The sequence below is a fragment of the Flavobacterium branchiarum genome (genome assembly GCF_030409845.1).
GTDB lineage: Bacteria > Bacteroidota > Bacteroidia > Flavobacteriales > Flavobacteriaceae > Flavobacterium > Flavobacterium branchiarum.
Window position 1 is genome coordinate 2,362,421 of the sequence record NZ_JAUFQQ010000003.1, and the last position, 208,352, is coordinate 2,570,772.

The following is a 208,352-nucleotide window of genomic DNA, read 5'->3' on the forward strand; positions in this document are numbered from 1 at the left end:
TCTGAAATTTTTTTGAAGTATGGTTTTTGAGCTGTTTGTGATTCTACATAATCGCTTATCAACTGATTATCGCTTAAATTATCTGGGAAGATTCTTTTTAAGGAGATAAAACCGATATTTAAAAAATTATAACCTATAAGCTTAACTTCATTAAATTCCTGAGCCGAATAATCACCCATATAATACACTGCACTATATGTTTTATCTAAATTATCTTTAATCCTGAATTTTACCTGATATTGTTTCCAATTTGTTCCTTTTGAGTCTAAAATATACCCTATATAATCGTTATTTTTTTTAACAACTCCAATAGTGTATGCACCAGAAACCCATATTCCTTCAAAACTTGGCTGTGGAACTTTAGCTAAATAATTCTTTAATTCATCTTCTTTTATTTCTACTTTTTCCCAATTTGGCTTGGCTACTGAATTGGTTTTGAAATCAGGTTTCTTGATATTTTCCTGATTTATGGATAGAGATAAGTGACTGGGTCTAAAAAAAAGCAACCAATCAAAAAGTACTTCCCGACATTCGCTTAAGTCTTTTATATCTTTTACTTTTTTAATGAAAAAATCGCTGTGGTTTTTATATTCAACCGCACCTTTTTTATCTATAACATACTGGAAACCGGCATCATTTTCTTCAAATGTTTTCTTTAGCCAGTAAAAGTTATCTTCACAAGAACATTTTTGAGCATAGGAGTTATACGAAACAATAATCAAAACAAACAAAAGTACTTTTCTAAAATTCATAATTTTCTTGATTAAATATTATCTTTTAGCCCTGATAATAGCGATATCCTTTTCCTGACTTTCTTTAAGTCAGGAAAAGATAAAGCGTATAGCAGGTCCCGATAACTATCGGGAAGCTCCTAATAAAAATGCTATAACTCGATTGAATCTCCTATTTCAAGAAGCATTAAATCTTTTCCTTTATCGAAGAACTTACGAATTGCTTCGTCATGATTGATTTTAATATATCCGAATGTATCAAAATGATAACCTAGAATTTTATCACACTCGATAAAATCTGAAGCTATAATTGCATCTTCAACATCCATTGTAAAGTTATCTCCTATTGGCAAAATAGCTAAATCTAGCTTAGTTCGCATTGGAATTAACTTCATATCCATTGTAAGTGCAGTATCACCTGCTATGTAAATGTTTTTATGCTCGCCTTCGATTACAAATCCTCCTGGGTTTCCTCCGTTACTACCATCTGGAAATGAACTTGAGTGTATTGCATTTACATATTTTACTTTTCCGAAATCAAATTTCCAGTTTCCACCGTGATTCATTGGGTGTGCGTTTAACTCTCTTTTTGCATAATAATCAGCAATTTCAGCGTTAGAAACGATTACCGCTCCTGTACGCTTAGCTATAGCCTCGACATCTAGAATATGATCGCCGTGCGCATGCGTTAGTAAAATATAATCGGCTTTTAATGTAGTAATGTCGATATGTGATGCCAATGGATTTGCCGAAATAAAAGGGTCCACCAATATGTGCTTTCCTCCAACTTCAATTCCTAGTGACGCATGTCCGTAAAATGTAATTTTCATATTGATAGTAATTTTAGTTTAACATTTTATCTACCTCCCATGAAGAGGTTAACGAAAATGTCTGAGATTAATGAAATCATACACAAAGACAATAATACTGATAGTAAAAATGTACTTAGTGCCACTCTTTTTAATTCTGGATCTAATAGCTTAGGCTCTTTGTTATTAGAAACAACAATTAAATGCTTTGTTAAAGGTATATATGCTAATAAAAACAAGTATTGATCAAAATGATAATCGCTTAAAATAGCAAATACCACTACCGATACCATTGCTCCAATAATTAAGAAATAATGGTATTTTTTAGCAGACTGACCTCCCATTTTTACCACAAGTGTATTCTTACCTGATTTTTTATCTGAAGCTTCGTCACGCATATTGTTTAGATTCAAAACCCCTACACTCAATAGTCCTATTGCGATTGCTGGCAGAATCAAAAGAGGATCTACTTCTTTTGAATATAAAAAGTTTACTCCTAACGTACTTACTAATCCAAAGAATACAAATACAAATAGATCTCCAAATCCTTTATAGCCATAAGCAGAATTCCCTACTGTATAACGAATTGCAGAAACAATTGCTGCAATTCCTAACAATAAGAAAAAGATTGAATACACAAAATTTGTTTCGCCAAAAGCAAAATAAATCAATGTTATTGCTGACAATAAAGTTAATATCGAAGTGATTACAATAGCCTTTTTCATGGTTTGTGGCGTTATTACACCACTTTGTATGGCGCGTTTAGGCCCTACTCTGTCTTCATTATCGGTTCCTTTTACTCCATCTCCGTAATCATTGGCAAAATTGGATAAAACCTGTAATCCTAGCGTTGTTAATAGCGCAAAACCAAAGATTTTCCAATTAAAAACTTCTGTAGGCGTATAAACGTTTTCTGTGGGATTTGCCAAAGCATACATACTACCGACAATAATCCCTGAGACTGATAAAGGTAATGTTCTTAATCTAGCGGCTTCAATCCAATGTTTCATTCTGTTTTTTATTTTTAAATTATTATAAAAAGTTTTCAGTCTCAGTATTACAGTTCATAAACTGAGACTGTGAACTGAGACTGCAAACTAATTACGGTAACCATTTGTTATCGCCAAAATTAGGCTTTCTTTTTTCTAGAAAAGCATTTCTACCTTCTTTTGCTTCTTCGGTCATGTAAGCTAAGCGAGTTGCTTCTCCTGCAAAAACTTGTTGTCCAACCATACCGTCATCTGTAAGATTCATAGCGAATTTTAGCATTTTAATTGATGTTGGAGATTTTTGCAATATTTCTTGTGCCCATTCATAAGCAGTATCTTCAAGTTCGTCATGAGGAATTACTGCATTTACCATTCCCATATCCATTGCTTCTTGAGCAGAGTAATTGCGTCCTAAGAAGAAAATTTCACGTGCTTTTTTCTGTCCAACCATTTTAGCTAAATAAGCAGATCCATATCCTCCGTCAAAACTAGTAACATCGGCATCTGTTTGCTTAAAAATAGCATGTTCTTTACTTGCTAATGTCATATCGCAGACAACATGTAAACTATGTCCTCCACCAACAGCCCATCCTGGTACTACTGCAATAACCACTTTTGGCATAAAACGAATTAAACGTTGTACCTCAAGAATATTTAAACGGTGTTGCCCATCTTCACCTACATATCCTTGATGTCCTCTTGCATTTTGATCTCCTCCACTACAAAAAGAATAGACTCCGTCTTTAGTCGAAGGTCCTTCGGCAGACAATAAAACAACACCTATCGAAGTATCTTCTTGTGCGTCGTAGAATGCTTGGTATAATTCTGATGTTGTTTTTGGGCGAAATGCGTTGCGTACATTAGGTCTATTAAAAGCTATTCTTGCAACTCCATTACATTTCTTATAGGTTATATCTTCAAATTCTCTGACAGTAATCCAATCCATTAGATGCTATTTTTAATTAATTATAGTGTAAAAATAAATCATTTTTTACACTTTAGACTATACATTTTTAATGAAGTCATTTCTAAAACAATTTTACTCAAATGTTAAAACTTGTTTTTAAAACAAAAAACACTATTATTTCATAGTGCGTATTGTTTTTATTTTTATCTTTACAATCTATTAATCAATGTGATACAATGTTTTTAGTACACATTAAGGATTGATTTTCTTTCACTGATTTATTAACCTAAAAAATGATTTTTTGAGAAAATTTAAAAAATTTGTCGCTCATTTTTCTATGGTTTTAAATTTAAAAACTTTAGACAATGAGCAAATAAGAATTGCATTTGTCGAAATTGCAAAAAAGAGATAGTAACACCTACGGTTAACAAGAAAGATTTATTAAACTACTCTAAAAATGAGTGTACATTATAGTTTAATTATCTTTTAAGATATTAAAAACAAACCAAAGGTTCTGCCGTGAAATTAATTTTAGCATATACGTATTTGTTATCCTTATTTCCAGACAAACCCATCTGAAAAAGTAATGATCACACGCAAGAAGAGTTAGTACAGTATTTATATTGTGTGATTCTATTCACTTTTCGCGATGACAGTAGATTTATTTTTATTTTTGTTTTTTTTAATTACAATTTTTTTGAAACTAGAATAAAAAGAGAAAGGCTAATCGTAATGATTAGCCTTTCTTGTTGTATTATTCTTTAACTAAGTAGATTCCGTCTTCTTTAATCTCGATTAGTTTTTCTCTATAAAGTGCACCAATAGCTTTTTTGAATGTTTTCTTACTCATTTTAAGCACTGTTTTAATGTCTTCTGGATGCGAATTATCTGTAAGTCTTAAAAAACCACGACTTGCTCTTAATTCATCCAAAATCTTATCAGCATTTGGCTCGATACTTTCGTATCCTTGTACTTGCAATGAAACGTCTATTTTATTGTCTGGACGTATGTTTTTAATATAACCACGCATACGATCTCCTGTACGAATAGAATCATCATAAACTTCATCTTTATACAACAATCCTTTATGTTTTTCATTGATGATGACGTTGATTCCTATTTCGGTGATATGCGAAACAATTAAATCTACCTCTTCTCCTTTTTCAACCGTTAGGTTATCATTGTTTAAAAATTGGTTTGTTTTACTAGAAGCTACCAAACGATTGGTTTTTTCATCCATGTATAAATACACCAAATAACGCTTTCCTTTTTCCATAGGGCGCGCTTGTTCTTTATAAGGAACAAGTATATCTTTTTCCATTCCCCAGTCCATAAAAGCTCCTACTTGATTGATGTAGTTTACGCGCAAAAGAGCAAACTCATTCAATAAAATATAAGGCTCTAACGTTGTAGCAACCGGACGTTCTTCATGGTCTAAATAAACAAAAACAATAAGCTCCTCGCCTATTTCAAATTCATTTGGAACATATTTGTTTGGTAATAGTATGTCGTGTATTCCTTCAGGATCTTTTTCTGGGTTACCCAAAAACAATCCAACTTTGGTATCACGTAATATAGTTAGTGTATTGTATTTTCCTATTTCAATCATCTTCTTTAAAGTTCTGTATTGCTATCTAAGCAAGTTTCTAAGTTGCAAAGGTACGAAGTTTGAATCTACCATCGAAAAGTATTTATTAAGGATTATTTATGTTAAGTTTTCTAATTACTTTCTTTTTTATTCAATTTGAAAAAGTAGTAACAAACACCAAACAAATGAGACCACAATCTTTTATCTATCTCTTTCCTTTTCAATTCTTTTTCTCCTTTATAAAATCCTAAAATAAATAAATAAATAAATAATTTGGAAGAAGGCATTTTTATTAATGACACAAAAAATATTCAATAGATCATACTAGCTTGGCGATCTGACCAATCTTATTCGGGAAGATTTTATTGTTTTCTATAAAAAAAGCGCCTAAAAGGCGCTTTTACTATTTTTATGATGAATACTATTTGTAAACACTTTCTTTTTTAAAGTGTAGCGTTAACAAATAATAAACAACTACTCTGTATTTATTCTTGTTTGATCGTCCATATTTATCTAATACTGCTTCAATTCCAGCATCTAAAGCTGGAGTATCAGGCAAGCCTAATTTCTTAATCAAAAAATTATTCTTTACTGTATCTAATTCCGATTTTTGCGTTCCTGCAACCGTAGCTGCGTCTGCATTGTATATTGACGGTCCACAACCAATAGTCACTTTTGTTAATAAATCCATATCTGGAATTACACCACATTTGTCTTTTAAATCAGCAGCATACTTTACAATTAATTCGTCTCTTGCACTCATAAATAAAAATTTAATAGTTGATTAATAATTGGTTTACACTCTCAAATTTAAGCTTTTATTCTATATGTCAAGTTTTATTTCAGACAAATAAATCTATATTAGTTCTTTAAAAAACTGAAGCAATATTTTATCATTTTCAATTGTTGGTGTGAAAATTTCTAAAATTGCTGGCGATCCCTCTGTATTGTACAATGATTCTAATCCTAATTGTAAAGAGCTTTCATCATCTGCCTTTATATAATTCATTTTGAACATTCCTGCCATATGTTCGGCTGTTAAATGATGCGATGTTTCAAAGAAAGTATTAAATACTGGCTGTTCCTGATGCCCTGGCAAAATACGGAAGATTCCTCCTCCTCCATTATTTACAATTATAATTTTAAAGTCATTCGGAATATAACTATTCCATAAAGCATTGCTATCATACAAGAAACTAATATCGCCTGTAATAAAAACTGCAGGCTTAGAATTCCCCACTGCCGCTCCAATTGCTGTCGATGTACTTCCATCGATACCACTCGTGCCTCGATTACAAAAAACTTCTATCGATGAATCTATATCTATTAATTGAGCATAACGAATAGCTGAGCTATTACTTATTTGCAACTGAAAGTTTTTTGGCAATGATTCGATTACTTTTTCGAATACTTTAAAGTCTGAAAATGGAATCTTAGCTAAATATTCTTGTGCTTTTCCTTTTCTTAAATTAATTGTGTTTTCAATTTTCGAAAAATAATCACTTTCAATAGATTTTGTTTGAGGCAGAAAAGCTTCAAAGAAATTGTTTGGTTTTGTTTTTATATGATTTGGCGAAGCTCCAAATGTATCATACGCTCTTAGCATATCTATATGCCAATGTTGTTTTGGTTTGTACTTTCGTAAAAATGCCTTGATACGTTTTGAAACAATCATTCCGCCAAAGGTGATTAGAATTTCTGGCTGAAAATCATCAAAATCAGTTGGCGTAAATGGTGTAATTAAGGTATCGATTCTGTTTACAAAATTAGGGTGATGTAAATTAGATGTCGTTTCGGTTAAAACAACTACTGATTCCTCATTTGCTAATCTTTCAATTATTTCATGATTAATCGTATTGGGCTCGTTTACTCCCACAAGTACCATTTTACGAGTCGATTTGTTCCAATCGGCAACCATGCTAGCTAAATCTGAGATTGTTTCTGGCTGGTTTTCTTTTACGTAAGTATTTATTATTGGACTTACGGCAAGTTCTGAAACTGTTTCATACAAAGGCTCTTCAAATGGAGCATTAATGTGTACTGGCCCTTTTTGCGCTCTTGCTGTGTCTATTGCTTCATTTATTTTCTTATCATTCTCTAGCGAAACATCTTCGTGTAAATTAGCATTATACAAAGAATGATTGCTATATACATTTTCCTGACGAATGGTTTGTCCATCACCTATATCTATTTTACTTTGTGGACGATCGGCTGAGATTACAATTAGTGGAATCTGACTATAAAATGCCTCTGCAAAAGCAGGATAATAATTTAGTAATGCTGAGCCCGAAGTACAAACTAAAGCTGTTGGTTGCTTGGTTTGCTGTGCTATTCCTAATGCAAAAAATGCAGCACATCTTTCGTCTGCAATACTGTAACATTGAAATGCTGGGTTACTAACAAATCCTATGGTTAAAGGGGCATTTCGTGATCCCGGAGATATTATGATATTGGTAATTCCTTTTTCTAAACAAATTTGAATGATACTCTGTGCAAGTGGTATTTTGGGGTAAATCATTTTTTCGAAATTATGAAATACAAAGTTAATGAGTTCAAATATGATTTAGGGTATAAATAACGATATATTACCATTTAATTATAGAAAAAGGAAATATATTTGTAAAAATTATCTTTAATAAAAACTGAAGGATTATGCGTTTTATTTACCTCTCACTACTTATTCTTTTTATACATACGGGAAATGCTCAAAATCAATTTGTTCATGACAACATTAGCTATAAAGATGCTTTAATAAAGGCTAAACAAGAAAACAAGCCTATTTTTGTTATGCTTTTTGCTACTTGGTGTCCTCATTGTAATGTAATGAAGAATAGTACTTTTCAAGATACTTCAGTAATGACCTTTTTAGAGAGTAATTATATTTGTGTTTGGAAAGACATCGATAAACCCGACGGACTTGCCCTAAAAACTAAGTTTGATACTAAATCTCTACCTAGTTTTTTAATTCTAGATGCAAATGAAACGGTTTTATATAATTTAAAGGGGGAAATCAAACCTGCTGAATTTTTATACGAAATTAAAAATGCTTTAGACCCTAAAATGCAATTGCCTTATCTGGAGAAGCAGTTCTTAGCTGACCCAAGTAATGCTAATAAATGTTTGGCATACTTAAATGCATTGAGAAAAGGTCGCGAAAGAGTTGATTTATCCAAAGCGACTCATACTTACCTTTCTACGCAATCAGACGCTCAATTACTTACTGAAATGAACTGGCGTATTATCGCTAATGGTGTAACTGATATCAAATCACGTGAATTTCAATATGTATTACAACATCTAAAAGAATTTGGAAAGGTTGCTTCTCCTGATCGTGTAGAGAAAAAGATAATTAATATCGTAACCGAGTTACTTCGTCCTTATACGGAGAGCCTAGATACAATTAACTACTATAAACAAAGAGAAGTTGCTAAAACAATTCGTCTTCAAAAAACAGACTCTCTTATTTTTTCTTATGATTTAACAATTGCTGAAAGAAGTACCAATTGGAAATATTATAATAAAACAGCTTTAGAAGGGACTCAAAAATATGTTTGGAACACTCCAACTATCTTGAAAGAAATTGGACAAGTATATCTAAAAAACATTACTGATGTTGAAAGTCTTAAAAAATCAATTGAATGGGTAAAACATTCTTTAGATTTAAATGATGCTTACGACGGTAATTTATTATTAGCACGACTTTATATCAAAATAAAAGATAAAAAATCGGCTTTGGTATATGCTAAAAAAGCAAAAGCTATTTGTAAAGAAATGGACTGGGATTCAAAAGACGCCGATGCTTTACTAGCTGAATTAAAATAAAACTGCAATTAACTAAAACATAATTATGTCTGTTACAATTCGACCTGCCACTTCTCAAGATTTAAATACGATTCTTGATATTGTTAACTATTCCATACTACATACCACTGCTAATTATAGTTATGAAACCCAAACAATTGAGGTGCAACAAAAATGGTTTGAAGATAAAAACACAAAAAACTTACCTGTTATTGTAGCTGAGTTTGATGGTGAAGTTATTGGTTTTGGTAGTTATGGTCCATTTAGAGAAAAAATCGGATATCAATATACAATTGAGCATTCTGTTTATGTGACTGAGAATATTATTGGTAAAGGTGTTGGTTCTAAATTATTGACTGAATTAATTCGTTTAGCCAAAGAACAAGGCTATCATGTTATGATTGGAGCAATAGATGCCGATAATGCTGGTAGCATTGTTTTTCATGAGAAATTTGGCTTTGTAGCGACTGGTACTATCCGTGAAGTTGGCTATAAATTTGATCATTGGCTTGATTTGGTTTTCATGCAATTGATACTTAAATAGGAACATCAAGTAAAAAACATTGATCTATAAAAAAAGCGATTTCCAATATTTTGAAAATCGCTCTTGATTTTAATCTTTGTTTAATCAATTAGCTCTTAATCCAATTGATAACTTCAGGATCTGTTGGTAAAGTTCTAGGTTTAATAACTTTTACCAATTCTCCATTTTCATTAATTAAATATTTTTGAAAGTTCCATTCTACCTCTGAGTCTTGCAACCCGTTCTTAGATTTTTGAGTCAAAAACTGATACACTTCACTCATATCATCTCCTTTTACAGAGATTTTATCCATCATAGGAAAAGTTACACCATAATTTTGCTGGCAAAAAGCACCAATTTCTTCATTTGTACCGGGTTCTTGTGATGCAAAGTTATTTGCTGGAAACCCAACAATTACAAAACCTTTATCTTTATATTCTTTATAAATAGCTTCTAAATCTTTGTACTGCGGTGTTAGTCCGCATTTTGAAGCTGTATTTACAATCATTATTTTTTTTCCTTTTAAAGAAGCAAAATCAAATGGATTACCTGATAGATCTTCTACTTTAAACTGATAAATGGTTTGTTTTTCCATAACATTTTCGCTCTTGTTATTTTTATTTTTCTTTGTTTGCGCTTGATTCTGACAGCTGAATAAAATCATAGCGCCACAGAATAAAAACATTATTTTTTTCATAATTATTTTTTTATAAAATTAATCAAATTTGATTTACCTGATTTCGTTATTCACTTTATTTTATGATTGAACAATTGTTAATTAATAAAGGAAGCCTAACGCTTCTAGACATTAGGCTTCCTCAACAAACAAATTAAATTATCATCATTAAATTCCCTTTTAAAAAATAAAATTTCAGTTACAGTGTTTTTTCTTAAATGTATAAATTAGGATACAGGTTTCCAAATTCGTTCCATCATCTTTTTCCTTTAGAAACAGGTAAATATTATCCCCCATATTTATCTTTGTTATTCTAAAATTTCATTAGAATGGAAACCTTTCCCCTAATTCAAATCAATTATTCAAGTCCAAATTATCCCCCATTCAGACCCTCATAATTTACACATACGGAATTACTTCGTGTATGGTTTTTAAAAATCATAAAATAGTGATGAGGTCCCAAATACATAACGCTACTTTTCGCATAAAAATTAAGACGAACATTTTCCCCCATGTCTATCTTAACTTTTCTAAAATCACATTAGAATAGAAACCTTTTCCTTATTTAATCAATTACTCAAGTCTAAATTTTCCTCTATTCAAACTATCATAATTTACATATACGAGATTAATTTATGTTTGGTTTTAAAAAAACTAAAAAAGTTAATATTTTATTTATTATTCAATTATAAAAACATTATTACTATAAATAAATTACAATTTCTTTAAATTTTTAAATTATATTTATACCAACTTTAGTAAAATTCCTAATTTTAAAATCAAAATATAAAAGTTTTTTACCCTAAATCTACATAATATGAGTCAAGACGAGTTGTTGGTATTAATTTATAAAAAAGATGAAAAAGCTTTTACCTATCTATATGATATGTATTCTAAAAGTTTATTTGCAGTTATAAATGTTCTTATAAAAAACAGAGAAGAAGCCGAAGATGTACTTCAAGAAGTATTTGTGAAAATCTGGAAAAACATCGATACTTACCACGAAAGCAAAGGTCGATTTTATACCTGGATCCTTAATATTGCTCGAAATTCGTCTATTGACAAACTTCGCTCAAAAAATTTTAATAATAGTCAAAAAAACCTTTCATCAGATAATTTCGTACATCTATTAGACGACAGTAATAAGCTAGTCAACAAAATCGATACTATTGGAATTCATGAGTTTGTAAAAAAACTGAAACCAAAATGTATTGCGATAATCGATTTATTATTCTTTAAAGGATATACCCAACAAGAAGCTTCGGAAGAGTTGGCGATACCTTTGGGAACTATAAAAACGCAAAACAGAAACTGTATTAATGACTTACGAATTTATTTAAAACTATAATGGAAACAAAAGAATATATTGAATCTGGTATTTTAGAGCTTTATGTTTATGGATTACTTAGCGAATCTGAAAGTATAGAAGTAGCCACAATGGCGAAGAAACATCACGAAATTAATGATGAAATTATAGCTATCGAAAAAGCTATAGTAGCACTTTCGTCTAGTTTTTCTCCTTTTCATTCGGTAGCTAATTTTGAGAAAATAAAAGCCAAACTAGAACTTAAACACAGCAAAGTTATCGATATGAAACCAGCAACTAGTTGGTCTCAATATATGGGCTGGGCTGCAGCTGTACTCTTCTTATTAGGTTTTGCTTATCAATATGTGCAACTTACTCAAACTAAACAAGCAATAGCGATTGTAGGTAGCGAAAAAGACAAATTAAAAAATGATTATGCATTACTAGATCAAGAAAATAAAGTTACTGAACAAAACTTAGCTATAGTAAGAGATATTAAAAACACAGGAGTAACTCTTGGCGGACAAGCTATTGCACCACAATCATTTGCTAAAGCCTATTGGAATAAAAATACTAAAGTAACTTATATCGATGCAGCAGGTCTACCAAAACCTCCAAAAGGGAAAGTATATCAGGTATGGGCGCTTAAACTGAGTCCTGTACTTACTCCAACAAGCATTGGTTTATTAAGTGATTTCGATTCTAATAGCCAGAAATTATTTAAAGTTGAAGATACTGGATATGCTGAGGCTTTTGGTATCACTCTTGAACCTGAAGGCGGAAGTCCAAGTCCTACAATGGATCAGCTATATACTTTAGGAAAGGTTTAAAAAACAACATCTTATAAAATTTAAAACGCATATTAATTAATTTTGATATGCGTTTTTTTATTATTTTTAAAAACTAAACTAACCAACACCAATTTAATTTATGAATGGTACTTTTATCTTAAGAGTTGCAGTGGCTATTATTTTACTTACCCACAGTGTTTTTGGAATATTTGATAATGGAATTAATGATTTTGGAAATCTATATTTAAATCAAATAGGCTTTGCTCCTTTTGGTGTATTCCTTGCTTGGTCAATAAAGCTCTCACATATTGTCGCTGCCATTCTTTTACTTATTAATAAATACATCAACTTCGCTGCAATTGTAACTATTTTAATATTTTTCATGGGAATTATTTTAGTTCATTTTAAAGAAGGCTGGTTTGTAGTTGGAGGTGGTCGAAACGGAATGGAATATAACTTTTTACTGATTTGTGTTTTATTAGCAATAATGTTTCTAAGTAATAAAGGTTCTGAGGCTCTGAGCGACAAAGGTTCAAAGGTTGCTTAGTTTGTGCAAAAAATAGTTTTATTTATAAGCGAATTAAAGCCTAATATTTTCCTTTGATTCTTATAGAACAACTTACTTTTAAGAGTCTTTAATCTCAAAACAGCCACAAACTTGTCTCTCTTACAAAGGAAATAGCACGACAGTGACTCACGCAGATTTAGCTTTTTTTTTAAGGAATTGTTATAAATATAAAGGTTCAACTTCTGGTTAAACCTTTATGTTTATCTCGAATGGATATTTTAATCTAGATCCATAAATCCAAATTCTTCTTCCATTTTTATAAAATCTTCTTTGGTTTGTGTAGAAACAAACAAAGGATAATCCTCAAATAAATTTCCACTATCATCTACAAAGTACCAAATGAGTTTTCTGTCATTTTCATAAATAATCCAATTATTATGATCTACAACTTTTTGCCAATTATCTGTCATTAATTGTTCTATAAATTCTGGTAACTCCTCATCATCTAAATCATAGATTGCTCCAGAAAATTGATATCCTCCTTCTGCACATTGTCCATATAGCATCATTTCTAGAAAATCAGAAAGTAATATTTCTTCTGAATTCCAAATTGCATTATCTATATTTTGGGCTTGGTAAACTAATGAATCGTCACTTTCCGTATTAACTCCCCAATAACAAACGGTCTGATTTTCTTCTAAAAAAACTAATTTACCATCTTCATAAAACAGATTTTCAGGTTTAATAAATCTGTGAAATGATGTCATAAAAATATCCAATTTTCCAATCGTTATATAAAACTCTTTTAGTGTTGCTGGTATTCCTTGTCCTAATTTAGTTTCGACTTCCTTAATTGAAGTAACATCATATCCATCAGCATTGGTCAATGAACGACCTAATAGTTTTTCAGCAATTTTTTTTATCATACTCTTCTAATTAATCATACTTATTCTATTTTAAGCATGTTCACAAAAATACTTAATTCTTATTTTATTCCCACATTTAAATCAACCATATACTCTTTTCATAGAGTAATCTAACTCTTATCATTCATCTAAAAAAAATACATAAAACTAAACACTAATTATTTACACAAATATTAGTTAAATTTATTTATTTTAAAAATTCATATCGTAATATTGCAATATAAATATATAAACTCATGGGAGCTACTAAAACTGATTTCTTTACCGATAAACAAAACGAACTTGCTATTCTCACAAAAGCGTTGGGACATCCTGCAAGGATAGCGATTATTGAATACTTAATTAAGGTAAATGCTTGTATTTGCGGTGATATTGTAAACGAATTACCTCTTTCGCAACCTACCGTTTCACAGCATCTTAAAGAGCTAAAAAATGCAGGTCTGATAAAAGGAAGTGTCGAAGGAAATGCTATTTGTTATTGTATTGATGAAACTGGATTCGAAAAAATAAAGGCTTTTTTTCAAGAAGTCGCTACCCATTTAGAGAAAAGAAATAATGAATGTTGTTACTAATTAAAAAACACAAAATATGAAACTTTCAGAAATTAAAAACATATTAAAAACCGTTGAAGCTATAAACTTTCAACTACCTGATGGAACATATGTTCCTGAATATTTCCACGTAACTGAAGTTGGTTTAATCACCAAAAACTTTATAGATTGTGGAGGAACTGTTCGCAAAGAAACAGTTGTAAATTTTCAACTTTGGGATGCAAATGATTATGACCATCGATTAAAACCACAAAAACTAGTTCATATCATAGAACTTTCTGAGAAAGTATTGTTTCCTATAACAAACGAGATTGAAGATTATGAAATTGAAGTAGAATATCAAGACATAACTATTGGCAAATACGATTTAGATTTCAACGGTAAAGATTTTGTCTTACTCAATAAACAAACTGCTTGCCTTGCAATGGATAAATGCGGTATTCCATCAGAGAAGCAAAAAGTAGCTCTTGCAGATATCTCTGCTAAACCAAACTCTTGTACTCCTGGAGGTGGTTGTTGTTAATATTTTTTGAAGGTTCTGAGGTGCTAAGTTGCTAAGGTTCTAAGCTATGTAGATTCAAAGGCTCAAAGGTACAAAGGTTTTATACATTGCGTAAAGTGCAAACTGAGACTGTTTTTATTTTCGTTTCAAGTTTCAAGTTCTACGCTGAGACTGAAAACGGAAATTGTTTTATATTTCAAGTACTGTAGACTGTAAACTGCGACTGCGACTGTCCTTCGACTCCGCTCAGGATGACACTGTAAACTGAGAACTGAATACTGAATACTGAGACTGCCCTTCGACTCCGCTCAGGATGACAACTGTTAACTGAGAAAAACATTAAATAAAAAAAGGTTCAACCGTAAAGTTGAACCTTTTTTATGTGAATTAATAATCTCTTATTTTTTATAATACTTTCGGTATTTTGGGTAAGACAAAGCTCCTATTAAGGTTATTGCACCTAAAGAATACCAAATCCAATCTAATGAATGTGCTTCACCACTTGCGTAAGAGTGTAATCCTACTAAGTGAAAGTTTACTCCATAATAAGTAAATAAGATTGAAATAAATGCAAACATACTCATTAGGTTAAAAAACCATTTTCCTCTTAAGGCAGGTACAAAACGAGCGTGAATTACAAATGCATAAACCATAATACTGATTAATGCCCAAGTTTCTTTTGGATCCCATCCCCAGTAACGTCCCCAACTTTCGTTGGCCCATTGACCTCCAAGGAAGTTTCCAATACTAAGCATAATCAAACCAATAGTCAATGCCATCTCGTTGATGTATGTAATTTCTTGAATGTTTAAATCCATCTTGGCTTTGTTGTTCTTATTGGTAAAGAAAATCAATAACAACGATACAAAACCTAATATCATTCCTAATGCAAATGGTCCGTAACTAGCAACAATTACTGCTACGTGTATCATTAACCAGTATGAATTAAGAACAGGCTGTAAATTAGCTATTTCTGGATCAATCCAGTTCATATAAGCTGCCATTAAAATCATTGCTGTTACGAATGCAGATGACGCAACGGTTAATTTTGATTTTCTATCAAAAGCCAAACCAAAGAACATTGTTGCCCAAGCCACATATACTATAGATTCATATGCATTACTCCATGGTGCATGTCCTGCAATATACCAACGTGCTATTAATCCTAATGTGTGTAAACCAAATAACACTCCAATTATAACGTGAAATACATTTATCGTGATACGTAATGCTTTTTTCTCAAAGAATATATTTACAATAGTAAATACAAACATTAAAATTGAAGCCGTCATATACCAATACAGAAGCTTCTTAAATACATCGTATTTATTATACAATATCTCCGAAGTAATTTTCTCCTCGCTTGGGCGAACTTTACTTCCAAATTTCTTTTGGAATCCGTTGATGCTTTCTAGTAATTCATCGGCTTGTTTGAAATCTTTTGTAATCGAAGCATTATTTAAAGATGCAAAATACATAGGTAAAATTTGCTTCACATAAGTTTCGTCCATTCCTTTTAAACCAGCATTACTAATCTCTAAGTATGAAATCCATTTGTTGTTTGGATCATTTGGTATTGGAAAAATCTTTAATATACTTCCGCTTAAAGCCGATTCCATTAAATTTACCTTTTTATCCGTTTCGATAAAATCTTTCTCAAACTGATTTGGGTTCGCGGCTTTATAAGCTGCATCTAAATACGGAGATAATTTGTAGTTTCCTTTCTCATCAAAGAATTTAACAAATGGAGCCAATTTTGCATCCTTATCAATTCCAATAATTTTACGAATACTATCATTTCCTGATTTAATATATATAATCGGAATTTCTATCCAAACCTGAGCGTATTGCGTCATTGACAAAAATACCTGATCAGAATTCATTCCATTATACGTATCATCATGACTTACTTTTCTCAATAATTCTGATGAGAAAGTATTAATAGGCTTCATTCTTCCACCTGCATCCTGAATAATCAAACGACCAAATTTGGCTGCATGTTCTTTTGGTGCTTTGTAGATATTTATTAATGAATCAAGTTGTTTTTGACTTGGAGGTCTCGTAACGTGGTTAGCATGATTCTTTGGATCTTTAGTCTTTGTTTCATGCTCGTGATTATGGTCTTTTGCATGGTCATGATTAGGATCAGTACTATGCGCTGCATGATCATGGTCATGATCGTGATCGTGGTCATGTTGCTCTTGTGCAAATCCATTAAAACTCAACATTAAAACTAAAATAGTAATAAGTTTTGCTTTCTTATTTTTCACTACTTCTAACTTGCGCTTTAAGTCTGCAAAACGAGAATGTTTAGTAAACATAATTGCCATTAGTCCAAAATACAATAAATAGTAACCAAAATAAGTTAAAGATGTTCCCCAGTAATCATGATTTACTGATAAAACTGTTCCTTTTTCATCTGGGTCAAACGAAGATTGAAAAAATCTGTATCCTCTATAGTCTAATACATTATTCATATAGATTCTAGCATCAAATGTTTTTGTTGAATCTATAACCGTTACTTTACTTTCGTAAGAAGAATAACTTTTTTCTGTTCCAGGATATTTTTCAGCAATAAAATCATTTAATTTAATTTTAAAAGGCAAGATATAAGCTTTACTTCCGTAGAAGAAAGTATAATCGATGTTTCCAACTTTAACAGTTTTAAAATCTCCAATTCTACCTTTAGATCCTAATAAAGTTACTTCTTTTTCTTGTCCTTCGGCTTTTAATACTACAGTCAAAGCATCTTCATGTGTTTTGGCCTTGTAATCATTATTTGATTCGTAAGCAATAACTCCTTTTACAGCAGGATCTGGAAATACAATACGTATATCTCCGATGCTATATAAAGAACGCATCATTAAAGGCTGTACATTATCTTTGGTAACTTTTCCTTTGAATTTATCGGCCATACGCATAAAATCTCCTTCAAAAGGGGTCTGAATCGTATAGGTCTCACCTGTTGTATTGATATTGATTGCTCCTTCGGTAGGTTTATTCAATGCAAATAATACATTGTGAATATTTTGTACCTCGCCATCTTTAAGAAAATGTTCTTCACGTCCACCTTCACCAGCTTCTACCAATTTTAAATATAAAATTCCGTTAGCGTCTGGCTTAACAACTTCTTTGGCTCCCATAATAAAGTCTTTGTATTCAACTTCAAATGGAGTTTCATTGAATTTACCTGAGATACTAAAATCGTTATTAGTTACTGGAGATAATAATAAGTTTTTCTCAAATACACGACGTTTCATTTCGCCTTTATATTCCCCATCTGCAAAAACAGTAAGGAAAACTTTATCTGAATATACTTGATTTTCGGTAGCTCCTTCTCTAATTGGCATCATTCCTTCATAACTGATATAACGAGTTATGAAAGCGCCTAAAAGAATAAAGATGAAAGCTAAGTGCAATAATAAAGTTGCCCATTTTTCTTTTTTATGCAATTGGTATCTTTTAATATTTCCGAAGAAATTAATCAAAAAGAAGACCATTATGACCTCAAACCACCATGCATTGTATATAAAAATTCTAGCTGTGTCGGTATTATACTTACTTTCTATAAAGGTCCCGACCCCCATTGCAATTGCAAATACTATAAAAAGGACAGCCATTAATCGTGTAGAAAACAAAAAGGAGAATATTTTTTTATCCATTACTAAGGAATTACATTTTATAAAGTGGCACAAAAGTACTTAAAATGTTGACTCAAATATTTGTGATTTTGTTAATTAAATCCAAAATAAAACACTTTAACGACTCCGTAAGTAGTTTTTTACTTATTAAACACATTTTACAAATGAACTTAACTAGTAACGGGAGTCCTTTAAAAAAAAATGCTAATTTTGCAATATGATTAAAATATCACTTATTGGGTCAGGAAATGTATCTCAACATTTAATAAATGCTTTCGCAAAAAACAGTGCGATTGAACTTATTGAAGTGTATTCTAGAACTAAAAAAGAAATATCTCCTCTACTCGATTCTAATAAAATTGTAACTGATTTTACTCAGTTAAAAGACGCCGATTTGTATATTATTGCCGTTTCGGATGATGCAATTTACAAGGTTTCCGAGCAATTGCCTTTCAATAACAAACTAGTTGTTCACACTTCTGGAACTGCTTCTTTAGAGTCAATTAATACCAAAAACAGAAGCGGTGTTTTTTATCCATTACAAACATTTACAAAGAATAAAGAAGTCGATTTTAAGACTATTCCCCTTTGTTTAGAGGCTGAAAATAATGCTGACTATTTAGTCCTTGAAACGGTTGCCAAAAGCATTTCGGATGCCGTTTACGCTATCAGTTCTGAACAGCGCAAAGCATTACATGTTGCTGCTGTTTTTGTGAATAATTTTACCAATCATTTGTACCAAATCGGACAGGAAATTTGCGAAGAACATCAGGTTTCATTCGATATCCTAAAACCTTTAATAGCAGAAACTGCCAATAAAACCAATACGCTTTCTCCAATTGACGCTCAAACTGGCCCTGCTAAACGAAATGACATCACAACAATCAAATCACATTTGAGTTATTTATCAGATGAAAATCAAAAAAACATATACACATTACTAACAAAATCTATACAAAATAATGGCAAAAAGTTATAAAGAAATAATGAACGACATCACTACTTTTATTTTTGATGTTGACGGTGTACTTACAGATAGTTCTGTTTTTGTAACTAATGAAGGAGATATTCTTCGTACTATGAATATTCGTGATGGTTATGCAATGAAAGCAGCTGTTGAAAGTGGGTATAACGTATGTATTATTTCTGGCGGAAGCAATGAAGGTGTTCGTATTAGATTACGTAACTTAGGAATTACTGACATTCATTTAGGAACTCCTGATAAAGTAAAAACTTTTAAAGAATATACTGAACTACATGACATTAACCCTGAGCAAATACTCTACATGGGTGATGATATTCCTGATTACCATGTAATGAAATTAGTAGGTTTACCAACTTGTCCACAAGATGCAAGTCCAGAAATTAAAACAATTTCTCGCTATATATCGCATGTAAAAGGAGGAAAAGGCGCCGCACGTGATGTAATAGAACAAGTTATGAAAGTACAAGGAAAGTGGATGGAGCATTTTAGCGGGAAACACGATTAGGGTTTAGTATTCAGTCTCAGTTTACAGTGCTCAGTCTCGGTTTGCAGTGCTCAGTCTCGGTTTGCAGTCTCAGTTTGCAGTGTCATCCTGAGCGAAGTCGAAGGGCAGTCTCAGTTTGCAGTCACAGTGCACAGTCTCAGTCTCGGTTTACAGTGTCATCCTCAGCGGACTCGAAGGGCAGTCGCAGTTTGCAGTCACAGTCTCGGTTTACAGTGTCATCCTGAGCGGAGTCGAAGGGCAGTCTCAGTTTGCAGTTTGCAGTCACAGTCTCGGTTTACAGTGTCATCCTCAGCGGACTCGAAAGGCAGTCACAGTTTTTAATCTCAGTACCTTTGTAACTCTGATCCTTTGAACCTTTGAACCTTTGAACCTTTGAACCTTTGTAACTCTGAACCTTTGCAACTCTAAACCTTTGCATCTCTAAACCTTTGCATCTCTTAAAATAAAACCTCAGTCTCTTTTAATAAAAAAATGAAATACCTCAAACTCATTCGCTACGAGAACCTACTGTTACTTGCTTTTATGCAAATCCTTTTTCGTTACGGTTTCTTAAAGCTACAAAACATTCCTTTAGCACTTGCCCATTGGCAATATGGTTTACTCGTTTTAAGTACAGTTTTAATTGCTGCTGCTGGATATGTAATTAATTCAATTTTTGACCAAGAAACAGACTTAATCAACAAACCTAATGAGGTTGTAGTAGGTAAAAGTATTTCCGAAAATGCAGCATACAACCTATACGTAGCTCTTAATATCACTGGTGTAGCTATTGGCTTTTATTTATCAAATGTTATTATGAGACCAGGCTTTGCAACTATTTTTATTCTAGTAGCAGCCTGTCTTTATTTTTATGCTACAACTCTAAAACAAATTATGATTTTAGGCAACATCATTGTTGCTTTATTATTATCTTTTAGCATTATAATAATTGGGGTATTCGACATCTTCCCTGCCACTGATGCAGAGAATAGAACACAAATGGCGAGTATGTTCTCAATACTAATCGATTATGCTGTTTTTGCCTTTATCATTAATTTTATTCGAGAGATTATAAGGGATATTGAAGATGTAAATGGCGATTACAACCAAGGAATAAATACATTACCTATTGCAATCGGTACTAATCGAACTGCAAAAGTAGTTTTTGCACTTTCAATTATTCCAATAGTATTTTTATTAATTTATATCAATAACTATTTTGTAGCTTTCAATCTTTACTTTGCTACAATATATACGTTTGTATTTGTACTCGCACCACTTATTTACTTTACTGCTAAAATAGTAACCGCTAAAACAAAAAAAGAGTTTCACCATTTGAGCTCAATTTTAAAATGGATTCTATTCTTCGGGATTCTATCAATTTTAATAATCAATCTTAATATTAAATACAATGCTTAAGCAAAAATTAGAAAAATATACTTTAATACTGGCTTCTGGTTCTCCGAGACGTCAGCAGTTTTTTAAAGACTTAGATTTAGATTTTGAAATCCGATTAAAAGATGTCGAAGAAATATATCCTCCTGAATTAAAAGGAAAGGAAATTACTGATTATTTAGCAGTGCTAAAAGCTGATGCCTTTGATGGAGATTTGAAAACAAACGAAATTCTGATTACAAGCGATACGATTGTTTGGCATAATGACAAAGCTTTGGGTAAACCAAAAGATGAGGAAGACGCTTTTAGAATATTAAAATCGTTATCAGATACAACGCATGAGGTAATTACTTCTGTATGTTTTAAAACTAACGCGAAATCGGTTATTATAAATGATACTACAAAAGTTACCTTTACTGCATTGAGCGATGAAGCCATTTTATATTACCTCAAAAATTACAAACCATACGATAAAGCGGGTGCATACGGAATTCAGGAATGGATTGGTTTTATTGCAGTTGCAAAAATTGAAGGGTCTTATACCAATGTTATGGGCTTACCTACACATAAAGTTTACGAATATTTAAGTACTTTAGATTAAAATTTTAAAACAAATATGATGACTTTTTTCACTGATTATGCCAAAGAAATATTTGCAACAGGAATTCTTATCGCTACAACGATTTCAATTAGAGTCATTGTTACTCAAATAGTTAAAAAATATGCCCAAAAAGAGCATTTTCAAGAACATCGAACCATTTTAATAATCAAGTATATTCATTTGCTCACCAATATCTTATTCATAATAGGATTGTTTATTGTTTGGGGGGTAAAAACGGATGATATTTTCCTAACTGTATCTTCTATCGCGACCGTTATTGGAGTAGCGATGTTTGCACAATGGTCTATTTTGAGTAATATTACATCTGGAGTTATTTTGTTTTTCTCCTTTCCATTTAAAATTGGAGATTCCATAAAAATTCATGACAAAGATTTCCCAATCGAGGCTGAAATTGAAGATATAAACGCTTTCCACGTAAGCTTAAAAACGAAAGAAGGTGAAAAAATAATATACCCTAATAATCTGCTTCTGCAAAAAGGAATCTCAATTATACCAGCTAATTTTGAAGACAAAGAGTTTTTTGACTAAACTCTTTTATGGGAATTTTATAAGCTATTTTTAAAAATGTAGAACGTAAAAAAGGGAATAAAACATAACATTTGTTTAACTTGATTTTTATTAGTCGTAATAAAAGCTTTTTAATCTCAATAAATTAGTTATGGAATCAATTAAACTACCTTTTTACGTAAAACTAACCTGTGTTTTAATAAGTCTAATTTGTATTGGCTTTATATTCTTTATCGGTAAAGATATTATAACGACCATATTACTAGCCTTTTTATTTTCGGTCCTACTATTACCATTATTTACGTTATTGCACACAAAATTACGATTCCCACATTTTCTAGCCTCTATAGTTACAGTTCTTATTTTTGTATTAATTATAATCGGAATACTTACTTTTATATCTTTTCAAATTAGTGATATTGCCAATGATTATTCTATAATAAAGAAAAATTCAATTACTGTTTTAAATAATTTTCAAGACTTTATTAAGGCCAACTTTAATATTAGTGCTGGGGAACAAAAAAAATACGTTGAAAATGTTACTTCTGATTCTGTGAAAAATGGTGGAGAAAAAATAACTTCTGCATTGGGCTCTCTTTCAGATGTTCTTTTAGATTGTACTATAATACCTATTTTCATTTTCCTGTTTTTGTTATATAAGAAGCATTTCATTCTGTTTCTTGCAAAAGTATTCAAGAAAGAGCATCATAATAAATTAAAGGAAATTCTAACTCAAATAAAAGGATCTATAAATAATTACATTGTTGGCCTTATTATAGAAATGCTTGTCGTTACTATATTAACCAGTTTAGGTCTTTACATTATTGGCGTAAAATATTTTATTTTATTAGGGCTTATCACTGGTATATTAAATATGATTCCTTACATAGGAATTTTCATTGCGGGTGTGTTAACTGTTTTGGCATCATTAACTGGAACTCCCGAAATATCAATTATTTTAGGAATTCTTATAGTTAATGTAATTGTTCAGCTTATCGATAACAATATTCTCGTACCTTTAATCATAAACACCAAGGTCGAAATTAATGCGCTCTTCTCAATAGTTGGCATTATTATAGGTGGCGGAGTTGCAGGCATATCAGGAATGTTTTTAGCAATTCCGTTAATGGCAATTCTTAAGATAATTTTTGACAGAATTGATTATCTTGAGCCTTGGGGGTATTTAATAGGGAATGATTTGCCGAAAAAATTTAACTGGAAAATTAAAAAAACAAAATTAAAAGAATAGAATACCGTTATATGTTTTATCTAAAAATGAATTTATAAATATTATACCTTGATAATAAAACTATTTCAATATAAAATATTTCTGTTACTTATCATGGTATGCTTTTGCTATACTAGTTCATTCTCGCAGGTAAAACAAACTAAAAAAGATAGTACAGAAATGTATTCCAAAATTAAATCATATTCTAAAAAACATAAATTCACCAATTTCTTTCATCGCTTTGTATTTAAATCTACCCGCCCAAGAAAAAAAGATGAGCAAATTAAAATAGTAGATACGACAAATTACGATGGAAAAATTATACGCAAAATTAATATTATAGTACTAGATCCTTTTGGCTACTCCGAAAGTGATTCCACTATTACACCAAGAAATTGGGGAGAAAGAACAGGAAACAAGCTTCATCTGAAAACAAAAAATTTCGCAATCCGTAATTTATTATTATTCAAAAAAAATTCCCAATATGATGCCTACAAAATACAAGAATCTGAGCGTATAATTCGATCTCAAAGATATGTAAATACAGTTAGCATTAAAGGACAACTAACAAGTGTAGCATCTGACTCAGTAGATGTGACTATTCGTGTCCTAGACTCTTGGAGCTCTATACCTAAATTTTCTATTTCAAGTAGCCAGTTTGGTATAGGACTAAAAGACAAAAACTTTTTTGGAACAGGTCAACAATTAGAATATAAGTTTATTAACCGAATTAGTGATGGAAAAAATGCCAATAATTTCGCATATACAGTTCCGAATATTAAAAACACCTTTATTAATGCAACTGCAAAGTACAATATTGACTTAGACAACAATTATAATAAAAGCATTGCTTTTGAGCGTCCCTTCTACTCTCCTTTAACTAAATGGGCAGGAGGTGTTTATTTTGGTCAACAATTTAGAAAAGATAGCTTACAAGGTCCTGATTTAAAATATGAATTTCAGAATTTCAAATTCAATTCACAGGATATATGGTTAGCAAAAGCATTTCCTATTTTTAAGGAAAAAGAAAGAAAAACCAATTTGATCCTATCCGGTCGAATGCTAAACATAAACTATATTGAAACCCCTACTCTTGAATACGATCCTGTTAACTTTTTTTCGGATGAAAAGTTGTTACTTACAGGAATCGGAATTAATACTCGAGAATTTGTTAAGGACAATTATATATTTAGAAATGGAGCTACTGAAGATGTGGCTACTGGTAGAATCTTTGGAATAACAGCCGGCTACCAATACAAAAACACATTCTGGCGCCCCTATATAGGAGCACAAGCCTCTATTGGAAACTACCATAAATGGGGATATCTAAGTGCCAACTTTGAATATGGGACTTTCTTTCATCAATCTAAAACATACCAAAGTGCATTTGTATTTGAAGCCAATTATTTTACGAATCTTGTAAAAATAGGAAACTGGAAATTAAGACAGTTTATAAAACCCGCACTTATCATAGGAGCTAATAGAGAAAACTCTATTGGAGATCAACTCGATATAAATGGTGATAACGGTCTACAGGGTTTCAGAAGTCCAATATATGGTACTAGTAAGGCGGTATTATCATTGCAAACACAAACCTATGCTCCGCATGCATTATGGGGATTTCGTGTAAATCCATTTTTTAATTATACCGCTGCCGTATTAGGAGGGGATGGTAATGCAATGATGAGAAACAAAGTTTTTTCTAAAGTTACATTAGGGCTTTTAATCAGTAATGACTATTTAGTTTTTAGTTCATTTCAGCTTTCTATCTCTTATTATCCATCTATTCCTTTTGAAGGAGATCGTGTTTTCAAATCAAATACATTTGAAACTACTGATTTTGGATTACAAACTTTCGAATTAGCAAAACCAAGACTAGTTGATTATTAATAAAAACTTTGGATATCCATATATTCCTTGTTTTTATTTACAAAAAATTCGCGCAACATAATCGGTTACGTATCAATACACTTACCACAATAATCTTTACTCACATTCTTTTTTTAACATCCTGTTTTTTTTTTGTGGCACAACTTTTGGATTTCACAAATCAAATGTTGAGATAGTCAATCATTTCAACAATAGAATAAGAATCCCAAAAACCCCAGAAAAAATGAAAACACTAAAAATTATTACTTTCGGAATATTTCTTTTTATTTCAAGTACCATGCATTCACAAGTTTCAATAAACGTTAATATTGGCTCACCACCACAATGGGGACCTGTAGGATATACTGAAATGGAATATTACTACTTACCAGATATTGAAGCTTATTATGATGTTCGTGCCACACAATTTATTTATTTTGGTGGAGGAAAATGGATTAGATCTAGCCGTTTGCCTAGACAATATAGAAACTATGATTTGTATGGAGGATACAAAGTAGTTTTAAATGATTATCACGGTAGAACTCCATATGCTCATTTTGACAGACACAGAGTTAAATATCACAAAGGATATCATGGTAAACCTCAAAGAACATATGGCTATTACAAAAATGACCGTCATGATCATTACAAAAAAGATCGCCATGACCGTTATGATCGCCACGACAAGCATGATAAGCATGATAGACGTGACCGCGATGATGACCATGATAGAGGACATAGAAGACATTAAACAACAATTTATAATTTAGAGAGAGAGTGCCTTTAATTAGGCTCTCTCTTTTTTTTATTTTATTTTTAACATCTTTACAACTCATTAACAACTACTTTTTTCTATTATTACTATTTTTGAAAATAATCCTTAAGTTAAATAATTCTCAGATGCACAAACTTCGTTTAAAAATTATTCTATTATTTATTATTAGCTTTCAAGCTAGTTTTGCACAAAAGCCACAAAAACCTAATTCGGTTGAGATTTACAATCAAATAAAGAAAGTAAATTTCTTAGGCTCGGTACTTTACTTAGCAGCACATCCTGATGATGAAAACACCAGACTAATTTCTTATTTATCTAATGAAGTAAATGCTAGAACAGGATATTTATCTTTAACTCGAGGAGATGGTGGACAAAATTTAATTGGTCCAAAATTAAGAGAATTATTAGGCGTAATTAGAACCCAAGAACTTATTGAAGCTAGAAAGATTGATGGTGGTGAACAGTTTTTTTCGCGTGCCAATGATTTTGGTTACTCCAAAACCCCTGATGAAACATTAACAATTTGGGATAAAGAAAAAGTGATGGCAGATATAATATGGAACATTCGCAAATTTCAGCCCGATGTAATCATCAATCGCTTTGATCATCGCACACCTGGTACGACTCACGGACATCATACAGCATCGGCTATGCTGAGTGTTGAAAGCTTTAATTTAAGCAATAATCCTGCTATTTATCCAGAACAATTAAAATATGTAACCACTTGGCAACCAAAACGTCAATTTTTTAATACATCATGGTGGTTTTACGGTAGTCAAGAAAAATTTGTTGCTGCTAATAAATCCAAATTTACAACATTAGAAACTGGCGTTTATTATGCTGGATTAGGTAAATCTAATCAAGAAATTGCTGCCTTAAGTCGCAGTCGTCATCAATCACAAGGATTTGGAAGTACAGGAAGTCGTGGTCAGGATACTGAATATTTAGAACTTATTAATGGTGATGCTCCAAAAGATGCAACTTCACTTTTTGATGGAATTGATACTACTTGGAATCGTATTAAAGGTGGAAAATCTATTGGAGAATTAATCGATACAATTATAGCAAATTATAATTTTAATAATCCATCAGCAAGTATACCTAATTTAGTAAAAGCCTATAGTATGATTCAATCCTTAGACGAGAATCATTGGAAAGCGATAAAATCTGAAGAAATTAAAAAAATTATAGCCGCTAGTTCTGGTTTATATTTAGAAGCCGTTGCACAACAACAAGAAACTATTCAAGGGGGTGTACTAAACCTAAAACTAGAAGCTATAAATCGTAGTGCTGTTCCTATGCAATTAGTAAATGTAACAACTTTACCAGATCAACAAAATACTCCTAAAAATATCGATTTAATCAATAATAAAGATCAAAAAATTGATTTAAAAATACAATTACCAAGCACAATACCCTTTACTCAACCGTATTGGTTGGCTGAAAAAGCAACTACTGGAATGTACACGGTTTCTAATCAAGAAAACATTGGAATTCCTGATATTATTCGTGATGTAAAAGTTGTGTTTAACATTAGAGTAAACAATGTTGATATTCCGTTTGAACGTACTGTCGTTTATAAATATAATGACGTTGTAAAAGGAGAAATGTATGATTTCTTGGATATTGTTCCTGAAGTCACTACTACAATCCTTGAAAAAGTATTATTATTTAAAGACACTCAAACCAAAACTGTTGCTGTTAAGATTAAAGCAGGAAAAGATGCTACAAATGGTAATCTACAATTAGAATTACCAAAAAGCTGGATGATAACTCCAAAACAAATTCCTTTTAGCCTAGCAAAGAAAGGAATGGAACAAACCGTTTATTTTGAAGTAACGCCTCCTGTAAATCCTGAAAATGCTACACTGAAAAGTGTTGCAATCATGAACAATAAACGCTATGATAAAGATCAAACAATTATTGATTATCCCCATATTGCTAAACAGCAAGTTTTATCTACATCTGAAGCCAAAGCAATACGATTAGACTTAAAAACAACTGGTGATTCAATAGCATATATCATGGGAGCTGGTGACGAAGTACCAAATAGTCTAGTACAAATGGGCTATAAAGTTACTATCTTAAAACCTGAAGAGATTACTCCTACGCGTCTTGACGATTTTAATGTCGTGATTACAGGAGTTCGCGCCTACAATACTATTCAGGCACTTGCCAATAAACAAGATGTTCTTTTTGATTTTGTTAAAAACGGAAAAACAATGATTGTACAATACAATACAGCGGGCGAAGTTGTAACAGATAGTATTGCGCCATATCCTTTAAAAATTTCTGCAGATAGAGTAACTGAAGAAGATGCTCAAGTTACCTTTCTTGCGCCAAATCATCCCGTTTTGAGCACACCAAATAAAATTACTTCTAAAGACTTTGAAGGCTGGAAACAAGAGCAAGGATTGTATTACCCTAATGAATATGATAAAGCCTTTACTCCTATCCTTTCTTCACATGACAAGGGAGAATCTGCTAAAAAGGGTGCTTTATTAGTCGCTCCATACGGAAAAGGATATTACATTTACACCGGTTTAAGCTTTTTTAGAGAATTACCTGAAGGTGTTCCTGGAGCTTATCGATTGTTCTCAAATATAATCTCATTGAAACAACCTGTACAAATCCCAAATAAAGAAATTAAGAATTAAAGCTTTTTAATATGGCAGCGAAAAAAATAAAAACATGGAAAAAAAGCTACACCTACGTGCTTGTAGCCAATGCCATTTATATTCTAGTTTTTTACTTAATAATGCAATTATACTCATAACATATGCAACTATTTGATTGGGTTATACTCATCGTCACACTTTTATTTATTGTTGGTTACGGCTCATGGAAAACCAAAGGCAGTAAGAATGTCGAAGAATTTATTTTAGGAAATAACGAAACTCCTTGGTACACTGTTGGGCTATCGGTAATGGCCACACAAGCAAGTGCTATTACATTTTTATCAACTCCAGGTCAAGCCTATCACGACGGAATGGGGTTTGTGCAGTTCTATTTTGGATTGCCAATTGCCATGATCGTTATTTGCGTTACCTTCATACCATTATATCATAAATTCAAAGTATTTACTGCTTATGAATTTCTAGAAAAACGATTCGATTTAAAAACACGTTCATTAGCTGCGATTCTATTCTTGGTTCAAAGAGGTTTAGGAACAGGATTAACCATTTATGCCCCTGCAATTATACTTTCGGCACTACTAGGATGGAACCTGACTGTAATGAATGTAATGATCGGTTTACTGGTAATTATTTATACATTCTCTGGTGGTACAAAAGCGGTGAATGTCACGCAAAAACAACAAATGTTTGTCATCATGTCGGGAATGTTTATTACCTTTTTCTTGATACTACATTACTTACCAAATGATATGACTTTTACAAATGCGATGCATATAGCGGGAGCAAATGATAAAATGAATATTGTAGACTTTTCATTTAATCCTGAAGAAAAATACACTTTTTGGAGCGGAATAACTGGTGGATTCTTTCTTGCCCTTGCTTATTTTGGAACTGACCAATCACAAGTAGGTCGCTATTTATCTGGTAGATCGGTTAAGGAAAGCCAAATGGGATTAATCATGAACGGACTTTTAAAAGTTCCGATGCAATTTTTCATTCTACTTACAGGAATAATGGTTTTTGTTTTTTTTCAGTTTAACCCAGTTCCTTTAAACTTTAATCCGAACAATAAAGCTATAATTGAAAAATCGGCATATAAAGACGAATACAAATCTTTAGAAAAAAAGCTAAACGTGCTATCCGAAGACAAAAAAGTAATCAACTTATTATATATCGATCAATTAAATCAAGATTATGATAATCCGATTCTACGAAAAGAATTAGTAACATTATCAAATAAAGAAAGAGAGTTACGCGAGAAAGCCAAAGAAATAATCATGAAAGCCGATAGTAATAGTGAAACAAATGATAAGGATTATGTATTCTTTCATTTTATTCTAAATTATTTACCCAAGGGCTTAATAGGTTTGTTATTGGCTGTAATCCTTTCGGCCGCAATGTCATCTACTGCTTCGGGACTTAATGCATTGGCATCAACAACTGCCATTGATATTTATAAACGTAATCTTAAAAGTCAAAAATCAGACAAACACTATCTCTATGCAACTAAATTTTTTACTTTATTCTGGGGAATAATAGCGATTCTTTTTGCTTGTATAGGAACCTTATTCGAAAACCTCATACAACTTGTAAACATTATTGGATCAATATTTTACGGTACTGTTTTAGGAATATTTTTGGTTGGTTTTTACATCAGACGCGTACAATCAAAAGCGGTGTTCTATAGCGCTCTTATTAGCCAAATTACCATTTTTATAATTTTTTATTATGCTATTTGGATTTATCCAAGTGGCCAAGAGAAACTAGGTTATTTATGGCTTAACTTTATCGGTGCCATGCTAACCATTTTCTTATCCATGCTTATGCAATTTACTATCTTTAGAAAACAAAAAGCAATAGTATTAGATTAACACTAAAAAAAAACGCTGTAAAACATATGCTTTACAGCGTTTTTTTATTCTAATCATTTAAATTAAACATACAAAAGAGGCTAAATAATCTTTTCAATAAATGATTAATCTATCTAGTATATTAAGTTTCTCTATTAGTTCTGATAGCCATTAGAATCTTCTTTAATAAAAGCTGGAAACGGCTCTTAATCTTAAAATAAACGACATAGCAAGAATACATTTATCTTATGCTTAAACCACTTTTTCATGATCGCTAGCTAAACAGTTAAAATAAACGTAAACCTATTTTATACTCTAAATAAGGCATAAAAAAATCCCATTTTGAAATAGTATCAAAATGGGATTTTTTAGTAAATAGAATAATTAATTATTTACTCCATTCAGAAATACTGTCTTTATTCATTTTTACGTAATCCTGATTTTTAGCAGCTTCAGAAGCAGCAAGTGAAATTTTAGCAGTTTCGATAGCTCCTTTCTTGTCTCCTTGTTTAGCTTGGATTAATGATTTAAGTCTGTAGAAGTAGAACGGTTTGTTTTCGCTTAACTCAATAGCTTTGTCAACATATTCTCTTGCTTTAGCGATATCTCCACCTTTTGTTTGGAAAGTGTATTGTGCAGCAGCAAAATAATCATTTGATGATGGTCCTGCTAATACTTTTTTGATACTTTCTGAAGCAATTTGATCTGTAGGAACATCAAATTTTACTGATACAGAAGAGTTTTCCCAAGCAATATCAAGAGTTCCAGAATTGAAATCTAAATTATTAATTCCAATTGTGAAAGTTTGAACTGCTTTATTTAAAGCTTCTTCTTTTACAGTAGTTTTTAAAGCTACATCAGCATCGTTCCAATTTTCTGGCAATCCCCAGTTGTCTGTTTTTGAATAGAAAATAACATCCCAGCTTTCAATTCTTGGAATAGTAAAGATTGCATATTTTCCTTTTTTCAATGTTTTTCCATCAATTACAACATCATCGCTAAATGATATTATTGAATTTTCGTTTGCACCCGTTCTCCATAATTTACCAAACGGAACCAAGTTTCCAAATACAGCTCTACCTCTAGCGCCTGGTCTTGAGTAAGTAACTTCTACATCTGTTAAACCAACAATCTGGTTTACAACTGCTTTAGGACTCGATTGAGGAGTTTTTATTTGTGCTTCTGCAACAAATGGAGCAATAACAATTGCTAAGGCAATAAGTACTTTTTTCATTATTTATAGTTTTTTTTGTTTTCCCAAAATTACGAATTCGATCTGTTCAAAATGTTAATAATTACCTAATAGAAGACTTAATCTTCACTATTTTATCAAAGTTCAATTCATTAAAATGATTAATAACAATGTCGGCATCTGATAAGTCCTGCATTTTAGAATGTTCGCTATTGTAACCCACGCAAAATATTCCCGCAGCTTTTGCGGCTTTTACGCCATTGGTACTATCTTCAATGATAATACAATTTTCTTTTGGCGCTTTAGATAATGATGCTGCATGAAGAAATATAGCTGGATTTGGCTTTGATTGAGGAAAGTCCTCTCCACTTACGATATCTGTAAAATACTGATGTAAATTAAAACGTGTAAAAACACGCTCTATAGTTACTTTTGAAGCCGACGAAGCTAAAATTAATTGCATACCATTAGCATACAAATCTTTAATTAAATCCTCAACACCATCTAATAAGAACAAATCTTCTTTGGTATCAAAAGCATCATTAAAAATAGTTCTTTTTCTCTGAATCAAATCTTCTACGTCTTGCTCTATCGTTGGAAAAATATTCTTTAACGTTTGAAAAGTATTTCGTGTCGAAAACCCTGTAAACGAAGTATAAATTTCATCGGACACCTCAATATTTAATTCTGAAAATTGTTTATGGTAAGCATAAGAATGAACGGGTTCTGTATCTACAATTACACCGTCCATATCAAAAATTACTGTTTTAATCATTTTTTTATTTTTAAGACTTTAAGCATCTAAGATTATTCTATTTGTAAACTGCGACTGTTTTATTTTGTTTCAAGTTTAATGTTTCAAGTTCTACATTGCGACTTTAAACTGTGACTGTTTTTTTGTTTCAAGTTTAATATTTCAAGTTCCATACTGAGACTGTAAACTGTGACGGTTTTTTGTTTCAAGTTTCAAGTTCTGGACTGAGACTGTCCTTCGGCTCCGCTCAGGATGACACCGAAAACTGTGACTGTAAACCGCGACTATTTTTTGTTTCAGGTTCTACACTGCGACTGCCCTTCGGCTCCGCTCAGGATGACACTGCAAACTGCGACTGAAAACTGAAAAACTACTTCTTAAGCAAATATCTAATAACGGTTTCGGCAGTATATAAACCAAATAATCCAGGCATATAGCTATTGGTACCGTAAAACGATTTTTTAAAATTAGATCCATCTGTCATTTTTAAACTTGATTCATCTTGAATTTCTGAAGAAAAAACTACTTTTAATTTATCAATTTTAACCTCTTTTAATCTTTTTCGAATTGTTTTAGCAAAATAACAATTTACAGTATTAGAAATATCGGTAACTTTTACTTTCGAAGCTTCCATTTTTCCACCTGCTCCCATGCTACTAATTATTTTTACATGCTTGCGTTTAGCGGCAATAATCAAATTTAATTTTGGAGTAACGCTATCAATACAATCCAAAACATAATCAAATTCTTCGGTAACAATTTCGAAAGCGCGCTCTGGCGAAAGAAACTCCTGAACTCTGATTAATTTTAATTCTGGATTAATATCCATTAAACGATCTCCTACGACAGTAACTTTAGGTTGCCCTACAGTTGAGTGTAAAGCTGGTAATTGTCTGTTTATATTGGTAATATCTACTACATCTCCATCTACAATAGTCATTGTCCCTACTCCAGCTCTGGCTAAAAACTCTGCAGCAAACGATCCCACTCCGCCTAATCCAACAACAAGAACGTGTGAATTTTTAAGATTATCTAATCCTTCTTTTTTAAATAATAATTCGGCTCTTTCAGTCCACTCTGCCATATATTTTGTTTTTATTTGTTCTTTTATTTATTAAATACAATTTTAAAATTACTCCAGATTAACTCTTGTAATTCATCGATTGTTATGTTTTTATATTTTGCAGCTAAAGCATATACTGTTTCTATCGTTTCTTCAATAGTATCCGTTTCTAGAAAAAATCGATTGTTAGGTATACTTTTAAAGACCACTTCTAAATTTGGATTCTTGACTAAATATTTTCCAAAAGAAATATAAAATCCATTATCCAAAAGTTGCTTGGCCACTTGCTCATTTTTAGAAAAACCATGAATAACCATGGGAACAGTAATGTTTAGTTTTTTCTTTAAAGCAATTACTTCTTGAAAAGCCGCTACGCAATGAATCACGACCGGCTTTTGATGCTTTTCAGCTAACAATAATTGTCTTTCAAAAACTGCTACTTGCAATTCAAACGAAACCTCAGTTCGTTTATCCAAACCACATTCGCCAATAGCCAAACAATTTTCAGTTGCTAGTTTTTGATCAATAACTTCCAAATCAGCTTCAATACGCTCCTCAACTATATACCATGGATGAATTCCGATGGAGTAAAAAGCAATACTCTCATCAAAATTATTTGGGTATTGATTAACCAAATCCAGAATATCGGGATGATTTGCAGCTTGGTGTGTATGGAAATTAAAAAATTTCATTAGTCATGAAACTTTTTAACACCAGCCTCAACAGCAACATTCAAGTCATTTTCCAAAGGTACAATTGGACAAGAATATTTATGATTATAAGCACAATATGGATTATAGGCCTGATTAAAATCGATGGTTATAGTCTTTCCTTTTGGTGTTTTTAAATCAATATATCTTCCACCTATATATGTCTCTTTACCAGAAGTTAAATCTGAAAAAGGAAGAAATAAATGGTCTTTGTATTCGGCCTTCTTAGTAAGATCGATGTTTCTGTAAACATTCAATTGCGAATCAACCCCATCAATCGTAAAATAGACAGTACCATATTTTATATACATTGGTTTTCTATCCGTAGACGTTTTCATCTCAAAAGCTTTTTCTTTTTTAGCTTTCACAAATTTTGCTACAACCGAGTATTTTTCGTTTATCGGATAAAAATCTAATGTCTTGAATGTTTTTAAATCTTCGGCTAATAGCGGACTCGTTTTTGCATCTGCATATTCGCCATTAATTGTCTTTTGAAAATTTTCGGCATCAGTATTATTTAATTTCTCTTGGGCAAACCCAGAATTTAATGCTAAAAGTGCTAAAAACAGAATTAGGTTTTTCATCTTATAAATTTTAGCAAAAATAGTTTAAAAGTAACAAAGCAACAAAGAGTGTAAGTTACAAAGTTTTATAACTTTGCATATATAACCCATTTATAATGTTTATAACTGCCTTTCAACGATACATAAATAATTTTAGAGGATTTTCTAGAGAAATTTGGATACTTACACTTGTAACTTTTATTAATCGTGCCGGAACAATGGTTCTTCCTTTTTTATCCAAATATTTAAAAGAAGATCTTCAGTTTACGTACAACCAAGTGGGATGGATTATGGTTTCTTTCGGATTAGGCTCTATGTTAGGTTCTTGGCTTGGTGGTAAACTATCTGACAAAATAGGCTTTTACAGAATAATGGTTTTTAGCCTTTTTACCAGTGGAGTTTCCTTATTCTTTCTACAATATTTAACCTCTTTCTGGCCACTATGCTTTGGTATTTTTGCTATCATGACAATAGCCGATATGTTTCGTCCTGCAATGTATGTTTCGCTTGGCGCTTATGCAAAACCCGAAAACAGAACTCGTGCCTTAACATTGGTACGACTTGCTGTAAATCTTGGTTTTGCTGCAGGTCCTGCATTAGGAGGTTTGATTATTATGGGAATTGGATACCAAGGACTATTTTGGGTTGATGGAACTTCATGTATTGTTTCCATAACAATCTTTGCTTTATTAGTAAAAGAAAAGAAAAAACCAATTCATGATAGCAGCCACGATAGTATAAGCGAACCTAAGTCCGTATTTAAAGACAAAATATTCTGGATTTTCTTATTTATGAGCTTTGCTACTGCCATGATTTTCTTTCAATTATTTACTACTTTACCATTATATCACAATGAGCAATTTGGGTTGACGGAATTTCAAACTGGACTATTAATGACTCTAAATGGTCTTTTAATATTTTCATTAGAAATGCCTATTGTAAGTTATTTGGAGCGTAAGGCGGTTCAAAAAATAAAAATAATTCTTTATGGCTCTTTATTAATGGCTTCAAGTTTCTTTTTATTGCTAATTAATTTTTGGGCTGGAATACTTGTATTTGCAATGATTATAATCTCTATTGGAGAAATATTAGCTTTTCCTTTCTCTAATGCATTTGCATTAAGCAGAGCACCTCGTGGCCAAGAAGGAAGATACATGGCACTATACACAATGAGCTTTAGTTTGGCGCACATTGTTAGCTCTAAAGTAGGTTTTGAATTCATTACTCAATTTGGATATCAAACCAATTGGTTTATTATGGGATGCATAGGGTTAACCGCAACCATATGTTGTTTTTGGGTTCGCAATGAATTACAAAAAGAAAACAGCATTTTATAAGATCCTAAAAATCGCTTCTCAAAACAAAATAACTATCTGTAAAACAATATTTTAAAACTGAAATACGTTTCTAATAAGACTTCTTTATTTTATTATCAACTAAAAAAATAGTTTAATAACTGCTTTTTTAGTTGCGTAACTATAAAAATAGTTGTACGTTTGATTTAAAATTAGAAAACATGCAAAAGTTAACCAATAAAGAAGAAGAGATAATGCACATTTTATGGAAGCTAAACAAAGCTTTTGTAAAAGAAATCCAAGCTGAGATTACGGAGGATCAGCCGCATTACAATACACTTTCGACCATTGTGCGAAACTTGGAAGAAAAAGGTTTTGTGGCACATACTCCTTTTGGAAATACCCATCAATATTACCCAGTTGTAACTTTAAAGGATTACAGCAAGCGTTTCATGAATACAGCAATTGATAACTACTTCAATAGTTCATACAAAAATATGGTCTCCTTTTTTGCTAAAGAAGAAAAAATATCTGCCGATGAATTACGTGAAATACTGGATATGATCGAAAACAAAAAATAATAAATTATGGAGGCAATTTTCATCTATATTTTTAAAACTAGCGGATTAATCACTTTGTTTTATTTAGCATACTACTTTTTATTACGAAAAGAAACTTTTTTTAATGGCAACAGATGGTTTTTATTATCGGGATTAATCACTTCGATAATATTGCCTCTTGTAATTTATACCAAAACTGTTTGGGTTGCTCCTGCTTCTGTTTCAAATAATGTTAATTATCAAACTTATACGCCTCAAATAAATACAGATGTTGCTTTTAACATTGATTGGAATCTTACTTTAATTGCAATTTATTGCATCGGGTTCTTAATTCTATTAATAAAATTTGCAGTCGATTTCTATAGCTTAAATTCAGTCATTAAAGGCAAAAAAACACATCAACAGGCTGATTTTAAATTCATAGACACAAAAGAAAGCATTGCTCCTTTCTCCTACTTTGATTACATCGTATACAACTCATCACTTTATACACCTTTAGAACTAGAAAGCATTATTGAACATGAAAAAGTACATAGTGAGCAAAATCATACTTTAGACGTTTTAATAGCAAGGGGCTTTTGCATACTATTTTGGTTCAATCCAATTGTTTGGTTTTATAAGAAAGCCATCATGCAAAATCTAGAATTCATCGCTGATGCTGAAGCTTCTCAAAAAATATCAGATAAAAAAGCTTATCAATACACGCTTTTAAAAATAACAACGCATGAAAACTGTGTTGCAATCACCAATCATTTTTATCAATCATTAATCAAAAAACGAATCGTCATGTTAAACAAAAATCAATCAAAAAAGAGAAATTCATGGAAGTTTTACCTAGTAATTCCAGCATTAGTAGCTTTTGTACTTTTATTTCAAATAGAAGTAATTGCTAAAGAAAAAGAAGCTACTAAACCAGAATCTGTTAAAGAAGTTCCTCAAGGAGTTGCCAAAGAAAAAATTGCATCAATGGATGTATATAAAATCAAGAAAAACACAACCGATAAGGAGTTAAAAGCGATGGCTGAAACTATGAAACAAAAACACAATATAGATGCTGTTTTTTCGGACGTAAGCCGTAACGCTCAAGATCAACTAACAGCTATTAGAGTAGCATTAAAAAAAGGTTCCGAATTAGAGAAAACATTTCTTATCAATCAAACTAATGCTATTAAAAACTGTGGAATCATTGTTGTGACTTATGATGATAATACTAAAAAAGTTCTTTTTACTACAGATGACAATATTGATAAAGCGAAACTATCTGATGATTTAAAAAATGAATCATTTACTGTAAACACAAAAACTAATTCTAAAAAGAATAAAAACTTTACTACTACAAATAGTAATACTAATGAAACTGTAAGCATCAACATTCAATCTAATGATGACAAAGATAATGCAGTTACTAGTAATACAATTACAGAGTCAAAGACTGAGACTAAATCAGGAACTACAATTAAAATAACAAACACTAATACAGGTACCAGTTTCAAAACAACTTCTTTTAAAGAGGGATCTTCAAAAAAATTAGATCAATTAATCGTAGTAAATGGTGTAATACAATCTGAAAAAGTAACTTCAGAAGAACTCAATGCACTTGATATTAAATCGATGAACGTATACAAAGGTGCTCAGGCAATAGCCAAATACGGGAGTCAAGGTCAAAATGGTGTAATTGAAATTGAAACAAGAAAATAATAATTTCAATTACCAATAAAACATAAATCATGCAAAAGTTAACCAATAAAGAAGAAGAGATAATGCACATTTTATGGAAGCTAAATAAAGCTTTTGTAAAAGAAATCCAAGCCGAGATTAAGGAGGATCAACCGCATTATAACACGCTCTCGACCATTGTGAGAAACTTGGAAGAAAAAGGTTTTGTAACACATACTCCTTTTGGAAATACCCATCAATATTACCCAGTTGTAACTTTAAAGGATTACAGCAAGCGTTTTATGAATACAGCAATTGATAATTACTTCAATAGTTCATACAAAAATATGGTCTCCTTTTTTGCTAAAGAAGAAAAAATATCTGCCGATGAACTACGCGAAATTCTGGATATGATCGAAAATAAAAAACAATAAACCATGGAGGCAATTTTTATCTATATTTTTAAAACTAGCGGATTAATCACTTTGTTTTATGTGGCATATTATTTTTTACTAAGAAAAGAAACATTCTTTACTAGTAATAGATGGTTTTTATTATCGGGACTAATTACTTCGATCGTATTACCTTTTGTAGTCTATACCAAGATAATTTGGATTGCCTCTACAACACCAACTAATTTTACAACACCAATAAATGTAATTCAAACAATTCCGGTAGCGCAAAATTGGATTGATACACATTTAAATTTGTGTTTAGTTATAGTATACGTTTCAATCATCACTTTGCTATTAATAAAATTCGCTTTCGATTTTTATAGTTTAAAAAAGGTAATTCAAGGTCAAAACATTCAAAATCAATCTGATTTTAAGTTTGTCGATGTTTCAGAAAACATTGCTCCATTTTCATTCTTTAATTACATCGTGTACAACTCATCACTGTACAATTCTACTGAACTGGAAAACATTCTTGAACATGAAAAAATTCACAGCGAACAAAATCACACCACAGATGTGTTGATTGCAAGGATATTCTGCATTGTATTTTGGTTTAACCCAATTGTTTGGTTATACAAAAAAGCTATACTACAAAATCTGGAATTTATCGCCGATGCCGAAGCCTTAAAAAAAATAGCTGATAAAAAGGCTTATCAATACACACTTTTAAAAATAACAACACATGAAAATTGTGTTGCAATCACCAATCATTTTTATCAATCATTAATCAAAAAACGAATCGTCATGTTAAACAAAAATCAATCAAAAAAGAAAAATTACTGGAAGTACGCTTTTATTCTTCCACTATTAGGAATATTTATGTTCCTATTCCAAATTAAAGTTGTCGCGCAAGAAAAAGAACCAACAGAAGATGCTATTGCAAATCTAAACACAGACCCTGAAAATGTATATGTTTACAAAGTTAAAAAAAGCACAACCAACAAAGAATTAGATGAAATTGCGAAAAAACTTAAAGAGCAACATGATGTAATAATTGCATTTTCTAAAGTACAAAGAAATTCTAACCAGGAGTTAACTGGAATTAAAGTTGACATAAAAAAGAAAAATGGAAAGTCACAAATAATGCAAATTAATGGTAATGAAGTAATAAAACCTTTTGGTGTTGTTGTAACAAAAAACAATGATGGTACCGAAACTGTAAATTTGCATACTGGTGAAAAAAACTATCAACCAGTTGCCATGGGTGGAAATCAAAAGGGAAACAAAAATTATGATACGGATGATAATTACCTAGTACCTCCTACACCTCCAACTCCTCCTAATGCTCCAGATTTCCCTAGTGGACCAATGCCAGTTGCTAATGTTGACGTATCAAAAATGCCAAAACCACCAGTACATCCATTTGATATAAATGATACAAAAGCGATGAAAAAGTTCAACAAACAAATGGAAGAATTCAACAAAAAGATGGAAGATTTTCAACCAGATATGTCTGGTTATGAAAAAGAAGTCGAAGCAGTAATGGCTAAACGTGAAGCTATTTTCGAAAAAGAAATGGCCAAATACGACATTGCTATGAAAGAATTTGATTTAGAAATGAAGGATTTTGATCGAGAAATGAAAAAATTCAATGTCGACATGGAGAAATTCAACAAGGAAATGCAACAACATGACAAAGAAATGAAACAACTTGATAAAGAAATGCAAAACTTTAATAAATCAAAATAATTAATTTTCGTTTGTAACAAAATTTAACATCGCATTACATGAAAGAAACATTTTTAGTTCCATTACTTTTATTGATTTTTCATTTTTGTTTTGGTCAACAAACTAAAGTTAAAGAAAAAGAAATTAATCAAAAAATCGATAACTATATAAAAGAGGTAATCTAAGTAAATTAAATCCCTAGAGTTACATTAGCCGTTATTAAAAATGTTAAAGTTATTTATGAGAAGTATTATGATGAAATTTCTATTGATGATGCCATAAAAGTTTTTGAATTAAACACTAAAGAATATCCAAAATCAGGAAACGCTTTTGATAGTTTAGCAGATGCTTATTTTAACAATAAGCAATTTGAAATAGCAAAGCAACATTACAAAAAATCTTTAGCTCATTCTCCCGAAAATACTAATGCAAAAGAAAGACTAAAAGAAATAGATAAATTACTGCTTAAATAACATTTAACAGCATACTTTAAAACCCAACAAAAAGACTTTGTAACCATACAAAGTCTTTTTTTATATCTTTGAAAAAAAATCCTACTGACATGTATAAAATCCTAGCACAGATAAATAAACTTATTCTACCCAGTTTTACCAAACGAGGACTTGATATAACAAAAGCGAAGAAATGGCAAATGGCAATTATCGGTTACCGTTATTTTATTACAACTCGCGCGTTGGGATAACATATGCTATCTATAAAGCACAAAAAAGTCCTGTACAACATACAGGACTTTTTTTGATTATTGGAGCAATCGGGTCTAAATATTAACTTTTTGGCAATAACACTGTATTAATTACGTGAATTACACCATTAGATTGATTTACATCTGCTATAGTAACTTTTGCTTTGTTTCCACTTTCGTCACTTATATATAAATCTTTTCCTTTCATCCAAGCTGTTAGAGTTCCACCACTTACTGTTTTAAGAGAAGCTTTACCTCCACCCATTTTTATAGCTTTTGCGATATCAGATGCGTTCATTTTACCAGCTACAACATGGTAAGTTAAAATGGTTTGCAATTTTTTAATATTTTCTGGTTTCAACAATGTTTCAACTGTACCTTTTGGCAATTTATTAAATGCCTCATTTGTTGGAGCAAAAACAGTAAACGGTCCTTTACCTTCTAAAGTTTCCACTAAGCCTGCCGCTTTTACCGCTGCTACCAATGTAGTATGGTCTTTTGAGTTGACTGCATTTTCAATAATGTTTTTGTTAGGATACATTGCTGCCCCACCAACCATAACTGATTTTTGAGCGAAAGAAGTTGCTCCAAATACTAATGCAAAAATTGCTGCTGTTAAAATGTTTTTAGTTTTCATGATTACGTTTTTAAAATTGTTATAATTTAATTTATAAGTTTTATAATGTCATTTACGCTATTACTTTCTATTTGGTTTTTAACATTCGAAAATAAATGAAATAAAAAAACAAAAAACTTTATAACCCCCTAATAAACAAAGAATAAACATCTATTTAATTTTTTACAATTTCCTTAATTATCTGAAATAAAAAGATTATTATGACTATAAACCTTCATTAAGAAAATAGAATTCATTAGTTTTTTCCTTTTAACTAAAAAACAAAACCCAACTAATTTTAAAAAACTAATTGGGTTTAATCATTTGATAGCAAAAAAAAAAACCGAGTCATTTCTGACTCGGTTTCTTATTATTATTAAAGAAGAATTATTTTACTTCTTCGAATTCAACGTCTTCAACATTGTCTCCTTGAGGCTCTCCACCTTGTGGTTGAGCTGCTTGTTGACCTTGTTCTCCTTGAGCATACATAGCTTCTGTAGCTGTTTTCCAAGCTGCATTAATGTTGTCAAGAGCAGTTTGAATAGCTGGAATGTCTTGAGATTGGTGAGCCATTCTCAATTCAGTTAAAGCGTACTCAATAGCAACTTTATGATCGTCAGCTAATTTGCTTCCTAACTCTTTTAATTGAGTTTCAGTTTGGAAAATCATGCTGTCAGCTTCGTTTAATTTCTCAGCTCTTTCTTTTGCAATTTTATCAGCATCAGCATTAGCTTCTGCATCTTTTTTCATTTTTTCGATTTCTTCAGCTGTTAATCCAGAAGAAGCTTCGATACGGATATCGTGAGATTTTCCTGTTCCTTTATCAGTTGCAGAAACTTTGATGATACCATTTGCATCAATATCAAAAGTAACCTCGATTTGAGGAACTCCTCTTGGTGCTGGTGGAATACCATCTAAATGGAAACGACCGATAGTTTTGTTATCAGCAGCCATAGCTCTTTCACCTTGCAATACGTGAATTTCAACAGATGGTTGAGAATCAGCAGCAGTTGAGAAAACTTGTGATTTTTTAGTTGGAATTGTTGTATTAGCTTCAATTAATTTAGTTAATACACCACCCATAGTTTCGATACCTAAAGATAAAGGTGTAACGTCAAGTAACAATACATCTTTTACATCTCCAGATAATACACCACCTTGGATAGCTGCTCCAATTGCAACAACCTCATCAGGGTTAACTCCTTTAGATGCTTTTTTACCGAAGAATTTTTCAACTTCTTCAGCAATTCTTGGCATACGAGTTGAACCTCCAACAAGAATAACTTCGTCAATATCAGATGTAGTTAAACCAGCATCTTTTAATGCTTTAGCAACAGGCTCCATAGAACGTTTTACTAAAGAATCAGTTAATTTCTCGAATTGAGCTCTAGACAATTTTTTCACTAAGTGTTTTGGTCCAGAAGCCGTAGCTGTAACGTATGGCAAGTTGATTTCAGTTTCTGAAGCAGAAGATAATTCAATCTTAGCTTTCTCAGCAGCTTCTTTCAAACGTTGTAATGACATTGGGTCAAGACGTAAGTCGATACCTTCTTCAGCTTTGAATTCGTCTGCTAACCAGTCAATAATTTCGTGGTCAAAGTCATCTCCACCTAAGTGAGTATCTCCGTTTGTAGATAATACTTCGAAAACTCCATCTCCTAATTCAAGAACAGAAATATCAAATGTACCTCCACCTAAATCGTAAACAGCAATTTTTTGATCAGTTCCTTTTTTGTCTAATCCGTAAGCAAGTGCAGCAGCAGTTGGCTCATTGATTATACGCATAACTTTAAGACCTGCAATTTCTCCAGCTTCTTTCGTAGCTTGACGTTGTGCATCATTAAAGTAAGCAGGAACAGTAATAACTGCTTCAGTTACTGTTTGACCTAAATAGTCTTCAGCAGTTTTTTTCATTTTTTGAAGAGTCATTGCTGACAATTCTTGAGCAGTATATAAACGACCGTCAATATCCACACGTGGAGTATTGTTGTCCCCTTTTACTACTTTGTATGATACTCTTTTTGCTTCATTTGTAGTTTCAGCAAAAGTGTGTCCCATAAAACGTTTAATAGAAGCAATCGTTTTTGTAGGATTCGTTACTGCTTGTCTTTTTGCAGGATCTCCCACTTTAATTTCTCCACCTTCAACAAAAGCGATGATAGATGGTGTAGTTCTTTTTCCTTCTGCATTAGGAATAACAACTGCTTCGTTACCTTCCATTACAGAAACACAAGAGTTCGTAGTCCCTAAATCAATTCCGATTATTTTACCCATTTTTATATATATTTAATTTTGATGTATACTTATTTTAACAACTCATGGTGCATAAGTCAATCTTTGTGCCAATATAAAAAACCCAAGGAAATTGTCAGTTTTCAGTATTGATACGCCCTAAACAATATGACATTATGACATTTTCACACCCTGACAACTACGTCACCGCAACGTTTATTATGTCATTATTTATGCCTAACGCCCCATATTTGCAATGCTTTTCCTTAGCTAACAAACCAAAAAAGCAAACCATTGTTTATCAGACTACAACTCTATTGCTTCTTTTTTATATACCTACAACTTGATTTATCATAAAAGACTAAAGTTAAGCTTTTTAAACAAGTCTCTATACTCTAAAACGTTATTTTAAAAACAATTAACATCTATACTCCATAAAACACACAATAATCTAAGAGCAAAAAACATTCAATAAATCAAAAGTCCTTTTAACTATTTTGGAAAAAAATATTAATATATTAGCATTTAACTAGGTTAGTCTTAATAAAAACGTATCACCTTGAATACAGGTTAAGGGAATCTAGTTCTATTAAATGCAGTAGATTTTAAAAGACGTAAAATGAGTTTAGAACAAAAGAAGAACTATTTTGAAGAGTTGTACAAAAACATTGAAAAATATGGATTCCATACAACATATATAATGGAAGAAATTGGACTCACTCCTTTTGGATACTCAACAGGAATTTATGAGAACTTTAAAATTCCTGAATTATTTATTTCTGGATTACCATATAACCTAACTGGAGAACTAATACAAAATTATGTTGAAAAATATAAATTTGGTACGATATCAATCAATGAAAGAATTGAAGATTTGACTAATCGATTTCTAGTATACTTTATAAAAGTTGAAAACAAGGTACTTTCAGAACATACTTTAAGTACAATAAAATATTATGACAATGATGAGTATGAATATTTACAATTAATATTTCCTGACTTAAACGGAAACTTCCCAAATGAACCTAATTATAATTACGACCAAAAAGTTTTCGGAGACTTACTATAAAAAAACTATACATAGCGAGCTATAAACTTAAAATTATTAACCTTTTTTATCCCATTTTCGTTTAATCAAAATACTCGGTTTAAAAATTATTCAACCTGTCCTAACTCCAGAATGTTATCAGTAAAACAAACTTTATGAAAAAAACACTTATAATTACAATATTACTATTGTCATTTATCAATTTAAATGCTCAAACTTCAAAAGAAGAACAGATTATAACAGCAATAAAATTAGAAACTGATAAAATAATATTGAACGACAAACTAGCCTATAATTATAGTAGAAATAATAATGATTTTATAATTTCTGATTTGGATGGAAAAGAATTAATCAAAGGAAGCATTACATCACTGGGAGATGGAAATTTTTCAAGTATTTTAACTTTTGTAACTATTGGAAAAGAATTCTCTAACGCAAAAATTATTGGTCGACAAGAAATAATCTTTGCTCTTTGTAATAATAATGTTATAACAAAGAATTTTAAAATTGATAAAAAGAAACTACGTTTGTTTTTTGAAAAATATAATGAGTTAAAATAAGGTTCCACTACTAACAATCGTTAGTGTCTATTGCGAAATTTAATTGAATTCCATTTTCTTATCACGTTTACATTTAGCCTAAGTTTTACATTTGACTTATTTCAAATCGTTTTATAGTCAAATAGTATTCAATCAAAAAACATTGAGTTTCAAAACTCCCAAACCTCTTTCAAGTAGCCATGACATTTAATCTAAACAGATACAAACTGTCAGATTAAACAAGGAACTAGGACTTTTACAAAACAAAGAAATGAACACAACAGCTGAAAAATATATCGCAGGACTAAAGAATGCATATTTTAAAAACAATGCAAAAGAAATTTGGGAACATTTTGAAAAAATTAAACATGGTGCAAGTAAGGAAGATGTTGAAAAACTGAAACAAGTATTTCCTGATATTCCTGATGCATTGATTGTGCTACTTGAATATGTTGATGGGACCTATTGGAGGAAATACGCTGGAGAAGAAATTAATTTTTATTTTCTTGGTTCAGATGTTGAAGAATATCCCTATTATCTATTATCATCAAAAGAAATTGTAGAAAATAAAAATTTCGTTATCGAATACTACTTGGATTCTATTGACAGAAAATATGATGACGTAAATATTGATGAAAAAATTACAAGTAAATCCAACGAATTGAAATGGCTTCATTTTTCTGACTGCACAAATAATGGTGGAACATCACAACTATTTATAGATTTCAGTCCTTCCGAAAAAGGAAAAAAAGGGCAAGTGGTCAGATTCTTGCACGACCCAGACGAATTTTCTGTAATTGCAGACAACTTTGAAGAATACTTGAAAAAACTAATGGATAATGGATTTAATTTCATCAATGAAGATTTATTAGATTAAAAAAGGATTTTGCATAAGAGAAATTAAACTATAAAATTCAGCATTAGTAATTCAATTAATTTAAGATAAAGAGTTTAAATTTGCAATCAACTACCTTAGCAAGAAAATAATAAATGGTAAAACTTAACTATAAAAATTATCAAATCGAAGTCATTAATGACAGTACTTACACGATAAATTCGGTTGATAATACAAACGTTTATGATACTGTTTTCTTTCAAGGAAAAAAAGGCAAGGCTGAGTTTTCTCCGACCAGTAAATGTGGCATTATTATTAAGAAGTCAGATACAAAAATAGCAAGCGTTATAATTTGCGAAAGTGGTGGCGCAACAGCAATAACTGAGAAATCTTTTATAATCGAAGATGATAAAATCTGGATTTGTGTTTGTAATAAAGTATATTGTCTCGAGATACCTAGTCTAGAATTAATATGGCGCAAAGAAATAGATTTCATAACCAATTTTACAATACATAAAGTCCAAGATGATTTTATTATTCATGGAGAACTCGAAATTAAGAGAATAACCAAAAATGGAGAAGCAATATGGAGTTTTGGAGGTAGAGATATTTGGGTAAACCTAGAAGGTAAACCAGAATTTAATATCGAGAATGATCAAATTCATTTGTTTGACTTTGAATCTAATGAATATATTTTAGATTTTAACGGACAAACTATCTTAGACAACCCAAAACCAAGCTCTGAGAAAAAATGGTGGGATATCCTTAAAATAGCCCAAGAAATAAAGAAAAAATAAAGCATATACAATAGTTTATTTCACAAACAACAGTGATAAGTCCAATGAAAAATACTGCCTATCTATTACTATTATCATTACTCTTTATTTCTTGCAATCAGACTGCGAAACAAAAAGTAACTGATCACTCAGAAAAGAATATTGATTCTGTTGAAATAGAAAGAAACAAAACAGATTCTATAGAAAAACACCAGACTTTTAACGACTCAATCGATAGTCTGGATCAAGATTTAAAAGCATTTGTACCAAAAGGTTATAGCGTAATAAGTATCGAATCAGGTGATCTTAATCTTGATGAATACACAGATGCTATTTTAGTTTTACGAAAAACCAGTGAAGAATCAACATCTAACTATGCCAAAAACAAACCTGACAAAAGACCTATGCTCATTTTAATAGGGCAAAAAGACGGTACTTACACATTGGCCTATGAAAATAACAATGCTGTGTATTGTATTGATTGTGGTGGGCTTTTTGGAGATCCATTTACAGGTATAACAATAAAAGATGGATACTTCTCTATAGAACATGGTATTTCTGGAGGACATCACTGGGAAAATGTTACAACTTTTAAATACAATAAATCCAAAAAGAACTGGTTTCTTTACAAAGACAACTACATAAATTATATGTTTAATAGTGATACCAGTGATAATGCCGAGGCTCTTGTCGTTGACTATGAAAAACTAAAAACGGTAAAAGACTTTGGAGAAATTTCTTTCGAAAAATTCAACATCTACAATGATAAGGGATATTAATAATATCAAAAAAATCAATTAATTTGCATCTAATCTAAATCTATTGCGTTCAATTAATTATTACCCCATGAAACTCCCCCTACTCTTATTACTAAGTTCAATACTATTAATTTCCTGCTCTGATAAACCTAAAAAACAAGTAGAAGAAAAAGAAACTATAATATCCGATAGCAATACGAATACAAGTAATAGTAATGTCAATATTAGTAATAACAATAAAACGGCTGTTTTTAAATGGGATACTGAATTATGCTCTAACACGGGCGAATACGACCCTCAGAAATATACTGAAGAAGAACTTAAAAACACATGTAACTTATGGGGTATGCGTTCAAGCGCCTATTTAAGCACAAATACTACACCAACTTCTGAAATAGATGCCGCTAAATTAACTCGTGAATTAACTGCGGAATACAATGAAAGAAAAGCTTTTTACAACAATAAAATTATTTCTAGTCCTTACTGGGAAAAAGTAAGAAAAGACAAAATACACGAATTAGAAGACACGTATGAACTAAAAAAAATAGCTCTCGAATCTTATTCTAATCCTTCCGTTTTACTAAACAACCGATTCTCTAAAAATTGTGCTGAATATGCAAAAGCATTAATTTCGAATGACACGATCTTACTATTAAAAACCTGGAATAATTTGGCCGAAAAGCAAAAGAAAAATAATGGTAGCCCAGAAAAATTCATGGAACGTCATTTAGAAAAATACAATTCTAAGAACAGAATACAAAATGCTAGACAAGAGATAATGACATATGGCTGGTGGAATTGTGCCAATGCAGAAGTTTACAGAGTAGATGATGATGGTACAATGGAAAAAGAGTTCAATAAATTATTCACAAACGTAACCTTTGAGTGTGACGAACCATAAATAACTATCTTAATTCATCCTATATAATTCAGAAATAGCATCTGTATTTATGTGATTTTTTTGAATTTTTATAGCTTTGCGCTTATTTTTCTGCCACAGATTAAAAGGATTAGAATGATTTTATTACGTAGTTTTCAGTCGCAGTCCTCAGCCTCAGTTTAAAATTAAGCCTTGCGAACCTTGCAAAACCTTTGCGTACATGCAGTCATTTTTCCCACTTAAAATTAAACCTTGCGAACCTTGCGAAACCTTTGCGTACATGCAGTCATTTTTCCCACTTAAAATTAAACCTTGCGAACCTTGCGAACCTTGCGAAACCTTTGCGTACATTGCGGTCATTTCTACCTCTTAAAATTAAACCTTGCGAACCTTGCGAAAACCTTTGCGTACATTGCGGTCATTTCTGCCACAGATTTAAAGGATTAAAAGATTTTATTACGCAGTTCTCAATATCAGTTTCAGTTTAAAATTAAGCCTTGCGAACCTTGCGAAACCTTTGCGTACATTGCGGTCATTTCTACCTCTTAAAATTAAACCTTGCGAACCTTGCGAAAACCTTTGCGTACATTGCGGTCATTTCTGCCACAGATTTAAAGGATTAAAAGATTTTATTACGCAGTTCTCAATATCAGTTTCAGTTTAAAATTAAGCCTTGCGAACCTTGCGAAACCTTTGCTTACATTGCGGTCATTTCTACCTCTTAAAATTAAACCTTGCGAACCTTGCGAAATCTTTGCGGACTTTGCGGTCATTTTTACCACTTAAAATTAAACCTTGCGAACCTTGCGAAAACCTTTGCGTACATTGCGGTCATTTCTGCCACAGATTTAAAGGATTAAAAGATTTTATTACGCAGTTCTCAATATCAGTTTCAGTTTAAAATTAAGCCTTGCGAACCTTGCGAAAACTTTTGCGTACATTGCGGTCATTTCTACCTCTTAAAATTAAACCTAGCGGACCTTGCGAAAATCTTTGCATACATTGCGGTCATTTCTACCTCTTAAAATTAAACCTTGCGAACCTTGCAAAACCTTTGCGTACATGCAGTCATTTTTCCCACTTAAAATTAAACCTTGCGAACCTTGCGAAAATCTTTGCGTACATTGCGGTCATTTTTCCCACTTAAAATTAAGCCTTGCGAAACCTTTGCGTACATTGCGGTCATTTCTACCTCTTAAAATTAAACCTTGCGAACCTTGCGAAAACCTTTGCGTACATTGCGGTCATTTCTGCCACAGATTTAAAGGATTAAAAGATTTTATTACGCAGTTCTCAATATCAATTTCAGTTTAAAATTAAGCCTTGCGAACCTTGCGAAAATCTTTGCGGACTTTGCGGTCATTTTTCCACTTAAAATTAAACCTAGCGGACCTTGCGAAACCTTTGCGTACATTACGGTCATTTTTCCCACTTAAAATTAAATCTAGCGAACCTTGCGAAAATCTTAATCAGACCTTTACCCAAATTACAAGAATTCAAACCTTTTAAAACCTAATTCTACTAAAAAACAATACAACAAAATCCATTTTCATTAACTATACTTTAGCTATCACAATAATAACATTTCATTTTTTATTCGTATTTTCGAATCACAAAAAAATTGATGTGTATTAAAATAATCAACTGATTATCAACAACACATCTAAAAACAAATATAAAATTAGAATTAAAATGGTTTCATTTAGTAAAGAATTATCTTTCCGTTGGTCAGATCTAGACCCAAATTTTCACTTACGCCATAGTGCCTATTATGATTTTGGTGCACAACATCGTATCGAAATTCTAGAGCAACTAGGCTTAACGTTAAGAGTAATGCAACAACAAAGCTTTGGTCCTGTTCTTTTTAGAGAAGAATGTGTTTTTAGAAAAGAAATAAAACTTTCAGATAAAATATTTATTAATACCAAAACTTCAAAAATGAAAGCCGATGGATCACGTTGGTCAATCATACATGAATTCACCAATGAAGAAGGTAAACTTTGTGCAACTATTACTGTTGAAGGGGCTTGGATGGATACAAAACTAAGAAAATTAGCTTCTCCTACTCCTGCAATTGCAATAGAGGCTTTGAGTATCTTTCCAAAGAGTGATGATTTTGAGGGATTATAAATCTCAATAAAAAACACCTCATCAATACGCATAGGTAGCTCCATATTTTGTGTGGGCTTATTATAAAATAGAAAACAATTAAAAAACATAATTATGAAAAAAGTAATCGTAGTTCTAATAACAATTGTATCATTAATATCATGTAATAACCAAAAAACACAAAATATGGATTCTAAAAACACCGAATTAGTAAAACAGTATTTTACACATTTCAATAATCATGATTGGAAAAAAATGGCAGAGATGTATATCCCAACAGCCGAATTTAAAGATCCTTCTTTAGGAAATGGAATCGTAAAGCAAACTCGTGCCGAAATAGAAAAAAAATACAGTGAGTTAAATCACATCTTCCCTGATTTAACCGATAAAGTAATTCAAATATACCCATCTGGAGAAAAACATGTAATTGTAGAGTTTGTTTCTAGCGGAACAGCTGAAGACGGCTCAACTTTCGAATTACCAATTTGTACAATTTTCACTATCGAAAACGGATTGATAACAAAAGATTTTACATACTATGACAATTTCGAAGAACAAGAATAACAAAACTAATTTACCAGAATGTAATAATCAGTTTTGTTTCCATTAAAAAACAGAAACAAAAATTTCAATGATAGATTTCATAAAAGACTTCAGACTACTTGTTGCCATTGTAATAATACTAATCATTACAATTGTGATAAGTACTATTGTCGACAAGCTTTTTATGCGCTTTATTCACCGTCGCTTAGGAATCAATGATTTTGACAGCACAGGATATAAATTTCTGAAACATTTGGTCATTACCCTAATTTATATTCTTGGGATTGCCTTTGCTTTAATTCAAATTCCAGAATTTAAAGTTATCGGACATTCATTACTTGCCGGTGCAGGAGTAATTTCGGTCATTGCAGGACTTGCTTCACAACAAGCGCTGAGCAATATAATGAGTGGGATATTTCTAGTCGTTTTTAAACCATTCAGAATAAATGATAAAATCACCATTAATAATTTTAGTGGTGTAGTCGAAGATATTAATTTAAGGCAAGTTGTTTTAAAAGACATGGAGAATAACCGTATTATTATTCCAAATTCAGTTATAAGCAATCAAATTATTCTAAACACAAACATGAATGATTCCAAATGCTGTAAAATAATTGAAATTGGTATTGGTTATAATTCAGATATCGATAAAGCATTAGAAATAATGAAAGAAGAAGTTGCTAAGCATCCGTTATTTATTGATACACGAACAGCTACAAACAAAAAGAATAATACTCCACTTGTTATAGCAAGAGTTGTAGCCTTAAAAGATTCAAGTGTAAACTTAAAAGTTTGGGCTTGGGCCAAAGATGCAACCGATGGATTTGTTTTATATTGTGATTTATTACACAGCATCAAAAATAGATTTGATGCTGAAAAAATAGAAATTCCTTTTCCACAACAAGTCATTACAATAAAGAAATAAGATTAAAAATTACTGAAACTTCAGTCCAAAATTTACCCTATCAAAAGTAGTGCTACAAGAAACAGCAAACCTTGCGATAGTATAGGAGCCAAAAATACCCTCAACTCCGTGTCCCGAATAAAATCCTCCTAGAGAGAAATTGTTTAACTGATATTTTAATGCAATATCATTAACCCTGCTACTCAATTGTCCAAAAACAATTATTCTAGGTAAAACTTCATAGCTAGCAAATAATTTCGGAGCTAATTTATTATAATAATCAAAACTTTCATCTGTATGGTAAGCATCTGCAACAGAATGCAAATTTTGCAAACTTCCTCCAATAAAATTATTTTCACTTAGGTGCCAAGAAGCGCTTAATCCAGTATACGTCCCATAATAACCATTTTGTGATTCTACATAACCAACAGAAATGGTTGCTCTGAAATTTTCACAAATTTTACCAATATAGCCAATATATGTTCGGTCAATTTCTGATTTATTAACTCCAGCTCCAAGAATAATATCATCAGCGGCTATTTTAAAAGCATACTGAAAATAAGCGGAATATTGATTCTCATTTCCAGCAACAACACTCCTGCCCTTATCGAGATCAATATTTGGAGAGATTAAAGTAGAGTTTATAACTGCGAAATCAAATGAATTAGCTTCTTGAGCAAATGTAGAGACGGTAAACAAGAGTAATAGTAATGTGTTTTTCATAATACTGATTTTGGCTTACAACATTCTATAGTAAATTTAAGTACATTTTTCTTATTAATAAAAACAATTCCTTCCAAATAACTCATTATCAGTTAAACTACACTGTTTTTATAGTTTCACTCTCCTAGAAAGAATCCTAAGCCATTTTTGTTAATTCCATTTTTTGCATTCATAAAAAGAAAATATACAGGCATAAATCGTATTTTTGAAACAATAAATATTTTTAACCCTAGCACAAATCAATATGTTTACAATAGAGCAAATTAAAGAAGCACACTCAAAAGTAAAAACCGGAGCCGATTTTCCAAATTACATTCAAGATTTAATCATTCTAGGTGTAAAAGGATATGACACCAATGTAAAAGATGGTACAGTAGAATATTATGGTGTTAACAATTTTAGAGTTGCTACAACTGATAAATACGATGAAATTAAAGTAGCTTCAACTGTTAATAAAGAACTTTTCTTAGAGTACCTTTTGCAACATCAAGATGGACAAACCGATTATATGACATTTTGCAACCAAGCTGGACAATGCGGCATAGCCAAATGGAGAGTCGATATTGTTGAAATGACTTGTACATACTATGACAAATCTGGAAATGAAATCGTAATCGAAAAGATTTCAGATCAATAAAACTTTCTCAACTAAACACTTGTTGCGTTAACTGTTATTATCATATTCCCTCTAAGAAAAATCATTAAGTTCAACAACTACTATTTTGATAACAGAGGGAAATTTAATTTTTACTTCATCTATAAATACAATGGCAAATCGATTATCACCAATCATAAATCCAGATGAATTAATAGCACTACAAAGATCAGAAATAGTAATTATTGATGCTAGAGCAGGAATTAATGCCAAAGAAAATTACACTGCATCACATTTACAAGGGGCACATTATGTTGATTTAAATCTTGATTTAGCAACTATCCCTTCAGATTCAGCCAATGGAGGAAGACATCCTTTGCCTTCATTAAAAAAATTTTCAGAAGTGCTATCAAAACTTGGAATAATACCAACTAGCCATGTGGTTATTTATGATGATAAAAATGGTTCAAATGCTGCGGCCCGTTTCTGGTGGATGTTAAGAGCGATGGGCCATGAAAAAGTACAAGTTCTCAATGGTGGACTACAAACAGCTATAAAAGCAGGTTTCCCAACAAAATCAGGAATTGAGGTTCTAGTAACAGCAGAATCATATCCAATCGCAAATTGGCAATTACATCAAGCAACTATTTCTGAAATTGACAAAGCAATCAACAATCAAAATACAATAATTATCGATGTGAGAGATAAAGATCGCTTTGATGGCTTAACAGAACCAATCGATTTAATTGCAGGACACATTCCGGGAGCTACAAATATCCCTTTTACGAACAATTTAAATGAAGATGGAACCTATTTATCTCCAGAAGTTTTAAAAGCGAAATACCAAGCTATAATTAGCAACACAAAACCTGAAAATGTAATTGTGCATTGCGGTTCAGGCGTAACAGCTTGTCATACTTTATTAGCTATGGATTATGCAGGATTACCAATTCCGAAACTCTATGTTGGTTCTTGGAGCGAATGGTCGAGAAATAACCGAGAAATGATTACAGCCGAAACAAAATAGATTTCTTAAATTGCACAAATGAATACGATACAACATTGGGACATACTTTTATCCAATACCGTTAATAAAAAAGCTTTTATTGATACCGTACTTGACGGAAATGCAACAGGAGAATTAGCTACTTTTAATTCCTTAAATGGGATTCTATTTTCGGATATTGCCATAGACAAATTCATTGAAAAAGAATACCAATATGATGTAATAGAAGCCACAACAACTTCAGAACGAAAACTAAGAACCTTCTCTTCGGGCGAAAGAAAAAAAGAGTTTTTGAATTATTGTGTAAATCAAAACCCTGATTATATTATTTTCGATAATCCGCTGGATCATTTGGATCATGCCTCTCGTATTACATTGGCAAATTCGCTGGAACAATTAGCTAAATCAGTTCGAATCATACAATTGGTAAATAGAGCTTCCGATTTATTTCCTTTCATTCATAACAAAGCACAAATTACAGACAACACATTTGTTTTAAACGAAATAAAACAAACCCAAACAAATACGAATTCAATAAAAGTTACTATTCCCAAACCATCTGAGCCAACAGATTACAATGAAGAAGTATTAATTCATATGAATGAAGTTTCGGTAAGTTATGACGAAAGAAAAATCGTTGATGCAATAACGTGGACAATCAAGAAAAATGAATTTTGGCAACTTATGGGGCCAAATGGCTCCGGAAAAAGTACAATTCTGTCATTAATCTCAGGAGATAATCCGAAAGGATACGGACAAGATTTGTATCTCTTCGGAAAGAAAAAAGGAAGCGGTGAAAGTATTTGGGATATCAAAAAGAGAATCGGATATTTTTCGACTTCAATGACCGATTTATTTCAGAAAAAACACAGTTTGGAACATATGATTCTCTCCGGTTTTTTTGATTCTATAGGCTTATATACTGAACCAACTTCATTGCAAAAACAAATTGTATCACAATGGTTAGAGGTAATTAAAATGAGCCATTTAAAGAATAAAACATTTACACAACTCTCTATCGGTCAACAAAGAGTTGCATTAATAGTTAGAGCTGTTTTAAAACATCCTCCTTTGGTTATTTTAGATGAACCCGTAGAAGGTCTTGATGATGAAAATGTCGCCTTGGTTATAGAACTAGTTAATCTTTTGGTTAAAGAAACTAATATGTCCATTTTATATGTTTCTCATCGCATTGAATCAGGCCTTACTCCTACTTCTATAATTGAACTAATTCCGTCACAAACAGGATCAGTCGGAAAAATCATAAGTTAGAAATCATAATTACAAGCAAACGTTCGTTAAATAAGAATCCATTAGGTGCAATTACTTCGACAATTCGCTTCCCTTGGGTAGTAAAAATTGCATTTAACACATAGAGACATAGTTCCGATTGCTATCGGAATAGAATTCATAATCAAAAGGCGATTTAAGAAAAAGAGCTTTTTTTTACATAGCTTATGCGGTTTATCTTAAGTGAAACGTCTTTTTTAGGCTTTGTAAACTATGTCTCTATCTGTTAAAAAAATCACACACAACGGATTAAGAATAATACATGCCTCAACAGAAAACAAATCACAGATGAAATTCAAATACACCCTATTACTACTATTACCATTATTAATAAGCTCTTGTGCTACCACGATTTCAACACCAAAAAAAGAATATCAATTAGCCAAACACAAACTCAAATCGCATTGGAAACCAGATTCAGAAAAATGGTTGATGCAAAATGACACATTAATTGGCAATGGAGGCCCTATGATTTGGGCTACAATAGTATCTAAAAAACAGCTTCCTAAAAATTATGAAATAACTTTTAAAGCAAATATGACAAAAGAGTCCCTGTTTGAAATAATGCTAAATTTAGATCATGAAAAATACATCCGAACCTATCTGTATCAAATAAATCAGAATATAATTATTGGCAGAGGTAAATACGTCGAAAACAGCAACAAATACGGTGACCGAGGTGGGCCAACTTTATTTTCTAAGCCAATGAAACTAGAAAACAACCATTGGTATTCGATAAAAATTAGAGTATTAAACAATCAATTGTCCTTTTCTGTAGATGATGATACGACATTAGAATGTTCAATCGAAAAAAGTAACTTAAGCCAACACGGTAAACTAGGATTTATAACCAATGGAGAAGTAAAAATAACAGACTTAATTATAAAAAGTATTTAAACCAAAATAGGAAATCTCGAAACAATGAGATTCCTATTTTTATTTTTTAAGTACTGCAAAAAAATCATTTCTAATCTTTAATCAGTAGCAATTTTATAAGTAGGATCATCAACGATGTCAACAATAATAGCAGCGTTTTTAAGCAGTAACCTGCAGTCTTCGCTTAAATGATACAAACGAACCTTTTTATTTACTTTAGCATAGCGCTCAGTAATTTTATTTACTGCATCAATAGCGCTCATATCAACGATTTTACTTTCTTTAAAATCTATAATTACTTCATTAGGATCTTCGTTAACATCAAATTTCTCCATAAAAGCCATTGTAGATCCAAAAAAGAGAGGGCCGAATATCTCATAATGTTTTACTCCATTATCATCAATATATTTACGAGCACGAATACGTTTGGCACTTTCCCAAGCAAAAACTAAAGCCGAAATAATAACTCCTATTAAAACTGCCAAAGCCAAATTATGTAAAAAAATAGTAATTACAGCAACCACAATTCCAACAAAAATATCATGCTTAGGCATTTTATTAATGATTCGGAAACTCGCCCATTCAAATGTGCCAATTGCAACCATAAACATAACTCCTACCAAGGCTGCCATAGGTAATTTCTCAATTACAGGAGCACCAAATAAGATAATAGCAAGTATCGTTAGCGAAGCAATAATTCCAGACAAACGCGCTCTAGAACCAGCCGAAATATTAACCAATGTTTGTGCAATCATAGGACAACCACCCATCCCAGAGAAAAAACCATTTACAATATTAGCACTTCCTTGAGCAATGCACTCCCGATTTCCATTTCCTTTAGTTCCAGTCAATTCATCAACTAGATTTAACGTTAGCAAACCTTCGGTCAAACCAACCGATGCCATGATTAAAGAGTAGGGAAAAATCAATTGTAATGTTTCAAGATTAAAATTAATATTAGGCAGATGAAAAGAAGGAAAACCACCGCTTATAGAAGCAATATCAGCCACTGTTTTCGTTTCAATTCCAAAACCAAGAACCAATCCAAAAACAACAATAATTGCTACTAACGAAGCAGGAACAGCCTTAGTGATTCTAGGAAACAAGATTACAATTGCAATAGTCAAAGCAACTAATCCCAACATAATAAACATTGGACTTCCCGATAGCCAAACAGACTCCCCATTAACCTCTGTTTTAAATTGTTTCAATTGCGACATAAAAATCACAACAGCCAAACCATTTACAAAACCATACATTACAGGCTGCGGAACCAACCGAATAAATTTTCCCCACTTAAATAATCCTACCAAAATTTGTAAAACACCGGCCAAAGCCACAGCAGCAAAAACATATTCCAAGCCGTGCGATTTCATCAAAGCAATTAATACAATTACTGTTGCTCCTGCTCCACCCGAAACCATTCCGGGACGACCACCAAAAACAGCCGTAATCAATCCCATGATAAATGCAGCATACAAACCAACCAATGGAGGAAAACCAGCTAAAATAGCAAACGATAGCGATTCGGGAATCATAGTCATAGCCACAGTCAAACCAGCTAAGATTTCTGTTTTATAATCTACTTTTTGTCTAAAGTCAAATAAGTTAAAATACTGCTTCATTATTTAAATGTAAGTGGGTGAAATTAAAAACTAATAAAAAGTCATTTCCTCATCTGTAATAAATGTTCACCCATAATTATTAGTGCTACAAAAGTAACTAATTTGAAATGCACATCAATACATAATCAACATTACAGCTCCTATAAAATCAATGAATCATTAACGAGACAAACCAGTTAGATATAATTATTTTCACACATAGAAACATAGTTTAACAAAACTCAAAAAAGACGTTTCACTTAGGATAAACCACATAAGCTATGCGAAAAAAAATATTTTTTCTAAAAGCAACCTTTGATTATTAACTTTATTCCAAAAGATTACTATCAGAACTATGTCTCTATGTGTTAAATGCTTTTTTTACAACCCGAGCAGTAATTAAACCAAACATCTTAAATATAATAATCTATGTTACTAGTTAGCACATTTATTATTATTCCCAAAACAAAGAAAAATCAATTTTTAAACATAAAAAAAGTCCCAAATATTGGGACTTTATATTTTTAACTCACGTCTTCATCAGTATTGTGCGATTTAGAGTAATTCCTCCATTTTTCGATACAATCCTTAAAATCATCAGGTAAATCAGTATCAAAACGCATCATTTCACCAGTAGTAGGATGAACAAAACCTAAAGTTTTAGCATGCAATGCCTGTCTAGGTAAAGCTTTAAAACAATTATCAATAAACTGTTTGTATTTTGTAAACGTAGTTCCTTTTAAAATCAAGTGACCACCATAACGCTCATCATTAAAAAGCGGATGCCCAATATGTTTCATATGCGCACGAATCTGGTGTGTTCTACCCGTTTCAAGCTGACAAGAAATTAAAGTAACATAACCAAAACGCTCTAAAACTTTATAATGCGTTACAGCAGGTTTACCAATCTCAGGATCAGCAAAAACAGCCATTTGCATCCTGTCTTTCAAATGTCTGGCAAGATTTCCTTCAATAGTTCCTTTCTCCTCAACAACATTACCCCAAACCAAAGCAATATATTCTCTTTCAGAAGTTTTAGCTTCAAATTGTTTAGCAAGATGCGTCATAGCAGCTTCCGTTTTGGCAATAACCAAAAGTCCCGAAGTATCCTTATCAATTCTATGAACCAATCCCGGACGCTCGCTACTATTCATTGGCAGGTTATCAAAATGATGCGCCAAAGCATGAACCAAAGTCCCAGTATAATTACCGTGACCAGGATGTACAACCATTCCAGGCTCTTTATTGATTAACAACAAAGCATCATCTTCGTATACAATGTTTAACGGAATATCTTCTGGAATAATATGATTTTCATACGGAGGATGAGTTAACATCACCGTTACAACATCAAATGCTTTTACTTTGTAATTTGACTTTACAATAACGTCATTTACAAAGATGTTACCCTCTGTTGCAGCATTCTGAATTTTATTTCTTGTTGCATTTTGTATTAAGCCCATTAAATATTTGTCGATTCGCAAAGGGGATTGCCCCTTAGGAACTTCAAATCTAAAATGCTCATACAACTCTTCTTCTAAATCTAAACTATCGGTATTATTATTGTTCATTTGGTGTATTTTCGTCTCCAGGTACTGCTAAAGAATCTGCTGGTTGACTTTCATCTAAATAACTTGCTTTTCCATCGCCTAAAACCAAATCAATTTTTGATGATTTCAGTACGCGATCTCCCACTTTTAAATTTCTTCCTTTGTAACGCATCTCCAAAACCATGTCTTTTCCAAGGTTCGGAATATACGTAATTGTTCCCTCTTGAAGTCCTAATGCCTTTAAGGTTGGCACAGCTTCACGGTACGTTTTCTCAATCAAATCAGGAATACGAACTGATGAAAAACCAGAAGAATTTATTTTAATATAAATCTTTCTTCCCACTTTTACTTTCGTTCCCGGCAAAGGATCTTGCTCAACAACACTGTATTTAGGGAAATCACTTTTATAATCTACACTATCCAAAAGTACGTAATCTAAATCAAGACCATCCAATTTTGCCTCAACTTGCTCTTCCGTCAATTTTTTCAAATCAGGTACTTCAATTTCATGTCCATGATCAGTTGTAAATGTTAACCAATGCATAAACAAATACCCCAAAACTGCAATAATTGCAATAGCAATTAGTATTTGCGTAAAAAAAACTCGACTAGTTAGATACTTACGTAAACTCATAAATTTATTTTTATTTGTGGCAAAGATAAAGATTTCGTTTCAAAAAAAATGATAATTTTGTTTAATACAAGAAAGCAACCTGATAGTCATCCTTATATCACTCCTAGTAGGGTCAAAGAATGATTTTAGGAGCTATTTCCCGCTATTCGCTATATCTTTTTTATGTAAAAAAAACATAAAAAAGGATGTCGCTACTATCGGGGCTAAAAAACAAACTGTTTTCATAACAACATACAAATCAAGAAATAAAAGAAAGCTACCTAGCTTGCAACAGCATAAAAAAGAAAAACATGAAAAACATTGCCATTATCATGGGAGGATATTCTAGCGAATATCAAATATCACTAATCAGCGGAAACGTAGTATACCAATACCTAGATAAAACCAAATACAACGGTTTCCGAATTCATATTTTCAAAGAAAAATGGGTTTACGTAGATGAAAAAGATGCCGAATTCCCAATCGATAAAAATGATTTTTCGGTAACAGTAAACGGAAACAAAATCACATTCGATTGCGTATTCAATGCTATTCACGGAACACCAGGCGAAGACGGATTAATGCAAGCTTACTTTGAGTTATTAAGCTTACCACAAACATCATGCGATTATTACCAAGCAGCGCTTACATTCAACAAGCGTGATTTACTATCTGTTTTAAAACCATACGGAATAAAAACTGCTATTTCTTACTATCTAAACAAAGGTGATATTATCAATACAGACGAAATAGTGAAGAAAGTAGGTTTACCATGTTTTGTAAAACCAAATAAAGCAGGATCAAGCTTCGGAATTTCAAAAGTAAAAACTGCAGCCGAACTTCCTATTGCAATCGAAGTTGCTTATAAAGAAGATAACGAAATCATCATCGAAAGCTTCCTTGACGGAACAGAGGTTTCTGTTGGAGTAATTAACTACCAAGGAAAAGTTATCGTATTACCAATCACAGAAATAGTTTCAGACAATGATTTCTTTGATTACGAAGCTAAATACGAAGGAAAATCACAAGAAATTACACCGGCAAGAATCTCAGATGAGTTAACGCAAAAAGTGAGTGAAGTTGCAAAACGTGCTTACGAAGTCTTAAAAATGAAAGGATTCTCAAGAAGCGAATTCATCATCGTAGACAACGAACCGTATATGCTAGAAATGAATACTATTCCTGGTTTAACAACAGAAAGTTTGATTCCGCAACAAGCAAAAGCAGCTGGAATCACATTAGAAGATTTGTTTACAAATTCAATTGAGTTGGCTTTAGCGTAGCCAAAAAAGATTCTAAATAACTAAGGTTCTGAGATACTAAGATAAAAAACTTAGCACTCAGAATCTTTTTCAGATAATATTGCCATTCAGAAGAACAAGGAATCACACAATAAACACGGCATCAAAAAATAAACTTCCATTTATGTTAATTAACTTAGGTCGTAAGATAAAAACACTACAGACAGGAATAATTAAAAATTCATCATGCCCAAATTGCAGTCACAAAAACGGTTTGAATTTTTCAATTTATGGTGGCTATGTAAATATTATTATTGTACCAACATTCCCTATAAGACGTACAATAATTGTAGAATGTAACAATTGTAAAAAGACATATAAACTAGGTGAATTACCTGCTAAAATTAAAGACAACTTTAAGGAACAATATAAAAAGAATCCAGTAAAAACCCCAATATGGCAATACTCAGGTTCTTTTATATTAATCGCTATACTGTCATTTGCCATTTACACAGGCATTCAAGCTAAAAAATTAGAAAAGGAATATATACAAAACCCTCTAATTGGTGATGTTTATCTTCTAAATAACGATGGGCATTATACTACCTTAAAAGTTAAATCAGTTTTAAACGACAATGTTACCATATACATTAATGATATGGAAGTGAGTAATTATTCGGGAATTGATAAAATTAATGTTGATGAAAATTATAATCAAATACAGTCCTTTACAAAACAAAATCTAAAAGAGCTGTTTGATAAAAATGTCATATATCAAATAAATCGTGATTAAACAATTTCTATCTAAATTAAAGAGATATTTTACAAAACCTCAGAACCATTTAAGATAAGTCATAACTTAGCAACTTAGTCACTCTGAACCTCTGAACCTTAAAAAAAAGAAATGAGAAAAGCCATATTCCCGGGATCATTCGATCCAATTACACTTGGACACGAAGATATTATCAAACGAGGGATTTCTTTATTTGATGAAGTCATAGTTGCAATAGGTGTAAATGCAGAAAAAAAATACATGTTTTCACTCGAAGAAAGAAAGCGTTTTATAGAAGAAACATTTAAAGACGAGCCCAAAGTAACTGTTATTACTTATGAAGGACTTACTATAGATTTAGCCAAAAAACAAAAAGCGCATTTTATTTTAAGAGGTCTGCGCAATCCTGCCGATTTCGAATTCGAAAAAGCAATTGCACATACCAACAGAAAACTTTCTAAAATAGAAACCGTGTTTTTATTAACCGCAGCAAGTACATCATATATCAGTTCAAGCATCGTTCGCGATGTATTACGAAACGGTGGTGAATACGAAATGCTAGTTCCAGATGCAGTTAGGGTACAGAAGTAATACTGTTTTAAAACATATATTTGCAAAACGTAGGATTTAACTATATTTTTACAAAAGCACTATTTAAATTAAATAGTGCTTTTTTTTTTATAAACCAAAACCAAAAAAATCAGAAGATGCTCTTTTATTACGGAACTAAAGCTAGTACTTTAAAAAAAGGACAAATCATAAATGTAGATTGTCCAATTTGTGAATCAAATGTCTCAATGATGTACAGCGTATTTGGAAAATATGCCCATCTATACTTAATTCCCTTTTTTCCAATTAAAAAAATGACTTATACAGAATGTAATTCTTGTAAAAAAACATTTGAAAAATTTGAATTACCCTCAAATATCCAAACAAAACTAGAAAGAGAAAACGAAAAAGACAGAGTAAGCAATCCTATATGGATGTTTTCGGGATTATTCATTATTGCAATAATAGCTTCATATGGCTTTTATTCATCTTATGAAACCGATGCAAACAGTGAAAAATACATTAAAAACCCTAAAATAGGCGATATCTATTATGTAAAATCATCAGAAGGGTTCTTTTCTACAATGAAGGTAAATACTGTTTCTAAAGACAGCATTAGTGCTCTGATTAATGAAATGGAAATTGATAAAAAAACAAACATGGATGAAATAGATAAAGATCAAAATTATAAAGACGCCTATAGCTTTTCTAAAAAAGACATACTAAAGCTTTATAATGAAGAGAATATATACGAAGTAAAAAGAAATTAATAATTTTAATTCCTAAGCATAAACTTGCGGAACGTAGTATTAAACTGTATTTTCGCATTTTACAATACTAATAACAAAAAAAATGAGCTTAGAAAGAGAATTAAACAAACGTAGCGGGTCAAAATGTGAACTTTGTGGTGCAACCGAAAACTTAAAAGTGTATCAAGTTTTACCTACTCAAAAAGGAGGAATTGATGAAAGTGTAATGGCTTGTAGTACTTGTATTGATCAAATAGAAAATCCAGATAACGTAGATTTAAATCATTGGAGATGTTTAAATGACAGTATGTGGAACGAGAATGTTGCCGTACAAGTCGTAGCTTGGAGAATGTTAAGCAGAATGCGTGCAGCAGGATGGCCACAGGAATTACTAGATATGATGTATCTAGACGAAGATACACTAGCATGGGCACAAGCAACTGGAGAAGGTGAAGATGATGAAAACAAAATCATTCACCGTGATAGTAATGGTGTGATTTTAGAACACGGAGATTCAGTAGTTTTAATTAAAGACTTAAAAGTAAAAGGATCTAGTATGGTAGCCAAACAAGGAACTGCAGTACGTAACATCCGTTTAGACCATGAAAACGCCGAATACATCGAAGGAAAAGTTGATGGGCAACAAATTGTAATTATCACTCAATACGTGAAAAAGATATAGTTTTCAGTTTGCAGTCACAGTTTGCAGTCACAGTATTCAGTCACAGTATTCAGTCACAGTATTCAGTCACAGTTTACGGTTAACAGCTTAAAACTTAAAGTTACAGTTTACAGTTTCAGTACTGCGACTGTAAACTGTGACTGAGACTAAATACTCAATATTAAGACTGCGACTGTAAACTGAAAACTAAAAAAAGAGGCTATTCATTATGAATAGCCTCTTTTTGTATCAGATAAAATCTGTTTATTTTTGAAACAACTTGCTTACTTGATCTTTTGTTAAAGCTTCGGAAACACTGTTTGAGCTAGCTTCTTTATTAGAAACCATAAACTGAACTGTAGGTTTATCAGCACTCGCAGTATAATGCAACCAAACATAATTGTTAGGTAACTCTAATTTAATATCATACAAAGGAGTTGCAGTAAATCCGTTTATGATAATATTGTAAAGATTAAGATAATCGTTATCAATATTTTTAAAAGTAAACTTTCTTAAAGTATTGTTTTCGTCATCACTTTGAATACAGTTATAAAATATAGTGTACTCATCTCCAATCTTTTGGATATAATTATTATTCACTTTACCTAATTTTTCAACAGGTACAGTTGCAATAACTTTAATTTGAGCAAAGGATGCAAAACTTAAAAACAAAATAGTAATAGTAATAATTTTTTTCATGATATTCTTTGGGGTTTAATTTATTTTATGCGCAAACATAATAATAAAAAAATAATTCCTTTCCTACATAGTTAATTTATTGACATTAAATTTTAAATTAACATTTAGGATTATTCCCTCTATCACAAATAATAAACAAGTAACTATTTGTCTATAAATAAATTACTCCTCCTCCTTCTTAATTACTTTTCTTGCCACTTCAATTTTAAATTTTTTGCCTTTCATCTTCTCGTCTTTGATGTTATTTAGCAAATCTTTTACCTTATTAAATTTTACAGCGGCAAACGAAATAAAATCTTTTACCTCTATTAACCCTAGATCACCTTTTTCAAGTTTTCCTTTTTGAGAAAAGAAACCAACAATATCAATTTTGTTCAATTTTGTCTTCTTTCCACCACTAATATATATGGTTTGAAACTCTGGAGGCTTAGGTAAAGTCGTAGCGTTATCGACATTTAAAACTTCCATGTCATAATTAACATAATCTAGTTTTTTCTCACTTTCGTGAACAATAAGATAAGCCGTTCCCGAAGCAAGCATACGAGCTGTACGTCCGTTACGGTGTGTGAACTCGTCTTCTTTTAAAGGTAAATGATAATGAATAACATGATTCATCTCCGGAATATCAAGACCACGAGCAGCCAAATCGGTTGTGATTAAATAACTCACACTTCCGTTTCTAAACTGAATCAAAGCGCGCTCACGCTCCTCTTGATCCATTCCGCCATGATAATAAGTAGCGTAAATTCCTTTTTCGTTTAATGTATCACTAATACGTTCAGCAGCATCACGGTGGTTACAGAAAATAATAGCCGATTGTGATTTTAAAGAGCATATTAGGTTAAACAGACTTCCTATTTTGTCTTTGTTTGGAGAAATAACCATTTTCATCGAAAGATTCGATTTCTCTTCTTCCTCAGGAATAAAATCCAAAATTGTTGGATTAATTACTCTTGTGTATTTAGGAATTTCAATATCTGATGTAGCCGAAACCAACACACGTTTATTCAATTTTGGCAATTTACCTATGATAAAAGACATTTGCTCATGGAAACCCAATTGCAATGATTTATCAAATTCATCCAAGATTAAAGTCTGGATTTTATCTAAACGAAAAGTGCCTCTATCAATATGATCTGCAATTCTTCCTGGAGTTCCTATTAAAACTGCTGGAGGATTGCTTAAGTTCTTAATCTCTGTATCGATTGAATGGCCACCGTAACAAATATTAACTTTGTAATCGGTTCCCATTTTTTTCCAAACCTGCTCAATTTGCAATCCTAATTCACGCGATGGAACTAGAATTAAACATTGTACAGAAAGGATTTCAGGCTGTAGTAATTCTAAAACCGGAAGTAAAAAAGCTAGTGTTTTACCAGAACCCGTTGGAGAAAGTAGTAAAACATTATTATCATTCAGGATAGCATCCTGAGCCACTTCTTGCATTTCATTTAGGCTCTCGATACCTAAATTCAAAAGTATATTATTCGAATGGTGTTTCTTATTCATTTTGCAAAAGTAGTCAAAATAATTGTTTCGAGTTTAAAATTTCAAGTTTCCGATTTTTCATCAAAAAACTTCAACTTAATCCATACAATAAAATCATCAACATACCCTAACAAAAACCACTTAAAACAATTATTACAATCCTTATCTCTCCTGTCTATCATCTTGTTTCTATTATCTTGCTTCTATTATCTTGCTTCTATTATCTTGCTTCTATAATCTACATTCTTTCATCTTTATTCTTTATTCTTTATTCTCTCACATCTATCATCTTACTTCTCACACCCCAAATCTTTATTCTATAATCTATATTCTTTCTTCTTTCTTCTATCATCTTGCCTCTCTCCCCAATCCTAAAAGAAAATAATTATATTTGAATGCTATTAAAAACCAAATTATGAGAATTTTTACATTTTGCATTTTACTCCTAAGTATCACAACATTTGCGCAGAAAGGCAATAAATACGAGACCTATTTCGAGAAAGGAAACGGAAATCAATCTGCCAATTACCAAGAAACTATAAAATATTTTACGCTTCTTGCGCATGATTTTCCAACAATCAAAATGCAAGAAATGGGACTTACAGATAGTGGTTATCCATTGCACATGATTACATTTAATCCAGAGAAACAATTTGATTTTAATACTATCAAAAAAAACAAAGCTGTAATTCTTCTCAACAATGGTATTCATGCTGGTGAACCTGATGGAATTGACGCAACAATGCAATTATTTAGAGATTTAGCCCTTGGAAAAATTAAAGTCCCAAAAAATACCGTTATTGTAACTATTCCAGTTTATAACATTGGAGGTGCATTAAATAGAAACTCTACAACGAGAGCAAATCAAGATGGTCCAGAAGAGTATGGCTTTCGTGGCAACGCTAGAAATTACGACCTAAACCGAGATTTAATCAAATCGGACACACGCAATACCAAAAGTTTTGTTGAGATATTCCATAAAATAAATCCTGATGTTTTCATTGACAATCATGTCAGTAATGGCTCTGATTACCAATACAAACTAACCTACATTATGACGCAACATAATAAATTAGGTACCGTTTTAGGCGATTATCTCAATCAGGAAATGATGCCTGAATTGGTCAAAAACTTACAAGAAAAGAACTTTGAAACCACGCCTTACGTAAATGCATTTGAAGAAACACCCGATAATGGTTTTATACAATTTTCAGACAGTCCGCGTTACACAACCGGATATACTTCTCTTTTTAACACAATTGGATTTGTAGTCGAAACTCATATGCTTAAAAGTTATGCCGATCGTGTAAAAGCAACCTATGAATACATGACATCTACAATTGATTTTACAGATGCTAATTATAAGAAAATTAAAGAAATGCGTTTGAAAAACGAAGCGCAATATGCTCCTAAAAAACCATATACTATTAAATGGGAAATTGATAGCACAAAAATGACAACCTTTAACTTTTTAGGTTACGAAGCGACTCACAAAAAAAGCGAAGTCACAACAGGTAACCGTCTATTTTACGATAGAACAAAACCATTCAAAAAAGACATTCCGTACATAAAAGAATTTAAATCGGTAAAGGACATTACTATTCCATCGGCATATATCATCCCAAGAGGTTTTTGGAATGTTATCGATTTACTTAAAAGCAATAGCGTTACCTATACTCAACTAAAAAAAGATACTCTAATTGAAGTTGAAAGTTATAGAATTGCTGATTTCAAAACGACAAATTCTGCTTACGAAGGACATTATTTACACCGAAATACTAAAGTTACTTCTAAAATAACAAAAGTTACTTTTCACAAAGGTGATTATGTTTTCTCGACTGAACAAAAAGCTATTAAATACCTATTAGAAACTTTAGAACCTGAAGGAGTTGATTCTTTCTTTAACTGGAATTTCTTTGATCCAATATTGCAACAAAAAGAAGGGTATTCTGAATATGTTTTTGAAGATACTGCCGCTGAACTTTTAAAAAATAACCCGAAATTAAGAGCCGAATTAGAACAAACTAAAATCAACGATCCTAAACTTGCTAAAAGCCCGGAAGCTCAATTGGATTGGGTTTACAAACATTCTGCTTATTATGAAAAAGCACATATGCAATATCCTGTTTATCGTGTTTTATAGTTGCTCGTTAATTACAAAGTGCGCAAATTTTTGATTTTTGATTGTGTAGAAAACGCTAAGTTCGCTAAGCTGGAACTTAAAGTTAGAAAGGTTCTATTGCAAAGTGCGCAATTTCTTGATTTTGATTGTGTAGAAAAACGCTAAGTTCGCTAAGCTGGAACTTAAAAATTAGAAAGGTTCTATCGCAAAGTACGCAAATTTTTGATTTTGATTATGTAAAAAAACGCAAAGTTTGCAAAGCTGGAACTTAAAAATTAGAAAGGTTCTATCGCAAAGTGCGCAATTTCTTGATTTTTGATTATGTAGAAAAACGCTAAGTTCGCTAAGCTGGAATTTAAAAATTAGAAAGGTTCTATCGCAAAGTGCGCAATTTCTTGATTTTTGATTATGCAGAAAAACGCTAAGTTCGCTAAGCTGGAACTTAAAGTTAGAAAGGTTCTATTGCAAAGTGCGCAATTTCTTGATTTTGATTGTGTAGAAATAAACAAATTTCGTTAAGCGGGAACTTAAAGTTAGAAAGGTTCTATCGCAAAGTCCGCAATTTTTTAATTTTGATTGTGTGGAAAAACGCTAAGTTCGCTAAGCTGGAACTTGAAATTTGAAGATTGGGTTTACAAATAATCTGCTTATTTATGAAAAGGCTTTATCGCAAAGTGCGCAATGTTTATATTTTGATTATGTAGAAAAACGCAAAGTTCGCTAAGCTGGAACTTAAAGTTAAAAACCCCATTTAGCGCGGATTTGCAATCCGTGCCCATAAAGATTGGAAACTATAAAAGTTAATACATTGCCGCTATAGATTGCAAATCCGCACTATCGGAAAATAAATATTTATGAAAAAAATCATATTACTTCTTACTCTATTTGCCTTTTTTGGTTGCTCGAAAGACAAAATATTCTTGCTTACTAATACAGATAATCAAAAATATTATTTATCAGATTCTATTCATAAAATAATAAAGACAGACCAAATAAGCTCAACTCCAATTATTATAATCGATGCTAAACCATTTGAATATGATACTGAAAAAGACACCATTTTTATTCCGCTAGAGAAAAAAGACTTACATCAAATTTCATTTTTAAATCAACAAACTGCCGTTATGCTTTTTGGCCCTCGAGGTGACAGAGGCGCTGTCGTAATTATGACAAAAAAACAATAGGCGTATTTCTCCACAATCTTGTCCATTTTGAAAAACGAAGAATCTCATTAATAAATCAGTCTTTTTGATAAGTTTCCTCGTTCCTCAGAAAGAAAAAACTAGTGAACTGTATTGGAATTATTTCACTAATATTCATAAAGATACACGCTAAATTTCTTTAAACTGTAAACTATCCTTCGACTCCGCTCAGGATGACATTGCGACTGAAAACTGAGACTAAAAACTGAGACTGAAAACTGAGACTGAAAACTGAGACTGATTTACTGAGACTGATTTACTGAGACTGATTTACTGAGACTGATTACTGAGACTACTCTTCTACTCCGCTCAGGATGACACTGCGACTGAAAACTGTGACTGATTTACTGTGACTGATTTACTGTGACTGATTTACTGTGACTGATTACTGTGACTGATTACTGCGACTAAAAGCTGTGACAGAAAAACAAGTTTGAAGAAATAACCGCTCTACTTAGCGGGTTTCCTCGCTTTTAAAAATGATAAAATTACCGAGATTACGTATTTCCGTAATATTACTTAATCTTAGACTATTAAATTTGATAACATTAACCCCAATGCATTAATGTGTTTCAAAAAAAATAAAATGAAAGTAAAATTGCTTTTTATAATTGTGCTAATTACAATATTATCATCATGTAAAAAACCGTCAGGACATCTAACAGGAAACATATATTGGAAACACAATGATAATATTGATAATAAACCAGATGCTAGTTCAAAAGTTAAGTTATATTCTACTTTAAATAAAGATTGTGAATTTGAAACTACAGCAGATATCGCTGGAAAATTTACGATTAAAGATATACCAACTGGAAATTATTTTTTAATCGTTCAGTCAGAAAATACAACCACTCATCCAATAGATCATTTAAATAATTTGCTAAAAAATGCAAACGAAATCAATATCGCACTAGGTTTTGATATCAATAAATTCAAAAAGGAAATTCAAGAAATAAATAAACTCCAAAAAATATATGAAGCTATTTTAATGGAAGTAAATTCAAATGACTATAAAAGCTTATCAAATCAGGTTTATAGATCTAGAAAAATTCAAAATGAAATTGAATCTAAATCAATAAATTTAATCAAGGGGTTTCCGAAAGAATTTAAATCAAATTTAGCATTTTACACTGGTTATGATAAGTCTTTAAACTTCTCTTCTGTTGAAATTAAAGAAGGTAAAACTGCCAATAAAAATATTGATTTCGGAACTACTTATAACTAACTTATTTGGTCAAAGCCTTTTATATGGAGTTTTCTTCCTGAGTTGGAAAGACAAGTTTGAGAAAATATTTGTGGTACGGATTGCAAATCCGCACTAACGATTCGGGAAATAAAGATAAGCGAGCTGTATTGGAGAAAATATTTGTGGGTATGGATTGCAAATCCGCACTCACGATTGGGGGAATAAAGATTGGCGAGTTGTATTGGAGAAAACATTTGTGGGTACGGATTGTAAATCTGCACTAACGATTCGGGAAATAAAGATAAGCGAGCTGTATTGGAGAAAACATTTGTGGGTACGGATTGCAAATCTGCACTAACGATTGGATTTATTTCGCAAAGATTCACAAAGAGAACACGCTAAGTTCATTGCTCTTCGAATTCTCTAGTATAAAAAAAGCCTAATAAACAGCAATTTATTAGGCTTTTTTTATTCTGAATGAAGTAATAAAATTATTTATCCTTCAATATTTTTTCTAAGAACTCAACTTTTTCTTTTTCTGCTTGAAGTAAACGTTCGTAGAGTTTTTTAATTTCATCTACTGATTCCATTAATTTATCTAATGGATTAAAAGTGAACGCTGATCCATGCGAAAAAGAACCTTGACTTCCACTATTATCATAAAAATTATTAAAATAATTAATCACGCTTTCATCTGAAAAATTTTTAAGAGCTTCAACACTAACTCCTAATGCTTTTGCTACATCGATAAGTTTTTCATCTTCTATAGTTTCGCTGTTTTCTAAAATAGAAACGGCCTGTTGGTTTGTTCCCATAGCTTGTGCCAAAGCTTCTTGTTTCATGTCTCTAAGTTCACGAATTCGGCTAATTTTTCGCCCTATATGGTTTGATTTTGTTAGTGTGCTCATAATTTAAAGATATTACTTATTGAACAAAAGTACGATTTTTGAGACATGAATTAGTCAAAAATTAAAATTTTATGAAACAAAATTGCATCTCAAAGTGTAGCTCGCGTGAGGGATAGAAGGAAGCTACCGAAGTAGCCCGTATAGCCCGACAGCGTATAAAGAAAGACCCAATGAACGCAATGCTCATTGGGTCTTTCTTTGTATGGTGGCACGCCCAAATTCTGTTTAATAAATTAACGGAAAGTGCGAAATCAATTTTAATATTTAATGTAAAACGTTGAATTTCATATTCCTATTTACATTGTTATTTCAATTGTATTTTATCTTCTTCCTGAAACAATAATTTGATGTTTTCGTAGGAATTTTTTAACGCTTCTTTTATTTGAACTGGATTTAACCAAGCTACTTTTTCGATTCCTTCTTCTAATTGTCCTTGTGGAGTTCCTTTAAAATCGGATTGCATTTCGAACCAATGCGTGATTTTTAATTTATATTTTCCGTTACGCTTAAAAACGTGGTAGGTTTTCTGTAATTTGTTGGTAATTGTTAATTTTCCAACTCCAGTTTCCTCTTCTACCTCACGCATGGCGGTCTCTTCGATGGATTCTCCCTTCTCGATTCCTCCCTTTGGTAAGTCCCATTTTCCATTTCTGAAGATGAATAATACCTCGCCTTTTTTATTATAAACAAGCCCTCCTCCTGCTTTATTCACAGGAATTTTTGACTTTAACGTTTTCATAATTTCCTTCTCGTCAGGGTGATATAAATATGCTGCCTGAATTTTATTTTGGAACATTTTAACGATAATTTGCTCTATGTCAATACTTTCTAACAAGAACAATTGAAAATTAGTCTCTTTGGAGATTTCATTTGTCAAAAAAAGTGGTTTGTCGTTCACAAAAACTTTATACATTTGTACTATGATTTTTAATAAAGATACTGCCGAAAAAACAGCCGAATTGCTTTTGCAAATAAATGCAATTAAATTGAATCCAGGAAATCCTTTTACATGGGCTTCGGGATGGAAATCACCTATTTATTGTGATAACAGGCTAATTCTCTCATTTCCAAGCATCAGAAATTATGTTAGAGATGAGTTTGCTAAGAACATTGAAAAACAATTTGGTAAGCCAGATGTAATCGCTGGAGTCGCTACAGGTGCCATTGGTATTGGTATTCTTGTTGCAGAAAGCTTAGGATTACCGTTTGTATATGTTAGACCAGAACCTAAAAAACACGGAAGACAAAATCAAGTTGAAGGTTTTTTACAAAAGGGACAAAATGTTGTTGTTGTTGAAGATTTAATAAGCACTGGAAATAGTAGTTTGCTTGCTGTTGAAGCTTTACGTAATGCTGGAGCCAATATTAAAGGGATGGCTGCAATATTTACTTATGGCTTTGATGTTGCTGAGAAAAACTTTAAGGATGCTAATATCGACTTATACACATTGAGTAACTATTCGAATTTATTAAACCTTGCTGTGGCTAAAAAATACATTCCCGAGAATGATTTAGTTACGTTACAGGAATGGAATGTAAACCCAGCTTCTTGGAAACAAGATTAATTTTTTAAAAATACAATTTCTGATTCTTCAGAATATAAACACCAATAAATATGAACTTAGAAAGTCCTAAAGTTACTGTTCAGAAATCGGCTCAAGAATTATTTGATTTATTGAGTGATGTAAGAAATTTTGAAAAATTAATGCCCGACAATATTGCTAAATTTGAAGTAATTGGCGAAGATGCATTTATTTTTGGTCTAAAAGGTATGCCGGAAATAAAATTAAAAATGAAAGAAAAAACAGCTCCAAGCAAAATTGTTTTGGGTGCTGCTAGCGATAAACTTCCATTTACATTGGTGTCTAACATTGAAACAGTTTCTGAGACTTCTAGTGCTGTGAAACTTGATTTTGAAGGAGAATTTAATCCGATGATGGCAATGATGATAAAAGGACCTATCGGAAAGTTTATTGAAACTCTTGCCAATAACATGACAAAACTATAATTGTTAATTGTCTACCTATAAAATTTAAGTCCGATTGAGAAATCGGACTTTTTTTGTGCCCATTTTTTTTCACGCCCCTTAATTTTTCTAAAAAACAAACTTCTAATTATCTCTAATTCATTAAACGTATTAAAAAATCCCAACCACAATCTACATAAAACCACTGAGACTTTGCAATTTTAAACCTAATAACCACAAAACTCTTGCACCTTTGCTCCTTTACTTCTTTGCACCTTAAAAAAACAACCCATCCTTAAAAAACCGCAATTCAGTAATAAAATTTATGCAGAAATATAAAATTATCCGAAGTTTGAACCATTAACTAAAAAACCTAAAAATGGAACTAACTATCAAGATTTTAATTTACATTCATGCCTTCTTCGGAGGAATCGGACTTATCACAGGAATTGGAAGTGTAATGGTAAAAAAAGGAAACACATTGCATAAAAAAATGGGAAAACTATTCTCTATCGGAATGTTTACCAGTTCAATTCTGTCGCTTATTGTTTGTTTATTCCCTGGACATCATAATGTTTTTTTATTCTTGATTGGGCTATTTACCATATATCTTGTAATTTCAGGAAACAGAGCATTAGCTTTTAAAACTAAAGTTGAAGCTGATTTGATTGACAAACTTACATCAGGAACGATGCTTTTTTTCTCTGTCATAATGATAACATTAGGAATATACTGTCAGTTGAATAACATTGAGAATGGAATATTATTCACATTCTTTGGTGGATTTGGGTTTTATATGACCGTTAAAGATTTTATATATTTCAGAAATCTTTCAGATAAAAATAAAAGCTGGTTATCTAAACATATAGGAAAAATGATTGGAGCACTTATCGCCTCTGTAACTGCGTTTATTGTTGCTGGATTAGGTATTGGCAATATCATTACATGGATAACACCGTCTATTCTAGGAACAATTTATATTATATACTGGAATAGAAAACTGAATCCTAAAAAACTTAAGCCTGTAAATATTTAAAACAAAGATCCTTCAATACAAAATTACAGACTGCATACTTTTTAAAATAAAAGCCTAATTTTCTGTTCTCAAAGCCATAAAGAAGTACGATATGTATTCTCTTTATGGCTTTAAAATTTAATTGACTCTGAACTTTTTAACACAGCCTCAAAACCTTTGAACCTTCATTTATTGGTACTATTTCTCGCTAAGACGCAGAATCGCAAAGTTTTTTCGCAAACATATCTTTGAACCTTTCCCACTTTGAACCTTTGAACCTCTGCTACTTTCCTACTTTGAACGTTTGTCTCTTTCAGACCTGAACCTTCATTTATCGATACTTTTTCTCGCAAAGACGCAGAATCGCAAAGTTTTTTCGCAAACATATCTTTGAACCTTTCCTACTCTGAACCTTTGAACCTCTGCTACTTTCCTTCTTTGAACGTTTGTCCCTTTCAGACCTGAACCTTCATTTATCGATACTTTTTCTCGCAAAGACACAGAATCGCAAAGTTTGTTCGCCGACATATCTCGGAACTGTTCCTACCTTGAACCTCTGCCACTTTCAACTCTGAACCTTCCTTTATTGATTCTATTTCACGATAAGACGCAGAATCGCAAAGTTTGTTCGCCAACATATCTCTGAACCTTTCCTACTTTGAACCTTTGTCGCTTTCAACTCTGAACTTACATTTATTGGTACTATTTCTCGCAAAGACGCAGAATCGCAAAGTTTGTTCGCCAACATATCTCTGAACCTTTCCTACTTTGAACCTTTGAACCTCTGAACCTCTGAACCTCCTAGTAAAGCATCTGTATTTCTTTTATTTCAAATTCAGACACAGAATCATCTTCTAATAAAACTTGTAGCTTACCTATTGGAGAAATACCTTGAATAATTCCCATGAAATTTTGATTATCTAAGTTTTTAAATGGCATCGGAATTCCTTTTCTGAATAATTTATTGAAATATTCGTCCCAAAATAAATCTGAATGCTCATTCCAGAGTAAAATTTTCTCTTTAATCTTCTTTACAATCAAAATAACAAGCTCTTCTTTGTTAAATTCGGCATCAGAAATCACTGCTAAAGAAGTCGCATTTGGTAAATTTTGAAAATTTATTTGATTAACATTTAATCCTAAACCAACTACTGACACGATAGATCCATCACTTTTGAGAGTGTTTTCTATCAAAATGCCACCGAGTTTTTTATTATATGACATAATGTCGTTTGGCCATTTTATACTTAAATCAGGAATATTTAATTCTTCTAAAGTTTTTATTACTGATAACGAAATAATAATATTCAAATTAAAAACTTCTTCATTACCCAGCAAGAAATCTCTAACCAACACACTCATTATTAAATTCTTACCAATTTCAGAACGCCAAACTGCGCCCATTTGCCCTTTGCCTTTTGTTTGATTTTCGGCAGTAACAACAGTATAATTCTCAAGTTCTTGTTGGCTACTTAATGATTTTAAGAACTCATTTGTTGAATCTATGGCATCGAGTTTGATTAGTTTCATGTAAATAATTTATATAACTTAATTTAATATTTTGTTAAGGTTCAAAAATAATCACAAAAATTGGTAACTTTACAAACTCATATAAAATAATTCATGGCGAAAAAGACTGTTAATAATGATGTTCTGTTAGCGAACATAATTAAAGGAATCGAAGAAGTAAAAGGAAATGATATTAGTATCTTGGACTTAAGGGAAATAGACGCAGCGGTTTGCGATTATTTCATCGTATGCAACGGAAATTCAAATACCCAAGTTAACGCCATCGTAGGCTCAATTCAAAAAACTGTATCAAAAGAACTAAAAGACAAACCTTGGCATGTAGAAGGAACCGATAACGCAGAGTGGGTTCTTATCGATTACGTGCATATTGTTGTTCACGTATTTCAAAAACACATTCGAGAATACTATAATATCGAGAGTCTTTGGGGAGATGCCAAAATAACTACAATCGAAAACAAATACTAAAGAAACATTCTTCAAATGGCTAAAGATAATAATCCAACCCCGAGTAAATTTAAAATAAGTCCTTGGTTAATTTATACCGCAATACTTTTAATATTTTTATTTATCAGTTTTGCAACCGGAGGATCAAGTTTACAAGAGCCTGCTCAATTAACTTCTTCTAAGTTTAATGACTTATTAGATAAAGGAGAAATTGAAAAAGTTATTGTATACAATAAAGCTGAAGCTGAAGTGTATCTTACTGCTGCTGCACTTAAGGATCCAGCGCAAAAAAAAGTATCTAAAGATATATTTGACAGACCAAACAAAGGTCCTCACTATACTTTAGAAATTGGTAATGACCAAATCTTTCAAACAAAATTAGAAAAAGCAGTTACTGAAAAGAAATTGAAAGATTATGATTTTGTTCAAAAAAATAACTGGACTGACATTTTAGTTGGTCTACTTCCAATAATCATTCTTGTTGGAGTTTGGATATTCATAATGAGAAAAATGTCAGGCGGCGGAAGCGGTGGTGGCGGTCAAATTTTCAACATTGGAAAATCTAAAGCAAAACTTTTTGACGAAAAAACAGATATCAAAACTACATTTAAAGATGTAGCTGGTTTAGAAGGTGCAAAAGAAGAAATACAAGAAATTGTAGAATTCTTAAAAAATCCAGAAAAGTACACTAACTTAGGAGGTAAAATACCTAAAGGAGCATTACTAGTAGGACCTCCTGGAACAGGAAAAACATTATTAGCAAAAGCAGTTGCCGGCGAAGCACAAGTACCATTTTTCTCATTATCAGGTTCTGATTTTGTTGAAATGTTTGTAGGTGTTGGAGCTTCACGTGTACGTGATTTGTTTAAACAAGCCAAAGAAAAATCTCCAGCGATCATTTTTATTGATGAAATCGATGCTGTAGGTAGAGCTCGTGGAAAAAGCAATATGTCAGGTGGTAATGACGAAAGAGAAAATACATTGAACCAATTACTAACAGAAATGGATGGTTTTGGAACAAACTCTAACGTAATCGTACTAGCTGCAACAAACAGAGCTGATGTTTTAGACAAAGCTTTGATGCGTGCAGGACGTTTTGACAGACAAATCTTTGTAGACTTACCAGACATTCGTGAAAGAGCAGAAATCTTCCAAGTACACTTAGCTCCTTTGAAAAAAGTAGAAGGTCTTGATTTAGATTTCTTAGCAAAACAAACTCCAGGATTCTCTGGAGCAGACATTGCTAACGTTTGTAACGAAGCAGCATTAATCGCCGCTAGAAACAATAAAACTGCTGTTGACAGACAAGATTTCCTTGATGCTGTAGATAGAATTGTTGGTGGATTAGAAAAGAAAAACAAAATCATTACTCCAGAAGAGAAAAAAGCAATTGCAATTCACGAAGCAGGTCACGCTACTGTAAGCTGGATGTTGGAACACGCAGCACCACTTATTAAGGTAACAATCGTACCTCGTGGACAAAGTTTAGGAGCTGCTTGGTACCTTCCAGAAGAAAGACAAATCGTGAGAACAGACCAAATGTTAGACGAAATGTGTGCTACTATGGGCGGAAGAGCTGCTGAAAAAGTAACTTTTGATCGAATTTCGACTGGTGCATTAAGCGATTTAGAAAAAGTTACACGCCAAGCTCGTGCGATGGTAACGATTTACGGATTGAATGAAAAAATCGGAAACGTTACTTATTACGATTCAACAGGACAAAGTGAATACAACTTCTCTAAACCGTATTCTGATGAGACTGCAAAAATTATTGATCAAGAAATATCAGAACTAATTGAAGGTCAATACCAAAGAGCAATCGATATCTTAGAAGAAAATAAAGACAAGCTAAATCAACTTGCTGAAATCCTGATTGAAAAAGAGGTTATTTTTAAAGATGACCTTGAAGCAATTTTCGGAAAACGTACATTTGACAAAAATCTAGAAGAGGTAGTATCGTAATACTACACAAATAATATAATTATTTTTAAAATCTTAATTCAAAAGCTACTTTTGAATTAAGATTTTTTTATCTTTGAACGTTTTCAATTAACACGTAAAACATTCCAACAATAATGAGTTTTTTTAAAAAATTATTTGGCTCTAGCCATGATGAATCTGATGAGAAGAATCAGAGTGAATATAGCAATTCACAAGCTGACAATTCTCTTTCTATAGATGAGCAATTCATTTTTAATTTTAAGAAAAATGGAGGTAAGTTTTTATATTGTGAAAACACCAAAGAAGTAACGGAACAATTCGAAAACATCTTAGAAGAGAACGATTGGTTTGAAAGTGAAGTTATGTGTTTTGAGCCTGCATTATTTCATCTACTTGACGAAAATAAATTAATCTATCAAAGCCCAGCTAATCCAAAATTTTTATTAGCTACTTGCGAAAACTTAATTGCAGATGAAGGAGCGATATTATTTTCATCAAAACAAATCAAACAAAACAAACCAAACGAATTACCAGTAAACATTGTTATTATTGCAACTACAAGTCAAATCCTGACTGCTAAAAGCGATGGACTAAGTGCCATAAAACGTAAATACGAAAGAGACTACCCAACCAATATTACTACCATAAAATATTTCGAAAAAGCAAAAGAAGAAGATTTTACTCAATACGGAAGTGTTGCTAAGAACTTATATTTATTGCTCTTAGAAGATCTATAACATGAATGAAACCCTCAAGAGAGCGCTATCAGGTGCTGTTTATATAGTACTACTATTAACATCTATCCTGTTTTCAACGGAAAGTTTCATTATACTTTTCGGTGTTTTCCTAGTAATTGCAACTTACGAGTTTTGCAATCTAGCCAACATCAATAAAATATTTTCACTTTTATTTGTTTCCCTTCTATATTCTTCAGTTGCACTAATTAGCTTCTACAAAAATGAAACTGAAAATTACATTAATAAATTTCTAAAAGAAGAAATTAAATTTACTGTAAACATAGATCAACTAAACACTGTTTTATTAGTGATAACATTACTGGTATCAGTAAAATGCATTGTCTTTTTATTTGACGATACACAAACCATAAGCAGAACATCTAAATATATCTACTTATTAGGATACATTACACTCCCCTTTATTTTTATAACCAAAATTTCATTTGGAGTTAAAGATTATAATCCAAAAATCATCATTGGATTATTCATTCTTATATGGACAAATGATACTTTTGCCTATTTGGTAGGAAAGTCCATAGGAAAACATAAATTATTTGAGCGCATTTCTCCAAAAAAAACCATAGAAGGTTTTTTAGGTGGACTTGTATTTGCTTGTTTTGCAGGCTTTTTAATTTCAAAATTATACATCAAACCAAACCCAAATTTTAGCGATAAATCTATTTTAATATGGACAATTATCGCATTAATCGTTGGAGTTTTTGGTACTATTGGCGATTTAATTGAATCAAAATTCAAAAGAGTAGCCGGAGTAAAAGATAGCGGAGCAATAATGCCAGGACACGGAGGCGTTTTAGATCGATTAGATAGTGTTATATTTGTAGCACCAATTGTATTTTTATTTTACCAAATTTTAAATTATGTTTCATAAAGAAGGAACCCAATCCATTTTATTAGGCACTATATTCGTTAGTGTTGTACTTTTATTAACTGATCATTTTATTGACACCAATTGGATCAAAATGATTATTCAGTTTAGTGCATTATTGCTACTAATCATCATCTTGCAGTTTTTTAGAAACCCAAAAAGAACTGTAATAAAAGACATCAATCAAATTCTTGCTCCAGTTGACGGAAAAGTTGTTGTAATTGAAGAAGTTTACGAAGGAGAATATTTTAAAGACAAACGTCTTCAAATTTCTATTTTCATGTCACCAATCAATGTACACGTAACTCGTTATGGATTAGGTGGAATTGTAAAATTTAGCAAATACCACCCAGGTAAATTCTTAGTTGCATGGCATCCAAAAGCAAGTGAAGAAAACGAAAGAACAACAGTTGTAATCGAAAATAAATCTTTCGGAGAGGTTTTATACAGACAAATTGCTGGAGCTTTGGCTCGCCGTATTGTAAATTACGCACAAGAAGGAATGCAAGTAGAACAAGGTACAGATGCTGGTTTTATTAAATTTGGCTCAAGAGTCGATATTTTCTTACCTTTGGGTACACCAATCAATGTTGTATTAAACCAAAAAGCAATTGGAGGTAAAACAATTATTGCTACAAAAGCTTAATGACAGAAAAAAACCTAGACATACGATTTTTAGAGGCTGTCGAAATTGCTTCCAAAATGACGCAAGCCTCACTGCCACAAGATGTGCAATTGAGGCTGTATGCTTTTTATAAGCAAGCTACTTTTGGGACTGCAAAGTACAATCAATCTGAAAATTTTGACCTAAGAAATGCTTTTAAAACAAATGCATGGATTCAAATTAGCCACTTAAGCATAAATGAGGCTAAAGAAAATTATATAGAAATCATTAATTCACTAACAACTAAATAGCTGTTTTATGAAAAAATATAGTACTCAATTTTCGTTTTTTATCTTGATTGCATTCACAATTCTTTCTTGTAACGATAATAACAAACTAACTGAAGTAGTTGAAGTTCCGTTACCTTCGAAAGATGAAAAAATAATAATTGGTAGTCCAGACGAAGTAAAAGCAAACCCCGGAGCTTTTCAACTTGAAAAACTTCCGTATGCTTACAATGCACTAGCTCCTAATATTCGATCTTTAACTCTCGAAACACATTACTCAAAGCATTATTTAACCTATACAAATAATCTGAATAAGGCAATAGCCAATACAGATTATGAAAATATGACGATTGAGCAAATTTTAGGCAAACTAGATTTAAATGATCCTAAGCTTCGTAATAATGCTGGTGGTTATTATAACCATTCCCTTTATTGGAAATGCATGACTCCAAAACCTGAATCAGAGCAAGCTACAGATACATTAGCAAATGCAATGAATAAAGAATTTGGTTCCTATAATAACTTTAAATCATTATTTAAAGCAGAAGCAACGAAACAATTTGGTTCAGGATGGGTTTGGTTAGTTGTGGATAAAGCTGGAAAACTCCAGATTACAACAACTGAAAATCAAGATAACCCATTAATGAAAAATGCATTAATTCCTGGAACTCCAATTTTAGCTTTGGATTTATGGGAACATGCCTACTACCTAGATTATCAAAATAGAAAAAATAGTTATGTCGATGCTTTCTTCAATATTATAAATTGGGAAAAGATAAACGAAAATTACAAAACTGCGTTAGCTAAGGTTGGTAAAGTCTAAAATAAAAGCTGACACAAAAAATCGAGAGCACTAAAAAGTAGCAATTTATCAAAAGAGGCTGTTTTCAATATAGAAAACAGCCTCTTTTTCTTTTATGCAGTTGGATAAGCGATGTAAAACACTTTCGTATAGATTATTCTCAGAACCTCCATTTTACTCACAAAACTATCTTTTCAGCTTAAAAAACTTTTCAACATGTTCAAAAAAAGCTAGGTTATTTTTCAGTACACTCTCCAGTTGCAGAGACATTTTTATATGAGCCGACACCTAGATCGCTCTATTTAATAAATTGTACCTCATTTTAATGTTTCGTACTACATTCTCGAAAATAAAACACATCTTAATTTGAAAATTTTGCTATATATTATAATTGATTAAATTCATTCCAAGCTGCGCATAAATTAATCATTGTGTTATTTGTTTTATATAAAAATATTGGAAGATCTAGTGACCAATTCTCCAGTTTTAATTATTTGTTCTTTAGATTACTTTTCATACATTTACTATTACATACTTTGATGATTAACTGCAATACATCTTACTTCTCTATGAAAAAATCTAAAACTTCACTAACAGCAATTGTTTTAATTTTATTTATTTTATTAACAACTGCAAACAAAATATATGCCTGTACAAGAGTAGTTTATAAAGGCCCTAACAATACTGTGCTTACAGCTAGAAGTATGGACTTTAGCATACCTATCCCTTCAAACTTATGGCTTTTTCCAAGAGGAATTGAACATGATGGTAGTACAGGTAAAAACACAGTGAAATGGAGTTCTAAATACGGTAGTATAACAACGAGTTCTTGGGACATCGCTGTATCGGATGGTATGAATGAAAAAGGCCTTGTCGCAAATATGCTTTGGCTTGTAAGTTCAAGTTATCCTAAATTTTCGAAAGAGGGAAATAGTAAAAAAGGATTATCAGTATCCTTGTGGGCACAATATGCCTTGGATAATTTTGCGACAGTTTCGGAAGCAGTTGAACAGCTTAAAAAAGAGGACTTTATTGTGGTTACTGATTTTATTCCTGGAACTGATAAATTTACAACCGTTCACTTGTCTCTATCAGATGCAACTGGAGATAATGCTATTTTAGAATATATAAATGGGAAATTAGTTATTCATCACGATCCTTCTTATACTGTAATGACAAACGATCCGGTGTATGAACAGCAACTAGCCATAAATGAATATTGGAAAGGTATTCCTGGTAATATATTTCTCCCTGGTACTAATAGAGCTGCAGACAGATATGTACGCGCCTCTTACTATATAAAAGCTATTCCGCAAACAGATGACATTAGAATTGCTTTAGCCGGTGCATTTAGTGTAATTAGACAATGTTCTGTTCCGTATGGCATTTCTACAGAAGGCTTTCCAAATTTATCCACAACGAGATGGAGAACTGTTTCTGACCAGAAAAATTTAGTTTATTATTTCGAAGATGCCCTTAGTCCAAATGCAATTTGGGTCGATATGAAAAAACTTGATTTTAGTAAGACTGGAAAGGTAAAAAAACTTGCATTAGATAATAACCAGATTTATGCTGGCGAAACTTCTAAACAATTTTTAGATACAAAGCCTTTTGTATTTAAAGGTATTTAGTTTTATTAATATCAAAAAGCATCATTAATAAAACTAACACAACGAGCCATTTTTTTTGGCTCATGTAATACTTAATAAGTAGTAAAATATGCGTGGAATTATCTGTGTTATATGTTTTTTATATCTTTCTTTAAGTTCTTTATACAGTCAGGAAAGTATTGATACAGTTGGAATATCTTTTAAGCCTTATACTAGTCTTCGTGGACAAGTTGCTGTTTTTGATAAGCAGATGGAACTTCAGGAAAATGCATCGAGAATAGGAACTGAACTAAATATCAAAAAAGGAAAGATTGAATTCATTGCCGGACTTGAACTGCAGGTAAACCTTTTTAGGGGAAGTACTTCATTTAGTGCAGATGCCAGCTTATCAGAAGGTTTCATAAATATTCAGACAACACAAACACAGCAAGTTTTTGGTAATCGTTTAGGATATCTAGGATTTAGTATTGAAAAATATGGTGTAATTACTATCGGAAAACAATGGAGCGTTTATCGGGACATCAGCTCATATACTGATAGGTTTAATGTTTTTGGGGCGAGGGCGTCGGCAACTTTTGTTGGCGGTACAGATGGTGGGGCAAGCGGTACAGGACGCGCAGATCAATCCGTAATTTATCGAAACAAAATCGGTCCTTTGTATTTTGGAGCTCAAATTCAGGCGAGAGGAAGCAACAACGACCAATTTATTGATGGTTTAGGATTTTCTACACAGTTAAAAATTGCACAAGATTTTTTTGTAGGCATGGCCTTCAACAGAGCTTTTCTCAATGAAAAAACAATTAATAATGGGCAAATATTAGGACTTTCTGGCAATCCGACTTATATAACTTTTGGTACTAAGTACATCGGAAATAAAATAGACTTCAGTGTAATTTATGCTATGCAGGAAAATGGAGATTTTACACAAGGACTATATCTAGATTCTGAATTGAACATTATGAAGCCTACTGTAGTTTTTGATGCAAAGGGAATTGAAGTCTTCGGAAAATATAAATTTAATAAACTTTCAATACTTATAGGATATAATTTATATGTTCCTGCTGAAGGCAGAATTTCAAAAGTTTTTGATCAATCTATTATTGACCATAGATTTAAAAGAAACGATTTTATTACAGGATTATCTTATATGCCAATAAAGTATATTCAGTTTTACAGCGAACAACGCGTCTCATTTGGAAAAAATAGTATTGGAGAGAAAGAAAAAAGTGTTTTTACTCTGGGAATGAAAATTGATCTTTCCAAAAGTTTCAATAAAGCAGTCCTTTTATAAAAAAGATAACATCAATAATTGACTATTGATTTATATATCCAAAAACTATCCGTCAAATGAAGAGCACTAAAAAACAAGCTATTTATCAAAAGAAGCTATTTTTGATACTAAAAACAGACTCTTTTTCTTCGATGTATAGATAGTTTAATTTTATTAGTAGTTAAAAATCTTAAATACATACATATCCCAATTAATCTAATTTTAAAACCTCCTCCATGACACATTAATAAAAAAACCTTGTTTCATGAAGATAAACTCCCAAAACAAGGTTCTATTGAACAACTCAAATAAGCATTGAAATTTACTCAATCAGTATATTACTTCACTTCGTAAATAAAAGATTCAGACGGCGCTATCTTAACCTTAGCAATCCCTTCACCATTTATTACATTTAGCTTTATTTTATCTTTCAAATACAATTGGTCTGTTAATAAATAAGTTCCATCCTTCAAGTTCCATTTTGAAATAACAACAGCAGGAACCTTCAATTCAAATGTACTTTCTTTATCTGCAGAAAAATTAGCTACAACAATTAATTTTTGATTATCCGACCAACGAACATAAGAATAAATACCCGTATCAAAACCAACAGTATTCTTTCGATTTACATCCTGAATTTCTTGAAATTGCCCCATTAATGCTGAGCTCTTTATAGAAAAATTCAATAATCGCTTATAAAAATCACGTAAGTCCTTTTCAGATTGAGAAAGCTGTCCGCCATCAAATTTACCGTTATTCATCCAACGTTGATGATTAGGCACTCCAATATAATCAAAAATAGAAGTTCTAGAAGGCTTACCAAATCCAGCATCTTCATTACCAGCCTCCCCTACTTCTTGTCCAAAATAAACCATCGTAGGCGAAGTGCTTAATGTTGTAGAAACAACCATCAATGGCTTCCCTTTTTCTGGAGTTCCAGCAAATTCAGTATTTGCCAAACGTTGCTCATCGTGGTTATCCAAGAAATGCAACATATTATGTTCTATGTCGGACATGTTATGTTGAATCCCTGAAAGTTCATCAGGAGATGATTTACCTTTAATAACATCCTTCAGCTTATCATATGTCTCAACCTTATCGTATAAATAATCCATTTTTCCTAAATGGATATAATTGCGGTATTCTTTTGGATTGTACACCTCGGCAAGTAAAAAAGCATTTGGATTCTGAGTTTTTATTGCTGAGTTCATATAACTCCAAAATTCATAAGGAACCATTTCGGCCATGTCATAACGAAAACCATCAACTCCTTTTGAAATCCAAAACAATGCAATTGATTTGAATTTTTTCCAAGAATCAGGAACATCTTTATCTTTCCAAAAAGCAAAATGCTCTTGGTATGTTTTTTTATCAAAACCTGCTGGAAGTTCCGGGAAATCTTTAGATCCATCTGGACGAACTCCATAATTCACTTTAACCGTTTCATACCAGTCATTTTGATCCGGTTTAGCCTTACTAGAACCGTTACCTGTCCATTTTGCGGGGTACTCATCAAATTTCCCATCTACAAGCGGATTTTTTTCTCCGTTTAACGGAACAACATTATCAGGAATTTCAAATGGAGTATTTGGAATATAATAAAAATTATTATCACGTTTATAAACAACTGTCACATCATCATTAGCTCCAAAATCTTTTACTCCTACTGGATTATTTTTCCCCTCATACTTACGAGCAATATGATTCGGTACGATATCAATAATAACTTTTAAATCTGCTTTATGCGTGCGAGCAATCAATGCCTCAAATTCCTGTAATCGATTTGCGGGATTAACTGCCAAATCAGGATTTACATTATAATAATCCTTTACAGCGTAAGGCGATCCAGCTCTTCCTTTAATCACTTCGGGATCATCATTTGAAATTCCAAATGCAGTATAATCACGAACCAAAGCATGATGAGGCACTCCCGTGTACCAAATATAGGTAACACCCAGATCTTTAATTTCATTTAATGCTTTATCTGTAAAGTCATTAAACTTCCCTACTCCATTCTCTTCAATAGTACCCCACGGTTTATTAGTTGTGTTTGTATTTCCAAACAAACGAGTAAAAACCTGATACACTACAACTTTATTTTCAGAAGTTACTTCTTTTTTGTCTGCACTCAATCTTATGTCGCTTGTTTTACATGCAGTAACCAAAACCATTGCGGTGATTCCTGCTACAAGAACTCTTGCTTTTACCATAACTTTTATAACTTCATTATATTAATATTGATGCAAAAAAGCATCAACGAATTTTTAAATTTAATCTATTTTTTAAAACTTAAAATCACAGATAAAAAATTAATCTAAAAAACACTTTCATTACAAACACTACAACGTGTTAGTTCTTTTATTTGTTGATAACTTAAAAGGATTGAAATTCTAAACATTGTAGATATTTCTGGCAAGATATTGAGCTTAATAGTTACAAAGGATCAAAGGATAAAATCTTTACTAATCTTTTTACCATAGACTAAAAAGATTCAAAGGATTAAAATCTTCTTTTACCTACTCAATCTGCGTGACATAATTCATAACACATAACTACCAATCTTTTTTTTAGCCACAGATTAAAAGATTCAAAGAATTAAAATCTGCTTTTATCTATTCAATCTGCCTGAAATAATTCATAACACACAACTACCGATCTTTTTTTTAGCCACAGATTAAAAGGATTGAAAGGATTAAAATCTGCTTTTGTCTGCTCAATCTGCATGACATAATTCATAACACATAACTACCAATCATTTTTTTTGCCACTGATTATAGGATTGAAAAGATTAAAATCTGCTTTTGTCTGCTCTATCTGCGTGACATAATTCATAACACATAACTACCGATCTTATTTTCATCATAAATTAAAATATTTTCACAGATTTAAAAAATTCTATTGAATCCTATATCAGTGGCATTAAAAAATATCTCAGACACAAAAAATAAATCAGCAACTATTAATGCAGTTCACGATAAAAAGCAACTTAATAAATCTTAAACACAACCCTTCCAAATTCATGTAGTATTTAGAATTATAAATAAATCCTAATATCCGTAAAGGTTGCCTCCTTTTTCATAAATTTGACAAAAATTTAATCAATTGAAGAAATCACTCTTTTTCATATATAGTTGCTTGCTTATTTTAAGTGTAAATTTAGGAATAGCTCAAGCTCCAAAAATTATCAATATCGAACACTCTGATTTTGTAGACAGAAACGAAATCGAAATGCCTGGTGCTGTTTTACTTACTGGAAATGTAAAAGTAAACCACGATGGTGTTGTTTTAACATGTAACAAAGCCTATTTGTTTGAAGGAGAAAACTATCTAAAAGCATTTGGAAATGTACAAATAGTACAAGGTGATACTTTATTCCTGAATAGTAAGTATGCCGAATACAATGGTAATCTAAAAAAAGCATTTGCAACAGGAAACCCTGTCATGAGCTCACCAGATGCTACTTTACAAACAGATACTATTAATTTTGACAGAAATATTCAAGAAGTATACTATAACTCTAAAGGAACAATCGTAAACAAAGAAAATACTTTAGTAAGTAAATCTGGTAGGTATTATGTGGCCGAAAAAAAGTTTAAATTCCTAACAGCTGTTACAGTTACTAATCCTAAATGTGTCATAAAATCAAACCATTTAGATTATTACAGTAATTCAGGGCACTCTTATTTATTTGGTCCATCGACAATAACCAGTAAGACAGATTACATCTATACCGAAAAAGGTTTTTACGACACCAAAAGAAATCTAGCCCATTTTCTAAGGAAATCATACATACGTTATGACGACCGATTAATAGAAGGTGATAGTTTGTATTATGATCGAAATAAAGATTTTGCTTCGGCAACACGAAATGTAAAGATTACTGACTCCATAAATCGAGGAATTGTAAAAGGTCATTATGCTGAAATATACAAGCAAAAAGATTCCATGTTTGTAACCAAGAGAGCCGTTGCGATAAACTTCGTAGAGAATGACTCGGTTTACATACACGGAAAAAGGCTAATGGTAACCGGAAAAGAAGGCGATCGTATTATACGCGCTTTTAATAACGTTAGATTTTTTAAAACGGATATGAGCGGAAAATGCGATTCGATACACTCGAGTAGCCGAACTGCTTTAACAAAACTTATAGGAAACCCAATACTCTGGAACGGCGAAAGTCAGATTACAGGAGACATTATGCATCTTATTGGAGACAACACCACCAAGAAACTTGACTCGCTCAAAGTCCTCAATAATACCTTTATCATTTCCAAGGACACCATAGGAACTGGCTACAATCAAGTCAAGGGATTAAATTTATACGGAAAATTCAAAGATGGAAAACTTCACGATGTCGATGTTATAAAAAACACAGAAGTCGTTTATTATATGCGTAATGATGCCAATGAGCTCATCGGGATCAATAAAAACGTAAGCAGTAAAATCAATCTTATTTTAGAAAATAATGGTATCGAAACCATTACATTCTTTAATCAAGTCGATGGAGATATATTTCCTGAGGAAGAATTACCCGAAAATGCGCGAAAACTGCGAGGAATGAATTGGCGTGGAGATGAAAAAATCAAATCAAAAGACGACATTTTCACTGCAGAAGAAAACGAACTCAATGACAAATTAGTCGAAGAAGGCAAAATTGAAAATGCAAAAGAAAATGTACCGATGAAAATAAGGCAAGAAACCTTAGATTACGGCAAAAAGAAACCAGCTAAGACAACTACTAAAACTAAGGCGAAGAAATAGTCGCAGTTTTCAGTTTTCAGTCCCAATGTCATCCTAAGCGAAGTCGAAGGGCATTTTCAGTCGCAGTTTGCAGTTTCAATTGAAATATTAAACTTGAAGCCAAAATAAACAACTGCAGTTTCAGTTATCAGTAAAATCAGCAAACCTTTGAGCCTTTGCCCCTCAAAATCTTTGCACCTTAAAAGAAAAAGAATGAATCCCGATTTTATAAAATACCAAGCACAAACTTCACCATATCCATTAGGAATGGAAGTTTCACACGCCATAGGTTCTTACATATACGATACCAATAATAAAAAATACCTAGACTTTGTAGCAGGAGTTTCTGCTTGCACGTTAGGACATCAACATCCAAGAGTAAACCAAGCGATTAAAGATCAGTTAGACAAATACTCGCACGTAATGGTTTACGGAGAATACTCTCAAAGTCCAGCCGTAGAATATTGTAAGCTAATGGCTTCACTCCTACCTGAGTCACTAAATAAAACGTATTTGGTAAATTCAGGAACCGAGGCAATCGAAGGAGCTTTAAAACTAGCTCGAAGAACAACAGGACGCAGTCAATTAATATCGTGTTATAACGCTTATCACGGTAACACAATGGGATCCATGAGTGTTATGGGATTCGAAGAGCGCAAACAAGCCTTTAGACCTTTAATTCCAGATGTAGATTTTATCACCTTCAATAACGAAGAAGATTTACAAAAAATAACTACCAAAACTGCCGGAATCATATTAGAAACAATTCAGGGAGGTGCCGGATTTATAGAACCATACGACAACTTTTTACAAAAAGTACGTAAACGCTGTGACGAAGTTGGAGCTATGATGATAGTCGATGAAATACAGCCAGGATTTGGTAGAACCGGAAAACTTTTTGGTTTCCAGAATTACGATGTCGTTCCTGATATCGTCGTTATGGGAAAAGGAATGGGAGGCGGTATGCCTGTAGGTGCATTTACGGCTTCGGCTGAAAAAATGGACTTGTTAACAGAAAATCCTAAATTGGGTCATATAACCACATTTGGAGGACATCCTGTCATTGCGTCAGCCTGTTTAGCAACTTTGAAAGAAATTACTGAAACTAACCTAATGGCTGAAACATTAGAGAAAGAAAAGCTAATCAGATCACTTTTGGTACACCCTTTGATTAAAGACGTTAGAGGAAGAGGATTAATGCTTGCGGCCATGACAGAAAGCGCCGAAATAACAAACGAAGTTATTTTAACCTGTCAGGACAAAGGCCTCATTTTATTCTGGTTGCTGTTTGAAGGATGTGCGATACGCATTACACCTCCATTAACAATTTCTGAAGAAGAAATAAGAGAAGGTTGCGCCATAATCCTAAATGTAATGGATGAAATTTTAAGCAAAAAGAATAATTAGAAGCTTTTTCCAGCTATTCGCTATATCTTTTTATTTTTTAAAGAAAAAAAACAAAAAGGATACCGCTACTATCTGGGCTAAAGCATATCGTTGACAATAAAATAGTTATAAATAAAAACATAATGCGTTTTTTTAAAAAGAGCTGTGTCTAAAAACTGCTCGCATACACTACGAATATTGTTAATTAAATTGTTCACAACAATTCCTTCTTTCCCCACATAACAAAAACATGTTGCCTAATTTTATAAAAGGCTAATATCAAAAAAATACAGTATGCAATTAAGCAACGAAGAAGAAGATTATAACCTATCCCTATCCAAATTTGAGTCAATGTTAAAAACTAACAAAGTACTCTTTTTTGATTCAGAGGAATTTGAAGAGATTATCCTTCATTATCTGGACATAGGCAAGGCTAATTTAGCAAAGAAAGCCTTAAAACTTGCATTAGACCAACATCCAAAATCTACAGGCTTAAAATTAGTTCAAGTAGAGATGCTAGTGTATGACGACAAACTCGAAATAGCTGAAAAGCTTTTAAATGAGTTGTACGCAATCGAACCCAACAACGAAGAAATTTACATCCAAAAAGCAAATATATATTCTAAAAGAGACCAACACGAAAAAGCGGTTGAACTGCTTAAAATCGCTTTGGAATACACAGATGATTTTGCCGATGTGTACAATTTAATCGGTATGGAATATCTTTTTATGGACAATCTTGAAATGGCAAAAGAAAGCTTTATCAAATGTCTAGAAGAAGATCTAGAAGACCAATCGGCATTATACAACGTAGTTTATTGTTTTGAGTTTTTAGACCAAAACCAAGAAGCTATCGCTTATTTAAACAAATACATAAACAAAAACCCCTATAGCGAAATCGCTTGGCATCAGCTAGGACGTTTGCATTATGGCGTAAAAGAATATGAAGATGCAATTCGTGCATTTGATTATGCAACCTTAATCGACGATGAGTTTCTAGGCGCTTTCATGGAAAGAGCCAAAGCATTCGAGCGTTTGAAAAAATATGCAGAAGCGATAGAAAGCTATAACCGTACCATCGAACTAGATGATGCAACTTCGTATGCATTGTTAAGAATAGGAAAATGTTACGAAAGACTAGGCAATAAAGCATTAGCATTAAAATATTACAACAAAACAGTTCACGAGGATCCTCTTTTAGACAAAGGGTGGATTGCTATAACTGATTTTTATGTACGCCAGAAAAACTTTCAAAAAGCGTTGTTTTTCGTCAATAAAGCATTGGCTATCGACAATCAAAATCGTTTGTATTGGAAACGTTATGCAACGATAAACAAGCAAATGAACTTTTTTGAAGAAGCAGAATTTGGCTACCGAAAAGCAGTAGAATTTGGTGATCATTCACTTGACACTTGGTTGTTTTGGGTAGATATACTTCAATTTTTAGGCGAGTTTGAAAGCGCTATACAAACCTTATTACAAGCGTCTGAATATTTCCCTGAAGAAAACGAAATCGAATACCGTTTGGCTGGACTATATTTTATGACACAGGATAACACAAAAGCAAAATTCCACTTAAGCAATGGATTACGATTAAAATTTGATAATTACATCTTAATCGAAGACTTATTTCCTGTAGTTTGGACAAAAAAAATGGTACAAAATTATATTGAAAAACATAAAAAACAATAATGATTCATAATTTTAAAAGACGTTTTGGCTTGTTAGGGAAAAACATTAGTTACTCTTTTTCAAAAGGTTATTTTACCGAAAAATTCAACGACGAACATTTTAAAGGATGTAGTTATGAAAATTTTGATATTCCTGAGATCAATCAGTTTACGACGTTAACAAAAAGTAATCCTGATTTGAAAGGATTAAACGTAACAATTCCTTACAAACAACAAGTACTACCCTTTTTAGATAAATTATCAAAAAAAGCTACATTAATCGGTGCTGTAAATACTATCAAGTTTACCAAAAAAGGAAAACTAAAAGGATACAACACCGATTATTATGGTTTCAAAAAATCATTAAAACCTTTATTAAAGTCACACCACAAAAAAGCATTAATTTTAGGCACAGGTGGCGCATCAAAAGCTGTTGCTTTTGCTTTAAATGAATTAGATATACCGTACACATTTGTTTCTCGCGAAGCCAAGGAAAATTGCATTGACTATAATCAAATTAATGCTACGACTTTTGATAATTATCAAATTATAATCAACAGCACTCCAGTCGGTACAAGTCCGAACATAGAAGCTTGCCCAGCAATTCCATATGAGTATTTCACAAAAAAACATATTGCATACGATTTAATATACAATCCCGAAGAAACTACATTTCTTAGAAAAGCAAAAGAAAATGGAGCCACGATAAAAAATGGATACGATATGCTTATTTTTCAAGCCGAAAAAGCTTGGAAGATCTGGAATAAATAAAAAAAAACAAAAAAATATTTAAAGACTACAATTACTCCAATTGTAGTCTTTTTTATTTATAGTTAATAGTTCTAAGTTTTTAAAGAGAGAATAATAGTTTAGTGAAACACAACTTAATTCTCCTTGAGCTACGTCATTTCAATTCATCGAACACCTATTATAGCTAATAAAAGAATTGAATAAAATTATTTACTATACTATACTATAAAGCAAAAAAACAAATTGTTTAATCCAAATCTTAAAACGCAAGAAAGAAAAACAAAAAAAAATAGATCTAAACATCATCAGGCAATTGTAAAACGCTTTTCAATTAAAAAAACTACATTAAAACCAAGTTTATTCAAATAAGCCAACATATTTTTAATATTCTATATAATCTTTAATTGCTTTTAAAACCTCATAAACAATCATTTAACAAGAATAGTAAACTTAAACACACTATAAATAAAGGATTTATTTTGTAGTTCGGAACACCTTTAGTATCTTTCGGTCTAGATTTAAAGTAAAAACCTTAAACATTGACAAAATGTTAGAAGAAAAGAACGATAACCTGCAACAGGCAGATGGAAAATTAGAAATTGAATCTGCAAATTCTACTGAAAACAATCAAACTGTTTCAGTTGAAATTAATGAAACAGAAACTGCTATATCTGAAAACACAATAGCTTCTTCTGAAGAAGAATTATCAGATAAAGAAAATGTAGTTGAAACTCAAAATCAGACAGCACTAGATGCAATTACCAATTCTAATGCCGAAGAGAGTGAAGATGAAACGCTAAAAGAGCGTCATGACCTTCCGATGCATGATTATAATACTTTTTCGCTAGACGAACTAGTAGCGGAACTAAAAAAATTAGTTTCGTCAGATAAAGTTATGTCTGTAAAAGAGCATATTGAAGAAATCAAAAAATCGTTTTTACTACAGTACAATCATCTTATCGAAGAAAAAAGAGAAGAATTCAATGCTGAGAATCAAGATCCAAACGAGGAATTTCAATACCATTCTCCATTAAAAACAAAATTTGATGAATATTATAACATATTCAGAGATCATAAAAATGCACACTTTAAAAGCCTACAAACTAATCTAAAAACGAATTTAGAAAACAGATTAGCAATTGTTGAGGAATTAAAAGAGCTTATTAACCCACAAGAAAACATCAAAGACACTCTTAAGCATTTTAATGAATTGAGAGAAAGATGGAAAAATGCAGGTTCTATTCCAAAAGACAAATACAATCACGTTTGGAATAACTACCATTTTCATGTAGAGAATTTTTATGATTATTTACATTTGGATCGCGAAGCAAGAGATTTAGATTTTAAACACAATCTAGAGCAAAAACAAAAAATTGTTGCTCGTGTAGAAGAATTAGTAAACGAAGCTGATGTAAGCAAAGCATTTAGAGAATTACAAGATTTACATAGAATCTGGAAAGAAGATATCGGGCCTGTTTCTAAAGAACACCGTGATGAAATATGGAATAAATTTAGTGAGTTAACTAAAAAAATTCATGACAAGCGCGAAGTTTTATTCGAAAGTATTAGAGGTTCTGAACTTCAAAACCTAGAAGTTAAGAAAAATATCATTTCACAAATTGAAGCTCTTGCCACCGAAAAAGTAAACACACATTCTTTATGGTTGCAACAAATAGAAAAAGTAGAAGCTTTACGTTCTGCATTTTTTGCAGCAGGAAAAGTTCCTTCAGATGTAAATGAAGCTACTTGGGGTGCATTTAAAACTGCCGTTAGAAACTTTAATACTTTTAAAAACTCGTTTTACAAAGACATTAAAAAAGATCAAAACGACAATTTAAACAAAAAAATGGCTCTTGTTGCCAAAGCCAAAGAGTTACAAGAAAGCACCGATTACGAATCGACTACTCCTGTAATGAAAAAAATACAGGAAGAGTGGAAACAAATTGGTCATGTTCCTAGAAAATATTCAGATAAAATCTGGAAAGACTTCAAAGATGCTTGTAATAGCTATTTCGATAAATTAAAAGAGCATAAAAACGAAGAGAATGGAGACGAGGTTGCTGCATTTGATAACAAAAAGGCATACTTAGAAACCATCCGTGAATTTCAGCTTACTGGTGACCACAAAACCGATCTTGACGCTATAAAATTACACATCGAGACATGGAAAGGTTTCGGAAAAGTACCATTCCCTAGACGTCACATTGAAGGTAAATTCAATAAAATTCTAGATGCGCTTTTTGAAAAATTAAGCTTAAGCAAAAAAGAAACTGAAATGATTCGTTTTTCAAACAGAATTGATACTTTATCAGAAAGTAACGATACTAGAAAATTAGACAACGAGAAAATTTTCTTAATGCGCAAAATTGAAGAAGTTCAAAATGAAATTTTCCAATTAGAGAATAACATTCAGTTCTTTACCAATACAAAAAATGCTAAGAAAGAAAACTCAATAGTTCTTGAAGTTCGCAAAAACATTGCGCTACACAAAGAAAGTCTTGATGTTTGGAAAGAAAAATTACACCAATTAAGGAATTTAGACGCAAACAACTAAACTCTACACCATTTCAAATAGAAAGAGCGATAATTCATTTTATCGCTCTTTTTCGTTTTATATTGTCACAAAATAACTCCAGTAGTTCATCACGATTACATATTAACTCGAGATACTTACCTCCCACTACATTAAAACCAATCTACTTGATTTGTAACATGATCATTTCAATAATTATTCTAATTTATAAATGCTTTTAAAAGCGGGCAATTATATTGTTTAAATGTATTTGTTGTACTGTAAACACTATAAAAATCCGTTATTTCTTTTCCTGTCTTAAAAGCAGCACGTTCTTCAGCCGAAATAGCAAAATCTCTATAATAATCATAATAATTACATTCAAAAATCATCAAACTTGCCAATGCTTTGTCTTCTCTATTTTTTGACATCTTCAATGCCTTTTCATAATACATTTTAGCCAGCGTACATCTATAATAATTTGAATTTTGATACATCATCTCAGCATCATAATTATTCTCTCCATAAACATAATCTGAATACGTTTGTCTATTGCCATAAGATGACCAATCGTAAGCGAGCATCATCCAAGAATTCCCCCAATAAGAGACATTAAAATAAGCATGTCCTAATAGTAAGTTGCTTTTAGCTGTGTTTTCTTTTTTTAATTCAATCAATCTAGCTATAAATTCAGCTTTATTAAAACGATAATTAAATTTTCTCTCCCTCTGTTTTTGTAACACTTTTGGAACAAACGGGTCCTCATTTAGATAATACTTATATTCATAGTTATTCTGCCAAAAATTAGCTGGCATACTAGCATATATTTGATAGGCTACTGCTAAATTATTTTTCCTAAAAGCAATAGTTCCCTTTACATCTTTATAATAATTTACATCTGGTGCAATTGTTCCAGCACAAATATATTTTTCAAACGGTGTTTTATCCTCTTTTTGATATAATGCAATCAAATTGTCCATATCTTCCAGAGTTGCATATCTTTCAAAATAACCTGTATACTGATAAAAAGATGGAGTATAATAATACCAAGAATCTGGAGCTTCTTTCTTAAGGTTAGATTTTAAAAATAATAAACCTGCAGTTGCCTTATCTCCTTGCTTAGAAAACTCATTACTTGCAATTTTATATAGACTATATAAATTCTTAAGCAAACTATTGTCTTTTTCGACCAAGTTTTCTATCGCATTAAAATGATTAAAAAGATTATTTTGGGTGTTTTTATCCTGTAAATTATCTTGTTTTAAAGCAACAAGAGCCAATTGGATATTTTTTTGCAACTGGATTGAAGCATTTGCTTTATCAGAAATCATAGCTACATATTTTTTTCCGAGCTCAATTTTGTCATCTATAAAACACAATTGTGCAATTGCCGATGAAATAAAATCTTTTTGTTCTCCTGAAACCTTAGGCTGAACAGTTATCAAAAATTGCCTTAATTCTTTTAAGTAGAAGCTGTCTTTATTAAAATTATCTGTTTTAGCCTTTTCATAATTATCATACCAGCTCGTTAAATCAGTACTTATTGCCGGAATCTTACTAGCAGAATACTTGGGAGTAAAAATCCAATCTTCTAGTTTATTAATCTCTCTTTGAACCAAAAAACTAAAATAAATACTATTGGGGTCTACCTTATAAACTTGTTTTATAGTGCTTAAATCTGGAGCAGGATTTCGCAAGCTTTCGATAATCAAAATCATGTTACGTTCTTCATCATTTTTTGCCAAACTCAACGTGGCAGCTGTTTGCTTAAAATTATAATGCTGCATCACTGCAAATGATTTATCATCACAAGAAGCAAAAACTTTACTCAATAAATAATTTTGAAGAGGAAAATCATCGAGACATAATGCTTTATAATACAAAGCCCAAGGTTCTAAAATTGTATTTTTATTATTTGCAAAAAAAGTATCGTATAAACGAATTACTTCAGTTTTATCTGTGCTATAAAAACGATCTCTCAGAATAAGAAATGCATAACGCTGTTTTAAAAAAGGATCTTTAGCTGATGAAATTTTTTTATTATAATCGCCTAACGCAACATTATTTACATTTTCCTGATAGCTGTTAATACTACTCCAGGATTCCCATTTAGAACTTGGTACATTATTATACTCTAACTTTTTAGCAAATAATAGATAATCTAAAAAAGGTTTATTCTTAGAAAGCAACAAAGTTGCAATAAAAGTATTTTTAGCAAAAGTATGTTTTAATGTTTTGTTTTGATATGCTTCTTGAAATTTATCAGAGTCTGTTTCATACAGTATTTTATAAATATCTGCTGTGGTAACATTAGTCCCTATTTTTCTCTGCCATTCTAAACAGTTTAATTCCTGATCTTTATTGGACACTTCACTAACTTCGTGATAGTTATTAGCCGAATAACAAAAATAGTGTAGTTTTAAAAAACCATTTCTTTCTGATTTAAACAAGGCTAATCGACTCGCTTCTGCTGATTCTTCCCATCCACAAGCAAACGAAATCTGAAACGCAAATAATAAAACAATACTACTGAAAACGCGCATAATATTCGGATATGTTCTTAGTTCCATAATCATGGATGTATTTTTTATCAAACGAGAAGAAAGTAACCTTTGTTTTATTATTAAATGGCACTCTATTCTTTATAATCGAAATCATTTTGTTAATTTCTTCATCCGAAATTTTTTCGATCCTTATTTCATCACCATTACGCAAATACGTTTGCCCAACTAAAACGTCATCTTGGAGAACATATTTATTAGCTGCTATCTTTTTGAATCTTGTACTGTCTTTAATAAATTCCTGGTAATCTGATACAATCCCCTTAAACTGATTTCCTCGAAAAACGACTGACCAACTATATAATGGTAACGCTATATCCAAATCGAGTTCATAATCACTATGTGTAATGTATCTTTCTAATTCATCGCTTGTTCCGATAGAGTTTTTAGTCTCATAATCGTTAGGACTTGATAAATTGTAGCACATCAATAATCCACTATCAACTGGAGGAACGCCCGCTTTTTCAGAATATTTGTACTGCCACAATCTTATGGTCGCTGACAATTGGCAATTTTTCAAATCTTTTTTCAACTGCTCTAACAAATAAAAATAATTCTCTTTTGATTTTTCTGTCCAATCACAATCAATTAAAATTTCGCTAAAATCAGGTTTTAACTTAGCTAATTCTATTGCTTTTATAGAATCAAAATTCAACGATTTTTTTGAATCTCTTTTTGGAGAATATACTATATTACTCGCACGTTTATATGCTTTATCATCATTATACCTTAGCCCAATTTCATATATTCTTTTCTGAATTCTTTTGGCTAAACTATCCAACTGTTGCTTACTTGCCTTTAATATCACATTATTAGTAATAAAAACACTTGGCGTAATTTCTAAATTACTTTCATTTAAATCCAATTGATTTATAGTTGCAACTGGAAGTGGTTCTTGTGTATACGGATTCCAATCCACATCAAAAAACCGAACATACATATGTTTTACATTTAAATTCTTACAAACAGAATCTTCTTCTTGACCAAAGTAAGCGTTTGTTTTCCAATAACAAAAAGAGCGAATCACTTCTTGTTTATTAATACATCCAGAGCTATTTACTACTACGAATAGTAATACTATAATTAAGCTTCTCATTTTTTTATAATCCTTACAATTTTTAAGCTAAAATACAGCATAATATGACAAGGTTATTCATTTTTTTAAACAATTTCAAATTTCGATTATTACCTTTGCAAAAAAAAAAACATGTCAAACATTTATATTGGGTATCACTTTACGATTGAACCTAAAGAATTAGGATCAGAAATACTAATTGCTGAATTAGGCGAGAAAGCATTTGAGAGTTTTACCGAAACTGAAACTGGGATTTCTGCATTTGTACAAAAAGATTTATGGGATGAAGCAATTCTAGAAGGTATTCATATTTTACAATCGGATGAATTTAAAATTGAGTATACATTTGAAGAAATAGAGCAAGTTAACTGGAATGAAGAATGGGAAAAAAACTTCGAACCTATTGATGTTGATGGAAACTGTCATGTTCGTGCTCCTTTTCACCCAAAAACAAATGCTGAATTTGATATTGTAATCGAACCAAAAATGAGTTTTGGTACAGGTCATCACGAAACAACTCATATGATGATTCAACATTTATTAGAAATGGATGTTAATGGAATGAAAACCTTAGATATGGGTTGCGGAACTGCTATTTTAGCTATTCTAGCCGAAATGAAAGGTGCTCAACCTATTGATGCTATTGACATTGATAATTGGTGTTATTTAAACTCAATAGAAAACGCAGAACGCAATAATTGCAATCACATTACCGTTTATGAAGGTGATGCAGCTTTGTTAGCAGGAAAAAAATACGACTTGATTATTGCTAATATCAACCGTAATATTTTATTAAACGACATGCAAAGCTATGTTGATTGCTTAAATCCAAAAGGAACTTTATTATTAAGTGGTTTCTATGAAGAAGACATTCCTTATATTGATGCAACTTGCACAGAAAAGGGCTTAAAATATGTTAAAAAATTTCAAAGAAATAATTGGGTTTCTTTAAAATACGTAAATTTGTAGTTAATTAGTTACGAAATTACAAAAGCTGAATAAAAATGAGTACTAAAGAAAAAGTAAAAGAAAGAGTTCGGGAAAAAGAATCAATATCTTTTAACAACGAAATCATTGTATATAACGATGATGTAAATACTTTTGATCATGTAATAGAAACTTTAATTCGCGTGTGCAATCATACACCTGAACAAGCTGAACAATGCTCTTTGATTGTTCATTACAACGGAAAATGTACCGTAAAAACGGGATCAATAGATAAATTAAAACCACAATGCACTCAACTTTTAGAAGCTGGATTAAGTGCAGAGATAGTGTAAAAAAATTATCAATAATTTAAGAAATAGTGTAATTTATTCTATATTTGAATAAAATACACTATTTTTTTTATGGAAGAGTACGGGAAAATATTAATTATTGCAATGCCGATTTTTTTATTACTAATTATAATCGAAAAATCTTATGGTTTATACATAAAACAAGACCATGTACCACTTATAGATAGCGTATCTAGTATAAGCTCTGGAATTACAAATTCAGTAAAAGACATTCTAGGTCTTACCATTACTTTCATTTCGTATGAATGGCTAGTTTCTAAAATTGCTGTTTACCATATAGAAAACACTATTATTACCTATATCGTTGGATTTATTGTTATTGATTTTTATGGTTATTGGAGCCACCGCCTATCCCATCAAATCAACTTTCTTTGGAACAAACATGCTATTCATCATAGTAGCGAAGAATTTAATCTTGCTTGTGCCTTGCGCCAACCCATTGCTAGTTTTGTTAATTTATTTACTTTTTTACTAATACCAGCTGCCCTACTTGGCGTTCCAGCAACTGTAATTGCTATTACACTACCACTGCATTTATTTTTACAATTTTGGTATCACACCAAGTATATCAAAAAAATGGGTGTTTTAGAACATATCTTAGTTACTCCCTCTCATCACAGGGTTCATCATGCCATAAATCCTGAATATTTAGATAAAAACCATTCACAGATTTTTATATTCTGGGATAAAATTTTTGGTACTTTTCAGGAAGAATTAGAAACTGTACCGCCTGTTTTTGGTATTACGAGACCTGCAAATACATGGAATCCTATTCGAATTAATTTTCAGCATCTCGCATTAATGATTAGTGATGCATGGCGTGCTGAGAATTGGAAAGATAAATTTACTATTTGGTTTAAACCAACCGGCTGGCGACCTGAAAATTTTGAAGAAAAATATCCCGTAAATAAAATTACCGACGTATATAATTATGCTAAATACGGTACTGATAATTCTACAAAACTTATCTATTGGTCGATTACTCAAGTTATGATAACCCTTTTATTTGTAAGCTATTTATTTAGTAACATTGCCAAGATCGGTTTTCCAAATATCTTTTATTATGGCTTTTTTATTTTTATCACTATCTACAGTTATACGGAACTAATGGACAAAAATCGTTTTGCTGTTTTATGGGAAAGCTTACGATTAGTAACTGTTCTTGCAATTATTTATTATTTCGGAGATTGGTTTGGTCTGAACGCAGTCTTTCCTTTTGGAAATATTGTTATTATCGGATACCTTATTATTTCCTTATTAATCACGATTTATTTCGTGAAAATCGATTTCAAAAACACAAAACCTGTTCTGGTAAACTCTTAAATACAACCTATGAAAAGCCCTTTATTCTTAAAAATCTACCTTGGTTTTAGTTTATTTTATCTTTTAATTCTTCTTTTTAATCTTGAACATATTGCCTGGTATCTAAAAGGATTACTTCTTCCCATTTTATGGCTAGCGGTTTATTTTTCTGGTGATTTCCCATCTAAAAAAATACTGCTTGGTGCTCTCTTATTTTCATGGATAGGCGATGTTATTTTATTATTTGCGCCTATTGCCGAAATCTATTTTATACTAGGTTTAGTAGCATTTTTAATATCTCACGTTATTTATATCATTCTGTTTAACAAACAAAATAGATCAGATGTGGTAAAAAACAAAGGTGCTTTTTACATGGGTTTATTAGCTATTTTGATTTATTTAACATCAATGCTTACCGTATTACTACCAAAACTAGGTGATTTACAAGTTCCTGTAATTGTTTATGCACTAACAATTTCTACAATGCTTTTACATGCATTTAGAGGTTACTTAGTTTGGAATAAACCTGCTAACACTTATATATTTGTTGGAGCTATTATTTTTGTACTCTCTGATAGTATCTTGGCAATGGATAAATTTTACGAACCTATTGATAAAAATTCGTTTTTTATAATGCTAACTTATCTTATGGCACAATATCTGATTGTAATTGGTATCTTGAAACTGAATTCAATTAAAACGAAATAGAAACAAGCTTGCAGTTAATCTGATTTTACTAATTAGCTAATTAAAGAAATCTAAAAATAATTTAAGAGTGCTCCGGCAATCATTTGCCCCAATTTATTAGGTCTTTGCTGCGATTAATTTTAATTCTTTTTATCTGTGGTTTATTTCTATAAAACCTTTTACATTTGTATCATCAAACTGCCAAAAATCATGAAAAAATTAGCCTTTTTTATAGTTTTACTAATCACTGCCACATCTTGTGTAAGTACAAAGTCTACTTTAAAAAATGTAGATGATAATGCACCAAACTTAACCCTAACTAAAGACAATACTTTTGTTATTACAGCATACAGTAAAGACAAAAAATATGGCTATGATAAGGATTACCCAGTAAATATTTTCTACAGAACATCTAAAGATGAAACGATTAACCAACAACGTTTTTTAAATGCTTTAGCTGGCCCAAATGGAGAAAAGATAACTTATACTAAGCTTGAGAGCTGTTGTCCGTTTCCTTCTAAAAGAAGTGATATGGGAGCTGGATTTCTTGACGTATACGAACTAAAATGGGAAGGTCAGAAAAAACCAATTCATTTATATCTGAACATCTACGAAAAAGGAATTTTGATGGTGCCTCTTGGATTGACTTTGAAGAAATAATACTCAGTGTTCAGTCGCAGTTTGCGATGTCATCCTGAGCGGAGTCGAAGGGCAGTCTCAGTTTACAGTCTCAGTTTACAGTCTCGGTTTACAGTCTCAGTTTGCGATGTCATCCTGAGCGGAGTCGAAGGGCAGTCTCAGTTTACATTCTCGGTTTGCAGTCTCAGTTTACGATGTCATCCTGAGCGGAGTCGAAGGACAGTCTCAGTTTACAGCCTCGGTTTGCAGTCTCGGTTTGCAGTCTCGGTTTACGATGTCATCCTGAGCGGAGTCGAAGGACAGTCTCAGTTTGCAGTCTCAGTTTGCGATATCATCCTGAGCGGAGTCGAAGTACAGGATTCAGTTCTTTACTTTAATAATAAAAGTAGTGAAAAAAAATATCACAAAGAATGTCCGGAATATCAGCTTTTATAATTTCCACAGTTTTACCTGTAATGGTATTCCCCTATTTATATTATCTACATAAATTCATTTTTTTCTTGATTAGTTATACATGATAAATATCATTTATTAGTTTATAGCAATGACTTAATATTGCCTTTGCTTAAAATGTTTGGCTTGGCTTTGTCATAGGTATCTAGTAAACTGAGTTTAAAATGAAACTCAGTTTTTTATAACTCCTCTCTTAATAACTATATAGCAATCAGTTGAAACTTACGTTTAGTATATTAAAAAGGGTTTTAAAGAAAATTAGTACAGTAGATAAGATGGAATGCTTCTTAAAAAAAACTTAATTCTTAATCTGTAAATCGCAAATCATAACTACCTTTGCACATTCAAAAATTACATACTATGAACATACAACATATTCCACAAATTAAGCATACAGATAGCGGTAATTTCTTTTTATTAGCAGGGCCTTGTGCCATTGAAGGTGAAGAGATGGCAATGCGTATTGCTGAAAAATTAATTGGTATTACCGATAAACTTCAAATTCCTTATGTTTTTAAGGGATCATTTAAAAAAGCAAACCGTTCTAGAATTGATAGCTTCTCTGGAATTGGTGATGAAAAAGCATTAAAAATCTTAAGAAAAGTTTCTGAAACATTTCATGTTCCTACTGTAACTGATATTCACACTAATGAAGATGCTGAAATGGCTGCTCAATATGTAGATGTTTTACAAATACCTGCATTTTTAGTACGTCAAACTGATCTAGTTGTGGCTGCAGCCAATACTGGAAAGGTAGTTAACTTGAAAAAAGGACAATTTATGAGTCCTGAAAGCATGAAACACGCTGTACAAAAAGTATTAGATTGTAACAATCAAAATGTTATGGTTACTGACCGTGGTACTATGTTTGGCTACCAAGATATGATTGTTGACTATAGAGGTATTCCAACAATGCAACAATATGCTACAACTGTTCTTGATGTAACACATTCGCTACAACAACCTAACCAAACTGTAGGTGTAACTGGCGGAAGACCTGATATGATCGAAACGGTTGCAAAAGCAGGTATTGCTGTAGGCGTTGATGGTATTTTTATCGAAACGCATTTTGACCCAGCTAATGCTAAAAGTGATGGTGCAAACATGTTACATTTAGACTATTTTGAAGATTTAATGACTAAACTGGTTGCTATCAGAAAAACCATTAATCAATTTTAATTTTAAATTTTTTACATTGAAAACTAATTTTATTTTATTTTTCTTGTTCTGTTTTTCAATAAACACTTTTGCACAAGAACAAATAGCAGTACAAGATAAATACACAGCACACAATAAAGGGAAATTCTTCGTTTCTTGGGGTGGTAACAGAGAAAGTTATAGTAAATCGGACGTTACATTTAGAGGTAAAGATTATAATTTCACATTAAACAATGTATCTGCGCATGACAAACCAAAAGGATGGCATGTAGATTATATTAATCCAGCTAATATGACAATTCCACAAACTAATTTACGTTTGGGTTATTTTATTAGTGATCACTACAGTGTAACAATTGGTCTTGATCACATGAAATATGTAATGTACCAAGATCGTGAAGTTGGAATTAACGGATATTATCCAAATGCTGGATCATACGATGAACTAGTTGCTGGAGATCCTAATAAAGTTCTTTTAACTGAAAAATTCTTAATGTACGAACATACAGATGGTTTAAACTATATCAATACTGAAGTTTCGAGATTTGATGACATTTCAAAATTGTTTAATCTTCCTAATACAGATAAGGTTCAAATTAACTTAACTGAAGGTTTAGGTTTTGGAATTTTATATCCAAAAACCAATACTACTCTTTTAGGTAAAGAGCGTCATGATGATTTTCACGTTTCAGGATATGGTTTATCTGCTAAAGCAGGTATAAATATTACTTTCTTCAAACATTTTTACATACAAGGAGAATTAAAAGGTGGTTATATCAATATGCAAGACATTAGAACTACTCAAAGTAGTGCTGATAGTGCCTCTCAAGATTTCTTCTTTTTCCAGAGAATTATTGCTTTCGGAGGTATCTTCAGATTGTAATTTATAAATTCATAAAAATAGTTGCCATTTTATTTGGTGACTATTTTTTTAATTACTTACTTTGTATTTCAAAGTACTTTATATGGAAGATAAATATTTACAGGATATTAGTGAAATAAAAAACATGATGAATAAATCTTCACAGTTTATTTCATTAAGTGGTTTATCAGGAATTATGGCAGGAATATATGCTCTTATTGGTGCTTATATCGCCAATGGTCTTATTGATAACCATGCAGGATACTATATAACTCTTGAGAGTAAAACTTTTAAGTTAATTGTACTTACTGCGTTTTTAGTGCTATTATTTTCAATTATTACTTCTGCAATACTAACAGTAAGTAAGGCAAAAAAGGAAGGTGAAAAAATATGGAATACAGCCTCAAAAAGATTATTAATTAATTTCATGATTCCGCTTGTAACGGGGGGGATTTTCGGCTTACTTTTGCTACGAATTGGTTATTATGGTTTAATCGCTCCTATCACACTCCTATTTTACGGATTGGCTTGCGTTAATGCTAGTAAATACACTTTGAGAGATGTACGTTATTTAGGTATTACAATAATTATTCTTGGTTTAATCGCAACTGAATTCTCCGGTTATGCTTTAGAGTTTTGGGCATTAGGTTTTGGTGTTTGCCATATTCTATACGGAAGCATCATGTATTTTAAATACGATAGAAAATAATTTTTGATTGGTATAATTTAAAAACAAAAGATGAAAAAATTTAAATATATATTTGCTGGAGTTACCTTAATTATTAGCTTTTGCTTTGCTTTATATATTACAAAGCAATTTTTTCCGAACGATCCTTTTTCCAAAGCTACAGTTGAAAATCTGAAGTCAAAGAATACTATTTTAGATAAAATTCAGCCAGGTGATTTAATTTTTCAAACTTCTGAATCTTCTCAATGTGAAGCAGTAAGAATTGCAACAAACTCAAAATTCTCGCACTGTGGTATCGTTTATTTTTTAGATGGCAAGCAGTTTGTTTTTGAAGCTGTTCAGCCTGTAAGACTAACTCCTTTAGATGAATGGATTAAGCATGGAAAAGATCAAAAAATTGTTGTAAAAAGATTGAAAGATACTACTGTTCTAACACCAACTGTTATTGAGAAAATGGAAATTTACAGTCGGAACTTCCTTAATACTGATTATGATCCTTATTTTGGTTGGTCTGACGATAAACTTTATTGTTCCGAGTTAATTTGGAAAATTTATAAAAATGGAGCTGGTATTGAATTATGTCCGTTGCAGAAACTAAAAGATTTTAATCTAGATGACAAACGTGTTCAAAAAATATTAAAAGAACGATATGGTAACCATATTCCACTTGAGGAAGATGTAGTTGCTCCATCAAACATCGTTGATTCTAAATTATTAAAAACTGTAATTGATACCTATTAAAAATTGAAGAGTATAATTCAAAATATAAATAAAGCTTTTGACCATCGCATTCGACTTGGCATCATGTCTGTATTGATGGTCAATGAATCGGCTGATTTTAGTACTCTAAAAGAGCTCCTAGGTGTTACTGACGGTAATTTAGCCAGTCATGCTAAGGCATTGGAATTGGAAAACTATATTGAGATACAAAAACAGTTTATTGGTAAAAAACCTAATACTAGTTACAGGGCAACCAAAGAAGGTAGACTTGCATTTGTAGCACATATTGACGCTCTTGAAAAATTGATACAAAAAAAGTAAAACCTTTTTTTAATCACTTACTTTGAAAAACAAAGTACTTTTAACAAATATTACATAAAAATATTAATTGAAAAATTGATACAGGAAAAACAACACCCTTTTTTTAACTATTTACTTTGAAATGCAAAGTGCTTTTAAACAATAAACATGAAAGATCTATTAATTGAAAAATTGTACGAATGGTCTCGAATTCCTTACCAGAAATACATAAAGAAAAATGCTCCTTGGCAAATAAACAAATCCGAATTACTTGCATTTCCTGAAGATAGCTTAGGATATGGTTTGGGGGATTTTCTTCATAGGAACAATTTTGACATTCAAGCTAAATTAGAAGATCACGATATCATTCATGTTTTAACCAATACTGGTACTACGGTTATAGATGAAATTGGAATGCAATATTATCTTTTGGGCAATGGCAAAAGGAGCCTGTACTTATTTATGGTTATTATATCGGGAACTCCCTTCTACCCTACTCAACTCAGTTATTTTATCAAACGGTATAAAAAAGGGAAAAGCGCTATGCCTTTTTATTATTTAGATTTTTCTAAAATGTTATTTACACCTATTCACTCAATTCAAAAAACTTTTAAAATTTAAAATTATGAAAGACTCAATTAATGAAGAAAAATTTGAAGGAAGATCCTCAACTGAGCTCGCTATTGGATGCTTTATAATTGGCACCATTCTATTTCTGCTTTTTTTAATATTAAAGACCAATTATATCATTTTACTTTTTGGCTTCTTATTTGTTGTTTTTGCAATATTCTTAAACGCATTAGTCTTTTTACATCTTGCCTACAGCTATTTTATGCTACCTAATCAAAGAGAATATATAGGTCGAAAAATCTTAATTCTATTATCAAATATTCCTATTGCTCTTTTATATTATTCAATGGTACCAAATATTTAATCTATTAATCTTAAAACTACTTTACAATGGAAACAAATGAAACTCCAAAATCGACTTCAATTTTTCAGTCGAACACTGCCAAAATGGTTATGATTGGCTTACTTACTCTATTTTTGTTAATCCCACTTGAGTATGTAAAAAATTTAATTACGGAACGCTCTTTTAGACAGAATGATGTGATTTCTGAAATCAATGAAAAATGGGGAGAAAAAGTGTATATCTATGGGCCAATATTAAAAATCCCATATACCTCTTACAATGAAACTGTAACTATAAATGAAAAAACGAAAGAAACGGTGAAACAGAAAATAGCATCTACTAAATATGCTTACTTTTTTGCCGAAGAATTAAATATTAACTCTAATGTTGATACTAAAATACTAAATAGAAACAATTATGAATCGGCTGTTTTTACCGCTAATATGATGTTCAAAGGTAATTATGTGCAACCTAATTTTAGTAGTAAAAATATTGCTAATGAATCTATTCAATGGGATAAGGCGACCATTTTAATCAAAACCACAAATTTAAAGAGCATAAAAGAGGAAGTAAAAATAAAACTCGGGAATACAAATTATGTTTTTGAACCTGTTTATAACTCAACCAAACTTGATGGTACCGAAGCTTTAGAGACCGGCTATATCAATTTAACAACTGTCCTTTCGGCTCCCAAAACCAATTATAGTTTTGCTATTACTTACAATGGTAGTAAACAAATTAAGCTTGTTCCGATTGGTAAAACTACTAATGTTGAGATGAAATCAAATTGGGCATCTCCGAGTTTTACTGGTAATTTCTTGCCTGATGATAAAACTAAAAAGATTAGTGATACTGGATTTACAGCAAATTGGAAAACGTTGCATATCAATAGAGCATTCTCGCAACAAGCTTTTGATATATTACCTGATTTAAGCTCGTATAGTTTTGGTGTTGACTTTGTAATTCCTGTAGATCAGTACCAGCAAAATGAGCGTGCTTCTAAATATGGTTTTCTTGTAATTGGACTTACCTTTTTGATTTTCTTTTTGATTCAAAGTATGAGTAAAATTAGTATCCACATTTTCCAGTACTCAATGATAGGTTTGGCTCTTATTATGTTTTATACTTTATTAATTTCGATAACTGAACATAGTAATTTTACCAAAGCCTATATATTATCCGGAATTGCTGTTATATCACTTATTACTGCCTATTCATATTCTATTTTAAAAAGCAAGAAGTTTCCATTATTCATAGGAGCTTCACTTACCGGATTATACACTTTTATATATGTAATTATCCAATTAGAAAATTATGCATTATTAGTTGGTAGCGTAGGACTATTTATAATTCTTGCCGCTGTAATGTATTTCTCGAGAAAAATAGACTGGGGAAATAACTAATAAAAAAAGCAAAAGCTACTTGAATTAAGTAGCTTTTGCTTTTTTATAAATAGTGAAAGAAACCTATTTTGTTAAGATTCCGTTTTGATCAATCAAATAGACTAATGAAGCCATTGTTGCTGCTCCTAGTTCTAATTCTCTTTTGTTTATAGCATCGAATGTATCATTTGCAGCATGGTGATAATCAAAGTAACGTTGTGAATCTGGTTTTAAACCTGCTTTTACAAGTGGCTTAGAAGACGTTAAATGTCCGATATCTGATCCACTATGCCCTTTTACGAAACTATGAACCAAATAGGGCTCAAATAAACCTTTGTAGCTTTCTATTTTCTTAAAGTTATCATCGTCTGTTTCAAAAGAAAATCCTCTTGGACTGAATCCTCCTGAGTCACTTTCTAAAGCAAAAATATGATTCTCTTTATTTTTCTGTGCCATTTCTTCGTACATAGCTCCACCTCTTCCGCCATTTTCTTCATTCATAAACAAAACAACGCGAATTGTATTTTTGGGTTTATACCCTAAATTTTTAAGGATACGAACTACTTCCATGCTTTGTACTACTCCTGCCCCATCATCATGTGAACCATCTGCTAAATCCCAAGAATCAAGATGTCCTCCAACAATCATAATATTGTCTGGGTTTTCCGTCCCTTTTATTTCTCCAATTACATTATGTGACAATGCATCTGGTAATTGCTCACAAGATTGCTTGAAATAAAATTTTAAATTTGGATTTCTTTTTAAAGATTTGCTCAATAGCTCAGCACCATTAGTACTTATTGCAGCTGTTGGTATGTATTCTGATTTTTGTAAATCACCATAACTTTGTGTACCTGTATGCGGAAAATCATCTAATCTTAAATTCATCGAACGCACAATTGTTCCTACTGCTCCAAATTTAGCTGCTTCTTTTGCTCCTGCATATCTTTGATCTACACAACCACCATATGATTTAAAGGTTTCTACGTTTTCAGGATCCATTGGTCGGTTAAAGAATACGATTTTACCTTTTACTTTGTCACCTAGCTCATTTAATTCTTTAATTCCTTTTACTTCTATTACTGCAGCAGTAACTCCTGTTTTTGGTGTAGCTATTGACCCTCCCAATGCAGTAATTGGTACTTCCGTTTTAATTTTATCATCTAAAATATAAGCTGTTTCTTTTTCTCCACGAACCCAATGTGGCACCATTACTTCTTGAAGGTACACTCTATCAAGACCGATACTCTCTAATTGATTTTTTGTGTATTCTACTGCCTTAGCTGCATTTGTTGAACCCGATAAGCGTCCTCCAATATCATTAGATAGGTATTCTAACCATGTATAACATTTAGCGTTAGTTAAAGCTGATTTGTAAATGGATTTAATATTCTTTTCATCAGGAGTTTGCGCAAATGCGGTTAATCCACTTAAAAATAGAATAGTTAATAAAGACGTTTTTTTCATTGGTAATTGGTTTTTTGATTTTAGTTAACTTTTAGAAGTTATTTTACTTCCAAAAATAAACAAATTTCTCTATATCCATCGTACGTTTTTTTATACGTTTTCTAAAAACAGAAGCTATAATTATTTCACTTCTATAATTTCATTTTTTGCACTAATTCCATTCTCATTAAAAGCCTCAATAGTAAAATAATAGTTCGTCCCTTTATCTAAACCTCTAAAATCATAAATGCTTTCATCGTAAACCATAATGCTATTGTATAATTTATCAGGTGTAATCCCGTAATAGATATTATATCCTATTGCATCTGGTTGCTTTTTCCAACGTATCATTGCGTTACGCGAATCTTTAGAGCTTCTATCCACTTTAAACGCTGCAACTGGTTTTGGTTTTTCTAATAATCCATTTCCAAAAACTCTAAAGTCTGATACAGCAAATAATCCTGAAGCATTGTGTATGTTTTCCATTTTTATGTAACGTGCCTTTATTGGCTTTGTTAATTCTACATAATCATGTGGCGCATCTTTATCATTCTGAGATTTATCTACAACCAAAGTCCAATTTACGGCATCATCAGACATAAATATCTTGTACTGATAATAAATATCCATTGCCTTGTTGTATTGCGTTGCTTTATGGTCTGCATAGTTTATTTGCAAAGCGTTTATCTGCATTTTTCTACCTAAATCTAGTTGCAACCATTCGCCTGGATTACTCGTTTTTGCTGACCAATAGGTTTGAATATTTTCATCTGTTAGATTATCTGCATCGTAGCATATTTTTTCAAAAACTTTTTTCCCGCCGTTGTCAACTCGATGTGTTTGAACTTCCATACATTCTTCTGATGAAGAAACAGTTACTGGCTTTTTATATGAAAGTAACATCCATCCTGATGAAGCTCCTTTGGTTTGGTCTCTTTGTTTTGTTGGTAAAATTATTGGAAAATCACCATATGCAGTGATCGAATACATTACATCATCTTTATCAAATCCTGCCGGAAACATATCGATGCGACGCTCAAAACGATCTTTTATTGAAATTTTGCAAGTTCCAGTATTCCAGTAATTCCCATAATTATCAGCAAACGTATTTCCGTGTCCTGCTCCTATTACAAATCCCCCAGGTTTATATGACATCGGATTGTGCTTTTGGTAAACAAATGGTCCTAATGGATGATTACCTACATGAACTCCATTAGCATAACCTTTGAACTCCGTAGCTGGCGCTCCGTATTGCATATAATACTTTCCGTTGTGTTTGGTCATCCAAGCTCCTTCTATGAAATCTCCCCAAGGTGCTGGTTCCATATCATTATTGGGGCCAAAACGTTCCCATCCGTGTTTTGCAGGATCTAAGCCTACAACTTCTTTTATCTCTCCATACGGACGCTGAATATCTTCTACTTCGGTTGCTGCGTACAATTTTGCATAAGCTGCTTGATCTCCTACTGGCAACCATGTTTTATAATCAACTTCGGTCCCCACAAGTGGTAATTTTCCGCTTGAGCCATAATACATATAAACTTTTTTATCATCATCCTGAAAAATTGCAGGATCCCAAGTTGGCAGTTTTGCATTATCGACATGTCTTAACCATCTACCTGATTTTGGATCAGCTGATTTCCAAACAGGATGGTCTTGTTTCCAAGTTGATCCAACATAAAACATTGTATCGTTTACAACCCAAGCTGCTGGAGCACACTGATCGTCATCTCCTGGACGTCTCTGAAAACTTCCGTAAACAAATTCCCAATTAGACATATCCTTACTCCAAAAGAAACCGGCTTGATTGGTAGCAAATAAATAGTATTCGCCTTTATAAGTAATAATTACTGGATCGGCACTTGAACGACGTGATTCTGGAATCCTGTTATGATTTTCGGTGGTATAGTTGTATCCAATATTTACTGGATTACAATAAGTTGAAGCGGTCTTATTGGGATCAAACCATTCTGTTTTTCCTAAAAAAGTTGTTTTCGGTTCTGATGTGTGAATTTTACATCCTACCAAAAGTAATAAGACTGCTACTGAATATAGTTTATAGCTATTTTTCATCTTTTAATATTTTAGAAATGAGATTGTTTAAAAATCTATTTTTTAACCTTTATTCTTTCTTCCAATAATTCTGGCTCATTGGTTGTGATATAATCAAATTTATTTTCAATTATCCAATCCATGTCTGCAACATTATTGACTGTCCAAACATTTAAAGTTATCTTATTATCCTTTGCTTCTTTTATCCAATCTGGGTGCTTTTTAAATACAGAATAATGATAATCAACACCAGTTATAAAATCTAATTTTACTTCTTTTGGAGATTTATTTCCTTCTAAATACTGTAATGTAGTTTTAGAGTCTACTTCTCTAATTTGTTTTAGTATTTCATAATCAAAACTGATATAGGAAGTAATTTTTTCTGCTTTGAGGCTCTTAACTATTTCAACAGCTTTTAAACCAATTTTTCTTCCTCTCTCTTTACTCACTCCCGAGGGTTTTATTTCGCATACCAAAGTAGTATTCTTGTTATTCTTTTTACCCTCAATTATATATTCTCTCAGAGTAGGTAATTTTTCCCCATTTGAAAGTTTAAATTTGATAAGGTCTGCATAGTTTGTTTCTTCAACAATTAATGTATTATAATGTGGGTCATGATTTACAACAAGCGAATCATCTGCTGTCATAACAACATCAAATTCTGAACCTGCCCATTTTGAATCTATGGCATGCCTAAGTGCTGCGATTGAGTTTTCTGGTAAACTGTTTTTTTTCCATGCTCCACGATGTGCAACAATTCCATTTTTAGCAACATTACAAGAAGTGAAAATAAATAGTATTAATATAAAAAATACTCGAAATATTTTAATAGTATTCATTGTATCGAAATTAGGATTTATAATTATTTGAAAAAATTAATAGCTATCGAGTTTCTTAAGGAACTCTGTATTTTAGTTAAAAAAAAGGCCCTTCGAAACCAATACGAAGGGCCTTACACTAATCAATATAACCAACCAATTAATTGATTAACTCAAAACTAACTTTCTTGTCTGCATTAGAGTCTCCACCTACGAATATATCGAATTGGCCTGGCTCTGCAATAAATTTTAAATCTGAATTATAAAACTTCAAATCTTCTACAGAAATTTCAAAATTTACTGTTTGTTTTTGTCCTTTTTTAATGTCAATTTTCTGGAAACCTTTTAGTTCTCTTACTGGTCTTGTAACTGAACCTACTAAATCTCTTATGTATAATTGAACTACTTCTTTTCCATCAAAATTTCCTGTATTTGTAACATCAACGGTAACATTTAATTTTCCGTTGAAATTCATTTTATCAGATGAAATTTTCAAGTTTGAATAGTCAAAAGTTGTGTAACTTAATCCGTAACCAAAAGCGAATAAAGGCTCGTTTCTTTCATCAATAAAGTTAGATCTGAATTTTTCAAATTTACCTTCTTTGTTTGAAAGTGGTCTTCCTGTATTTTTTTGGTTATAATAAATTGGTACTTGTCCTACATTTCTTGGGAATGTTGACGTTAATTTCCCTGAAGGATTCTCATCTCCAAATAAAACATCTGCAATTGCATGTCCTGCTTCACTTCCTGCAAACCAAACATTAAGAATAGCTGGAACAGTATCGTTTTCTTCTTTTATTACTAATGGACGACCATCAAATAAAACTAAAACAACTGGTTTTCCTGTTTTTAATAATGCTTGTAATAAATCTTTTTGCGCTTGAGGAATTTCTAAATTAGTTCTACTACTACTTTCTCCACTCATCTCCGCAGATTCTCCTAATGCAGCAACAATTACATCCGATTCATTAGCAACTTTTAAAGCTTCTGCAAGTAATTCTTCTTTAGTTCTATTATCACGGTGTAATGTTTTACCAAACATTGTTGCATTTGCTTCAAAAGTTGCATCGTAATCTAAATTACTTCCTTTTGCATAAAGCACTTTTGTCGATTTACCTGCAACATCTTTGATTCCAGCTAATAATGAAATCGCTGTATCCATGTTTGTAGCAACACTCCAAGTTCCTGGCATGTTTTCTTTAGCATCTGCCAATGGTCCGATCACAGCAATAGTACCAGACTTTTTTAAAGGCAATAACTGCTTTTCATTTTTTAATAAAACCAATGATTGTGAAGCGATTTTTCTAGCTTCGGCTCTATGGCTTGTAGTGAAAATTTCAGTTTTAGCTCTTTTATCATCACAATATCTATAAGGATCTTCAAACAATCCTAAATCGTATTTTGATTCAAGAATAAGACGTACAGCATTATCTAATTGCTCCATACTTACTTTGTTCTCTGCCAATGATTTTTTTAATGTAGTAAGGAATCCTTCTCCAACCATATCCATTTCGACACCAGCATTTAATGCCAATGCAGATACCGTTTGCAAATCACCCATTCCGTGGTCAATCATTTCAGGAATTCCTGTATAATCTGTAACAACAAATCCTTTAAAACCCCATTCTTTTCTTAAAACATCCGTCATAAGCCATTTACTTCCTGTTGCTGGAATTCCATCAACTTCATTAAAAGAAGCCATAACCGAACCTACACCTGCATCTATAGCTGCCTTGTAAGGAGGAAAGTACTCATTGTACATTCTTATTTTACTCATATCAACTGTGTTGTAATCACGACCTGCTTCTGGCGCACCATACAAAGCAAAATGTTTTACACATGCTAATAGCGTATTATTCTTAGAAAGGTCGTTTTGTTGGTAACCGTGAACCATTGCTTTTGCAATTTCACTTCCTAAAAACGGATCTTCTCCTGAACCCTCAGATACTCTACCCCAACGTGGATCACGTGAAATATCTACCATAGGAGAAAAAGTCCAGTTAATACCATCAGCACTAGCTTCTTTCGCAGCAATTTGAGCACTTCTTTCTATTGCCTTCATATCCCATATACAAGATAATCCTAAAGGAATAGGGAAAGTAGTTTCGTAACCATGAATAACGTCCATACCAAAAAGCAATGGAATTTTCAATCGGCTTTTTTCAACTGCTATTTTTTGTACTTCTCTAATCTTCTTAACGGATTTAATATTGAATAATCCACCTACTTTACCTTCTTCAATATTTTTAGCAACATTAGAACTATTAGCTTGACCAGTTGTTATATCTCCTGAAGTAGGTAAATTTAACTGTCCGATTTTTTCATCTACTGTCATTTTTGACATTAATTCTGAAACGAACTCTGATCTTGGCTTAATTTTCACCGTTTTTTTGACTTCTTTCTTTTGAGCGTAACTCAAAAAAGTACATCCTAAAAAGAGTATTACTAATTTGTTTTTCATTCTATTGTTTTTATTTATTTCTTACTTGTTTAAACATCCAGTCATAAATTTCCTGGTTGTCATATACTCTCGACCAACTATCATGACCTGCGTCATCAAAAATGGTCAACTCTACATTGCTATTACATTTTTTTAATTCCTTATAAATTGTAATTGCATAATCTATATTCACAACATCATCCATTAATCCATGAAAAATTCGTGTTGGAATCTTTGCTATTTTACAGGCTTGTTCTAATTGAATTAAATCTACAAATCCCGAAATAGGCACAATTGCAGCAAACATATCTGGATGTGCAAAGGCAAGATTCCATGTTCCCCAACCTCCTAAGCTTAATCCAGTAACATAAATTCTATCAGAATCGATATTGTTTTCTTTCTGGATTTTTAAAATCAATCGATATAAAACTTCTGCGTCCCATTCTTCGTTCTCCGGACATTGTGGAGCAAGAACATATGCATCTAGTTTATGGTCTTTTAAATACTTAAATGGCCCATGAATTTTTGCTTTTTCAATATCAGTTCCTTTTTCACCTGAACCATGAAGAAAAATTAGCAATGGTTTTTTCTCTTTTATATTCTCTGGAATATGCAATGCGTACCCTAATTCATGCTTTTGTATGATTTCGGTTTTGATTTTCCCATTTACAGTTGTTTGAGCAACAGAAATGATTGAATATAATAAAGCGATCACTGCTAATTTATACTTCATTGTATATATATTTTTAGAATCCGTATTTACCTGAGTGAAAACCTAAACCTATTAACCCTTGTTTAACTTCTGGAGCATTCATAAATAAGTTCCATAATAAACCTGTACGGTAGTTTTCTAACATTACTACTTCTGGACCTTGATCTATCGCTAAATAGCGTTGTGCTGTCCAACCATACTGTAAACTACTTGCGTCATAAAATCCTGCTACTCCCCAAGTCTCTTTCTTATGATTTTCATATAAGTTACGCATAACCGCAATTGACTCTTTTGGTGTATACACAATTGAACTAATTGCTGCTGTTGGAGAAATAACTCCTACATCATTACTTGGCATATGCGCATTATAACCGATAGTTCCATCAGTATTTCTAGAATATGATGCTGTTAATCCCCAATAATTAGGTCCATATCCTTTAAATTTCTTAGGATTCTCTACACAGTACTCATAATCAATTTTTACGTGATTTACATTTAAATCCCAGTAGTTTGCGTATTTATCAGTCAATTGATTTGGATCAAGTCCAACATAAGAATAATGCGCCCAAAATAAAGGCCCTCCAAACTCTTCGGCTCCGTTATGTTTTAGTACTAGAGGGATATTATATTTCGATTTTGTCGAAATCATCTCTCCATTTCTTGCCCAACCTTCGTGGTATTCTTTCGGTGTAATTGGGTGTGTTGGCGAAGCGGCGGCCAATACATAAGTAATTAGACATTCATTATATCCTTCAAGCGGAAAATTCATCTGCCAATCGTATGTTGGTGACCAATGCCAGTATAAAAAATTCTTGTTATTAGTGTACCATTTCCAATCAACACCTTTCCAAAGTGCATCATATTTTTTAGCAACTGCTTTTTCTGTATCAGAACCATTTTTTAAATACTCTCGAACCGTAATCATACCGCTAACTAAAAATGAAGTTTCTACTAAATCTCCTCCATTATCTTTAGTTCCAAATGGTTTTACTTTTCCAGTATTTCCGTCAATCCAATGTGACCAAGCTCCGTGAAAACGGTCGGCTTTGTCTAAGAAATCAGCTATTTTATTAAGTCTATCAACTCCTTCTTTTTTTGTAATGTAACCTCTAGACATTCCGGACACGATTGCCATTAACCCAAAACCAGAACCTCCGGTCGTAACAACATTAGCATCATTTTCGGGATAAACCCCATCAGGATGATAACGCTCTCTCGCCAAGCCTGAGTTTGGTTCAGCATAATCCCAAAAATACTTAAAGGTTTGTTTCTGCACTACCTCAATAAGCTCTTCATCTGTTAACTTTACAACTTCTGGAGTTACTACTGTACCATCTTCTGATATGGTTGTATGTGAACCACAACCTAAGAAAACAAGAGCGACTAATAAAACTGAAATTCTAATCATTATAAAAATTTATGCAATTAATAAATAATCACTTCCTCCAGAGTCTGAAGGAAGTGATATTGGTATTCTATTTTTTAGTAACCAGGGTTTTGTTTTAAAATACCATTACTTAAAGAAATTGCTTCTGCTGGAATAGGGAAAAGTTCATTTTTTCCAGTTGTAAATCCTTGAGGTCCTAATACAGTAGCGGCTCTACCTTGACGTACTAGATCCAAAAATCTATCACTCTCCATACCCATTTCAGATCTTCTTTCTTTCCAAATAGCTAGACGAAGTTGCTCTTTAGACATTGAACTTAGAGCTGGTAACGATGCTCTTTGTCTAATTTTATTAACAGAAGATAAAGCTAATCCAGTATCTCCAGTTTCATTTGCTGCTTCAGCATTCATCAAAAGAACTTCTGCAAAACGCATTATTCTAATATTTTGCTCAGAACCTTCAGAACAGTTTCCTATTTGCCCTGATGGAACGTATGCTTTTTGGTTGTACATCGGGTTATCTCCAATAGGATTAATATAATCTTTTTCAGGAGTAGTTTCGCCTCTGTAAATAATAGTCGCATCTCTACGTACATCACCAGTTTCATAAGAATCAGATAAATTTTGAGAAGGTACATTGAATCCCCATCCAAATTGATTTCTTACACCTTGTACTTGAGAAAATTGAGAATTTGATAAATCACAATTTCCAGATACATAAGTACATTGTACTTCAAAAATAGATTCTATACTATTTTCAAATTCAATACGGAATACACTGTTATAACTTGGTAACAAGCCATACCCCATTCCCATTACTTGATTCGTAAGAGAAAGTACTTTATCCCAATTTCCTAAATACATATTCGCTTTTGCTTCAAATGCTCTAGCTGCTCCTTTTGTAGCTCTACCAATATCGGTAGCTCCATAATTAGCTGGTAAATTTTCTTCTGCAAATTTAAGATCAGCCAAAATAAAGTTATAAACTTCCTCTTTTGAGTTTCTTGGAAGGTTATAATTCCCATCAGCAGGAATCCCATCATATATAGGCACTCCACCATAAAGCTTAACTAAATTGAAATAATGGTATGCTCTAAAAAAACGTGCTTCGGCAAGTAACCTTGATTTCAAGGCATCATCCATTGGAATGCTTGGAATATTAGTGATTGTTTGATTCGCTAAGTTGATTCCTCTAAATTGACCACTCCAATATCCTTCAATTATCCCTGCTGATGCAGTAAACGTGAAGTTTTTGATATCGTCAAAGAAAGGAGCATCACCAGGTGAACTTCCTTTATCAGCATCATCAGAAGATACAGATAAAATAATTGGAGCAAAAGCTGCTAAATCCCAAGTTCTTAAATTTGTATAAATTGCACTTACAGAAGCTAAAGCATCTTCTTTTGTTTTGAAGAAGTTTTCACTTTTGATTTGATCCTCTGGCTTTATATCAAGATAACTATCGCTACAAGCACTTAAAAGTGCTGCTCCAAAAAGTGTAAATATTATTTTTCTCATTATATTAAAAGTTTAAGTTAATTCCAAAACTGTATGTAGCTGATAATGGGTAAGCATTATTATCAACTCCTAAGTTTTCAATAGTTTGATTTCCTAATTCAGGAGAAAAACCATTGTATTTAAATGCAGTAAATGGATTTTGTGCGCTTAAATAAAAGCGTAATTTTTCGACTCTAATTCTACTTAATAAACTTTCAGGTAGTGAGTACCCTAATTGTATTGTTCTTACTCTAAAGTAATCTCCTTTTTCTACGTAAAATGAACTTGGACGAGAAGAGTTTTGATCTGAGTTTGCTGCTGGGTAAGTATTAGAAGGATTAGAAACTGTCCAACGATTGTTTACAAAATCTTGGTCCCAATTTTCATTACCAAAACGAGAGTTTCTATTAAAATTATATATTTCATTTCCTGCAACACCTTGGAATTCTACTGCTAAATCAACATTTGAATAAGCTAAGTTTACACCAAAACCATAAGTTACATCTGGAATTGGACTTCCTAGGAATGTTTTATCTTCATTATCAATTACACCATTTCCATCTAAATCTTTAAATTTCAATGCTCCAACTTTTGATCCTAAAGCAGTTGCTTCGGCTTGAGTTTGAATAACTCCATCTGTTTGGAAACCATAATAAGCTCCAACTTCTTGTCCTTTTTCATATCTTTTTACAGGGTTACCAAACAAACTAGGTCCTGTATTAAAGAATGATCCACCGATTACATCTGTAATTTGGTTTTTTATTGTTGTAAAGTTTCCGTAAACAGAATAACTAAATTTTTCTCCAATTTTATCATTCCAAGTTGCAGAAAATTCAACTCCTTTGTTTTCAAATGAACCAGCATTAGTATAATAATTTCCTCCTAAACCAGAAGTACTTAAGTTAGTTATATTAAAAATAGCATCTTTAGTTTCTTTTTTATAGTAACCTGCTTCTATAGATAAACGGTCTTTCAACATTCTTAATTCAATTCCTATATCTGTACCAGTAACAACTTCCCACTCAATTGATGGATCTACTAATTTAGTAATAGATATAGCTGAATTTACTTGAGAAGGATTTCCGAAAAATGCACCTGACATTGTAGATGCAGTATTATCAAACTGTCTTGTAATAGTTGCATTTCCTAATTTACCCCAGCTTCCTTTAATTTTCAAGAAATCTACACCTAAATTCTGCATGAATTTTTCTTTACTAATAACCCATCCAAGTCCTACAGAAGGGAAAGTAGCAGATTTTTGATTTCCATCAAAATTGTAAACAGAAGCTCCATCACGACGAACAGTTGCGTTAAAAAGATACTTGTCATCAAAAGCATATTGTACACGTCCAAAATAAGATTGGAAACGAGTTTCACTACCTTGATCACCTGGTTTATCAGCTAATAAGTCAGTTAAAGAATTTCCTAAATTCAAATATAACGTTTCATCAGAACCGAAAAAAGGAACATCAATTACTGAAAATGAAGTGTTTCTAGTTTTTCTACTTTCACGGCTCGCACCTGCTAAAGCTACAATTCTGTGTTTATCAAAAGATTTAGTCCATGTAAGTGTATTCTCAGTCAAAAGATTATCTCTTGTAGCATCATTTTTTGTAAGCTTACTGTTTCTAAGTATAGCTGATGTAAGAGGCATGAACTCTGGAGTATAGATATATGCAGCAGAAGTTTCAAAATCTCTAGAAATATTAACTTTGTAAGTTAAGTCTTTTAAGATATCATATTCAGCATATCCACCTAACAATGTTCTTGTTATATCGGTTTTACCTCTATATAAATCCAACATCATTCTTGCATTATTATCTCCAGCTGTACCTAAACCAGAACCAGCAGGAACTTTACCATAAGAACCATCTGCATTATATACAGGAACTACAGGAGGTGTAATTCTTGCCGTTTGAAATGGTGCATTTATATCATTTGAATCTGATTTTGAATAAGCTAAACTACCTCCAACTCTAAATCTGTCAGATATGTCATAAGAAGTATTAAAACGTGCAGTAATTCTTTTGTAATCTTCACCAGAACTTACTCCTTTACCTGCATCGGTGATACCATCTTGAGTAAAATAACCGATACCCATAGAATATCTTGCTTTTTCTGAAGCTCCACTAATACCTAGATTGTGAGAATTAATCAAAGAAGTTTTTCTTAAAATTTGATCCATCCAGTTAGTATCAACTCCATTAAATTGACCTAATGTCAATACTTTTGATGGGTCTGTATTTCCTTCAAATTGTAATTTTTCGTTATACAGTTGAACATAATCTGCAGAATTTGCAAACTTTGGTACATTAGTCGGAGTTTGAAATCCAACATTAGAATCATAACTGAATTTTATGTTTTCAGCAACGCCTTTTTTTCCAAGTTTAGTTGTGATTACAATAACACCATTTGCTGCTCTAATACCATAGATAGCAGAACTTGAAGCATCTTTAAGGATACTCATCTTATCGATATCATTTGGATTAAGGTAAGAGATATCATTTGTTATTACTCCATCAACAACATAAAGCACATCTCCACCAGAAATACTTCCAATTCCTCTTACGGTTACTTTTGGTTGTCCACCTGGACTTCCTGAGTTAACGATTGAAACCCCAGCAACTTTTCCTTGAAGTGAACTCACTGCGCTAGCATTAGGTCTATTTGCTAAATCTTTTTGAGAAACTACAGCAATTGAACCAGTAATATCTGATTTCTTTTGAGTTCCATATCCAATAACTACAACTTCTTTTAAAGCAGTGTCTTCAGATTCTTTTAAAACAATACTCATAGGAGTTGAAGTTGCGTTGATTACTACAGCTTCAAATCCAACCATGCTAATTTTTAAAGGCTCGCCTACTTTGGCTTTGATCTCAAAATTACCATCAAAATCGGTGTCTGCGGAAGTTCTAGATTCGGTGGCATAAACCAATGTTCCTGGAATTGCCATACCTTGAGGATCTAAGACCTTACCTTTAATTACTTGACCAGACATGTATGCTGGAAGTAGAATGAGCGCTAATAAGCTAAAAATAAGATTTCTCATATATTAATAAATTGTTAAAGTTAGTTCGTCAAACTTAGATAATTACAACGTTATAGTAAGTTAAACAGGTATACTACATAAATACATCATACCACACAAAAATCTATTTAAAACAATGTAAAACAGATAATTATACCAAATAAAAAACATCACCCTACATCATGATGATGTAGTAATGATGTATTAGAATTTGATATAAATTAAAGTTAAATATTGAATTATCTATAAAAAACTAACATCTTATTATAGATTTAATAAAAAACTAGAGAGGTTTTCGTCCTGAACTAGGTTCAATTTCTTTCTTAGTCGATAACGATGTAGTTCTACCCCTCTAAAAGAAATATTCATTAAAGGCGCAATCTCTTTTGAAGAAAGATTCATTTTTAAGTAAATGCAAAGCTTAATGTCCTTAGAAGTTAAAATTGGATATTTTTGAGATAGGTTGGTCACAAATTCATTGTGAATTTGATTTAGATTATTCTCAAAAATTTCCCATTCATGTTTATTGACAGCATTAATTTTTATCGCTTTTTTAATTTCGCTTTTAAGTTTATTAAAGTCTGTCTCTGAATCAAGAATGCTTTGAATCTTCTCAATCATTTCACCTTGTTTAGCAATAGAAAGTGATTTTCCTGCAACTTCAGATGATTTGGTTTGTAATTCAAGTTCTAGAATATGTTTTTGGTACTCTTGGCTGTTCAAGTCATGCTCTGCCTTCAATTCCACTTCTAGAATTTCTTTCTGATGTCTTAGCTCCTCCTCTTTAAGTTCTATTTTTTGCAAATAACGCATCTTGTTCCATCTGTAGTAAACATATAAAACACCTGCTATAATAGACAAATACAATAAAAGCATCCAAGAAGAAAAATACCAAGGTTTTGCAATTAGAAAATTAAAATTTGAAATTTTACTATAACTTAGGCCATCATGATTATATATCTCTATATTATGTGACCCACTATTTAAGTTATTTAAAACAATCAAACCGTCTTTTATAGGTCTAAAATTATTCTCATCGTTAATTTTATAAAATAAGTTTGGTTTAGATGCTCCAAATAAGCCAGAAATTACATTTATTCGTAATTCTGAATTGTAATTTATCTTAGAATTATTTTCTATTAACTTTTCATCATTGAATACTTCAACTTTTAAATCTAATTTTTGTTTATTTATTTCTTTTAATTTAAAGGATATAAAACCATCGTCTAGATTCAATAAGTAATTGTTCTTATTTTTAAATACATTCAGATTGTCATTAATGATTTTACCTTTATAGTATTTCTCCTGAATACTATTCCATATAAATTTATTCCCATTTGCATAAATATGGTATAAAAGTCCATCTTGCAACAATATGAAATGATTTTCATCCATAGCTGCTACATCAGAAATATTTACAAAATTAGAATTAAAAAGCTCGTTATTTTCTAATTGATTGGTAATCGAGTTATAAGTGTACCAGGCTTTATTTATTAAAAATAAAATTTCATTTCTGAACTCAAATATTTTTACACCAAAATCATTACTAATTTTACTGTGTTGCGTAACATTTTCAACCTTCTCTGTTTCGTAATTATCATTAAATAAAATTCTATATAATCCCCTATAATTATCAGCTGCCCACACCTCATTTTTTTTGTTTTGAGCTACATATTTTATAGGTTTCATTAATCCTTTTAAAACAACTTTTTGCTCTAAATTATTAATGTCTTTATATACAACAACACCACTATAAGTAGCTTGAAAATAACAACTTCCAATACTACTTTTGGTGAAATTCCATCCTCCATTAATTGTGTTTAACTTGGAGAACTGTCCATTTTTGTACAAAAATGTTCCTTCATTATGACCAATAAAATACCTATTATCTACTTTACTTATATTCCATGCTTGCCCCTGACTATTAGGAATCATAGAAAGTTTTTTATCTGCATACTTAAAAACACCATGATTAGACGCCATTAAATACTCCTTATCAATATTAACTACCGAGTATACTGATCCTAAAACTCCCGAATTATCATAAAAAATAGAAACCGGTGACGTAACTTCAATATGAGCTATTCCGTTATCCAATCCTAACCATAAATCATCTTCTTTATCTAATCCTATACTCAGAATAGAATTATTCATCAATACATTTTTTCTATTGATGTTTTTAAAAGAATTATCATTAAAATCAAACATATAAATCCCTTCCCCAGCGGTACCAATTATAAGTTTGTTGTTTTTTAAAAATCGAGCAACATTTATATTTGCATTCTTTAAAACATCATTTAATGGGTTATTCCAAGCTGTTAAAGTACTTTTATCAGCCACAAAAATTCCTTTCTTATGGGTAAAGATGTATATTTTATTCTGATATTTTTCAATGGCATGAATAACATTATTCTTTAATGCATCCCAACCTTTTACTGGATTTAATTTGTTTCCATTAAGAACAAAAACACCATGTTCAACAGATGCTACAAGCAATTGATTATCTACAACAAAACAATAGGAAATCAAAAATGGTAATTTGGTTTTCTTGATTGATTTTCCATCATAAGTAAAAATCTGATTGAATGATTGGAAATAAATTAAACCATTATGTTTAAAAATTTTCCATACTTCCTCATTCTCATTTTCATCAAATACCTTTCTTTTTTTAGAAACAGAAACGTACTTCATTTTTCCATCTTGTCGATACCAGTAACCAAATTCTTTGTAGGTACCTGAATATACTTTATCCCCATCAACCATAATTGAGCGAATAATTGTTTTGTTTGGTAATGTATACTTTTCCCAAACAACTCCATTGTAACGCACCAAGTAATGATTGTTTGCAAAATACATTGCATTATCATTTCCTTGTGCAACACTCCATGTTTGGTTATCGCCTTCGTAACTAGATTTATTATAATTTTCTACAAATGGAAGTAGCTCTTGAGCTTGGATTTGAAACGTTATAAAAAGGAGGAGTAATAACTTAGGGAGATTTGATTTCAAAATATTGGAATTTATGTTCAAATATAATCACATTTATTCAATTTTTCATATAAAAAAAGCCTCTCTAATGAGAAGCTTTTCTATTATAAAATAAGGAGTCTTTTTTAGTTTTTAAGCAACTTATAAACCTGATTTGCAATTTCAAGTTCTTCATCTGTAGGGATTACTAAAATTTTAGTTTTAGATGTCTCCGTATTAATTTCACGATTTGATTTAGAACGAATTTGATTTTTTTCATCATCAAGCTCTATTCCAAAGTAATCCATATCTGTACATACTAATTTTCTAATATACGACGAGTTCTCTCCTATTCCTGCGGTAAAAACAATAGCGTCTAAACCATTTAAAGCTGCAGCGTAAGAACCTATGAATTTCTTAATTCTGTAGGCATTCATAACCAAAGCCAATTGACATTCTTTGTTTCCTTTTTCTGCTTCTGATTCAATGTCACGTAAATCACTATACCCCGTAAGCCCAAGCATACCGCTTTGTTTCAATAAAATCGAATTTACCTCATCAGCAGTGTAATTTAGATTTTTCATCATATAAAAGATAACCGATTGGTCTATATCTCCTGCTCGTGTTCCCATAATCAAACCGTTTGATGGAGAAAATCCCATAGTATGATCTATACTTTTTCCATCTTTAATAGCTGTCATACTACATCCGTTTCCAAGATGTATTGTGATAATCTTAGAGCTATTTTCTAATAATTCTTTTGCTTGTTCAGAAACATATTTATGGCTTGTTCCATGAAAACCATAAACACGTATTTTATTTTCTGTTAAAAGATAATTTGGTATAGCGTATTTATATGCTTCAACAGGAATAGTTTGATGAAAAGCAGTATCAAAAACTGCTACTTGTTTTGCAGTTGTAAAAATTTCTTCGGCTACATTTATCCCTACATAATGTGCTGGATTATGCAATGGAGCTAATTCTGAAAGCTCTTTTACTTTGTTTTTAACCTCATCTGTAATAATTGTTGTATCCGAAAAAAGACTACCGCCATGAACGATACGATGCCCAACAGCTCCAATTTCTGAAGTCGCTTTTATTACTCCTGTTTCATCATTTAAAAGTAAATTGGCAACTTTCTCTAATCCTATTTTATGTGTCTGTATTGACACTGTTTCTTCAAAAGAAACTGCTTTCGTTTTGTATGTTACATTCGAACTCTCTAGTCCAATTCTGTCTATCATTCCAGAACAAATTACTTCGTTCTCTGGCATTTTCATTAATTGGTATTTAATAGAAGAACTCCCTGAATTTAATATTAATATTTTCATGTGTATGTTTTTATAATCCTTGTGCTTGAATGGCTGTAATAACAACTGTGTTTATAATATCATCTACGGTACAGCCTCGGCTTAAATCATTTACTGGTTTTTTTAATCCTTGTAACATTGGTCCAATTGCTAATGCCCCCGTTTCTCTTTGTACGGCTTTATAAGTATTATTTCCAGTGTTTAAATCAGGAAAAATAAGCACACTTGCTTGTCCTGCAACTTCTGAATCTGGCATTTTGCTTTTTCCAACACTTCTATCTACCGCGGCATCATACTGAATTGGGCCTTCTATTTTTAAGTCTGGACGTTTTTGTTTAACGATTTCGGTTGCAGTTCTTACCTTTTCAACTTCATCTCCTTTTCCTGATGAACCAGAAGAATAAGAAAGCATTGCAATTTTTGGTTCTATTCCAAAAGCAAGGCTTGATTCTGCAGAAGAAATAGCAATTTCTGCCAATTGTTCAGCAGTAGGATTTGGATTAATGGCGCAATCCCCAAATACCGAAACGCGATCTTCTAAACACATAAAGAACACAGAGGAAACTACAGATGAATTTGGTTTAGTTTTAATAAACTGTAAAGCAGGTAATATTGTATGTTGTGTTGTATGAGCCGCTCCCGAAACCATTCCATCAGCATGCCCTTTATACACCATCATAGTACCAAAATAAGAGACATCTTCCATTAAATCTCTAGCCATGGTAATACTTACATTCTTCGCTTTTCTAAGCTCATAATACGTATTTGCGTAATCCTCATAAAGATCAGATTCAGTCGGATTAATAATATTGACTTTAGAAAAATCAAAAGTAATTCCTAATTCTATGACTTTATTTTCTATTTGTTTTTTATCTCCAATAATAGAAATATCAACAACATCCATATCTAATAATCGTGAAGCTGCCATAATAATTCGATCATCATTCCCTTCTGGCAAAACAATATGTTTTCGGTGCTGTTTAGCTCTCTTAACCATATTGTATTGAAACATTCTTGGTGTCATTCCTTCAGCTTGAAAAGTAATCAGTTTTTCGGATAAACGATCTAAATCAATATACTTTTCAAAAGTACTAATTGAAGTCTCGATCTTATGTGCGTTATTGGCATAGATCTGTGATTTAATTGCTCCTATTCTATTCGTAATATGATACGTTCCCTCTTCTACAGCAATAATCGGAACAATCGGCGAAAGTCCTTCTATTAGTTTCAAAATACTCTCTTCTGGCAAAATATTCCCAGTAAGTACAATTCCTGAAATTGCTGGATAATTTGCAGATTCATTAGCTTGTAATACGCCCAAAATAATATCAGCGCGATCACCAGGAGTAATCACCAGTGAGTTGTTCCCTAAATGCATTAAATAATTATGCAATTGCATTGCCCCAACACTAAAATGTCCTGTTTGATTATTTAAATAAGCTTCTCCAAACAAAACTTTCGCTCCAAGATGGTTAACAATTTCCTGCATCGTTGGGTGATTCAACCCCGAAACAATAGGAATTGCATTTACTAACACACCTTCTGGCAAACTTTTTTGCAACCCAGAAGTTACTAATTCTACGTTTTCAAGTTGTACTTTATTAGCTATAACCGCCAATACCTCAACATCTTTCACCTTAAATGAATTATAAACAAGCGAAAGATTATCAATTAATTCATCTAATGTCTTATCAACTCCAGTTCCCAAAATAATAGTCGGAATCCCAAGATTCTTCGCTATTAATACATTTGTATCTAACTCAATTGCAGTTCCTTCTCCTGTAAAACTAGTTCCTTCAACCAATACAAAATCAAAACGTTCTTCAAGACGCTTGTATTTTTCGATAATTAAATCTAAAACCTCACCTATCTTGCCTTTATTTTTTTTCTTAATTAATTTGCTTTTGGTAATTGCAAATGCATCTTCAAAAGCTATATCAAGATTAAAATGCGTTAGTACTGTATCAATATGATTGTCTCGATCACCATCGACAAAATCTTCAATAATAGGCCTAAAATACCCAACCTTGGCAGTTTTCCCCATTAACATACTCATCAACCCCAAGGTAATAATGGATTTTCCACTATTTTGTTCACTTGTCGCTATATATACCGCTTTACTCATAAATTAATTCTTTATACTATTACAAAAAGTAATTAAAATCTTATATTAAAATATTAAAAAAGGCTAAAATCACAATTAAGAAATCAAAAAAATGATCTTAAAAAAATGATTGCTACCCCTATCATAAGTTCCTTCATTTAAATAAACAAAACTAAAGAAATCCACTTTTATTACAACTGATTTTTGTCATATAAAAGACATCATTATCCCTTATAATTTCATTCTAACTTAATACACTTTATTAAAGTATCAGTACTAGCATTATAGGCTATTGACACTAAAACCATCTTCTTTTTTTAAAATAAATAATCAAAGCTATCACCAATAAAAACATTCCAATCATAACAGAATAATAACCATACTGATACTTAAGTTCAGGTATGTTTTCAAAATTCATTCCGTATACACCAACTATAAAAGTAAGCGGAATAAATATTGCTGAAATAATCGTTAGTGTTTTCATAATTTCATTCATTTTATGGCTTTGCGCCGAAAAATAAAAATTAGAAGCACTTTCTAACGAGCTCATATCCGATTCTATTTGTTCTAAAAGTTCTAGGCTTTTTTGATGTAAACGAGCAAAAAAACTAAAATTTTCTTTCTCTATTCCATTAAATGTATTGTCGTCTTTTATACTTTTAATATCATATAAAGAGTCTCGAAGTGGTATGATTGAACGCTTTAAAAAATTAAAATTATCCCTGTGTTTTTCAATTTTCTCAAGAATAATAGGACTCGTATCTCCTTTGGTTATATTAATTAGTTCCTCAACCTTATTTTCTTCATCTTCGAGTGTGATATAAAAATTTTCCATCACTGCATCTAATAGTAGATAAAGTAGGTAATCGACTTTTTTATTTCTTACAATACCTGCATGCTGCCTTATGCGTTCGCGGATGTGAGTAAAAAAATCACTTCGTTTTTCCTGAAAAGAAATTAAAATGCCATCTTTGATTATAAAACTAATCTGTTCGACGCTAATATTATCAGAATGCTCCGAAGGTAAAAGTGATTTTATATTAAAGAACAGAATCTCTTGTTGTTCCTGTAACTTTGTTCTTTTAGTAGTGTTGAGTATATCAGCAAGTGTAAATCCATCTACTCCAAAATATTCACCAATAGATTTAATCAAATCAATATTGTTTAAACCATGAATATTAAGCCAGTTATTTTTGGTGTAATCAATACAAGTATTTAAAGCCGCTATATTAAAATTATCATATTCTGTTACTTCTAAATCGTCATAAACAAAGAGTTGCATTTCCGACTGCGTGTCTTTATGCTGACCTGTATATTCTAAATAATAGGGTTGTAATTTTCGGCCTTTCTTGTACTTTATCTTTCTCATCAAAAAAAATAATTTATATAGTAATATTACAAAAAAGATTCCTAAAACACCGCTACATTCCTAATTTTAGCATTACTTAAATAGAAAAAAGGTGATTTTAGGAATTTAATAAACAGGTTCTTACTTTACCTTTTTTTCCATTATATAATCTTCCATTAAGTATCCAAAATCAAGCTCGATATCTGCTTCGTCTACAATTTCGAATCCCATTTTCTTATAAAAAGAAGACGCTTTATTAAATCGATTTACATTCAGAGTAACAATATCCGATCCATTTTCTTTAGCTGACGCCTCTACTGTATCTATTAACATTTTCCCCATTCCTTTTCCTTGAGACTCTGGAAGTAAGTACAATTTATTTAATCGAGTAACATTCTTATCTAAATAATTATGTTGGTACCCAGCATAACCAAGACATAAATCATCTTCGTACGCCATTGTAAAAATATGACCGTTAAGAATACTGTCTTCTAAAAGAGCTGGTTCATAAAATTTACCGAGCATATAATCAAGTTGCTCTTTAGACAAAATTTCGCCATATGTATTAGGCCAAGTTTTAAATGCAATTTCTCTTATTGTAGGTACATCTGCTATTGTTGCTGTTTTGAATGTAATCATTTTTTAGACTGCTTAGATTGTTAGATTAATTAGACTGACTTAGATTGTTGGATTAGTTAGACTTCTTAGATTATTAGATTGTTAGATTATTAGAATTCCAAGTTTTAATTTCAGACATAGCTTTGCGAACATAGCGTTTATAAAGATTAGCAATATAAAAAACCTTGCGCCCTTTGCGATAAATCAATTAGACTTACTTAAATTATTAGACTGTTAGATTATTAGACTTACTTAAATTATTAGACAGTTAGATTATTAGACTTACTTAGATTATTAGACTACTTAGATTGATGATCTTTGTTTTAACATACAGCTTTGCGAACTTAGCGTTTATAAAGATTAGCAATATAAAAAACCTTGCGCCCTTTGCGATAAATCAATTAGACTTACTTAAATTATTAGACTGTTAGATTATTAGACTTACTTAGATTATTAGACTACTTAGATTGATGATCTTTGTTTTAACATACAGCTTTGCGAACTTAGCGTTTATAAAGATTTGCAATATAAAAACCTTGCGCACTTTGCGATAAATTAATTAGACTTACTTAGATTATTAGATTAGTTAGACTTCTTAGATTGTCAGAATTTTAGATTCATCAATAATCAGCTTTATCTTTACATACAGCTTTGCGAACATAGCGTTTATAAAGATTTACAATATAAAACATTGCGCCCTTTGCGATAAATCAATTAGACTTACTTAGATTATTAGATTAGTTAGACTTCTCAGATTGTCAGAATTTTAGATTCATCAATAATCAGCTTTATCTTTACATACAGCTTTGCGAACTTAGCGTTTATAAAAGATTTACAATATAAAAACCTTGCGTCCTTTGCGATAAATCAATTAGACTTACTTAGATTATTAGACTGTTAGATTATTAGACTACTTAGATTGATGATCTTTATCTTTACATACAGCTTTGCGAACTTAGCGTTTATAAAAGATTTACAATATAAAAACCTTGCGTCCTTTGCGATAAATTAATTAGACTTACTTAGATAATTCTCATACAAACGTTTACAGCATCATCCTAAACAGAAACTGAATACTGTGACTGTGACTGTGACTGAAAACTAAAATCTACCCGTGAATCGTTTCTCCTTTTCCGTAATTAGAAATAATAGACTCTTCATAAGCAAGCCATTCTCTCCAACGTTTCTCTACATCAATTCCGACACCGTATTTTCTAGCATAGGTAATAAAAGTAGTATAGTGTCCCGCTTCACTTTCCATTAAGTCTCTATAAAAAACGGATAACTCTTCATCTTTGATATTTTCCGAAAGCACTTTAAATCGCTCACAACTTCTAGCTTCAATCATTGCTGAGAATAATAATCGCTCAACTAAGCTAGAAACACGGCTTCCGTCACTGCTTCTCTTCATATACAAATACAATTCATTTACATAATCGTCTTTGCGTTCACGTCCAAGTTTTAATCCTCTTTTAATGATGATATTATGCACTTGTTCAAAATGATCAATTTCTTCTTTGGCCAAAGCCAGTAAATCTTTAACTAAATCTTGATGTTCTGAGTTATTAGTGATTATGGTAATAGCGTTTGTAGCTGCTTTTTGCTCACACCAAGCATGATCAGTTAATATCTCTTCAATGTTCTTCTCAACAATATTTACCCATCTTGGGTCAGTTGGTAATTGTAATCTAAGTACTCCCATGTTCTTATTTTATTTCAGACTCCTTTTGGTTTCAAGTTTCTTTTGTTTGTTTTATTTCAAGTTTAATCCGAAACTAAAAAAAGTTTAAAGTTTTGCTACACGGTTTTCCCGCAATCGCAAAACTTTAAACTTGAAATATTTTAAACTTTGAAACTTCTTTTTAGTAAACGAAGATAGCTCTTTCGCTCATCATTTCATTTACTTCATTAGCAACTTCTTCGATAACTTCCTCACTAGTGTGATTTGTTAATACTCTATCGATTAAAGCAACAATAGTTTCCATATCGCTTTCAACTAAACCACGAGTTGTGATTGCAGCTGTTCCTACACGGATTCCTGAAGTCACAAATGGTGATTTATCATCAAATGGAACCATATTTTTATTTACAGTAATTTCAGCTTTTACCAATGCATTTTCAGCATCTTTACCTGAAATCCCTTTATTTCTAAGGTCAATTAACATCATATGATTGTCTGTTCCTCCAGAAATGATATCGTATCCTCTTTTTACAAAAGCTTCTGCCATTGCTTTTGCATTGCTTCTTAATTGCATTGCATAAGTAAAGAATTCATCTTGTAATGCTTCTCCAAAAGCAACCGCTTTAGCTGCAATAATGTGCATCAAAGGCCCACCTTGATTACCTGGAAACACAGCTAAGTCTAATAATGCAGACATCATTCTGATTTCACCTTTTGGATTTGTTAATCCTTGTGGGTTTTCAAAATCTTTACCCATTAAGATTAATCCTCCACGTGGTCCACGTAATGTTTTGTGTGTCGTTGTAGAAACAATATGACAATGAGGAATTGGATCATTCATTAACCCTTTAGCGATAAGTCCAGCAGGGTGCGAAATATCAGCAAATAAAATTGCTCCAACGCTATCTGCAATTACTCTAAAACGCTCAAAATCCATATCGCGAGAATAAGCCGAAGCTCCTGCAATAATTAATTTTGGTTGCTCTTTAGTAGCAATTTCTTGAATTTTATCATAATCCAATCGTCCTGTTTCTTTATCTACACCATAAAAAACTGGCGTATATAAACGTCCAGAAAAGTTTACTGGAGACCCGTGAGTTAAGTGTCCACCGTGAGATAAATCAAATCCTAAGATTTTATCTCCTGGCTTTAAACATGCATGATAAACTGCAGTATTTGCTTGTGATCCTGAGTGTGGTTGAACGTTTGCGTAAGTAGCTCCAAATAATTCTTTAGCTCTATCTATTGCAATTTGTTCAATAACGTCAACTACTTCACAACCTCCGTAGTATCTTTTACCTGGATAACCTTCTGCATATTTATTTGTTAAAACAGAACCAGCTGCTTCCATTACCTCATCACTTACAAAATTTTCTGAAGCGATTAGTTCCAATCCGTGAATTTGTCTGTCTTGTTCTTCAAGAATAAGATCAAAAATTTGTTCGTCGCGTTGCATTTTTTAGTTTTTCGTTAATTTGATGCAAAAATACAAAAAAACGCTTGTCAAACTGTTAGATTATGATATATTTGACAAGTAATTTTTTCAACAAATAATTAACATTCACATGCCGATAACTGCCAACGATACTAAACGAAAATCATGGTTAGATGTACCAGAGAATAGTGATTTCCCTATTCAAAACATTCCCTTCGGTGTTTTTCTTACCAAAGAAAATATAGTAACGGTTGGAACAAGAATTGGTGACTACGCCATAGATCTAGGTGCTTTACAACAATTAAGCTATTTCTCAGGAATTGACTTAACTGATGATATGTTTATGCAAGACACGCTAAATGATTTCATTTCAGATGGTAAAAAAACTTGGAGATTGGTTAGAAACCGTATTGCCGATATTTTTGATATTAACAATCCTCAACTAAGAGACTCTACAAAAGATAAAGATATTGTGATTTTTAAAATCGATGATGTCGAAATGCAACTACCTGTTTTAATTGGTGATTATACCGATTTCTATTCAAGCAGAGAACATGCAACTAATGTAGGGAAAATGTTTCGTGATCCAGAAAATGCCTTACTTCCAAACTGGCTACATATCCCTGTAGGTTACCACGGAAGAAGCTCAACTATTATTCCTTCTGGAATTCCTGTACACAGACCAATGGGACAAACGCTTCCTAATGGAGAAAATTCTCCTGTTTTTGGTCCATCAAGATTAATTGATTTTGAATTGGAAACAGCATTTATTACAACCGATGCTAACATAATGGGCGAGCCTATTCCTGCTTATGAAGCCGAAGATTATATTTTCGGAATGGTTTTATTAAATGACTGGAGCGCTCGTGACATTCAGAAATGGGAGTATGTGCCTTTAGGTCCATTCTTGGCAAAAAACTTTGCTTCTTCTATTTCTCCATGGATCGTAACTATGGATGCCTTAGAACCATTTAGAACAAAAGGACCTAAACAAGATCCTTCGCCTCTACCTTATTTGCAAACTAAAGGTAAAAAAGGATTTGATATCAATTTAGAAGTTTCTCTTAAACCTTTAGACAAAGAGGAAACAGTAATATCTAGATCAAACTTTAAATACATGTACTGGTCAATGAGCCAACAATTAGCACATCACACCTCTAACGGTTGTCGCGTTAATTCTGGTGACATGATGGGTTCTGGAACAATATCTGGCCCAACTCCTGATAGTTATGGTTCTATGCTTGAACTAACTTGGGGAGGAAAAAATCCAATAAAATTAAACGATGGTAGTGAACGTAAGTTCATAGAAGATAACGACACTGTAATTATGAGAGGATATTGCGAAAGCAATGAAGTACGTATCGGTTTTGGAGAAGTTTCCAGCCAATTACTTCCTCCGTTCGTGAGACAATGAAGAGATCCTAAAGCCGAATAAAAAAATAGCGTATTGAAAACTCAATACGCTATTTTTTTTATTAATTAATTTTATATTTTTTTTTACTGTAAGGGCTGTTGTTGTGTAACACAATGTACCATTCCTCCATTCGCATATAAGTTTCTCACATCTATCCCTATAACTTTTCTACCAGGATACAATTCTTCAATAATTTTATTAGCAACAGCATCATTAGGATCATTATAATTAGGCACCAAAACTTTTCCGTTTGCTACATAAAAATTAATATAACTTCCTTTGTACCCTAAAGCGATTCCTGTTTTTGTAGTTACATTACCTTGCGTAAGTGGTAAAATCACTTTTGTATACACTTCATTTTTAGCATTTGAAGCTGATTTTAAAATAGCAATATCCGAATCTATAAGTCCCCAGTTTGATAAATCTGAATCACTCATGGTAATCATTTTATTACCCGAAGCAAATTTTACTATTCCATCAATATGCATATCTGTAACATCCTCTTCGCTAAAACCTCCCTCTAACCAAATAAACTTTGTTGCACCAAGGTATTTTGTAAAATTTGACTCTGCTTGAGCTTGGCTCATTCCTTTATTTCTGATTGAATTTTTAGGCTTTTGACTAATTATCGAGCTTTTTGTGGCCATTAATACGCCATGACCATCTAATTCTACAGATCCACCTTCGTTTACCATAATATTATTTAAATTCAATACAGCCATTCCTGTATCGACTCCGATAGCAGTTGGTATTGCATCGCAATTAGCTGAATCATATTTTCCTCCCCAGCCATTAAATCCCCAATCTTCTATTACTAACTTTCCTTGTGCATCTCGCACATAAATAGGTCCATTGTCTCTAACCCAAACATCATCTGTACGATGTATTTTAAAATCTATATTTACTAGAGAAACTCCTGCTTTTTTCAATAAATTAATAATTCTAGCTTGCTCTACTAAATCATAAGCAATAATGTGCACTTTTTCTGTAGATTGTAATGCATTGGTCATTGCTATCCATGTATCATCCAAATCATTTCTGTATGAAACACCATGCTGGTATTGATGAGGCCATTGTAACCACGTTCCTTCATGTGGCTCAGATTCGTCGGGCATTTTATATTGTACTTGCGAAGGATCTGGCGTTTGTATCACTTCACTGATGCTTTCGTCGCTAGCACATGAATGAAAAGCTGGTGTTACAATCGATGTAAACAAAATTAAAATTTGAAATTTTATCATTTTATATGAATTTTAGATATGCAAAACTATAACAAGCTCACATACAAGGATTGTCTTATTTTGACAACTTACGTTTTACTGGAACATAAATTTCTGTTATAAAATTTGCAGACTTCTCATTCTCAATATATTGCTCAATAATTGATAAAGTACCTAATTCATAATCGCTTTCATAAATCCATCGGTAATAAATTTCACGATACGTTTCTTCAATTTCATCATAACTACCAAGATGAATATATTTAGCATACCACCCTCCAAATATAGTTTTCGAAAGATATAATTTAGGATTAACACAACTACCTATACAAACTTCATATCTTGATTTTTCTTTATCTGAAATTATTGGTTGATCTACAATTACTCCAAAACAATCATAAGGTGCGATTGTTCTATTCTTTTCAATAACAGCATCCCACAGCTCATTTATTGCGCTGTTATCATAATTATTACTCATCAATATTTTATAATAAACACTTATTTCTTCCCTATACACATATTCAAAATCAATAAACGAAAGCATCTCTTTTTTTACATTGACATATTCATCAAAAAGTATCTTCTTGTTTTGCCTAGCTTGCAATGGAGTTACTAGAAATTTATTTTTAAATGCCTTAGCAAAAGATTGATTGTTGCTATACCCTACATCATAAGCAATACCTACAATCGAATGATCTGTATAAACCAATTGCTTGTATGCATTTTCTAGTTTTAATCGGATACAAAAATCTCCAATTGTCTCCTTGAGTATTGAATTAAAAATACGCTGAATATTTCTATAAGAATAATTTGAAATATCTTCTAACTCTTTGGGATCAATTTGTCGATGATAATTATCTTCTAAAAACATTAGAATCTTCTGTATATTCTCTATTTTCATCAATTTTATTACTCGTTATAAATCTACTTTTTTTAAATAAATTAATTTAGATTCCTAAAAACTCTTAATCAATTCATAATGAAGCATTAAAAAATACAAAATTAAGAACAAAGTCTTTATCATGAGTATTATTTAAACTTTCATATTTAATTACTGTATCATAACTATTAAGATAAAGAAATAGTGCAAAAAAAAATATCCATACATAATATGTACAGATATTTTTTTAATGCTGTCTTACGACATACTAGCTTTTAAAGGCTTTTTAAGCTGGAATTTGTTGACTTAAGCAATGTAATGTTCCAAACCCCCAAATAAAGTCCACACAACTAATTCCGATTACTTCACGATCTGGAAAACATTCTGAAAGAATATTAAGCGCTACGCGATCATTACTATCGTTAAATGTAGGAACCAAAACACAGTTATTCAAAATTAAGAAATTAGCATAACTTGCTGGCAATCTTAAATCTTCAAAATCGACTCTTTTTGGCATTGGCAAAGCAACAATTACAGGAGATTTCCCGTTTTCAAGCTTCGCGTTTTGTAATCTCTTTAAATTATCCTGTAAAGGCTTGTAGTTAGAATCATTAGAATCCGTTTCTACGATGGTTACAATAGTATCTTCATTAACAAAACGACATAAATCATCGATATGTCCATGCGTATCATCCCCTTCTATTCCGTCTCCTAGCCATATTACATTGGTAACTCCAAGATATTCTTTAAAAACAGCTTCATAATCTTCTTTGGTAAAACCTGGATTACGAACTTGAATCGTTGGATGCATCAAACATTCTTCTGAAGTTAACAATGTTCCTCTTCCGTTTACATCAATAGCACCACCCTCAACAATAACTGGCTTTCCTTTATACATAACCTGAGTTACTGGAATATCCAAAACCGCAGCTACTTTTGCAGGTACAAACTTATCTAACTGAAAGTTCTTGTATTTTGCCCAACCATTAAAATTAAAGTTTAAAGCTTCTCTTTTATCTCCATTTTTAACAACAATTGGTCCTGAATCACGCATCCAGCTTCTGTTGGTTTTATGAATGATATAAGTAACATTCTTTAAAGCTACATGTGCTCTTTCAAGCATGTCATTAACTTTTGCTTTCAAATCTTCATCGGCAACTACCAAAAAAACAATTTCATGTGCAGCTACTTTTTTTATAAATTCTACAAAAGCCCATTGAACTGCTTCGTATTTACCTGGCCAATCTTTACCATTATGAGGAAAACACAATACAACTCCTTGCTGTTTTTCCCATTCTGCGGGAAATATCCTATTATTCGTCGTCATAAAAAGGTTCTAAATTAAAAAAAAACAAAGATAAGCATTCATACCCTTTATCATTATGTAAAGTTGTTTTTTTCCAGTTAGATAGAATTAAATTTTTCATTAAATAATTAAAAATATTAGTAAGTAAAAAACTAAAAATTGACAAAGAACCCAGTGAAACATGGGAATTATGTAACTGCAATAGAACGTATATATAACTCGATAACCCTATTTTTATCCTGAGTTAATAACGAAAAGACTCAAAAAATTAAATTTAACAAAATAGGATATCATGAAAAAGAAATTAGCATCCGTATCACTTTTATTACTGTCTATGATGGCAGGTGCGCAAAGCACAGCACCAAGTGCTACACAACCTACAATTGAAAAAAATTCGTACAACAAATGGTCTATCGAATTAAATGGTGGTTTAAACAAACCAACCAGAACAATGAGCGATGGATATTCTACATCTACACTTAACCCTTTTCACGCAGATTTAGGTGTGCGTTATATGTTTAGTCCTAAATTTGGTTTAAAATTAGATTTTGGTTACGATCAATTTCAAGAACGTGATAACACTGCTCCTTTTGACACCAAATTATTAAGAACAAGCTTGCAAGGGGTTGTGAACATTGGTAGAGCTTTAAACTTCGAGACTTGGACTAATACTATTGGTTTATTAGGACATGGTGGTTTTGGAGTATCTCAATTAAGCGCTGATAATGGTTTTGCTGGAAAAGACTATATGGCTCACGGAATTGTTGGTCTTACTGGACAAATTAGATTAAGCAACAGTTTTGCTTTAACTGGTGACCTTACTGGAATTGTTAATGGTAGACAAAACTATAACTTTGACGGAATGGGACAAACAACAACTAGTTCATTTGATGGAATATTATTAAATGCTTCTGTTGGTTTAACTTTCTACTTAGGTAAAAATCAAAAACATGCTGACTGGCATTCAGAAGATAATGATAGATTAAGAAAATTAGAAGACAGAGTTAATACATTAGAAACTGGTCTTATCGATACTGATAAAGATGGTGTTGCTGATTTTTATGATTTAGAGCCTAATACTGTTTCTGGTGTTGCTGTAAACACTAAAGGACAATCTATTGATACTAATCAAAATGGTGTTCCAGATGAGTTAGAAAGCTATTTAGATAAAACATATGCTAAAAAAGGAAGTGAAACTGCAACAAACAATACTGTTGAAGAATTGATTAACGGAGGATACGTAAATGTATATTTCGATTTTAATTCATCTAAACCAACAAATGCTTCTTTATCTGGTGTTGACTTTTTAGTTAAATACTTGAAAAATAATCCTGGTAAATCTGCAGATATCATTGGATATTCTGACGAAATCGGAAGTTCAAGTTACAATACTGAATTATCAAGAAAAAGAGCTGAAGCTGTGAAAAAAGTAGCTACAAATGCTGGAATTGATGCTTCTAGATTAAATGTAATTGCTAACGGTGAAGATACTTCTGTGAACAAAAATTCTAAAGAAGCACGTCAAATCGTAAGAAGAGTAACTTTTAAAGTTAAATAATTAGTAAACTTTACTCTAAGAAATAAAAAAAGGACAAAATGTAAATTTTGTCCTTTTTGCTTTTATATAAATCGATTAAATTAGTCGATTGCTCTTTTGGTAATATCTCCAAAAGCGTCGATTCTTCTGTCTCTAAAAAATGGCCAGTTCTGACGTACATTTTCTTGTAAATCCAAATCAACCTCTGCAATTAAAATTTCTTCTTTATCGTGAGAAGCTTGCGCTAAAATCTCTCCTTGGGGCCCAGCTATAAATGAAGCTCCCCAAAATTGAATTCCATCTGTACCATCGATATATTGCTCTAAACCAATTCTATTAGCTGCAGCCACAAATACACCATTAGCAACAGCATGCCCTTTCATTACATTCATCCAAGCTCCATACTGATTTTCTCCGTATTGCTCTTTTTCTTTTGGATGCCATCCAATCGCTGTTGGATAAAACAATACTTCTGCTCCTTTTAAAGCCGTAATACGTGCTGCTTCTGGATACCATTGATCCCAACAGATTAGTGTTCCTATTTTTCCTTTTTTTGTTTCAATTGCTTGAAAACCTAAATCTCCTGGAGTAAAATAGAATTTTTCATAAAAATGTGGATCATCTGGAATGTGCATCTTACGGTATAATCCTGCTTCAGTTCCGTCTGTGTCTATAATATAAGCGCTATTATGATATATTCCAGCCATTCTTTTTTCGAAGAAAGGAACAATAATAACCACTCCTAATTCTTTAGCCAAAGCACTAAAAGCAATAAACGAAGTACTGTATAATGGTTCTGCTAATGCAAAATTGTCTACATCTTCACTTTGGCAAAAATAATGACTACTATATAGCTCTGGTAATAAGATTACTTCAGCCCCTTTATTAGCTGCATCTTTTACCCAACTGATACATTTTTTAAGATTATTTTCGGCAACATCATTCAGATTTAACTGGATAACGGCTATTTTATATTTTTTATTCGGCATGTCTTAAAATTTAGAGTGCAAAAATAGTAATTTTTAAAGGAATAGCAAAGTGAGGTATTGGTTCTAATAAAAAACTAAAATTTCTATTCTAGCCCCGATAGCAGTGGTAATCATTTTGTTTTTTCCTTTAAAAAACAAAATATTAAAACGAATAGCGGGACATGTGTTCTTGTGAAAAAAAAAACCTCTTGCTCCAAAATAAAAAAACGCCAGCGTTCTAACTGGCGTTTAATTGAATGTCATAAAAATAAACAGCTTTTTACTGACTGTTTATTTCTACATAGTAAGCACTCTCTATATTGAATCAGGTTAATTATTCAATAATTACTTTTGCAGTTACAAATTCAGTGTCTGATTTTTTGAATTTTATATCAAAGGTTCCTTTTGTAGCTGATTTGAATTTGTAAACCGTTTTTTGTGGACCTGGAACTTGTAACGTACAAACTCCTGATGGATAATTAGCTTCAACTTTCAATCCTTTTTCTGTTCCAATTGTTACCTCACTAATTTTTCCAAATTGCGCACAAGCATTATCAACTAAATAAGTTACTTCATAACTAAGCTCTTCATTTACTTTTCCTTTTTCTGGCCCTTTAACTTCAGTCACTAAAGCAGTTTTCACAGTAAATTCAGGAGTAGTCGGCAGCTCCTCATCATTATCATTACTACATGAAATTAATGCCGTTGCTAAGAATAACACAGTTAAAACTGATTTTAAATTGAAATTTTTCATAATTATATCTTTTTTGTTATTAATTACAATATAGATACAAATGAATTGAGATGGTTGCTTCATAAAATTGTTAAAAAAACCAAACAAACAAATAAACTATTCAAAACCAATAACTTAAATATTTAAAAAAATTCACTTTTGACATAAAAAAAACACCAATCTTTCGATTGGTGTCCTATATAATGGGCAAAAAAATTATTCTGCCACTTCTTTTTTTGGAATCATTTTTTTGATTACGGTTACTATTCCTAATACCAGAAACCCCATAACAAGTCCGATAATAAAATCTTTTACTACAGAAGGCAACCAAGGTGTTAAGTGATGGAAAAATTCAATATTATGCACAAATATTCCACCAGCAACTAATAGTAAAGCTATCGTACCAATTACTGATAAACTCTGAATAACTTTTGGAAGTGCTTTCACTAATAGATTCCCTATAGTTCTTGACAAACTACGTTCTTTTTTACTATGTTGAATCAGTTTTAAACCAAACTCATCCATTCTAACAATAAGTGCGACTAGCCCGTAAACTCCAATTGTTGCAACTATTGCAATAATCGACACAACAATAATTTGCGATAAAATAGGTTTTCCTATTACCGTTCCTAGTGCAATAATTACTATTTCTACTGATAAAATAAAATCGGTTACAATTGCTGATTTTACTTTTTCTTTTTCAACTGCTAAAGCATCTTCTTCAGAGAAAACTCTATCTGCAACCTCAACTTTTTCATGCTTGTGTGGAAAGAAAAATTCAAATATTTTCTCTGCTCCTTCATAAGCTAAAAATAATCCTCCTAAAACTAAGATTACTATAATTGCTACCGGAAAAAAAGCACTAAGTAAAAATGCTATTGGTAAAATAATTAACTTATTAATAAACGAGCCTTTACCAATTGCCCATAATACTGGAAGTTCTCTTGAGGAAGCAAACCCAGAAGCTTTTTCGGCATTAACAGCCAAATCATCTCCTAAGATACCTGCTGTCTTTTTAACTGCAACTTTACTCATTACTGCAACATCATCCATAATTGCTGCAATATCATCTAATATAACGAAAAAACCTGATGCCATATACTTGTTTTAGATACTGCATTGCCATTTGATAAGATGCACCAAATTGAAGCAATGCGTTATTATTATTCCATGCGAATCTAATACTTTTGTTTGAATCTTTTTCTTCCAATTTAAGCAAATTTGCATTTTATTTTAAGCAAAAAAAAACACCAGCCTTTCGACTGGTGTTTTCAAATTAATAAAAATCAAAATTATTGGGTCACTTCTTGTGTTTGGTTTCTAAAAACCAATTTACCATCAAATGCATCTAGCAAAATAATACTATCTGTAGTTATTTTACCGGCCAAAATTTCTTTTGACAATTGATTTAAAACATCTCTTTGTATTACACGTTTTACAGGTCTTGCACCGAATTGTGGATCAAATCCTTTATCCGATAAATAAGCAATTGCTTCTGGAGTTGCATCCATTGTAATTCCTTGCAAAGCCAACATTTTTGTAACACTTTTTAATTGCAAACCAACAATTTGCGTAATATTATCTACTGTTAAAGGTGGGAACAACACAATTTCGTCAATACGGTTAATGAACTCCGGACGAACCGTTTGTTTCAACAACCCAAGTACTTCTACTTTTGCCGCTTCTGTTACCTCTTCAATACCACCTTTCAAGTTTTCAAATTTTTCTTGTATAATCTGACTTCCCATATTTGAAGTCATGATAATAATTGTATTTTTAAAGTCGGCCAAACGTCCTTTATTGTCTGTTAATCGACCTTCATCTAATACTTGTAATAAAATATTAAACGTATCTGGGTGCGCTTTTTCAATCTCATCTAACAGCACTACTGAATACGGTTTTCTACGTACTGCTTCTGTTAATTGTCCACCCTCATCGTATCCTACATATCCTGGAGGTGCACCAACTAATCTACTTACACTATGTCTTTCTTGATATTCACTCATATCAATTCTGGTCATAGCATTTTCGTCATCAAAAAGATATTCTGCTAATGCTTTAGCAAGCTCTGTTTTACCAACTCCCGTAGTTCCTAAGAAAAGGAATGTACCTACCGGTTTTTTCATATCTTGTAAACCAGCTCTGCTTCGTCTTACAGCATCACTTACTGCTTCAATAGCTTCTTCTTGACCAACTACACGTTTATGCAATTCATCTTCCAGATGTAAGAGTTTTTCTCTTTCTGTTTTAAGCATTTTTGTAACTGGAACTCCTGTCCATTTTGCAACTACTTCGGCAATATCTTCTCTTGTAACTTCTTCTTTAATCAAAGAATTACCAGATTGATACTCTTGTAATTGTTTCAATAAAACATCCAGTCTTTCTTGAGCTTCTTTTATTTTTCCGTAACGAATTTCGGCTACTTTACCGTAATCTCCATTACGTTCTGCTCGTTCTGCTTCATGTTTAAAATCTTCTATTTCTAATTTTACAGCTTGAACTCCATCTACTACATCTTTTTCAGATTTCCATTTGGCGTAGATTTCATTTCGCTCTTCTTTCAGATTAGCCAAATCCATATGAAGCACTTTCAGCTTGCTTTCATCATTTTCACGTTTTATGGCTTCTATCTCAATTTCTAATTGCATTATTTTTCGATCCAAAACATCTAATTCCTCAGGTTTTGAATTGATCTCCATACGCAATTTTGAAGCTGCCTCATCCATTAAGTCAATCGCCTTGTCTGGCAAGAAACGATTGGTAATATAACGTTGTGAAAGTTCAACAGCTGCAATAATTGCTTCGTCTTTTATCTGAACTTTATGATGCGTTTCATATTTTTCTTTAATTCCACGTAAAATCGAAATAGCACTTTCTGTATCTGGCTCGTCGATTAGAATTTTTTGGAAACGACGTTCCAGCGCTTTATCTTTCTCAAAATATTTTTGATACTCATCTAAAGTCGTAGCACCAATAGCTCTTAATTCTCCACGTGCCAAGGCTGGTTTTAAGATGTTAGCAGCGTCCATAGCTCCTTCACCTCCACCTGCTCCTACAAGTGTATGAATCTCGTCAATAAATAAAACAATATCACCTTCGGCTGCAGTAACCTCTTTAACTACCGATTTCAATCGTTCCTCAAATTCACCTTTGTATTTTGCACCGGCAATTAAAGCTCCCATATCTAATGAGAAAACAATTTTATCTTTTAAGTTCTCAGGTACGTCACCATCAACAATTCGGTGTGCTAAACCTTCGGCAATAGCTGTTTTACCAACTCCAGGCTCACCAATTAACATTGGATTGTTCTTGGTTCTACGAGTTAGAATCTGTAATACGCGTCGGATTTCTTCATCACGACCAATAACAGGATCTAACTTACCTGTACGTGCTAATTCATTTAAGTTTTTAGCGTATTTATTTAAGGAGTTATAAGTCTCTTCGGCTGATGCTGAAGTTACACGTTCTCCTTTACGTAATTCTTCTATAGCGGCTTTTAAGCCTTTACCTGTTACTCCTTGATCTTTTAAAATCTGAGCAACCTTACTTTTTGATTCAAAAATAGCAAGTATTAAATGTTCGATTGAAACATATTCATCGTTCATTTTTTGTGCTATAATCTCTGCTTCATTTAATGCTTTATTCGCATCTCTGGAAAGCAATATATCTCCTCCCGAAACTTTCGGAAAGCTCTGTATTGTGCTATCAAGAATTTGAAGAAATAAAGGCACATTTACATTGAGTTTTTTCAAAATAAATGGCGCTACATTTTCATCAACTTCAAAAATAGCTTTGAAGATGTGTTCATTCTCTATTTGCTGTTGACCATTTTGTTGAGCCAACTGCTGAGAGAGCTGAATAGCTTCTTGCGATTTGATTGTAAATTTATTTATGTTCATCTTTATATTGATTTTATGATTTATGATTCTATTTTAATAAGTAACTTTGTTTATTATTTCTCAAATTACATTCCACAACAAAAAATCAGACAAAATGGCGTTAAAAATTCAATTTTAATTGTTTTTAAATGCCAAAATGTCACAAAACAGACAAGCTATGAGTTTTCTATCATCATTATTTGGAGATTCTGACCAAAATAAACCAGCAGAAACAAAAATAAACTGGATTCCTTTAACAGGTTTAGATCAATTAGACCAAATTGTAACAGAATCTAAAGATAAGCAAATTCTTATATTTAAACACAGTACTCGATGCAGTATTAGTAAAATGGCGTTAAAACAATTTGAAAGGGAATTTGATTTGGACACTAAAGTTAAGGCTTATTTCCTTGACTTAATAGCTTATCGTGATATATCTAATGAAATAGCTTCGCGTTTTGATGTTATTCATCAATCACCGCAATTATTACTTATTAAAGACGGAAAATGTGTATATCATGTTTCTCATAGCGACATTGATGCTGAAGCATTAAAAAGTAAAGTCTAAGATATTTTCTGTAAATCATCTTTTATAAAAATAAAAAAAAGCAAAACGTTGAACTACTAATTCAATGTTTTGCTTTTTTGCTTTTATTTAATTTTGATGTTTTCCTGTCTCACGGATTACAAACATCATTTTAGATTCATTAAAAACTTCCTCCCGAACCACCACCACTAAAATCACCACCACCAAACTCCATTGGTGATTGTTCTGGTTTTATTTCTGGTTTCATTCCAAAAGTAGAAGCTATTATTAAAGCCTCGGCATTGAGTAGTGAATTTGAATTATCTAATCGATCGGGTTTAAATGTTACTCCTTTTTCATTGTCTCGTAATTTTTTAATCAAAAAATAGGTAAACCCAAAAAGTAACAATCCTCCAAAAGTCAATGCTACTTCTGTTGGCAAAATAGAATTATAGTACCTGAAAGTAAAAATTGAAAAACCAAAGGATAAAACCCCAATCCAAAGTAAGATTCTATCTTTATTACGTATCCCTAAAAACAAATAAACTACTGGGACAATAAATGTAAAAATCCAAAAAAACAATGCAAATGATATCTCTGGACTTATTTCATAATATCCTCCTGTTAAACTTGCAGAAAGCTCTCTCACAACAAAATAATTTCCTGAAAGATAAAATAATATCTGACTAAAGCTTTTCATTAATAAGATTCCGTTATAATAAAAAGGCTCCTCTAAGTCATTAAGGAATCTTTTGCTACTATAATATATTACAATTGCATAAAGCATTAATACAAATGGTAAAATAACACTGCCTAGCTCTATGTAATTAAAGAAGGAGTATCCCAATGTTGTAGTCGATGCTAAACAAAAAATCAATGCGGAGGACAAATGCAAATAACGCCTGTACAATAAAAAAGAAACTATCGTCACAGTAATCATCGTTGCCAACACATCTGTATTAGTGGTCCGCAATATATTTGTTGCAAAAGTCATTGCTACTGCTATTGCTAAAGTCAATTGTGCTCCTAATACAAAAGCATCATCTAAACCATGTCCGAAGTATTTTTGTTGTGCTAAAAACTCCGTTCCTAAAAAACCTATTATTGCAAAAAGATAAACTAAAACAGTTATAAAATCATCCGAAGAAGCACTAATTCCTAATAAAGAAATAGTACCACAAATAGATGAATATAAAAAGACTCCTAATAGAAAGAAACCAATACGGATTAGTATATTATCTTGACTTTTAAGTACAGGTAATCCTTTAGAAATACTCTCTAATTGCTCTTTGGTGATAAAATTTGCCTTTTGTAAATTCTCAGCTTCATCAAGCAAAAAACCATTCTTCAATAAATTCTTATCGTATACTATCATTTGCTTTTTGTTTATTGAAGTTTTTAATTAATTTGATAAATAAAATAATAGATCCTATTACATAAAAAGGAGCTAAAAACACTACCACCTCATAAAAATCAGAAGCATCTATAAACTCTAAAAATTTAAAGACGACAATATTAATCCCGATATAGGCGTATATAATAGTAAATACAAATAATGAAATTGCTGGGATTTGATAGCTTATCTTATAGAAATAATAAGTTGAAGCCCCTAAGACAATCATAAAAATCAACCAATAATCTTGATATAAATTATTGATAACAGCAATACTAATTAAATGTAAAGCATAGGTAAGATATATAAAATTGAAATGCGTTTTTAAATTAATCCTTGTACTATAAATAGTCCAAACAATTAATAAACCACCTAATATGATTGCCGAGTAACTTAAGGTGTCTGTGGTATAGAAATTATTATTCAGCAAAGTTTGCGGACTTACCGAAAGGCCAATGTAAGCGGCTAAACCTGTTACAGCGATTGTTAACACACTTTTATTATCAAAATAATAGGCACAAAAGAAACTGATGATTGTAGGTACTAATGTAGCCAAACCATAATGTGCTCCGAATAGTTCATATTGAAACTGAATATATCCCACAAAAATACAACTCAAAATTGTTGCTGCGAGAACTAAATATTGTAATACTGGATTTTCAAAACTCGACTCTCCTCTTTGGAATCCTTTTGAGTTTTTAAAACAAAAATAAAAACAAACTACTGTAACAATTAATAACAAAGACAAAATGGCTATATGGCCTATTGTATCAATGTTCTGGTAAATTAAAATTCCAATTCCTGTAGTAAATAATAATACTGAGAGATATAAAAACAGCTTTAGTTCGTTATGTAAAGAGAAAATCCCTAAACTACGATAGGCTTTTACCTGTACGAATTGTTCTTCGCTAATTAACTTTTTATCAAAAAGCTTTTGAGTTGCCTCTTCTTCAAATTGTGCCATACTGTTAATTTAAGATAACTAATTATCAAATATAGATATTTGGCATGAATTTTCTGCCTTACTGAAAAGGGATTCAATCAAAAAAAATGCGCTATGATTTCATAGCGCATTTTCCTGAATTAATAAGAGCTCTTCATCTTATCTTTTATAGCTTCTAAACACAAATTATTAATACTTCCTTCGTGTGTATGTTTTGTTTCTTTTGGTGACTTAAAAGTACCTTTTTCAAGTTGTTCTGCAACTTCTTTATAAGCATCTCTAAAAGGCATTCCTGCAACAACCATTTCATTTAATGTATCTACTGTAAATAAATAATCATATTTTTTATCTTCTAAGATGCGATCTTTTACTGCTATGTCTTTTATAGAGAAAATTGCAATATCTAAACAAGCCTTTAGATTTTGAATTGCTGGAAACAATCCTTCCTTTAAAAGTTGTAAATCTCTATGATAACCACTTGGTAAATTATTTGTAATTAAAGTGATTTCATATGGTAATGCTTGAATCTTATTGCATTTACCACGAATTAACTCAAACACATCTGGGTTCTTTTTATGTGGCATAATGCTCGAACCCGTTGTAAGATGTGATGGTAAGCTGATAAAATCAAAATTCTGACTCATATACAAACAAACATCCATGGCAAATTTAGACAATGTTGCTGCAACGCTACTCATAGCAAATGCTAATGTTTTCTCTGCTTTACCACGACTCATTTGCGCCGCAACTGCATTGTATTTTAAAGTTTCGAAACCTAGTTCTTTTGTTGTAAATGTTCTATTTATTGGAAACGAACTTCCGTAACCTGCTGCTGATCCTAATGGATTTTGATCTACAATTTTACCAGCTGCATTTAGCATTGTAATATCATCGATAAGACTTTCTGCATAAGCCGAAAACCACATTCCGAATGACGATGGCATTGCAATTTGTAAGTGTGTGTATCCTGGCAATAATACATTCTGATGTTTCTCTGCAGATTCCATTAACAAGTCAAAAAGACTTTTTACTTGTTCTTTTAATGCCTTCACCTCATCTTTTAGATACAAATGTACATCAACCAAAACTTGGTCGTTACGAGAACGTGCCGTATGGATTTTCTTTCCTGCATCGCCTAATTTCACTGTTAGTAAATATTCGATTTTGGAATGTACATCTTCAAAACTATCTTCGATTACGAAATTTCCTTTTTCAACATCGGCTATAATTTCGTTTAAAGCATCAACTAATGAATTGGTTTCATCTGCAGTTAAAAGCCCAATTTGACCTAACATTTTTGCATGTGCAATTGATCCTAATGCATCGTATTTTGCCAAGACCAAATCAAGTTCTCTATCATTTCCAACTGTAAATTGCTCAATTTGCTTATCTGTTGGTATTCCTTTTTCCCAAAGTTTCATAACTTAGTTTTTAAGACTATTAGATTTTTAGACTTCTTAGATTTGATATCTAATTTAGAACTAATGCCATAGTTTATACTGTTGATGTTTCTAGCCCCGATAGAAGTGGAAATCCTTTTGTTTTTTTCTTTAAAAAATAAAAGATTGCAACGAATAGCGGGTCCCGATAACTATCGGGATAGCTCCTAATCCTTCGTCTCTCCTCAGGATAAAAGCATTTTATAGTTTAAAAAAATCTGTTAGTATTTTGATATACAATTCGATTCCTTCTTCAATTTCGTTGATAAAGATAAATTCATCTGCCGAATGTGATCGTAATGTTTCTCCTGGTCCTAATTTTAATGACTGACAGCTTAAAACTGATTGATCAGAAAGCGTTGGTGAACCGTACGTTGTTCTTCCTAAAGCGATTCCGGCTTGTACCAAAGCATGCGCAATTGGAATTGAAGATGCATTAAGATGCATCGATCGCGGTGTAACTTCGGCTTTTACATTGGCTTTTACTACTTCTAGAATTTCTGTATTTGAGTAACAATCCGTCACACGAATATCTACCACCAAATCACATTCTGAAGGCACTACATTATGTTGTTTACCAGCGTTTATTTGGGTTACAGTCATTTTAACTGGTCCTAAAACATCTGATATCTTATCGTATTTATAGTTTCTAAACCATTCCATTACAGGAATAGCATTGTATAAGGAGTTATCATCATTTTGATGCGCCGCATGACTTGCAGTTCCTTTTACCTTCACATCTAGCACCAACAATCCTTTTTCGGCTACTGCCAATTGCATCAAGGTTGGCTCTCCTACAATGGCACAATCCAATTCTGGTAAATGCTGTAAAACGCTATTTAATCCATTCTTTCCGCTACTTTCTTCTTCTGCAGAAGCTACAATTACCAAATTATACGGTAATTTTTCGTTGTTATAAAAATGAACAAATGTTGCCAATAACGAAACCAGACAGCCTCCTGCATCATTACTTCCTAATCCAAATAATTTGCCATCTTTTACAATTGCTTGAAATGGATCGTTTTTATATGCTTGGTTTGGTTTTACTGTATCATGGTGTGAATTAAGTAAAAGTGTTGGTTTCTTTTCATCAAAATATTTATTGAAAGCCCATACATTATTGTTTTCTCTCTTAAAAGGGATTTCGTTTTGATTGAACCAGTTTTCTATTAAAAGAGCTGTTTGATCTTCTTCGCTTGAAAATGAAGGAGTTTCGATTAAACTTTTTAATAATGCTATTGCTTCTTGCTGGAGCGTTTCTATATTTTTCATTTTTATTAGGTTCAAAGGCACAAAGTTTTTGAATCGTTTTTTGTAGCCATTTTTACTTGCGCAAATTTCTTAAATTTATATTTAAAATGCTCGCGCTATTCTTTTTTTTTGCCACGGATTAAAAGATTTTTTCATTGATTATTTTAATCTACAGCATTAAATTTTATAATGTTATTGTCGTATGCTGTACATCTGAATTTTGAAGCATGCTGTGATGTCCGATTTTAATTTGCTGCACCCCTCTTGATAAACTATTAAAACAGTTATCCAGTTTTGGAATCATTCCAGAATGGATAACTTTTTCTGCTTTTAATTTATTATACAAAGCTTCATTTATTTCTGCAATCACCGATGAATCATCTTCTGAATCCAACAAAACACCTTGCTTTTCGAAACAATAGGTAAGAGTCACATCAAAAACTTCTGATAAAGCAATCGCTAATTCGCTTGCAATTGTATCAGCATTTGTATTTAATAATTGTCCGTTTTTATCGTGTGTAATAGCGCAAAAAACAGGAACAATTCCGTTTTCTAATAATATTGATAACAGGCTTGTATTAACCTGTTTTACATCGCCCACAAAACCATAATCAATTGTTGGATGATTCCTTTTTGTTGATTGAATTAAATTCCCATCAGCACCCGAAAATCCAATTGCATTATTGTTTTTAGACTGTAATTGAGCTACAATATTTTTATTAATCTGACCTGCGTAAATCATTACCACAACATCTAGCATTGCAGCATCTGTTATACGTCGCCCATCTATCATTTGAGGAACTAAACCAATACTTTCAGCCATTTTAGTTGCCGATTTCCCGCCTCCATGAACTAATACTTTATACCCTTCTATTTTAGAAAAATCGATTAAAAATTGCTCTAATTCAGTTGGATTATCGATTATATTTCCGCCTATTTTTATTACTGTAACTTTCATTATATTTTTTAGATTCAAAGGTTCAGAGAGACAAAGGTTCAAAGGTTTAACTAAAGGTTTTTTCTACCTTTCTACCTCTGCAACTTTGTTACTTTGTGCCTCAAATTACAATTTCTTCAATATCTTCTGTAACACTAATTGTGCTGCATATGTTCTGTTATTTGCTTGTTGAATTACGATTGAATTTTCACCATCTAAAACCTCATCACTCACGATTACATTACGACGAACAGGAAGACAGTGCATAAATTTCCCGTTGTTTGTTAATGCCATTTTTTCGGCTGTAACAGTCCACGTAGGATCGATGTTGGTTACTTTTCCGTAATCGTTAAAATTACTCCAGTTTTTCACATATACAAAGTCAGCATTTTCAAAAGCTTTATCTTGATCGTATTCAATTTTACAGTCTTTTGTAATTTCTGGACTCAACTCATACCCTTCTGGATGTGTGATTACAAAATCCATATCCTTTTGCATCTGCATCATTTCTACAAATGAATTAGCAACTGCCTGTGGTAGAGCTTTTGGATGTGGCGCCCACGAAAGCACTACCTTTGGTTTGTGTTTCGTTTTATATTCTTCCATCGTAATAGCATCTGCTAAAGACTGCATCGGATGACGAACTGCACTTTCCATATTCACGATCGGTACAGTTGCGTGTTTTAAAAATCCTGAAATAACTGTTTCAGCATAATCTTTCTCTTTACTCTCTAAAACTGCAAAAGCACGAATTGCAATAATATCACAATATTGCGAAACGACTTCTGCTGCTTCTTTTATATGCTCTGAAGCGCCTGAATTCATTATCGCACCGTCTTCAAACTCTAATGTCCAGCCTTCATTAGTAAAATTCATTACCATGACATTCATTCCTAAGTTTATTGCCGCCTTTTGAGTACTCAAACGAGTTCTTAAACTTGGATTAAAGAATAACATTCCTAAGGTTTTGTTTTTCCCTAAGCTTTGATTTTTTAGCGGATTTTTTTTGATTTTTAATGCGCTTTTTACCCATTTTGATAATGAGTTAATGTCTTGAATTGAAATATAGTTCATAATATATTGTTTAATCGTTTTTGTCTAATTGTTTAACCGATTAACTGATTAACCAAATCAAACATTTTTAAGAATAGTATCTGTTTTTATCTGTGTCTTCGCTTTAGCAAATCCGCATCATCCGCGTTCTTCTTTTGATAATCATCATAATTTAAATTAAAAATATAGTGTATGTTTCTTGTATTAAAATTTCTAAAATTCTTTTTTTAGCAGCGTTTTTGCAATAGCAAATCTGTCTCGTCCCTTACCTTATTACACAATCTTTGTAAAAGGAATTTCGTTTTTTAATGCTTTTAAAATAAAATTGTCGTCTAATCCGTTCACGATCCAGGTTTCAATGTTTGCTGCTTTAGCTATAGCCGCTGCTTCAATTTTTGACTGCATCCCACCTGTTCCGTGTGACGATTTTGACTCTCCTATTTCTTTTTCTAAAAGCTGTAAATCATTTACTAAAGTTATTGTTTCTGGAACGTCATTACCAATAGATGCTTTTGTATAAATTCCACTTGTATTTGTGGCAATTATCAAAATATCTACATTTAATAAAACTGCTGTTAAAGCCGCTAACTTATCATTGTCACCAAACTGAATTTCATCTGTTGCAACGGTATCATTCTCATTGATAATCGGAATGTAATTGTTCTCTACCAAAACATTAATTGTATTTACAATATTAATCTTGGATTGTTCTTTTTCAAAATCGGAATAAGACAATAAACATTGCGATGTCAATAGTCCTAAATCGCTAAAATTCTCATGAAAAATCCGCATTAAATGGGGCTGCCCAATCGAAGCTAAAGCCTGTTTTACAATTATCTCCTTGCCTTTACTTTCTAGTTTCACAAATTGCTTGGCCGCAGCAATCGCTCCTGAACTTACTATTACAAATTCATATTTGTCATTTAAAGAAGCTATCTGAATTCCAATGTCTTCAATTTTACCTCTCGAGATATGATTGGTTTCTTTGGTTAAGGTATTACTTCCTATTTTTAATAAAATCCTTTTTTTCATCTAACTGGTTTTTTATCGCTAAGGCGTAAGGTTCTTTATATTGTAAATCTTTTATAAATGCTATATTCGCAAAGCTATATCTCAAATCTAAATTCTAAAAATCTAAGAAGTCTAATTATTTAATTTACCGCAAAGGACGCAAGGTCTTATATTGTAAATCCTTTATAAACGCAATGTTCGCAAAGCTGTGTCTGAAATTACTACGCGATAATCTAAATTCTAATAATCTAAGATATCAAACAATCTAAAAATCTAACAATCTAAAAATCTAAGAAGTCTAATCTACCGCAAAGGTCGCAAGGTTTTATATTGTAAATCTTTATAAACGCAATGTTCGCAAAGCTGTGTCTGAAATTACTACGCGATAATCTAAATTCTAATAATCTAAGATATCAAACAATCTAACAATCTAAGAAGTCTAATCTACCGCAAAGAACGCAATGTCTTATATTGTAAATCTTTCATAAACGCAACGTTCGCAAAGCTTGATCTGAAATCTTTATTCTTTATTCTTTAATCTTTATTCTAAGATAGTCTAACAATCTAAGAAGTCTAATTATTTAATCTACCGCAAAGGACGCAAGGTCTTATATTGTAAATCCTTTATAAACGCAATGTTCGCAAAGCTGTGTCTGAAATTACTACGCGATAATCTAAATTCTAATAATCTAAGATATCAAACAATCTAAAAATCTAAAAATCTAAAAATCTAAAAATCTAAAAATCTAAAAATCTAACAATCTAACAATCTAACAATCTAAGAAGTCTAATCTACCGCAAAGATCGCAAGGCTTTATATTGTAAATCTTTATAAACGCAACGTTCGCAAAGCTATATCTGAAATCTTTATTCTTTATTCTCTAATCCAAAATCTAAATTCTAATAATCTAAGATATCAAACAATCTAAAAATCTAAGAAGTCTAATCTACCGCAAAGAACGCAATGTCTTATATTGTAAATCTTTCATAAACGCAACGTTCGCAAAGCTTGATCTAAAATCTTTATTCTTTATTCTTTAATCTTTATTCTAAGATAGTCTAACAATCTAAGAAGTCTAACTGTCAAATTATCTAATCTGCCCTTCTCCGTAAATATACCATTTATTGGTAACCAGGTGTTGTAACCCGATTGGTCCTCTTTGATGTAATTTATCTGTACTTATAGCTAATTCTCCACCTAAACCCAGTTGCCCTCCATCGGTAAATCGAGTTGAAGCATTATGATAAACTGCCGCTGCATCTATAGACTCCATAAATTCTTGTGCAACAGCATTATTTCTTGTAATGATTGAAGCGGAATGTCCACCACAATATTTATTGATTTTTTCAATAACATGCTCCTCTGAATCGATTGTTCCGATTACAATTTTGTAATCTAAAAACTCTTCGTACCAGATGTTTTCATCCGTAAGAACAGTTGTATTTTTAAAAGATGCCAAACTATCATCTACAATAATTTCAACATTTGACTCTACCAGTTCTTCATTTAATAAAGCAACAAAACCTTCAAAATTAGGCAATCGAGAATCTATCAAAACCTTATCTATTGCATTGCAAGCTGATATTTTAGATGTTTTTGCATTCAAAATTACTTTCAAGGCAATATCGGTATCTGCTTCTTTATGAACGTAAACGAAATTATTTCCGCGTCCGCTAACGATTACTGGACAAGTTGCATGTGCTTTTACAAACTCAATTAGTTTTTCACCACCACGAGGAACTATTAAATCTACTTTTTGCGTTGGTTTTTCTAAAAAAGTCTGTGTTTCTTGGCGATTATAGTTTAAATACTCAACCCAAGCTGTCGAAACATTATTTTCTTCTAAAGCTTGATGCCATAAACTCACAATTTTTAAATTGGATTTTAAAGCTTCTTTTCCTCCTTTAAGCAAAATTTTATTTCCTGATTTAAAGGCAATTCCGCCAGCTTCGATAGTTACATCGGGTCTTGATTCGTAAATAATCAATATCGTACCAAAAGCTGCTGTTTTATTACTGACTTTAATTCCGTTTTCATGAACAAAATGAAACCTTTCCACTCCAACTGGGTCTTCCTGTGAAGCCAATTGATTCAATGACAAAATCATTTCATTGATCTTGCTATTATCCACTTTTAAACGTTCTTCCATGGCTAAATCGGAACCATTGTAAGCGGCTAAATCAGCTTGATTCGTCAGAATAATTTGGTTCCTCTCCTCTTCGACAAGCCTTGCCATCGAGAGTAAAACCAAATTTCTCTTTTCAATTGATAATTGGTGGTTCATAATTTTTTTAGTTGGTTGTTTGGTAGTTATTGTGTAGTTAGCAATGAAAAACTAATGCCCTAATTCGGCTAAACTTTCTTTTAATGCAACTATAAATGTATCTATATCAGATTTTTTCACGGTTAATGATGGCAAAATTCTTAATAGATTTTTGTTGTTAGCACTTCCTGTAAAAATATGTTTCTCGATAATCAGTTTCTTTCTTAAGGCTGCAACATCAAATTCAAATTCAACGCCAAGCATCAATCCTTTTCCTTTTACCTTTATAATTTGAGGCACTTGTTTAATTTGCTCAAAAAAGTAAGCCGAAACTTCATTTACATTATCCTGTAATTTCAATTTTTCCATTACATCTAAAACTGCAATTCCTGCTGCACAAGATAAATGGCTTCCTCCAAAAGTAGTTCCTAATAATCCGAAACTAGCTTCAAATTCAGGCGAAATCAAAATAGCTCCAACCGGAAAACCATTCCCCATTCCTTTTGCAACCGAAATGATATCAGCTTTAATATTGTGATGTTGGTATGCAAAAAACTTTCCACTTCTTCCATAACCTGATTGTACTTCGTCTAAGATTAAAACAGCACCATATTTTTTACAAGCCTTTTCTAAAGCCTGAAAAAATTCTGTTGTTCCTTCATCCAAACCACCTACTCCTTGAATTCCTTCGATAATAACACTAGAAACATCTCCTTTTTGAAGTTCTGCTTCTACTAGTTCGATATTATTTAAAGGTAAAAAAGTAACTACTTGTTGTGCATTTATTGGAGCTACAATTTTTTTATTATCTGTAACTGCAACTGCCGCCGAAGTTCTTCCGTGAAAAGAATTATCAAAAGCTATAACTCTTGATTTTCCATTATGAAAAGAAGCTAGTTTCAATGCATTTTCATTTGCCTCAGCTCCTGAGCTACATAAAAACAGTTCATAATCTTCTAATCCTGAAAGTTTCCCTAGTTTATCAGCTAATTCTACTTGTAAAGGATTCTGAATTGCATTTGAATAAAATCCTAAACTATCCAATTGATTTTTCAGCTTTGCTACATAATCAGGTTGGGTGTGTCCAATAGAAATTACTCCATGACCACCGTATAAATCTAAGTATTCTATCCCGTTTTTGTCTGTAATTGTACAATCTAGTGCTTTTACAGGCGTAATATCATATAATGGGTAAACGTTAAATAAGTTCATTTTTTTAAGTTTTTTCTGTTTCAGGTTTCAAGTTGCACACAGAACGTGAAACTTGAAACCTTTAAACTATTTTCTAAAATCCGCTTGGTTTCAAATGTAAACCTGTCGTTTCTGGTAATCCAAACATTAAATTCATATTTTGGATTGCTTGTCCTGAAGCTCCTTTGGTTAGGTTATCGATTATTGAAGTAATCAATATCCGATTTCCTTTTTTAGTTAAACTAATAATACACTTGTTTGTTTGTACCACCTGTTTCATATTGATATTGGTTGTAGTAACTGTTACAAATGGTTCATTTTTATAGAAATCTTCGTATTTAGCTACGATTTCATCTAAACTTTCTTCTATAGTAGTATATAATGTTGCAAAAATTCCTCTTGCAAAATCTCCTCTATTCGGAATAAACAACAACTCATTTGAATAAGTTGCTTGCAATTGATTTATACTTTGATTTATTTCTCCTAAATGCTGATGATCAAATGCTTTGTAATGCGACATATTATTTGATCTCCAACTAAAATGTGTCGTTTCCGAAGGGCTTACACCTGCTCCAGTACTCCCTGTTGTAGCATTAATATGTATGTCATTTTCTAAAAGTTGATTCTTAGCTAATGGTAATAATGCCAATTGAATTGCCGTAGCAAAACAACCTGGATTTGCAATATAATTAGCTTTCTTAATAGCCGTTTTATTTAATTCTGGTAGACCATAAACGAATTGTTTTCCATCAAAATTGGAATCATTCGTCAATCTAAAATCATTTCCTAAATCAATAATTTTAGTATGACCTGCAAATTTATTTTCTTCTAGAAATGAAATTGATCTTCCATGACCTAAACACAAAAACAAAACATTTACATCTGGATTTATTACATCGGTAAAATCCATTTCGATATCTCCTAATAAATCGTGATGTGCTACAGAAAGTGGCTTACCAGCATTTGTAGTACTGTATACAAAATCGATATTCACGTTAGGGTGATACATCAATATTCTTATTAATTCTCCAGCTGTATAGCCTGAACCGCCTATTATTCCAACATTAATCATAATCTAAGTGATTTACAGATGAAAATATGTTTTGAGCATTTCCTAAAATCTTAATAAATCCTTTGGCATCATCAGACGTCCAAGCGTTGTTCATTTCTCCGTATTGACCAAATCCAGTATTCATTAAATCATTTTCTGATTCAATTCCGTCAAGCGAAAAATGATATGGTTTTAACGAAACAATTACAGTTCCATTTACCGTTTTCTGAGTATCCTCAAGGAAAGCCTCAATGTTACGCATTACAGGATCCAAAAATTGCCCTTCATGAAACAACATTCCGTACCAGTTTCCTAATTGCTCTTTCCAATATTGTTGCCATTTACCAAGTGTATGTTTCTCTAATAAATGGTGTGCTTTTATGATTATCAATGGTGCAGCGGCTTCAAAACCTACTCTTCCTTTAATACCTATAATAGTGTCTCCTACGTGGATATCTCTACCAATTGCATAAGCATTTGCTAATTTCTCTAGAATAACTATATTTTTTGTCGGTGTGTTTTTTACATTATTTACCCCAACTAATTCTCCTTTTTCAAATTGCAACGTTACTTTCTCTTCTCCTTCTTTTTGCAATTGCGAAGGATAAGCTTCACTTGGTAAGGCTTGGTTAGAAGTTAAAGTTTCTTTCCCTCCTACACTTGTTCCCCAAAGTCCTTTATTAATTGAGTATTGTGCTTTTTCCCATGAATAGTGAACTCCATTCTTTTGCAAATACTCAACCTCTTCTTGTCTAGACAATTTTAAATCTCTAATCGGAGTAATAATTTCAATTTCGGGAGCGATTGTCTGGAAAATCAAGTCAAATCTAATCTGATCGTTTCCTGCTCCTGTACTTCCGTGTGCAATTGCCTCAGCTCCTACTTTCTTAGCATATTTTATTGCTTCAATAGCTTGAAAAACACGTTCGGCACTTACAGATAATGGATATGTATTGTTTTTTAATACATTTCCATAAATCAAATATTTTATAGCTTTATCATAGTATTTATCTACGATTGTAAGATTTGCATGTTGAGCACTTCCCAATTCGTAAGCTCTTTCTTCAATAGCATTTAATTCTTCTTCATCGAAACCACCTGTATTAATAAGTACAGTGTGGACTTCATATCCTTTTTCATTTTTTAAATATTTAAGGCAGTACGAAGTATCTAATCCTCCGCTATAAGCTAATACAACTTTTTTCATAATTTTATTTTTTTAAGAAAAGGGCTTGTTTAATTGATTTTAATCTATTGAGTACTTTTACGTTAAATGGATGTTTTGGTGGATCTTTTTGTTTTTCTTTTGGATCGTATAACATTCCTGTGCATAGGCACATTTTATTTTCTTTACTTTTTAATATTTCATAATTCGTACAAGTTTTGCAACCTGCCCAAAAGCTTGGATCACTTGTAAGTTCTGAAAAGGGAACTGGCTTATATCCTAAATCTGAATTGATTTTCATGACAGCCAGACCTGTTGTAATACCAAATATTTTAGCATCTGGATATTTTTCTAATGAGTAATCAAATACTTTTGACTTGATTTTTTTTGCTAGACCTAAGTTTCTATAATCAGGATGAACTATCAATCCTGAATGAGCCACAAACTTGCCATGTTGCCAGCTTTCGATATAACAAAAACCTGCAAATTTACCATCTGCTAAAGCAATCAAAGCATCTCTATTCTCCATTTTTTTCTGGATATATTCTGGAGTTCTTTTAGCAATTCCGGTACCTCTCAATAAGGCAGACGACTCTATAGTATCGCATATTTCTTGCGCATATTTATAATGTTCTTCTTGTGTTACAACAATAGAGATCTTCATTTCAATAGTTGAAGTTAGGGTTAAAAAATAAAAAATGATTTTTTTTCTGAAACCCAAGAGTTGCTTCAGCAAAGCTAAATAAAATATACATAAAACCCTTAGTATCAACAACATGATGCTGAGAAATCTTTAAATAAAATATACTTCTAGGATGTGTTTGTCCAAAGGACAACTTAGGTAATTTCAAGACAAAAAAATGAATATAAATAAATACAGCGAAAAACTCTTTTGAATACTATAGAGATAGCATCCGTACTTCGGGAGAAGTAGCAGTTGAGTTTGTCCGTGACAAAGAAGTTATATGTAAACTTATTTTATTCATCGATGCAAATTTACATCTTTTTTTTGATTACAATACGTTAATCAAAAATTGTAACATTTTTTTAATATATTGTTGTTTCTGTAGATTTATCGCATCATAATAACTAAATTCTAATCGAAAATTAAATTTTAAATAAAAAAATCGGCTATTTGAGCATAACTCAAATAGCCGATTTCAATAATTCTAACCTTATAAAGGGCTATAAAAAGCGTATAAACGCTATTTCTAAACTAAAATTTTAAATTACTCTTTTGTAAAATCCATTACTTGAGAATTTTCTAAAATTGTCATTTTTAATCCAGTTTTAGTAAACGCAAATCTTAATCCAGCTCGTTTTGATTCAAAAGTATCAGCTACATCAGTAACAGGCTGAAGTGAGAATTTAGGATAGTTTGGCAATTCTACTGTTAAAGCTCCATTCTTTTCTGTGAATACAATTTTCAGAGGCGATATTTTACTAGAATACGTTCCTAGATAAGAATCTAAAACAATATCTTTTTCTATTTTACCACTTCCTGCTGTCCATACATTATTACTTGCATTACTATCTGGAAAAACATGATCCGGGTCAATTATAACACTTTCAATTTCTTCTGTAGAATCAAATTTAAAAGACCATTCTACATTTCTCTGCCAGATTTCAACAGGCAATTTTACTCTAGAAACTTTACCACTTTTAGTTTTCACATCTATAATAACAGGCATGGCCATTTTTTCAAAGTTCTCAATAGAGATAATGATTCCATTTTTAGGATCATTTTTCACATATTTGATAGCGTTGATACCTTGATCAAAACGCCAGTTATTTATAATCCAACTTCTCCAGAACCAACTTAAATCTTCTCCAGCAACATTTTCCATTGTTCTAAAGAAATCATCTGGTGTTGGGTGTTTATAAGCCCAACGCTCAATATAAGTACGGAATGCAATATCGAAACGCTCTTTTCCTAATACTTGTTCTCTTAAAATTACCAAAGCAGAACTTGGTTTATAATAGCATAACAATCCAATGTTTGCTTCCTTCATATTATCTGGAGAGCTCATAACTGTTTCTAGCTTTGGACTAGTAAACATCTCAGCCATTTTATGCATATCTCTTGGTGCTTCTTTGTACTCCCCTTTATTAAACTCAGCAGTACTTAATGAATTGATAAAAGTATTGAATCCTTCATCCATCCATGCAAATAATCTTTCATTTGAACCTACAATCATTGGAAACCAAATATGTCCAAATTCGTGATCTGTAACTCCCCATAATTCTTCTCCTTTAGACTCCCAACTACAAAATACAATACCAGGATATTCCATTCCTCCTTCATTACCTGCTACGTTTGTTGCAACTGGATAAGGATACTCAAACCATTTATTAGAATAATTTTCGATTGCCCCTTTAGTATATTCCGTAGAACGCCCCCAAGCAGCATCACCTGCACTTTCTACTGGATAAGCCGAAAGAGCTAATGACTTTTTACCACTAGGTAAATTAATCTTTGCACCATCTAAAATAAATGCAGCTGATGATGCCCACGAAACATCACGAGCATTTTTCATTTGATAATGCCAAGTTTTCTCTCCATTTACTGGAGCCGCTACAGCAGATGCAACCTCTTCCGCAGAGCGAATCATAACAGTCTTATCACTTTGAGCAGCTTCTTTTAAACGTTTTTGTTGTTCGGCAGTATAAACCTCAGAAGAATTTAATAATTCACCCGAAGAAACTACAAAATGATTAGCAGGAACAGTTAATTTCAAATCAAAATCACCATATTCCAAATAAAACTCTGAAGCACCTAAATAGGGATGTGTATTCCAACCTCTTACATCATCATACACACACATACGTGGATACCATTGTGCTATTGTGAAAATTTTTCCGTTTTTAGTTTCAAGTACTCCTGTTCTATCTGATCCTTCATTTGGAACTATATAAGAAAACTCTATTTTAATTTTAACACTGCTTCCTTTTGCAGCTAATTCTTCAGGAAGAAAAATCTGCATTCTTGTATCTGTAACAATAAATTTGGCATCGGTTTCAACTGATTTTTTCTTATTTTGTACAGTTACTTTTACTGATTTTATTTTATTTCCACCATCAAAAACCTGTCCTTGAGCCCCGTTACGACTCCCTGTTAAAGGTACTACAGCGTTTCCTCGTGAATCTTCTTTAAATAAATTTTGATCTAAATTAAGCCAAACAAATGACATTTTATCTGGACTATTGTTCGTATAAGTGATTTCATCTGTACCAATAATCTCATTCGTAACTCCATTTAACCTTGCAGTAATCTTATAATCTGCTCTATTTTGCCAATATTCAGCACCAGGCTGACCACTTGCTGAACGGGTTGCAGTTCCGTTTTTAGAATAGAATAATGGAGAGAATGCTTCATAATAATCGTACTTAGAAATAGGATTAGTATTTGAAGTAGGAACTTGTTGTGCCCATGTGGCCGAAATTCCAAACAATAAAGCCATAGATAATATGGCTCTCAAAGAGAGTTTTTTCATTTTTGTTGCTGTTTATCTAGCAAATTAATGAAAAAAAAAGGTATCTATGAATTAAAACTAAATAGATTAATACTTTTTCACAGCAGTTGGATATAATTATATTTTAAATGTTGCTGCTATAAATTAGAACGCTACTAAAAAGTATATATACATTAGAATCTAAAAAAAACTATAAACCGTGTCTTCGCAATAACAAATCCATCTAATAAACGTCAAATTGCATCATTTTTAAATTACATTGTTCCATTTTTTACCAAAGAATTTATAAAAAAATATTTCATCCGCTTTTTCTTCCACAAATTAATTTTATAAATATATTTACACTACCTATTTTTTAACCTCTCAAAACCTAAATTTTGATTACAATAATTTCAAATTCAAAACTTACAGCTTCAATTAAACATGCTGGTGCCGAATTATTTTCTTTAAAAAACACACTTAACAAAGAATATATATGGGAAGGAAATCCTGCTTTTTGGGGCAAGCACTCTCCTATCTTATTTCCAATTGTAGGTACATTAAAAAACAACACCTATACTATTAACAACACATCATATCATTTACCACGACATGGTTTTGCTAGAGATATGGAATTTAATCTCGTTTCGAAAACTAATGAAAGTGCTGTGTTTTCAATACAATCAGATAATGAAACACTAAAAATATATCCTTTTGAATTTGAATTACAAATAATTTACACTTTAGTCGATTCACAATTAGATATCCAATATAAGGTAACCAATAAATCGGTTTCTAAAATGCCTTTTTCTATTGGAGCGCATCCTGCAATAGCACTACCTGGCAAATTTGAAAATTATGCTTTAGAATTTGAAAAAAAAGAAACCCTAAAATATTCTTTACTTGAAAACGATTTAATTTCTAATACAACAAAGCAATTAGAAACAATTGAAGGTCAAATTCAACTAAATTATCCTTTATTTGAAAATGATGCTTTAATTTTTAAATCATTAGAATCAAACTCTCTAACTATTTTAGAAAACAACACTCCTTATATTAAAGTTGATTTTGCAGACTTTCCAAGTTTAGGCATTTGGACAAAAGAAAAAGCTCCTTTTATCTGCATTGAGCCTTGGTTTGGCTATTCAGACATCAAAGAAAACTCAGGTAATCTTTTTGAAAAAGAAGGAATCTTAACCTTAGAAGCAAATCAAGCATTTAATTCAAAATTTAGTATCGAAATTCTATAACTCAACCACATTAAACATCCTATGTTAAATTTTAATTTTTCTCCATTCCCTATTTTAGAAACGGAACGCTTAGTCTTTAAAAGAATCAAAGATGAGGACGCTAACGAAATCATAGCTTTACGTTCTAATCCAGAAACGATGAAATACATACCAAGACCACTCATAACAACCAGAGAACAAGCACTGGAACACATTGCTCAAATTAATAGCATTATTGAGACCAATGAAGGAATCAATTGGGGAATTACTTTAAAAGACAATCCTAAAATAATTGGATTTATTGGTTATTTTAGACTACAGCCCGAAAACTTTCGAGCAGAAATTGGCTATATGTTATTACCTGAATTTCACGGAAAAGGAATTATTCCTGAAGCTGCGAAAAAAGTAATTGATTATGGTTTTAATGAAATGAAGCTACACTCTATTGAAGCAGTCATTGATCCTGCTAATTTGGCCTCAGAAAGAGTTTTACAAAAAATGAACTTTGTAAAGGAAGGCCACTTTAAAGAATCTGAATATTATGAAGGCCGTTTCTTAGACAATGTAATATACTCCTTATTGAACAAAAAAAACATTTAAAGCATTAAAAGCAATAAACTTCAAAAAAATAAAAATATTAACTACTCTTCCAACTCAATAATTAAACATTAAAGAGAGCCACTAGTTTACTACAGATGAAGTATTTAAATTTTACATTTCTTTGAACAACTTACACGATCTGAATTTATTCTTGTTAAATTTAAATTTTACAACAATACAACAAAATGCATTGCGTTATATTTGCAGCCTAAACTAGCAATCAAAACTAACATATTGCTAGTAATTACTAGATTTTATGAAAAAAATATTTGCCTTAACCGTTCTTTTACTCTCAATTCAGTCTTATAGCCAAACTTATATCAAAGCAAATGCTCTTTCGGCTTTAATAGCAATTCCAGATGTTGCTTTAGAAACAAGTATTGGAGAAAAACTAACTCTTAACATTGATTTAATGGCGTCTTTTTGGGAATCCTTTGATGGAAAAAGTCCAATGAAGTTCGTTACCTTCACTCCAGAAGTTCGTTACCATTTTAATGAAAAATTCAATGGTTTATATTTTGGTGGCCACATTGGAGCTGATATCTATAAGATCCAAAAATGGAATTACTGGGACAGCAACAAATACGAAGATGGACATGGTTACAGACTAGGTGCTACTCTTGGATATCAAAAGAAATTAAACGACAAATTCATGCTAGATTTTTTCGTTAGCGGAGGATGGCATCAAGGTTTCTACAAAGGTTATTACAACGATGGTACTCCTGGCCGTTACGAAACAGCACCACATTATAACAAAAGTGGAGAATGGTTGCCTTATGGTGGAGGTGTAATGATCTCGTATAAATTGAATTAATTTATACAGAAAATTTAGGAATCGTTTTTATATATAAATCTTCTACTTTTTTTCTAGCCCAATCTGTTTTTCTTAAGAAAGTCAAACTAGATTTTATACTAGGGTTTGAAGTAAAACATTTAATAGGGATTAATTCACCTAAAGTATCGAATCCGTAGTAGCCCACTAGTTTTTCGAGTATTGCTTGAAGTGTTACTCCGTGTAAAGGGTTTTTATCTTGATTTTGCATATTCTATTTTTTAAATAATAACAAAAAGACCGCACTCCAAAAAGTACGGTCTTTCTTTTTTACAAAATTACTAAATTGAAATTAAAATAATCCTTCTATAATTTAGAATATGAATTTAAATCCAACAGCAAGTGGCGTTGTTAAATTTGCACCTCCAACAGTATATGCTGAGTCAACATTAGCCATATGAGCTAATCCAAAATTAGTTACTGTAGTTTTAGAACCATCTTTAGGGTCTAAAGTTGTAGATGTAAAGTTAGCTAGGTTATACGAAAACTCTACTGAGAAATATTTTGTAACAAAGTAATCAAATCCTCCTGATAAAGTCAATCCAAATTGATTTATCTTTAAGTCGCTCTCTTTTTCTTTTCCAGTAATAATTGGTGCTGCTAATTGTCCAAAGAAATACAATGAACCAGCTATATTCCAATATTTTCTAGCTAATGGTTGAATAACAATTAAATCAGTTTTGCCTGCTGTACCAGCGTCAGACTCAGATTTCATATTAATATATCCAAGTCCTGCTCCAACTGCGACAGATGGCGTGATAAATGTTCCAACGATTGGAACTATTGATAAGTTAGTATGCTTTACATCATCTGTTTTAGTTTGTTGGTAACCAAATTGTGATGTTACAAACCATGCTCCTTTTAAACCTTGATTAGCTTCTTGAGCGTTTACAGCTAGTCCCATTAATACAATCCCAGCTAATGTTAAAATTTTTTTCATGTCGTTAAGTTTTTGTTTTAAATTATTTAACAAAATTAGCTGTAAGCTTTTTCCTGAAAAATGATTAAAATCATAGTTTAATTTTTTTCTTTAATTATCTTTGATTTTACTAAAGTTTTTCTTTTTTATTTTACATTTGTACACTATGTTAAAAACTGTCAATATACTCAACAAAAGAGCCCGCTTCGATTACGAAATAATAGATACCTATACTGCTGGAATTGTTTTAGCAGGAACTGAAATCAAATCAATACGTCTAGGTAAAGCAAACATTACTGAAAGCTTTTGCGAATTTAGTGGTGACGAACTTTTTGCCATAAACACCTATATTGAAGAATATGCCTTTGGAAATCAATTCAATCATAAATCTAGAAGTGAGCGAAAATTGCTTTTAAATAAAAAAGAATTAAAAAGTCTTCAAAAAAGTGTACAAGCAAAAGGACTAACAATTATTCCTTTAAAGCTTTTTACCAATGAAAAAGGACTAGCGAAGCTACAAATCGGACTTTGTAAAGGGAAGAAAAACTATGATAAACGCGAATCTTTAAAAGAGCAAGATACTAAGCGTGATCTAGATCGAATTAAAAAAGCATTCTAATTAACCTCTTTTTAAAATAAAGTTTCAGAAGTAATATCTCGATATTTATACTTATTTTTACTACAATCAATTCTAAATTTCAAGTTATGAAAAGAATGTTTGTCGTATTAACTGTAATCCTGTTATCTGGATGCGGTACTAATTCTTCGATTGTTAGTAGTTGGAGAGATCCGCAAATAACAATTAGTTCAGAAAATTTCAAAAAAGTACTCGTTGTAGCTTTAATAAAAAATGAAGCGACACGAAGAGTTATTGAAAACAGAATTGCATCAAGTAATCCTATTTTTCATGCTTCGTACCCGTTTTTAAATCAAATTAGCAATGAGCTTACAGATGATCAAAAACTAAAAATACTTAATGATGAGAATTTTGATGGTGTTGTAACTATGCGCTTGGTAAGTAAAGAAAAACAAACCGAATATGTTCCCGGAATAGATAATAGCTTTTATTATGGAGGTTATAATGGCTTATTATATGGAGGTCCGTTTGGTGGCTGGTACGGAATGTATGCAAATGATTTTTACACTCCAGGTTATTATGTAGAAAACACCTATTATATAGTCGAAACCAATGTTTTTTCTTTAAAAGAAAAGAAATTAATCTGGACTGCCACAACAAAATCATCCGATGTTTCTGATATTGGCGCAACTGTAGATGACATCATGAGAACTATAGTGTACGAAATGAAGAAAGACGGCACATTATCAAAGAAATAACACTTCTCATAAAAAACATACAATAGCATTGAATTCATTTTTAATGCTATTTTTTTATAGCTAAAACAATGACTAATTTTGTCTTGACAATTATAACCTTACTTCTGTAATGAAAACTATACTTAAAAATGCTCGAGAGCAAAAAGGATTTAAAACTCGAGAAGTAGCACAATTACTAGAAATTGACCAAGCCCTAATCAGTAAATTTGAAAGTGGTACACGAAAACCTACAAGAGAACAAATTGTAAAACTTGCGTCATTACTCGAAATTGATTTTGAGAATCTATTAATTGTTTGGTTAAAAGAAAAAATAATACATGAAATCGGACATGAAGAACTAGCACTTAAAGCATTACATCTTGCCGAAATCGAAATCCAAAACATCAAAAAGAAGGACACTTCAATCATTTTGTCAACATTGCAAACCGTTTTAGATGAAATTGAAGTCCTAAAAACAAAAATACAATCGTTCCAGCAATTTGATTTGCATCGAATTTCTAAAATTTTAGAGCTTGAATATACATACGAAAGTAATCGTATTAATAACAACTCATTGACATTACAAGAGACTAAAGCAGTAATTAATGAAGGATTAACAATTGGTGGTAAGACTATGCAGGAGCATTTAGAAGCAGTAAACCACCATGAAACTATTTCTTATATCAAAGATTTAACTCAAAAAAACAGTGCTGTCAATGAAAAAGAATTACTGACTATTCACAATCAAATTTTAAGAGGAATAAAACCTGCTCATGCTGGAAAATACAAAAATGACGCATTGATTATTCGCGAAATGACCTCCTTTTTTAGTTGGTTTGAAACTAATAGAACCTCACTTCACCCTATCTTATTAGCTTCTGAAACACATTTAAGAATCGCAACAATTAGCCCTTTTGAGAGCGGAAATACACAAATAGCACTTTTGTTAATGAATTGGATTTTAATTCAAAACGGCTATGTTTTTGCAACCATTCAAGGTGATGAGGAGCATAAGAATAAATATCTTTCGATTCTAGCAGAAAGTCAGAATCAAAACGACAAATCAATTTTTATAAATTATATCGCTCAAGTAGAAAAGGAAAATCTACAACGTGCAATTGAATTGGTTACGCAATAAAAAAGCCCATCGAAATGGGCTTTTACTAATTTTTATCTTCCAATAAAGGGACGAATCTAAATTCTCCAAACTCATGTTTTTCAAATTGTGTTTCGTTTTTACGAATTAATAACGTCATAATCTGAACATCTTCTCCTAGCGGGATGACCAATCTTCCTCCTATCTTTAATTGTGCCATTAATGGTTGCGGAATAAAAGGTGCTCCAGCAGTCACAATAATACTATCAAATGGTGCATAACCAGGTAATCCTTTATAACCATCCCCAAAAGAAAGGTGCTTAGGACGAATTCCTAATTTAGGAAACAAGATAGAGGTTGTTTTAAATAACTCATTTTGTCTTTCAATACTAAATACCTTCGCTCCAAGCATATATAATACTGCAGTTTGATACCCAGACCCTGTACCAATTTCTAATATTTTATGGTCTTTTTTAATCTCTAACAGCTGCGATTGAAATGCAACAGTGTAAGGTTGAGAAATAGTTTGCCCAGCACCAATCGGGAAAGCTTTGTCCTGATAAGCATAATCTTCAAAGCTAGAGTTCAAAAAAAGGTGTCTTGGAATTTTCTTAATCGCTTCCAAAACAGCTTTATCGGTAATTCCCTTTTGTTGTAAAGTGCTTACTAATTGATTCCGAAGTCCTTGATGTTTGGCAGTGTCTTTCAATGTTTGTTCTTTTTATTTTAGCAAAAATAAGAAAGTAAATAAGATTTCAAAAATTGATTCTTAAATATTAAATTACTAAAACTTTAAAGCATTCACTTTCACTTTCAACAAATAAATTATATTTTTGTTAAAAATACATTCTCATGTTAAAAGTAGGAGTTTTAGGTGCTGGTCACTTAGGTAAAATACATTTACGTTTATTACAACAATCTGATAAATATGAATTAGTTGGTTTTTATGACCAAAATCAAGAAAACGCCGAGAAAATTTCTAAAGAATTCGGTTATAAAAATTTCAATACAATTGCAAAGCTAATTCATGCTGTTGATGTAATTGATATTGTAACCCCAACTTTATCTCATTACAAATGTGCTAAGGTTGCTATAAAATCAGGTAAACATATTTTTATCGAAAAACCAATTTCGAATACTGTTGAAGAAGCCGAAGAAATAATTGCTTTAGCTAAAGAATACAACGTAAAAGGACAAGTTGGTCATGTGGAGCGATTTAATCCAGCTTTCATAGCAACAAAAAATATGATAGAAAATCCGATGTTTATAGAAACGCATCGTTTAGCCGAATTTAATCCTCGTGGTACAGACGTTCCTGTAGTATTAGATTTGATGATTCATGACATCGATGCTATTTTAAGCGTTGTAAAATCAAAAGTGAAAAGTATAAATGCCAGTGGAGTTTCAGTAATTAGTGACACTCCAGATATTGCCAATGCTAGAATTGAATTTGAAAACGGCTGTGTTGCAAACTTAACAGCAAGTAGAATTTCTATGAAAAACATGCGTAAAACACGTTTTTTCCAAAGAGATGCTTATATTTCTGTTGACTTTCTAGAAAAAAAATGTGAAGTAGTTCGTATGAAAGATGCTCCTGAAATTCCAGGTGATTTTGATATGATTTTACAAAATGCTGAAGGAGTAAAAAAACAAATCTATTTTACAAATCCTGATGTAGAGCAAAACAACGCAATTCTAGATGAATTGGAATCTTTTGCAAATGCTATAAACACAGATACTGATCCAGTGGTCACTTTAGACCAAGCAACTGATGCTTTAAGAGTAGCTTACCAAATTATTGACTGTTTCGATAAATAAAAATAATCACAAAAAAAGCTAGCCATAAATTCATGAATTATTTTATGAATTTATGGCTACAATTATAAAATATAGTACTTAAATAATATGAAAACAATAGCTGTAATCGGTGCTGGAACAATGGGTAACGGAATTGCTCATACATTTGCTCAAAGTGGTTTTGTTGTAAAACTAATTGATGTTTCTGAGAAATCATTAGACAAAGGAATGGCAACCATTGCCGCTAACTTAGACAGAATGCTTGCAAAAGGAAGTATAACTGCAGAAGAAAAAGCCAAAACCATTACAAATATTATCACTTACACAGACATTAAAGATGGTGTTGTAGGTGTAGATCTAGTTGTCGAAGCAGCTACTGAAAACATTGATTTAAAACTAAATATTTTTAAACAATTAAACGAAGCTTGTTCGCATAATACCATTTTAGCAACAAATACTTCATCGATTTCTATAACGCAAATCGGAGCTGTTGTAGCACATCCTGAGCGTGTTATCGGAATGCATTTTATGAATCCGGTGCCAATCATGAAATTAGTAGAAATCATTCGTGGATACAACACCAGCGATGAAGTTACTAAAATCATCATGGAATTATCTCTAAAACTAGGGAAATCTCCTGTTGAAGTTAACGATTATCCAGGGTTTGTTGCCAACAGAATTTTAATGCCTATGCTAAACGAAGCTATCGAAACGTTATACAACAAAGTAGCTGGTGTTTACGAAATAGATACAGTGATGAAATTAGGAATGGGACACCCAATGGGACCGTTACAACTAGCCGATTTTATTGGTCTTGACGTATGTTTAGCTATTTTAAATGTAATGTACGATGGTTTCAAAAATCCTAAATATGCACCATGCCCACTATTAGTAAATATGGTACGTGCTGGAAAATTAGGTGTAAAATCTGGCGAAGGATTCTATGATTATAGTGAAAGTAAAAAAGCAGAGAAAATTTCCAAGCAGTTTATCATTTCATAAATAAAAAATAATGTCAATAGCATCAAACTTAAATAGCATAAAAGCTTCTTTACCACAACATGTAACATTAGTTGCGGTTTCTAAAACCAAACCCGTTTCTGATTTAATGGAAGCCTATGAAGCTGGTCAACGAATTTTTGGAGAAAACAAAATCCAAGAAATGACAGACAAATGGGAAGAAATGCCAAAAGACATCCAATGGCACATGATTGGGCACGTACAAACGAATAAAGTAAAATTTATGGCATCGTATGTTAACTTAATTCATGGTGTTGACAGTTTAAAACTATTACAGGAAATCAATAAACAAGCCTTAAAAAATAATCGTGTTATTGATTGCCTGCTACAAATGCATATTGCCGAAGAAGAAACTAAATTTGGTCTTGACGAAAAAGAACTAACCTCACTCCTAGCCTCAGATGAATTTCATAATATGAAAAACATTCAAGTTATTGGCTTAATGGGAATGGCTACTTTTACAGAAGATCAAAATCAAATAAAAAAAGAGTTTACACATTTAAAGTCAATATTTGACTCTTTACAACGTACAGAAGCACTGCAACGCCTCTCTACAGTTTCAATGGGAATGTCTGGAGATTATCAACTTGCAATAGAATGTGGTAGCACCATGGTTCGAATTGGAAGTAGTATATTTGGAGGAAGATAAATTCCAAAAATCAATTTCAATTTCAAAAATCAATATCAATTGCGAAAATTAATACTTAATGGAAAAAATATTTAATTTTGAAGATAGGTTAGTTCGTTTTGCAGGAGAATGTATTTTCTTTACAAGGCAATTGGAGAGATTATTTGAAAATGAATATTATAAAAATCAATTAATTAGATCATCTGGAAGTGCTTCCTTAAATTTTGGAGAAGCCCAAGCTACAATTACCAATAAAGATTTTATTTTTAAAGTTTCATTAGTAGCAAAAGAGCTAAAAGAATCCAGAAACTCATTAAAAATTCTGAATTATATTAAAGAAGGTGATAACGATAAAAGAAATAAACTTCTAATTGAAGTAGAACAACTTATTGCAATTTCATCAAAAATGATAATAAATAAAAACAGTCAATAACAATCACAAAGTCAATAGTAATTTTAAGAATTGTTATTGACTTTGAAATTGATTTTTGAAATTGACATTGACATTGATAATGTACGCAATACTCGACATAGAAACAACTGGAGGACAGTTTAACGAAGAAGGAATTACTGAAATTGCCATCTACAGATTTGATGGTCATGAAGTAGTTGACCAGTTCATCAGCTTGGTTAATCCTGAAATTCCAATTCAGCCCTTTGTAGTTAAACTAACAGGTATTAATAATGCAATGTTACGTTCTGCTCCAAAGTTTTTTGAAGTTGCCAAACGAATTATCGAAATCACTTCAGATTGTGTTATAGTAGCCCATAATGCTTCTTTTGACTACCGAATTCTACGCACTGAATTTCGTCGCTTAGGTTATGATTTTGAAGCAAAAACCCTTTGTACTGTAGAACTTGCAAAAAAATTAATTCCTGATCAACCCTCTTATAGTTTAGGTAAACTTGTTCGAGCACTTGGAATCCCAATGGCCGACAGACATCGTGCCAACGGTGATGCGATGGCAACAGTTAAGTTGTTCAAAATGCTTTTAGAAAAAGATACCGAAAAAACTATCGTAAAAGATTTCATAAAACTCGAAATCGAAAAAGGTATTGCACCAAAATTGCTTGACATTGTAGCGCAAGCACCAACATCAACAGGTGTATATTATATCCATAACGAAAGTGGAACCATTATTTATATTGGTAAAAGTCGAAATATAAAAAAACGCATCAATCAGCATTTCACAGGAACAAATATCAAGAGTAAAAAAATCCAAGCCGAGGTATTCACTGTTACTTATGATGAAACAGGAAGTGAACTGATTGCACTTTTAAAAGAAAGCGAGGAAATAAAAGTCAACAGACCAAAATACAATCGCTCTAAGAAAAAAACAGTTTTCCCACTATCCATATACGTTGAAAAAGACAAAAAAGGGTACCTAAACTTAAAACTTCAGAAAACGGACGGACGAAAAAAAGAAATCACATCTTACGGAAGCTTACAAGAAGGAAAAAATGCTTTATTTTTTTTCACAGATAAATACAAACTGTGTCAAAAACTCACTGGTTTATATGCTACCAAAAAAGAATGCTTTCAATATAAAATAAAGGAATGTGACGGAGCTTGTATTGGAGTAATCACTCCTGACGAATACAATGCAAGAGTTCAAAACTTTGTTACAGATTATAGTTTCGAAAACAAAAACATGATTTTAATAGACCGCGGGCGAACGATAAACGAACGTAGCGCTATATTAATCGAAGATGGTGTTTATAAAGGCTATGCTTTTTACGATTTAGACTACCAAATAACCAACATCGAAATTCTCAAAAACATTCTTATACCAATGCAAAACAATCGCGATGCTAAGAGTATAATTCAAAATTATATGAGAAAAAACAAATCATTAAAAGTAATTCATTTTTAATACTAGCAACTTTCAATATCTTCGTATACATGAGAAAAATTAAATCAAAATACGAGCTTTTCATACAAAAAACCCAGATCATCCTTTATGGTACAAATACCTTTTTAGGACGCCTTTTTGATTTGGTACTTTTGGGACTTATTTTATTGAGCGTTCTTTTAGTAATGCTAGACACTGTAGAAGGTATCAATCATAAATACCACATGCAACTTCTAGTCTGTGAATGGATAATTACCTCATTTTTTACTATCGAATTTATTTTACGTATCATTTCAATACAGAAACCTATACGTTATATCTTTAGCTTTTACGGAATCATTGATTTAATGGCATTATTACCCATGTATTTATCAATATTTTTCCCAGCCACCCATATTTTAACCATTGTAAGAGTCCTACGTTTCTTCCGATTGTTCAAAATTTTACATATTCCACAAATATCACAACAATCAATGCAGCTACGCGAAGCGATGAAAGCTAGCAAGGAAAAAATTCTAGTATTTATTTACTTCGTCCTTATTAGTTCTATAATCATTGGAGCATTAATGTACGTCGTCGAAGGAAAAGAAAGTGGCTTTACAAGCATCCCGGCAGGAATTTATTGGGCTATCGTAACACTGACTACTGTAGGATATGGTGATATTTCACCCGCATCACCATTAGGGCAGTTTTTAGCCTCATTAGTAATGATAATGGGATACGGAATCATTGCTGTCCCTACCGGAATCGTAACAGCCGAGTTTGCAAAAAGTAGCCTTAAAAATAATACTGTTAGTGGTAACAAAACATGTACAAGTTGCAACTCACAAGTTCATTTTGACAACGCAAAATACTGCTATGAATGTGGTAAAACATTAGAAGATAAAATAATTTAAGAAGCAATTCCAGCTGTACATTACAACTCCTCCTTATATTCGTAATTTTTCTAAGGCACAATAAGGAGCTTCATAAAGTCGCTCTTATGTACCAAGAAAAATAAACAAATATAAGTCCGGGGTTTACATTCCCATCTGGGCTAAAAAAATATGAAATACTTAATCACAATCGTCGGACCAACAGCAATAGGCAAAACTGCCTTGAGTATCGCATTGGCACAACATTTCAAATGCGAAATAATATCCTGTGATAGCCGTCAGTTTTTTAAAGAAATGACTATTGGTACAGCTGTACCAGATTCTGATGAACTACAAGCTGCTAAACATCATTTTATACAAAATATCTCCATTTTTGATAATTATACTGTAGGTGATTACGAAAAAGAAGCACTAAACAAGCTTGAAGAATTATTCAAACACAACGATTATGCGATTCTTATAGGGGGCTCAGGATTATATGTTGATGCCGTATTAAAAGGATTCGATGAATTTCCCGAAATAGATCCTACAATACGAGAAAACGTAGCTCAGGAATACGAACAACACGGAATTACTTACCTGCAAGAGCAATTAAAAAAACTAGACAGCAGTTATTACGATAAGCTTACTGCCGAAAACCCGCAGACATTGCAAAACCCGCAACGAATGATGCGTTTTGTAGAAGTTTGTTTAGGCACAGGAAAAGCATATTCTTCGTTTTTAAACCAGAAAAAAAACAATCGAGACTTCATCCCTATTCTTATCGGTTTAGAAGCTGACAGACCAGTTATTTACGACAGAATAAACCAACGTGTTGACATAATGCTAAACAACGGTTTGCTTGAAGAAGCACAGCGTCTTCATCCCAATAAAGCGTTAAATGCCTTGCAAACTGTCGGATATCGAGAATTATTTAGTTATTTTGATGGTGAATTCACTTTACCATTTGCAATCGAAGAAATAAAGAAAAACACACGCCGTTTTTCAAAACGTCAACTGACTTGGTTTAAACGAAACGAAAACACAAAATGGTTTGATTATCTAACACCAAAAAGTGAGATAATAAGCTTTATTGAGAAAAATATAAAATAAATTACAATGCCCATATCACCAAATTTCACTTCTGTTTTAAGCAAAGACTGGGAGATCAATTTTACACAATGCACACCAAGTGGTTATTTGAAATATACCGATATGTGCAATCTTTTACAACTAACTGCCGCGGCCCATTCAGAAGTTGGAGGAATTAGCTTTACAGATATGCAGGAATTCGATCAAGCATGGGTTTTAAGCCGAATGCGTGTAGAAATTACAGCTTTACCTAAATGCCAAGATATCGTAACTGTAAAAACTTGGATCAACAGTTTAGAAAATTCTCGCTCCGTTCGTGCATTAGAAATGCATGTAAATGGAAAAAAGATAATTGGAAGTGAAACATTCTGGGCTGTTTTCAATACCAAAGCACGACGTCCTGAAGGTCTGGCTTTACCCTATAACCATTTTGAATTATTCCCAGACAAAAGAGCAACAGTTAATGGCTTCTCTAAAATAAGTGTCAATCCAGACAAAGAATCTGTTTTTGAAAAAACTGTTTATTTATCAGATTTAGACATTGTAAATCATGTGAATAATGTTAAATACCTAGAATGGTGCTTAGATCACGTAGATCCAAAAAAGATACTGAATCAAGAAATAGATAGTTTTGAAATGAATTTTATGAAAGAACTATCCTTAAGCGACAATGTTGTGATTCATGAAAGTGAGACTGAATCTGATAGCACTTTTAGCATCACTAAAGAGGATAAAACATGTTTTGCATTACAACTTAATTGGAAAGAATAATAGCGCTTTAAAAAAAACCTATTTTTGTCTCAAATATACCAACTCAGTATCTAACGCAAGTTTAGCCAATTATTTTCGGAACAAGGAAACTTTTAGCTGAGAGAACATAATAGAAATACACAAAAAATAAAATGTATTTTAATCAAAGGGATATAATTATTTATATTTAGTAGTAGGACTTATTGAATCTAGATAGCCTTTAACATTTTTGTAAAGCCCTCGTACGGAAAACTGAGTATCATTAATTTTAGGCTCTTCGATTTCAAGATTTTCTTTGCTGATTTTAATTTTGTCAAGTGTAATGGTAGTATATCCTCCAAGTTCTACTTTTAATATTAAACCAGGTAATCCCCAGTATACACTTGGCCCGTCATTAACCGGTATTTCTTCACAATACCAAGCAGTAACAGGGAATAAGTTTTTTGTCGTCGTTGCTTTTTTGCAAGTAAATCCATTTATAACAATAGTCTCATCTTCAATGATCCACTCATAATCAATAAGCTGTTCTTTAGCGCTAAAATCTTTCTTAGCGATAGTATATTCCATCTGTAATACTTTACTTTTTAAATCTTTAAATGTTATATCAGTAGTTGGTAATCTAATTTCTTTGTAGGTTACAAATTTTAACCCACCCTGTCCAATGTAAGAAGTATCTATAGCTGATTTTTGTGAAGGAATTAATTTGTAAGTAGATTTTTCATTAGCATAAGAGTAAGCAAATGTTTTTGGTTTAATAACCTCAGAAATGCCTTCACTTGCCGATCCAAACGCTTTAATTGCAGCGCTTGTGTAAATTGCCTCTATACTTTGGCTATAGTTTTGTGTAGCGATAAAGAATAAAAGCAAAAAAATATTTTTCATAAATCTTAGTTTTAGTGAACCAAATATAAATCTAAGTAAAAAAAAATATAAACAAGAAAAAACCTGTTTTATTTTTAAAATGTTTATCAGTATCCACAACTTTCAGGTGTTTATAACGTAACTACTATTTGTGTCAAGAAAAGAGAATTACAAACAATTAATTTAAAAGGAATGAGCCCGATACAATATCGAGCTCATCATTATCAAATTTAATTATAAATTCGTCCAAACTTTTAGGTGCAGTCTATTGCTTGTAGCGTTTTTTCTGTTTTATCAATGTATGTTTACAATGGATTATTTACCTTTTAATAATTGTTCTAAGTATTCAACTTTTTCTTTTTCAGCCAAAACCAAACGTTCGTAAAGTTCGACTACTTTATCGAGGGGATTGAATGTGCAATTATGATTTACTGTTGGTCCGCTATGTATAAGAGAACCTTCATAGTTATTTTGAATATTATTTAAAACCACTTCGTCGCTATAATTTTTAATTGCTTCTGTTGATACACCTAATACTTCAGCAATTGCTTGTAGTTTTTCATCATCTACAAACTCGCTTCCTTCAATATTAGAAACAGATTGCTGTGTTGTACCAATTGCTATTGCAAGTGCTTCTTGTTTCATCCCTCTAAGCTCTCTGATTCGGCTTATATTTCTTCCAATATGTTTTGGTTTTGTTGCTGTGCTCATAGTTCAAAGATATTTAAAATTTTTGAGAAATTACGTGTGTTGTAAAACACAAGCTTGTATTTGTGAGATACAATTTTGAATGTTTCGGTACAATATAATCTATTGTTTAATTGCGATGTGCTAAACAAAAATACAATTTTTCGCACAACTAACATTTAAAAACTAAAATTATGAAGATTCTAGAAAAAGCTAACATAAAACAGTTTTTTTCTCAGAAGCTTGCATTACCCAAACTTGTCATTCTTCTGACGAAGGAAGAATCCCATTTAGTAGCTCGACAATCTTGAAATACTTTGCGTTAGTTTCTTGCGGAGATTCTTCCATCGTCAGAAGTACAAGATTGTGGTTAAAAAAATTTCGAACAAAAGTAATGCTTACTACTCCACAGGTTTTCTTATTGATTCTACATAATCGTAACCCTGATTGTAGTGGAAAGCAGTTTGAAATAAAAAAAAGTATTTCTTGACTAAAAACAGCGACCAACGGAAGCTCGTTTTTGATCATTAAAAATGCTTTTTTTATGAAAACTCTTGTAACGTAAAGCAGGATTAGTTACAAAAAAAAAAGCTCCGATTTCTCGAAGCTTTCTATTTATGCGTTTTCTTTGTTTTTAACAACTAGTCTAAAACCTTCACCGTGAATGTTAAGAATCTCAACATTTTCGTCTGGTTTAAGATACTTTCTAAGTTTGGCGATATATACATCCATACTTCTTGAAGTAAAGTAATTATCATCTCTCCAGATTTTTGTTAAAGCCAATTCTCTTGGCATTAAGTCATTTTCATGAAGGATTAACATTTTCAATAATTCGTTTTCTTTTGGAGATAACTTTATTGGCTCTTCATTTTCAAAAGTTAAAAATCTAAGTTTTGAATTTAAATGAAATTTACCAATGTTAAACTCAAATTGAACTTGTTCTGATTTTGTATCAGATGATTTTCTTTGAATAATCGCTTTGATTTTCATAAGTAATACTTCTGAATCAAACGGTTTGTTCAAATAATCATCTGCACCTGCTTTATACCCTTTTAACACATCCTCTTTCATTGATTTTGCAGTTAAAAAGATAATAGGCACTTCGCTATTTTTCTCTCTGATTTCTTTTGCTAATGTATATCCGTCCTTATATGGCATCATGACATCAAGAATACATAAATCGTATACGTCTTTCTTGAATTTCTCGAAGCCTTCCATTCCGTTTTTTGCTAATGTTACTTCAAAGTCATTTAGCATTAAATAGTCTTTAAGAACTGCACCAAAATTAAGGTCATCTTCTACTAAAAGAATTCTTTTATTGATATTTTCCATATTTTAATTTATTAGTGGTATTTTAATTATGAAGGTACTACCTTTCCCTTTTTCACTTTCAACGTAGACTTGACCATTATGATCTTCTACGATTCTCTTTACATAAGATAAGCCTAATCCATGTCCTTTAACATTATGTAAATCCCCTGTATGTTCTCGGTAAAATTTCTCAAAAACTCTTTTTTGAGCCACTTTACTCATTCCTAAACCGTTATCTTTTACTTTTATAAGAATCATATCTTTTATGTTCTCTGTAAAAATTTCAATTTTAGGAATACCTGGTGAATACTTAATTGCATTCTCCAATATATTAACCAAGACATTAGTAAAATGTACTTCATTAATTAATGCCGTTGTTCTAGTAGCATTAAAATGATTCGTAACTGTTCCGCCTCTATCTTCAAGAATCAAACTTACGTGCTCTATTGCATCATCGATAATCCCATGGATTTCGGTTGGTTCTTTATTAATGTCTAATTCTCTTTTCTCTAATTTAGAGATTCGCAATACATTCTCGACTTGAGCATGCATTCTTTTATTCTCGTCTCGTATCATCTGGAGGTACCTAAACACCTTCTCTTTATCTTCGATTATCTTAGGATTTTTTATGGCATCCAAAGCCAGATTTATTGTTGCAATTGGAGTCTTAAACTCATGCGTCATATTGTTTATAAAATCTGTTTTGATTTCAGAAATATGTTTCTGACGAATCAACTGATTTAATGCGCTTGTATATGCAATTATAATAATAAGCGTAAATATTATTGACAGTATTGTTATACTAACCAATTCTGACAGTAAGAACTTCTTTTTATGAGGAAATGTTACTGATAATTCATATTTGTTATTCCCTTCATTATCAGCAAAAATTGGTATTGAATAAGTTGATTCCTTATCATATTTAAATCCATCCGATTTAATTTTTGTTGCAATACCGCTGCTGTAAATTCCAAACTCGAATTTAGTCTTTACTCCATATTCTTCTAATTCCTTTTTTAAGAGTTTTTGCAACTTCTCTTTAGAAATTCTTTCATTAATAGGCATTGCCGAAGCTATGTCCTTAAAGAATATTTCAAATTGCGCATTATCTAAAACATCTAGATTACCAGATTTTTCAATCTTTACATCTGGAATTAAACTTTGTTGTAAAGACGAATTATCTATATTATTGTTATTATAGATTTCTGTTGTACGCTTAGAATTAAAATTTTTAAATCTTTCGTTATTAAATTTCTTATCAAAGAACGATCCATTGATATTATAATCTTCTGATATAATACTATTAGAATATACAATTGTTTTATTAGTTCTAGGATTTTTCTGAACGTAATAAAATTCTAATAAATCATTTTTCTGGGGAACTTTACCCGTACTATCTTTATAATGATTGTATTTATCATAAAAACTATACGCTTCCTGTTGTTGTAATTTATCGGCTACATTCCCAATAACTTGCTTAACATGAAATTTAAACTGTTCATCATTATTTTTAAATGAAGAAGTAAACCAATACACTTGAACAAGAATTATCCCAATTAGGGACAAACTCATTAACAAAACAAGAATTCTAAAAAACATTTTATTCATCGAAACAAAATTAATATTTTAACAATATACTAAATAATACATTAACCAAATATTAACATTTAAGAGTGATTTTGTTTAATATCTAAAATTTTAAGAATTTTAACAACTTCCTGCTTTGCACTTTTAAGACTCAAATTATGAATAACGTAATTACTATTGGCAAAACGTTGCTCGTCGCTCCATTGCATATTCATTCGTTTTAAAACATGTTCGCGAGTAGTTTTATCGCGATTCATTACTCTCTCAATTCTGGTTTCCTGAGGGGCAGTAACCGTAATTATAATATCACATTCTTTATAACGACCGCTCTCAAATAAAATTGCTGCTTCGTATATTATATAAGGTTCATTTTTATGTTTTAGCAACCAATTTTCAAAATCTTTTTTAACTGCAGGGTGAACAATTGCATTAAGCAATGCTAATTTATCTGCATCATTAAAAACAATATCTGCTAATTTGGCTCTATTTAATGTATTATCCTCAAAAACCTCAGTCCCAAACGTAGCTTTTACAGCTTCAATTATCTCATTAGACTGCATTACTTTTTTAGCCTCATCATCGGCGATATAGACAGGAATTCCCATTGCTGCAAAAAAGCCCGCTATGGTAGTTTTACCACTTCCAATACCTCCTGTTAAGCCTATAATTTTTGTCATATTAAATTTTAAAAAATAATCCAGGAAAAGCTTCTTGCGGTTTTTTCTTCAAAATAATTATCTTAATAAACGATTCTAAAAAGCCTGTTCCGTATCCATAAAACTGTTTCCACACTGCAATAACTGATAAAAAGCCAATTTTCAAATTCTTATTTTGAATAGATGCTACAATAAAAATCATAAAAAAGTAAAGAAAATACAATTGCAAAAAGATGTCAACATTAAAAATCAACAATATAATTGCAAAAATAAGCCCTAAAATGAAAAATGTTGGGAAGAAAAATGTAAGTTTATTATATTGTGGGTACCAACTGTTAAGTATTGGTCTTGCTTTTCCAAATTTATTAACCTGAATTGAAAACTTTTCCCAATCGATTCTTCGCTTATGATATACGTAAGCTTTTGAAAAAAGTCTTGTTTCGAAACCTAAATTCCATAAACGTATAGATAAATCTGGATCTTCACCAGGATGAATATTTCCAAATCCTTTTGACGCTTCAAATCCTTTACGAGATAATCCCATATTAAAACTTCTTGGCTGAAACTTTCCTATTTTCTCAGAACCTCCTCTTATTCCTCCTGTAGTAAGAAATGATGTCATAGCAAAATTAATTGCTTTTTGAATATCCGAAAAACTGTCTAAGGCTTTATCAGGACCTCCAAAACAATCTACATAATCTTCTTTCAATGCTTTATCTACTTCAACTAAGTAATTTGGTGGGATGATACAATCTGAGTCAAAAATGATAAAATAATCACCTAATGCTTTTCGCATTCCAAAATTCCTAGAATCACCAGGACCAGAATTCTCTTTAAAGTAGTAAGATATATTTAATTTTTCTTGATATTTTCGAACAATATCATCACATGGTAATGTTGAACCGTCTTCTACAAGTACGACTTCAAAAGGCTCTTTATATTCAGATAACACTAAGCTCTCTAAAAGCTCATCAACTTCGTCAGGACGATTATACACAGGTATAATTAAAGAAAACACCATAATTAGGTATGCGGTATTAAGGTAGTATTTGTTTTAACTGTAAAATTTTAACAAAGATAAGTTATATCCATAAAAAAACCATCAACTTTGGGTTGATGGTTTTAAATAATTATATAAAATTTGTTGGTTTAAGCTATACTTTCTATTCCAACTACTTCATTTGTGTCTGCTTTGTAATCTACTCCTTCAAATTCGAATCCGAATAAGTTTAAGAAATCGTTTCTATATCCAGCCAAATCACCAATTGCTGGCAAAGTTTCTGTAGTTGCTTCCAACCATAATTTAGCTACTTTTTCTTGAACATCCTCACGCATTTCCCAATCATCTATACGGATTCTTCCTTTTTCATCTGTAGGAATTGGTTGTCCTGTATATAATCTATCTTGGAATAAACGTTGAATTTGCTCAATACATCCTTCATGAATACCTTCGGCTTTCATGATTTTATACAATAATGAAATATATAACGGAATAACTGGAATTGCTGAACTCGCTTGTGTAACTAACGCTTTATTAACCGAAACATAAGCTTTACCACCTAGATCTTTTAAACTATCTGTAATAGCAAATGCTGTAGCTTCTAAATCATCTTTAGCACGACCAATTGTTCCTTTACGATAAACTGCCTCTGTTAAAGATGGCCCTATATACGAATAAGCAACTGTTGTAGCTCCTGGAGCTAATAAATTTTCTTTTTTCAATGCGTCCATCCACATTGACCAATCTTCACCACCCATAACTGCTATAGTATTAGCAATCTCTTCTTCTGTACATGGCTCAATAGAAACTTCTGTTACATTTCCTGTATGAAAATCAACTGTTTTATTAGTAAATGTACTTCCAATTGGTTTTAAAACTGAACGATGCAATACTCCTGTTACAGGGTGCAAACGTACTGGAGAAGCTAAACTATAAATAATTAAATCAATCTGACCTAAATCAGCTTTAATCAAGTCTATTGTTTGTTGTTTAATTTCATTAGAAAAAGCATCACCGTTGATACTTTTTGCATATAAACCTGCTTTGTGCGCTTCACTTTCAAAAGCTGCTGAGTTATACCACCCTGGAGAAGCTGTTTTTCCTTCAACTGGTGGTTTTTCAAAAAACACTCCAATTGTAGCTGCATTAGATCCAAATGCGCTTGTAATTCTAGATGCCAATCCAAAACCTGTTGAAGCTCCAATTACTAATACTTTTTTAGCTCCTTCAATTGGCCCTTTAGATTTTATGTATTCTATTTGATTTTTTACATTTTGCTCGCATCCTTTTGGGTGAGATGTCAAACAAATGAATCCTCTCATTCTTGGTTCTATAATCATAATTTTGGAACTGTTTTTATTTCTATTTTATATAAACGATAGCATTTAACTACCTTTTTTTACTTCGTAAGACTGAATAATTTAATTGACAAATATAACTCATTTTTTTAGTTGAGCAAGGCTTTAGCATGATTTAAAGCCGAATCAGAAACAACTGACCCTGATAACATTTGAGCAATTTCTACAATGCGTTCTTCTTGAGATAAAAGCTTCAATTCTGACTGCGTATCATCATCAATTGTTGACTTAAACACCTTAAAATGAGAATCTCCTTTGGCCGCAATTTGAGGTAAATGGGTTATTGCAAAGATTTGCATTTGCTTACTCATCTCTTTCATAATCTCTCCCATTCTAATAGCTATTTCTCCTGAAACCCCTGTATCGATTTCATCGAAAATTAAGGTTGGTAGTTTTGAATACTGCGCTAAAATTGCTTTTACAGCTAACATAATACGAGACATTTCTCCTCCCGAAGCTACTTTTTTAAGTATACCGAAGTCTGTTCCTTTATTTGCTGAGAATAAAAACTGAAGCTCATCCTTTCCATTTTGGAAATAAGTCTCTCCGTAATTAATATCAATTTTAAAACGAACATTTGGCATCCCTAATGTTTCTAAAATTGTAATTAACTTTTCGGACAATAATGGAATTGCAGTAATTCTATTTTCATGAATTTTGTTAGCGAAAACATCTAATTCAGCTGCTTTTTGATCAATTGAAGTAGTCAATTTTGCAATTTCTTCTTCAATATTTCCTAATTCAAGAACTGAATTTTCTAATTTAGTCTGGATTTCAATTAAATCATCAACCGATGCAACTTGATGCTTTTTTTGTAAATTATAAATAACCTGTAATTTTTGACTAATAAAATCAAGCCTTGCTGGATCATTTAATAATTTTTCAGATGCCTTTTGCAATTCAATAGATACATCATCGAATTCAATTGCTAAACTTGTTACTCTTTCGGATAAAGTTTGATATTCTGTTGAAAAAGTAGCAATTTTATGTAAAGATGCTTTAATTTCATTTAGATTTTGAATTACTCCAAATTGTTCTTCATTAGCTATAGCCAATGACCTATCTATCGATTCTTTGATAATCTCAACATTGTTAAGTTTTTCAAATTCTTCTTCTAATTCTTCTTGTTGACCTGATTTTAATTGAGCAGCAACCAATTCATTCAAAAGAAAAGTATTATACTCTTGTTCTTTTGCTGATTCGCTTTGTTTTTTAAGCAGTGAATTCAGTTTTGTTTTATCCGATTTATACTTCTTTAAAATATTCTGATATTCAACAATAACACCTAGATTATCTGCAATTGCATCAATAATCTGAAACTGTACGCTTTCTTCGGATAATTCCTGAGTTTGTTGTTGCGAGTGAATATCTATTAAATACAAACTCAACTCCTGCAACTCCTGAAGATTTACTGGACTGTCATTTATAAAAGCACGTGATTTACCTGACGGCAAAATTTCGCGTCTTATTATAGTATCATCTTCATAATCTAAATCATTAGCCTCAAAAAAGGCTTGAAGATTGTATTTTGAAATCTTAAAATGCGCTTCAATAATACATTTTTCCTCTTTATTTTTCAATGAAGTCAAATCGGCTCTTTTACCTAAAACCAAGCCTAATGCGCCTAATATTATAGATTTTCCTGCTCCTGTTTCACCAGTAATTATAGAAAATCCTTTTGAAAAATCAATAGTTAATTTTTCAATCAGTGCATAATTTTTTATTGACAATGAAGTAATCATATCTCTTTTTGTAATATTAAGTTTTGGAAATAAGCAAACCTAATTTGAATGCTTAATATTTAATCTGTCCCCATTTAGTAGAGTTCATAGGCGAAACCCTGTTTAAATTCTCTACTAAATCTGTTATAGAAACACTCGGACCTCCTGAAAATATAGATACAATTTCATCTGATTTTGCATCAAAAAATACTCTTGTTAAAAAAGCATTTGGTTTTGTAGCATTTAATTTCCCTAGAAGCATTAACGAAGCTTTGATTTTTTCTTTTGCAGTTTTTAAATCCTGATTCATCACATCCAACCCCGCATGATATCCATAAACACATTGTCTTAAATCATTGTATGTTGGCGCAAGCATATCATTAATTAAGAAATAACGATTTTGAACTCCATCTGACTGACTCCATCCTTTAAAACCTCCTTGTTGAGCAACATTTGCTATATTTTGAGCAGTTTCAAAAAATGGAGTCCCTAGAGCTGGCATAAAAGTATCAGCATCCATTCCTAAGATCATATAACTATAAAATGTCATTATAGATACAAGGTTCGACTCGAAAACGTTTGGATTGTACAATAAATTTTCAAATTCGGTATATCTAAAACTCAAATCTTTATCGTTAAAATTAAAAACTGGAGATGAGTATGTCGAATTATAAATTAATCGTGAAGATTGTATTTGTATGGTACCTGAAAACTGATCTGAACTATTAGATGTAATAGTTAAATACATAGAACAGTTTATTTTCTCATTTTGCTTTAGCGCACTCCCTGTCCAATCTGTATTATTAACAAATTCACTCAACGCAGTTTGTAGCGTTTTAAAAACTTGTTGATTTGCATTTGGAAGCATTTGTGAATTTACTGTTACAGTACAATTTAACTGTTGTGCCTGTGTAAGACCAAAAGATAAAAACAACAAAAAAGAAAGTATTTTATTCATAAAAATGCTTTATCACTTTATTTAAAATATCAGTAGCAACTGCTTCTTTAGATTTTAACTCCATTGGTTCAATAGTAAAAAACCTATCAATAAAGGTTACTTTATTAGTCTTTCCACCAAAACCAGCTCCTACATCCTGTAAAGAATTTATAACTATCAAATCTAAGTTTTTTTTCTGAATTTTCAGCTTTGCATTTTCAATTTCATTTTCAGTTTCTAAAGCAAACCCAATTAAAAACTGATTTTTTTTAATTTCTCCTAATGAAAACAAGATATCTTTTGTCTTCTCTAACTCAATTGTAAAATCTTCTGAAGCTTTTTTTATTTTTTGAGATGCAACCGTTTTTGGTCTATAATCTGCAACCGCTGCTGCTGCAATTGCTACATCCACATCTGAGTAATACTGATGGCACGCATCGTACATTTCTTGCGCAGATGTCACCGAAACTACTTTTACAGTTGCGTTTGTTACTTTACAATTTGTAGGCCCAGCAACAAGAATTACCGAAGCACCTAAGTTTGCTGCTTCTGAGGCAATATCAAATCCCATTTTACCCGAAGAATGATTTCCTATAAATCGAACTGGATCTATTGCTTCGTAAGTTGGTCCAGCTGTAATTAAAAACTTTTTTCCCTTAAGCGGTAATTTACTTTCTAAATCAGCCTCTAAAAAAGCTATGATATTTTCTGGCTCAGCCATACGACCTTCTCCTGTTAATCCGCTAGCTAACTCCCCACTCTCAGCAGGAATCATAGTATTACCAAACTGCTTTAACAACGAAAAACTTGATAAAGTAGAAGGATGTATATACATATCCAAATCCATTGCTGGTGCAAAGTAAACTGGACATTTTGCCGATAAATAAGTTGCTATTAATAGATTATCACAAGTACCATTTGCCATTTTTGACATTGTATTTGCGGTAGCAGGAGCAATTAGCATCAAATCGGCCCAAAGCCCTAATTCGACGTGATTGTTCCATTTTTCATTCTCCTCTTCTTGATTAAAAAAAGTAGAATGCACAGGATTTTTTGATAAGGTAGATAACGTAAGTGGCGTTACAAAATCCTTAGAAGCAGGTGTCATGATTACTTGAATCTCGGCACCTGCTTTTATAAAAAGTCGTACTAATGATGCTGTTTTATAGGCTGCAATTCCACCAGAAACTCCTAGTAAAATTTTCTTACCGTTTAAAACTGACATGGTACTATATTATTTGTTTGAATTTCTGTGGTATGTTTTACCATCTAACCATTCTTGAACCGCTAAAGCATGTGGCTTAGGCAATTTTTCGTAAAACTTAGAAACCTCAATTTGTTCTTTGTTTTCAAAAACCTCTTCAAGACTATCATTATACGTAGCAAATTCTTCTAACTTTTCAGTCAATTCCTTTTTAATTTCAGAATTAATTTGATTAGCTCTTTTTGCCATAATAGTTATCGCTTCATACACATTACCTGTAGGCTCTTCAATAGTAGTTTTATTGTAGGTAATTGTATTTACTGGAGCATTCGTCTTTTTTAAATCCATGACTTTATTTTATTTAGTAAAATTTTGTAACTCTTTTTCAACTCTCTCATTCATCTCGTCAGCTTTCACCTTGTAATGAGTATCACTTTTGTATTTAATTAAATTCCCATAAGCAGTTTTAGCTACTTTTAAACGGTCTTCCATTTTTGAAGAAATACTGTTTACTGCTAACTGATATGCTGAATCAAATTTATAATACAATGCATCTTCTTTGAATTCTGTTCCTGGATAATCTCCAATAAAAATATCAAATGCTACTATTGCCGATTTAAAATCCGAAATAGTGTTATATCCTTTTGCATTTTCAAATGCTTTTTTCTCCAATTTGTTAGTTAGCAATTTAAGACTAGAATTTGCCTCTGCTAAATATTCTGAATTTGGATAATTATCTATAAAAGCTTGTAATTTATCAATAGCCTTATTCGTATCTGTTTGATCTAAACTATAAACAGGTGACAACATCGAATAACTTTTAGCTCCCAAAAAAGCTGCCTCTTCTACTTTTTCACTTCTTGGATATCCTGAAGCAAAACTTTCAAATTGATACCCCGCTAAATAATATTGTTTCGTTTTATAATACGACTGCGAAAACATATAAAACAATTTCTCTGCCTGAGGCTTCCCTCTATACGATGATGCTAGTTGCTCAAACAAACGAATTGCTTTAGCATACTTCCCTGCTTCATACATTTTTGTTGCCACTTCGAATTTTGCCGCTACATCTTCATTTTTTAGTGCTTTTTGATAATCACTACATGAACAAAGAAGAACAACGACAAACAATACAGATATTATTTTTTTCATTTTTTTACTTTTATTATGATTACCAGGATGCTTATGTCCAAGTAAAACCACACCGAAGTTTCGGTGGCAAATTTAGTTATTAATTTAGCTTCTACAAAATATTTTTTAGTATAATAAAATACCTATTTTTTTATTTTTATTTAATGCTTTTTTTAACAAAATCATCAATGCGATTTGCAAGCGACTCGTCGACTGAAACAAGTGGCAATCTAACAAAATTATCAGCAATACCAAGTGATTTGAACACTTGTTTTATTCCTGCTGGGTTGCCTTGCTCAAAAATCATATCAATACAATCTGATAAAAAGTACTGCGTTTTAAATGCTTCATTTACTTTTCTATTCAATCCTAAACGGATCATTTCAGAAAATTCTTTAGGAAAACCTTGTCCAATAACCGAAATCACACCTGAGCCTCCTGCTAAAATCATAGGCAAAGCAATCATATCATCTCCTGATATAACGAGAAAATCACTTGGTTTATTTTTAAGCAACTGCATTGCTTGTACCAAATCACCTGCAGCTTCTTTTATTGCAACTACATTTTTAAAATCATTTGCCAAACGTATTACTGTTGCTGGCAACATATTGCTTGCTGTTCTCCCTGGTACATTATACAAAATAACTGGTACAGGAGACGCTTCGGCAACAGCTTTAAAATGCTGATAGATTCCTTCTTGCGTTGGTCTATTATAATAAGGTGACACTGATAATATAGCCTCAAAGGCCGACAAATCTCTAGTCTTTAACTCTTGTACGACTTGCATTGTATTATTTCCTCCAACTCCCAATACCAAAGGCAACCTTCCTTTATTTGTATTAATAACTGTCGAAATAACAAGTTCCTTTTCATCCTCTGTTAATGTTGCATTCTCAGCAGTGGTCCCCATAACTACAAGATATTCAACTCCTCCATCTACAGAAAAATTAACTATCCTTTGTAACGCTTCTATATCAATTGAAAAATCTTCTTTAAAAGGAGTTACTAGTGCAACGCCCGTCCCTATTAATGATTGCATATCAGATTATATTTGGTTTAATGTTTTTTAAATATTTAAATAATTCATTCACGAAAACTTTATGTTCCCGAACATTGGTATCAATCATCACTCGATTTAATCTTTTATCGATTGATGTAAAACCAACTTTAAACTTGGCTTTAGAATTTTGTGTCACGAGCATCAACATTGCTTTTTCGATATCATAATAACTTATTAATAAATCGAATTCTTCTTTTATAAAGTCTTTTAACAAATTTTCGGTAATTTCTCCCTTCAAATTAAGATTTTTTATCCCAAAAGTTGGACAAGTATACGCTTCTTTTTTATCGATTTTGTCTTTATAAACAACAATCTTAATATTCTCTTCAACAATTCCTTTAGACACCAAATCAGCTAGCAACGCTTTTTTTTCTGAAAAACTACTCTCATCTATAAGCAAACCAACAGTTTGTATATCGGTGGTAAATGCACAGTTTTTTACATTATCAAGATTTTTATTTAATGATTTTTTTACAAAAAAAACCTTTATATAATTTAAAAACATAGTACTTTTACTTGATTACAAAATTAATTATTTAAGTCGCATTTAAGATGGTAAAACTAAAAAAGTATAACGGATTTTTAAAACTTTTTGTTATATTCTTAACATTTTTTCTAGGAGTTTCTTGTAGCAAGCAAACGTATCAAGTTTCTAAAATAGAGGGTAAACTAATCCCTATTACAACTACTGAGAATCAAACTCCTGAAATAGAGAATTTCATTAAACCTTACAGAGAACACATTAACAAAGATCTAGATAGTGTTCTTTCTTTTTGTCCTGAAACATTAGACAAAAGTACTGGTAAATTACAGACATCAATTGGTAATTTCATGGCAGATGCCTGTTTACAAAGAGGTAACTTAATCTTTAAAACTAGGGAGAACAAAGATATTGACATTTGCTTCCTTAATCATGGTGGTATACGTGCAATTCTTCCTAAAGGAAATGTTACTGCTAGAACTGCTTTTGAAATTATGCCTTTTGAAAATAGTCTTGTTGTTATGGCATTAAAAGGAGAACAAATTTTAGAATTAGCTAATTATTTTATTGCTGAGAAAAAGCCTCATCCAATTTCTGGAATGACTTTTACAATTACTAAAAACAATACTCCAACAAACATCTTGATCCAAGGAAAACCTATCGAAAAAGATAAAATCTATTATGTTGCTACGAATGATTATTTAGCAAATGGTGGAGATAGCATGAACTTCTTTAAGAAAGCTGTTCAGAAATATGATTTAAATTACAAATTACGAGACATTCTTATTGATTATTTTAAATCTGTTAATCCAATTCCGGTACCAAAAGATATCCGAGTTAGACAAGAATAAAATAAACAATTAAAAAATATTTAAGAACTTTGAGTTCAAGCGTTTTACCGCAAAATAAATTAAAATGAAAAGAAGAGATTTTATTGAAAAAACTGCTGCTAGTACAGCATTATTGAGTTTGGGTTTATCTATGAGTAGCTTTACATCTCCTGATGTTAAACACATAACTATATTACACACCAATGATGTACATAGCCATATTGACCCTTTTCCTGCCGATGATCCTCGCAATGCAAATATGGGTGGAGTATCAAGACGTGCTGCTTTAATTGATTCAATCCGTAAAGAAAATCCAAATGTTCTTTTATTAGATGCTGGTGATATTTTTCAAGGAACTCCTTACTTTAACTATTATGGAGGAGAATTGGAATTTAAATTAATGAGCATGATGAAATATGATGCTTCTACAATTGGTAATCATGATTTTGATAACGGTGTAGATGGCTTATATGCTCAAATGCCTCATGCAAAATTTGAATTTATCTCTTCTAACTACGATTTTAAAAATACCGTGATGGACGGTCTTGTAAAACCGTATAAAATTTTCAACAAAGATGGTATCAAAATAGGTGTTTTTGGTCTTGGTATTGAACTAGAAGGTTTAGTAGATAAGCTTATGTACAAAGAAACTGTTTACAATGATCCTGTTGAAACTGCACACGACATGGTTAGAATTCTTAAAAAGGAACAGAAATGTGATTTAGTTATTTGTCTATCGCATTTGGGATACAAATATCGTGATGATGCTACTAGAATGTGTGATTTAAAATTGGCTGAACAAACTCAAGATATTGATTTAATCATTGGCGGACACACTCATACTTTTCTTGACAAACCAACTATTGTAAAAAACAAAGCTGGTGAGGATGTTTTAGTTAATCAAGTTGGTTGTTATGGAATTAACGTAGGTAGAATTGACTTTTATCTAGACAACAATAAGACAAAATCATCACAAGGAAAATCAATTACTGTTTAATTTCTTACTCGAATGTTTTCTATTCTTTTTTGGATAAAATATCTTACCATAAAATAGTAAGCTAACATTTGAGTTACATCTCGAATTAGCACTAATACTATTGAATGATCAAAAGATTGATTAAATATAAAAAAGACATCCGAAAAGATAAAACAAGCTGTCATTATCGTCAGCAAAAGTGTTAAATAGGTACCTTTGGATATATAACTAATAAATGAAATACATCCTAACATACTTAACACAATCCCATACACAGTATAAATAAAATGATATTCTTTGATTTTCTCATATTGTAAACCCAAGACAGAAATCAATAAATATAAAATGAAAAGAACGACTATTGCTACTGGCAATATGTCGTTTTTTCTTAGTTTTATTTTTCGATTATCATCAAAAATTAGTTTCAAAAACAATAAATAGACTGATAAAAAACAAAAAAGAGAGCCAAACTCTGTGGCATCAACCTCCATTAAACTAAATACCTCTCCTGTAAAACATAAGGCAAAAATAAGTCCCTGAATTAAATTTATCTTATAATTGGTCGTTATAAGATAATATATAAATATTGAAGGCACAACAATTGCCTTTGCATACATACCTATAAAATCTTCTTCCAAGAAATCAAAGATAATTGCAAATGTTAACGATAAAAAGTAAAGGATTAATGAGGGGGTATTAGCTTTCATTTAATTTTGTTATAAAATCATCTTCTGAAATTATAGGTATATTTAATTTATTTGCTTTTTCTAATTTAGCTGGTCCCATGTTTTCACCGGCAACAACAAAATCGGTTTTAGCAGAAATAGAACTTCCTACCTTACCTCCATTATCTTCAATAGTTTTTTTGATGTCGTCTCTTGAGAATTTAGAAAACACTCCTGAGACAACAAATGTCTTTCCTTCAAATTTAGTAGTCGCATTAGGGTTTATTTTTTCTACTATCTCAAATTGAACTCCGTAGCCTTTTAAGCGTTTAATAATTTCTTTATTCTCGTCATTCTCAAAAAACTCTATAACGCTTTTCGCAATACGTTCGCCTATTTCATCTACTAGAACCAAATCCATTAATGTAGCTTGGCTCAAAGCATCTATATTTTTATAATGTTTCGCTAATTTTTTAGCAACAGTTTCTCCTACAAATCGAATTCCAAGTGCAAACAAGACGTTCTCAAATGGGATTTTTTTAGAATTCTCTACTCCTTTTACTAGGTTTTCTGCTGACTTTTGCGCCATTCTTTCTAGTGGTAGAATTTGCTCTACTGTTAGCTCATATAAGTCTGCATAATTATGTACTAAACCATTATTAAAAAGTAAAGCGACTGTTTCTCCTCCAAGTCCTTCAATATCCATTGCTTTTCTTGAAATATAGTGCTGGATTCTACCAATAATCTGTGGTGGACATCCATAAAAATTAGGGCAGTAATGATTTGCTTCTCCTTCTGACCTTACCAATTCGGTATCACATTCTGGACAATGCGTGATGTATTTTGTGGGTATTGCGTCTGCTTCTCTTTGTGTTAAATCGACTGCAATTATTTTAGGAATTATTTCTCCTCCTTTTTCTACAAATACGGTATCGTTTACTCTAATGTCTAATTTTTCTATTTGATCTGCATTATGCAAAGAGGCTCGTTTTACAATTGTTCCAGCTAATTGTACTGGCTCTAAGTTGGCTACTGGAGTAATTGCTCCTGTTCTTCCTACTTGATAAGAGATTGAGTTTAATTTAGTTGAAACGCGCTCTGATTTAAATTTATATGCAATTGCCCAACGAGGTGATTTTGCTGTATAACCTAGCTCTTCTTGATGCTGTATACTATTTACTTTTACAACTACTCCATCTGTTTCATAAGGTAACTCATGACGATGAATGTCCCAATAATCTATGAAATCGAATACTTCTTGTAGATTGTTTGCCAATTTTGCTTCAAGGGGCACTTTGAAACCCCATTTTCTTGCCAATTCTAATCCTTCAAACTGGGTTTTGAATGGCAAATTATTTCCTGTTACAAAATAGAGTAAACACTCTAAAGGTCTTTTTGCTACCTCGGCACTATCTTGTAGCTTTAAACTTCCTGAAGCTGTATTTCTTGGATTTGAATAAGGGGTTTCTCCTATTTCTATTAAATCCTGATTCATTTTTTCGAATCCTGCGAATGGTAATATTATTTCTCCTCGAATTGCAAAAACGGGTGGATAATCTCCTTTTAATTGCAACGGAATCGATTTTATTGTTTTGATATTGTTTGTTACATCATCACCTTGAAATCCATCTCCACGAGTAACTGCTCGTTTTAATTTTCCGTTTTCATAGGTAATACTTATCGAAGCTCCATCATATTTTAATTCGCAAGTATATTGTAAATCTACATTACCTAATACTTTTTGAATTCTAGTTTCCCAGTCTATTAAGTCTTCTTTTGAATAGGAATTATCTAGGGAATACATACGATATTCATGAGCAACTGTCTGAAAGTTTTTTGTGATCATACCTCCTACACGTTGTGTTGGTGAATTTTCATCAAAAAACTCTGGATGTTGTTTCTCTAATTCCTGAAGTTGCTTTAATTTTATATCAAAATCATAATCTGATATTGTAGCATTATCAAGCACATAATAATTGTAATTATGTGCATTTAATTCGTCCCTTAAAGCTTGTATGGAATCCTTAATATTCATGTTTTTTTTGTAATTCGATTGTCTTTTATTAACCTAGAAAATTTTGTCTAAAATAAGCAATCAAAAGTATAATTAAAAACAAAAAAACCACTCTTTTAAAAGTGGTTTTCACAAAATATTTTAAGTTTTATTTCTCTGTTATAATAAAATCGGAACGCCTGTTGGCAAAATGCTCTTCTTCAGTACATTTAACTCCATTGCTACATTTATTTACCAATCTTGTTTCTCCATAACCAATTGCACTAACAATTCTTGAGACATCGATTCCTTTTGAAAGGATATAATCTTCTGTTGCCTTGGCTCGTTCATCTGAGAGTTTCAAGTTGTATGCATCTTTACCTCTTGAATCCGTATGTGACTCAATTTTAATTTTAATCTTAGGGAATTTTTGCATCACAAACACAACTTTATCTAGTTCTGTAGCTGCTTGCGGATTAATATCAAACTTGTTGTATTCAAAGAAGATAGGATTAATATCTACTTTTTCTATTCCCTCTTTTTTAACTACTAAATCGTCATAATTATTTAGATAGAAATTAACCTCTTTTATAGTGGCATTATTTTCTTTTGTTGTTTCTACATATTTTTCATCTCCACTGTAATTTGGCTTATTAGCTGTTATTTTGACCCTCTTGCTACATGGTACTTCTAATGTATAATTTCCATCAACATCCGTTTTAGTTTCGGTTATAACTGTATCATAAACATCATACACTAAAATAAATGTATCACTTATCCCCGTTTTAGTTTTTAGATTTATTGCTTTTCCTGAAATAAGTTGATTACAAATTGGCTTTCCTTTGGTAAAATAATAAATATCATCATCTCCTTTACCTTGTGCACGATTTGATGATATGTAACCATAATTATCTTTTGAATCGATTATAAATGAAAAATCATCCTTATTACTGTTTATTGGGGCTCCTAAATTTCTAGGAACGGAGAAATTCAATCCATCCAAGAGTTTACTTTCATATATATCTAAATCACCTAACCCATAGTGTCCATCTGAAGAAAAATAAAGTATTCCATTTCTATAAAAAGGAAAAACATCATTTCCAATTGTATTAATTGTTGGTCCTAAATTTTGTGGCGAACTCATGGTGCCATCAACAGCAATTCGTACTACATACAAATCGGTCTCTCCATATCCACCTGGCATATCTGATGCAAAAAACAACAATCTACCATCATCACTTAGATTTGGGTGCCCTACTGAATATTTATCACTATCAAAGAATACCTTTTCACTTTTAACTAATTTATTATCTTCTACAGTTCCTTTTATAATTTGAAAATTGTTTATTCTAGATTCATCAACAACTAATTTATTATTCTTGAGAATGTTTGTTGTATAATACATTGTTTTCCAATCGGGACTAAATGTTACTGTAGCCTCATGATATTTAGTCATTACATTAGGAATGAAAATTGTTTCGTTAAACAAATTACCATCAACAGCACTCCTTTCTGCAACAAATAAGCTCAAGAAGGGTTGTTTATTCCAATTATATAACTTTTTATCAAAATTAGTTGTGTCTCTAGCTGATGTAAATACCACCTTATCTTTATAAAAAGCAGTTCCAAAATCAGACTTATTGGTATTAATAGCAATATTTTGCACAGTATAAAGGGATTTGTTTTTGGACAAACTGTCTAATAATTTCTTTTGATAAACATATTTATCAATTTCCTTTTGGTCTCCTTTTTTGTTTAAATATTCTTTGGTTATTTTATCAGCGTTATCATAATCCATAACTCCTTTCATTGACTGAATATACCTTAGATAATAGATATCTGGTAAATTATCTCCTTGTAATTCATATACTTTTTGATACCACTTTAAAGCATTCCGATTATCTGAAGTAAAATAATAGGAATCAGCGGCATTTTTTAAAGTTTGAACTGATGGTTTTTTGATATTTTCCAAACACTCTTCGTATGCTTTTGCAGCATCTACATAAGAATAATTTCTAAATAAGGCATCGGCCTTTTTTAAATTTGTTTGTGCTAAAACAGATACAAAGCTGAATAGCAAGCTAAGTATATAATATTTTTTCATAAGTGAGATTTTTAAAAGAATCTTGGAGATTTAATTTTTCTTGGGTCTTTATGAAATTGATAACGCAATATGAATTCATGTGAACCATCATTGTATTTATTCAATTTGGTTACTGTATAATCATACGAATACCCAATATAAAGGCTTGTTGATATTTGGAATCCAGCTAACGCACTAACTGAATCATCAAAACGATAAGAAGCTCCTAATACCACTTTTTCTTGAAGCATAAAATTGGCTGAAAGATCTACCGAAATTGGCATTCCACTGACTACTTTAGCTAATACAGCAGGTTTGAACTTCAAACTTCTATTCAAGTCAAATACGTAACCTCCCATAAAAAAATAATGCATCTGGTCATAATTAACGGCTTCTTGTATGTCATTGTAATAATCACTTCTTATGAAACTAGGAACCGATGCTCCTACATACCATCTGTCTGTGTAATAATATACCCCTGCTCCTATAGATGGTTTTACAACATTATTAATATTGCTATTTAATAAAGCATCATTAGCATCATAGTATCGCCCTTTAGTCCAATCTATATTCAGCATTCGCATTCCTGCTCTTAATCCAAATGCTAACCTTTTTTCATAGCCTAAAGCCAATGAATAAGAAAAATTACCATCTAAATATAACTCGTTTGATGGCCCTAGCTTATCATTTACTACACTAAAGCCTAATCCTATTTTTTCATTTCTCAAGGGCGATTGTACAGATAGGGATTGTGTTTGTGGTGCACCATCTATTCCTACCCATTGCGATCGATGCAACAATACCGCTTCTAGATTACCTGTAGAACCAGCATAAGCAGGATTGATTACCATTGTGTTATACATATACTGCGTATATTGCGGATCTTGCTGTGCATTTGCTAGGAAGGAAGCAAAACCGCAAAATATCAAAAGATAGGTCTCTATAAATTTTACACTTAGTTTCATATTATAACTATTTAGTCAGTTAATTTAATTTGATGCTTTAATGGTTCCTGAAGGTTATCTAATAATAGCTAACCAACCTGTTTTAGCTGCTCCATCTGCACCAGTATCTAGAACATAATAATATGTGCCCGCTGGTAATCTATCTCCTTTATTTATAGCTCCCGAAACATTTGTTGTTCCATCCCAATCATTGTTATAACGATTTTGTTTATAAACTAATGCTCCATATCTATTGTAAACGCTTAAATTATTATTTGGATAATTTTCGATACCTTCGATTTTGAAAAAATCATTTGCACCATCATTATTAGGAGTAAATTCATTATAAACTACCAAAATCATAGGACTCACAGATGCTTCAGCAAAATTATTTGAAGTATCTGAATCTATTGGATTTGAGATAATAACTGATGCTACATTTAAATAATTGCCTGTTGGTAATACCTGTGCTACTATAGTTAATGTTTCGCTTGTATTGGCGTTTAGCATTAGAATATTCCATTCTCCAGTAGTGCTATTATATATTCCATTACTAGTCTGTGCACTAACAAAATCATATCCTGTTGGTAAAAGTTCACGAACTAATACATCTATAAAATTCCCTGCTCCAATGTTATTAACTGTTATAGTAAAAATCACATTTTCATTAACTTTAGGATTAGGATTGTCTACAGTATTTGTCATTGTTATATCCGAACAAGTCTGAACGGCTAAAGCAAGTAATTTACTTTGCGTTTCATTACATAAATTCGAATAGGAAACATTTACACTTGCTGGCCCTATTTCTGGCCATAAAACTGTTACAAAATTATCAGTAGTGGCTCCACCTGCTGTAACTGTTCCGTCACCAGTGATAGTCCAATTATAATTAGACATTCCATTTAAAGTTGTATATGTAACAACATCAAAAACACATGCATTAGCCTTACTTGCAGTTATTGTTGCTGGCTCACTTCCTCTAAAACTAACAGGAATAGCCAATCTAGATTTACTTTCGCAACCTGTTATTAGATTATTCAAAGATCCATAATATGTTCCAGCAACAAGTAATGTACTTGGCGCTAATGCCACACCACCTGTTTGGGTTGTGTACCAAACGACACCAGCTTCATTTACTAACAAATCTGATATTTTTGGTAAAGCAGTTAAACAAAAATCTTGTATAGCTCTTGTCGTAGTTGGTAAAACCCCATCATTAACAGTTACTTTTACTAATAATCGAACACCTCTTTCACAATCTGTCATTGGATCTTTAATAGCTGCATAATAATTACCACTAGTTAATGCTGTTCCAGATGAAATTAAGTTTCCACCACTTAAAGCATCATACCAAATTATATTAGCAACATTAGAAGGACTTACATTTATACTTGCAACAGTTGGTGTAGTAACTAAACAGAATTTTTGATCCTTATCGTTTATAATTAGTGTTGCTGGATCGGTAACGGTTACTGTTACTAATAATCGTTCTGAACTCTCACAGCCAGTTACTCCATCACGGATAGCTCCATAATACGAACCACTTGCCAAGGCGGTTGTTGGCGCTAAAGCGGTTCCTCCTGTCTCCGATGCAAACCAAACAACATCTGATTCATTTACCTGAAGACTAGCAACCGTTGGCGCATTTGCCAAACAAAAGTCTTGTGTTGTATCGGTTGTCGTTGGAGTCGCTGGATTAGTTACTCTTACCGTTACTAATAATCTAACGGAACTTGTACAATCTGTCAGTGGATCTAAGATTGCTCCATAATACAATCCTCCATCTGTTAATGCTGTTGTTGGCGCTAAAGCGGTTCCTCCTGTCTCTGATGCAAACCAAACAACATCTGATTCATTTACCTGAAGACTAGCAACTGTTGGCGCATTTGCCAAACAGAAGTCTTGTGTTGTATCAGTTGTCGTTGGAGTTAATGGATCTGTTACGTCTACCGTTACTAATAATCGCTCTGAACTCTCACAGCCAGTTACTCCATCAAGGATAGCACCATAATATGGTCCGCTATTTAAACCTGTTGTTGGCGCTAAAGCTACGCCACCTGTTAAGGTTGTGTACCAAACTACGCCTGTCTCATTTACCTGAATATCAGAAACTTTTGGTGCATTTACCAAACAGAAGTCTTGTGTTGTATCAGTTGTCGTTGGAGTTAATGGATCTGTTACGTCTACCGTTACTAATAATCGCTCTGAACTCTCACAGCCAGTTACTCCATCAAGGATAGCACCATAATATGGTCCGCTATTTAAACCTGTTGTTGGCGCTAAAACTACGCCACCTGTTAAGGTTGTGTACCAAACTACACCTGATTCATTTACCTGAATATCAGAAACTTTTGGTGCATTTACCAAACAGAAGTCTTGTGTTGTATCAGTTGTCGTTGGAATTAATAGATCTGTTACGTCTACCGTTACTAATAATCGCTCTGAACTCTCACAGCCAGTTACTCCATCAAGGATAGCACCATAATAGGGTCCGCTATTTAAACCTGTTGTTGGCGCTAAAGCTACGCCACCTGTTAAGGTTGTGTACCAAACTACGCCTGTCTCATTTACCTGAATATCAGAAACTTTTGGTGCATTTACCAAACAGAAGTCTTGTGTTGTATCAGTTGTCGTTGGAATTAATAGATCTCTTACGTCTACCGTTACTAATAATCGCTCTGAACTCTCACAGCCAGTTACTCCATCAAGGATAGCACCATAATAGGGTCCGCTATTTAAACCTGTTGTTGGCGCTAAAACTACGCCACCTGTTAAGGTTGTGTACCAAACTACGCCTGATTCATTTACCTGAATATCAGAAACTTTTGGTGCATTTACCAAACAGAAGTCTTGTGTTGTATCAGTTGTCGTTGGAGTTAATGGATCTGTTACGTCTACCGTTACTAATAATCGCTCTGAACTCTCACAGCCAGTTACTCCATCAAGGATAGCACCATAATATGGTCCGCTATTTAAACCTGTTGTTGGCGCTAAAACTACGCCACCTGTTAAGGTTGTGTACCAAACTACGCCTGATTCATTTACCTGAATATCAGAAACTTTTGGTGCATTTACCAAACAGAAGTCTTGTGTTGTATCAGTTGTCGTTGGAATTAATAGATCTGTTACGTCTACCGTTACTAATAATCGCTCTGAACTCTCACAGCCAGTTACTCCATCAAGGATAGCACCATAATAGGGTCCGCTATTTAAACCTGTTGTTGGCGCTAAAACTACGCCACCTGTTAAGGTTGTGTACCAAACTACGCCTGATTCATTTACCTGAATATCAGAAACTTTTGGTGCATTTACCAAACAGAAGTCTTGTGTTGTATCAGTTGTCGTTGGAGTTAATGGATCTGTTACGTCTACCGTTACTAATAATCGCTCTGAACTCTCACAGCCAGTTACTCCATCAAGGATAGCACCATAATAGGGTCCGCTATTTAAACCTGTTGTTGGCGCTAAAACTACGCCACCTGTTAAGGTTGTGTACCAAACTACGCCTGATTCATTTACCTGAATATCAGAAACTTTTGGTGCATTTACCAAACAGAAGTCTTGTGTTGTATCAGTTGTCGTTGGAGTTAATGGATCTGTTACGTCTACCGTTACTAATAATCGCTCTGAACTCTCACAGCCAGTTACTCCATCAAGGATAGCACCATAATAGGGTCCGCTATTTAAACCTGTTGTTGGCGCTAAAGCTACGCCACCTGTTAAGGTTGTGTACCAAACTACGCCTGATTCATTTACCTGAATATCAGAAACTTTTGGTGCATTTACCAAACAGAAGTCTTGTGTTGTATCAGTTGTCGTTGGAGTTAATGGATCTGTTACGTCTACCGTTACTAATAATCGCTCTGAACTCTCACAGCCAGTTACTCCATCAAGGATAACACCATAATAGGGTCCGCTATTTAAACCTGTTGTTGGCGCTAAAGCTACGCCACCTGTTAAGGTTGTGTACCAAACTACGCCTGATTCATTTACCTGAATATCAGAAACTTTTGGTGCATTTACCAAACAGAAGTCTTGTGTTGTATCAGTTGTCGTTGGAATTAATGGATCTGTTACGTCTACCGTTACTAATAATCGCTCTGAACTCTCACAGCCAGTTACTCCATCAAGGATAGCACCATAATATGGTCCGCTATTTAAACCTGTTGTTGGCGCTAAAGCTACGCCACCTGTTAAGGTTGTGTACCAAACTACGCCTGATTCATTTACCTGAATATCAGAAACTTTTGGTGCATTTACCAAACAGAAGTCTTGTGTTGTATCGGTTGTCGTTGGAGTTAATGGATCTGTTACGTCTACCGTTACTAATAATCGCTCTGAACTCTCACAGCCAGTTACTCCATCAAGGATAGCACCATAATAGGGTCCGCTATTTAAACCTGTTGTTGGCGCTAAAACTACGCCACCTGTTAAGGTTGTGTACCAAACTACGCCTGATTCATTTACCTGAATATCAGAAACTTTTGGTGCATTTACCAAACAGAAGTCTTGTGTTGTATCAGTTGTCGTTGGAATTAATGGATCTGTTACGTCTACCGTTACTAATAATCGCTCTGAACTCTCACAGCCAGTTACTCCATCAAGGATAGCACCATAATATGGTCCGCTATTTAAACCTGTTGTTGGCGCTAAAGCTACGCCACCTGTTAAGGTTGTGTACCAAACTACGCCTGATTCATTTACCTGAATATCAGAAACTTTTGGTGCATTTACCAAACAGAAGTCTTGTGTTGTATCAGTTGTCGTTGGAGTTAATGGATCTGTTACGTCTACCGTTACTAATAATCGCTCTGAACTCTCACAGCCAGTTACTCCATCAAGGATAGCACCATAATAGGGTCCGCTATTTAAACCTGTTGTTGGCGCTAAAGCTACGCCACCTGTTAAGGTTGTGTACCAAACTACGCCTGTCTCATTTACCTGAATATCAGAAACTTTTGGTGCATTTACCAAACAGAAGTCTTGTGTTGTATCAGTTGTCGTTGGAATTAATAGATCTCTTACGTCTACCGTTACTAATAATCGCTCTGAACTCTCACAGCCAGTTACTCCATCAAGGATAGCACCATAATAGGGTCCGCTATTTAAACCTGTTGTTGGCGCTAAAACTACGCCACCTGTTAAGGTTGTGTACCAAACTACGCCTGATTCATTTACCTGAATATCAGAAACTTTTGGTGCATTTACCAAACAGAAGTCTTGTGTTGTATCAGTTGTCGTTGGAGTTAATGGATCTGTTACGTCTACCGTTACTAATAATCGCTCTGAACTCTCACAGCCAGTTACTCCATCAAGGATAGCACCATAATAGGGTCCGCTATTTAAACCTGTTGTTGGCGCTAAAACTACGCCACCTGTTAAGGTTGTGTACCAAACTACGCCTGATTCATTTACCTGAATATCAGAAACTTTTGGTGCATTTACCAAACAGAAGTCTTGTGTTGTATCAGTTGTCGTTGGAATTAATAGATCTGTTACGTCTACCGTTACTAATAATCGCTCTGAACTCTCACAGCCAGTTACTCCATCAAGGATAGCACCATAATAGGGTCCGCTATTTAAACCTGTTGTTGGCGCTAAAACTACGCCACCTGTTAAGGTTGTGTACCAAACTACGCCTGATTCATTTACCTGAATATCAGAAACTTTTGGTGCATTTACCAAACAGAAGTCTTGTGTTGTATCAGTTGTCGTTGGAGTTAATGGATCTGTTACGTCTACCGTTACTAATAATCGCTCTGAACTCTCACAGCCAGTTACTCCATCAAGGATAGCACCATAATAGGGTCCGCTATTTAAACCTGTTGTTGGCGCTAAAACTACGCCACCTGTTAAGGTTGTGTACCAAACTACGCCTGATTCATTTACCTGAATATCAGAAACTTTTGGTGCATTTACCAAACAGAAGTCTTGTGTTGTATCAGTTGTCGTTGGAGTTAATGGATCTGTTACGTCTACCGTTACTAATAATCGCTCTGAACTCTCACAGCCAGTTACTCCATCAAGGATAGCACCATAATAGGGTCCGCTATTTAAACCTGTTGTTGGCGCTAAAGCTACGCCACCTGTTAAGGTTGTGTACCAAACTACGCCTGATTCATTTACCTGAATATCAGAAACTTTTGGTGCATTTACCAAACAGAAGTCTTGTGTTGTATCGGTTGTCGTTGGAGTCGCTGGATCGGTTACTGTTACCGTTACAATTTTAAGTTCTCCATTTTTATTCTGACAAGTGTTAGGATTAGATGCTGCTACATAGTAAGAAATGGGACTCATCACTGTAGTTAAACCTGAAACCGTTAAAACTCCTGCTGAGCTAATTGTATAGGTTACCCCACCAATAATAGCCCCATCAGTAATAGGTTGTGTTTTATTAGCATCTAAATACCAAAAAAATACGGGATTTATTAATGTACTTGTAGGTATTAATATTGCATTTGTATTATGACAAATAGAAGCGTTCGAAACAGTAATATCTGCTGGAAGTGCTGTCGGTAAAATTGTAAATGTTACTTGTTTTCTATCTACAGGTAGCGTTTCACAAAATTCATCAGAAATAACTCCAACAAAATATGTATATGTTCCAGGAACTAATCCTGTAATAACTAATTCTGATGCAGACTGCCCTGCTATTAATTGACTTGTTGTTCCATCAAAACTATACCAACGATATATTGGATTTGCAAGCACTGGACTAGTATCTAGAACTGCATTTAATGTTACTGTGCCAATTTCAGCACAAATTGTTGTATTAGTTTCTCCATTTATTGTTACACTAGCTATTGCATTTGCAGGTGTAGTCGCTCTAACTTCTACAGTTATCTCTCCTCTTGTTAAAGCTGCACAGCCGTAACGAATTGGTTGAATGTAATATTTATAAATTCCAGGTGCTAATGTAGTAGGAAGTGTATATGTCTGACCGTTAACTAGAAAATTTCCTCCTATTGGTGAATCATACCAAGCATAATCGGCACAAGGTTTTTCGGGAACTTCTAAAGAAATATTTGATCCTGGACAAACTGTGATTTTATTGTTGATATCTCCTCCAACGACTTTAGTATTTGTAACACGATCGATTGTATGAACTCTAAGCTGATCTAAGACACTTGCAACCCCTCCAAAAGTGATTGTAACTCTATCATATGGTTGCGTTTGAGGCGCAACAATTGTCATTGCCATTGTACCCCCAGAAAGTAATCTTAAAGACAACAAACTACTTGTATTTTTAATTGGCCCACCCACAGCAATATTACCTGAATAAAGCTGCACTGTAAATCCTGTAAGTAGATTGAGGTTTAAAACTGTTCCTGGTTTTGAAATCGTGATTCTTAAACTATCACCAACCATAGAAGGTGTTCTAAAAACTGCTTTAAGTTCAGCTGCAGCAAGTACTCCCGCTCCACTAAACATTGTAGCATAAGTTGAGATATCTCCATCAGCTATATTCCATGGATTCGAAACGCCAACAGTAGTTGTTAATGCTCCAATTCCTAAATCTTTTACTCCTGTAAAAACGTCTTGAATATCTCCTTGCTCACAAGCTATTTGTGTAACTTGTTTTTCATAGTAAGCATCGTAAACATTTATACTTTGTCCAACACTTAAAATAGATCCTAACTGAACTCGAATACCATCGTAATCTTTAGGGCCAGAAACATCAGAAGGGACAAATGTGTATTCAAATGAATTCTGTCCTGATAATAAATTTAATAATGATCCTGATATAGATTTTAAAACTCCAATATCAATTGGATTATTAGCTCCATTACGTTTGGTTCCCACTACTGTAATACTTTGCCCTACTGCAACCAAACTATTTTCCAAGCCTAATTTCAGCGTTACTGGAGTTCCTTTTGTTATGTTGGTTGGCCATTGCAAATTTTGCCATGTTGTCCCTATCCCCAAAAGCCCAAAACCAGTAGTT

At 32.1% G+C, this 208,352-nt stretch carries 180 protein-coding genes (1 of these 180 cut by a window edge); 94 read left to right on the forward strand and 86 right to left on the reverse strand.

Translation table 11 applies throughout. The annotated features are described in order from the left end of the window. From QWY99_RS10915 to menD, 7 genes are all read right to left on the reverse strand, one after another. Nucleotides 1–752, reverse strand: the 5' portion of a protein-coding gene (locus tag QWY99_RS10915; RefSeq protein WP_290264897.1) for a S41 family peptidase. 697 nt of this gene lie to the left of the window's left edge; the window shows 752 of its 1,449 coding nt (coding positions 1–752); it begins with the start codon at nucleotides 750–752; its stop codon lies beyond the left edge, outside the window. Between the two features lie 131 nt (nucleotides 753–883). After that, nucleotides 884–1,561: a metal-dependent hydrolase gene (locus QWY99_RS10920; RefSeq protein ID WP_290264900.1), complete on the reverse strand. Its 678-nt coding sequence runs from the start codon at nucleotides 1,559–1,561 to the stop codon at nucleotides 884–886. Between the two features lie 26 nt (nucleotides 1,562–1,587). Beyond that, nucleotides 1,588–2,550 (reverse strand): 1,4-dihydroxy-2-naphthoate octaprenyltransferase, encoded by a 963-nt coding sequence (menA, locus tag QWY99_RS10925; protein WP_290264902.1) that lies wholly within the window; start codon nucleotides 2,548–2,550, stop codon nucleotides 1,588–1,590. A gap of 91 nt (nucleotides 2,551–2,641) precedes the next feature. After that, on the reverse strand, nucleotides 2,642–3,475 hold the full coding sequence (locus QWY99_RS10930) for a 1,4-dihydroxy-2-naphthoyl-CoA synthase (RefSeq protein WP_290264905.1): 834 nt from the start codon (nucleotides 3,473–3,475) through the stop codon (nucleotides 2,642–2,644). A gap of 715 nt (nucleotides 3,476–4,190) precedes the next feature. Then, nucleotides 4,191–5,045 (reverse strand): CvfB family protein, encoded by an 855-nt coding sequence (locus QWY99_RS10935; RefSeq protein WP_290264908.1) that lies wholly within the window; start codon nucleotides 5,043–5,045, stop codon nucleotides 4,191–4,193. Nucleotides 5,046–5,445: 400 nt separating this feature from the next. Then, complete coding sequence (locus tag QWY99_RS10940; protein WP_290264911.1) at nucleotides 5,446–5,787, reverse strand: DUF2853 family protein; 342 nt, start codon at nucleotides 5,785–5,787, stop codon at nucleotides 5,446–5,448. A 93-nt stretch (nucleotides 5,788–5,880) separates the two neighbouring features. Beyond that, the gene (gene menD, locus QWY99_RS10945; protein ID WP_290264913.1) at nucleotides 5,881–7,542 is read right to left on the reverse strand and encodes a 2-succinyl-5-enolpyruvyl-6-hydroxy-3-cyclohexene-1-carboxylic-acid synthase; all 1,662 of its coding nucleotides are present in this window, start codon (nucleotides 7,540–7,542) and stop codon (nucleotides 5,881–5,883) included. Nucleotides 7,543–7,676: 134 nt separating this feature from the next. Here menD and QWY99_RS10950 point away from each other — a divergent pair, with 134 nt between their 5' ends. Together QWY99_RS10950 and QWY99_RS10955 are read left to right on the forward strand one after the other, a co-directional pair. Then, nucleotides 7,677–8,846, forward strand: a complete 1,170-nt coding sequence (locus tag QWY99_RS10950; RefSeq protein WP_290264915.1) for a thioredoxin family protein — start codon at nucleotides 7,677–7,679, stop codon at nucleotides 8,844–8,846. 25 nt (nucleotides 8,847–8,871) lie between these two features. Beyond that, nucleotides 8,872–9,369, forward strand: a complete 498-nt coding sequence (locus QWY99_RS10955) for a GNAT family N-acetyltransferase (RefSeq protein ID WP_290264917.1) — start codon at nucleotides 8,872–8,874, stop codon at nucleotides 9,367–9,369. Nucleotides 9,370–9,457: 88 nt separating this feature from the next. On the opposite strand, the gene QWY99_RS10960 is transcribed toward QWY99_RS10955, so the two are convergent. Then, entirely contained in the window at nucleotides 9,458–10,045 is a 588-nt protein-coding gene (locus QWY99_RS10960) for a glutathione peroxidase (protein ID WP_290264919.1), read from the reverse strand. A 796-nt stretch (nucleotides 10,046–10,841) separates the two neighbouring features. Between QWY99_RS10960 and QWY99_RS10965 the strand changes: the two genes are divergently transcribed. The 3 genes from QWY99_RS10965 (at nucleotide 10,842) to QWY99_RS10975 (ending at nucleotide 12,668) form a co-directional block, all read left to right on the forward strand. Next, a complete protein-coding gene (locus QWY99_RS10965; protein WP_129538217.1) occupies nucleotides 10,842–11,372 on the forward strand; it encodes an RNA polymerase sigma factor in 531 nt (176 codons plus the stop codon). Beyond that, nucleotides 11,372–12,160 carry an anti-sigma factor gene (locus tag QWY99_RS10970; RefSeq protein WP_290264926.1) on the forward strand — a complete coding sequence of 263 codons (789 nt, stop codon included), beginning with the start codon at nucleotides 11,372–11,374 and terminating at the stop codon, nucleotides 12,158–12,160. Before QWY99_RS10965 ends, QWY99_RS10970 begins: the two co-directional genes overlap by 1 nt. Before the next feature lie 100 nt (nucleotides 12,161–12,260). After that, nucleotides 12,261–12,668 (forward strand): DoxX family protein, encoded by a 408-nt coding sequence (locus QWY99_RS10975; RefSeq protein WP_290264930.1) that lies wholly within the window; start codon nucleotides 12,261–12,263, stop codon nucleotides 12,666–12,668. Between the two features lie 239 nt (nucleotides 12,669–12,907). Here QWY99_RS10975 and QWY99_RS10980 read toward each other — a convergent pair whose 3' ends face one another. Further along, nucleotides 12,908–13,555, reverse strand: a complete 648-nt coding sequence (locus tag QWY99_RS10980; protein ID WP_290264931.1) for a hypothetical protein — start codon at nucleotides 13,553–13,555, stop codon at nucleotides 12,908–12,910. Nucleotides 13,556–13,791: 236 nt separating this feature from the next. On the opposite strand from QWY99_RS10980, the gene QWY99_RS10985 reads away from it, so the two are divergent. Together QWY99_RS10985 and QWY99_RS10990 are read left to right on the forward strand one after the other, a co-directional pair. Further along, on the forward strand, nucleotides 13,792–14,127 hold the full coding sequence (locus QWY99_RS10985) for an ArsR/SmtB family transcription factor (protein WP_290264933.1): 336 nt from the start codon (nucleotides 13,792–13,794) through the stop codon (nucleotides 14,125–14,127). 16 nt (nucleotides 14,128–14,143) lie between these two features. Further along, nucleotides 14,144–14,629: a DUF6428 family protein gene (locus tag QWY99_RS10990; protein WP_290264936.1), complete on the forward strand. Its 486-nt coding sequence runs from the start codon at nucleotides 14,144–14,146 to the stop codon at nucleotides 14,627–14,629. 377 nt (nucleotides 14,630–15,006) lie between these two features. On the opposite strand, the gene QWY99_RS10995 is transcribed toward QWY99_RS10990, so the two are convergent. After that, entirely contained in the window at nucleotides 15,007–18,270 is a 3,264-nt protein-coding gene (locus QWY99_RS10995; RefSeq protein ID WP_290264938.1) for a cytochrome c biogenesis protein CcsA, read from the reverse strand. Between the two features lie 196 nt (nucleotides 18,271–18,466). On the opposite strand from QWY99_RS10995, the gene QWY99_RS11000 reads away from it, so the two are divergent. From QWY99_RS11000 to QWY99_RS11045, 10 genes are all read left to right on the forward strand, one after another. Beyond that, the gene (locus QWY99_RS11000) at nucleotides 18,467–19,228 is read left to right on the forward strand and encodes a Rossmann-like and DUF2520 domain-containing protein (RefSeq protein ID WP_290264940.1); all 762 of its coding nucleotides are present in this window, start codon (nucleotides 18,467–18,469) and stop codon (nucleotides 19,226–19,228) included. After that, nucleotides 19,212–19,739 (forward strand): KdsC family phosphatase, encoded by a 528-nt coding sequence (locus QWY99_RS11005; RefSeq protein WP_290264942.1) that lies wholly within the window; start codon nucleotides 19,212–19,214, stop codon nucleotides 19,737–19,739. Before QWY99_RS11000 ends, QWY99_RS11005 begins: the two co-directional genes overlap by 17 nt. A 471-nt stretch (nucleotides 19,740–20,210) precedes the next feature. After that, the gene (locus QWY99_RS11010; RefSeq protein ID WP_290264944.1) at nucleotides 20,211–21,137 is read left to right on the forward strand and encodes a geranylgeranylglycerol-phosphate geranylgeranyltransferase; all 927 of its coding nucleotides are present in this window, start codon (nucleotides 20,211–20,213) and stop codon (nucleotides 21,135–21,137) included. After that, the gene (locus tag QWY99_RS11015; RefSeq protein ID WP_290264947.1) at nucleotides 21,130–21,714 is read left to right on the forward strand and encodes a Maf-like protein; all 585 of its coding nucleotides are present in this window, start codon (nucleotides 21,130–21,132) and stop codon (nucleotides 21,712–21,714) included. The genes QWY99_RS11010 and QWY99_RS11015 overlap by 8 nt, the downstream gene beginning before the upstream one ends. Before the next feature lie 18 nt (nucleotides 21,715–21,732). Then, a complete protein-coding gene (locus tag QWY99_RS11020) occupies nucleotides 21,733–22,263 on the forward strand; it encodes a mechanosensitive ion channel domain-containing protein (protein WP_290265389.1) in 531 nt (176 codons plus the stop codon). Between the two features lie 130 nt (nucleotides 22,264–22,393). Then, on the forward strand, nucleotides 22,394–23,491 hold the full coding sequence (locus QWY99_RS11025; RefSeq protein ID WP_290264949.1) for an AI-2E family transporter: 1,098 nt from the start codon (nucleotides 22,394–22,396) through the stop codon (nucleotides 23,489–23,491). Nucleotides 23,492–23,650: 159 nt separating this feature from the next. Further along, complete coding sequence (locus QWY99_RS11030; protein ID WP_290264950.1) at nucleotides 23,651–25,360, forward strand: BamA/TamA family outer membrane protein; 1,710 nt, start codon at nucleotides 23,651–23,653, stop codon at nucleotides 25,358–25,360. Nucleotides 25,361–25,583: 223 nt separating this feature from the next. Next, nucleotides 25,584–26,090 carry a hypothetical protein gene (locus QWY99_RS11035; protein ID WP_290264952.1) on the forward strand — a complete coding sequence of 169 codons (507 nt, stop codon included), beginning with the start codon at nucleotides 25,584–25,586 and terminating at the stop codon, nucleotides 26,088–26,090. Nucleotides 26,091–26,239: 149 nt separating this feature from the next. Further along, nucleotides 26,240–28,771: a PIG-L family deacetylase gene (locus QWY99_RS11040; RefSeq protein WP_290264954.1), complete on the forward strand. Its 2,532-nt coding sequence runs from the start codon at nucleotides 26,240–26,242 to the stop codon at nucleotides 28,769–28,771. Between the two features lie 122 nt (nucleotides 28,772–28,893). After that, the gene (locus tag QWY99_RS11045) at nucleotides 28,894–30,621 is read left to right on the forward strand and encodes a sodium:solute symporter family protein (RefSeq protein WP_290264956.1); all 1,728 of its coding nucleotides are present in this window, start codon (nucleotides 28,894–28,896) and stop codon (nucleotides 30,619–30,621) included. Nucleotides 30,622–30,988: 367 nt separating this feature from the next. Here the strand turns inward: QWY99_RS11045 and QWY99_RS11050 are convergent, their stop codons facing one another. The 5 genes from QWY99_RS11050 to QWY99_RS11070 form a co-directional block, all read right to left on the reverse strand. Next, nucleotides 30,989–31,834 (reverse strand): DUF2911 domain-containing protein, encoded by an 846-nt coding sequence (locus QWY99_RS11050; RefSeq protein ID WP_290264958.1) that lies wholly within the window; start codon nucleotides 31,832–31,834, stop codon nucleotides 30,989–30,991. Between the two features lie 61 nt (nucleotides 31,835–31,895). Next, nucleotides 31,896–32,567, reverse strand: coding sequence for an HAD family hydrolase (locus QWY99_RS11055; protein WP_290264960.1), 672 nt, complete (start codon nucleotides 32,565–32,567; stop codon nucleotides 31,896–31,898). A 349-nt stretch (nucleotides 32,568–32,916) separates the two neighbouring features. Further along, nucleotides 32,917–33,630: a tRNA threonylcarbamoyladenosine dehydratase gene (locus QWY99_RS11060; protein ID WP_290264963.1), complete on the reverse strand. Its 714-nt coding sequence runs from the start codon at nucleotides 33,628–33,630 to the stop codon at nucleotides 32,917–32,919. 23 nt (nucleotides 33,631–33,653) lie between these two features. Beyond that, nucleotides 33,654–34,301 carry a TatD family hydrolase gene (locus QWY99_RS11065; RefSeq protein WP_290264965.1) on the reverse strand — a complete coding sequence of 216 codons (648 nt, stop codon included), beginning with the start codon at nucleotides 34,299–34,301 and terminating at the stop codon, nucleotides 33,654–33,656. Continuing rightward, on the reverse strand, nucleotides 34,301–34,903 hold the full coding sequence (locus tag QWY99_RS11070; RefSeq protein ID WP_290264967.1) for a DUF1684 domain-containing protein: 603 nt from the start codon (nucleotides 34,901–34,903) through the stop codon (nucleotides 34,301–34,303). The genes QWY99_RS11065 and QWY99_RS11070 overlap by 1 nt, the downstream gene beginning before the upstream one ends. A 95-nt stretch (nucleotides 34,904–34,998) precedes the next feature. On the opposite strand from QWY99_RS11070, the gene QWY99_RS11075 reads away from it, so the two are divergent. From QWY99_RS11075 to QWY99_RS11105, 7 genes are all read left to right on the forward strand, one after another. Beyond that, nucleotides 34,999–36,219 carry an MDR family MFS transporter gene (locus QWY99_RS11075; protein WP_290264969.1) on the forward strand — a complete coding sequence of 407 codons (1,221 nt, stop codon included), beginning with the start codon at nucleotides 34,999–35,001 and terminating at the stop codon, nucleotides 36,217–36,219. Nucleotides 36,220–36,398: 179 nt separating this feature from the next. Next, complete coding sequence (locus QWY99_RS11080) at nucleotides 36,399–36,758, forward strand: BlaI/MecI/CopY family transcriptional regulator (protein WP_290264971.1); 360 nt, start codon at nucleotides 36,399–36,401, stop codon at nucleotides 36,756–36,758. Between the two features lie 6 nt (nucleotides 36,759–36,764). Then, the gene (locus QWY99_RS11085; RefSeq protein ID WP_290264973.1) at nucleotides 36,765–38,435 is read left to right on the forward strand and encodes a M56 family metallopeptidase; all 1,671 of its coding nucleotides are present in this window, start codon (nucleotides 36,765–36,767) and stop codon (nucleotides 38,433–38,435) included. A gap of 29 nt (nucleotides 38,436–38,464) precedes the next feature. Further along, nucleotides 38,465–38,827: a BlaI/MecI/CopY family transcriptional regulator gene (locus tag QWY99_RS11090; RefSeq protein WP_290264976.1), complete on the forward strand. Its 363-nt coding sequence runs from the start codon at nucleotides 38,465–38,467 to the stop codon at nucleotides 38,825–38,827. A gap of 3 nt (nucleotides 38,828–38,830) precedes the next feature. Then, nucleotides 38,831–40,537: a M56 family metallopeptidase gene (locus QWY99_RS11095; RefSeq protein WP_290264979.1), complete on the forward strand. Its 1,707-nt coding sequence runs from the start codon at nucleotides 38,831–38,833 to the stop codon at nucleotides 40,535–40,537. 38 nt (nucleotides 40,538–40,575) lie between these two features. Then, a complete protein-coding gene (locus QWY99_RS11100) occupies nucleotides 40,576–40,701 on the forward strand; it encodes a hypothetical protein (RefSeq protein WP_290264982.1) in 126 nt (41 codons plus the stop codon). 377 nt (nucleotides 40,702–41,078) lie between these two features. Continuing rightward, nucleotides 41,079–41,219 carry an SsrA-binding protein gene (locus QWY99_RS11105; protein ID WP_290264984.1) on the forward strand — a complete coding sequence of 47 codons (141 nt, stop codon included), beginning with the start codon at nucleotides 41,079–41,081 and terminating at the stop codon, nucleotides 41,217–41,219. An 82-nt stretch (nucleotides 41,220–41,301) separates the two neighbouring features. Here the strand turns inward: QWY99_RS11105 and QWY99_RS11110 are convergent, their stop codons facing one another. Together QWY99_RS11110 and dnaK are read right to left on the reverse strand one after the other, a co-directional pair. Then, nucleotides 41,302–41,856, reverse strand: coding sequence for a fasciclin domain-containing protein (locus tag QWY99_RS11110; RefSeq protein WP_290264986.1), 555 nt, complete (start codon nucleotides 41,854–41,856; stop codon nucleotides 41,302–41,304). 366 nt (nucleotides 41,857–42,222) lie between these two features. Further along, nucleotides 42,223–44,109, reverse strand: a complete 1,887-nt coding sequence (dnaK, locus tag QWY99_RS11115) for a molecular chaperone DnaK (RefSeq protein WP_290264989.1) — start codon at nucleotides 44,107–44,109, stop codon at nucleotides 42,223–42,225. Nucleotides 44,110–44,686: 577 nt separating this feature from the next. Between dnaK and QWY99_RS11120 the strand changes: the two genes are divergently transcribed. The 9 genes from QWY99_RS11120 to QWY99_RS11160 all read left to right on the forward strand — a co-directional run bounded on the left by QWY99_RS11120 (nucleotide 44,687) and on the right by QWY99_RS11160 (nucleotide 52,480). Further along, nucleotides 44,687–45,136, forward strand: coding sequence for a DUF4262 domain-containing protein (locus QWY99_RS11120; RefSeq protein WP_290264991.1), 450 nt, complete (start codon nucleotides 44,687–44,689; stop codon nucleotides 45,134–45,136). A 134-nt stretch (nucleotides 45,137–45,270) separates the two neighbouring features. Next, nucleotides 45,271–45,675 (forward strand): hypothetical protein, encoded by a 405-nt coding sequence (locus tag QWY99_RS11125; RefSeq protein WP_290264993.1) that lies wholly within the window; start codon nucleotides 45,271–45,273, stop codon nucleotides 45,673–45,675. A 250-nt stretch (nucleotides 45,676–45,925) separates the two neighbouring features. After that, nucleotides 45,926–46,531, forward strand: a complete 606-nt coding sequence (locus tag QWY99_RS11130; protein WP_290264995.1) for an SMI1/KNR4 family protein — start codon at nucleotides 45,926–45,928, stop codon at nucleotides 46,529–46,531. A 113-nt stretch (nucleotides 46,532–46,644) separates the two neighbouring features. Next, nucleotides 46,645–47,286: a hypothetical protein gene (locus QWY99_RS11135; protein WP_290264996.1), complete on the forward strand. Its 642-nt coding sequence runs from the start codon at nucleotides 46,645–46,647 to the stop codon at nucleotides 47,284–47,286. A gap of 44 nt (nucleotides 47,287–47,330) precedes the next feature. After that, complete coding sequence (locus QWY99_RS11140) at nucleotides 47,331–48,044, forward strand: hypothetical protein (protein WP_290264998.1); 714 nt, start codon at nucleotides 47,331–47,333, stop codon at nucleotides 48,042–48,044. Between the two features lie 67 nt (nucleotides 48,045–48,111). Then, on the forward strand, nucleotides 48,112–48,924 hold the full coding sequence (locus QWY99_RS11145) for a hypothetical protein (protein ID WP_290265001.1): 813 nt from the start codon (nucleotides 48,112–48,114) through the stop codon (nucleotides 48,922–48,924). Nucleotides 48,925–50,595: 1,671 nt separating this feature from the next. Beyond that, nucleotides 50,596–51,033: an acyl-CoA thioesterase gene (locus QWY99_RS11150; protein ID WP_290265003.1), complete on the forward strand. Its 438-nt coding sequence runs from the start codon at nucleotides 50,596–50,598 to the stop codon at nucleotides 51,031–51,033. 93 nt (nucleotides 51,034–51,126) lie between these two features. Beyond that, nucleotides 51,127–51,576 carry a nuclear transport factor 2 family protein gene (locus tag QWY99_RS11155; RefSeq protein WP_290265005.1) on the forward strand — a complete coding sequence of 150 codons (450 nt, stop codon included), beginning with the start codon at nucleotides 51,127–51,129 and terminating at the stop codon, nucleotides 51,574–51,576. 67 nt (nucleotides 51,577–51,643) lie between these two features. Then, nucleotides 51,644–52,480 (forward strand): mechanosensitive ion channel family protein, encoded by an 837-nt coding sequence (locus tag QWY99_RS11160; RefSeq protein WP_290265007.1) that lies wholly within the window; start codon nucleotides 51,644–51,646, stop codon nucleotides 52,478–52,480. A gap of 9 nt (nucleotides 52,481–52,489) precedes the next feature. Here QWY99_RS11160 and QWY99_RS11165 read toward each other — a convergent pair whose 3' ends face one another. Further along, nucleotides 52,490–53,182, reverse strand: a complete 693-nt coding sequence (locus QWY99_RS11165) for a hypothetical protein (protein ID WP_290265010.1) — start codon at nucleotides 53,180–53,182, stop codon at nucleotides 52,490–52,492. Between the two features lie 244 nt (nucleotides 53,183–53,426). Here QWY99_RS11165 and QWY99_RS11170 point away from each other — a divergent pair, with 244 nt between their 5' ends. From QWY99_RS11170 to QWY99_RS11185, 4 genes are all read left to right on the forward strand, one after another. Continuing rightward, a complete protein-coding gene (locus tag QWY99_RS11170) occupies nucleotides 53,427–53,819 on the forward strand; it encodes a DUF1398 domain-containing protein (RefSeq protein ID WP_290265012.1) in 393 nt (130 codons plus the stop codon). Nucleotides 53,820–53,949: 130 nt separating this feature from the next. After that, nucleotides 53,950–54,804 carry a sulfurtransferase gene (locus QWY99_RS11175; protein WP_290265391.1) on the forward strand — a complete coding sequence of 285 codons (855 nt, stop codon included), beginning with the start codon at nucleotides 53,950–53,952 and terminating at the stop codon, nucleotides 54,802–54,804. A gap of 18 nt (nucleotides 54,805–54,822) precedes the next feature. Beyond that, nucleotides 54,823–56,055 carry an ATP-binding cassette domain-containing protein gene (locus tag QWY99_RS11180; protein WP_290265014.1) on the forward strand — a complete coding sequence of 411 codons (1,233 nt, stop codon included), beginning with the start codon at nucleotides 54,823–54,825 and terminating at the stop codon, nucleotides 56,053–56,055. Nucleotides 56,056–56,361: 306 nt separating this feature from the next. Then, nucleotides 56,362–56,970 (forward strand): hypothetical protein, encoded by a 609-nt coding sequence (locus QWY99_RS11185; RefSeq protein WP_290265017.1) that lies wholly within the window; start codon nucleotides 56,362–56,364, stop codon nucleotides 56,968–56,970. 77 nt (nucleotides 56,971–57,047) lie between these two features. On the opposite strand, the gene QWY99_RS11190 is transcribed toward QWY99_RS11185, so the two are convergent. From QWY99_RS11190 to QWY99_RS11200, 3 genes are all read right to left on the reverse strand, one after another. After that, nucleotides 57,048–58,574 (reverse strand): SulP family inorganic anion transporter, encoded by a 1,527-nt coding sequence (locus QWY99_RS11190; protein WP_290265021.1) that lies wholly within the window; start codon nucleotides 58,572–58,574, stop codon nucleotides 57,048–57,050. 503 nt (nucleotides 58,575–59,077) lie between these two features. Beyond that, nucleotides 59,078–60,124, reverse strand: coding sequence for an RluA family pseudouridine synthase (locus QWY99_RS11195; RefSeq protein WP_290265023.1), 1,047 nt, complete (start codon nucleotides 60,122–60,124; stop codon nucleotides 59,078–59,080). After that, nucleotides 60,114–60,737, reverse strand: a complete 624-nt coding sequence (locus tag QWY99_RS11200) for a PASTA domain-containing protein (protein WP_290265025.1) — start codon at nucleotides 60,735–60,737, stop codon at nucleotides 60,114–60,116. Before QWY99_RS11200 ends, QWY99_RS11195 begins: the two co-directional genes overlap by 11 nt. Before the next feature lie 290 nt (nucleotides 60,738–61,027). On the opposite strand from QWY99_RS11200, the gene QWY99_RS11205 reads away from it, so the two are divergent. The 5 genes from QWY99_RS11205 (at nucleotide 61,028) to QWY99_RS11225 (ending at nucleotide 64,709) form a co-directional block, all read left to right on the forward strand. Then, a complete protein-coding gene (locus QWY99_RS11205; protein ID WP_290265027.1) occupies nucleotides 61,028–61,999 on the forward strand; it encodes a D-alanine--D-alanine ligase in 972 nt (323 codons plus the stop codon). Nucleotides 62,000–62,141: 142 nt separating this feature from the next. Further along, a complete protein-coding gene (locus QWY99_RS11210; RefSeq protein WP_290265029.1) occupies nucleotides 62,142–62,750 on the forward strand; it encodes a hypothetical protein in 609 nt (202 codons plus the stop codon). A 111-nt stretch (nucleotides 62,751–62,861) separates the two neighbouring features. Next, the gene (gene coaD, locus QWY99_RS11215) at nucleotides 62,862–63,320 is read left to right on the forward strand and encodes a pantetheine-phosphate adenylyltransferase (RefSeq protein WP_290265033.1); all 459 of its coding nucleotides are present in this window, start codon (nucleotides 62,862–62,864) and stop codon (nucleotides 63,318–63,320) included. A gap of 116 nt (nucleotides 63,321–63,436) precedes the next feature. Then, entirely contained in the window at nucleotides 63,437–64,048 is a 612-nt protein-coding gene (locus tag QWY99_RS11220; protein ID WP_290265036.1) for a zinc ribbon domain-containing protein, read from the forward strand. A gap of 82 nt (nucleotides 64,049–64,130) precedes the next feature. After that, nucleotides 64,131–64,709: a PhnA domain-containing protein gene (locus QWY99_RS11225; RefSeq protein ID WP_290265038.1), complete on the forward strand. Its 579-nt coding sequence runs from the start codon at nucleotides 64,131–64,133 to the stop codon at nucleotides 64,707–64,709. Between the two features lie 243 nt (nucleotides 64,710–64,952). Here QWY99_RS11225 and QWY99_RS11230 read toward each other — a convergent pair whose 3' ends face one another. Further along, nucleotides 64,953–65,387, reverse strand: a complete 435-nt coding sequence (locus QWY99_RS11230) for a hypothetical protein (protein ID WP_290265039.1) — start codon at nucleotides 65,385–65,387, stop codon at nucleotides 64,953–64,955. Between the two features lie 162 nt (nucleotides 65,388–65,549). Beyond that, nucleotides 65,550–66,896, reverse strand: a complete 1,347-nt coding sequence (locus tag QWY99_RS11235) for a DEAD/DEAH box helicase (protein WP_290265041.1) — start codon at nucleotides 66,894–66,896, stop codon at nucleotides 65,550–65,552. 394 nt (nucleotides 66,897–67,290) lie between these two features. On the opposite strand from QWY99_RS11235, the gene QWY99_RS11240 reads away from it, so the two are divergent. The 3 genes from QWY99_RS11240 (at nucleotide 67,291) to QWY99_RS11250 (ending at nucleotide 71,427) form a co-directional block, all read left to right on the forward strand. Continuing rightward, entirely contained in the window at nucleotides 67,291–69,018 is a 1,728-nt protein-coding gene (locus QWY99_RS11240; RefSeq protein ID WP_290265043.1) for a M14 family metallopeptidase, read from the forward strand. A gap of 833 nt (nucleotides 69,019–69,851) precedes the next feature. Then, entirely contained in the window at nucleotides 69,852–70,181 is a 330-nt protein-coding gene (locus QWY99_RS11245; protein WP_290265046.1) for a hypothetical protein, read from the forward strand. A gap of 604 nt (nucleotides 70,182–70,785) precedes the next feature. Beyond that, complete coding sequence (locus tag QWY99_RS11250) at nucleotides 70,786–71,427, forward strand: hypothetical protein (RefSeq protein ID WP_290265049.1); 642 nt, start codon at nucleotides 70,786–70,788, stop codon at nucleotides 71,425–71,427. A gap of 452 nt (nucleotides 71,428–71,879) precedes the next feature. Here the strand turns inward: QWY99_RS11250 and QWY99_RS11255 are convergent, their stop codons facing one another. Together QWY99_RS11255 and QWY99_RS11260 are read right to left on the reverse strand one after the other, a co-directional pair. Continuing rightward, nucleotides 71,880–72,296 (reverse strand): helix-turn-helix domain-containing protein, encoded by a 417-nt coding sequence (locus QWY99_RS11255; RefSeq protein ID WP_290265052.1) that lies wholly within the window; start codon nucleotides 72,294–72,296, stop codon nucleotides 71,880–71,882. Between the two features lie 304 nt (nucleotides 72,297–72,600). Continuing rightward, complete coding sequence (locus tag QWY99_RS11260) at nucleotides 72,601–73,209, reverse strand: NUDIX hydrolase (protein WP_290265054.1); 609 nt, start codon at nucleotides 73,207–73,209, stop codon at nucleotides 72,601–72,603. Between the two features lie 7 nt (nucleotides 73,210–73,216). On the opposite strand from QWY99_RS11260, the gene pyrE reads away from it, so the two are divergent. The 3 genes from pyrE to QWY99_RS11275 all read left to right on the forward strand — a co-directional run bounded on the left by pyrE (nucleotide 73,217) and on the right by QWY99_RS11275 (nucleotide 75,298). Continuing rightward, a complete protein-coding gene (gene pyrE / locus QWY99_RS11265) occupies nucleotides 73,217–73,861 on the forward strand; it encodes an orotate phosphoribosyltransferase (protein ID WP_290265056.1) in 645 nt (214 codons plus the stop codon). Nucleotides 73,862–73,911: 50 nt separating this feature from the next. After that, nucleotides 73,912–74,304 carry an SRPBCC family protein gene (locus tag QWY99_RS11270; protein WP_290265060.1) on the forward strand — a complete coding sequence of 131 codons (393 nt, stop codon included), beginning with the start codon at nucleotides 73,912–73,914 and terminating at the stop codon, nucleotides 74,302–74,304. 337 nt (nucleotides 74,305–74,641) lie between these two features. Further along, complete coding sequence (locus QWY99_RS11275; protein WP_290265061.1) at nucleotides 74,642–75,298, forward strand: hypothetical protein; 657 nt, start codon at nucleotides 74,642–74,644, stop codon at nucleotides 75,296–75,298. Nucleotides 75,299–76,078: 780 nt separating this feature from the next. Here QWY99_RS11275 and QWY99_RS11280 read toward each other — a convergent pair. Continuing rightward, nucleotides 76,079–76,807 (reverse strand): biotin--[acetyl-CoA-carboxylase] ligase, encoded by a 729-nt coding sequence (locus tag QWY99_RS11280; RefSeq protein ID WP_290265063.1) that lies wholly within the window; start codon nucleotides 76,805–76,807, stop codon nucleotides 76,079–76,081. A gap of 93 nt (nucleotides 76,808–76,900) precedes the next feature. Here QWY99_RS11280 and rsfS point away from each other — a divergent pair, with 93 nt between their 5' ends. From rsfS to QWY99_RS11325, 9 genes are all read left to right on the forward strand, one after another. After that, the gene (rsfS, locus tag QWY99_RS11285) at nucleotides 76,901–77,272 is read left to right on the forward strand and encodes a ribosome silencing factor (RefSeq protein ID WP_290265066.1); all 372 of its coding nucleotides are present in this window, start codon (nucleotides 76,901–76,903) and stop codon (nucleotides 77,270–77,272) included. A gap of 15 nt (nucleotides 77,273–77,287) precedes the next feature. Then, entirely contained in the window at nucleotides 77,288–79,213 is a 1,926-nt protein-coding gene (gene ftsH / locus QWY99_RS11290) for an ATP-dependent zinc metalloprotease FtsH (protein WP_290265067.1), read from the forward strand. A 113-nt stretch (nucleotides 79,214–79,326) separates the two neighbouring features. Beyond that, nucleotides 79,327–79,929 carry a lactate utilization protein B/C gene (locus QWY99_RS11295; protein ID WP_290265070.1) on the forward strand — a complete coding sequence of 201 codons (603 nt, stop codon included), beginning with the start codon at nucleotides 79,327–79,329 and terminating at the stop codon, nucleotides 79,927–79,929. Nucleotide 79,930: 1 nt separating this feature from the next. After that, nucleotides 79,931–80,818 (forward strand): phosphatidate cytidylyltransferase, encoded by an 888-nt coding sequence (locus QWY99_RS11300; RefSeq protein ID WP_290265072.1) that lies wholly within the window; start codon nucleotides 79,931–79,933, stop codon nucleotides 80,816–80,818. Continuing rightward, nucleotides 80,808–81,461, forward strand: a complete 654-nt coding sequence (locus tag QWY99_RS11305) for a phosphatidylserine decarboxylase family protein (RefSeq protein WP_290265074.1) — start codon at nucleotides 80,808–80,810, stop codon at nucleotides 81,459–81,461. The genes QWY99_RS11300 and QWY99_RS11305 overlap by 11 nt, the downstream gene beginning before the upstream one ends. Beyond that, a complete protein-coding gene (locus QWY99_RS11310; RefSeq protein WP_290265076.1) occupies nucleotides 81,461–81,730 on the forward strand; it encodes an acyl-CoA-binding protein in 270 nt (89 codons plus the stop codon). The genes QWY99_RS11305 and QWY99_RS11310 overlap by 1 nt, the downstream gene beginning before the upstream one ends. Before the next feature lie 7 nt (nucleotides 81,731–81,737). Then, a complete protein-coding gene (locus QWY99_RS11315; protein WP_290265077.1) occupies nucleotides 81,738–82,529 on the forward strand; it encodes a superoxide dismutase in 792 nt (263 codons plus the stop codon). Between the two features lie 548 nt (nucleotides 82,530–83,077). Continuing rightward, nucleotides 83,078–84,139: a linear amide C-N hydrolase gene (locus tag QWY99_RS11320; protein ID WP_290265393.1), complete on the forward strand. Its 1,062-nt coding sequence runs from the start codon at nucleotides 83,078–83,080 to the stop codon at nucleotides 84,137–84,139. 88 nt (nucleotides 84,140–84,227) lie between these two features. Further along, nucleotides 84,228–85,409: a porin gene (locus QWY99_RS11325; RefSeq protein WP_290265080.1), complete on the forward strand. Its 1,182-nt coding sequence runs from the start codon at nucleotides 84,228–84,230 to the stop codon at nucleotides 85,407–85,409. 317 nt (nucleotides 85,410–85,726) lie between these two features. On the opposite strand, the gene QWY99_RS11330 is transcribed toward QWY99_RS11325, so the two are convergent. Further along, nucleotides 85,727–87,598 (reverse strand): alpha-amylase family glycosyl hydrolase, encoded by a 1,872-nt coding sequence (locus QWY99_RS11330; protein ID WP_290265082.1) that lies wholly within the window; start codon nucleotides 87,596–87,598, stop codon nucleotides 85,727–85,729. 892 nt (nucleotides 87,599–88,490) lie between these two features. On the opposite strand from QWY99_RS11330, the gene QWY99_RS11335 reads away from it, so the two are divergent. The 5 genes from QWY99_RS11335 to QWY99_RS11355 all read left to right on the forward strand — a co-directional run bounded on the left by QWY99_RS11335 (nucleotide 88,491) and on the right by QWY99_RS11355 (nucleotide 96,488). Next, nucleotides 88,491–90,149, forward strand: a complete 1,659-nt coding sequence (locus QWY99_RS11335; protein WP_379690243.1) for an OstA-like protein — start codon at nucleotides 88,491–88,493, stop codon at nucleotides 90,147–90,149. A gap of 192 nt (nucleotides 90,150–90,341) precedes the next feature. Continuing rightward, the gene (locus QWY99_RS11340) at nucleotides 90,342–91,535 is read left to right on the forward strand and encodes an aspartate aminotransferase family protein (protein WP_290265084.1); all 1,194 of its coding nucleotides are present in this window, start codon (nucleotides 90,342–90,344) and stop codon (nucleotides 91,533–91,535) included. A 273-nt stretch (nucleotides 91,536–91,808) separates the two neighbouring features. Then, complete coding sequence (locus QWY99_RS11345; protein ID WP_290265086.1) at nucleotides 91,809–93,206, forward strand: tetratricopeptide repeat protein; 1,398 nt, start codon at nucleotides 91,809–91,811, stop codon at nucleotides 93,204–93,206. Further along, on the forward strand, nucleotides 93,206–93,955 hold the full coding sequence (locus QWY99_RS11350; RefSeq protein WP_290265088.1) for a shikimate dehydrogenase family protein: 750 nt from the start codon (nucleotides 93,206–93,208) through the stop codon (nucleotides 93,953–93,955). Before QWY99_RS11345 ends, QWY99_RS11350 begins: the two co-directional genes overlap by 1 nt. 526 nt (nucleotides 93,956–94,481) lie before the next feature. Continuing rightward, nucleotides 94,482–96,488, forward strand: coding sequence for a DUF349 domain-containing protein (locus QWY99_RS11355; protein WP_290265090.1), 2,007 nt, complete (start codon nucleotides 94,482–94,484; stop codon nucleotides 96,486–96,488). 179 nt (nucleotides 96,489–96,667) lie between these two features. On the opposite strand, the gene QWY99_RS11360 is transcribed toward QWY99_RS11355, so the two are convergent. Continuing rightward, nucleotides 96,668–99,016 (reverse strand): hypothetical protein, encoded by a 2,349-nt coding sequence (locus tag QWY99_RS11360; RefSeq protein ID WP_290265092.1) that lies wholly within the window; start codon nucleotides 99,014–99,016, stop codon nucleotides 96,668–96,670. Then, nucleotides 98,973–100,103: a hypothetical protein gene (locus tag QWY99_RS11365; RefSeq protein WP_290265094.1), complete on the reverse strand. Its 1,131-nt coding sequence runs from the start codon at nucleotides 100,101–100,103 to the stop codon at nucleotides 98,973–98,975. The genes QWY99_RS11360 and QWY99_RS11365 overlap by 44 nt, the downstream gene beginning before the upstream one ends. Nucleotides 100,104–100,214: 111 nt before the next feature. On the opposite strand from QWY99_RS11365, the gene prmA reads away from it, so the two are divergent. The 13 genes from prmA (at nucleotide 100,215) to creD (ending at nucleotide 110,505) form a co-directional block, all read left to right on the forward strand. After that, on the forward strand, nucleotides 100,215–101,051 hold the full coding sequence (gene prmA / locus QWY99_RS11370; protein ID WP_290265096.1) for a 50S ribosomal protein L11 methyltransferase: 837 nt from the start codon (nucleotides 100,215–100,217) through the stop codon (nucleotides 101,049–101,051). Between the two features lie 35 nt (nucleotides 101,052–101,086). Then, nucleotides 101,087–101,362, forward strand: coding sequence for an ATP-dependent Clp protease adaptor ClpS (locus QWY99_RS11375; protein ID WP_290265097.1), 276 nt, complete (start codon nucleotides 101,087–101,089; stop codon nucleotides 101,360–101,362). Between the two features lie 69 nt (nucleotides 101,363–101,431). Further along, nucleotides 101,432–102,703, forward strand: coding sequence for a sterol desaturase family protein (locus QWY99_RS11380; protein WP_290265099.1), 1,272 nt, complete (start codon nucleotides 101,432–101,434; stop codon nucleotides 102,701–102,703). Between the two features lie 9 nt (nucleotides 102,704–102,712). Continuing rightward, entirely contained in the window at nucleotides 102,713–103,390 is a 678-nt protein-coding gene (locus QWY99_RS11385; RefSeq protein ID WP_290265101.1) for a lysoplasmalogenase, read from the forward strand. 189 nt (nucleotides 103,391–103,579) lie between these two features. After that, entirely contained in the window at nucleotides 103,580–104,029 is a 450-nt protein-coding gene (locus tag QWY99_RS11390; RefSeq protein ID WP_290265103.1) for a 2-dehydro-3-deoxyphosphooctonate aldolase, read from the forward strand. A gap of 792 nt (nucleotides 104,030–104,821) precedes the next feature. Then, nucleotides 104,822–105,640, forward strand: coding sequence for a 3-deoxy-8-phosphooctulonate synthase (gene kdsA / locus QWY99_RS11395; RefSeq protein WP_195736284.1), 819 nt, complete (start codon nucleotides 104,822–104,824; stop codon nucleotides 105,638–105,640). Between the two features lie 16 nt (nucleotides 105,641–105,656). Next, nucleotides 105,657–106,502, forward strand: a complete 846-nt coding sequence (locus QWY99_RS11400; protein WP_290265107.1) for a hypothetical protein — start codon at nucleotides 105,657–105,659, stop codon at nucleotides 106,500–106,502. An 82-nt stretch (nucleotides 106,503–106,584) separates the two neighbouring features. Continuing rightward, nucleotides 106,585–107,190, forward strand: a complete 606-nt coding sequence (locus QWY99_RS11405; RefSeq protein WP_290265108.1) for a hypothetical protein — start codon at nucleotides 106,585–106,587, stop codon at nucleotides 107,188–107,190. A gap of 30 nt (nucleotides 107,191–107,220) precedes the next feature. Continuing rightward, the gene (locus tag QWY99_RS11410) at nucleotides 107,221–107,910 is read left to right on the forward strand and encodes a YiiX family permuted papain-like enzyme (protein ID WP_290265110.1); all 690 of its coding nucleotides are present in this window, start codon (nucleotides 107,221–107,223) and stop codon (nucleotides 107,908–107,910) included. Between the two features lie 3 nt (nucleotides 107,911–107,913). Further along, nucleotides 107,914–108,210, forward strand: a complete 297-nt coding sequence (locus QWY99_RS11415; protein WP_290265112.1) for a winged helix-turn-helix domain-containing protein — start codon at nucleotides 107,914–107,916, stop codon at nucleotides 108,208–108,210. Nucleotides 108,211–108,357: 147 nt separating this feature from the next. Next, nucleotides 108,358–108,810, forward strand: a complete 453-nt coding sequence (locus tag QWY99_RS11420; RefSeq protein ID WP_290265114.1) for a hypothetical protein — start codon at nucleotides 108,358–108,360, stop codon at nucleotides 108,808–108,810. Nucleotides 108,811–108,814: 4 nt separating this feature from the next. After that, nucleotides 108,815–109,123 (forward strand): hypothetical protein, encoded by a 309-nt coding sequence (locus QWY99_RS11425; RefSeq protein ID WP_290265117.1) that lies wholly within the window; start codon nucleotides 108,815–108,817, stop codon nucleotides 109,121–109,123. A 26-nt stretch (nucleotides 109,124–109,149) separates the two neighbouring features. After that, entirely contained in the window at nucleotides 109,150–110,505 is a 1,356-nt protein-coding gene (gene creD / locus QWY99_RS11430) for a cell envelope integrity protein CreD (RefSeq protein ID WP_290265118.1), read from the forward strand. A gap of 63 nt (nucleotides 110,506–110,568) precedes the next feature. Here the strand turns inward: creD and QWY99_RS11435 are convergent, their stop codons facing one another. From QWY99_RS11435 to glyA, 15 genes are all read right to left on the reverse strand, one after another. Further along, nucleotides 110,569–111,951, reverse strand: coding sequence for a M20/M25/M40 family metallo-hydrolase (locus QWY99_RS11435; RefSeq protein WP_290265120.1), 1,383 nt, complete (start codon nucleotides 111,949–111,951; stop codon nucleotides 110,569–110,571). 120 nt (nucleotides 111,952–112,071) lie between these two features. Next, nucleotides 112,072–114,003, reverse strand: coding sequence for a discoidin domain-containing protein (locus QWY99_RS11440; protein ID WP_290265123.1), 1,932 nt, complete (start codon nucleotides 114,001–114,003; stop codon nucleotides 112,072–112,074). 35 nt (nucleotides 114,004–114,038) lie between these two features. Continuing rightward, complete coding sequence (locus QWY99_RS11445) at nucleotides 114,039–114,821, reverse strand: glycerophosphodiester phosphodiesterase family protein (RefSeq protein ID WP_290265126.1); 783 nt, start codon at nucleotides 114,819–114,821, stop codon at nucleotides 114,039–114,041. A gap of 139 nt (nucleotides 114,822–114,960) precedes the next feature. After that, the gene (gene bglX / locus QWY99_RS11450) at nucleotides 114,961–117,261 is read right to left on the reverse strand and encodes a beta-glucosidase BglX (protein WP_290265129.1); all 2,301 of its coding nucleotides are present in this window, start codon (nucleotides 117,259–117,261) and stop codon (nucleotides 114,961–114,963) included. A 10-nt stretch (nucleotides 117,262–117,271) separates the two neighbouring features. Continuing rightward, nucleotides 117,272–117,973, reverse strand: a complete 702-nt coding sequence (locus QWY99_RS11455; protein WP_290265130.1) for a carboxylesterase family protein — start codon at nucleotides 117,971–117,973, stop codon at nucleotides 117,272–117,274. 13 nt (nucleotides 117,974–117,986) lie between these two features. Continuing rightward, the gene (locus QWY99_RS11460) at nucleotides 117,987–119,360 is read right to left on the reverse strand and encodes a glucoamylase family protein (protein WP_290265133.1); all 1,374 of its coding nucleotides are present in this window, start codon (nucleotides 119,358–119,360) and stop codon (nucleotides 117,987–117,989) included. A gap of 74 nt (nucleotides 119,361–119,434) precedes the next feature. Beyond that, the gene (locus tag QWY99_RS11465) at nucleotides 119,435–120,856 is read right to left on the reverse strand and encodes a RagB/SusD family nutrient uptake outer membrane protein (RefSeq protein ID WP_290265135.1); all 1,422 of its coding nucleotides are present in this window, start codon (nucleotides 120,854–120,856) and stop codon (nucleotides 119,435–119,437) included. Nucleotides 120,857–120,860: 4 nt separating this feature from the next. Continuing rightward, nucleotides 120,861–123,884, reverse strand: a complete 3,024-nt coding sequence (locus tag QWY99_RS11470; RefSeq protein WP_290265139.1) for a SusC/RagA family TonB-linked outer membrane protein — start codon at nucleotides 123,882–123,884, stop codon at nucleotides 120,861–120,863. Between the two features lie 243 nt (nucleotides 123,885–124,127). Beyond that, nucleotides 124,128–126,872, reverse strand: a complete 2,745-nt coding sequence (locus QWY99_RS11475; RefSeq protein WP_290265140.1) for a helix-turn-helix and ligand-binding sensor domain-containing protein — start codon at nucleotides 126,870–126,872, stop codon at nucleotides 124,128–124,130. Nucleotides 126,873–126,976: 104 nt separating this feature from the next. Continuing rightward, on the reverse strand, nucleotides 126,977–128,161 hold the full coding sequence (locus QWY99_RS11480) for an acetate/propionate family kinase (protein ID WP_290265142.1): 1,185 nt from the start codon (nucleotides 128,159–128,161) through the stop codon (nucleotides 126,977–126,979). Between the two features lie 10 nt (nucleotides 128,162–128,171). Next, on the reverse strand, nucleotides 128,172–130,265 hold the full coding sequence (gene pta, locus QWY99_RS11485) for a phosphate acetyltransferase (protein WP_290265145.1): 2,094 nt from the start codon (nucleotides 130,263–130,265) through the stop codon (nucleotides 128,172–128,174). Nucleotides 130,266–130,542: 277 nt separating this feature from the next. Then, the gene (corA, locus tag QWY99_RS11490) at nucleotides 130,543–131,613 is read right to left on the reverse strand and encodes a magnesium/cobalt transporter CorA (RefSeq protein WP_290265147.1); all 1,071 of its coding nucleotides are present in this window, start codon (nucleotides 131,611–131,613) and stop codon (nucleotides 130,543–130,545) included. 120 nt (nucleotides 131,614–131,733) lie between these two features. Next, nucleotides 131,734–132,231: a GNAT family N-acetyltransferase gene (locus tag QWY99_RS11495; protein ID WP_290265150.1), complete on the reverse strand. Its 498-nt coding sequence runs from the start codon at nucleotides 132,229–132,231 to the stop codon at nucleotides 131,734–131,736. A 1,087-nt stretch (nucleotides 132,232–133,318) separates the two neighbouring features. Beyond that, nucleotides 133,319–133,912, reverse strand: coding sequence for a MiaE family protein (locus QWY99_RS11500; RefSeq protein ID WP_290265152.1), 594 nt, complete (start codon nucleotides 133,910–133,912; stop codon nucleotides 133,319–133,321). A gap of 160 nt (nucleotides 133,913–134,072) precedes the next feature. Further along, nucleotides 134,073–135,347, reverse strand: a complete 1,275-nt coding sequence (gene glyA / locus QWY99_RS11505; protein WP_290265155.1) for a serine hydroxymethyltransferase — start codon at nucleotides 135,345–135,347, stop codon at nucleotides 134,073–134,075. Between the two features lie 109 nt (nucleotides 135,348–135,456). On the opposite strand from glyA, the gene fahA reads away from it, so the two are divergent. Then, a complete protein-coding gene (gene fahA, locus QWY99_RS11510) occupies nucleotides 135,457–136,740 on the forward strand; it encodes a fumarylacetoacetase (protein WP_290265156.1) in 1,284 nt (427 codons plus the stop codon). An 83-nt stretch (nucleotides 136,741–136,823) separates the two neighbouring features. On the opposite strand, the gene QWY99_RS11515 is transcribed toward fahA, so the two are convergent. The 3 genes from QWY99_RS11515 to QWY99_RS11525 all read right to left on the reverse strand — a co-directional run bounded on the left by QWY99_RS11515 (nucleotide 136,824) and on the right by QWY99_RS11525 (nucleotide 140,167). Next, entirely contained in the window at nucleotides 136,824–137,981 is a 1,158-nt protein-coding gene (locus QWY99_RS11515) for an agmatine deiminase family protein (protein ID WP_290265159.1), read from the reverse strand. 55 nt (nucleotides 137,982–138,036) lie between these two features. Further along, nucleotides 138,037–138,861, reverse strand: a complete 825-nt coding sequence (locus QWY99_RS11520; RefSeq protein WP_290265161.1) for an AraC family transcriptional regulator — start codon at nucleotides 138,859–138,861, stop codon at nucleotides 138,037–138,039. A gap of 265 nt (nucleotides 138,862–139,126) precedes the next feature. Further along, nucleotides 139,127–140,167 (reverse strand): agmatine deiminase family protein, encoded by a 1,041-nt coding sequence (locus QWY99_RS11525; RefSeq protein WP_290265163.1) that lies wholly within the window; start codon nucleotides 140,165–140,167, stop codon nucleotides 139,127–139,129. A 271-nt stretch (nucleotides 140,168–140,438) separates the two neighbouring features. On the opposite strand from QWY99_RS11525, the gene QWY99_RS11530 reads away from it, so the two are divergent. Next, a complete protein-coding gene (locus QWY99_RS11530) occupies nucleotides 140,439–141,704 on the forward strand; it encodes an OmpA family protein (protein ID WP_290265165.1) in 1,266 nt (421 codons plus the stop codon). Nucleotides 141,705–141,784: 80 nt separating this feature from the next. Here the strand turns inward: QWY99_RS11530 and QWY99_RS11535 are convergent, their stop codons facing one another. From QWY99_RS11535 to clpB, 4 genes are all read right to left on the reverse strand, one after another. After that, complete coding sequence (locus tag QWY99_RS11535) at nucleotides 141,785–142,672, reverse strand: carbon-nitrogen hydrolase (protein ID WP_290265167.1); 888 nt, start codon at nucleotides 142,670–142,672, stop codon at nucleotides 141,785–141,787. A gap of 313 nt (nucleotides 142,673–142,985) precedes the next feature. After that, nucleotides 142,986–143,405, reverse strand: coding sequence for a hypothetical protein (locus QWY99_RS11540; protein WP_290265169.1), 420 nt, complete (start codon nucleotides 143,403–143,405; stop codon nucleotides 142,986–142,988). Between the two features lie 195 nt (nucleotides 143,406–143,600). After that, nucleotides 143,601–144,482 (reverse strand): DUF808 domain-containing protein, encoded by an 882-nt coding sequence (locus tag QWY99_RS11545; RefSeq protein ID WP_290265173.1) that lies wholly within the window; start codon nucleotides 144,480–144,482, stop codon nucleotides 143,601–143,603. A 194-nt stretch (nucleotides 144,483–144,676) separates the two neighbouring features. Further along, on the reverse strand, nucleotides 144,677–147,283 hold the full coding sequence (gene clpB, locus QWY99_RS11550; protein WP_290265176.1) for an ATP-dependent chaperone ClpB: 2,607 nt from the start codon (nucleotides 147,281–147,283) through the stop codon (nucleotides 144,677–144,679). Nucleotides 147,284–147,440: 157 nt separating this feature from the next. Here clpB and ytxJ point away from each other — a divergent pair, with 157 nt between their 5' ends. Beyond that, a complete protein-coding gene (ytxJ, locus tag QWY99_RS11555; protein ID WP_290265178.1) occupies nucleotides 147,441–147,830 on the forward strand; it encodes a bacillithiol system redox-active protein YtxJ in 390 nt (129 codons plus the stop codon). 139 nt (nucleotides 147,831–147,969) lie between these two features. Here the strand turns inward: ytxJ and QWY99_RS11560 are convergent, their stop codons facing one another. The 13 genes from QWY99_RS11560 to QWY99_RS11620 form a co-directional block, all read right to left on the reverse strand. Beyond that, nucleotides 147,970–149,163, reverse strand: coding sequence for a hypothetical protein (locus QWY99_RS11560; RefSeq protein WP_290265180.1), 1,194 nt, complete (start codon nucleotides 149,161–149,163; stop codon nucleotides 147,970–147,972). Further along, on the reverse strand, nucleotides 149,147–150,145 hold the full coding sequence (locus tag QWY99_RS11565) for a DUF2157 domain-containing protein (RefSeq protein ID WP_290265182.1): 999 nt from the start codon (nucleotides 150,143–150,145) through the stop codon (nucleotides 149,147–149,149). The genes QWY99_RS11560 and QWY99_RS11565 overlap by 17 nt, the downstream gene beginning before the upstream one ends. Nucleotides 150,146–150,264: 119 nt before the next feature. Further along, nucleotides 150,265–151,545: an argininosuccinate lyase gene (argH, locus tag QWY99_RS11570; protein WP_290265184.1), complete on the reverse strand. Its 1,281-nt coding sequence runs from the start codon at nucleotides 151,543–151,545 to the stop codon at nucleotides 150,265–150,267. 219 nt (nucleotides 151,546–151,764) lie between these two features. Beyond that, nucleotides 151,765–152,835: a M20 family metallo-hydrolase gene (locus QWY99_RS11575; RefSeq protein ID WP_290265186.1), complete on the reverse strand. Its 1,071-nt coding sequence runs from the start codon at nucleotides 152,833–152,835 to the stop codon at nucleotides 151,765–151,767. Between the two features lie 163 nt (nucleotides 152,836–152,998). Next, entirely contained in the window at nucleotides 152,999–153,772 is a 774-nt protein-coding gene (argB, locus tag QWY99_RS11580) for an acetylglutamate kinase (RefSeq protein WP_290265188.1), read from the reverse strand. Between the two features lie 105 nt (nucleotides 153,773–153,877). After that, on the reverse strand, nucleotides 153,878–154,825 hold the full coding sequence (locus QWY99_RS11585; RefSeq protein WP_290265190.1) for an N-acetylornithine carbamoyltransferase: 948 nt from the start codon (nucleotides 154,823–154,825) through the stop codon (nucleotides 153,878–153,880). Nucleotides 154,826–155,077: 252 nt separating this feature from the next. Continuing rightward, entirely contained in the window at nucleotides 155,078–155,836 is a 759-nt protein-coding gene (gene proB, locus QWY99_RS11590) for a glutamate 5-kinase (RefSeq protein ID WP_290265192.1), read from the reverse strand. Nucleotides 155,837–156,903: 1,067 nt separating this feature from the next. Further along, nucleotides 156,904–158,100, reverse strand: coding sequence for a glutamate-5-semialdehyde dehydrogenase (locus QWY99_RS11595; RefSeq protein ID WP_290265194.1), 1,197 nt, complete (start codon nucleotides 158,098–158,100; stop codon nucleotides 156,904–156,906). A 51-nt stretch (nucleotides 158,101–158,151) separates the two neighbouring features. Further along, a complete protein-coding gene (locus QWY99_RS11600; RefSeq protein ID WP_290265196.1) occupies nucleotides 158,152–159,291 on the reverse strand; it encodes an aspartate aminotransferase family protein in 1,140 nt (379 codons plus the stop codon). A 73-nt stretch (nucleotides 159,292–159,364) separates the two neighbouring features. After that, complete coding sequence (gene argC, locus QWY99_RS11605; protein ID WP_290265198.1) at nucleotides 159,365–160,342, reverse strand: N-acetyl-gamma-glutamyl-phosphate reductase; 978 nt, start codon at nucleotides 160,340–160,342, stop codon at nucleotides 159,365–159,367. After that, the gene (locus QWY99_RS11610) at nucleotides 160,335–161,528 is read right to left on the reverse strand and encodes an argininosuccinate synthase (RefSeq protein WP_290265200.1); all 1,194 of its coding nucleotides are present in this window, start codon (nucleotides 161,526–161,528) and stop codon (nucleotides 160,335–160,337) included. Before QWY99_RS11610 ends, argC begins: the two co-directional genes overlap by 8 nt. Nucleotides 161,529–161,532: 4 nt before the next feature. Further along, nucleotides 161,533–162,150: a GNAT family N-acetyltransferase gene (locus QWY99_RS11615; RefSeq protein WP_229990998.1), complete on the reverse strand. Its 618-nt coding sequence runs from the start codon at nucleotides 162,148–162,150 to the stop codon at nucleotides 161,533–161,535. Nucleotides 162,151–162,715: 565 nt separating this feature from the next. Then, the gene (locus QWY99_RS11620) at nucleotides 162,716–164,980 is read right to left on the reverse strand and encodes a M1 family metallopeptidase (RefSeq protein ID WP_290265207.1); all 2,265 of its coding nucleotides are present in this window, start codon (nucleotides 164,978–164,980) and stop codon (nucleotides 162,716–162,718) included. Nucleotides 164,981–165,336: 356 nt separating this feature from the next. On the opposite strand from QWY99_RS11620, the gene QWY99_RS11625 reads away from it, so the two are divergent. The 3 genes from QWY99_RS11625 to QWY99_RS11635 all read left to right on the forward strand — a co-directional run bounded on the left by QWY99_RS11625 (nucleotide 165,337) and on the right by QWY99_RS11635 (nucleotide 167,581). After that, the gene (locus tag QWY99_RS11625; RefSeq protein ID WP_290265209.1) at nucleotides 165,337–166,188 is read left to right on the forward strand and encodes an aldose 1-epimerase family protein; all 852 of its coding nucleotides are present in this window, start codon (nucleotides 165,337–165,339) and stop codon (nucleotides 166,186–166,188) included. 21 nt (nucleotides 166,189–166,209) lie between these two features. Continuing rightward, a complete protein-coding gene (locus QWY99_RS11630) occupies nucleotides 166,210–166,767 on the forward strand; it encodes a GNAT family N-acetyltransferase (RefSeq protein WP_290265211.1) in 558 nt (185 codons plus the stop codon). A 256-nt stretch (nucleotides 166,768–167,023) separates the two neighbouring features. Further along, nucleotides 167,024–167,581: a DUF3575 domain-containing protein gene (locus tag QWY99_RS11635; RefSeq protein ID WP_290265214.1), complete on the forward strand. Its 558-nt coding sequence runs from the start codon at nucleotides 167,024–167,026 to the stop codon at nucleotides 167,579–167,581. A 1-nt stretch (nucleotide 167,582) separates the two neighbouring features. Here the strand turns inward: QWY99_RS11635 and QWY99_RS11640 are convergent, their stop codons facing one another. Both QWY99_RS11640 and QWY99_RS11645 read right to left on the reverse strand, forming a co-directional pair. Next, entirely contained in the window at nucleotides 167,583–167,810 is a 228-nt protein-coding gene (locus QWY99_RS11640; RefSeq protein ID WP_290265216.1) for a VF530 family protein, read from the reverse strand. 102 nt (nucleotides 167,811–167,912) lie between these two features. Then, the gene (locus QWY99_RS11645; protein ID WP_290265219.1) at nucleotides 167,913–168,539 is read right to left on the reverse strand and encodes an outer membrane beta-barrel protein; all 627 of its coding nucleotides are present in this window, start codon (nucleotides 168,537–168,539) and stop codon (nucleotides 167,913–167,915) included. Between the two features lie 145 nt (nucleotides 168,540–168,684). Between QWY99_RS11645 and smpB the strand changes: the two genes are divergently transcribed. The 3 genes from smpB (at nucleotide 168,685) to QWY99_RS11660 (ending at nucleotide 170,970) form a co-directional block, all read left to right on the forward strand. After that, nucleotides 168,685–169,137: an SsrA-binding protein SmpB gene (smpB, locus tag QWY99_RS11650; protein WP_290265221.1), complete on the forward strand. Its 453-nt coding sequence runs from the start codon at nucleotides 168,685–168,687 to the stop codon at nucleotides 169,135–169,137. A gap of 86 nt (nucleotides 169,138–169,223) precedes the next feature. Then, nucleotides 169,224–169,853 carry a hypothetical protein gene (locus QWY99_RS11655; RefSeq protein WP_290265223.1) on the forward strand — a complete coding sequence of 210 codons (630 nt, stop codon included), beginning with the start codon at nucleotides 169,224–169,226 and terminating at the stop codon, nucleotides 169,851–169,853. A gap of 109 nt (nucleotides 169,854–169,962) precedes the next feature. After that, nucleotides 169,963–170,970 (forward strand): helix-turn-helix domain-containing protein, encoded by a 1,008-nt coding sequence (locus tag QWY99_RS11660; RefSeq protein ID WP_290265225.1) that lies wholly within the window; start codon nucleotides 169,963–169,965, stop codon nucleotides 170,968–170,970. Nucleotides 170,971–170,995: 25 nt separating this feature from the next. On the opposite strand, the gene QWY99_RS11665 is transcribed toward QWY99_RS11660, so the two are convergent. Then, the gene (locus tag QWY99_RS11665; protein WP_290265229.1) at nucleotides 170,996–171,637 is read right to left on the reverse strand and encodes a protein-L-isoaspartate(D-aspartate) O-methyltransferase; all 642 of its coding nucleotides are present in this window, start codon (nucleotides 171,635–171,637) and stop codon (nucleotides 170,996–170,998) included. 143 nt (nucleotides 171,638–171,780) lie between these two features. Here QWY99_RS11665 and QWY99_RS11670 point away from each other — a divergent pair, with 143 nt between their 5' ends. The 8 genes from QWY99_RS11670 (at nucleotide 171,781) to QWY99_RS11705 (ending at nucleotide 178,943) form a co-directional block, all read left to right on the forward strand. Further along, nucleotides 171,781–172,746, forward strand: a complete 966-nt coding sequence (locus tag QWY99_RS11670) for a Gfo/Idh/MocA family protein (protein ID WP_290265231.1) — start codon at nucleotides 171,781–171,783, stop codon at nucleotides 172,744–172,746. A gap of 87 nt (nucleotides 172,747–172,833) precedes the next feature. Then, on the forward strand, nucleotides 172,834–173,727 hold the full coding sequence (locus QWY99_RS11675; RefSeq protein WP_290265234.1) for a 3-hydroxyacyl-CoA dehydrogenase family protein: 894 nt from the start codon (nucleotides 172,834–172,836) through the stop codon (nucleotides 173,725–173,727). Between the two features lie 10 nt (nucleotides 173,728–173,737). Then, nucleotides 173,738–174,394: a YggS family pyridoxal phosphate-dependent enzyme gene (locus tag QWY99_RS11680; protein ID WP_290265237.1), complete on the forward strand. Its 657-nt coding sequence runs from the start codon at nucleotides 173,738–173,740 to the stop codon at nucleotides 174,392–174,394. A gap of 58 nt (nucleotides 174,395–174,452) precedes the next feature. Continuing rightward, nucleotides 174,453–174,806, forward strand: coding sequence for a four helix bundle protein (locus QWY99_RS11685; protein ID WP_290265239.1), 354 nt, complete (start codon nucleotides 174,453–174,455; stop codon nucleotides 174,804–174,806). 79 nt (nucleotides 174,807–174,885) lie between these two features. Further along, entirely contained in the window at nucleotides 174,886–176,247 is a 1,362-nt protein-coding gene (locus QWY99_RS11690; protein ID WP_290265241.1) for an exonuclease domain-containing protein, read from the forward strand. Nucleotides 176,248–176,276: 29 nt separating this feature from the next. After that, complete coding sequence (locus QWY99_RS11695; protein WP_290265243.1) at nucleotides 176,277–177,122, forward strand: ion transporter; 846 nt, start codon at nucleotides 176,277–176,279, stop codon at nucleotides 177,120–177,122. A 150-nt stretch (nucleotides 177,123–177,272) separates the two neighbouring features. Continuing rightward, nucleotides 177,273–178,193, forward strand: a complete 921-nt coding sequence (miaA, locus tag QWY99_RS11700; protein WP_290265245.1) for a tRNA (adenosine(37)-N6)-dimethylallyltransferase MiaA — start codon at nucleotides 177,273–177,275, stop codon at nucleotides 178,191–178,193. A gap of 6 nt (nucleotides 178,194–178,199) precedes the next feature. Continuing rightward, nucleotides 178,200–178,943 (forward strand): acyl-[acyl-carrier-protein] thioesterase, encoded by a 744-nt coding sequence (locus QWY99_RS11705; RefSeq protein WP_290265247.1) that lies wholly within the window; start codon nucleotides 178,200–178,202, stop codon nucleotides 178,941–178,943. A 156-nt stretch (nucleotides 178,944–179,099) separates the two neighbouring features. On the opposite strand, the gene QWY99_RS11710 is transcribed toward QWY99_RS11705, so the two are convergent. The 14 genes from QWY99_RS11710 to QWY99_RS11775 all read right to left on the reverse strand — a co-directional run bounded on the left by QWY99_RS11710 (nucleotide 179,100) and on the right by QWY99_RS11775 (nucleotide 192,940). Beyond that, nucleotides 179,100–179,804, reverse strand: coding sequence for a GLPGLI family protein (locus QWY99_RS11710; protein ID WP_290265249.1), 705 nt, complete (start codon nucleotides 179,802–179,804; stop codon nucleotides 179,100–179,102). A 294-nt stretch (nucleotides 179,805–180,098) separates the two neighbouring features. Continuing rightward, nucleotides 180,099–180,494, reverse strand: coding sequence for a helix-turn-helix domain-containing protein (locus QWY99_RS11715; protein ID WP_290265251.1), 396 nt, complete (start codon nucleotides 180,492–180,494; stop codon nucleotides 180,099–180,101). A gap of 591 nt (nucleotides 180,495–181,085) precedes the next feature. After that, nucleotides 181,086–181,802 (reverse strand): response regulator transcription factor, encoded by a 717-nt coding sequence (locus QWY99_RS11720; RefSeq protein WP_290265254.1) that lies wholly within the window; start codon nucleotides 181,800–181,802, stop codon nucleotides 181,086–181,088. 3 nt (nucleotides 181,803–181,805) lie between these two features. Then, entirely contained in the window at nucleotides 181,806–183,389 is a 1,584-nt protein-coding gene (locus QWY99_RS11725; RefSeq protein ID WP_290265256.1) for a sensor histidine kinase, read from the reverse strand. Nucleotides 183,390–183,448: 59 nt separating this feature from the next. After that, complete coding sequence (gene coaE / locus QWY99_RS11730) at nucleotides 183,449–184,045, reverse strand: dephospho-CoA kinase (protein ID WP_290265257.1); 597 nt, start codon at nucleotides 184,043–184,045, stop codon at nucleotides 183,449–183,451. A 1-nt stretch (nucleotide 184,046) separates the two neighbouring features. Continuing rightward, nucleotides 184,047–185,045 (reverse strand): glycosyltransferase family 2 protein, encoded by a 999-nt coding sequence (locus QWY99_RS11735; RefSeq protein ID WP_290265259.1) that lies wholly within the window; start codon nucleotides 185,043–185,045, stop codon nucleotides 184,047–184,049. A 128-nt stretch (nucleotides 185,046–185,173) separates the two neighbouring features. Next, nucleotides 185,174–186,364 carry an enoyl-ACP reductase FabV gene (gene fabV / locus QWY99_RS11740; RefSeq protein WP_290265261.1) on the reverse strand — a complete coding sequence of 397 codons (1,191 nt, stop codon included), beginning with the start codon at nucleotides 186,362–186,364 and terminating at the stop codon, nucleotides 185,174–185,176. A gap of 107 nt (nucleotides 186,365–186,471) precedes the next feature. Beyond that, nucleotides 186,472–188,124, reverse strand: a complete 1,653-nt coding sequence (gene recN, locus QWY99_RS11745) for a DNA repair protein RecN (protein WP_290265262.1) — start codon at nucleotides 188,122–188,124, stop codon at nucleotides 186,472–186,474. 52 nt (nucleotides 188,125–188,176) lie between these two features. Continuing rightward, nucleotides 188,177–189,061, reverse strand: a complete 885-nt coding sequence (gene porD / locus QWY99_RS11750) for a type IX secretion system protein PorD (RefSeq protein WP_290265263.1) — start codon at nucleotides 189,059–189,061, stop codon at nucleotides 188,177–188,179. Continuing rightward, complete coding sequence (coaBC, locus tag QWY99_RS11755) at nucleotides 189,054–190,265, reverse strand: bifunctional phosphopantothenoylcysteine decarboxylase/phosphopantothenate--cysteine ligase CoaBC (RefSeq protein ID WP_290265264.1); 1,212 nt, start codon at nucleotides 190,263–190,265, stop codon at nucleotides 189,054–189,056. The genes porD and coaBC overlap by 8 nt, the downstream gene beginning before the upstream one ends. 9 nt (nucleotides 190,266–190,274) lie before the next feature. Further along, entirely contained in the window at nucleotides 190,275–190,592 is a 318-nt protein-coding gene (locus QWY99_RS11760; protein WP_129537989.1) for a DNA-directed RNA polymerase subunit omega, read from the reverse strand. Between the two features lie 9 nt (nucleotides 190,593–190,601). After that, nucleotides 190,602–191,396 (reverse strand): outer membrane protein assembly factor BamD, encoded by a 795-nt coding sequence (locus tag QWY99_RS11765; RefSeq protein ID WP_290265265.1) that lies wholly within the window; start codon nucleotides 191,394–191,396, stop codon nucleotides 190,602–190,604. A gap of 136 nt (nucleotides 191,397–191,532) precedes the next feature. Then, a complete protein-coding gene (gene dapA / locus QWY99_RS11770) occupies nucleotides 191,533–192,414 on the reverse strand; it encodes a 4-hydroxy-tetrahydrodipicolinate synthase (protein ID WP_290265266.1) in 882 nt (293 codons plus the stop codon). Nucleotide 192,415: 1 nt separating this feature from the next. Then, on the reverse strand, nucleotides 192,416–192,940 hold the full coding sequence (locus QWY99_RS11775) for a DUF6913 domain-containing protein (RefSeq protein ID WP_290265267.1): 525 nt from the start codon (nucleotides 192,938–192,940) through the stop codon (nucleotides 192,416–192,418). A gap of 47 nt (nucleotides 192,941–192,987) precedes the next feature. Here QWY99_RS11775 and QWY99_RS11780 point away from each other — a divergent pair, with 47 nt between their 5' ends. After that, complete coding sequence (locus QWY99_RS11780; RefSeq protein WP_290265268.1) at nucleotides 192,988–193,767, forward strand: 5'-nucleotidase C-terminal domain-containing protein; 780 nt, start codon at nucleotides 192,988–192,990, stop codon at nucleotides 193,765–193,767. A gap of 64 nt (nucleotides 193,768–193,831) precedes the next feature. Then, on the forward strand, nucleotides 193,832–194,743 hold the full coding sequence (locus QWY99_RS11785) for a bifunctional metallophosphatase/5'-nucleotidase (protein ID WP_290265269.1): 912 nt from the start codon (nucleotides 193,832–193,834) through the stop codon (nucleotides 194,741–194,743). On the opposite strand, the gene QWY99_RS11790 is transcribed toward QWY99_RS11785, so the two are convergent. The 5 genes from QWY99_RS11790 to QWY99_RS11810 form a co-directional block, all read right to left on the reverse strand. After that, nucleotides 194,740–195,429 (reverse strand): lysoplasmalogenase family protein, encoded by a 690-nt coding sequence (locus QWY99_RS11790; RefSeq protein WP_290265270.1) that lies wholly within the window; start codon nucleotides 195,427–195,429, stop codon nucleotides 194,740–194,742. The two genes, QWY99_RS11785 and QWY99_RS11790, sit on opposite strands and share 4 nt — an antisense overlap. Next, entirely contained in the window at nucleotides 195,419–197,422 is a 2,004-nt protein-coding gene (gene ligA / locus QWY99_RS11795; protein WP_290265271.1) for an NAD-dependent DNA ligase LigA, read from the reverse strand. Before ligA ends, QWY99_RS11790 begins: the two co-directional genes overlap by 11 nt. A 127-nt stretch (nucleotides 197,423–197,549) precedes the next feature. Beyond that, nucleotides 197,550–199,484, reverse strand: coding sequence for an OmpA family protein (locus QWY99_RS11800; RefSeq protein ID WP_290265272.1), 1,935 nt, complete (start codon nucleotides 199,482–199,484; stop codon nucleotides 197,550–197,552). A gap of 11 nt (nucleotides 199,485–199,495) precedes the next feature. Beyond that, a complete protein-coding gene (locus QWY99_RS11805; RefSeq protein ID WP_290265273.1) occupies nucleotides 199,496–200,428 on the reverse strand; it encodes a PorP/SprF family type IX secretion system membrane protein in 933 nt (310 codons plus the stop codon). 54 nt (nucleotides 200,429–200,482) lie between these two features. Further along, nucleotides 200,483–208,306 carry an Ig-like domain-containing protein gene (locus tag QWY99_RS11810; RefSeq protein WP_290265274.1) on the reverse strand — a complete coding sequence of 2,608 codons (7,824 nt, stop codon included), beginning with the start codon at nucleotides 208,304–208,306 and terminating at the stop codon, nucleotides 200,483–200,485. Between the last annotated feature and the right edge of the window lie 46 nt (nucleotides 208,307–208,352).

Bases quoted from the DNA above. Each gene is read 5' to 3' on its own strand.
- clpB (WP_290265176.1), bottom strand. From the start codon at position 147,283: ATGAACATAAATAAATTTACAATCAAATCGCAAGAAGCTATTCAGCTC.
- QWY99_RS11530 (WP_290265165.1), top strand. From the start codon at position 140,439: ATGAAAAAGAAATTAGCATCCGTATCACTTTTATTACTGTCTATGATG.
- QWY99_RS11585 (WP_290265190.1), bottom strand. From the start codon at position 154,825: ATGAACTATATTTCAATTCAAGACATTAACTCATTATCAAAATGGGTA.
- QWY99_RS11465 (WP_290265135.1), bottom strand. From the start codon at position 120,856: ATGAGAAAAATAATATTTACACTTTTTGGAGCAGCACTTTTAAGTGCT.
- QWY99_RS11545 (WP_290265173.1), bottom strand. From the start codon at position 144,482: ATGGCATCAGGTTTTTTCGTTATATTAGATGATATTGCAGCAATTATG.
- QWY99_RS11425 (WP_290265117.1), top strand. From the start codon at position 108,815: ATGAAAGACTCAATTAATGAAGAAAAATTTGAAGGAAGATCCTCAACT.
- ytxJ (WP_290265178.1), top strand. From the start codon at position 147,441: ATGAGTTTTCTATCATCATTATTTGGAGATTCTGACCAAAATAAACCA.
- QWY99_RS11440 (WP_290265123.1), bottom strand. From the start codon at position 114,003: ATGAAAAATAGCTATAAACTATATTCAGTAGCAGTCTTATTACTTTTG.
- QWY99_RS11295 (WP_290265070.1), top strand. From the start codon at position 79,327: ATGAGTTTTTTTAAAAAATTATTTGGCTCTAGCCATGATGAATCTGAT.
- QWY99_RS11145 (WP_290265001.1), top strand. From the start codon at position 48,112: ATGAAACTCCCCCTACTCTTATTACTAAGTTCAATACTATTAATTTCC.
- QWY99_RS11355 (WP_290265090.1), top strand. From the start codon at position 94,482: ATGTTAGAAGAAAAGAACGATAACCTGCAACAGGCAGATGGAAAATTA.
- QWY99_RS11610 (WP_290265200.1), bottom strand. From the start codon at position 161,528: ATGAAAAAAGTTGTATTAGCTTATAGCGGAGGATTAGATACTTCGTAC.
- QWY99_RS11435 (WP_290265120.1), bottom strand. From the start codon at position 111,951: ATGAAAAAAACGTCTTTATTAACTATTCTATTTTTAAGTGGATTAACC.
- QWY99_RS11275 (WP_290265061.1), top strand. From the start codon at position 74,642: ATGGAACTAACTATCAAGATTTTAATTTACATTCATGCCTTCTTCGGA.
- QWY99_RS11280 (WP_290265063.1), bottom strand. From the start codon at position 76,807: ATGAAACTAATCAAACTCGATGCCATAGATTCAACAAATGAGTTCTTA.
- QWY99_RS10990 (WP_290264936.1), top strand. From the start codon at position 14,144: ATGAAACTTTCAGAAATTAAAAACATATTAAAAACCGTTGAAGCTATA.
- QWY99_RS11035 (WP_290264952.1), top strand. From the start codon at position 25,584: ATGAAAACACTAAAAATTATTACTTTCGGAATATTTCTTTTTATTTCA.
- QWY99_RS11100 (WP_290264982.1), top strand. From the start codon at position 40,576: ATGAAAGAAACATTTTTAGTTCCATTACTTTTATTGATTTTTCATTTT.
- QWY99_RS10940 (WP_290264911.1), bottom strand. From the start codon at position 5,787: ATGAGTGCAAGAGACGAATTAATTGTAAAGTATGCTGCTGATTTAAAA.
- ligA (WP_290265271.1), bottom strand. From the start codon at position 197,422: ATGAATATTAAGGATTCCATACAAGCTTTAAGGGACGAATTAAATGCA.
- QWY99_RS11800 (WP_290265272.1), bottom strand. From the start codon at position 199,484: ATGAAAAAATATTATATACTTAGCTTGCTATTCAGCTTTGTATCTGTT.
- QWY99_RS11320 (WP_290265393.1), top strand. From the start codon at position 83,078: ATGAAAAAATCTAAAACTTCACTAACAGCAATTGTTTTAATTTTATTT.
- QWY99_RS11155 (WP_290265005.1), top strand. From the start codon at position 51,127: ATGAAAAAAGTAATCGTAGTTCTAATAACAATTGTATCATTAATATCA.
- ftsH (WP_290265067.1), top strand. From the start codon at position 77,288: ATGGCTAAAGATAATAATCCAACCCCGAGTAAATTTAAAATAAGTCCT.
- QWY99_RS11190 (WP_290265021.1), bottom strand. From the start codon at position 58,574: ATGAAGCAGTATTTTAACTTATTTGACTTTAGACAAAAAGTAGATTAT.
- QWY99_RS11245 (WP_290265046.1), top strand. From the start codon at position 69,852: ATGAAAAAAATCATATTACTTCTTACTCTATTTGCCTTTTTTGGTTGC.
- QWY99_RS11020 (WP_290265389.1), top strand. From the start codon at position 21,733: ATGACTTTTTTCACTGATTATGCCAAAGAAATATTTGCAACAGGAATT.
- QWY99_RS11110 (WP_290264986.1), bottom strand. From the start codon at position 41,856: ATGAAAACTAAAAACATTTTAACAGCAGCAATTTTTGCATTAGTATTT.
- QWY99_RS11150 (WP_290265003.1), top strand. From the start codon at position 50,596: ATGGTTTCATTTAGTAAAGAATTATCTTTCCGTTGGTCAGATCTAGAC.
- QWY99_RS11705 (WP_290265247.1), top strand. From the start codon at position 178,200: ATGCCCATATCACCAAATTTCACTTCTGTTTTAAGCAAAGACTGGGAG.
- QWY99_RS11595 (WP_290265194.1), bottom strand. From the start codon at position 158,100: ATGAACCACCAATTATCAATTGAAAAGAGAAATTTGGTTTTACTCTCG.
- QWY99_RS11305 (WP_290265074.1), top strand. From the start codon at position 80,808: ATGTTTCATAAAGAAGGAACCCAATCCATTTTATTAGGCACTATATTC.
- QWY99_RS10985 (WP_290264933.1), top strand. From the start codon at position 13,792: ATGGGAGCTACTAAAACTGATTTCTTTACCGATAAACAAAACGAACTT.
- QWY99_RS11270 (WP_290265060.1), top strand. From the start codon at position 73,912: ATGAACTTAGAAAGTCCTAAAGTTACTGTTCAGAAATCGGCTCAAGAA.
- creD (WP_290265118.1), top strand. From the start codon at position 109,150: ATGGAAACAAATGAAACTCCAAAATCGACTTCAATTTTTCAGTCGAAC.
- QWY99_RS11170 (WP_290265012.1), top strand. From the start codon at position 53,427: ATGTTTACAATAGAGCAAATTAAAGAAGCACACTCAAAAGTAAAAACC.
- QWY99_RS11535 (WP_290265167.1), bottom strand. From the start codon at position 142,672: ATGCCGAATAAAAAATATAAAATAGCCGTTATCCAGTTAAATCTGAAT.
- QWY99_RS11010 (WP_290264944.1), top strand. From the start codon at position 20,211: ATGAAATACCTCAAACTCATTCGCTACGAGAACCTACTGTTACTTGCT.
- QWY99_RS11070 (WP_290264967.1), bottom strand. From the start codon at position 34,903: ATGAAAAACCTAATTCTGTTTTTAGCACTTTTAGCATTAAATTCTGGG.
- QWY99_RS11050 (WP_290264958.1), bottom strand. From the start codon at position 31,834: ATGAAAAAAGTACTTATTGCCTTAGCAATTGTTATTGCTCCATTTGTT.
- QWY99_RS10920 (WP_290264900.1), bottom strand. From the start codon at position 1,561: ATGAAAATTACATTTTACGGACATGCGTCACTAGGAATTGAAGTTGGA.
- QWY99_RS11390 (WP_290265103.1), top strand. From the start codon at position 103,580: ATGAAAAAATTAGCCTTTTTTATAGTTTTACTAATCACTGCCACATCT.
- QWY99_RS11525 (WP_290265163.1), bottom strand. From the start codon at position 140,167: ATGACGACGAATAATAGGATATTTCCCGCAGAATGGGAAAAACAGCAA.
- QWY99_RS11410 (WP_290265110.1), top strand. From the start codon at position 107,221: ATGAAAAAATTTAAATATATATTTGCTGGAGTTACCTTAATTATTAGC.
- QWY99_RS11210 (WP_290265029.1), top strand. From the start codon at position 62,142: ATGTTAATTAACTTAGGTCGTAAGATAAAAACACTACAGACAGGAATA.
- QWY99_RS11125 (WP_290264993.1), top strand. From the start codon at position 45,271: ATGAAAAAAACACTTATAATTACAATATTACTATTGTCATTTATCAAT.
- QWY99_RS11480 (WP_290265142.1), bottom strand. From the start codon at position 128,161: ATGAAAATATTAATATTAAATTCAGGGAGTTCTTCTATTAAATACCAA.
- bglX (WP_290265129.1), bottom strand. From the start codon at position 117,261: ATGAAAAACAAATTAGTAATACTCTTTTTAGGATGTACTTTTTTGAGT.
- QWY99_RS11520 (WP_290265161.1), bottom strand. From the start codon at position 138,861: ATGAAAATAGAGAATATACAGAAGATTCTAATGTTTTTAGAAGATAAT.
- coaD (WP_290265033.1), top strand. From the start codon at position 62,862: ATGAGAAAAGCCATATTCCCGGGATCATTCGATCCAATTACACTTGGA.
- QWY99_RS11470 (WP_290265139.1), bottom strand. From the start codon at position 123,884: ATGAGAAATCTTATTTTTAGCTTATTAGCGCTCATTCTACTTCCAGCA.
- QWY99_RS11345 (WP_290265086.1), top strand. From the start codon at position 91,809: ATGCAATTAAGCAACGAAGAAGAAGATTATAACCTATCCCTATCCAAA.
- QWY99_RS11025 (WP_290264949.1), top strand. From the start codon at position 22,394: ATGGAATCAATTAAACTACCTTTTTACGTAAAACTAACCTGTGTTTTA.
- QWY99_RS11200 (WP_290265025.1), bottom strand. From the start codon at position 60,737: ATGAGTTTACGTAAGTATCTAACTAGTCGAGTTTTTTTTACGCAAATA.
- QWY99_RS11780 (WP_290265268.1), top strand. From the start codon at position 192,988: ATGGTAAAACTAAAAAAGTATAACGGATTTTTAAAACTTTTTGTTATA.
- rsfS (WP_290265066.1), top strand. From the start codon at position 76,901: ATGGCGAAAAAGACTGTTAATAATGATGTTCTGTTAGCGAACATAATT.
- QWY99_RS10995 (WP_290264938.1), bottom strand. From the start codon at position 18,270: ATGGATAAAAAAATATTCTCCTTTTTGTTTTCTACACGATTAATGGCT.
- menD (WP_290264913.1), bottom strand. From the start codon at position 7,542: ATGATTTACCCCAAAATACCACTTGCACAGAGTATCATTCAAATTTGT.
- QWY99_RS11130 (WP_290264995.1), top strand. From the start codon at position 45,926: ATGAACACAACAGCTGAAAAATATATCGCAGGACTAAAGAATGCATAT.
- QWY99_RS11600 (WP_290265196.1), bottom strand. From the start codon at position 159,291: ATGAACTTATTTAACGTTTACCCATTATATGATATTACGCCTGTAAAA.
- QWY99_RS11260 (WP_290265054.1), bottom strand. From the start codon at position 73,209: ATGTATAAAGTTTTTGTGAACGACAAACCACTTTTTTTGACAAATGAA.
- QWY99_RS11760 (WP_129537989.1), bottom strand. From the start codon at position 190,592: ATGGATTTAAAAAAGACGAATGCTCCAGTAAATACAATTACCTACAAT.
- QWY99_RS11670 (WP_290265231.1), top strand. From the start codon at position 171,781: ATGTTAAAAGTAGGAGTTTTAGGTGCTGGTCACTTAGGTAAAATACAT.
- QWY99_RS11715 (WP_290265251.1), bottom strand. From the start codon at position 180,494: ATGAGCACAGCAACAAAACCAAAACATATTGGAAGAAATATAAGCCGA.
- QWY99_RS11735 (WP_290265259.1), bottom strand. From the start codon at position 185,045: ATGGTGTTTTCTTTAATTATACCTGTGTATAATCGTCCTGACGAAGTT.
- fahA (WP_290265156.1), top strand. From the start codon at position 135,457: ATGCCGATAACTGCCAACGATACTAAACGAAAATCATGGTTAGATGTA.
- QWY99_RS10980 (WP_290264931.1), bottom strand. From the start codon at position 13,555: ATGATAAAAAAAATTGCTGAAAAACTATTAGGTCGTTCATTGACCAAT.
- QWY99_RS11515 (WP_290265159.1), bottom strand. From the start codon at position 137,981: ATGATAAAATTTCAAATTTTAATTTTGTTTACATCGATTGTAACACCA.
- QWY99_RS11195 (WP_290265023.1), bottom strand. From the start codon at position 60,124: ATGAACAATAATAATACCGATAGTTTAGATTTAGAAGAAGAGTTGTAT.
- prmA (WP_290265096.1), top strand. From the start codon at position 100,215: ATGTCAAACATTTATATTGGGTATCACTTTACGATTGAACCTAAAGAA.
- QWY99_RS11375 (WP_290265097.1), top strand. From the start codon at position 101,087: ATGAGTACTAAAGAAAAAGTAAAAGAAAGAGTTCGGGAAAAAGAATCA.
- QWY99_RS11165 (WP_290265010.1), bottom strand. From the start codon at position 53,182: ATGAAAAACACATTACTATTACTCTTGTTTACCGTCTCTACATTTGCT.
- QWY99_RS11105 (WP_290264984.1), top strand. From the start codon at position 41,079: ATGTATAAAATCCTAGCACAGATAAATAAACTTATTCTACCCAGTTTT.
- QWY99_RS11725 (WP_290265256.1), bottom strand. From the start codon at position 183,389: ATGAATAAAATGTTTTTTAGAATTCTTGTTTTGTTAATGAGTTTGTCC.
- QWY99_RS11225 (WP_290265038.1), top strand. From the start codon at position 64,131: ATGAGCTTAGAAAGAGAATTAAACAAACGTAGCGGGTCAAAATGTGAA.
- QWY99_RS11180 (WP_290265014.1), top strand. From the start codon at position 54,823: ATGAATACGATACAACATTGGGACATACTTTTATCCAATACCGTTAAT.
- QWY99_RS11175 (WP_290265391.1), top strand. From the start codon at position 53,950: ATGGCAAATCGATTATCACCAATCATAAATCCAGATGAATTAATAGCA.
- argH (WP_290265184.1), bottom strand. From the start codon at position 151,545: ATGAAACTTTGGGAAAAAGGAATACCAACAGATAAGCAAATTGAGCAA.
- QWY99_RS11380 (WP_290265099.1), top strand. From the start codon at position 101,432: ATGGAAGAGTACGGGAAAATATTAATTATTGCAATGCCGATTTTTTTA.
- QWY99_RS11310 (WP_290265076.1), top strand. From the start codon at position 81,461: ATGACAGAAAAAAACCTAGACATACGATTTTTAGAGGCTGTCGAAATT.
- QWY99_RS11340 (WP_290265084.1), top strand. From the start codon at position 90,342: ATGAATCCCGATTTTATAAAATACCAAGCACAAACTTCACCATATCCA.
- QWY99_RS11565 (WP_290265182.1), bottom strand. From the start codon at position 150,145: ATGGCACAATTTGAAGAAGAGGCAACTCAAAAGCTTTTTGATAAAAAG.
- QWY99_RS10965 (WP_129538217.1), top strand. From the start codon at position 10,842: ATGAGTCAAGACGAGTTGTTGGTATTAATTTATAAAAAAGATGAAAAA.
- QWY99_RS11765 (WP_290265265.1), bottom strand. From the start codon at position 191,396: ATGAAAAAAATAATATCTGTATTGTTTGTCGTTGTTCTTCTTTGTTCA.
- QWY99_RS11385 (WP_290265101.1), top strand. From the start codon at position 102,713: ATGAAAAGCCCTTTATTCTTAAAAATCTACCTTGGTTTTAGTTTATTT.
- QWY99_RS11095 (WP_290264979.1), top strand. From the start codon at position 38,831: ATGGAGGCAATTTTTATCTATATTTTTAAAACTAGCGGATTAATCACT.
- QWY99_RS11315 (WP_290265077.1), top strand. From the start codon at position 81,738: ATGAAAAAATATAGTACTCAATTTTCGTTTTTTATCTTGATTGCATTC.
- QWY99_RS11135 (WP_290264996.1), top strand. From the start codon at position 46,645: ATGGTAAAACTTAACTATAAAAATTATCAAATCGAAGTCATTAATGAC.
- argB (WP_290265188.1), bottom strand. From the start codon at position 153,772: ATGAAAGTTACAGTAATAAAAATAGGCGGAAATATAATCGATAATCCA.
- QWY99_RS11720 (WP_290265254.1), bottom strand. From the start codon at position 181,802: ATGGAAAATATCAATAAAAGAATTCTTTTAGTAGAAGATGACCTTAAT.
- QWY99_RS11160 (WP_290265007.1), top strand. From the start codon at position 51,644: ATGATAGATTTCATAAAAGACTTCAGACTACTTGTTGCCATTGTAATA.
- QWY99_RS11080 (WP_290264971.1), top strand. From the start codon at position 36,399: ATGCAAAAGTTAACCAATAAAGAAGAAGAGATAATGCACATTTTATGG.
- pta (WP_290265145.1), bottom strand. From the start codon at position 130,265: ATGAGTAAAGCGGTATATATAGCGACAAGTGAACAAAATAGTGGAAAA.
- QWY99_RS10955 (WP_290264917.1), top strand. From the start codon at position 8,872: ATGTCTGTTACAATTCGACCTGCCACTTCTCAAGATTTAAATACGATT.
- coaE (WP_290265257.1), bottom strand. From the start codon at position 184,045: ATGACAAAAATTATAGGCTTAACAGGAGGTATTGGAAGTGGTAAAACT.
- QWY99_RS11695 (WP_290265243.1), top strand. From the start codon at position 176,277: ATGAGAAAAATTAAATCAAAATACGAGCTTTTCATACAAAAAACCCAG.
- corA (WP_290265147.1), bottom strand. From the start codon at position 131,613: ATGAGAAAGATAAAGTACAAGAAAGGCCGAAAATTACAACCCTATTAT.
- QWY99_RS11655 (WP_290265223.1), top strand. From the start codon at position 169,224: ATGAAAAGAATGTTTGTCGTATTAACTGTAATCCTGTTATCTGGATGC.
- QWY99_RS11640 (WP_290265216.1), bottom strand. From the start codon at position 167,810: ATGCAAAATCAAGATAAAAACCCTTTACACGGAGTAACACTTCAAGCA.
- QWY99_RS11045 (WP_290264956.1), top strand. From the start codon at position 28,894: ATGCAACTATTTGATTGGGTTATACTCATCGTCACACTTTTATTTATT.
- QWY99_RS10935 (WP_290264908.1), bottom strand. From the start codon at position 5,045: ATGATTGAAATAGGAAAATACAATACACTAACTATATTACGTGATACC.
- argC (WP_290265198.1), bottom strand. From the start codon at position 160,342: ATGATTAATGTTGGAATAATAGGCGGTTCAGGCTATACAGCTGGAGAA.
- QWY99_RS11120 (WP_290264991.1), top strand. From the start codon at position 44,687: ATGAGTTTAGAACAAAAGAAGAACTATTTTGAAGAGTTGTACAAAAAC.
- QWY99_RS11805 (WP_290265273.1), bottom strand. From the start codon at position 200,428: ATGAAACTAAGTGTAAAATTTATAGAGACCTATCTTTTGATATTTTGC.
- QWY99_RS11060 (WP_290264963.1), bottom strand. From the start codon at position 33,630: ATGGCAGAGTGGACTGAAAGAGCCGAATTATTATTTAAAAAAGAAGGA.
- QWY99_RS11040 (WP_290264954.1), top strand. From the start codon at position 26,240: ATGCACAAACTTCGTTTAAAAATTATTCTATTATTTATTATTAGCTTT.
- QWY99_RS11500 (WP_290265152.1), bottom strand. From the start codon at position 133,912: ATGGGAGTACTTAGATTACAATTACCAACTGACCCAAGATGGGTAAAT.
- QWY99_RS11235 (WP_290265041.1), bottom strand. From the start codon at position 66,896: ATGAATAAGAAACACCATTCGAATAATATACTTTTGAATTTAGGTATC.
- QWY99_RS11185 (WP_290265017.1), top strand. From the start codon at position 56,362: ATGAAATTCAAATACACCCTATTACTACTATTACCATTATTAATAAGC.
- QWY99_RS11690 (WP_290265241.1), top strand. From the start codon at position 174,886: ATGTACGCAATACTCGACATAGAAACAACTGGAGGACAGTTTAACGAA.
- QWY99_RS11460 (WP_290265133.1), bottom strand. From the start codon at position 119,360: ATGATTAGAATTTCAGTTTTATTAGTCGCTCTTGTTTTCTTAGGTTGT.
- QWY99_RS11140 (WP_290264998.1), top strand. From the start codon at position 47,331: ATGAAAAATACTGCCTATCTATTACTATTATCATTACTCTTTATTTCT.
- QWY99_RS11685 (WP_290265239.1), top strand. From the start codon at position 174,453: ATGGAAAAAATATTTAATTTTGAAGATAGGTTAGTTCGTTTTGCAGGA.
- pyrE (WP_290265056.1), top strand. From the start codon at position 73,217: ATGATTTTTAATAAAGATACTGCCGAAAAAACAGCCGAATTGCTTTTG.
- QWY99_RS11790 (WP_290265270.1), bottom strand. From the start codon at position 195,429: ATGAAAGCTAATACCCCCTCATTAATCCTTTACTTTTTATCGTTAACA.
- QWY99_RS10970 (WP_290264926.1), top strand. From the start codon at position 11,372: ATGGAAACAAAAGAATATATTGAATCTGGTATTTTAGAGCTTTATGTT.
- menA (WP_290264902.1), bottom strand. From the start codon at position 2,550: ATGAAACATTGGATTGAAGCCGCTAGATTAAGAACATTACCTTTATCA.
- QWY99_RS11325 (WP_290265080.1), top strand. From the start codon at position 84,228: ATGCGTGGAATTATCTGTGTTATATGTTTTTTATATCTTTCTTTAAGT.
- QWY99_RS11455 (WP_290265130.1), bottom strand. From the start codon at position 117,973: ATGAAGTATAAATTAGCAGTGATCGCTTTATTATATTCAATCATTTCT.
- QWY99_RS11405 (WP_290265108.1), top strand. From the start codon at position 106,585: ATGGAAGATAAATATTTACAGGATATTAGTGAAATAAAAAACATGATG.
- QWY99_RS11645 (WP_290265219.1), bottom strand. From the start codon at position 168,539: ATGAAAAAAATTTTAACATTAGCTGGGATTGTATTAATGGGACTAGCT.
- fabV (WP_290265261.1), bottom strand. From the start codon at position 186,364: ATGATTATAGAACCAAGAATGAGAGGATTCATTTGTTTGACATCTCAC.
- QWY99_RS11540 (WP_290265169.1), bottom strand. From the start codon at position 143,405: ATGAAAAATTTCAATTTAAAATCAGTTTTAACTGTGTTATTCTTAGCA.
- QWY99_RS10975 (WP_290264930.1), top strand. From the start codon at position 12,261: ATGAATGGTACTTTTATCTTAAGAGTTGCAGTGGCTATTATTTTACTT.
- QWY99_RS11240 (WP_290265043.1), top strand. From the start codon at position 67,291: ATGAGAATTTTTACATTTTGCATTTTACTCCTAAGTATCACAACATTT.
- QWY99_RS11090 (WP_290264976.1), top strand. From the start codon at position 38,465: ATGCAAAAGTTAACCAATAAAGAAGAAGAGATAATGCACATTTTATGG.
- miaA (WP_290265245.1), top strand. From the start codon at position 177,273: ATGAAATACTTAATCACAATCGTCGGACCAACAGCAATAGGCAAAACT.
- QWY99_RS11680 (WP_290265237.1), top strand. From the start codon at position 173,738: ATGTCAATAGCATCAAACTTAAATAGCATAAAAGCTTCTTTACCACAA.
- QWY99_RS11000 (WP_290264940.1), top strand. From the start codon at position 18,467: ATGATTAAAATATCACTTATTGGGTCAGGAAATGTATCTCAACATTTA.
- QWY99_RS11330 (WP_290265082.1), bottom strand. From the start codon at position 87,598: ATGGTAAAAGCAAGAGTTCTTGTAGCAGGAATCACCGCAATGGTTTTG.
- QWY99_RS11085 (WP_290264973.1), top strand. From the start codon at position 36,765: ATGGAGGCAATTTTCATCTATATTTTTAAAACTAGCGGATTAATCACT.
- QWY99_RS11005 (WP_290264942.1), top strand. From the start codon at position 19,212: ATGGCAAAAAGTTATAAAGAAATAATGAACGACATCACTACTTTTATT.
- QWY99_RS11230 (WP_290265039.1), bottom strand. From the start codon at position 65,387: ATGAAAAAAATTATTACTATTACTATTTTGTTTTTAAGTTTTGCATCC.
- QWY99_RS11575 (WP_290265186.1), bottom strand. From the start codon at position 152,835: ATGAAAAATATAGAAACGCTCCAGCAAGAAGCAATAGCATTATTAAAA.
- QWY99_RS11220 (WP_290265036.1), top strand. From the start codon at position 63,437: ATGCTCTTTTATTACGGAACTAAAGCTAGTACTTTAAAAAAAGGACAA.
- QWY99_RS11445 (WP_290265126.1), bottom strand. From the start codon at position 114,821: ATGAATACTATTAAAATATTTCGAGTATTTTTTATATTAATACTATTT.
- QWY99_RS11420 (WP_290265114.1), top strand. From the start codon at position 108,358: ATGAAAGATCTATTAATTGAAAAATTGTACGAATGGTCTCGAATTCCT.
- recN (WP_290265262.1), bottom strand. From the start codon at position 188,124: ATGATTACTTCATTGTCAATAAAAAATTATGCACTGATTGAAAAATTA.
- QWY99_RS11365 (WP_290265094.1), bottom strand. From the start codon at position 100,103: ATGAGAAGCTTAATTATAGTATTACTATTCGTAGTAGTAAATAGCTCT.
- smpB (WP_290265221.1), top strand. From the start codon at position 168,685: ATGTTAAAAACTGTCAATATACTCAACAAAAGAGCCCGCTTCGATTAC.
- QWY99_RS11620 (WP_290265207.1), bottom strand. From the start codon at position 164,980: ATGAAAAAACTCTCTTTGAGAGCCATATTATCTATGGCTTTATTGTTT.
- glyA (WP_290265155.1), bottom strand. From the start codon at position 135,347: ATGCAACGCGACGAACAAATTTTTGATCTTATTCTTGAAGAACAAGAC.
- QWY99_RS11075 (WP_290264969.1), top strand. From the start codon at position 34,999: ATGTTTATAACTGCCTTTCAACGATACATAAATAATTTTAGAGGATTT.
- dnaK (WP_290264989.1), bottom strand. From the start codon at position 44,109: ATGGGTAAAATAATCGGAATTGATTTAGGGACTACGAACTCTTGTGTT.
- QWY99_RS11205 (WP_290265027.1), top strand. From the start codon at position 61,028: ATGAAAAACATTGCCATTATCATGGGAGGATATTCTAGCGAATATCAA.
- QWY99_RS11660 (WP_290265225.1), top strand. From the start codon at position 169,963: ATGAAAACTATACTTAAAAATGCTCGAGAGCAAAAAGGATTTAAAACT.
- QWY99_RS10930 (WP_290264905.1), bottom strand. From the start codon at position 3,475: ATGGATTGGATTACTGTCAGAGAATTTGAAGATATAACCTATAAGAAA.
- QWY99_RS11675 (WP_290265234.1), top strand. From the start codon at position 172,834: ATGAAAACAATAGCTGTAATCGGTGCTGGAACAATGGGTAACGGAATT.
- QWY99_RS11710 (WP_290265249.1), bottom strand. From the start codon at position 179,804: ATGAAAAATATTTTTTTGCTTTTATTCTTTATCGCTACACAAAACTAT.
- QWY99_RS11560 (WP_290265180.1), bottom strand. From the start codon at position 149,163: ATGATAGTATACGATAAGAATTTATTGAAGAATGGTTTTTTGCTTGAT.
- coaBC (WP_290265264.1), bottom strand. From the start codon at position 190,265: ATGTCAGTTTTAAACGGTAAGAAAATTTTACTAGGAGTTTCTGGTGGA.
- QWY99_RS11255 (WP_290265052.1), bottom strand. From the start codon at position 72,296: ATGAGCACACTAACAAAATCAAACCATATAGGGCGAAAAATTAGCCGA.
- dapA (WP_290265266.1), bottom strand. From the start codon at position 192,414: ATGCAATCATTAATAGGGACGGGCGTTGCACTAGTAACTCCTTTTAAA.
- QWY99_RS11635 (WP_290265214.1), top strand. From the start codon at position 167,024: ATGAAAAAAATATTTGCCTTAACCGTTCTTTTACTCTCAATTCAGTCT.
- QWY99_RS11785 (WP_290265269.1), top strand. From the start codon at position 193,832: ATGAAAAGAAGAGATTTTATTGAAAAAACTGCTGCTAGTACAGCATTA.
- QWY99_RS11775 (WP_290265267.1), bottom strand. From the start codon at position 192,940: ATGTTTTTAAATTATATAAAGGTTTTTTTTGTAAAAAAATCATTAAAT.
- QWY99_RS11300 (WP_290265072.1), top strand. From the start codon at position 79,931: ATGAATGAAACCCTCAAGAGAGCGCTATCAGGTGCTGTTTATATAGTA.
- porD (WP_290265263.1), bottom strand. From the start codon at position 189,061: ATGAATAAAATACTTTCTTTTTTGTTGTTTTTATCTTTTGGTCTTACA.
- QWY99_RS10950 (WP_290264915.1), top strand. From the start codon at position 7,677: ATGCGTTTTATTTACCTCTCACTACTTATTCTTTTTATACATACGGGA.
- QWY99_RS11055 (WP_290264960.1), bottom strand. From the start codon at position 32,567: ATGATTAAAACAGTAATTTTTGATATGGACGGTGTAATTGTAGATACA.
- QWY99_RS10960 (WP_290264919.1), bottom strand. From the start codon at position 10,045: ATGAAAAAAATAATGTTTTTATTCTGTGGCGCTATGATTTTATTCAGC.
- QWY99_RS11350 (WP_290265088.1), top strand. From the start codon at position 93,206: ATGATTCATAATTTTAAAAGACGTTTTGGCTTGTTAGGGAAAAACATT.
- QWY99_RS11630 (WP_290265211.1), top strand. From the start codon at position 166,210: ATGTTAAATTTTAATTTTTCTCCATTCCCTATTTTAGAAACGGAACGC.
- proB (WP_290265192.1), bottom strand. From the start codon at position 155,836: ATGAAAAAAAGGATTTTATTAAAAATAGGAAGTAATACCTTAACCAAA.
- QWY99_RS11360 (WP_290265092.1), bottom strand. From the start codon at position 99,016: ATGGAACTAAGAACATATCCGAATATTATGCGCGTTTTCAGTAGTATT.
- QWY99_RS11250 (WP_290265049.1), top strand. From the start codon at position 70,786: ATGAAAGTAAAATTGCTTTTTATAATTGTGCTAATTACAATATTATCA.
- QWY99_RS11015 (WP_290264947.1), top strand. From the start codon at position 21,130: ATGCTTAAGCAAAAATTAGAAAAATATACTTTAATACTGGCTTCTGGT.
- kdsA (WP_195736284.1), top strand. From the start codon at position 104,822: ATGAACATACAACATATTCCACAAATTAAGCATACAGATAGCGGTAAT.
- QWY99_RS11615 (WP_229990998.1), bottom strand. From the start codon at position 162,150: ATGAAGATCTCTATTGTTGTAACACAAGAAGAACATTATAAATATGCG.
- QWY99_RS11495 (WP_290265150.1), bottom strand. From the start codon at position 132,231: ATGATTACATTCAAAACAGCAACAATAGCAGATGTACCTACAATAAGA.
- QWY99_RS11065 (WP_290264965.1), bottom strand. From the start codon at position 34,301: ATGAAATTTTTTAATTTCCATACACACCAAGCTGCAAATCATCCCGAT.
- QWY99_RS11030 (WP_290264950.1), top strand. From the start codon at position 23,651: ATGTATTCCAAAATTAAATCATATTCTAAAAAACATAAATTCACCAAT.